The 230,686-nt window shown below is 66.9% G+C and carries 171 protein-coding genes and 2 tRNA genes (2 of these 173 cut by a window edge); 101 read left to right on the plus strand and 72 right to left on the minus strand.

Features of this window, described 5'->3' with window-relative positions; all coding sequences use genetic code 11:
* Window positions 1-376: the 3' portion of an ester cyclase gene (locus AC3QL3_RS06290; protein WP_492897523.1), read on the plus strand. 116 nt of this gene lie to the left of the window's left edge; only the last 376 of its 492 coding nucleotides appear in the window; its start codon lies off the left edge, out of view; the stop codon is at window positions 374-376.
* A gap of 22 nt (window positions 377-398) precedes the next feature.
* Here AC3QL3_RS06290 and greB read toward each other — a convergent pair whose 3' ends face one another.
* Complete coding sequence (greB, locus tag AC3QL3_RS06295) at window positions 399-902, minus strand: transcription elongation factor GreB (protein ID WP_492897524.1); 504 nt, start codon at window positions 900-902, stop codon at window positions 399-401.
* Between the two features lie 101 nt (window positions 903-1,003).
* Between greB and AC3QL3_RS06300 the strand changes: the two genes are divergently transcribed.
* Window positions 1,004-2,488, plus strand: coding sequence for a rhomboid family intramembrane serine protease (locus AC3QL3_RS06300; RefSeq protein WP_492897525.1), 1,485 nt, complete (start codon window positions 1,004-1,006; stop codon window positions 2,486-2,488).
* On the opposite strand, the gene AC3QL3_RS06305 is transcribed toward AC3QL3_RS06300, so the two are convergent.
* Together AC3QL3_RS06305 and AC3QL3_RS06310 are read right to left on the minus strand one after the other, a co-directional pair.
* Entirely contained in the window at window positions 2,485-3,756 is a 1,272-nt protein-coding gene (locus AC3QL3_RS06305) for a tetratricopeptide repeat protein (protein ID WP_492897526.1), read from the minus strand. The genes AC3QL3_RS06300 and AC3QL3_RS06305 overlap by 4 nt on opposite strands.
* A gap of 67 nt (window positions 3,757-3,823) precedes the next feature.
* On the minus strand, window positions 3,824-5,308 hold the full coding sequence (locus AC3QL3_RS06310; RefSeq protein WP_492897527.1) for a helicase HerA-like domain-containing protein: 1,485 nt from the start codon (window positions 5,306-5,308) through the stop codon (window positions 3,824-3,826).
* A 219-nt stretch (window positions 5,309-5,527) separates the two neighbouring features.
* On the opposite strand from AC3QL3_RS06310, the gene AC3QL3_RS06315 reads away from it, so the two are divergent.
* Window positions 5,528-8,620 carry a S8 family serine peptidase gene (locus AC3QL3_RS06315; RefSeq protein ID WP_492897528.1) on the plus strand — a complete coding sequence of 1,031 codons (3,093 nt, stop codon included), beginning with the start codon at window positions 5,528-5,530 and terminating at the stop codon, window positions 8,618-8,620.
* A 97-nt stretch (window positions 8,621-8,717) separates the two neighbouring features.
* Window positions 8,718-10,238, plus strand: a complete 1,521-nt coding sequence (locus AC3QL3_RS06320) for a transglycosylase SLT domain-containing protein (protein ID WP_492897529.1) — start codon at window positions 8,718-8,720, stop codon at window positions 10,236-10,238.
* A 35-nt stretch (window positions 10,239-10,273) separates the two neighbouring features.
* Here AC3QL3_RS06320 and AC3QL3_RS06325 read toward each other — a convergent pair whose 3' ends face one another.
* The 5 genes from AC3QL3_RS06325 to AC3QL3_RS06345 all read right to left on the minus strand — a co-directional run bounded on the left by AC3QL3_RS06325 (window position 10,274) and on the right by AC3QL3_RS06345 (window position 14,835).
* Window positions 10,274-10,711 carry a hypothetical protein gene (locus AC3QL3_RS06325; RefSeq protein ID WP_492897530.1) on the minus strand — a complete coding sequence of 146 codons (438 nt, stop codon included), beginning with the start codon at window positions 10,709-10,711 and terminating at the stop codon, window positions 10,274-10,276.
* Window positions 10,712-10,844: 133 nt separating this feature from the next.
* Complete coding sequence (gene asd, locus AC3QL3_RS06330; protein ID WP_492897531.1) at window positions 10,845-11,690, minus strand: archaetidylserine decarboxylase; 846 nt, start codon at window positions 11,688-11,690, stop codon at window positions 10,845-10,847.
* Between the two features lie 7 nt (window positions 11,691-11,697).
* On the minus strand, window positions 11,698-12,345 hold the full coding sequence (locus AC3QL3_RS06335) for an SCO family protein (protein ID WP_492897532.1): 648 nt from the start codon (window positions 12,343-12,345) through the stop codon (window positions 11,698-11,700).
* Between the two features lie 234 nt (window positions 12,346-12,579).
* Window positions 12,580-12,656, minus strand: a tRNA-Arg gene (locus AC3QL3_RS06340).
* A 160-nt stretch (window positions 12,657-12,816) separates the two neighbouring features.
* On the minus strand, window positions 12,817-14,835 hold the full coding sequence (locus tag AC3QL3_RS06345; RefSeq protein WP_492897533.1) for an FAD-dependent oxidoreductase: 2,019 nt from the start codon (window positions 14,833-14,835) through the stop codon (window positions 12,817-12,819).
* 187 nt (window positions 14,836-15,022) lie between these two features.
* Here AC3QL3_RS06345 and AC3QL3_RS06350 point away from each other — a divergent pair, with 187 nt between their 5' ends.
* From AC3QL3_RS06350 to prpF, 5 genes are all read left to right on the plus strand, one after another.
* Window positions 15,023-16,558: a right-handed parallel beta-helix repeat-containing protein gene (locus tag AC3QL3_RS06350; RefSeq protein ID WP_492897534.1), complete on the plus strand. Its 1,536-nt coding sequence runs from the start codon at window positions 15,023-15,025 to the stop codon at window positions 16,556-16,558.
* Between the two features lie 123 nt (window positions 16,559-16,681).
* Entirely contained in the window at window positions 16,682-17,383 is a 702-nt protein-coding gene (locus tag AC3QL3_RS06355) for a CCDC50 family protein (protein WP_492897535.1), read from the plus strand.
* 122 nt (window positions 17,384-17,505) lie between these two features.
* On the plus strand, window positions 17,506-20,115 hold the full coding sequence (gene acnD / locus AC3QL3_RS06360; RefSeq protein ID WP_492897536.1) for a Fe/S-dependent 2-methylisocitrate dehydratase AcnD: 2,610 nt from the start codon (window positions 17,506-17,508) through the stop codon (window positions 20,113-20,115).
* Between the two features lie 13 nt (window positions 20,116-20,128).
* On the plus strand, window positions 20,129-20,716 hold the full coding sequence (locus AC3QL3_RS06365) for a 2'-5' RNA ligase family protein (RefSeq protein ID WP_492897537.1): 588 nt from the start codon (window positions 20,129-20,131) through the stop codon (window positions 20,714-20,716).
* 84 nt (window positions 20,717-20,800) lie between these two features.
* Entirely contained in the window at window positions 20,801-21,997 is a 1,197-nt protein-coding gene (prpF, locus tag AC3QL3_RS06370) for a 2-methylaconitate cis-trans isomerase PrpF (RefSeq protein WP_492897538.1), read from the plus strand.
* A gap of 9 nt (window positions 21,998-22,006) precedes the next feature.
* On the opposite strand, the gene AC3QL3_RS06375 is transcribed toward prpF, so the two are convergent.
* The 3 genes from AC3QL3_RS06375 to AC3QL3_RS06385 are packed head-to-tail and all read right to left on the minus strand — an operon-like array spanning window position 22,007 to window position 25,312.
* On the minus strand, window positions 22,007-23,023 hold the full coding sequence (locus tag AC3QL3_RS06375) for a zinc-binding alcohol dehydrogenase family protein (RefSeq protein ID WP_492897539.1): 1,017 nt from the start codon (window positions 23,021-23,023) through the stop codon (window positions 22,007-22,009).
* Between the two features lie 16 nt (window positions 23,024-23,039).
* Window positions 23,040-24,074 carry an aldo/keto reductase gene (locus tag AC3QL3_RS06380; RefSeq protein ID WP_492897540.1) on the minus strand — a complete coding sequence of 345 codons (1,035 nt, stop codon included), beginning with the start codon at window positions 24,072-24,074 and terminating at the stop codon, window positions 23,040-23,042.
* Window positions 24,075-24,094: 20 nt separating this feature from the next.
* A complete protein-coding gene (locus AC3QL3_RS06385; protein ID WP_492897541.1) occupies window positions 24,095-25,312 on the minus strand; it encodes an MFS transporter in 1,218 nt (405 codons plus the stop codon).
* A gap of 102 nt (window positions 25,313-25,414) precedes the next feature.
* Between AC3QL3_RS06385 and AC3QL3_RS06390 the strand changes: the two genes are divergently transcribed.
* The 4 genes from AC3QL3_RS06390 to AC3QL3_RS06405 all read left to right on the plus strand — a co-directional run bounded on the left by AC3QL3_RS06390 (window position 25,415) and on the right by AC3QL3_RS06405 (window position 31,157).
* On the plus strand, window positions 25,415-26,401 hold the full coding sequence (locus AC3QL3_RS06390) for a LysR family transcriptional regulator (RefSeq protein WP_492897542.1): 987 nt from the start codon (window positions 25,415-25,417) through the stop codon (window positions 26,399-26,401).
* A complete protein-coding gene (locus AC3QL3_RS06395; RefSeq protein ID WP_492897543.1) occupies window positions 26,398-27,846 on the plus strand; it encodes a bifunctional 2-methylcitrate dehydratase/aconitate hydratase in 1,449 nt (482 codons plus the stop codon). The genes AC3QL3_RS06390 and AC3QL3_RS06395 overlap by 4 nt, the downstream gene beginning before the upstream one ends.
* Before the next feature lie 140 nt (window positions 27,847-27,986).
* Window positions 27,987-29,240, plus strand: coding sequence for an OmpA family protein (locus tag AC3QL3_RS06400; protein ID WP_492897544.1), 1,254 nt, complete (start codon window positions 27,987-27,989; stop codon window positions 29,238-29,240).
* Between the two features lie 228 nt (window positions 29,241-29,468).
* Window positions 29,469-31,157: a sulfatase family protein gene (locus AC3QL3_RS06405; RefSeq protein ID WP_492897545.1), complete on the plus strand. Its 1,689-nt coding sequence runs from the start codon at window positions 29,469-29,471 to the stop codon at window positions 31,155-31,157.
* On the opposite strand, the gene AC3QL3_RS06410 is transcribed toward AC3QL3_RS06405, so the two are convergent.
* On the minus strand, window positions 31,056-31,859 hold the full coding sequence (locus AC3QL3_RS06410; RefSeq protein ID WP_492897546.1) for an inositol monophosphatase family protein: 804 nt from the start codon (window positions 31,857-31,859) through the stop codon (window positions 31,056-31,058). The two genes, AC3QL3_RS06405 and AC3QL3_RS06410, sit on opposite strands and share 102 nt — an antisense overlap.
* Before the next feature lie 135 nt (window positions 31,860-31,994).
* Between AC3QL3_RS06410 and AC3QL3_RS06415 the strand changes: the two genes are divergently transcribed.
* Window positions 31,995-32,783, plus strand: a complete 789-nt coding sequence (locus AC3QL3_RS06415) for an RNA methyltransferase (RefSeq protein WP_492897547.1) — start codon at window positions 31,995-31,997, stop codon at window positions 32,781-32,783.
* A gap of 24 nt (window positions 32,784-32,807) precedes the next feature.
* On the opposite strand, the gene AC3QL3_RS06420 is transcribed toward AC3QL3_RS06415, so the two are convergent.
* Window positions 32,808-34,103 carry a hemolysin family protein gene (locus tag AC3QL3_RS06420; protein WP_492897548.1) on the minus strand — a complete coding sequence of 432 codons (1,296 nt, stop codon included), beginning with the start codon at window positions 34,101-34,103 and terminating at the stop codon, window positions 32,808-32,810.
* Window positions 34,104-34,298: 195 nt separating this feature from the next.
* On the opposite strand from AC3QL3_RS06420, the gene AC3QL3_RS06425 reads away from it, so the two are divergent.
* The 3 genes from AC3QL3_RS06425 (at window position 34,299) to AC3QL3_RS06435 (ending at window position 37,709) form a co-directional block, all read left to right on the plus strand.
* Window positions 34,299-34,928, plus strand: coding sequence for a DUF47 domain-containing protein (locus AC3QL3_RS06425; RefSeq protein ID WP_492897549.1), 630 nt, complete (start codon window positions 34,299-34,301; stop codon window positions 34,926-34,928).
* 22 nt (window positions 34,929-34,950) lie between these two features.
* Window positions 34,951-36,084 carry an inorganic phosphate transporter gene (locus AC3QL3_RS06430; RefSeq protein WP_492897550.1) on the plus strand — a complete coding sequence of 378 codons (1,134 nt, stop codon included), beginning with the start codon at window positions 34,951-34,953 and terminating at the stop codon, window positions 36,082-36,084.
* A gap of 386 nt (window positions 36,085-36,470) precedes the next feature.
* Window positions 36,471-37,709 (plus strand): hypothetical protein, encoded by a 1,239-nt coding sequence (locus tag AC3QL3_RS06435; RefSeq protein ID WP_492897551.1) that lies wholly within the window; start codon window positions 36,471-36,473, stop codon window positions 37,707-37,709.
* Between the two features lie 75 nt (window positions 37,710-37,784).
* On the opposite strand, the gene AC3QL3_RS06440 is transcribed toward AC3QL3_RS06435, so the two are convergent.
* A complete protein-coding gene (locus AC3QL3_RS06440; protein ID WP_492897552.1) occupies window positions 37,785-38,189 on the minus strand; it encodes a hypothetical protein in 405 nt (134 codons plus the stop codon).
* A gap of 170 nt (window positions 38,190-38,359) precedes the next feature.
* Between AC3QL3_RS06440 and AC3QL3_RS06445 the strand changes: the two genes are divergently transcribed.
* From AC3QL3_RS06445 to AC3QL3_RS06465, 5 genes are all read left to right on the plus strand, one after another.
* Window positions 38,360-38,749: an MGMT family protein gene (locus AC3QL3_RS06445; RefSeq protein ID WP_492897553.1), complete on the plus strand. Its 390-nt coding sequence runs from the start codon at window positions 38,360-38,362 to the stop codon at window positions 38,747-38,749.
* Window positions 38,750-38,846: 97 nt separating this feature from the next.
* Window positions 38,847-40,664, plus strand: a complete 1,818-nt coding sequence (locus AC3QL3_RS06450) for a DUF1800 domain-containing protein (RefSeq protein WP_492897554.1) — start codon at window positions 38,847-38,849, stop codon at window positions 40,662-40,664.
* 8 nt (window positions 40,665-40,672) lie between these two features.
* Window positions 40,673-42,127: a DUF1501 domain-containing protein gene (locus tag AC3QL3_RS06455; protein WP_492897555.1), complete on the plus strand. Its 1,455-nt coding sequence runs from the start codon at window positions 40,673-40,675 to the stop codon at window positions 42,125-42,127.
* The gene (locus AC3QL3_RS06460) at window positions 42,127-42,516 is read left to right on the plus strand and encodes a cupredoxin domain-containing protein (RefSeq protein ID WP_492897556.1); all 390 of its coding nucleotides are present in this window, start codon (window positions 42,127-42,129) and stop codon (window positions 42,514-42,516) included. Before AC3QL3_RS06455 ends, AC3QL3_RS06460 begins: the two co-directional genes overlap by 1 nt.
* Before the next feature lie 152 nt (window positions 42,517-42,668).
* Window positions 42,669-43,301: a rhomboid family intramembrane serine protease gene (locus tag AC3QL3_RS06465; protein ID WP_492897557.1), complete on the plus strand. Its 633-nt coding sequence runs from the start codon at window positions 42,669-42,671 to the stop codon at window positions 43,299-43,301.
* A gap of 35 nt (window positions 43,302-43,336) precedes the next feature.
* Here the strand turns inward: AC3QL3_RS06465 and AC3QL3_RS06470 are convergent, their stop codons facing one another.
* Window positions 43,337-44,323: an AraC family transcriptional regulator gene (locus tag AC3QL3_RS06470; protein WP_492897558.1), complete on the minus strand. Its 987-nt coding sequence runs from the start codon at window positions 44,321-44,323 to the stop codon at window positions 43,337-43,339.
* Between the two features lie 139 nt (window positions 44,324-44,462).
* Here AC3QL3_RS06470 and AC3QL3_RS06475 point away from each other — a divergent pair, with 139 nt between their 5' ends.
* From AC3QL3_RS06475 to AC3QL3_RS06560, 18 genes are all read left to right on the plus strand, one after another.
* Window positions 44,463-45,290, plus strand: a complete 828-nt coding sequence (locus AC3QL3_RS06475) for a Rossmann-fold NAD(P)-binding domain-containing protein (RefSeq protein ID WP_492897559.1) — start codon at window positions 44,463-44,465, stop codon at window positions 45,288-45,290.
* Complete coding sequence (locus tag AC3QL3_RS06480; protein WP_492897560.1) at window positions 45,287-45,772, plus strand: anthrone oxygenase family protein; 486 nt, start codon at window positions 45,287-45,289, stop codon at window positions 45,770-45,772. Before AC3QL3_RS06475 ends, AC3QL3_RS06480 begins: the two co-directional genes overlap by 4 nt.
* 47 nt (window positions 45,773-45,819) lie before the next feature.
* Entirely contained in the window at window positions 45,820-46,293 is a 474-nt protein-coding gene (locus AC3QL3_RS06485) for a nuclear transport factor 2 family protein (protein WP_492897561.1), read from the plus strand.
* A 145-nt stretch (window positions 46,294-46,438) separates the two neighbouring features.
* On the plus strand, window positions 46,439-46,918 hold the full coding sequence (locus tag AC3QL3_RS06490; RefSeq protein ID WP_492898878.1) for a CinA family protein: 480 nt from the start codon (window positions 46,439-46,441) through the stop codon (window positions 46,916-46,918).
* Window positions 46,919-47,039: 121 nt separating this feature from the next.
* Window positions 47,040-48,071, plus strand: a complete 1,032-nt coding sequence (recA, locus tag AC3QL3_RS06495) for a recombinase RecA (protein WP_492898880.1) — start codon at window positions 47,040-47,042, stop codon at window positions 48,069-48,071.
* Between the two features lie 23 nt (window positions 48,072-48,094).
* Window positions 48,095-48,640, plus strand: coding sequence for a protein tyrosine phosphatase family protein (locus AC3QL3_RS06500; protein ID WP_492897562.1), 546 nt, complete (start codon window positions 48,095-48,097; stop codon window positions 48,638-48,640).
* 27 nt (window positions 48,641-48,667) lie between these two features.
* Window positions 48,668-49,159, plus strand: coding sequence for a regulatory protein RecX (locus AC3QL3_RS06505; protein WP_492897563.1), 492 nt, complete (start codon window positions 48,668-48,670; stop codon window positions 49,157-49,159).
* Between the two features lie 76 nt (window positions 49,160-49,235).
* Window positions 49,236-51,875: an alanine--tRNA ligase gene (gene alaS, locus AC3QL3_RS06510; protein ID WP_492897564.1), complete on the plus strand. Its 2,640-nt coding sequence runs from the start codon at window positions 49,236-49,238 to the stop codon at window positions 51,873-51,875.
* A gap of 255 nt (window positions 51,876-52,130) precedes the next feature.
* Complete coding sequence (csrA, locus tag AC3QL3_RS06515) at window positions 52,131-52,340, plus strand: carbon storage regulator CsrA (protein WP_492897565.1); 210 nt, start codon at window positions 52,131-52,133, stop codon at window positions 52,338-52,340.
* Window positions 52,341-52,524: 184 nt separating this feature from the next.
* A tRNA-Ser gene (locus AC3QL3_RS06520) sits at window positions 52,525-52,617 on the plus strand.
* 118 nt (window positions 52,618-52,735) lie between these two features.
* Window positions 52,736-53,656: a 50S ribosomal protein L3 N(5)-glutamine methyltransferase gene (gene prmB, locus AC3QL3_RS06525; RefSeq protein WP_492897566.1), complete on the plus strand. Its 921-nt coding sequence runs from the start codon at window positions 52,736-52,738 to the stop codon at window positions 53,654-53,656.
* A gap of 120 nt (window positions 53,657-53,776) precedes the next feature.
* Window positions 53,777-54,883 carry a chorismate synthase gene (gene aroC, locus AC3QL3_RS06530; protein WP_492897567.1) on the plus strand — a complete coding sequence of 369 codons (1,107 nt, stop codon included), beginning with the start codon at window positions 53,777-53,779 and terminating at the stop codon, window positions 54,881-54,883.
* A gap of 49 nt (window positions 54,884-54,932) precedes the next feature.
* Window positions 54,933-55,946 carry a 2-hydroxyacid dehydrogenase gene (locus tag AC3QL3_RS06535; RefSeq protein ID WP_492897568.1) on the plus strand — a complete coding sequence of 338 codons (1,014 nt, stop codon included), beginning with the start codon at window positions 54,933-54,935 and terminating at the stop codon, window positions 55,944-55,946.
* A gap of 61 nt (window positions 55,947-56,007) precedes the next feature.
* Window positions 56,008-57,036 carry an aspartate-semialdehyde dehydrogenase gene (locus AC3QL3_RS06540; RefSeq protein ID WP_492897569.1) on the plus strand — a complete coding sequence of 343 codons (1,029 nt, stop codon included), beginning with the start codon at window positions 56,008-56,010 and terminating at the stop codon, window positions 57,034-57,036.
* A 302-nt stretch (window positions 57,037-57,338) separates the two neighbouring features.
* Window positions 57,339-59,945, plus strand: a complete 2,607-nt coding sequence (locus AC3QL3_RS06545) for a motility hub landmark protein FimV (RefSeq protein WP_492897570.1) — start codon at window positions 57,339-57,341, stop codon at window positions 59,943-59,945.
* Window positions 59,946-60,115: 170 nt separating this feature from the next.
* A complete protein-coding gene (gene truA / locus AC3QL3_RS06550) occupies window positions 60,116-60,883 on the plus strand; it encodes a tRNA pseudouridine(38-40) synthase TruA (RefSeq protein ID WP_492897571.1) in 768 nt (255 codons plus the stop codon).
* Window positions 60,884-60,947: 64 nt separating this feature from the next.
* A complete protein-coding gene (locus AC3QL3_RS06555; protein ID WP_492897572.1) occupies window positions 60,948-61,574 on the plus strand; it encodes a phosphoribosylanthranilate isomerase in 627 nt (208 codons plus the stop codon).
* Between the two features lie 191 nt (window positions 61,575-61,765).
* Complete coding sequence (locus AC3QL3_RS06560; protein ID WP_492897573.1) at window positions 61,766-62,362, plus strand: hypothetical protein; 597 nt, start codon at window positions 61,766-61,768, stop codon at window positions 62,360-62,362.
* Here AC3QL3_RS06560 and AC3QL3_RS06565 read toward each other — a convergent pair.
* Window positions 62,305-63,975, minus strand: a complete 1,671-nt coding sequence (locus AC3QL3_RS06565) for an MASE1 domain-containing protein (RefSeq protein WP_492897574.1) — start codon at window positions 63,973-63,975, stop codon at window positions 62,305-62,307. The two genes, AC3QL3_RS06560 and AC3QL3_RS06565, sit on opposite strands and share 58 nt — an antisense overlap.
* 435 nt (window positions 63,976-64,410) lie before the next feature.
* Between AC3QL3_RS06565 and trpB the strand changes: the two genes are divergently transcribed.
* From trpB to AC3QL3_RS06590, 5 genes are all read left to right on the plus strand, one after another.
* Entirely contained in the window at window positions 64,411-65,649 is a 1,239-nt protein-coding gene (trpB, locus tag AC3QL3_RS06570) for a tryptophan synthase subunit beta (RefSeq protein ID WP_492897575.1), read from the plus strand.
* A 145-nt stretch (window positions 65,650-65,794) separates the two neighbouring features.
* A complete protein-coding gene (trpA, locus tag AC3QL3_RS06575; protein WP_492897576.1) occupies window positions 65,795-66,604 on the plus strand; it encodes a tryptophan synthase subunit alpha in 810 nt (269 codons plus the stop codon).
* Between the two features lie 176 nt (window positions 66,605-66,780).
* A complete protein-coding gene (gene accD / locus AC3QL3_RS06580; protein ID WP_492897577.1) occupies window positions 66,781-67,644 on the plus strand; it encodes an acetyl-CoA carboxylase, carboxyltransferase subunit beta in 864 nt (287 codons plus the stop codon).
* A 745-nt stretch (window positions 67,645-68,389) separates the two neighbouring features.
* Window positions 68,390-77,728 carry a DUF7507 domain-containing protein gene (locus AC3QL3_RS06585; RefSeq protein ID WP_492897578.1) on the plus strand — a complete coding sequence of 3,113 codons (9,339 nt, stop codon included), beginning with the start codon at window positions 68,390-68,392 and terminating at the stop codon, window positions 77,726-77,728.
* 555 nt (window positions 77,729-78,283) lie between these two features.
* A complete protein-coding gene (locus tag AC3QL3_RS06590; protein ID WP_492897579.1) occupies window positions 78,284-91,771 on the plus strand; it encodes a beta strand repeat-containing protein in 13,488 nt (4,495 codons plus the stop codon).
* 308 nt (window positions 91,772-92,079) lie between these two features.
* On the opposite strand, the gene AC3QL3_RS06595 is transcribed toward AC3QL3_RS06590, so the two are convergent.
* The 4 genes from AC3QL3_RS06595 to AC3QL3_RS06610 all read right to left on the minus strand — a co-directional run bounded on the left by AC3QL3_RS06595 (window position 92,080) and on the right by AC3QL3_RS06610 (window position 101,050).
* Window positions 92,080-95,070 (minus strand): S8 family serine peptidase, encoded by a 2,991-nt coding sequence (locus AC3QL3_RS06595; RefSeq protein ID WP_492897580.1) that lies wholly within the window; start codon window positions 95,068-95,070, stop codon window positions 92,080-92,082.
* Between the two features lie 73 nt (window positions 95,071-95,143).
* Entirely contained in the window at window positions 95,144-97,456 is a 2,313-nt protein-coding gene (locus AC3QL3_RS06600; RefSeq protein ID WP_492897581.1) for a hypothetical protein, read from the minus strand.
* Between the two features lie 213 nt (window positions 97,457-97,669).
* The gene (locus tag AC3QL3_RS06605) at window positions 97,670-99,991 is read right to left on the minus strand and encodes a winged helix-turn-helix domain-containing protein (RefSeq protein ID WP_492897582.1); all 2,322 of its coding nucleotides are present in this window, start codon (window positions 99,989-99,991) and stop codon (window positions 97,670-97,672) included.
* Between the two features lie 81 nt (window positions 99,992-100,072).
* Window positions 100,073-101,050: an alpha/beta fold hydrolase gene (locus AC3QL3_RS06610; protein ID WP_492897583.1), complete on the minus strand. Its 978-nt coding sequence runs from the start codon at window positions 101,048-101,050 to the stop codon at window positions 100,073-100,075.
* A gap of 138 nt (window positions 101,051-101,188) precedes the next feature.
* Here AC3QL3_RS06610 and AC3QL3_RS06615 point away from each other — a divergent pair, with 138 nt between their 5' ends.
* A complete protein-coding gene (locus AC3QL3_RS06615; RefSeq protein ID WP_492897584.1) occupies window positions 101,189-102,073 on the plus strand; it encodes a helix-turn-helix domain-containing protein in 885 nt (294 codons plus the stop codon).
* Between the two features lie 24 nt (window positions 102,074-102,097).
* Here the strand turns inward: AC3QL3_RS06615 and rapA are convergent, their stop codons facing one another.
* On the minus strand, window positions 102,098-104,944 hold the full coding sequence (gene rapA, locus AC3QL3_RS06620; protein WP_492897585.1) for an RNA polymerase-associated protein RapA: 2,847 nt from the start codon (window positions 104,942-104,944) through the stop codon (window positions 102,098-102,100).
* A gap of 194 nt (window positions 104,945-105,138) precedes the next feature.
* Between rapA and AC3QL3_RS06625 the strand changes: the two genes are divergently transcribed.
* Window positions 105,139-106,527, plus strand: coding sequence for a hypothetical protein (locus AC3QL3_RS06625; protein WP_492897586.1), 1,389 nt, complete (start codon window positions 105,139-105,141; stop codon window positions 106,525-106,527).
* A 39-nt stretch (window positions 106,528-106,566) separates the two neighbouring features.
* On the opposite strand, the gene AC3QL3_RS06630 is transcribed toward AC3QL3_RS06625, so the two are convergent.
* From AC3QL3_RS06630 to AC3QL3_RS06640, 3 genes are all read right to left on the minus strand, one after another.
* A complete protein-coding gene (locus AC3QL3_RS06630; protein WP_492897587.1) occupies window positions 106,567-107,280 on the minus strand; it encodes a 2OG-Fe(II) oxygenase in 714 nt (237 codons plus the stop codon).
* Window positions 107,281-107,294: 14 nt separating this feature from the next.
* On the minus strand, window positions 107,295-107,903 hold the full coding sequence (locus AC3QL3_RS06635; protein ID WP_492897588.1) for a methylated-DNA--[protein]-cysteine S-methyltransferase: 609 nt from the start codon (window positions 107,901-107,903) through the stop codon (window positions 107,295-107,297).
* A gap of 100 nt (window positions 107,904-108,003) precedes the next feature.
* Window positions 108,004-108,954 carry a LysR family transcriptional regulator gene (locus AC3QL3_RS06640; protein WP_492897589.1) on the minus strand — a complete coding sequence of 317 codons (951 nt, stop codon included), beginning with the start codon at window positions 108,952-108,954 and terminating at the stop codon, window positions 108,004-108,006.
* Window positions 108,955-109,074: 120 nt separating this feature from the next.
* Between AC3QL3_RS06640 and AC3QL3_RS06645 the strand changes: the two genes are divergently transcribed.
* Window positions 109,075-109,776: a pirin family protein gene (locus AC3QL3_RS06645; protein ID WP_492897590.1), complete on the plus strand. Its 702-nt coding sequence runs from the start codon at window positions 109,075-109,077 to the stop codon at window positions 109,774-109,776.
* Window positions 109,777-109,886: 110 nt separating this feature from the next.
* On the plus strand, window positions 109,887-110,711 hold the full coding sequence (locus tag AC3QL3_RS06650; RefSeq protein ID WP_492897591.1) for an alpha/beta fold hydrolase: 825 nt from the start codon (window positions 109,887-109,889) through the stop codon (window positions 110,709-110,711).
* Between the two features lie 249 nt (window positions 110,712-110,960).
* Here the strand turns inward: AC3QL3_RS06650 and AC3QL3_RS06655 are convergent, their stop codons facing one another.
* From AC3QL3_RS06655 to AC3QL3_RS06700, 10 genes are all read right to left on the minus strand, one after another.
* Window positions 110,961-112,238: a DUF7453 family protein gene (locus AC3QL3_RS06655; RefSeq protein WP_492897592.1), complete on the minus strand. Its 1,278-nt coding sequence runs from the start codon at window positions 112,236-112,238 to the stop codon at window positions 110,961-110,963.
* 120 nt (window positions 112,239-112,358) lie between these two features.
* The gene (locus AC3QL3_RS06660) at window positions 112,359-114,389 is read right to left on the minus strand and encodes a M13 family metallopeptidase (protein WP_492897593.1); all 2,031 of its coding nucleotides are present in this window, start codon (window positions 114,387-114,389) and stop codon (window positions 112,359-112,361) included.
* 101 nt (window positions 114,390-114,490) lie between these two features.
* Window positions 114,491-116,524: a M13 family metallopeptidase gene (locus tag AC3QL3_RS06665; protein WP_492897594.1), complete on the minus strand. Its 2,034-nt coding sequence runs from the start codon at window positions 116,522-116,524 to the stop codon at window positions 114,491-114,493.
* 260 nt (window positions 116,525-116,784) lie between these two features.
* A complete protein-coding gene (locus AC3QL3_RS06670; protein ID WP_492897595.1) occupies window positions 116,785-117,159 on the minus strand; it encodes a hypothetical protein in 375 nt (124 codons plus the stop codon).
* Window positions 117,160-117,355: 196 nt separating this feature from the next.
* Window positions 117,356-120,274, minus strand: coding sequence for a LysM peptidoglycan-binding domain-containing protein (locus AC3QL3_RS06675; RefSeq protein WP_492897596.1), 2,919 nt, complete (start codon window positions 120,272-120,274; stop codon window positions 117,356-117,358).
* A gap of 126 nt (window positions 120,275-120,400) precedes the next feature.
* Window positions 120,401-122,206 (minus strand): M14 family metallopeptidase, encoded by a 1,806-nt coding sequence (locus tag AC3QL3_RS06680; protein WP_492897597.1) that lies wholly within the window; start codon window positions 122,204-122,206, stop codon window positions 120,401-120,403.
* 132 nt (window positions 122,207-122,338) lie between these two features.
* Window positions 122,339-123,025 (minus strand): DUF502 domain-containing protein, encoded by a 687-nt coding sequence (locus AC3QL3_RS06685; RefSeq protein WP_492897598.1) that lies wholly within the window; start codon window positions 123,023-123,025, stop codon window positions 122,339-122,341.
* A 53-nt stretch (window positions 123,026-123,078) separates the two neighbouring features.
* Window positions 123,079-125,373, minus strand: coding sequence for a protein kinase domain-containing protein (locus tag AC3QL3_RS06690; protein WP_492897599.1), 2,295 nt, complete (start codon window positions 125,371-125,373; stop codon window positions 123,079-123,081).
* Between the two features lie 125 nt (window positions 125,374-125,498).
* Complete coding sequence (locus AC3QL3_RS06695) at window positions 125,499-126,362, minus strand: alpha/beta fold hydrolase (protein WP_492897600.1); 864 nt, start codon at window positions 126,360-126,362, stop codon at window positions 125,499-125,501.
* 85 nt (window positions 126,363-126,447) lie between these two features.
* On the minus strand, window positions 126,448-127,368 hold the full coding sequence (locus tag AC3QL3_RS06700; protein WP_492897601.1) for an alpha/beta fold hydrolase: 921 nt from the start codon (window positions 127,366-127,368) through the stop codon (window positions 126,448-126,450).
* 139 nt (window positions 127,369-127,507) lie between these two features.
* On the opposite strand from AC3QL3_RS06700, the gene AC3QL3_RS06705 reads away from it, so the two are divergent.
* A complete protein-coding gene (locus AC3QL3_RS06705; protein WP_492897602.1) occupies window positions 127,508-127,993 on the plus strand; it encodes a winged helix-turn-helix transcriptional regulator in 486 nt (161 codons plus the stop codon).
* Here AC3QL3_RS06705 and AC3QL3_RS06710 read toward each other — a convergent pair.
* From AC3QL3_RS06710 to AC3QL3_RS06720, 3 genes are all read right to left on the minus strand, one after another.
* Window positions 127,990-128,496 (minus strand): hypothetical protein, encoded by a 507-nt coding sequence (locus AC3QL3_RS06710; RefSeq protein WP_492897603.1) that lies wholly within the window; start codon window positions 128,494-128,496, stop codon window positions 127,990-127,992. The two genes, AC3QL3_RS06705 and AC3QL3_RS06710, sit on opposite strands and share 4 nt — an antisense overlap.
* Window positions 128,493-129,671 (minus strand): TIGR03032 family protein, encoded by a 1,179-nt coding sequence (locus AC3QL3_RS06715; RefSeq protein ID WP_492897604.1) that lies wholly within the window; start codon window positions 129,669-129,671, stop codon window positions 128,493-128,495. Before AC3QL3_RS06715 ends, AC3QL3_RS06710 begins: the two co-directional genes overlap by 4 nt.
* A 139-nt stretch (window positions 129,672-129,810) precedes the next feature.
* A complete protein-coding gene (locus AC3QL3_RS06720) occupies window positions 129,811-130,305 on the minus strand; it encodes a DUF4442 domain-containing protein (protein WP_492897605.1) in 495 nt (164 codons plus the stop codon).
* Between the two features lie 281 nt (window positions 130,306-130,586).
* Here AC3QL3_RS06720 and AC3QL3_RS06725 point away from each other — a divergent pair, with 281 nt between their 5' ends.
* A complete protein-coding gene (locus tag AC3QL3_RS06725; RefSeq protein ID WP_492897606.1) occupies window positions 130,587-131,867 on the plus strand; it encodes an MFS transporter in 1,281 nt (426 codons plus the stop codon).
* Between the two features lie 39 nt (window positions 131,868-131,906).
* On the opposite strand, the gene AC3QL3_RS06730 is transcribed toward AC3QL3_RS06725, so the two are convergent.
* Both AC3QL3_RS06730 and trxA read right to left on the minus strand, forming a co-directional pair.
* A complete protein-coding gene (locus AC3QL3_RS06730; protein WP_492897607.1) occupies window positions 131,907-132,455 on the minus strand; it encodes a GrpB family protein in 549 nt (182 codons plus the stop codon).
* An 8-nt stretch (window positions 132,456-132,463) separates the two neighbouring features.
* Window positions 132,464-133,336, minus strand: a complete 873-nt coding sequence (gene trxA, locus AC3QL3_RS06735; RefSeq protein WP_492897608.1) for a thioredoxin — start codon at window positions 133,334-133,336, stop codon at window positions 132,464-132,466.
* 267 nt (window positions 133,337-133,603) lie between these two features.
* Here trxA and AC3QL3_RS06740 point away from each other — a divergent pair, with 267 nt between their 5' ends.
* Together AC3QL3_RS06740 and AC3QL3_RS06745 are read left to right on the plus strand one after the other, a co-directional pair.
* Window positions 133,604-134,230, plus strand: a complete 627-nt coding sequence (locus tag AC3QL3_RS06740) for a hypothetical protein (RefSeq protein WP_492897609.1) — start codon at window positions 133,604-133,606, stop codon at window positions 134,228-134,230.
* A gap of 36 nt (window positions 134,231-134,266) precedes the next feature.
* Window positions 134,267-134,485 (plus strand): helix-turn-helix transcriptional regulator, encoded by a 219-nt coding sequence (locus AC3QL3_RS06745; protein ID WP_492897610.1) that lies wholly within the window; start codon window positions 134,267-134,269, stop codon window positions 134,483-134,485.
* A 37-nt stretch (window positions 134,486-134,522) separates the two neighbouring features.
* Here AC3QL3_RS06745 and AC3QL3_RS06750 read toward each other — a convergent pair whose 3' ends face one another.
* On the minus strand, window positions 134,523-135,197 hold the full coding sequence (locus AC3QL3_RS06750; RefSeq protein ID WP_492897611.1) for a helix-turn-helix transcriptional regulator: 675 nt from the start codon (window positions 135,195-135,197) through the stop codon (window positions 134,523-134,525).
* Between the two features lie 100 nt (window positions 135,198-135,297).
* Here AC3QL3_RS06750 and AC3QL3_RS06755 point away from each other — a divergent pair, with 100 nt between their 5' ends.
* The 3 genes from AC3QL3_RS06755 (at window position 135,298) to AC3QL3_RS06765 (ending at window position 137,720) form a co-directional block, all read left to right on the plus strand.
* Entirely contained in the window at window positions 135,298-136,713 is a 1,416-nt protein-coding gene (locus AC3QL3_RS06755) for an MFS transporter (protein ID WP_492897612.1), read from the plus strand.
* 29 nt (window positions 136,714-136,742) lie between these two features.
* Window positions 136,743-137,321 carry a superoxide dismutase [Fe] gene (gene sodB / locus AC3QL3_RS06760; RefSeq protein WP_492897613.1) on the plus strand — a complete coding sequence of 193 codons (579 nt, stop codon included), beginning with the start codon at window positions 136,743-136,745 and terminating at the stop codon, window positions 137,319-137,321.
* Window positions 137,322-137,423: 102 nt separating this feature from the next.
* Entirely contained in the window at window positions 137,424-137,720 is a 297-nt protein-coding gene (locus AC3QL3_RS06765) for a hypothetical protein (RefSeq protein ID WP_492897614.1), read from the plus strand.
* A gap of 14 nt (window positions 137,721-137,734) precedes the next feature.
* On the opposite strand, the gene AC3QL3_RS06770 is transcribed toward AC3QL3_RS06765, so the two are convergent.
* Window positions 137,735-139,048 (minus strand): metal-dependent hydrolase family protein, encoded by a 1,314-nt coding sequence (locus tag AC3QL3_RS06770; RefSeq protein WP_492897615.1) that lies wholly within the window; start codon window positions 139,046-139,048, stop codon window positions 137,735-137,737.
* A gap of 135 nt (window positions 139,049-139,183) precedes the next feature.
* Between AC3QL3_RS06770 and AC3QL3_RS06775 the strand changes: the two genes are divergently transcribed.
* The 8 genes from AC3QL3_RS06775 (at window position 139,184) to nadD (ending at window position 151,148) form a co-directional block, all read left to right on the plus strand.
* On the plus strand, window positions 139,184-139,744 hold the full coding sequence (locus tag AC3QL3_RS06775; protein WP_492897616.1) for an ECF-type sigma factor: 561 nt from the start codon (window positions 139,184-139,186) through the stop codon (window positions 139,742-139,744).
* Between the two features lie 2 nt (window positions 139,745-139,746).
* Window positions 139,747-142,548: a serine/threonine-protein kinase gene (locus AC3QL3_RS06780; RefSeq protein WP_492897617.1), complete on the plus strand. Its 2,802-nt coding sequence runs from the start codon at window positions 139,747-139,749 to the stop codon at window positions 142,546-142,548.
* A 178-nt stretch (window positions 142,549-142,726) separates the two neighbouring features.
* Window positions 142,727-145,165 carry an NHL repeat-containing protein gene (locus AC3QL3_RS06785; protein WP_492897618.1) on the plus strand — a complete coding sequence of 813 codons (2,439 nt, stop codon included), beginning with the start codon at window positions 142,727-142,729 and terminating at the stop codon, window positions 145,163-145,165.
* Between the two features lie 172 nt (window positions 145,166-145,337).
* Complete coding sequence (gene leuS, locus AC3QL3_RS06790; protein WP_492897619.1) at window positions 145,338-148,085, plus strand: leucine--tRNA ligase; 2,748 nt, start codon at window positions 145,338-145,340, stop codon at window positions 148,083-148,085.
* A 141-nt stretch (window positions 148,086-148,226) separates the two neighbouring features.
* Complete coding sequence (locus AC3QL3_RS06795; RefSeq protein ID WP_492897620.1) at window positions 148,227-148,874, plus strand: glutathione S-transferase family protein; 648 nt, start codon at window positions 148,227-148,229, stop codon at window positions 148,872-148,874.
* A complete protein-coding gene (locus tag AC3QL3_RS06800) occupies window positions 148,871-149,380 on the plus strand; it encodes an LPS-assembly lipoprotein LptE (RefSeq protein ID WP_492897621.1) in 510 nt (169 codons plus the stop codon). Before AC3QL3_RS06795 ends, AC3QL3_RS06800 begins: the two co-directional genes overlap by 4 nt.
* Before the next feature lie 24 nt (window positions 149,381-149,404).
* Entirely contained in the window at window positions 149,405-150,427 is a 1,023-nt protein-coding gene (gene holA, locus AC3QL3_RS06805) for a DNA polymerase III subunit delta (protein WP_492897622.1), read from the plus strand.
* 82 nt (window positions 150,428-150,509) lie between these two features.
* On the plus strand, window positions 150,510-151,148 hold the full coding sequence (nadD, locus tag AC3QL3_RS06810; RefSeq protein WP_492897623.1) for a nicotinate-nucleotide adenylyltransferase: 639 nt from the start codon (window positions 150,510-150,512) through the stop codon (window positions 151,146-151,148).
* Window positions 151,149-151,171: 23 nt separating this feature from the next.
* Here nadD and AC3QL3_RS06815 read toward each other — a convergent pair whose 3' ends face one another.
* Window positions 151,172-151,708, minus strand: a complete 537-nt coding sequence (locus tag AC3QL3_RS06815) for an ArsR/SmtB family transcription factor (RefSeq protein ID WP_492897624.1) — start codon at window positions 151,706-151,708, stop codon at window positions 151,172-151,174.
* Between the two features lie 89 nt (window positions 151,709-151,797).
* Between AC3QL3_RS06815 and AC3QL3_RS06820 the strand changes: the two genes are divergently transcribed.
* The 4 genes from AC3QL3_RS06820 to AC3QL3_RS06835 all read left to right on the plus strand — a co-directional run bounded on the left by AC3QL3_RS06820 (window position 151,798) and on the right by AC3QL3_RS06835 (window position 154,559).
* Window positions 151,798-153,243, plus strand: a complete 1,446-nt coding sequence (locus tag AC3QL3_RS06820) for a serine hydrolase domain-containing protein (RefSeq protein WP_492897625.1) — start codon at window positions 151,798-151,800, stop codon at window positions 153,241-153,243.
* A gap of 121 nt (window positions 153,244-153,364) precedes the next feature.
* The gene (locus tag AC3QL3_RS06825; RefSeq protein WP_492897626.1) at window positions 153,365-153,682 is read left to right on the plus strand and encodes an ArsR/SmtB family transcription factor; all 318 of its coding nucleotides are present in this window, start codon (window positions 153,365-153,367) and stop codon (window positions 153,680-153,682) included.
* On the plus strand, window positions 153,682-154,134 hold the full coding sequence (locus tag AC3QL3_RS06830; protein ID WP_492897627.1) for an SRPBCC family protein: 453 nt from the start codon (window positions 153,682-153,684) through the stop codon (window positions 154,132-154,134). Before AC3QL3_RS06825 ends, AC3QL3_RS06830 begins: the two co-directional genes overlap by 1 nt.
* Window positions 154,135-154,142: 8 nt before the next feature.
* The gene (locus tag AC3QL3_RS06835; RefSeq protein WP_492897628.1) at window positions 154,143-154,559 is read left to right on the plus strand and encodes a GFA family protein; all 417 of its coding nucleotides are present in this window, start codon (window positions 154,143-154,145) and stop codon (window positions 154,557-154,559) included.
* A gap of 25 nt (window positions 154,560-154,584) precedes the next feature.
* On the opposite strand, the gene AC3QL3_RS06840 is transcribed toward AC3QL3_RS06835, so the two are convergent.
* From AC3QL3_RS06840 to AC3QL3_RS06850, 3 genes are all read right to left on the minus strand, one after another.
* Window positions 154,585-155,712 carry a hypothetical protein gene (locus tag AC3QL3_RS06840; protein ID WP_492897629.1) on the minus strand — a complete coding sequence of 376 codons (1,128 nt, stop codon included), beginning with the start codon at window positions 155,710-155,712 and terminating at the stop codon, window positions 154,585-154,587.
* Between the two features lie 114 nt (window positions 155,713-155,826).
* Window positions 155,827-157,839, minus strand: a complete 2,013-nt coding sequence (locus AC3QL3_RS06845; protein WP_492898882.1) for a DEAD/DEAH box helicase — start codon at window positions 157,837-157,839, stop codon at window positions 155,827-155,829.
* Between the two features lie 147 nt (window positions 157,840-157,986).
* Entirely contained in the window at window positions 157,987-159,645 is a 1,659-nt protein-coding gene (locus AC3QL3_RS06850; RefSeq protein WP_492897630.1) for an FG-GAP repeat domain-containing protein, read from the minus strand.
* A gap of 382 nt (window positions 159,646-160,027) precedes the next feature.
* Here AC3QL3_RS06850 and rsfS point away from each other — a divergent pair, with 382 nt between their 5' ends.
* The 3 genes from rsfS to AC3QL3_RS06865 all read left to right on the plus strand — a co-directional run bounded on the left by rsfS (window position 160,028) and on the right by AC3QL3_RS06865 (window position 161,597).
* Window positions 160,028-160,381 (plus strand): ribosome silencing factor, encoded by a 354-nt coding sequence (gene rsfS, locus AC3QL3_RS06855; protein WP_492898884.1) that lies wholly within the window; start codon window positions 160,028-160,030, stop codon window positions 160,379-160,381.
* 79 nt (window positions 160,382-160,460) lie between these two features.
* Window positions 160,461-160,931: a 23S rRNA (pseudouridine(1915)-N(3))-methyltransferase RlmH gene (gene rlmH / locus AC3QL3_RS06860; protein WP_492897631.1), complete on the plus strand. Its 471-nt coding sequence runs from the start codon at window positions 160,461-160,463 to the stop codon at window positions 160,929-160,931.
* 138 nt (window positions 160,932-161,069) lie between these two features.
* Window positions 161,070-161,597 carry a Maf family protein gene (locus AC3QL3_RS06865; protein WP_492897632.1) on the plus strand — a complete coding sequence of 176 codons (528 nt, stop codon included), beginning with the start codon at window positions 161,070-161,072 and terminating at the stop codon, window positions 161,595-161,597.
* Between the two features lie 6 nt (window positions 161,598-161,603).
* Here AC3QL3_RS06865 and AC3QL3_RS06870 read toward each other — a convergent pair whose 3' ends face one another.
* The gene (locus AC3QL3_RS06870; protein ID WP_492897633.1) at window positions 161,604-162,086 is read right to left on the minus strand and encodes a hypothetical protein; all 483 of its coding nucleotides are present in this window, start codon (window positions 162,084-162,086) and stop codon (window positions 161,604-161,606) included.
* A 117-nt stretch (window positions 162,087-162,203) separates the two neighbouring features.
* Window positions 162,204-164,573, minus strand: coding sequence for a winged helix-turn-helix domain-containing protein (locus AC3QL3_RS06875; protein ID WP_492897634.1), 2,370 nt, complete (start codon window positions 164,571-164,573; stop codon window positions 162,204-162,206).
* 118 nt (window positions 164,574-164,691) lie between these two features.
* Between AC3QL3_RS06875 and rng the strand changes: the two genes are divergently transcribed.
* The 3 genes from rng to tldD all read left to right on the plus strand — a co-directional run bounded on the left by rng (window position 164,692) and on the right by tldD (window position 171,592).
* On the plus strand, window positions 164,692-166,170 hold the full coding sequence (gene rng / locus AC3QL3_RS06880) for a ribonuclease G (RefSeq protein WP_492897635.1): 1,479 nt from the start codon (window positions 164,692-164,694) through the stop codon (window positions 166,168-166,170).
* Window positions 166,171-166,179: 9 nt separating this feature from the next.
* Window positions 166,180-170,037 (plus strand): YhdP family protein, encoded by a 3,858-nt coding sequence (locus AC3QL3_RS06885; protein WP_492897636.1) that lies wholly within the window; start codon window positions 166,180-166,182, stop codon window positions 170,035-170,037.
* Window positions 170,038-170,155: 118 nt separating this feature from the next.
* A complete protein-coding gene (gene tldD, locus AC3QL3_RS06890) occupies window positions 170,156-171,592 on the plus strand; it encodes a metalloprotease TldD (protein WP_492897637.1) in 1,437 nt (478 codons plus the stop codon).
* Window positions 171,593-171,647: 55 nt separating this feature from the next.
* Here the strand turns inward: tldD and yjgA are convergent, their stop codons facing one another.
* The gene (gene yjgA / locus AC3QL3_RS06895) at window positions 171,648-172,190 is read right to left on the minus strand and encodes a ribosome biogenesis factor YjgA (protein ID WP_492897638.1); all 543 of its coding nucleotides are present in this window, start codon (window positions 172,188-172,190) and stop codon (window positions 171,648-171,650) included.
* Window positions 172,191-172,360: 170 nt separating this feature from the next.
* Here yjgA and pmbA point away from each other — a divergent pair, with 170 nt between their 5' ends.
* Both pmbA and AC3QL3_RS06905 read left to right on the plus strand, forming a co-directional pair.
* Window positions 172,361-173,716, plus strand: coding sequence for a metalloprotease PmbA (gene pmbA / locus AC3QL3_RS06900; protein ID WP_492897639.1), 1,356 nt, complete (start codon window positions 172,361-172,363; stop codon window positions 173,714-173,716).
* A gap of 73 nt (window positions 173,717-173,789) precedes the next feature.
* Window positions 173,790-174,197, plus strand: coding sequence for a DUF4870 domain-containing protein (locus AC3QL3_RS06905; protein WP_492897640.1), 408 nt, complete (start codon window positions 173,790-173,792; stop codon window positions 174,195-174,197).
* 45 nt (window positions 174,198-174,242) lie between these two features.
* On the opposite strand, the gene AC3QL3_RS06910 is transcribed toward AC3QL3_RS06905, so the two are convergent.
* From AC3QL3_RS06910 to tdh, 7 genes are all read right to left on the minus strand, one after another.
* Window positions 174,243-175,826, minus strand: a complete 1,584-nt coding sequence (locus tag AC3QL3_RS06910; RefSeq protein WP_492897641.1) for a POT-type proton-dependent oligopeptide transporter — start codon at window positions 175,824-175,826, stop codon at window positions 174,243-174,245.
* A 34-nt stretch (window positions 175,827-175,860) separates the two neighbouring features.
* Complete coding sequence (locus AC3QL3_RS06915) at window positions 175,861-177,057, minus strand: dipeptidase (protein ID WP_492897642.1); 1,197 nt, start codon at window positions 177,055-177,057, stop codon at window positions 175,861-175,863.
* Window positions 177,058-177,072: 15 nt separating this feature from the next.
* Entirely contained in the window at window positions 177,073-177,957 is an 885-nt protein-coding gene (gene ispA / locus AC3QL3_RS06920) for a (2E,6E)-farnesyl diphosphate synthase (RefSeq protein WP_492898886.1), read from the minus strand.
* Window positions 177,958-178,086: 129 nt separating this feature from the next.
* Window positions 178,087-178,347 carry an exodeoxyribonuclease VII small subunit gene (locus AC3QL3_RS06925; protein ID WP_492897643.1) on the minus strand — a complete coding sequence of 87 codons (261 nt, stop codon included), beginning with the start codon at window positions 178,345-178,347 and terminating at the stop codon, window positions 178,087-178,089.
* A 20-nt stretch (window positions 178,348-178,367) separates the two neighbouring features.
* Window positions 178,368-179,696, minus strand: a complete 1,329-nt coding sequence (gene tilS, locus AC3QL3_RS06930; RefSeq protein ID WP_492897644.1) for a tRNA lysidine(34) synthetase TilS — start codon at window positions 179,694-179,696, stop codon at window positions 178,368-178,370.
* 31 nt (window positions 179,697-179,727) lie between these two features.
* Window positions 179,728-180,036 carry a hypothetical protein gene (locus AC3QL3_RS06935; RefSeq protein ID WP_492897645.1) on the minus strand — a complete coding sequence of 103 codons (309 nt, stop codon included), beginning with the start codon at window positions 180,034-180,036 and terminating at the stop codon, window positions 179,728-179,730.
* A 7-nt stretch (window positions 180,037-180,043) separates the two neighbouring features.
* A complete protein-coding gene (gene tdh / locus AC3QL3_RS06940; protein ID WP_492897646.1) occupies window positions 180,044-181,081 on the minus strand; it encodes an L-threonine 3-dehydrogenase in 1,038 nt (345 codons plus the stop codon).
* A gap of 98 nt (window positions 181,082-181,179) precedes the next feature.
* Between tdh and miaA the strand changes: the two genes are divergently transcribed.
* From miaA to AC3QL3_RS06985, 9 genes are all read left to right on the plus strand, one after another.
* Window positions 181,180-182,133 (plus strand): tRNA (adenosine(37)-N6)-dimethylallyltransferase MiaA, encoded by a 954-nt coding sequence (gene miaA / locus AC3QL3_RS06945; RefSeq protein WP_492897647.1) that lies wholly within the window; start codon window positions 181,180-181,182, stop codon window positions 182,131-182,133.
* A 150-nt stretch (window positions 182,134-182,283) separates the two neighbouring features.
* Entirely contained in the window at window positions 182,284-182,565 is a 282-nt protein-coding gene (hfq, locus tag AC3QL3_RS06950) for an RNA chaperone Hfq (protein ID WP_492897648.1), read from the plus strand.
* Window positions 182,566-182,655: 90 nt separating this feature from the next.
* Window positions 182,656-184,035 carry a ribosome rescue GTPase HflX gene (gene hflX, locus AC3QL3_RS06955; protein ID WP_492898888.1) on the plus strand — a complete coding sequence of 460 codons (1,380 nt, stop codon included), beginning with the start codon at window positions 182,656-182,658 and terminating at the stop codon, window positions 184,033-184,035.
* A gap of 178 nt (window positions 184,036-184,213) precedes the next feature.
* Window positions 184,214-185,263: an FtsH protease activity modulator HflK gene (gene hflK / locus AC3QL3_RS06960; RefSeq protein WP_492897649.1), complete on the plus strand. Its 1,050-nt coding sequence runs from the start codon at window positions 184,214-184,216 to the stop codon at window positions 185,261-185,263.
* Window positions 185,263-186,123, plus strand: a complete 861-nt coding sequence (hflC, locus tag AC3QL3_RS06965) for a protease modulator HflC (RefSeq protein WP_492897650.1) — start codon at window positions 185,263-185,265, stop codon at window positions 186,121-186,123. The genes hflK and hflC overlap by 1 nt, the downstream gene beginning before the upstream one ends.
* The gene (locus tag AC3QL3_RS06970; protein ID WP_492897651.1) at window positions 186,120-186,302 is read left to right on the plus strand and encodes a DUF2065 domain-containing protein; all 183 of its coding nucleotides are present in this window, start codon (window positions 186,120-186,122) and stop codon (window positions 186,300-186,302) included. The genes hflC and AC3QL3_RS06970 overlap by 4 nt, the downstream gene beginning before the upstream one ends.
* Before the next feature lie 158 nt (window positions 186,303-186,460).
* Window positions 186,461-187,753: an adenylosuccinate synthase gene (locus AC3QL3_RS06975; RefSeq protein WP_492897652.1), complete on the plus strand. Its 1,293-nt coding sequence runs from the start codon at window positions 186,461-186,463 to the stop codon at window positions 187,751-187,753.
* An 83-nt stretch (window positions 187,754-187,836) separates the two neighbouring features.
* Window positions 187,837-188,100 (plus strand): helix-turn-helix domain-containing protein, encoded by a 264-nt coding sequence (locus AC3QL3_RS06980; RefSeq protein WP_492897653.1) that lies wholly within the window; start codon window positions 187,837-187,839, stop codon window positions 188,098-188,100.
* The gene (locus AC3QL3_RS06985; RefSeq protein WP_492897654.1) at window positions 188,084-189,304 is read left to right on the plus strand and encodes a type II toxin-antitoxin system HipA family toxin; all 1,221 of its coding nucleotides are present in this window, start codon (window positions 188,084-188,086) and stop codon (window positions 189,302-189,304) included. Before AC3QL3_RS06980 ends, AC3QL3_RS06985 begins: the two co-directional genes overlap by 17 nt.
* Before the next feature lie 4 nt (window positions 189,305-189,308).
* Here AC3QL3_RS06985 and AC3QL3_RS06990 read toward each other — a convergent pair whose 3' ends face one another.
* A complete protein-coding gene (locus AC3QL3_RS06990) occupies window positions 189,309-190,739 on the minus strand; it encodes an aldehyde dehydrogenase family protein (protein WP_492897655.1) in 1,431 nt (476 codons plus the stop codon).
* A 126-nt stretch (window positions 190,740-190,865) separates the two neighbouring features.
* Between AC3QL3_RS06990 and AC3QL3_RS06995 the strand changes: the two genes are divergently transcribed.
* The gene (locus tag AC3QL3_RS06995) at window positions 190,866-193,739 is read left to right on the plus strand and encodes a penicillin acylase family protein (RefSeq protein ID WP_492897656.1); all 2,874 of its coding nucleotides are present in this window, start codon (window positions 190,866-190,868) and stop codon (window positions 193,737-193,739) included.
* A 332-nt stretch (window positions 193,740-194,071) separates the two neighbouring features.
* Here the strand turns inward: AC3QL3_RS06995 and AC3QL3_RS07000 are convergent, their stop codons facing one another.
* Window positions 194,072-194,311: a hypothetical protein gene (locus tag AC3QL3_RS07000; protein ID WP_492897657.1), complete on the minus strand. Its 240-nt coding sequence runs from the start codon at window positions 194,309-194,311 to the stop codon at window positions 194,072-194,074.
* Between the two features lie 133 nt (window positions 194,312-194,444).
* On the opposite strand from AC3QL3_RS07000, the gene AC3QL3_RS07005 reads away from it, so the two are divergent.
* Window positions 194,445-195,701: a choice-of-anchor Q domain-containing protein gene (locus tag AC3QL3_RS07005; protein WP_492897658.1), complete on the plus strand. Its 1,257-nt coding sequence runs from the start codon at window positions 194,445-194,447 to the stop codon at window positions 195,699-195,701.
* A 264-nt stretch (window positions 195,702-195,965) separates the two neighbouring features.
* Window positions 195,966-197,690 (plus strand): choice-of-anchor Q domain-containing protein, encoded by a 1,725-nt coding sequence (locus AC3QL3_RS07010; protein ID WP_492897659.1) that lies wholly within the window; start codon window positions 195,966-195,968, stop codon window positions 197,688-197,690.
* A gap of 18 nt (window positions 197,691-197,708) precedes the next feature.
* Here the strand turns inward: AC3QL3_RS07010 and AC3QL3_RS07015 are convergent, their stop codons facing one another.
* The 4 genes from AC3QL3_RS07015 to AC3QL3_RS07030 form a co-directional block, all read right to left on the minus strand.
* Window positions 197,709-198,299, minus strand: a complete 591-nt coding sequence (locus tag AC3QL3_RS07015) for a M15 family metallopeptidase (protein WP_492897660.1) — start codon at window positions 198,297-198,299, stop codon at window positions 197,709-197,711.
* 37 nt (window positions 198,300-198,336) lie between these two features.
* Window positions 198,337-199,041, minus strand: a complete 705-nt coding sequence (locus AC3QL3_RS07020) for a DUF3887 domain-containing protein (RefSeq protein ID WP_492897661.1) — start codon at window positions 199,039-199,041, stop codon at window positions 198,337-198,339.
* 229 nt (window positions 199,042-199,270) lie between these two features.
* Entirely contained in the window at window positions 199,271-199,459 is a 189-nt protein-coding gene (locus AC3QL3_RS07025; RefSeq protein WP_492897662.1) for a type II toxin-antitoxin system antitoxin, read from the minus strand.
* 66 nt (window positions 199,460-199,525) lie between these two features.
* Window positions 199,526-200,398, minus strand: coding sequence for an SPFH domain-containing protein (locus tag AC3QL3_RS07030; protein ID WP_492897663.1), 873 nt, complete (start codon window positions 200,396-200,398; stop codon window positions 199,526-199,528).
* Window positions 200,399-200,522: 124 nt separating this feature from the next.
* Between AC3QL3_RS07030 and AC3QL3_RS07035 the strand changes: the two genes are divergently transcribed.
* Window positions 200,523-202,202, plus strand: coding sequence for a M64 family metallopeptidase (locus AC3QL3_RS07035; protein WP_492897664.1), 1,680 nt, complete (start codon window positions 200,523-200,525; stop codon window positions 202,200-202,202).
* A gap of 10 nt (window positions 202,203-202,212) precedes the next feature.
* Here AC3QL3_RS07035 and AC3QL3_RS07040 read toward each other — a convergent pair whose 3' ends face one another.
* Window positions 202,213-203,640: a transglutaminase-like domain-containing protein gene (locus tag AC3QL3_RS07040; RefSeq protein ID WP_492897665.1), complete on the minus strand. Its 1,428-nt coding sequence runs from the start codon at window positions 203,638-203,640 to the stop codon at window positions 202,213-202,215.
* A gap of 125 nt (window positions 203,641-203,765) precedes the next feature.
* On the opposite strand from AC3QL3_RS07040, the gene purT reads away from it, so the two are divergent.
* On the plus strand, window positions 203,766-204,947 hold the full coding sequence (gene purT, locus AC3QL3_RS07045) for a formate-dependent phosphoribosylglycinamide formyltransferase (RefSeq protein ID WP_492897666.1): 1,182 nt from the start codon (window positions 203,766-203,768) through the stop codon (window positions 204,945-204,947).
* 33 nt (window positions 204,948-204,980) lie between these two features.
* The gene (locus AC3QL3_RS07050; protein ID WP_492897667.1) at window positions 204,981-205,247 is read left to right on the plus strand and encodes a hypothetical protein; all 267 of its coding nucleotides are present in this window, start codon (window positions 204,981-204,983) and stop codon (window positions 205,245-205,247) included.
* A gap of 64 nt (window positions 205,248-205,311) precedes the next feature.
* Here the strand turns inward: AC3QL3_RS07050 and AC3QL3_RS07055 are convergent, their stop codons facing one another.
* The 6 genes from AC3QL3_RS07055 to AC3QL3_RS07080 all read right to left on the minus strand — a co-directional run bounded on the left by AC3QL3_RS07055 (window position 205,312) and on the right by AC3QL3_RS07080 (window position 215,082).
* On the minus strand, window positions 205,312-209,589 hold the full coding sequence (locus AC3QL3_RS07055) for an InlB B-repeat-containing protein (RefSeq protein ID WP_492897668.1): 4,278 nt from the start codon (window positions 209,587-209,589) through the stop codon (window positions 205,312-205,314).
* A gap of 229 nt (window positions 209,590-209,818) precedes the next feature.
* Window positions 209,819-212,227, minus strand: a complete 2,409-nt coding sequence (locus AC3QL3_RS07060; protein ID WP_492897669.1) for a winged helix-turn-helix domain-containing protein — start codon at window positions 212,225-212,227, stop codon at window positions 209,819-209,821.
* 44 nt (window positions 212,228-212,271) lie between these two features.
* Window positions 212,272-212,988 (minus strand): arginyltransferase, encoded by a 717-nt coding sequence (locus AC3QL3_RS07065; RefSeq protein WP_492897670.1) that lies wholly within the window; start codon window positions 212,986-212,988, stop codon window positions 212,272-212,274.
* A gap of 56 nt (window positions 212,989-213,044) precedes the next feature.
* Window positions 213,045-213,431: a hypothetical protein gene (locus AC3QL3_RS07070; RefSeq protein ID WP_492897671.1), complete on the minus strand. Its 387-nt coding sequence runs from the start codon at window positions 213,429-213,431 to the stop codon at window positions 213,045-213,047.
* A gap of 102 nt (window positions 213,432-213,533) precedes the next feature.
* The gene (gene tesB / locus AC3QL3_RS07075; RefSeq protein ID WP_492897672.1) at window positions 213,534-214,397 is read right to left on the minus strand and encodes an acyl-CoA thioesterase II; all 864 of its coding nucleotides are present in this window, start codon (window positions 214,395-214,397) and stop codon (window positions 213,534-213,536) included.
* Between the two features lie 82 nt (window positions 214,398-214,479).
* Entirely contained in the window at window positions 214,480-215,082 is a 603-nt protein-coding gene (locus AC3QL3_RS07080) for an N-acetylmuramoyl-L-alanine amidase (RefSeq protein WP_492897673.1), read from the minus strand.
* 133 nt (window positions 215,083-215,215) lie between these two features.
* Between AC3QL3_RS07080 and AC3QL3_RS07085 the strand changes: the two genes are divergently transcribed.
* From AC3QL3_RS07085 to AC3QL3_RS07115, 7 genes are all read left to right on the plus strand, one after another.
* On the plus strand, window positions 215,216-215,728 hold the full coding sequence (locus AC3QL3_RS07085; RefSeq protein WP_492897674.1) for an alpha/beta hydrolase: 513 nt from the start codon (window positions 215,216-215,218) through the stop codon (window positions 215,726-215,728).
* An 8-nt stretch (window positions 215,729-215,736) separates the two neighbouring features.
* Window positions 215,737-217,923, plus strand: a complete 2,187-nt coding sequence (gene rlmKL, locus AC3QL3_RS07090) for a bifunctional 23S rRNA (guanine(2069)-N(7))-methyltransferase RlmK/23S rRNA (guanine(2445)-N(2))-methyltransferase RlmL (RefSeq protein WP_492897675.1) — start codon at window positions 215,737-215,739, stop codon at window positions 217,921-217,923.
* Between the two features lie 77 nt (window positions 217,924-218,000).
* On the plus strand, window positions 218,001-218,462 hold the full coding sequence (locus AC3QL3_RS07095; protein WP_492897676.1) for a hypothetical protein: 462 nt from the start codon (window positions 218,001-218,003) through the stop codon (window positions 218,460-218,462).
* A gap of 416 nt (window positions 218,463-218,878) precedes the next feature.
* A complete protein-coding gene (locus AC3QL3_RS07100) occupies window positions 218,879-219,532 on the plus strand; it encodes a class I SAM-dependent methyltransferase (RefSeq protein ID WP_492897677.1) in 654 nt (217 codons plus the stop codon).
* An 89-nt stretch (window positions 219,533-219,621) separates the two neighbouring features.
* Window positions 219,622-220,893: a class III poly(R)-hydroxyalkanoic acid synthase subunit PhaE gene (gene phaE / locus AC3QL3_RS07105; RefSeq protein WP_492897678.1), complete on the plus strand. Its 1,272-nt coding sequence runs from the start codon at window positions 219,622-219,624 to the stop codon at window positions 220,891-220,893.
* 21 nt (window positions 220,894-220,914) lie between these two features.
* On the plus strand, window positions 220,915-221,997 hold the full coding sequence (locus AC3QL3_RS07110) for a class III poly(R)-hydroxyalkanoic acid synthase subunit PhaC (protein WP_492897679.1): 1,083 nt from the start codon (window positions 220,915-220,917) through the stop codon (window positions 221,995-221,997).
* Window positions 221,998-222,107: 110 nt separating this feature from the next.
* On the plus strand, window positions 222,108-222,434 hold the full coding sequence (locus AC3QL3_RS07115; RefSeq protein WP_492897680.1) for a lipid-A-disaccharide synthase N-terminal domain-containing protein: 327 nt from the start codon (window positions 222,108-222,110) through the stop codon (window positions 222,432-222,434).
* 8 nt (window positions 222,435-222,442) lie between these two features.
* Here the strand turns inward: AC3QL3_RS07115 and metH are convergent, their stop codons facing one another.
* The 4 genes from metH to AC3QL3_RS07135 all read right to left on the minus strand — a co-directional run bounded on the left by metH (window position 222,443) and on the right by AC3QL3_RS07135 (window position 227,928).
* Window positions 222,443-225,148: a methionine synthase gene (gene metH / locus AC3QL3_RS07120; protein ID WP_492897681.1), complete on the minus strand. Its 2,706-nt coding sequence runs from the start codon at window positions 225,146-225,148 to the stop codon at window positions 222,443-222,445.
* Window positions 225,149-225,259: 111 nt separating this feature from the next.
* Window positions 225,260-226,354: a homocysteine S-methyltransferase family protein gene (locus AC3QL3_RS07125; protein ID WP_492897682.1), complete on the minus strand. Its 1,095-nt coding sequence runs from the start codon at window positions 226,352-226,354 to the stop codon at window positions 225,260-225,262.
* Window positions 226,355-226,456: 102 nt separating this feature from the next.
* Complete coding sequence (locus tag AC3QL3_RS07130; RefSeq protein ID WP_492897683.1) at window positions 226,457-226,984, minus strand: GNAT family N-acetyltransferase; 528 nt, start codon at window positions 226,982-226,984, stop codon at window positions 226,457-226,459.
* Entirely contained in the window at window positions 226,981-227,928 is a 948-nt protein-coding gene (locus AC3QL3_RS07135; protein ID WP_492897684.1) for an ArsR/SmtB family transcription factor, read from the minus strand. Before AC3QL3_RS07135 ends, AC3QL3_RS07130 begins: the two co-directional genes overlap by 4 nt.
* Window positions 227,929-228,030: 102 nt before the next feature.
* Between AC3QL3_RS07135 and AC3QL3_RS07140 the strand changes: the two genes are divergently transcribed.
* The 3 genes in view from AC3QL3_RS07140 to AC3QL3_RS07150 are tightly spaced (at most 33 nt apart) and all read left to right on the plus strand, a layout consistent with a single transcriptional unit that may run on beyond the window.
* A complete protein-coding gene (locus tag AC3QL3_RS07140) occupies window positions 228,031-228,825 on the plus strand; it encodes a carboxylesterase family protein (protein WP_492897685.1) in 795 nt (264 codons plus the stop codon).
* Window positions 228,826-228,848: 23 nt separating this feature from the next.
* Complete coding sequence (locus AC3QL3_RS07145; protein ID WP_492897686.1) at window positions 228,849-229,646, plus strand: alpha/beta fold hydrolase; 798 nt, start codon at window positions 228,849-228,851, stop codon at window positions 229,644-229,646.
* Between the two features lie 33 nt (window positions 229,647-229,679).
* On the plus strand, window positions 229,680-230,686 hold the 5' portion of the coding sequence (locus tag AC3QL3_RS07150) for an acyl-CoA dehydrogenase family protein (protein WP_492897687.1). Its footprint extends 154 nt past the window's final position; only the first 1,007 of its 1,161 coding nucleotides appear in the window; it begins with the start codon at window positions 229,680-229,682; its stop codon lies beyond the right edge, outside the window.

The raw sequence follows: 230,686 nt of genomic DNA on the forward strand, positions 1-230,686 counted from the left end.
CCGCGTCTGGAGCGGCGGCGATCTCGCCGCGCTGGATCGGCTGCTCGCCCCCAACTACGTCAACCACACGCCGAGCGCGGGGCGGCCCGAGCCGGGGCCGGGCGGGCTCAAGCCGATCGTCAAGGCGATTCGCGCGGCGTTTCCCGATCTGCACTACGTGATCGAAGAAGTCATCGCCACGCCGACGCACGCCGTCGCGCGTGTACGCATGCAGGGCACGCAGACCGGTCCCTTGTTCGGCGCGGCCCCAACCGGACGCCGCATCGACGTGCTGCAGATCAACATCGAACGCATCGAGAACGGGCGCATCGTCGAGCACTGGCGCGTCACCGATGAGTTGGAGATGCAGCGCCAGCTCGGCACGATCGCGCGTTGAGGCGTAGCGACCGCACTGCGGCTCAGCGGCCGGCGTAGCGCACTTCGACGACGACGTAGCGCGCCAATCCGCCGGGCAGCGCGGCTTCGAACTCGTCGTCGGCGCGGCGCTTGAGTGCGGCGCGCGCAAGCGGCGAGTCGATGCTGATCCAACCGAGCGCGGCGTCGGTCTCGTCGGGGCCGACGATGCGGTATTCGTGTTCGGCGCCGTCCTCGTCCTCGACGCGGAACCAGGCACCGAAGTAGATCGCGCCGGGATCGCTCGGCACGCTGTCGATCACGCGCAGGCGTTCCAAGCGCTTGCCGAGATAGCGCACGCGGCGATCGATCTCGCCGAGTTGCTTCTTGCGGTAGGTGTACTCGGCGTTCTCCGAGCGATCGCCTTCGGCCGCCGCCGCGGCCAGCGCGCGCACCACCTCGGGTCGGCGCACGCGCCACAACTCGTCGAGTTCCGCCTTCAGGCGCTGATGGCCTTCGGGCGTGATCACGGCGGTGGAGGCGGCAGAAGGAGGACGCCAGCGGCTCATCGGACGATGCTGCGGGAAAGGCGCAACGCTATCGGTGCTCGTACGAGGCGTCAACGCTGCGGCGCGGCTAGAATCCCGCGAGGGAAGGGGGGAACGCCGGCTTGCTCATCGTACCGCTGCATCGCGCGCCGACCTGGGCGAATTTTCCGTGGGTCACGTTCGGCTTGATTCTCGCCAACGTCTTCGTGTTCGCGTTTTTGCAGTCCAGCGATGCGCGCGTGCGCGAGAGCGCGCTCGACTACTACGCGCAGCAGGATCTGGCGCGCTGGGAATTCCCGGCCTATCGCGAGTGGCTCGATGCGCACGCGAGCGAAGAGCGCCGACGCACCGTGTTCGAAGGCGTGGCCGACGTCGATGCGCGGCTGGCGGCGCAGGTGTTGCAGTCGGACGCCGCTTTTCTGGCCGAACTGCGAGCGGGAAAACTGCTCGAAGCCGATGCGCGAAATCTGGACGATTGGCGCGAGCGCCGCACCGAGTTCGATCGCCGCTGGGACAAGGCGTTCACCGAGCGCTGGATGATCCGCTTCTCGCAATTCGAACCGCGGCGCTGGTTCGGTGCGATGTTCCTGCACGGCAACGTCGGTCATCTGATCGGCAACATGCTGTTCCTCGCCGTGCTCGGCCTGTTGGTCGAAGGCGCGCTCGGCCGCGGCCTGTTCCTCGCGCTGTATCTGCTCGGCGGCCTCGGCAGTGCGCTGCTGAGCGTTGCCTGGCGTTGGGGCGAAGTGGGTGCGGCGCTCGGCGCATCGGGTGCGATCGCCGCGTTGATGGGCGCCTATTGCGTGCTGTGGGGCAGGCGCAAAGTGCGCTTCTTCTGGTGGTTCTTCGTCGTGTTCGATTACGTCAAGGCACCGGCGCTGGTGCTGTTGCCGTTCTGGCTCGGCTGGGAGCTGTTCAATCTGTTTTGGAACAAGGGCGCCCACGTCGGCTTCGATGCGCACGCCGGCGGCATCCTTACCGGCGCGTTGCTCGCGCTCGGCGTGCGCGCGCTGGGATGGGAGCGGCGCGAGTTCCTCGACGAGGACGCCGTCGCGGACGCGCGGGCGGATCGCGAGGTCGCGCTCGCGGCGGCGCGCGAGCATCTGGGGCATTTGCGCATTCCGGCCGCACGCGCCTTGCTCGAACCGCTGCTCGCTGCGCAGCCCGACGACTTCGACGTGCGCGCCGCGCTGTATCGCTGCGCGCGAATGGAGCCGGGCATGCCGCGGCTGGCCGAAGCCGCGCGTGCGGTATTGTTGACGCCGCCGCGCAACGCGGTCGAGGCGCGCGAGCAGAAGGCGATCTACGAAGATAGCCTGGCGGCCGCGGCGAAGCCGTCGCCGCTGAGTCCGATGCAGGCGATCGGTTTGTTGCGGCGCTGGCCGGCGATCGGCGCCGGCGCCGATGCGGCGCGGCATCTGGCCGAGTGGATCGGCCGAGCCCCAGCTACGCCAGGTCTGCGCGGCGCCTGTCTTGGCGTCGCGCGCGACTTGCGCGAGCGCGGCGAGTCCGCTGCGGCCAAGCCGTTGTTGGAACGGCTGGTCGCGGCATGGCCGGCGAGCGAGGAGGCCGGCAAGGCGCGTTTGCTGCTCGCCGATCTCGCCTAACGTGCCGGCGTCGTCGCCGGTGCGAGCTTGTCGAGGAAGTCGCGGTAAGTGGCAATGTCCTTGGCCAGCGGATGGGTTGGATACGCTTTGGCGAGTTGCTCGAGCAGGCCGCGCGCTTCGGCGTCCTTGCCCATGCGTTCGGCCAAGAGCTTGGCCGCCAGCAGATAGTTCTGCGGAATGTCGCGGTGCTTGGGGTAGCGTTTGTTGAAGCCCGACAAGAGCTTCAGTGCGAGTTGCGTGTTGCCCGAATCGGCGGCTTTTTGCGCGACGCGCGTGACCTCGTCGGGCGCGGAAAGCTGGAATGCGGGATCGAGATCGACGCATTCGCGCGCCACATCGACCGCGCGCCGGTCCTTGTCCTGCGCCAGCAGCAGGGTGATCCATTCGCGTCCGTGCCGAAGTTGTTCTTCGCGTTGATTGCCGAGCGCGAGCAGCTTGCGGTACTGCGTGTGCAAGGCTTCGGTGCCACCGTGCGCGCGCAGTTGCTCGGCGATGCGTTCGCGCGCGGCGTCGGGCTTGTCGTCGCGCACCAGCTGCGCGCTTTCATCCAGGGTCGTCTGGTCGGGATCGGTGACGCCGCGGCGCAGCGGCGCGGGCGCCTGCACCGGCTCGTAGCCGACTTCGTCGTGGTACTGGTAGATCAGATAACCCATCAGATGGAACGTCGCCACGATCACGTAGTGTGCGATCAGGCTGACCAGGATCACGGCGAGGAAACCGGGCAGGAGCTGGCGCGCGAACGCCTGCGCGTAGAGCTGGCTGGCGAAGAACACGAAATACAGCAGAACCACCGCGACATAAGCCCAGCCCAGGCGCGCCAGAATGGCCAGCCAAGTGGCGGGATTGAGCGCGTGCGGCAGGCTCTCGTCCATTGCCAGCGACATCACCGCGGCTGGCCAGCACAGCCCGAGCACGAGCAGCACGAGCAGGCCGCCGCCGGGGCCGAGCAGCACGAAGCCGGCGATCGCCATCGCGAAGAAGACGATCTGCAGCCAGATCTGGCCCCAGCCGGTGCTGTCCTCGACGCTGATGCTGCCTTCCGGCGGCGTCAGCCGCCCGTTCGCCGAGGCGCGCAGGCATTCGAACGCGTACTTGTACACCGCGACCCAGACCACGAGGTCGAGCACGAAGCCGATCAGGCCGGGCAGGAAGCCGACCAGATGGCAGAGCGCGAGCACGCTGATCGTCAGCATCGCATCGGCGTGCAGCGGGTACAGCGAGATTTCGCGCAGGCGGTTCCAGAACGGAACGATCGGCGTCTGACTCATCGGAGCGTCCTTGCGGATGTCGGTTCGGGGAATGGCGTTCGGAGACGCGTTCGCGGCAGACGATTTCTCAGCGCTTGGTCAACGACCCGAGCACGCCGCGCAGGAGCGCGCGGCCAAGCTGGCCGCCGGCATTGCGCACCACCGATTTCGCCATCGCCTCGACCATGCCCTGCCGGCGCTTGGTGCCGAACAGCATGTCCTTGGCGCTGCCCATCCAGCCGCCGTCGGCCTCGGCGGCCGCGCCTTTCGCCGGTGCGGTGCCGGCGTCGTCGGCCGGAGCCGATTGCGCACGCGCGTTGAGTTTTTCGAATGCCGATTCGCGATCGACCGCGGTGTCGTATTTCCCGCCGATCGGCGAGCGCGAGCGCACCGTGGCGCGCTCGGCGTCGGTCACCGTGCCGATGCGGCAGCCGGGCGAGGCGATCAGCACGCGTTCGACCGGCAGCGGCACACCGCCTTCTTGCAGCGTCGAGACCAAGGCTTCGCCGACGCCGAGCTGGCTGATGACCTCGGCGACCTTGAGCTTCGGATTGGGCGCGAAGGTTTCCGCCGCCGCCTTGACCGCTTTCTGGTCGCGCGGCGTGAACGCGCGCAGGGCGTGCTGAATGCGGTTGCCCATCTGGCCGAGGATCACGTCGGGCAGGTCGTCGGGATTCTGCGAGCAGAAATAGACGCCGACGCCTTTCGAGCGGATCAGGCGCACCACCTGCTCGACGCGCTGGCGCAGCGCGGCCGGCGCGTCGTCGAACAACAGATGCGCCTCGTCGAAGAAGAACACCAGCTTGGGCTGGTCGAGATCGCCGACCTCGGGCAGGGTCTCGAACAGCTCCGACAGCATCCACAACAGGAAGGTCGTGTAGAGCTTGGGTTTGAGGATCAGCTGATCGGCGGCGAGGATGTTGACCACGCCGTGACCGGACATGTCCTGGCGCATGAAGTCGGGCAATTGCAGCGCCGGCTCGCCGAAGAACGCATCGCCGCCGGCTTGTTCGAGCGAGAGCAGGGCGCGTTGGATCGCTGCGATCGAAGCCGACGAGATCAGGCCGTACTGCTTGGAGATTTCCTTCGCGTTCTCGCTCGCGTAAGTGAGCAGCGCGCGCAGGTCTTTCAGGTCGAGCAGCAGCAGGCCTTGGTCGTCGGCGGCCTTGAACACGATCTCGAGCACGCCTTCTTGGGTGTCGTTGAGTTCGAGCAGCCGCCCGAGCAGGGTCGGTCCCATCTCCGATATCGTCGTGCGCACCGGATGACCCGACTTGCCGTAGATGTCCCAGAACACGACCGGATTGGCACCGGCTTTCCAGTCCAGTCCGAGCTTGTCGATGCGCGCCTTCAGCTTGTCGCTCATCACACCGGCTTGCGACAGTCCGGCCAGATCGCCTTTGACGTCGGCCAGGAACACCGGCACGCCGAGTTTGGAGAAGCCTTCCGCGAGCAACATCAGCGACACGGATTTGCCGGTGCCGGTGGCACCGGCGACCATGCCGTGGCGGTTGGCGTACTTGGGCAGCAGGAAGACTTCGCTCTCGCCCTTGCCGATCAGGATGTCGCTCATCGATGTGCTCCCAGAAATGGTGCGCCGATTTTATGGCGCGGATCTTATTCTGCCGTTCTTATTGATGCAGACCTTGTTGATGCAGATCCATTGCATCGCTCGGTTGCGATTCTAGACTGGACGTTCACCCCCACTGCGTCCAGTTTCTATTGTGCGCGATTAGGTGCGGACATACCCTGATCTCGCCGTGCACACGGCTACTTGGGTAGGGGGTGTTTCATGTCTTTCATGCACGCGCGCCGCAGCGCGCTGGCCGCGGCGTTTGCGCTTTTTGCCGCTGCTGCGCAGGCGGCCAATACAGTTCCGTCCAATCTCGGCTACGGTCTCGAAAAACTGGTCGAGTATCAATTGGCGCAACACGGCCAGATCGCCGCTACTTCCAACGCGCTGGCCGAGCAGGCCGCTAGTTACGCCGCGCAGGCGATCACCGATGCCGCGAGCGGACGCATCCTGGTCGACATCACGCTCAACGGCTACGTCGACGTCGATGCGCTCGTGCATGCACTCGGCGCGCGCGCAAGCTCGTTCACGATGACCGCGGTCGATCGCAAGTATCGCGGTGTCGGTGTGATCGAAGGCTACGTGGCGATCGAGGACGTTCCTCTATTGGCCAAGACCGCCGGCGTACGCGCGGTATTCCTCGGCTTGATGCCGCAGCTCGAATCGGTCGTGCCGCAAGAAGAAGCGGGCGCTCCGGCGAATGCGGCGGGCGGGCAAAGCGTCGCCGGCGCCACCTTGAACAAGATCGGCACGGCGTTCGATCAGGGCGTCACCCAGCATCGCATCGATCGCATCAATCAGCTCTACGATCCGAGCGCGCCGGTCAACATCGACGGCAGCGGCATGACGATCGCGGCGATTTCCGACAGCTATGCGCGCGTGACGACGTCGCCGACCGCGGCCGAAGACGTCACCAACGGCGACCTGCCCGGCGTCGGCAATGCGATCAATTCGCAGCCGGTCGAGGTGCTGGTCGAGCGCCCCTCCGGCGGCACCGACGAAGGCCGCGCGATGGTGCAGATCCTGCACAAGATGGCGCCGCGTGCGCGCCTCGGTTTCGCCAGCGGTTCGCTCGGCGAAGTCGATTTCGCCGAAAGCATTCGCAAGCTGGCCAATCTGCCCGGTCACACGGGGATTGCCGGATTCAACGCCGACGTCATCGTCGACGACGTCAGCTACGGCGGCGAGCCGTACTTCGGCGAGACGATCATCGGCGGCGCGATCGATGAAGTCGCCGCGGCCGGCGTCGCGTATTTCTCTTCGGCCGGCAACAACATCGGCATCAACGCCTACGAGTCGGAGCTGCGCTGGGTCGCCAACGGCAGCGGCAACACCGGCGCGACCAACGCGGCGCTGGCCGGCACCAATATCGACCTGACCGGCGTGCCGCCGCAGTTCTACGCCGGCGGTTTCCACAACTTCAATCCGGCCGCCGGCCAGCTCGACGTCGCGCAGCTGGTCAACTATCCGGCCAACGTACAGTCGTCGCAGGGCTTCGAGATCCAGTGGGACGACCCCTACGACCAGCGCGAGGCGGAGGTGGTCGAGCCGCCGATCTACACCGCTAGCGGCACGATCAGCAGCACCGTCACGTCGGTGACGTTCGACCAAACCAGCACGCCGCCGCTGCCGATACTCGTGCAAGGCACCTTCTACGTGATCAAGGAAACGGCGACCGGCGGCGGCCTCGACGGCATCGTTTCGGTGATGGACGCGGACGGCAACGTGCTCGCCAACCAGGATTCGGGCACCGACGAAGTGGTGCTGTTCCGCGCACCGGCGACGGGCGCGTATTCGATCAAGGTCGCGCCTTACGACACCACCATCGGCAGCTTTTCGCTGACGATCAATACCGGGCAAGGCGTCGCCGGCGTCACCACCGACGTCAATCTGTTGGCGTTCCGCGCCGACACCGGCGCCTACATTCCGGCCGCTTCGCTGACCACCAACAACATCGCCAACAACCGGCCGGTCGAGCTCGGTGTGATCAAGTCGCCGAGCGGGCAGACGCAGATGCAATTCCTGATCGCGCGTTCCAACACGCCCATCGATGCGCAGTTGCCCACGCGCGTGCGTTGGATCGCGCGCGGCAACGGCGGTTCCGGCTTCGGCCCGGCCGAGTACTTCAGCTACAACACGACCACGACCAAGGGGCACGCCACCGCCAAGGGCAACAACGGCACCGCCGCCTACAGCGTGTTCCGTCCGAATGCGCCCGATTACTACACCTCGCCCGGACCGGCCACGATTCTGTTCGATCGCCAATCCAACCGTCTGCCGCAGCCGGAAATCCGCCAGGTGCCGCGCGTCGCCGCGGCCAGCCAGGCGAACACCTCGTTCTTCAGCGGCGAAACCGGCGCCGATCCGGACACCAATCCGAACTTCGGCGGCACCAGCGCGGCCGCGCCGCATGCGGCGGCGATCGCGGCGCTGGTGTTGCAGTCGCGCGGCGGGCCGCGCTCGGTCGCTCCCGAAGAATTGCGCACGATCCTGCAGCAGAGCGCGTTCCCGCACGATCTCGATCCAATGCTCGCCAGCGGTACCGCAACCGCCAGCGACGGCGGCTCGGTGACGTTGACGATCCGCTCCGACGAGGAATCCAACCAGCAGACCGGCGGCAACGATCCCGATTCGTTCGAGTTGAGCTACAGCGGCAGCGGATCGATTGCGAGCATCAGCTTCAATCCGGCCGGCACCGCGGCGACCGGCGGCAACGTGAGCGGCGGCAACAACGGCGTGATCGATGCGGGGGCAGGTCTGGTGACGTATTTCGAGAACGACTTCCCCGGTCTGGTGTTCGAGCCGGCGACGATTTCGTTCAAGCTCGGAGCCCTGGTCGGACTGGTGCCGGGCGACATCCAAATGCCGCAGAGCGTTACGCCGTTCGCCGGCTTCAGCAATCTGGCCGGCGCGCCGTCGAACGGCAGCACGCATTTCTGGACGATGACGATCGGCTTCACGCCGGGACAATTCGGCGACGGCAAGTCGATGCGCTTCACCGTCGGTCGCGGTGCGCAGCACTCGGCGACGACCGGCAACGGCAGCACCATCGGTCCGGGCACGACCACCGCCAACTATCGCGCCGATCTGTTCGGCGGCGGCGTATTGCTGCCGCGCGGAACGGTGGTGCAGGACGGCATGGCGTTCAGCGGCACGACGACGTCCGGCGGGACGTTCTCGGGCGTGATCCGCAACCAGATCGGCCAGGGTTGGACGCGTCTCGACGGTTTCGGTTTCATCGATGCCGAGAAAGCGGTGATGTCGAGCGACGTGATCTTCCGCGACGGCTTCGACGGCGCCGCCAAGCGCTGACGGCGCGGCGAAAACGAGGGAGCGCAGGCAGCGCTCCCTCTTCGCCGAAGTTGCCGCCGCGTAGTTCAGCGGGTAACGTGCCGAGCAGGGTTCGCCGATGGGTTTGCCGATGCTTGGTTTGTTGCGCGTACTCGCGATCGCGAGCTTGTTGTGTTTGACCGCCTGCAGCGGTGCGCCGCAGGCGCGTAAACCCGCCGCGGCCAAGGTCGACGATACGGCGGCCGCTGCGCTGTATGTGCGGCTGGATCGCGACAGTCGTCGCTACGCCGACGGTCTCGCGCTGGCGCGCGGCGGCGACACCGCCAAGGCGCAGGCCGAGATGAAGGCCGCGCTCGACGACCTGCGCGCGGCTGCAACCACTTGCGCGACCTTGCCCGCTTGCGATCAGCAGCGCTTCGTCGCCGGCTTCGACGCCTTGCTGCGCCAGGGCATCGACGGCGGTGCCGAACAAGCCGCCGAAGCCGACGTCGCGGCGCCGACACCGGAAGAAACGGTCGAGCCCGGCGAAGGCTCGCCCGCGGTGGCGCAGCTGCCGCAGCTCGGCCGCTCGGTCACCTTGCTGAAAGGGCGCGAGCTGAGCGAGATCATCGCGATGAATGCGCCGGTCAAGGTCGCGCTGGAGACCTGGCTGACGCAATACCGGCCGAACCTGATGGCCGCCTACGAGAACTACCAGTACATGCGTTCGCAGATGTGGCCCGAATACGAGAAGGCCGGTCTGCCCGAAGCGCTGCTGTTCGGCATGATGGCGAAGGAATCGGGCGGCAAAGTGCATGCGGTGTCGCGCTCGGGTGCGTCCGGCCCGCTGCAGTTCATGTATGCGACCGGTTTGCGCTTCGGCCTCAGCACGGTCGACGGGTTCGACCAGCGCTTCGATCCGAAGCTGTCGGCGCGCGCGAATGCGGCCTACGTCAACGAACAGCTCGCGATCTTCAACAACAACCTCGAACTGGTGATCGGCGCCTACAACGGCGGCGAGGGCGCGATGCAGCGCCGCGCCGGCCGCGGTGCCGGCGCGCTGAGTTTCTGGGATCCGCAGATTTACTACGGCGTCTCCCAGGAAACGCGCGAATACGTGCCGATGGTGCTCGCGGCGGCGTGGCTGTTCATGCATCCGGAGCGCTACAACCTCGATTTCCCGAAGATCGCCGCGCATCCGGGCAGCGTCACGCTCAAGCGTCCGGCGTCGCTGGCGGAGCTGACCGTGTGTCTGGGCCAGGACGGTAATGCGCCGGACGGTTGGTTCCGCACCCTACGCAATCTCAATCCGCAGCTCGACCCGCAACGGCCGGAGCCGGCCGGGGCGAAGCTGGCGGTGCCGCTGCAGCTGGAGAAGGTGTACGAGCGCGATTGCGCGCAAGGCCGCTGGCCGACCCTGGCGGCCGACCTGCACTCGGCCGTGGTACCGGCGCCGCCGCCGGTCGCGCTGGCGCGCGCCGCCGATCCGCCGCGGCCGAAGGCGTCCAAGAACGTGACCGTGCGCAAGGGCGATACGCTGGCGTCGATCGCCGGCCGCACCGGTTGCAGCAGCAAGCAGCTGGCCGCCGCGAACGGCCTACGCGCACCGCACTACCTGATCAAACCGGGACAGGTACTCAAGCTCTGCTCGGCGCGCTAGGCGCCGCGAGCCTCAGAGCGGGGATGAAGCGCGGCTCAGGCCGCTTCCGCCTCGTCGATCATCCAGCGGTTGAGTTCGGCCGCGGGGATGGTTTCCTTCAGCGAGCGCAGTGAGCGCATCAGCTGGCGGTGCAGTTCCTGCTGCTCGCCGAACGGCGAGTCCTTGGTTTCGTGGTAGGCGACCGCCAGCCACAGCGCGATGCCGCGCAGACGCACCTGCAGGTTGTCCGAGCGCAGGCGTTCGAGGCCGATGTCGGTGCCGCTGCCCCAGGCGCGGTACTTGTCCTCGGGCGGTGTCGCGTACAGGTGCGGGAACTCGCTCTTGGACGCATTGGCGAACTCGCGCAGGACGATCGCGGCGAGCTGACGGCGTACGTTGGGCGGAAACTGTTCCAGTGCCTTGTTGATTTCACGGTACTGCCGGCGCAGCTGGATGGCCCGGGTCAGTGCGATCAAACGGGTGAAAATGGTCATCGACCCTCCTGCGGCCCATCCCTGGATCGAGCTCCGGAAGCAGTCCGGTTTACGCGATTCTAACGACGTGGCAGGAGGCGCACCATCCGGCGCGTCACAATTTGCCGGATGGAGTCACATTTTGACGATTGCTTTACGGTCGCAGCTGCCCGACCGCCGCACCCACCCGCACCGGTTGTTCCGGTCGTAGGTCCGCGGCGAACGCGCCGAGCGTGGCCGGCAGCAGCACGATGGCGGTGGAGCCCATGTTGAAACGCCCCAGTTCCGCGCCGCGCGCGAGGCGGATGCCGCGGCCGCGATAGTCGCGCCGCGTGACGGCTGCTGCATACGGCGGCACTTCGATGCCGCGCCAGACCGTTTCGATGCCCGACACCAGCATTGCCCCGACCAGCACGACCGTGAACGGGCCGTGCTCGTGGCGAAAGTGGCAGACCAGCCGCTCATTGCGCGCGAACAGGCGGTCGACACCCTCCACCGCGACCGCGGCCACGCTGAAGAGGCGGCCGGGGACGTGGACGGTCTCGACCAATTCACCGTCCAGCGGCATGTGCAGCCGGTGGTAGTCGCGCGGCGACAGGTAGACGGTGAGGAAGCTGCCGTTCGCGTACGGCGCGGCCGAGGCGGCATCGCCGAGCAGTTCGGCCGGACTGTAGTCGCGCCCCTTCGCCTGCAGGATGCGGCCGTCGACGATCGCGCCGGACTGGCTGATGCGGCCGTCGGCAGGACACAGGATCGCCGAGGCGTCGTCGGGCAAGGGGCGCGCGCCGGGCTTCAGCGCGCGCGTGAAGAAGGCATTGAAATGCGGGTAGGCAGCCGGATCGGGATTTTCCGCTTCGCTCAAATCCACGCGATAGCTGCGCACGATGCGCGCGATCAGGAAGTTCTTCCACGGCGTGAAGGTCCAGCGCGTCGCGCTGCGCACGATGCGGGACAGGAGTTTGTGCGGCGCCAGGTATTGCAGCAGGAGGGCGAGGCTCATCGAGACATCAACCGCCGGTCGTCTGCGCGAGCTTCTGCAGGTCGGCGGCCATCTTGTCGGCCTCGAACGGCGGCCGGAACAAACCGACCTGGCGCCCGGCCGGGTCGATCAGCACGGCCGAAGCGCTGTGGTCGACCGAGTAGGTGCCGTCCTTCGGTTCGCCGCGCGCGTAGACCATGCCGAGCGCCTTGGTCAGCGGCAGCAGCGCCTCGTCCGGGCCGGTCGCGCCGACGAAATCCTTGCTGAAGTAGCCGACGTAGCGCGCGAGTTGCTCGGGCGTGTCGCGCGCCGGATCGACCGAGATGAAGTCGAAGCGCACGCGCGCGGCGAGGCCGGCGTCGCCGAGGCGCTTGTGCACCTGCTTGAAGGTGGTCAGCGTGGTCGGGCAGACGTCCGGGCAATTGGTGAAGCCGAAGAACACCACCGTCCAATGCCCTTTCCAATCGGCCAGGGTCAGCGGCGTGCCGTCGCTGCGCGTGAGCTGAAATTCCGGCAGCGCGCGCGGCGCCGGATAGAGCACGGCGGTTTCCAGCGGGGGCAGCGCGGAAGAATGGAACTGGCGCACGCCGAACCACAGTCCCAGCGCCGCCGCGAGCGCGGCGATCAGGATCAACCAGGTCGTAGAGACGCGGCCGTGCATGCGAAAAGTATTCATCGACCTAGTATAGGCGTTGCGCCCATCGGAGCCGCAGCGACACAGAGTCGCTGGCGCGTAGCGTGAAAAGTGCGGCCATGGATGGCCGCGTTGGACTCCGAGAACGTAGGAAGTCCACGAGTATCCATTCGCAGACCGAAGCAGCGATCACGGACGATCGCACAAGTACACACACCCAGCCATCCAGAAAGCACAAAGGCCGACGATTTCTCGTCGGCCTTTGTGCTTTCTGGATGGCGCGCCCGGAGAGATTCGAACTCCCGACCACCAAGTTCGTAGCCTGGTGCTCTATCCAGCTGAGCTACGGGCGCATGTTTCGTTGCTGCGCTGCTTGCGCGGCCGGCCAGTATAGCACCGAACGCCGCCTGCGCCTCGACGAAGGCGCGGGATTATTCTGATCGGCGCGCGTCACGTCAACCTTTTTCGTCGATTCGCCGCAAAGACGAACGCCGCTGCGGACCGCGGCGGCGTTCAAAGCCGCGCGGCCAGACGCGTTCCCTGTGCGATCGCGCGCTTCGCGTCGAGCTCGGCGGCGACGTCGGCGCCACCAATCAGATGCGCGCTTGCGCCGCCGGCGGCGAACTCGGCGTGCAGCGCGCGATTGGGTTCTTGTCCGGCGCAGATCACCACGGTGTCGACCGGCAGCACCTGCTTCTCCTCGCCGACGCGGATGTGCAGGCCGTCGTCGTCGACGCGCTCGTAGGCGACGCCGCCGAGCATCGTCACGCGCTTGGCCGCGAGCGTGGCGCGATGCACCCAGCCGGTGGTCTTGTTGAGCCGCTTGCCCGGCTTGCCCGGCGTGCGCTGCAACAGCCAGAGCTGGCGCGCGGGCGCCTCCGGCGCGGCCTTGGCCAGGCCGCCGCGTGCGGCGAGCGTGGTGTCCACGCCCCATTCGCGCGACCAGCGCGCGATGTCGGTGGCCGGCGAGGGCGCGTGCTCGGTCAGGAATTCGGCGACGTCGAAGCCGATGCCGCCGGCGCCGACGATCGCCACGCGCGCACCCACCGCGGCGTTTCCGCGCAGCACGTCGAGATAGCTGACGACGTTGGCGCGATCGCCGCCCGCAATGCCGGCGGCGCGCGGCGTGACGCCGGTCGCGAACACGACCTCGTCGAAGCCGCCTTCGCGCAGCAGCGCCGGCGTCGCCGCGGTCGACAGGCGCAGCGTGACGCCGGTCTGCTCGATGCGCCGGCCGAAGTAGCGCAGCGTTTCGTGGAATTCTTCCTTGCCCGGGATGCGCTTGGCCAGATTGAACTGGCCGCCGATCTCGGGCGCCTGTTCGAACAAGGTGACGGCGTGGCCGCGCTCGGCCAGCGTGGTCGCGCAGGCGAGACCGGCCGGGCCGGCGCCGACCACGGCGATGCGTTTCTTCGTCGTCGCCGGCGTGATCGCGAACTCGAGTTCGTGGCAGGCGCGTGGATTGACCATGCAGCTCGCGCGACGGTTCTCGAACACGTGATCGAGGCAGGCTTGGTTGCAGGCGATGCAGGTATTGATGTCGGCGGCGCGGTCGTCGCGCGCTTTGCGCACCCAATCGGCGTCGGCGAGCAGCGGGCGCGCCATCGAGATCATGTCGGCGTCGCCGTCGGCGAGGATCTTGTCGGCCACCTCGGGCGCGTTGATGCGATTGGTGGTCACCAGTGGTATGCGCACTTCCGCTTTCATGCGCCGCGTGACCCAGGCGAATGCGGCACGCGGCACGCTGGTGACGATGGTCGGAATGCGCGCCTCGTGCCAGCCGATACCGGTGTTGATGATCGAGGCGCCGGCGGCTTCGATCTTCTTGGCCAACTGCACGATCTCCTCCCAGCTCTGGCCGCGCTCGACCAGATCGAGCATCGACAGGCGGTAGATGATGATGAATTCGCGTCCGACCGCCGCGCGCATGCGGCGCACGATCTCGACCGGAAAACGCTGGCGCTTTTCGAGCGTGCCGCCCCAATCGTCCTCGCGCGTGTTGGTACGCTCGGCCAGGAACTGGTTGATCAAATAGCCTTCCGAACCCATCACCTCGACGCCGTCGTAGCCGGCGTCCTGCGCTTTGCGCGCGCAATTGACGAAGTCGTCGATGGTGCGCTCGACCCCGCGCGCGGAAAGCGCGCGCGGCGCGAACGGGGTGATCGGCGATTTCAGTTTCGACGGCGCCACTGCCAGCGGGTGATAGGCGTAGCGGCCGGTGTGCAGGATCTGCATGCATATGCGGCCGCCTTCGGCGTGCACCGCGCGCGTGACCTTGCGATGGCGCGCGACCTGATAGAACCAGGCGAGGGTGCCGGCGAACGGTTTGGTCCAGCCTTCGATGTTCGGCGCGATGCCGCCGGTCACGATCAGCCCGACGCCGCCGCGCGCGCGTTCGGCGAAGTAGGCGGCGAGGGCGTCGTAGTCGCGTGCGCGATCTTCCAAGCCGGTATGCATCGAGCCCATCAACACGCGGTTGGGCAGGGTGAGATGGCCGAGATCGAGCGGCGCGAACAGGTGCGGGTAGCGCATGCGGGCTGCCTGGCGGTTCAAACGATCGTATGAAGATGCCTGGAATGCGCGCCGCGGACAAGCGCCGGCAGGCGCGCGCAGCGACGTTCGCATCTGGAGGCCCGGACAGGCGCTGTCTGTGGGCGGCGTTCTCGCCTCCGCGCTCCAGCGCTATAGTGCTTCGACAAAAATGGAACGACGCAAGGACATGCGCAGACTCTTGGGATTGGTGCTGATCTGTTCGATGCCGGCAACCGCACTGGCGTGCGAACGTCCCGGCGACACCGTGTTCGCGTCGGGGTTCGAATCGCCGCCGCGGCACTCCTACTATGTGGCGAACGGCGGCGACAACGGCCACGACGGCAGCGCCGCGTCGCCTTGGGCGACCATCCAGCACGCGGCCGACCGCGTCGAAGCGGGCGACGAGATTTGCGTATTCGCCGGCGTCTACAACGAACTGGTGACGCTCACGCGTTCGGGTTCGGCGGGCGCGCCGATCGTGCTGCAAGCGGTGCCGGGCGATGTCGCCGTGATCGACGGCGCCGGCTTGCCGGTTCCGAACGGACAGCGCGGCCTGCTCACCCTGATCGACGTCAGCGACGTGACCGTGCGCCGGCTGGAGTTGCGCAACTACACCACGAGCTTGACCTCGGAAGTGCCGATCGGTCTGTACCTGACCGGCGCCGGCAGCCGCGTTCGTCTGCTCGACAACCACATCCACGACATCCGCACCAGCGCCAACGGCTGCGCGGCGAATGCGTTCGGCTTGAAGGTCGACGGCACGCGCGCACCGGCCTCGATCAACCAGCTGCTGATCGCCGGCAACGAGATCGACAACCTCGTGCTCGGCTGCAGCGAATCGTTCTCACTCGACGGCAACGTCGAGCAGTGGACGATCAGCCGCAATCGGGTGCACGACAACAACAACATCGCGATCGGCGCCATCGGTTTCGAGCGCATTTCGCCGGACACCGCCTACGACCAGGCGCGCGACGGCGTCATCAGCGACAACATCGTCTACAACATCAGCTCGTACGGTAATCCTGCGTACGGCAACGAGTATTCGGCGGGCGGCATCTACGTCGACGGCGGCACGCGCATCACGATCGAGCGCAACCTCATCCACCACGTCGATCTCGGTATCGAACTGGCCAGCGAGCACGTCGGTCAGACGACCAGCTACGTGGTCGCGCGCTCGAACCTCATCCATTCGGGCAATTCGAGCGGCATCTCGCTCGGCGGCTTCGCCGCCGACGCGGGCGGCACGAATCACTGCAGTGTGGTCGGCAACACGCTGTTTCGCAACGACCAGCAAGGCACGGGTTCGGGCGAGCTGCAGATCCAGTTCAACGCCAGCGACAACCTCGTCGTCGACAACGTGTTCTACGCCGGCGCGGGCGGCGTGCTCGTCTACGCCGCTACCGGCGACACGCCGGCGCCGGCAGTGCTCGACTACAACCTGTATTGGTCCGATGCCGGCGCGAACGGATCGAGCTGGACCTGGCGCGGCATCGACTACGCTGCGTTCGCCGACTATCGCAGCGGATCGGGACAGGACGCGCACGCCGTATTCGCCGATCCGCGCTTCGTCGACCTCCTCGCGCCTGACTTGCGCGTCGCCACCGGCTCACCCGCGATCGACGCCGGCAGCGACCCCGGCGACGATCTGGCCGGCGCCTACGACTACGCCGGTCATCCGCGCATCGTCGGCAGAGCGATCGACATCGGCGCCTACGAACGCTGAGGTCGAGGGGTGCTGCCGGCGGTAGTGATACCGATGGTTACGAAGAGCGGCGGATAACAGCAAGATCGCTTGGCCAGCGCGCCCAAACGCTGTGTTAGTTTCGAGCTCCGGAGGAGGGCGAGCATGCGTCGATTGGTTCTGCTGTTGCTGCTGTGGCCCGCGCTCGTTTTCGCCGCGCCCGATCGCGCCGGTCTGATTGCGGCCTGGGAGGCGGCGATGCGCAGCGACGGCACGCTCGAAGTGTCGCCCGACGGCGGCTATCGCTACCGCAACGAATCGATCGGTTACGACGGCGCCGTCAAGATCGTCAACGCGATCGTGCGCACTCCGCGCATCGACGGCGCTGGAAAGCCCGAGTCGGAGACGATGGGCACGGTCGATTTCGATCTCGCCGATCTGCCCGGTGCGCACGGAGACAATCCGTCGATGGGATTGTCGATGTGGATGGCGGAACGGCAAAGCTTCATCTACGACGCCGGCGCGCAGACCTGGCAGACCTCGATGGACTGGGCCAGAAGTCGTTACCGCGGTGGCGATCACAGCGACAGGACGGGGAGCTGGCTGATGCAATACGCCGTACCGATCGGGTTGCTGCTGCTCGTCGCGACCGTGTTCTGGTGGCTGCTGCGCGTACAGAAGCAGGCGAAAAAGCAGCTGGCCGGCTCCGCCCAGATCAATCAGCTGGCTCGCGAGAACATCGAACGCGCTACGCAGCTGCAGGACGAGCAGCGCGCGCGGATGGACGAAACGCTGGCACTCGCCCGTCGCAACACGGCGACGCTGGAAGCGATCCTGGAGGAGCTGCGGCGGCGACCGCTCGCCTGACACGCGGCGCCGGCTCGGAGTTTCGCCCCGCGGCTCTGGCACAATAAGCGGTTTCCGGACGGTCTCCGCGGCGCCCGAAGGGGCGGAGGTGGAGACGTCGCCCGTCTGCACGGAATCCCGCCATGAATGCGAATCACCGCAAGCCGCTCCCGGGTACCCAGCTCGACTACTTCGACGCGCGCGCCGCCGTCGATGCGATCCACCCCGGCGCTTGGGACACCTTGCCCTACACCGCGCGCGTGCACGCCGAGAACATCGTGCGCCGCGCCGATCCGGCGCAGATCGCGGCCTATCTCGGCCAGCTGATCGAGCGCAAGCGCGAGCTCGACTTCCCCTGGTTTCCGGCGCGCGTGGTCTGCCACGACATCCTTGGTCAGACCGCATTGGTCGACTTGGCCGGACTGCGCGATGCGATCGCGGACAAGGGCGGTGATCCGGCGCGCATCAATCCGGTGGTACCGACGCAGCTGATCGTCGATCACTCGCTCGCGGTCGAGTGCGGTGGCTACGATCCGGACGCGTTCGCCAAGAATCGCGCGATCGAAGATCGCCGCAACGAAGATCGCTTCCACTTCATCGACTGGACCAAGAAGGCGTTCCGCAACGTCGACGTGATTCCGCCCGGCAACGGCATCATGCATCAGATCAATCTGGAGAAGATGTCGCCGGTGATCTACGTGCAGGACGGCGTCGCGTTCCCCGACACCTGCGTCGGCACCGACAGCCACACGCCGCACGTCGATGCGCTCGGCGTGATCGCGGTCGGCGTCGGCGGCCTGGAAGCTGAGAGCGTGATGCTCGGGCGCGCCTCGTGGATGCGCCTGCCGGACATCATCGGCGTGGAACTCGCCGGCAAGCCGGCGCCCGGCATCACCGCGACCGACATCGTGCTCGCGCTGACCGAGTTCCTGCGCCAGTCGAAGGTGGTCGGCGCCTATCTCGAATTCCGCGGCGAGGGCGCGGCGGCGCTGACCGTCGGCGATCGCGCGACGATCTCGAACATGGCGCCCGAATACGGCGCCACCGCGGCGATGTTCTTCATCGACGACAAGACGCTCGACTATCTCAGGCTCACCGGGCGCAGCGACGAGCAGGTCGCGCTGGTGGAGACTTATGCGAAGACCGCCGGCCTGTGGGCCGATGCACTCGAGACGGCGCGCTACGAGCGTTCGTTGTCGTTCGATCTTTCGAGCGTCGTGCGCAACATGGCCGGCCCGTCCAATCCGCACAAGCGCCTGCCGACCTCGGCCTTGGCCGAGCGCGGCATCGCGGTCGGGCTGGAGCAGGCGCGCGCGCAGGAAGCGCAAGGTTTGTTGCCGGACGGCGCCGTCGTCATCGCTGCGATCACCAGCTGCACCAACACTTCCAATCCGCGCAACGTGATCGCGGCCGCCTTGCTCGCGCGCAACGCGAACGCGAAAGGACTCGTGCGCAAACCCTGGGTCAAGACCTCGCTGGCGCCGGGCTCCAAAGCGGTGCAGTTGTATCTCGAGGAAGCCGGTCTGTTGCAAGACCTCGAACAGCTCGGCTTCGGCATCGTCGCGTTCGCCTGCACCACCTGCAACGGCATGAGCGGCGCGCTCGATCCGAGCATCCAGCAGGAAATCGTCGAGCGCGATCTGTACGCGACTGCGGTGCTGTCGGGCAATCGCAATTTCGACGGCCGCATCCATCCGTACGCGAAGCAGGCATTTCTCGCCTCGCCGCCGCTGGTGATCGCCTATGCGATCGCCGGTACCGTGCGTTTCGACATCGAGAAGGACGTGCTCGGCGTCGATGCGCAGGGCAACGAGGTGCGGCTGAAGGACATCTGGCCGAGCGACGCGGAGATCGATGCGATCGTGCGGCAGGCAGTCAAGCCGGAGCAGTTCCGCCGCGTGTACGAGCCGATGTTCCGCCTCGCGGTCGACAGCGGCGAGCGCGTCGGTCCGTTGTACGACTGGCGTCCGCAAAGTACTTACATTCGCCGCCCGCCGTACTGGGAAGGCGCGCTGGCCGGCGAGCGCAGCTTGCGCGGCATGCGTCCGTTGGCGGTGCTCGGCGACAACATCACCACCGACCATCTGTCGCCGTCGAACGCGATCCTGCTCGACAGCGCTGCCGGCGAATACCTCGCCAAGATGGGCTTGCCCGAAGAGGACTTCAATTCGTATGCGACGCACCGCGGCGATCACCTGACCGCGCAGCGCGCGACCTTCGCCAATCCGAAACTGCTCAACGAAATGGCCGTCGTCGACGGTCAGGTCAAGCAAGGTTCGCTCGCGCGCGTGGAACCGGACGGCAAGGTCCTGCGCATGTGGGAAGCGATCGAGACCTACATGGAGCGCAAGCAGCCCTTGATCATCGTCGCCGGCGCCGACTACGGCCAGGGCAGTTCGCGCGACTGGGCGGCGAAGGGTGTGCGTCTGGCCGGCGTCGAGGCGATCGTCGCCGAAGGCTTCGAGCGCATCCACCGCACCAACTTGATCGGTATGGGCGTGCTGCCGCTCGAGTTCCAACCCGGTACCGACCGCAAGACGCTGGCGATCGACGGCACCGAAACCTTCGACGTGATCGGCACGCGCACACCGCGTGCGACCTTGACCTTGCTGATCCATCGCCGCAACGGTGAACGCATCGAAGTGCCGGTGACCTGTCGCCTCGACACGGGCGAGGAAGTTTCGATCTACGAGGCCGGCGGTGTGTTGCAGCGGTTTGCGCAGGATTTCTTGGAATCGTCGAAGGCGGCTTGAGAGCGGAGCGACCATGGGCGATCGCTTGATCTTTATGGCAAAGCCGGGGCCGGACGTCTTGACGTCCATGCAGGCGGCTGTTGAGACGAGCGGCGTGCGCGCGAGGCTTAGAGGTCAAATGTTTTCCCCGCAGAACTGGCATCAGTCGCTGTCGAGCCGATACTCCTTCAGTTCGGAGCTTCGTACGAAGCTTCTACGTGCAGGGGAACGCGTGCGCGCTCTTGCCTTCGAGCTGACCTTCGATCAAATCGCCAACGGAACTGGTTCCGATGTAATCCACTACGCGTTCCTGCGCGGAAAAAAGCGGGACGAACCTAAGAAACCCGCGGAGATGAAGGTGTTGCAGGATTCGATACGGAAGGAACTCGACGCCGAAGACGTCCCTGACGAAACCGGCAACAGCATGCATGTAACGATCTCCTATCATGCCGCTGAACGTCTGCCCAAACCGATTCCGATCAAGCCGATCGTCTGGACGGTAGACACTTTTCTGTTGGTCGAAGGTGGTGGCAATCCGTATCACTACGAAACGATCGGAGCTTGGCCCCTCTTGCCGAATCCGGATCTGAGAAAAGGGACGATGGAGCTCTTCCCGCACTAGTCCGAAACGTAACGACAACGGCCATCGATTGATAAGCCAGTGCAGTAACTGAACGTAAAACGTCCCGTATTGTTGGATATCGAAATGACGCAAAGCCCCCAAATCCGCATCCCCGCCACCTACCTGCGCGGCGGCACCAGCAAAGGCGTGTTCTTCCGCCTGCAGGACCTGCCCGAAGCGGCGCAGACGCCAGGCGCCGTGCGCGATGCCTTGCTGCTGCGCGTGATCGGCAGCCCCGATCCGTACGCCAAGCAGATCGACGGCATGGGCGGCGCGACGTCGAGCACGAGCAAGACGGTGATCGTGTCCAAGAGCGTCAGGCCCGACCACGACGTCGACTACCTGTTCGGCCAAGTCTCGATCGACAAACCCTTCGTCGATTGGTCCGGCAACTGCGGCAATCTTTCCGCGGCGGTCGGGCCGTTCGCGATCGCGAACGGAATCGTCGACGCGGCGCGCATTCCGCACGACGGTGTCTGCGTCGTACGCATCTGGCAGGCGAACATCGGCAAGACCATCGTCGCGCACGTGCCGATCAGCAACGGCGAGGTGCAGGAAACCGGCGATTTCGAGCTCGACGGCGTGACCTTCCCGGCAGCCGAGATCCAGCTCGAATTCCTCGATCCGGCCGACGAAGGAGAAGACGGCGGCGCGATGTTTCCGACCGGAAATCTGGTCGACGATCTCGAGGTGCCCGGCATCGGCACGTTCAAGGCCACGCTGATCAACGCCGGCATCCCGACGATCTTCTTGAACGCCGCCGACATCGGCTACGGCGGGACCGAGCTGCAGGAAGCGATCAACGGCGATGCGCAGGCGCTGGCGAAGTTCGAGACGATCCGTGCGCACGGCGCGTTGAAAATGGGGCTGATCAAAGATATCGCCGAAGCCGCCTCGCGCCAGCACACGCCGAAGGTCGCCTATGTGGCGCCGCCGCGCGACTACGTTTCTTCCAGCGGCAAGGCGATCGGCGCGAGCGAGATCGATCTCGCCGTGCGCGCGCTGTCGATGGGCAAGCTGCACCACGCGATGATGGGCACCGCCGCGGTCGCGATCGGCACCGCGGCGGCGATTCCGGGAACGCTGGTCAACCTCGCCGCCGGTGGCGGCGAGCGCGCAGCGGTGCGTTTCGGACATCCGTCCGGCACCTTGCGCGTCGGCGCGCAGGCGCAGCGCGTCGACGGCACGTGGAGCGTGACCAAGGCGATCATGAGCCGCAGCGCGCGCGTGTTGATGGAGGGCGCGGTGCGGATTCCTGGTGACGTACTCGCCGCGCGCTGAGGCCGGGCTCTACCAGCCGCTCAGCGCGAGCTTGCCGATCGTCTTGCCCGATTCGAGCCGAGCGTGCGCCGCGCGCAGGTTGGCGGCATCGATCGGCGACAGCGTTTCGGTCACGGTGGTGCGCAGCTCGCCGGCGTCGACGAGGCCGGCGACGCGATCGAGAATTTCTCCCTGACGCTGCATGTCCGGCGTTTGGAAGCGCGCACGCGCGAACATCATTTCCCAATGGATGCCGATGCATTTGGCTTTGTACGGATCGCCGATCTTCAGCGCGCCGCGCGGTTCGACGATCAGGCCGACGCGGCCTTGCGGCGCGAGCAGCTCGCCGATTTCGTCCCAATAGCGATCGGTATCGGCCAGATTGATGACGACGTCGACCGCCGCGAAGCCGAGCGCTTCGAGCTGCGGCTTGAGCGGCTGACGATGGTCGACGACGTGCTGCGCGCCCATCGTGCGGCACCACTCGATCGTTTCCGTGCGCGATGCGGTCGCAATCGCGATCAGGCCGGCGCGATGCGCGAGCTGCAGCGCGATCGAACCGACTCCGCCGGCGCCGGCGATGACGAGCAGGGATTTGCCGCGATCGGCGCCGTCGGCGTCGAGACCGATGCGTTCGAACAGAAGCTCCCATGCGGTCAACGTGGTCAGCGGCAGTGCTGCGGCTTGGGCGTAGTCCAGGCTGGCCGGCTTGCGGCCGACGATGCGCTCGTCGACCAGCTGGAACCGCGCATTGCTGCCGGGGCGCGTGATGTCGCCCGAGTACCACACCGCATCACCGGGCTTGAAGCGCGTGACTTCGCGGCCGACCGCCTCGACGACGCCGGCGGCGTCGTAGCCGAGTACTTTCGGCTGCGATTCGGTTTGCGCTTTGGGCGCACGCACCTTGGTGTCGACTGGATTCACCGAGACCGCTTCTACGCGCACGAGCAGATCGCGCGGGCCGGGTGTGGGCGTGGGCAGCTCGAGGTCGAGCAGGGACTGGGAATCGGAAATCGGCAGGTAGCGGGTCAATCCAACAGCTTTCATGGGCATCTCCAGAAGTTCAAACCAGCGGCGGATTGAGGCGCGCGAAGCCGGCTTGGCGGCGGTACGGAAAGTACGGATACGGGGCGGCGACGGCGCTGGCCGCGTCGAGCTGCGCGATCTGCGCGGCGTTCAAGCTCCAACCGACGGCGCCGAGATTGTCGCGCAGCTGTTCTTCGTTGCGCGCGCCGAGGATCACGCTGCTGACGGTGGGGCGCTGCAGCAGCCAGTTGATCGCGATCTGCGCGATCGACTTGCCGGTTTCCTGCGCCACCGCATCGAGCGCGTCGACGACGCGATACAAAGACTGCTCGTCGACCGGCGGACCGAAATCGGCGGTGGCGTGCAAGCGGCTGGTCGCCGGCAGCGGCTTGTCGCGCCGGATCTTGCCGGTCAGACGGCCCCAGCCGAGCGGGCTCCAGACCAGAGCGCCGACGCCTTCGTGATGCGCCAGCGGCATCAGCTCCCACTCGTAGTCGCGGCCTATCAGCGAGTAGTAGACCTGATGCGCGACGTAGCGCGGATAGCCGTGTTTCTCGGCGACAGCGAGCGAGCGCATCAGCTCCCAACCGGCGAAGTTGGAACAGCCGACGTAGCGCAGCTTGCCGGCGCGCACGAGGTCGGCGAGCGTGGACAGCGTTTCCTCGATCGGCGTGTGCGCGTCGAACGCGTGCAGCTGCAACAGGTCGATGTAGTCGGTCTTGAGTCGGCGCAAGGCGGCGTCGACTACGCGCAGCAGGCGTGTGCGCGAAGCGCCGGCTTCGTGCGGACCGTCGCCCATCGGCAAGGCGGTCTTGGTCGAGATCAGCACTCGGTCGCGACGACCGCGCAGCGCCTCGCCGAGCACCTCTTCCGAGGCGCCGTTGGAGTACACGTCGGCGGTGTCGAACAGGTTGACGCCGGCATCCAGGCACAGATCGATCAGCCGCCGCGCTTCGGCGACGTCGGTATTGCCCCAAGCGCCGAACAGCGGGCCGGAGCCGCCGAATGTGCCGGTGCCGAAACTCAGCGCCGGCACCGTGAGGCCCGACGCACCCAATTGGCGATAGTCCATTGCGTTCTCCAGCGATCGAGTCAGTGGCACACGGCGGCGACGGCGGCCGGTGCGATCGTCGCGGCCTGCTTGTCCAAGCGCAACGCGATCAAGGCGATGGCGAGGCCGGATAGGGTCACCAGTGCGGCGATCCGCGGCAGCGCAGTCAGCCCGGGGCCGTGTTCGATCGCGACGCCGCCCAGCCAGGCGCCGAACGCGTTGCCGAGATTGAAGAAGGCGATGTTGAAGCTGGAAGCCAGGTTCTGACCGGCGCCTTCGGCTTTGCGCAATACGCGCAGCTGCAGCGGCGAGACGGTGGCGAAGGCGGCGACGCCGAGCAGGCCGACGAAGATCGGCATCGCGATCACGCTGTGCAGCGCGAAGCGCATCGCGGCGAGCACCACCACCAAGGCGAGCAGTGTGCCGAGCAGCGACTGTGTCGGCCAGCGGTCGGCCAGGCGCCCGCCGAGCAGGTTGCCGACGATCATGCCGCCGCCGAACAAGAGCAGGATCGGCGACACCGCGCTCTCCGAGAAGCCGGCCAGATTGACCAACAGCGGTTGTACGTAGGCGATGACCAGGAACACACCGGCGAAGCCGAGCATGGTCATCGCAAGGCCGAGCCAGACCTGCGGCCGCGCGACGCCGCGCAGCTCTTCACGCAGCGGCGCCGGCGCGTGCGCCTCGCGGCTGCGCGGCACCAGCAGCGCGATCACCGCCATCGAAATCAAGCCGATCGCAACCATCGCCCAGAACGTCGAGCGCCAGCCGAAATGCAGGCCGAGCCAGGCGCCGGCGGGCATGCCGAGCAGGGTCGCCAGGGTCAGTCCCGAGAACATCACCGAGATCGCCGAGGCCTTGCGGTCTTCGGCGACGAGGCCGGTCGCCACCACCGCGCCGACACCGAAGAACGTGCCGTGCGTGAACGAAGCGATGACGCGCGCGAGCATCAGGATTTCGTAGTTCGGTGCCAGCGCACAGAGCAGATTGCCGATCGTGTAGATCGCCATCAGCGCGATCAGCACGGCTTTGCGCGGCATCTGCCGCGTCGCGATGGTCAAAAGCGGGGCGCCGACGAAGACGCCGAAGGCATAGATCGAAACCAGCATGCCGGCGGCGGCGATCGATACGTGCAGATCGCCGGCGACCTGCAGCAGCAGGCCCATGATGACGAACTCGGCACAGCCGATACCGAACGAGCCGGCGGTGAGCGCGTACAGCGCGAGCGGTGTCTTGGAGCGGGAAGCGACAGGATTCATGATCTGCGCCAGTGGAGATAGGGAAGCGCGTAGCCTGATCGCTTGCGGATTGACGAAAAACCGGCAGGATAGGCAATCAGTTTCAACGATTCATTGAGAATCATGGACCGGATCGGCGACATCAGCCTGTTTCTGCGTGTGCTCGATCTCGGTTCGATCAGCGCGGCAGCGCGCAGCCTCGACCTGTCCGTCGCGGTCGCCAGCCAGCGCCTGCGCAGGCTCGAGCAACAGCTCGGTGTGCGCCTGCTGCACCGGACCACGCGCCGCCTGCACGCGACGCCCGAAGGCGCGGTCCTCGCCGAACAGGGGCGGGCGCTGGTCGAAGACCTGGAGGCGTTGGCGACCGATCTGCGCCAGAGCGGCGTCGAGGCATCCGGCACCTTGCGTCTGACCACGTCGGCCTCGTTCGGTCGCCAATACCTGTCGCCGCTCTTGCCGGAATTTCTGCGCCGCCATCCGCGCGTGCGCGTCAGCGTCGATCTCGACGATCGCGTGCAGGACCTGGTCAGTGCCGGCTACGACCTCGCCATCCGCATCGGCGCACTGGCCGATTCGCGCCTGGTCGCGCGCCGGATCGCCGCCAACCGGCGCGTGCTCTGCGCCGCGCCCGCCTATCTCGATCACCGCGGCCGGCCGACGGCTCCGCTCGACCTGGCCGAGCACGACTGCCTGATTCTCACCGGCGCGCAGGGGCGGCAGGACGTCTGGCGCATCGTCGATCGCGAGGGACAGGAGACGTCGGTGCGGGTCAACGGACGTTTCGAATCGAACTACGGCGAAGTGCTGCGCGACGCGGCGCTAGCCGGTCTCGGCATCGCTTTGCATTCCACTTGGCACGTGTACGAAGACCTGCGCAGCGGGCGCTTGCAGCAGGTGCTGGAGGATTGCCGCATCGCCGAAACCGGCATCTACGCGGTGATGCCGCAGCGCCGCCTGGTGCCGCTACGCGTGCGTGCCTTCATCGATTTTCTGGAAGAGCGATTCGGTGGTGTGCCGCCGTGGGAGCGCGATCTAAATTCGCTTGCGCCGCGCCGCCGCGCAGGTGGTACGGCGCGCGCATCGCTCAAGTCTCACAAGGAGCTTCAATGACCGAGCACGACAGCCGCTCCGCGGCACGGCCGCGGCCCGATACGCCGATGGTCGACATCGCCGACTACGTCGTCGACTACGAAATCGTTTCCGAGGAAGCCTTCGAAACCGCCCGCCACATGCTGCTCGACTCGTTGGCTTGCGCCATGCTGGCGATGAAATTTCCCGGCTGTGTCGAACATCTGGGTCCGCTGGTCGCCGGCGCGGTGCTGCCCGGCGGTGCGCGCGTTCCGGGTACCGCCTGGGAACTCGATCCGGCGCAGGCGGCCTACAACATCGGCGTGCAAGTGCGCTGGCTCGACTTCAACGACACCTGGCTCGCGGCCGAATGGGGACATCCGTCGGACAATTTGGGCAGCATCCTCGCCGTCGCCGACTATCTGTCGCGCAAGACGGCCGCTGAGGGCGGACGCGCATTCAGCGTGCGCGACGTGCTTGGCTTGGCGATCAAGGCGCACGAGATCCAGGGCTGCTATGCGCTGAAGAATTCGTTCAATCGGGTCGGCCTCGATCACGTCATCCTGGTGCGGTTGGCTTCGACGGCGGTCGCTACGCGGATGCTCGGCGGCGGCAAAGACGAGATCGTCGCCGCGATCTCGCACTCGTGGATCGACAACGGCGCCCTGCGCACCTATCGGCACGCGCCCAATACCGGGCCGCGCAAGAGCTGGGCCGCCGGCGACGCCTGCCGCCGCGCGGTGATCCACGCGCTGAACGCGGTCAAGGGCGAGATCGGTTATCCGTCCGCCTTGAGCGCCAAAACCTGGGGTTTCTACGACGTGGCGTTCGGTGGCAAACCGTTCGAATTCGAACGCTCGTTCGGCAGTTATGTCATGGAAAACGTATTGTTCAAGATCAGTTATCCGGCCGAATTCCACGGCCAGACGGCGGTCGAATGCGCCATGCGGCTGCATGCGCAGGTCGCCGGGCGTATCGACCGGATCGCGAAAATCGTGATCGAAACGCAACAGGCCGGCCGCCGCATCATCGACAAGACCGGTCCGCTGGCGAATTACGCCGATCGCGACCACTGCATCCAGTACATGGTCGCCGTGCCGCTGATCTTCGGCCGTCTGAACGCCGACGACTACGGCGATGCGGTAGCCGCCGATCCGCGCATCGATGCTCTGCGCGAGCGCACCGAAGTGCATGAAAATCCACATTTCACAGAAGAGTACTTCGACCCGGCCAAGCGCTACATCGGCAATTCGGTGCAGGTCTTCTTCGAAGACGGCAGCGCGACCGAAAAAGTGGTGATCGACTACCCCTTAGGCCACCGACGGCGCCGCGCCGAGGGGATTCCGATGTTGCAGCGCAAGTTCGAATCGGCGCTGGCGGGTCATTTGCCGGCCGAGCGTGTAAGGCGGCTGGTCGACCTCAGCGCCGACCCAAAACGGCTGGACGCGATGCCAATTCACGAGTTTGTGAATGCGTTCGCGCTTTGACTGACTCCTTCCTTAACACCTTCTTCACAAAAGGGTGGCTTAACCTTAGCAATGCGGCTAGAATCCGCCCCGGCCCTGAACCCGTGATAAAGTGTTAAGCGCACGTTTCTTCTTCGTCATTTCGGCGTAGACTAGAAAGGGTGCAGCGTCCTGCGAAGGGTTGGGCGGACGCATCGATAGAAAAAAACGTAGAGAGGAGACTCTGGATGAAACGTAAAGCCCTAAGTGCGCTCATCGCCCTGGCGCTCGTCGGTGGTACTAGCGCCACCGTTCAAGCGCAAGATTCTGGCAACTGGTACATCGCTCCCCGCATTGGCGCGAACTTCTCCGACAGCGACCGTCAGACCGATACGTCGGTTTGGGGCGGCATCGGCGTCGGCGTATGGGTCAACCCCAATCTCGCCGTCGACTTCGAATACACCATCAACAACGCCAGCTTCGAGGACGATTCCTGGCGCATCCGTCAGATCCCGGCCGGTTGGGATCGTGGCGACAAGCAGTGGGAAAGCGTCGGTCTCGGCGTTTCGGCCCGCTGGTTCTTCGGTGATCCGGGTTCGGCATGGCGTCCGTACGTGATGGCCGGCCTCGGTGCACTGCGTCACTCGGCCTACTCCGGCGTGCTGACCAGCGCAACGGGTTACGAGAGCGATGGTTGGGATCCGTTCGCCACCGTCGGCGGCGGTATCCAGTACAACATGTCCGAGCGCGTCGCGATCCGCGGTGAAATTGCCGCCCGCTACGACCACGACAACAACACGATGAACAACCTGGCCGAATCGCTCGGCTACCGCGTCAAGCGCAAGAGCGGCTTCACCGACGGTATCGCCAGCATCGGTCTGGTGTACAGCTTCGGTGGCTCGGTCGCCCCGGCCGTCGCTCCGCCTCCGGCCAACCCGCCGCCGGCTGCTGACTGCCACTCGCTGGACGACGACAAGGACGGCGTGAACAACTGCGATGACCGCTGCCCGGATACGGCTGCCGGCACCATCGTCGGTCCGGACGGTTGCCCGCAGAAGGTCGTCATCGACCTGCGCGGCGTCAACTTCAAGTTCGACCGTCCGAAGAAGGGTGAGCACAAGATCGAGCCGACGCTGCAGGTTCCGACGTCCGACTCGGTTGCGATCCTCGATCAGGCGATCGACGCGCTGAAGCGTTATCCGGAGATCAAGGTCGAGCTGGACGGCCACACCGACTCCGTCGGTACCGACCAGTACAACCAGGGTCTGTCCGAGCGTCGTGCGCAGATCGTGTCCGACTACCTGACCTCGCACGGTATCGATTCCAGCCGCATCGTTGCGGTGAAGGGCTTCGGCGAAAGCCAGCCGATCGACACCAACGCGACCAAGGAAGGCCGTGCGCGTAACCGTCGTACCGAAATCAAGGTCGACCAGTAAGCGCGGTCTGCTGTAACAAGTGAATGAAAAAGCCCGGCGCAAGCCGGGCTTTTTTTTGCCCGAGGCGACCGGCCCTCGAAGCGGACGGGATATGCTGAACGGCAGTCCGCATCAAGGGCAGGGGAAATGCTCGGACGGTTTCTTCCACGTCGGCACATCGCCGCGGCGGCGCCGCGGGAGCGGCGCGAGCGCTTCGGATCGATGCTCGCGGCACTGCTAGTCTTAGTCGTGCCACTTGCGGCGCTCGCGCAAGGCGAGTCGCGGCCGAACCTCGTCGTGATCCTGCTCGACGATCTCGACGAGGCCACGCTCAGCCGTGCGCGCGAACTCGGTCTGATGCCGAACTTCGAGGCCGACTTCGGTCGCGGCGGTCTGGTGTTCGAACAATCCTTCGTCACCGATTCGCTTTGCTGTCCTTCGCGCGCGACCTTCCTGACCGGGCAGTACCCGCACAATCACGGCGTGCTCAACATCACCGCGCCCGAGGGTTCGTTCGCGGCCTTCGACGATCGCGAGGCGGTCAACGTCTGGCTGCAGCGGGCCGGTTATCGCACCGGCTTGATCGGGAAGTATCTCAACGGCTACGGCTACGTCTCGCCGCGCAATTGCCCGACTTGCGAGTCCACGCACTACGTGCCGACCGGGTGGGACGACTGGCAAGGGACGCTCGATCGCGGCGAGCTGGACCAGACGCCCGGCATCGGCTACGCCGGCACGTACTGCATGTACAACTACACCATCAACGACAACGGCAGCTGGGTCACCCATCGCGGCGCCAACAGCGACTACCAGACCGACGTCTTCGCGCAGCGCGCTGCGACCTTCGTCGACGAGGCGGCTCAGATCGCCAAGCCGTTTTTCCTCGTCGTTGCGCCGTTGGCGCCGCATTACGAGCTCTGCCTGCCGGCGGCCGACAATTTTTCCTGGGACGTGCGCGCGCCGGCGCGTTACGCCGATTCTTTGCCCACGACGGTGCGCCTCGATCCGCTGAAACCATCGCTCGGCGAACTCGACGTCGGTGACAAGCCCGCCTGGTTCGAGTCGCGCTATCCGCCGCTCACCGACGCCAATGTGGATTCGATGAGCCGTTTCCTGCGTCATCGCATCGAAGCACTGCGCGCGGTTGACGATTTGCTCGGCCTGCTTCGGCAGCGCTTGATCGCGACCGGTGCGTGGGACGACACCGTGCTGATCTTCACCTCGGACAACGGCTGGCTGTACGGCGAGCACCGCACCTGGGGCAAGGTGTTCGCCTACGAGGAGTCGATTCGCGTGCCACTGTGGATGCGCGGTCCGGGTATCCCGCCGGGCCAGATGCGCTCGGCGACCGCGCTGAACAACGATCTGGCGGCGACCTTGCTCGCATTCGGGCGCGCCACGCCGGGCCTTCCGCTCGACGGCCGCAGTCTGCTGCTGCCGATCGCAGCGGACCATCCAGTCGATTGGCGCCGGCGCTTCCTGATCGAGCACTACCGCGATTTCGCCGGCGCACCGGTCGACTACGCGGACTTCTTCGCGCTGCGCACGGCGGCGAATGAAATCAGCGGCGGGGCAGGGCGTACTTGGATCGACTGGCGGCAGGCGGGAATCAGTTACGGCGTCGAACACTACGATCTGGCGGCCGATCCGTATCAGATCGCAAGTCGCCCGTCAGGCGCTAACGAAGCAGCGGAAGAGGCGGCGTTGCGCGCATCGCTGGCCGCATTGCGTGATTGCGGGCGGCCAGGCTACGCGTCGTGTGCTACGACCGAGCGCGAGGTCGAGCATCTGTTTTTCAGCGGCTTCGAGGACGGCGCCTCGGCACAGTGGACGCACTCACCGCAAAGTGAGCGGCGGCGTCAGTTCCGGCGCGATCGTTTTGACCATCGCGCCGGCCACCGCGACGTTGCCGACGATCAGATGCCCGCTCTCCGGTAGACCGTCGCGACCGACGAAATCGCAATAGCGACCGCCGGCCTCGCGCACCAGCACGCAGCCGGCGGCCATGTCCCACGAGTTCAGGCCGATTTCGAAAAAGCCGTCGAAGCGGCCTGCCGCGACGTAGGCGATATCGAGCGCGGCCGAGCCGGTGCGACGCAGATCTTCCGCCTCGGCGAGCAGCGCGCGCGTCATGCCGAGTTGCGCTTCCAGATGCCGGCGCTGGCGATACGGAAAGCCGGTGGCGAGCAGGGCACCGGCGATGCCGTCGCGCTTGCCGACGCGGATACGCCGATCGTTCAAATAGGCGCCATTGCCGCGGTCCGCGGTGAACAGCTCGTCGCGCAGCGGATCGTAGACCACGCCGAGCGTCGGCTCACCGTTCTCGAGCAGACCGATCGACACCGAAAAATGCGGAAAGCCGCGCAGATAGTTGCGCGTGCCATCGAGCGGATCGATGACCCAGACATTGCGTGAATTGCCGCTCTTGCCCGATTCTTCGGCTAGGAACGCATCGCGCGGGAAGGCGCGCTTGAGTTCGCGCAGGATTTCCGCTTCCGCCAGCCGATCGACTTCCGATACGTAGTCGTGGCGCTGCTTCTCGATCACGTCGAGACTGTCCAGGCGATTCATGTAGCGCAGGATGATCTGGCCGGCGGCGCGCGCGGCGCGCACCGCCACGTTGACGGCGGGTCTGGGCATGCTGGTTCCGCTGAAAAAGAACAAAGCGCGGCGCTGATGCCCGCGCGGGCGCGCAGGGTAGCAGATCGGCTTCCCCCCACCAAACCGGCGACTGCGCTATCGTCGCGGCCGATCGAGAAGGAGGCCCTCGCCCGCATGACCCCATCCATTTCCGCCGACGCGCTGGCACGACTGCGTTTCGTGCTCGTGCGCACTTCGCATCCGGGCAACATCGGCGCCGCCGCGCGTGCGATCCGCACGATGGGCCTCAAGCGTCTGGCTCTGGTCGCGCCGCAGACCTTCCCGCATGCGGAAGCCAATGCCTTCGCTGCCGGCGCCGAGGATGTGCTCGAGGCCGCCGTGGTCAGCACCGACCTGCCGGCGGCGATCGGCGACTGCCGGCTGGTACTGGGCGCCACCGCACGCCGGCGCGGCGTGCTGCTGGAGGAATTGAGCCCGCCCGAGGCCGCGCGCCGCATGCTCGCCGCCGTTGCGCTGGGTCAGGAAGTCGCTGTGCTGTTCGGCAACGAGCGCAGCGGGCTCGACAACGACGAGATCAAGCTCTGCCACGCGGCGATCGCGATACCGAGCGATCCCACCTATTCCTCGCTCAATCTCGCGCAGGCCGTTCAAGTCGTCGCGTACGAGTTGCGCATGGCATGGCTGCAAGGCGCGACCGCGCACGATCCGGCGCGCACCGATCCGCCCGCCAGCAGCGCCGATATGGAGCATTTCTTCGACCACCTGGCGCGCACATTGGAAGAAATCCAGTTCCACAAGGGGCGCTCGCCGCGCACGATTCTGCAGCGTCTGCGCCGCTTGTTCCTGCGCGCGCAGCCGGATCTGCGCGAGCTGCGCGTATTGCACGGCATCCTGGCCGACACCGAGCGTATGGCGAAACTGGCGCACGGCGAGCCGCGCGCTTCCTCGGACACGGCGTCGTAGCTGCACCGACGCTGTCCGCCGAGTTCAGGACAAGCGCGCGATCAGCAGTTTGTCGATGCGCTTGCCGTCGAGATCGACCACCTCGAAGCGGAAGCCGTTCGCGTTGAAGTGCTCGCCCGGCTGCGGAATGCGCCCGAACTGAGCCATGACCAGGCCGGCGGCGGTGCGGAAATCGTGCTCCTGCTCGTGCGGCAGTTCGCTCAAGCCCAACAGCTCGCGCAGATCGTCGGTGCCGACGCTGCCGTCGACCAGCCAGCTGCCGTCCTCGCGCTGCACGATCGGATGCGCGTGCGTTTCGGTGAACGGCGTCGCGGTGCGGCCGACCACGGCGGCGAGCAGATCGTTTAGCGTGACCAGCCCTTCGATTTCGCCGTACTCGTCGACCACCAGCGCGAGCGGCGTCTCGGCGTCGCGGAATTCTTCGAGGAGGTCGAGCGCACGCGCGGTCTCGGGTACGTACAAGGGCTCGCTCAGCGTGCCGAACAGATCGTCCGGCACCGCGCCGGCGACGCGGCCGATCGCGCGCTTGACCTCGAGCACGCCGAGAATTTCCTGTTCGCCGCCGCGGTGCACCGGGTAGCGCGAATAGGGTGTCTCGCGCATCACGGCGAGGTTTTCCTCGATGGGCGCGGCGGCGTCGAGCCAGGCGATGCGGGTGCGCGGCGTCATCACGCTGTCGACCGTGCGATCGCCCAGCCGCAGCACGCGATTGACCATATTGCGCTCGTCGGAATCGATCACGCCCTGGTCGGCGCCTTCGGCGACCAGCAGGCGGATTTCCTCTTCGCTGACCTGATCGCGACTAGCCTGGTTGAACCTGAGCAGGCGCAGCAACAGGCGCGTCGCCCAGATCAGCACGAACGCGAACGGTTTGGCCAGCCAGGCCATCACGCGCATCGGCGCGGCTACGGCGATGGCGAACCGTTCCGGATCGACCAGCGCGATGCGTTTGGGCACCAGCTCGCCCAGCAGCATGTTCAGGAAGGTGATGCCGGTGACGCTGACGGCGACACCGATGGCTGTGCTGTAGTGGTCGAGCCAGGGCACATCCAGCGCATCGAAGCTGACCGCGATGCGCTCGCCGATGTCGGCGCCGAGCGCGGCGCCGGCGCTGATCTGCAGGAACGTAATGAAGACCTGCACGGTGGCGAGGAAGCGCTCCGGCTCCTGCACCAGTTCGAGCGCCAGGCGGGCGCGCCGGCTGTTCTGGGCGAGCTGCTTGAGGCGGCTCAGGCGCGCGGTCATCAACGCCATTTCGCCGAGCGCGAAGAAGCCGTTGAACAGGGCGAGTACGACGACGAGTACGAGTTCGATCAGCATTCCATTCCGACGTTCCCCGCGCCGTGCAGGGTATTCGCCGCTTCCGGCCTCCTCGCCGCGCTATCGGCCGCAGTGTAGCAACTCGTCGCGGCACGCTTCCCCGCGTGGCCGGTTCGGTAACATAATTGCAACAATCCGCTGCCGTCGCGCAGCTCCGGCAGCAGGCTCGCTGCGAAGTCGACGACAGGCGCATCCATGTTCTCGTTGCAGACGATTTTCGGCAAGGGCGACAAGTTCTACGGACTCCTGGAAGCGAGCGCGGATGCGGCGCGCGAATCGGCCGCGGCGCTGGTGCGCATGCTGCAGGCGCGCCCGGCGGTACCGTCGCTGGACGAATTCATGCTGGCACGGCGGCGCGAGAAGGACCTCTCCGCGCAGATCAGCCAGGAGCTGGTCAACACCTTCGTCACCGCGCTCGAACGCGAAGACATCGAGGCGCTGTCGGCCGCGCTGAACAAGATCACCAAGGCGATCGCGAAATTCGCCGAGCGCTACGCGCTCGCGGCCGGCCGCCTCGGCGACGTCGACTTCGGCGCGCGCGGCATCCTGCTCGAGAGAGCGGGCGAGGTGATCGCGCAGATGGTCGCGCAGCTGCGCAAGGGCATGAACCTCGAAACGATGAAGGCGCTCAACGATCGCTTGCAGGCGATCGAGAACGAGGCGGATCGGTTGCTGCTGGAGCTGTACCGCGATCTCTACGACGGGCGCCACGATCCGATTCGCATCCTGCTGCTGAAGGACTTGTTCGAATTGCTCGAAAAAGCGATCGACCGTTGCCGCGACGCCGGCAATGTCGTGTACCAGATCGTGCTGAAGAACTCCTGACGGCTGCGGACGAGGATCGGGTATGGAGCTGACGCTCGTCCTTGCGGTCGTCGTGATCGCGTTGGTGTTCGAATACATCAACGGCTTCCACGACACCGCCAATTCGATCGCGACCGTGGTCGCGACCAAGGTGTTGAGCCCCGGCCAAGCGGTGCTGCTGGCCGCGTTCATGAACCTGCTCGGCGCGCTCGCCGGCACGGCGGTGGCGAAGACGATCGCTTCGGGCCTGATCGACACCAATCTGGTGGCGGTCACCCCCGTCGTCCTGATCTGCGCGCTGCTCGGCGGTGTGATCTGGAACCTGATCACTTGGTGGTGGGGGTTGCCGTCGAGCTCGTCGCACGCTCTGGTCGGCGGCCTCTGCGGCGCTGCGCTGGCTGCCTCGCACGGCAACTGGGACGCGATCATCTGGGCCCAGGGCGGCACTCATTGGTGGGGCGAGAAAGGCATCGTGCCGAAGGTGATCGTGCCGATGGTGACCTCGCCGGTGGCCGGCTTCGTGTTGGGCCTATTGCTGATGGGGCTATTGTTTTCGCTGATGGATTTCCTCGGCAGCCGCAGCGGTCCGCTGCAGCGGTTCGGCCGCACTCGCTTCGCCAACCAGTTCTTCGGCAAGGCGCAGCTGGTGTCGGCCAGCGCGATGGGCTTGTCGCACGGGCTCAACGATGCGCAGAAGACGATGGGCATCATCGCTTTGGCGTTGGCCGGCGCGACGGCGGCCGGCAGCTTCGACGGATTGCCGTCATGGCTGGCGTTCCTCCGCGTCGAGGACAGCGCTTCCAAGCCGTTCGAGATCGCGCTGTGGATCAAGCTGCTGTGCGCGATCGTGATGGCGGCCGGCACCGCCGCCGGTGGCTGGCGCATCATCAAGACGCTCGGCCACAAGATGGTCAAGCTGCATCCGATCAACGGCTTCGCGGCGGAAACCGCATCGGCCAGCGTAATCCTCACGGCTTCGCATTTCGGCATCCCAGTGTCGACCACGCACAACATCTCGGCCGCGATTCTCGGCGTCGGCGTGGCCAAGCGCGCCAATGCGATCCGCTGGACCGTGGTCGAGCGCATGATCTGGGCCTGGATCTTGACCCTGCCGGTCACGGGCACCTTGGCTTGGCTGCTCGTGCGCGGCGCGCGCTCGCTCGGCTGGGCGGATTGATCCGGCCGAACGCGCCGACCGTCTGACCTGCATCGCAATCGTCGCGGCAGGTTTGAGACGGAAATCTTGCGGGACTATAGTCGCGGCTCGCTTCAGGGGGAGCCGCCATGACGTATCCAGTTAGCGCGGGATTTGCTCGCGCGATCCTCATCGCCGCGGTCGTTTTCAGCCGCTCGGTCTTGGCCCAATGGTCGGCCGATCCAACCGCGAATCTGGTCGTCTCCGATGTCGGAGTCTTGATCGTGGAGCCGTCGTTGGCGCCGACGTCCGATGGCGGCTTCTATGTGAGCTGGTACGTCCGACCGCCGAACATCGACGTTGGTTTGCAGCGGCTCGATGCGGGCGGCCACGCGCTGTGGGCGCCTGGCGGCATTCGCATCGGCGACTTGACGCCGGCCGAGACGGAGCCGCGTCACTTCATCGCGGTCGACGCCGTCGACAACGTCTATCTCGCCTTCGTTTGTGACGCGGACCCGCCAGCCCGATTGCGTGTCGCCCTGCACAAGATCCGCCCCGACGGAACCGCGGCCTGGGGCGCGGACGGCCTCACCGTCGCGATCTTGGCGAAAATCCACAGCGAAGATCGGCCCCGCGTCGCGGTCGCCAGCGACGGCGGCATCGTCGTCGCCTGGACCGAAGGCAGCGATGCGCGCGTGCAGAAATTCAACGCGGACGGCGTCGCGCAATGGGCGCCCAGTGGCGTGCTGATCGGTTCGAACGGTTATATCGAGGGCTTGCAGCCGGCGGACAACGGCAGCGTGATCGCGTTGTGGCGAATGCCGGCCGACCCGCCTTCGCCTTCCAAGAACATGCCGGTCGCGCAGAAGCTGGCCGGCAAGAACGGCGCGGGCCTGTGGAACGGCGGCGTTCCGGTTCGCGTCTTCGGACAGGGGCGCGTAGCCAACGGATCTTCGCTCGTCGCGGACGGCCGCGGCGGCGCGGTGTTTTGGGCGGATATGGTCGGTATGGGCGGACCGGGCAACGGTCCCTACTTCGTTCGCGTGCAGCATCTGGACGGCGATGGCCGCCCATTGCTGGGAACCGACGGTGCGGCCGCGTCCGCGGCGCAGGCAGACGGAATGAGTCGAGGCAATTCCGCCGCGGCCTTCGATGTTGGCGACGGGAGCATTTATGCGGTTTGGCCGCAGAGCGTCGCTTCGCAGGAGGGGGGCAACGGCGTGAACGGCGTCTTCGCACAACGCATCGACGCGTCGGGGAATCGTGTCTGGGGCGAGGCCGGCAAAACGCTGATAGCCCCCATCCCCGGCCTTGATTTCGATCGCGAGGTTCCGGAAGTCGGCGCCTTGGTACTGCCGGGCAACGGCATGCTGGCGAGCTGGCTGACTGGAGACCCTGCTGTCTTCGATCACCGGGTCACGGTGGCTCGCCTCGATGCGGGCGGCGACTATGTCTGGCCGAGCCAAGCGGTCGACATTAGGAAAGACGGTTTCGCCACGTTCCTGGTCGGCGCCCGCAGCCGCAGCGGATTCGCAGCTTATGCGTGGGCGAACTCCGACCTCAAAGGCGAGCCGTCCTGGATCAATGTGCAAGACATCGGCTTCGACGGCGCGCTCGGCCTTTCGCCGCCGGATTCTGTCTTCTCCAATGGCTTCGAGGTTCGCTGAGGAGCGGCAGGCCGCAGAGGGAGCCTGCCGGCTTGCGCCGGACCCGAGTCGATCGCGGCGATCGAGGCCGTCGGCTCAGAACGAATCGCCGCCGCTGGAAATCGCCTGCTCGAGGCGGTCGCCGAGTCCACCCAGTTCAGCCACCACGCGATCGAGTTCGGCTTCGGTCAGCAAGGCGTACGGGCGGTTCTCGCACAGTTGCAGGTAGGGCGAACCTTCCAGATCGCTGACCGCGAGGTAGCCGGTGCGCTGCTCCCAGTTGAAACGCAGGCAGCGCAGGCCGTCCATGCCGGTAAACGGGCCGATCGGTGTCGAAATGCGCAGGTACTTCTCACCGTCCTCGTCGTCCATCTCGGCCAGATAGACGCCTTGGTGGCGATCGTGGTCGAGGGTCAGATCGAAGCTGATCAGATACGGGTCGTTCGTGCGCAGCGTGTGGCGGGCGCCGACATGGGAGCGGATCTGTTCGAAACTCTGCATGGCGGTGGCTTCCTTTGAAGACTGCAAAGCCGGACATCTTGCCACGGATCGCCGGTCGTATCGCCTGCCGCGCATCCGGATGCCGGCTGCGCCGATCGCTCCCGGAGCGGCCGGACGGGGCACTTCCCGCGGCCGAATCCGGCCGCCGTTTATGCTAGCGTGCCGCGCCGATGAAGTCAGACGAACCCGCTTCCGAACACAAGGCCATCCTGCGCGCGATCGCGGCGATTCCTGCGGGGCGCGTCGCCAGCTACGGCGAGATCGCCGCGCGCGCCGGTCTACCGCGACGCGCGCGCCTGGTCGGGCGTGTGCTCGGCGAAACGCCAGCGGGTGTGGTGCCGTGGTATCGCGTACTGCGTTCGGACGGCCGCATCGCGTTTCCGCCCGGCAGCCGTGCCTTCCGCGAGCAGGTGCGGCGTCTCGCCGCGGAAGGCGTGCTGGTCAAGAACGGGCGTGTGGATCTCGTCGCGCACGGCTGGGAGCGCAACCTCGACAGCCTGCTGTGGGGACCGCCGCCGCCACCGCCGGCAAAGAAACGCGCCGCGCCGCGCAAACGCTGATCCGCTTCCGAGTGCGCGTTGCGTCATATTCGCGGCGCACGAATCGCGCTAGATTCCGCGCGCAATGGGGCATTGTCTATTTGTGGAGACGAACGTGATGCCGTCTTGGTTTAGGCGCCTGCCTTTGATGGCGGCGCTGGTGAGTGCTGTGGCCTTGCCGGCCGCGGCGCAAACCTTGAGTCACCGGCCCGACGCCGGCTTCCGCGGCGGTTTCGAAAGCACGGCCAGCGGCCCGGACAACGACGCGGACGCCGCGCGCTTCCTCGCTCAGGCCAGTTTCGGCGCGAGTCCGGACGACATCGCGCATCTGCGCTTGGTCGGCTACGAGGGCTGGCTGGCCGAGCAGTTCGCGGCTCCGACGGCGACCCAGGCGCAATATCTCGATTGGGTCGCCAGGACCTTTCCGGACGAATACCTCTACGACAACACGCGCGTGGAGATTTGGGCGATCAATTCCGCCGGCACGCCCGATCCGAGCCGCAGCGGCGCGATCCCGACCGATCAGCTACGCCAGCGCGTCGCTTTCGCACTGAGCGAGATCTTCGTCGTCTCCAACAGCAACGGTACGCTCAATTCGGCGCCTTGGACGCTGGCGAGCTACTACGACATGCTCGCGACCGATGCATTCGCGAACTACCGCGTTCTACTCGAGGACGTGACCAAGCATCCGGGAATGGGCATTTTCCTCAGTTCGATCCAGAACCGGAAAGCGGATGAGGAACTGAACATCCACCCGGACGAGAACTACGCGCGCGAAATCCTGCAGCTGTTCTCAGTCGGTCTGGTGCAGCTCAATCCCGACGGCACGCCGAAGTTGTCGGGCGGACAGCCGATTCCGACCTACGACCAGACCACCGTGCGCGGCTTCGCCGCGGTCTTCACCGGCTGGAACTGGAACAACACCGGCTGCAACGAAACCGACAGCTGCTGCGATGCGGACAGCTATCTCTATTGCGGCGCCGGCAATACCGATGCACCGAACTGGCGCCTGCCGATGCAGCCGGTCGAGGCTTATCACGACGGCAGTTCGACCAAGCAGCTCCTGGTCTACCCCGGCGTCGCGCTCGGCGGCGGCGTATTGCACGGCATTCCGGACGCGCAGCTGGAGCTCGACGCGGCGCTCGACAACATCTTCCATCATCCCAACGTCGGCCCGTTCGTCGCGACACGCTTGATCCAGCGCCTGGTCACCAGCAATCCGACGCCGGCCTACGTGCAGCGTGTCGCGCAAGTATTCGCCGACGACGGCAGCGCGCAGCACGTGCGCGGCAATCTCGGCGCGGTGGTGCGCGCGATCCTGCTCGATCCCGAAGCACGCTACGGCCAGTGGCAGCGGCCCGACACCTTCGGCAAGCTGCGCGAGCCGTTGTTGAAAGCGACGCATCTGTGGCGTGCGTTCAACGCGCGCTCGCACAGCGGGCGACTCGGCAATCTGAACACCTGGCCGTGGATCGAGGACTGGTACGGACAAGCGCCGCTGCGTTCGCCCAGCGTCTTCAATTTCTTCCGCCCCGACTACAAGCCGCCGGGCGAGCCGTTGACGCGCGATCTGTACGCGCCGGAATTCCAGATCCTCAGCGACACCATGGTGGTGGCGACGCCGAACAATCTGTACCACCAGATCTTCTGCTTCTTCACCAACAACGATCGCTGCTGGGGCGCTGCGGACCCGGCCACCTTGCAGATGAATCTCGATCAAGACGCAGCGCTCGCCGCGAGCGATCCGGCGCAACTGGTCGATCAGTACAACACCCTGCTGATGGCCGGGCAGATGTCGCCGTTCATGCGCGACGTGCTGATCCGGCGCTTGAACGCGATCGAAGAAAACAGCGCCGATCATCCGCTCGGCCGCACGCGCGTGCAGCACGCGTTGTATCTGATCTTCAATTCGCCCGAATACTCGATCCAGAAGTGAGCCGAGCCATGCACGTGAATCGTCGCGAATTCCTGCGCAAGAGCGTGTGTGCCGCGCTCGGCGGAGCGAGCCTGTACTCGGCACTCGGCAATCTGAAGTTGGTCGCCGCCGCCGCCAATGCGCGCAGCTTCCGTTTCAACGACTACAGGGCGCTGGTCTGCGTCTTCCTCTACGGCGGCAACGACAGCTTCAATACGATCGTGCCGATCAGCGGACAGGCGCGCAACGACTATCAAACCTCGCGCGGAGAGCTCGCTCTGCCGGTCTCGGATCTGGTGCCGCTGACGCCGCTATCCGGCGGTGGTCCGGCCAACTACGGCCTGCATCCGGCGATGAAGGATTTGAGCGGAACGCAAATCGGCGGGGCCGCCGCCAACGCGGGGCTGGGCAGTCTGTTCAACGGCGGGCGCGCGGCGATCGTCGCCAACGTCGGCGGCCTGTTGTATCCGGTCACCCAAGCGCAGTATCAGAACGGCAGCATGCCGTTGCCGCCGCAGCTGTTCTCGCACGAGGATCAGGCCAACCAATGGCAAACCTCGCGCCCGGACGACAGCAATGCGAACGGCTGGGGCGGGCGCATCGCCGATCTGCTGCGCTCGGCGAATACCGGCGCCGTGCCGATGAGCATCACCTTGAGCGGCGGCAACCGTTTCCAGCGCGGGGGCATCGTCAATCCGTATTCGATGGATCCGTCCGGTGTGTCGCGCATGAGTTATCACGACAACGGCGATGAATGCTGGATCGCCGGCTGCGACGACAGCGGCAACGCCGACGCCTACAACGCGCTGATCGCACCGGGTACGCAAGCGCACGTGCTCGAGCGCGCGTTCGCCGGCACCGCGACCGGTTCAATCGCGAACTACCGCATCATCGCCGAAGCGCTCGGCGATGCGCCGACCTGGACCACACCGTTCCACGACACCGATTTGGGTAACCAGCTGCAGATGGTCGCGCGTCTGATCGGCGCGCGTTCGGCGCTCGGTATGAGCCGGCAGGTGTTCTTCGTCTCGGCCGGCAATTACGACACGCACAGCGATCAACAGTCCAATCAGCAATACAACCTGGTCGAACTCTCGCAGGCACTGAAGGCGTTCTACGATGCGACCGTGCAGCTCGGCGTCGCTGACTCGATCACCACCTTCACCGCGTCGGACTTCGGCCGTTCGCTGGCGGTCAACAGCAGCGGCACCGATCACGGCTGGGGCGGTCATCACTTCGTGATCGGCGGTGCCGTGCGCGGTCAGCGCTACTACGGCACGATGCCGTCCTTGGCGCGCTACGACGACGATCATCCGTCCAGCAATCCGGACGATACCGGCTACGGCCAGATCATTCCGACGCTGGCGGTGGACCAATACGCGGCGACCCTGGCGCGCTGGTTCGGCGTCGACGCCGGTGGCATTACCGACGTGTTCCCCAATCTCGGCCGCTTCGCCAGCGCCGATCTCGGCTTCATGAGCTGATGCGGGCGAGCGCACGCGTCGCCTGCGCCTGCGCGGGATGGCTGATTACTCTCGCGCTCGACGCCGGCGCGACGATCCACGTCGTGCGGGCGAACCCCGACATGACCTTCAGCCCGGCTGAAATCACGATCTACCAGGGCGACACCATCGCCTTCGAGAACGCCGGCGGCGTGCACAACGTGCACGCGGACAACGGACGTTTCGTCTGCGCCGTCAACTGCTCGAACAACAATGCGCCGAGCGACGTGCTCTGGCGCGCGACGGTGCGGTTCCCCCAGCTCGGCCGTTACGGCTATTACTGCGACGCGCACGGCGATTTGACCTCCGGCATGCGCGGCGTGGTCGAGGTGATCGACCGCGTATTCGTCGATGGTTTCGAGACGCCCTAGACCGGTCGGGCCGGTTTTGCGGCACAGCTGTCGCTTTCGGTCGCGTTCTTGCGTTACTCGTATTGAATCGGACCGGCGCAGGCTGCATGCTCGGCATTTCGTGCCTGCGCCGCAGCGGGTTTGCAGCTGTGGCGAAGCACCGGCAGGACATCATGGCGATCGATCTTCCACCCGTCACGCGCGTATTGCTGTTCGCGAACATCGCCGTGTTTCTGCTGCAGCAGGTCACCGGCAATCTGCTGATCATGCACTTCGCGCTGTGGCCGCTCGGTCCTTCGCCTTATACCGACGTCGTCGGCTTCAAGGCCTGGCAGCTGGTCAGCTACGGTTTCCTGCACGGCAACGTCGCCCACATCGTGTTCAACATGCTGGCGCTGTGGATGTTCGGCGGTGCGATCGAGCGCTTGTTCGGCTCGCGTCCGTTCGCGTTCTACTACTTCGTCTGCGTGATCGGCGCGGCGCTGGCGCAGCTGGCGACGGTGCGCTACTTCACCGGCGGCTTCTACCCGACGCTGGGCGCGTCGGGCGGCGTGATGGGCCTCTTGCTCGCGTTCGGCATGATGTACCCGCATGCACGAGTGATCGCGCTGTTGTTTCCGATTCCGATGCCGGCCTGGCTGTTCGTCATCCTCTACGGCACCTTGGAACTCTTTTTCGGGGTCACCGGCACGGAATCGGGCGTGGCGCATTTCGCGCACTTGGGCGGGATGGCGTTCGGTTTCCTGCTGATCCAGTACTGGCGCGGCAAGTTTCCGTTGAAGCCGCGCCGCATCCTGATGCGCTGAGGAGCAGTCGCTCGTGCCGAGGCGCCGTTCCGGTATCAGAGTCGGTCCGTTGCGGCAGTCGCGTCGAGGTTGAAATTGGCGCGCCGCGCGGTGCCGGGAGCGGCGCCGATGACGCGCTTGAACGCCCGGCTGAAGGCGGCCTCCGAGTCGTAGCCGAGCCGGTTCGCGATCTCGCCGACGGTGGCATCGCTCTGCCTCAGCCAGACCAGCGCGGTTTGCATCGACCAGCGCAGCACGTAACGCATGGCCGGTTCGCCGACGAGTTGAGTGAAACGCTTGGCGAATACCGAGCGCGACATGCCCACGTGGGCGGCCAGGGATTGCAGTGTCCACGGCGTGGTCGGATTGCGATGCACGGCGGCGATCGCACGCCCGATCTGCTTGTCGCGCAGCGCGCCGAGCCAGCCGCTGCGTGCGGCCGGGTCGCGTGCGATCCAGGCGCGCAGAACCTGGATGACGAGGATGTCGGCCAGGCGCGTGATCACCGTTTCGCCGCCGGCGCGCCGTTCGCGCGCCTCGTCGGCCAAAAAGCGCAACGTGCTCTGGATCCATTCGGTTTCCGGCGCGCTGCCCCACGCGCTCACGCCGATGGTCGGCGGCAACAACCGGACCAGCTGGCGCGCGGCCGGATGGTCGAACTCGACTACGCCGCAGATCGCCGTCGCCGCTGCGCCGCCGCCGCCGTGGTGGAGGATTTCGTAGCGCTCGCCGACCAACTCGCGTTTGAGATCGAACAAGGGCGCACCGGCGAGCCCGGGCGCGCTCGACAACGTATGGCCGGTGCCATGCGGGATCAGCACGAGTTCGCCCGGGCGCAGCGCCTGCGGCGGCATGCCGGCGACTTCGACCCAGCCCGCGCCATCGGTGAAGAGGTGGAACATCATGCAGTTGGGCAGTGGCGGCAGGGCCAGCGACCACGGCTCGGTGAATTCCGAGCGGCAGTAGAGCACACCGCTCATACGCAGGAAGTGCAGCGCGTCGCCGAGCGAATCGGCTGCCGTGGATGAGGGCAGGGTAGGCATGGATGCAGTCTATCGGCTATTGCAGAAACGTCCATCTAAGAAGACGAAAAAGCAAAAATACGATACTGGATGCCATTGTTGATACTTATCCTTCTCGTCAAAGTATCTCCCACCAAACATCCACACGACGGGAGCCACCATGCAAGCGACGACCCTGGTAATCGGCGGCAACGGCAAGACCGGCCGGCGCGTGATCGAACGTCTGGAACAGGCCGGCCGGCCGGTGCGCATCGGTTCGCGCCGCGCCGCGATTCCGTTCGATTGGGACGATCGCGCCACCTGGAGCGCCGCACTGCGCGGCGTGCAAGCGGCCTACATCACCTATCAACCCGACCTGGCCGTGCCGCAGGCGCTGGCCACGGTGAGCGCCTTCTTCGAGCAGGCCATCGCGGCCGGCGTCGGCAAGCTGGTGCTGCTGTCGGGGCGCGGCGAGCCCGAAGCGCAGGACGCCGAGCGCGCGCTGCAGGCGACCAATGTCGACTGGACGATCCTGCGCGCCAGTTGGTTCCAGCAGAATTTCTCCGAGAGTTTCTTCCTCGATGCCATCCTCGCCGGCGAGACGGTGCTGCCGGACTCGCTCGCACCCGAGCCCTTCGTCGACGTCGAGGACGTCGCCGACATCGCGCTCGCTGCGCTCACCTCCGACGTGCATTCGCGGCGGCTGTACGAACTCACCGGTCCGGAGGCGATCACTTTTCGCGACGCCATCGCGCAGATCGCGCTCGCGTCGGGACGCACGGTCGACTTCGTTCCGGTTTCGATGGAGGAATACCGCGCCAAGCTGGTGCGCCAGCAGATTCCACCCGAGTTCGTCGAACTGGTGACGTATCTGTTCACGACCGTGCTCGATGGACGTAACACGCGCACGGCAGATGGCGTGCGCGAAGCGCTCGGCCGCGCGCCGCGCCGTTTCTCGGGCTATGTGCAGCGCACCGCCGCCAGCGGCGTCTGGGGAGCACACTCATGAGCTTGCGCTTCGTGCCGATCCTGATCTTCGTCGCCGCCATCGCCAGCGGACTGGTCGCCGGCGTGTTCTACGCCTTCTCCTCGTTCGTGATGCCGGCGCTCGCGCGCATTCGTCCCGATCAAGGCATCACCGCGATGCAGTCGATCAACGTGACCGTGATCAATCCGAATTTCATGTTGGCCTTGTTCGGTACCGCTTTGCTCGGTGTGCTGCTCGCGATCGTCGCGGTGATGCGCTGGGATCAGCCGGGGCAGATCTATGTGCTCGCGGCCGGTCTCGCGTACGTGCTCGGCACGGCCGGCGTCACGATGGTCTGCAACGTGCCGCTCAACGACGCCTTGGCCGCGGTGCAGGCTGACACGCCCGATGCCGCGCTGGTGTGGGCGCGCTTCCTCACCGAGTGGACTTTCTGGAACCACGTACGCACGTTGGCGGCCGTGGTTGCGAGCGCCTTGTATCTTCTGGGCTGGGGCGCGAAATAGCCGGCGTGATGCCGAAGCCTTTTCTTTCTGACGTAGGAGAGCTTTTCATGTATCGCCTTCCAATTGCATTGGCCCTCGCCGTACTCGCAAGCGTGCCGATCCTGGCTCACGCACAGGCCACGACGTCTGCCGCGCCCGCCGATTGCAGCGCCGTCTCGATCCCCGACCAGAAGAAGGACGAAGACACCATTCGCCGCATCGAACAGGGCTGGCTGACGGCGGAATACCGCGGCAATCGAGCCTATCTCGAATGCCTGCTCGAGCCGGACTACCGCACATCGGGACGCAACGGCGCGCTGCGTTCGCGCAAAGACGTGATCGACCGCGTCTCGCAGACCACCGACCCGGCACGTGAGGTGCCTACACTCGAGGTCATCGCCATCGTGCACGGCGATGCCGCCTCGGCGCATTCGATCATGCGCACGAAGGACAAGGCGGGCAATCCGCGCGAGGTCCACTTCGTCGACTCCTACACCTTCCACGACGGACGCTGGCACGCCTTCAGCGGCGCCGATCTCTGAGCGCGAGCGTCGCTCGGCGCGTCGTCGTCGCGCCGAAGCGGCGCATGGCGAGCGGGTGCGCTATGCTCGCGCACTCGCCCGACTTCGCGCGCGGGCCGATCGTTGCAGAGGTCTGTTGCCCGTGCCGTCGATCGCCACCGATGAAATGCTCAATGCGCAGGCGCAAGCCGTCGCCGAATGCCTGCGCGCTCGCGGGCAGACCCTGGTCGCCGCCGAATCCTGCACCGGCGGTTGGATCGCCAAGGTGTTGACCGACATCGCCGGCAGTTCGCAGTGGTTCGAATGCGGTGTGGTCGCCTACAGCTACGAAGCGAAAGAAGCCTTGCTCGGCGTTCGTCCGCAGACGCTGGAGCGCACCGGCGCGGTCAGTCAGGAAACCGTAATCGAAATGGTATCCGGCGCGCTCGCGCGCTACGGCGCCAGCGTCGCGATCGCGGTCACCGGTGTCGCCGGGCCGTCCGGCGGCACGCCGGACAAGCCGGTCGGCACCGTCTGGATCGGCTGGAAGAGACGCGGCGGCTACGCGCGCTCGGAGCTGTATCACTTCGACGGCGACCGCGAAGCGGTGCGACGCCAGACCGTCGCTGCCGCGCTCGAAGGCGTGCGCCGGATTCTTACGAGCTGACGCGCGATTCGCGCCTCGACGCCGACGGACGCTGTGGGATAATCGCGGCGAATCGGAAGTCTTAGTTGCTGAGACTTCCCCGCGGCACAGTCGCCGCATGAACATCCACGAGGACTTCGCAATGGACGACAACAAGCGCAAGGCGCTCGCCTCCGCACTGAGCCAGATCGAGAAGCAGTTCGGCAAGGGCGCCGTAATGCGCATGGGCGACAAGGCCGACGAGGCGATCGACGTCGTCTCCACCGGCTCGCTCGGCCTCGACATCGCGCTCGGCATCGGCGGTCTGCCGCGCGGGCGCGTGGTCGAGATCTACGGACCGGAGTCTTCGGGCAAGACCACCCTGACCTTGCAGGTCATCGCGAACTGCCAGCGCAACGGCGGCACCGCCGCCTTCGTCGACGCCGAGCACGCGCTCGACCCGAGCTACGCGGAAAAGCTCGGCGTCAACGTCGACGACCTGCTCGTTTCGCAGCCCGACACCGGCGAACAGGCGCTCGAGATCGCCGACATGCTGGTGCGCTCGAACGCGGTCGACGTGGTCGTGATCGACTCGGTCGCCGCCTTGACCCCGAAAGCCGAAATCGAAGGCGAAATGGGCGATTCGCACGTCGGCCTGCAAGCGCGCCTGATGAGCCAGGCACTGCGCAAGCTGACCGCGAACATCAAGAAGTCGGGCACCCTGGTCATCTTCATCAACCAGATCCGCATGAAGATCGGCGTGATGTTCGGCAACCCGGAAACGACCACCGGCGGCAACGCGCTGAAGTTCTATGCGTCGGTGCGTCTGGACATCCGTCGCATCGGCTCGGTCAAGCGCGGCGAGGAAGTCATCGGTTCGGAGACGCGCGTGAAGGTGGTCAAGAACAAGGTCGCGCCGCCGTTCCGCCAGGCCGAGTTCGAAATCCTCTACGGCGAAGGCTCTTCGCGCGAGGGCGAGCTGATCGAACTCGGCGTCAACCACAATATGGTCGACAAGTCCGGCGCTTGGTACAGCTACAACGGCGATCGCATCGGCCAGGGCAAGGACAACACGCGCCTTTACTTGAAAGAGCATCCGGAGATCGCCGCGGCGATCGATGCGCAGCTGCGCGCCAAGCTGCTGGTCAAGAGCGGGCAGTCGCCGCTGCCGGCGGTCGAGGTCGAAGAAGCGTGACGAACACAGCAGGAGCACGTGCGATGTCGAGATCGACGCCGCTGATCGCGCGCGCCGTGTTTCTGCTTGCAGCGAGCTTTGCCGCTGCAGCGGGTGCGGCGGACGCGCCGGAGCAGGGCGGTGCGCTGCGGCCGCTGGTCGGTGGCATCTGGATCGCCGGGCAAATCTCGCCGCAGCAGGTCGAAGAACTGAAGGCGCAAGGCATCAAGGCGATCGTCGATCTGCGCCCGGACGGTGAAGCGCCCGAACAGCCGTCGTCGAGCGCGATCGACGCTGCCGCACGCAGCGCCGGTTTGAGCTTCACGTACGCACCGGTGACTGGAAGCGACATTCCGGCCAGTGCGGTCGACGCGGTTTCGCGCGCAATCCTGCGACCGAACAGTACGGTGCTGCTCTATTGCAAGAGTGGCCGTCGCGCCGCCCGCACCTGGGCGCTGGCCGAGGCCTCGCGTGCGGGCGGCCTGGAAGCCGACGCGATCGAAGCGGTGGTGACTTCGGCCGGACAATCGGTCGACGATCTCAAGGAACAGATCGCCGCGCGCATTGCGACACGACCGAAGCTGCCCTAGGCGAGCGCTCGCTCGAAACGGCGCGCCATGCCGCGACGCTCCCCCGACAAGCCCGCCAAGCGCAGCGCTTACGAACAGGCGCTCGGCCTGCTCACGCGGCGCGAACATTCGGCGCGCGAGCTGAACGTCAAATTGCGCGCAGGCGGGCAGGACGGCGAGGCGGCCGAGGAAGCGATCGATCGCCTGCGCACGCAGCACTATCAGGACGACGAACGCTTCGCCGCCAGCCTTGCGCGCCGCCGCGCCGCGCAAGGCTACGGACCGCTGCGCATTCGCGCCGAGCTGAAATCGCACGGGCTCTCTGAGCCGGCCATTCGCACCGCGATCGCCGCGGTTGACGTCGATTGGCTGGCCGCTGCGGTGGCGCAGCTGCGCCGGCACGGCGGCGCCAAGCCCCGTGCGGGCGCCGCAGAACGGGCCAGGAACGCGGCGTTTCTCTTGCGCCGCGGCTTCGATACGGCGACAGTACGCGCCGCCACACACGCCGAAACAGGCGATCCGAACGGGGAGATCGGTTGATCGCCCGCCGTCTGGGCCGCATCTTCGGCGTGTCCGTTTTTCCGACGCCCGATTCCACCATTCCGATTCCCGCCGCATGAAAACTTCCGAAATCCGCACCGCTTTCCTGGAGTTCTTCCGCTCCAAGGGGCACACCATCGTGCCGTCGAGTTCGCTCGTTCCGTCGAACGATCCGACCTTGCTGTTCACCAACTCCGGCATGGTGCAATTCAAGAACGTATTCCTCGGCAGCGAGAAACTGAAGTTCGTGCGCGCGGCCGACGTGCAGCGCTGTCTGCGTGCCGGCGGCAAGCACAACGATCTCGATTCGGTTGGCTACACGGCGCGCCATCACACCTTCTTCGAGATGCTCGGCAACTGGTCGTTCGGCGACTACTTCAAGCGCGAGGCGATCGCTTGGGCGTGGGAATTCCTCACCGGCGTGTTGAAGCTGGAAAAGGATCGCCTTTGGGTCACGGTCTATCACACCGATGATGAGGCCTACGCGATCTGGAACGAGGAGATCGGCATCCCGGCCGAGCGCATCGTGCGCATCGGCGACAACAAGGGTGCGCCGTTCGCCTCGGACAACTTCTGGCAGATGGCCGACACCGGTCCGTGTGGTCCGTGCACCGAAATCTTCTACGACCACGGTGCCGACATCGCCGGCGGTCCGCCCGGCTCGCCCGACGAAGACGGCGATCGCTACATCGAGATCTGGAATCTCGTGTTCATGCAGTTCGACCGCGCCGCCGACGGCACGCTGAGCAAGCTGCCGGCGCCGTGCGTGGATACCGGCATGGGGCTGGAGCGTCTCGCCGCGGTGCTGCAACACGTGCATTCGAACTACGAGATCGATCTGTTCCAGCTTCTGATCCGTACCGCCGCGAAACTGACCGCCACCGATGATCTGGAGAACAAGTCGCTGCGCGTGATCGCCGATCACATCCGCGCCTGCTCGTTCCTGATCGTCGACGGCGTACTGCCGTCGAACGAAGGGCGCGGTTACGTGTTGCGCCGGATCATCCGTCGCGCATTGCGTCACGGCTACATGCTGGGTCAGAAGCAGCCGTTCTTCCACGCGATGGTGCCGGCGCTGATCGAGGCGATGGGCGAGGCGTATCCGGAACTGCCGGCCAAGCGCGAGCTGGTCGAGCAGGCGCTGAAGTCGGAAGAAGAGCGCTTCGGCGAGACGCTGGAGCAGGGCATGAAGGTGTTCGAAGAGGTCGCCGCCAAAGCGGCCGGTACGATTCCGGGCGAAGCGGCATTCCGTCTGTACGACACCTATGGCTTCCCGGTCGATCTCACCGCCGACATCGCGCGCGAGCGCGGCCTCACGGTCGACATGGCCGGCTTCGAGGCGTCGATGGAGCAGCAGCGCGAAACCGCGCGCGCGGCCGGCAAGTTCTCCGGCGGCCTGACCCTGCCGGCACAGCTCGCCGCGCAGTTGGCGCCGACCGTCTTCCTCGGCTACGAGCGCACCGAAACCGAGAGCGGTGAAGCGCGCGTGGTAGCGATTCTCAAAGACGGCCGCGCGGTCGAATCGGTGAGTGCGGGCGAGGAGGCGGTGGTGCTGCTCGACCGCACGCCGTTCTACGCGGAATCGGGCGGACAAGTCGGCGACACCGGCCTTCTCGACGCCAAGGACGTCAGCTTCGACGTCGCCGATACGCGCAAGCTCGCCGGCCAATATCACGCGCACGTCGGTCGCGTGCGCGTCGGTCGTCTCGGCGTCGGTGATGCGGTGCACACCGCTGTCGACGCCGCGCGTCGCGCCGCGATCGTGCTCAATCATTCGGCTACGCATCTACTGCACGCGGCTTTGCGCACGGTGCTCGGCACGCACGTGCAGCAGAAAGGCTCGCTGGTCGCGCCCGATCGCCTGCGCTTCGACTTCTCGCACTTCGCGCCGCTGACGCCGGAGCAATACGGCCGCGTCGAAACCCTCGTCAACGACGAGGTTCGCCGCAACGTCGCCGCGGACGTGCGCCACATGGCCTACGACGAGGCGATCGAGTTCGGTGCGCTCGCGCTGTTCGGCGAGAAGTACGGCGACGAAGTGCGCGTGCTCAAGATGGGCGATTTTTCCACCGAGCTTTGCGGTGGCACACACGTCTCGCGCACCGGCGACATCGGCCTGTTCAAGATCGTCTCCGAAAGCGGCGTCGCTTCCGGCGTGCGCCGCATCGAAGCGATGACCGGCGCCGCCGCGTTGCACAACGTCAACGACGACATCGAACGACTCGACGAGGTCGGCGCGCTGCTGTCCGCGCACGGCGACGAAGTTCTCGACAAGCTGCATCAGCTGCTCGATCGGCAGAAGAAGCTCGAGCGCGAGCTGGAATCTTTGAAGGCGAAGGCGGCCAGCTCCGCCACGCAGGATCTCGCCGCGTCGGCGCACGAAGTCGCCGGCTTCAAGGTCGTCGCCGCGCGCGTCGATGGGCTGGATGCGAAGGCGCTGCGCGAAGGCGTCGATACGCTCAAGCAGAAGCTGGCCGATTGCGTCGTGCTGCTCGCTGCCGCGGCCGACGGCAAGGTCGCGCTGGCCGGTGGTGTACACGGCGCCGCGCTCGGCAAAATCAAAGCCGGTGAAGTCGTCGCGCACGTCGCCGCACTGATCGGCGGCAAGGGCGGCGGACGGCCGGATATGGCGCAAGGTGGAGGCGTCGATTCGCCTGCGCTCGATGCTGCGCTCGCCGCATTGCCGTTGTGGATTTCGCAGCGTTTCCAGCAGTAAGCAAATGTAAAGAAGACGGGCGTTTGATGCGCTGCGTTTCGTTGCGCCTATGGCAGGCGTTCGTTAGTATCGAACGGTCGAGGTATCGCCGCACCGCCCTTGGGCGTCTAGAACGGCGAACCGGTTTACGACAGGGGGGAGCGGCAGCAGCGAGGGAGGCTGCTTGGTTCCCGGAGTCCTCGGGCGCGCTCGGGTGAGCGGTTGCATGCGCCAAGAGAACTCATCGGACCGACAATCGTGTAAGGAGAGCACCACATGCTTATTTTGACTCGCCGCGTCGGCGAGACGCTGATGATCGGCGACGAGGTGACCGTCACCGTTCTAGGCGTCAAAGGGAACCAGGTCCGCATAGGGATCAATGCGCCGAAGGACGTGGCGGTGCATCGCGAGGAGATTTATCAGCGCATCAAGCGCGAGTTGGCTCCGGGCGAAGAACCGCCGGAAGGCGGCGGTCCGGCAACTTGAGCTTTACCGGCGCCGATGAGGCCGGTATCCTTCGCGACCCTCGCTTTCGAGCGCTCCGCACTTTCGACATACCGGTGAAAGTTTCGGTGAGCGGAGGCGGCGAGATCGGCCTCAAGGCCGCTTTCGGGGAGACAGGAAGTCGACCGCAAAACGCGCCATGGATGGACGGTTCGCTAGAAAATACGGAGAGATGCCCGAGAGGCCGAAGGGGCTCCCCTGCTAAGGGAGTATAGGGTCAAAAGCTCTATCGAGGGTTCGAATCCCTCTCTCTCCGCCAGACTCAAACCCCCGCGTTCGCGGGGGTTTTTGTTTGTGCGCCGTGCGGTCGGGCGGGCCGGACCGGCAGCGCCGGTTGCCCCTATACTGTGCGGCCTACCGCAGCGCACAAATTTGCCGTGACCCAAGAACTCGCGACGATCGTCGACTTCATCCGCTACGGCGCCAGCCGCTTCGGTGCGGCGGGACTCACTTTCGGCCACAGCTACGACAACGCCCTCGACGAGGCGACGCATCTGGTCCTGCACGCCCTGCATCTGCCGCACGATCTGGCGCCCGCATACGGCGCCGCGCGGCTGATCACGGAGGAGAAGCGCGCCGTGCTCGAACTGATCGAGCGCCGCATCGCCGAGCACAAGCCGGTCGCCTATCTGACCGGCGAAGCCTGGTTCGCCGGGCTCAAGTTCAAATCCGACGGCCGCGCGCTGGTGCCGCGCTCGCCGATCGCCGAGTTGATCCAGTCCGGCTTCTCGCCGTGGCTGGACGAACGCCCGGTCGAACGCGCGCTGGATCTGTGCACCGGCTCGGGCTGCATCGGCATCGCGATGGCGGCGCACAACCCGGACTGGCAGGTCGACCTCGCCGACATCAGCGACGACGCGCTCGCGCTGGCGCGCGAGAACGTGGCGTTCCAGGATGTCGGCGATCGCGTACGCGTGATCCGCTCGGATCTCTTCGCTGACCTCGGCGGCGAGCGCTACGACCTGATCGTCAGCAATCCGCCCTACGTGACCGAACAGGAATACGCCGCACTGCCGCCCGAATACGGCCACGAGCCGGCGTTAGGCTTGCGTGCCGGCGACGACGGCCTGGATTTCGCCTTGCGCATCCTCGCTGCCGCACCGGATCACCTCAACGACGATGGCGTGCTGATCGTCGAGGTCGGCGAGAGCGAACGCGCGCTGGTCGAACTGCTGCCGCAGCTGCCGTTCAACTGGATCGAGTTCAACGTCGGTCAGATGGGTGTGTTCCTGCTCGACCGCCGCGATCTGCTCGAGCATGCGGCGGCGATCCGTGCCGCGGCAAAGGCGCGGCGCTGACGGCGAGGTCTCGCCGAATCGGAGCGATCCTGCGTCGCGCCTCGAACCGAAGCTCGAATCCGGCGCGCGCCGGGATGATGAAAATGTAAATTTTTCCAAAGTCCACGATTTCCGCCGCCCATGTCCAGCAACTCGTTCGGTCAGCTCCTCAGCGTCACCACCTTCGGCGAAAGCCACGGACCGGCGATCGGCTGCGTGATCGACGGCTGCCCGCCGGGACTCGCGCTGGCGAGCGAGGACTTCCGCACCGATCTCGATCGCCGCGCCACCGGTCGCAGTCGCTACACCTCGCAGCGGCACGAGACGGACGAGGTGGAAATCTTGTCCGGCCTCTATCAAGGACGCACCACCGGCACGCCGATCGCGCTCTTGATCCGCAACGTCGACGCGCGTTCGAAAGACTACGGCGATCTGGTCGAAACCTTTCGCCCCGGCCATGCCGACTACACCTATTGGCAGAAGTACGGCATCCGCGACCCGCGCGGCGGCGGACGCTCGTCCGCGCGCGAGACGACCATGCGCGTCGCCGCCGCGGTGATCGCCAAGAAATGGCTGGCCGAGCGTTACGGCGTGCGCGTGCGCGGCCACCTCGCGCAGATCGGTGAATTGACGCCGCAGGCGTTCGACTGGGACGCGGTCGAGCGCAATCCGTTCTTCTGGCCCGACGCGGCGATGGTCGACGAACTCGAGGCTTACGTGAATCGGCTGCGCAAATCCGGCGATTCGGTCGGCGCGCGCGTCACCGTCGTCGCCGACGGCGTGCCGCCGGGTTGGGGCGAGCCGATCTACGGCAAACTCGACGGTGAACTCGCCGCCGCCCTGATGTCGATCAACGCGGTCAAGGGCGTCGAGATCGGCGCCGGCTTCGCTTGCGTCACGCAAAGAGGCAGCGAGCATCGCGACGAGATCACGCCGCAAGGTTTCCTCTCCAACCACGCCGGCGGCATCCTCGGCGGCATTTCGAGCGGGCAGAGCGTGGTCGCCTCGATCGCGTTGAAGCCGACCTCGAGCATTCTGATCCCCGGACGTAGCGTGAATCTCGCCGGCGAGCCGACCGAAGTCGTCACCAAGGGCCGCCACGATCCCTGCGTCGGCATCCGCGCGACGCCGATCGCTGAGGCGATGGTCGCGCTGGTGCTGATGGATCAAGCGTTGCGCCATCGCGCGCAATGCGGTGATGTCGGTGCGGTGGTCCCGCGCATTCCCGCCTCGGCCGAGCGCGCATGAGCGACCGACCGACATCACTACTTCGAGAGACGTCGATCAATTCTTCGCGATGAACCGCTCCACTTCCCGCCCACGCGTCTGGGTCTCGCGCCCGCTGTTCGACGACATCCTCGATCGCTTGCGCGAGCACTTCGAGGTCGAGGTCGAAAGCGAGGACCGCGATTGGACGCGCGAGCAGATGGCGCAGAAGCTGCACGACAAGAGCGGCGCGATCCTCGGCGTCGCCGATCCGGTCGATGCGAGCGTGATCGCGCGGACGCCGCAATTGCGTGCGATCGCCAATCGCGGCGTCGGCCACAACAATCTCGATCTCGCCGCATTGAGCGCGGCCGGCATCTTTGCTACGAACACGCCGGGCGTGCTCGATGAAACTACCGCGGATTTCGCCTGGGCGTTGATGCTCGCGACGGCGCGACGCGTGACCGAAGCCGAGCGCTACCTGCGCGCGGGAAATTGGCACGGCATGTCCTTCCACATCATGCTCGGCGGCGACGTGCACGGCCGCACGCTAGGCATCCTCGGCATGGGCCGCATCGGCCGTGCGATCGCGCGGCGCGCGGCGGGATTTCGCATGCCGGTGCTCTATCACAATCGCTCGCGCCTGGACGCGGCGGTCGAAGCGGAATGCGCGGCGCGCTACGTCGAGCGCGACGCCTTGCTGCGCGAAGCGGACTTTCTCGTGCTCGCCGTGCCGATGACCGCACAGACGCGCCATGCGATCGGCGCGGCCGAGCTCGCGCAGATGAAGCGCGACGCGTTCCTGATCAACATCGCACGCGGCGGCGTGGTCGACGATGTGGCGCTGGTCGCCGCGCTCGCGCAAAAGCGCATCGCCGGTGCCGGCCTCGACGTGTTCGAGCGCGAGCCGGCGGTGCCGGCGGAGATGCTCGCGCTCGACAACGTCGTGCTGACGCCGCACATCGCCAGCGCCAGCCTGGCGACGCGGCGCGCGATGGCCGCGATGGCGGTCGACAACCTGATCGCCGCACTCGGCTACGGCCCCGATGCAGGGCGGCCGCCGAACCTCGTCAATGCCCAATCGTCATTAGCGCGCGGCGCTTGATCCGATCCATCCTGCAACGTTCCATTTCGCCGATTCCCCACTCCGATTTCTGGCAGAACCGATGAACGACAAGACGAAGTACAACGTAGCGATGGTCGGCGCGACCGGTGCGGTCGGCGAAGCCCTGCTCGCGATCTTGAAACAGCGCGACTTCCCGATCGCCGAACTGGTGCCGCTGGCGAGCGAGCGTTCCGCCGGCGACAAGGTTGCGTTCGGCAACCGCGAAGTGGTGGTCAGGAATTTGGCCGAGTACGACTTCAACGGCATCGACATCGCGTTCTTCTCCGCCGGCGGCAGCGTGTCGAAAGAGCACGCGCCGCGCGCCGCCGCGGCCGGCGCGGTGGTGATCGACAACACCTCCGAGTTTCGCTATCAGCCCGACATCCCGCTGGTTATCAGCGAGGTCAATCCGCACGCGATCGCGCAGTACACCGCGCGCGGCATCATCGCCAACCCGAACTGTTCGACGATGCAGATGCTGGTCGCGCTGGCGCCGATCCATCGCGCCGTCGGCATCGAGCGCATCAACGTTGCGACCTATCAGTCGGTGTCCGGCGCGGGCCGTTCCGGTGCCGAGGAGCTCGGCCGCCAGACCGCGGCGCTGCTGAATTTCCAGGACGTCGCGCCGGCCAAGTTCCAGGCGCAGATCGCGTTCAACCTGATTCCACAGATCGACGACTTCCAGCCCAACGGCTACACCAAGGAAGAAATGAAGATGCTGTGGGAGACGCGCAAGATCCTCGAAGATCCCTACATCATGGTGAATCCGACCGCCGTGCGCGTGCCGGTGTTCTATGGTCATTCCGAGGCGGTACACATCGAGACGCGCGAGAAGCTCACGGCGGAGGCGGCGCGGCAGTTGCTCGAGAACGCACCCGGCGTCGTCGTCGTCGACGAACGCAAGCCGGGCGGATATCCGACACCGGTATCGCATGCCGCCGGCAAGGACGACGTCTTCGTCGGGCGCATTCGCGAAGACATCTCCCACCCGCGCGGACTGAACTTGTGGATCGTGTCCGACAACATCCGCAAGGGTGCCGCGCTGAACGCGGTGCAGGTCGCCGAGCTCCTGATCCAGTCCTATCTCTGAGCGCTCCGCGGGTCCGGAGAGGGGCGCTTCGCGTTCATGTAGGGCGTGGAATGTTGACCCGTTCGCGGATCGTCGCGGAGACAGGTTTCCCAATCGCCTGTAGAGGTTACGATTGTGTTATAAGCCCGTTTCGAGATAGCCCGATACGGGCCGGTCATGGAAGGGCGGTTGAAAAATCGCTGCTGCACAGGGTTTGGTGCCGTCCCATCGAGGGCTCGAACGCTCGATGCGACGAACGTGGCGCGGCCCTACCGCGACCGCATTGCTTTACAGACTATTGAAGATTTTGGGGGGACGCCTGGATGAAACGATCGTTGCAGCTTCCGCTTGCGATCGCGCTCGCGCTGAGCGCGGCGAATGCGTCGGCGCTGGGGCTCGGCCCGGTGCACGTCAATTCGAGACTGAACCAGCCGTTGGACGCCGAAATCCCAGTCCTTCAAGGCACCGTCGGCGAGGCAGAGGGCCTGTTGGTCAATTTGGCCGGTGCCGAGGATTTCGAGCGCGTCGGCCTGAACCGCTCGCGCCTGACCGTACCGCTCGATTTCGCCGTGACGAAGAACAATCGCGGCGAGGTCTTCATCAAGATCACCAGCAAGGAGCCGGTGCGCGACACCTTCCTCGACGTGCTGGTCGAGGCGAATTGGCCGAAGGGCCGTTTGCTGCGCGAATACGCGATCCTGCTCGATCCGCCCGTGAGCGCTCCGGCGACGGCACGCAGCGCTCCAGCCGCGAGCAACCCCAATGCACCGGGCTCGGTCACCCTGATCCGGCGTGAGCCGCGTGCCGAACGCAGCACCGCCGCCGCACCAGCGCCAACACCCGCGCCGCGCCAGAAGCCGGTGCCTGCCGCCGCGGAGCCTGCGCGCAAAGCGAGCGGCGGCGAGTACGGACCGGTCGAAGCGGGCGAGACGTTGTCGGCGATCGCGCGTGCGGAAGCCGGTAGCGGCGTTTCGCACAACCAGATGATGCTGGCCCTGCTCAAGCACAATCCGAACGCGTTCTATCGCAACAACATCAACGCGCTCAAGCGCGGTGCGATCTTGCGCATCCCCTCGGCCGCCGAAGCGAAAGCGATCGGTTCGGCCAGCGAAGCGGCGACGCAGGCACAAGCGCAGATCGAGGATTGGCGCGGTGGACGCGCCAGCCCGACCCTGGTCGCCGATGCCGGCACCCCGGCCGCCGCGCCCGCGGCCGCCGACAAGAGCAAGAGCGCCGCGCCGAAGACGGCCGCCGCCGGCAAGAGCCCCAGCGAGCGGCTCGAGCTGGTACCGCCCAAGGCCGGTAAGGACAGCCTCGCGATGGCCGACCGCCCCGGTAGCGGCGGCGGCAGTCCGGCGCTGACCGAGATCAAGGCCGAACTTGCGCGCACCAAGGAAGCCCTGACCGCACGCAGCCAGGAAACGGGCGAGCTGAAGTCGCGCGTGCAAGAACTCGAGGACATGAAAGGCAAGAACGATCGCCTGATCAGCCTCAAGGATTCGGAGATCGCCGAGCTGCAGCGCAAGTTGAAGGAGATGCAGGACCCTGCCTCCAAGAACGCTGCGGCCAAGCCCGCCACGCCGGCACCCGCTGCGAACGCGCCGGTGGCTGCGGCCAAGCCGACGGATAGCAGCAAAGCGCCGCCGAGCAAGGACGAGATCTGGGGCAATGCGGATGCGACCGCAGGCGCCAAACCCGCCACCGATCCGGCCAAGCCCGCTGCCGATGCGGCCAAGCCGGCCGCCGCTGCCGCAGCGACATCGACGACTACCGTGCCGCTGGCGGAAACCCCGGCGACCACTAACGCGACACCGGCTGCGTCCACGCCCGCGCCTGCTCCGGCAGCGACGACCGGTACTCCCGCGCCGACCGCATCGACGCCGACATCGAGCACAGCCGCACCGGCGCCTACCGACGCTGCGCCGACCTCGCCACCGGCCGCAGCGGCGCCCAAGCCGGCCGCTGCTGCGGCTACGCCAAAGACCGACACCAAGCCGAAAATCAAACCTGTCGCCGCCGCGCCTTGGTACGAGGAACCTTGGGTTCTTCCGGCCGCACTCGGCGGCGGACTGGTGTTGCTGCTCGCTGCCTTGTTCGGCCTGCGCAAGCGCAAACCAGCGGCGACGCCCGAACGCGGCTCGATCGCGAGCGCATTCGGCGATTCGCCGCTATCTTCCGCGGGCGCGGCGTCGGCCGATTCGGTCTACGACACCGAAGAGAACAGCCTGCGCGAGCAGATCGCGCGCGATCCGCACAACCTCGGCTTGCGTCTTGAGCTGTTGAGCATTCACTACGCCGAACGTGCGACGGACAAGTTCGAAGCGGCCGCCGCGGAAATGCACGGCTACGTCACCGATCCGACTCAGCCGGAGTGGCAGGAAGCCTTGGCGATGGGGCAGGAGATCGCGCCGCGCAATCCGCTGTTCGCCACGGCGCAGCATGGCGTGATCGACGACGAAATCGAGCTGCCGTCGGAGCCGGTCTCCGCGCCGGTTCCGCCTGCGCACGGCTATACCTCGCCGTCGCGCTACGAGGACGATTTCGCCGCCGACTTCGAGCCGACGGTCGAGCCGCCGAAGCCGGTCGCGCCGGCCGATGCGCGCCTCGGTTTCGGCCTCGACGACGACACGTTCGAAACGCATCCGTCGACGCAGCCGGCCAAAGCGGACAAGCTCGACAGCGGATTCGAGTTCGATCTGCCGCCGCTGGATTTCGATCCGCCCGCCAAGCCCGTCGCGGCAGCGGCCGAGCCGATCGAGGACGACTACTTCGGTGGCGAAGATGCGGTCGGCACCAAGCTCGATCTGGCCAAGGCCTACATGGACATGGGCGATCCGGAAGGCGCGCGCTCGATGCTCGATGAAGTCATCGCCGAGGGCAATGCGGCGCAGAAGGCCGAGGCGCAGCGGTTGTTGGCGGAAGTGCGCTGAGACGCCGGGATTGGAGATTGGGGATTGGGGATTGGTGAAAGCATGGGCGACTCGCGCTGGTAGCGGCGCAGATTCGCTCTGACCCATCCCGCTGCGCTTCGGTTTGCACCGAAGCGCGGCCCTTGTACGCTCTCCGAATCCCCACTCCCGAATCTCCAATCCCCGCTTCAATGCGCCTCGCCCTAGGCATCGAATACGACGGCACCGATTTCTCCGGCTGGCAGCGTCTCTCGCACGGACGCAGCGTGCAGGGCGAGGTCGAGGCCGCTTTGTCGTTCGTCGCCGATCACAGCGTCGAAGTCACCTGCGCGGGGCGCACGGACGCCGGCGTACACGCGCGCTGTCAGGTCGTGCATTTCGACACGCAGTCCGCACGCAGCGAGCGCGCTTGGGCGCTCGGTGCGAATTCGCGCCTGGCACGCGATGTCGCCGTGTTGTGGGCGCAACCGGTCGCCGACGATTTCCATGCGCGTTTCGGCGCGCGCGCGCGACGCTACCGCTACACCATCCTCAATCGGCCGATCCGCGCCGCACTCGCCGCACGCTTCGTCACCTGGGAACGCGTGCCGCTCGCAGTCGAGACGATGCATCGCGCCGCGCAAGCCTTGATCGGCGAACACGATTTCAGCGCGTTCCGCACCTCACAGTGCCAGGCGAATTCGCCGATGCGCGAAGTGCGCGAGATCGCGGTCGTCCGCCACGGCGAGGAAGTCGCGATCGAGATCGAAGCCAACGCGTTCCTGCATCACATGGTGCGCAACATCGTCGGCTCGCTGCTGCCGATCGGACGCGGCGAACAGCCGCCGGAGTGGCTCGGCGAGTTGTTGCGCGGCCGCGATCGCGGCGTCGCCGGACCGACTGCGCCGGCATCCGGGCTGGCCTTTCTCGCGCCGCGCTATCCGGCGCAGTGGAAACTGCCGGCCGAGGTGACGTTGTGAACCGCCTCGCGTCGAGGTTTCGACGCACCGAAGTCGCATCACTCGCGATCGGATGTCGTGCACGATGAACACGCGCACGCGCATCAAGTTCTGCGGTCTGACGCGCGAGGAAGACGTACGCGCAGCCGTCGCGCTCGGCGTCGACGCGATCGGCTTCGTGCTCACGCGCAAGAGCCGGCGCTTCGTCGAGCCGGCGCGAGCACGCGCGTTGCGCGAAGACTTGCCGCCGTTCGTCGCTGCGGTCGCGCTGTTCATGGATGACGAGGCGGACTGGATTGAACGAACTGCAGAAATCGTTCAGCCCGACATGCTGCAGTTTCATGGTGAAGAGCCGCCGTCGTTCGTCGCGCGCTTCGCGCGCCCCTATCTGAAGGCGGTACCGATGGGCTCAACCGCCGATGCGGCGGCCTATGCCGAGCGCTATTCGGAGGCGCGCGGCTTCCTTCTCGACAGCCACGCCAGCGGCGGCGCTGGCGGCACCGGCGCTCGCTTCGATTGGTCCAAAACGGTATCGCTGCAGCGTCCCATCGTGCTCGCCGGAGGACTCGACGCGAGCAACGTGGCGCAGGCGATTGCGCAAATGCAGCCGTTCGCGGTGGACGTTTCGAGCGGTATCGAGTCCTCGCCTGGCATCAAGGATGCCGCGAAGATGCGCGCATTCGTCGCCGCGGTGCGCGCGGCGAACCGATAATCGCGCGCGATCCGCATCGTTCGCGTTTGCATTCGTCGCCAAAGTCCGCGTGAAAAAGTTGTGCTAGCGTCGATCGGCCAGGCGCCACGAGGCGCAAATTCTGGCGAGCGCTATCTTCCAAACCTCTAACAGGCGGGTGAGTTATGACGATACTGCATCGTGTTTCGTTGTGGGCGATGGGCACCGTGGCAATGTTCTCGATGGCCGGTCTTGCTCTCGCGGGTGGGCCGAGCGACCCGCATGGTGGAAAGACTCTCGCGGGTGGACCGAGCGATCCGCATGGCGGACCGACGACCACGAGCGGGCCGAGCGATCCGCATGGCGGACCGACGACCACGGGCGGACCGAGTGATCCGCACGGCGGACCGACCACCACGAGCGGACCGAGCGATCCGCATGGCGGACCGATGCTCACGAGTGGACCGAGCGATCCGCACGGCACAGCGAAGGCAACGACTGGTCTCGGCCAGGCAAATCCGCCGTCTTTCAACGTCAGCGAGAGTGCGGCATGGAGGGTCTACGAGCTCGAGCGCGACGGAATCCAGTACCTGCAGGTCAACGACCGCCGCGGCAACGTTCGCGCCATCATCGGCGGCGTCGGCGAAACATTCTGGACGCTACCGGCCGGCAGCGCTGCGGACCGCGTCTCGCTGCCGCAACAGAGCGTGTCGATTCCGGCAGGCGCGTTGCGGACCGAGATCTACCGCACGACGGATGTCGTGCTGGCCGCCTACGAGGTGGACGGCGGCATCATCTGGTCGATCGAGGCGCCCGACGCCACGCGTTGAACAGTCGGCGCTTGGTTCTTCGGTTCGACCAATGACAGCCGGATGTGATTGCGGCGGCACGAAACCGTGCCGCCGTAGGCCAAGGCTCGCACCGTCAGCGAATCGACGGCGCGTGCCGCGGTCTGCGGTGACAGCGTACGTGCGCGGTCGAGTAGGAAGACGTTGATGACGATGCCTCGATGCGGGCCTTTGCGCCCGCATCGAGCGCGGATTTTGACGATGCCCGATTCGTCCTGCAGCAGAATGGCGACCGCATCGCAGACGCTGCGGTAGGCAGCCAGCTGCATTCCCAGGCTCAGCTGGCACGGATTTCCCGTGAGATGCGGCGAGGTAAGGCGATCGGATTGTTCCCATACCTCGGCGATGCCGCTCGATTGCAAGACCAGATACAGACCGTAGTGCTCGATGCCCGACGGGTAGATGAGGCTCAATTGTTCGCGGAATAGGTGCCCCTGCTTCACGCTCGAGCGCAGCATGTCCGTCGCGGCCGCATTGTGGCCGCGCTCGCGCAACCACTGCGCCGTCTTGCGGAACGCATCGTCCATTTCGTCACTGAGGACAGTGATGCGCGCTGCGCTTTCGCGCAATTTGCGCTCGCTGGCGAGCAGATTGACCTGCGCCAGCGACAGCGCGCTCCTTTCGATGCGATCGCGATGCATGAACTTGTAGTAGAAGTGGGAAATCGTCGATCCGAGCAGCAGCAGCGCGGTACTCGCCATCGCCAGGGTCTCCTGTGCGACGAGAGCGTTCAGATCACGTGATCCCAGCGGATCTGCGCGTTCTATCGTGAATCCCACGATCAAGTTCAGAGCGGCGACGCCGACGGCACCGCCTTGCCAGCCGTGCAGGCAAGTCAGCACGATGACCGGCAGCAGCATCAGGATGCGCAAGCTGTTCTTCGCCGCGATTTCCTCTACCGGAAGTTGCATCGCATAGACGCCGAGCGTGGCGATGAGGAGCAGCGCGATCGCCACGTCCAACCGCCAGTGCCTGGAAAACTGAATCGACAGGTGGCGGTGTTTCCACAGCATCACCAGGGGCACGCAGATCAGGATGCCGAGATAATCTCCGATCGCAAAGGTGATGGCGCCGTCCCACGAGACCGCGGTATGGCGAGTGGGCATCAGCAGCCAGGCCATGCTCAAGTTGAGCGCGGTGATGCAGATCGCGCACAGCGCAGCCATCGAGACCAGCCCGTAAGGATTGCCCGAGCCGATCAGGCGACGGTGGCGGTGGACGATCAGCGCGGCCATCGGCATCAACACGGCGGAGGAGAATACGACCCAAGGCAAGCCGAATTTGTCGATCAGCGGATAGCGCATATAAGCGAAGGCCGCATACTCGCCGGCTATCAGATACGGCCAGTAGCGCGGCGCCAACAAGAGCAGGGCGCCCACGCGCAAGCCGGCTGAAAGCATCCATTGGTCGACCGAGACTTTTTGGCGCACCAGGCAGAACACGATCGCGTACGCCGCCATCAGCAGCAAGCCGCTCAGGCGAATACGCAGCTGAAATTCCTGTTCCAGCCAATTCAGTCGCACTGATACGGCCTCTTGGTCATTTGCGCATGAAAACCGGATGAAGATTTTCGTCAATGAGACGATGCGAAGCATAAGCATCCTTGCCCGAGCTCATTAGCGTCAAGTCGAGAAACCGGGCACTACCCAATACATTGAATCCGGTCACAAAGTCGGAAGCCCTGAAGGCGTTAGCACGGTGCCCGCGAGCGTGCCTTGCAGACCCGCCTCCTCCTGCATCGCCTGCGTTCCGCCGCGACGATTCGACCGCATAGCCCGGGAAACGATCCCCGACGGCGAAATCGCGCCAGATTAGGTACGCTATGCGCACTCCGATGGACCGATCGACTCGCCCACTTCCTTCTCCGCCGTTCGGCCGCTCTTTGCGTCGATGGCGCCGCGTGCCCGCCGCTGCGGTGCGATAGCGCTCGCCGTCGACGCATCGTCCCTGCGGCTCGCCGCCAGTCCGGCCAGCTGTTCCATCTTAGCGCTCGTGCAGCGCTGGGCAAGCCTTCCGTTCCGGAGAGTTCCATGCCGACCCAACCTTCCCCCGACGTCGCCGCCGCGGCGATCGATTACGCGCACTATCCCGATGCGCGCGGCCGCTTCGGCGACTACGGCGGCTCCTACGTCGCCGAAACCCTGATCGCACCCTTGGCTGAACTGACCGCCGCCTACGAGGCTTTGCGCGTAGCCCCGGCCTTCGTCGCCGAGTTCGAACGCGATCTCAAGTACTACGTCGGCCGCCCTTCGCCGATCTACCACGCCGAGCGCCTGTCGCGGCAGATCGGCGGCGCGCAGATCCTGCTCAAGCGCGAGGATTTGAATCACACCGGCGCGCACAAGATCAACAACACGATCGGACAGGCGCTGGTGGCACGCCACATGGGCAAGCGCCGCGTCATCGCCGAAACCGGCGCCGGCCAGCACGGCGTCGCCACCGCGACGGTGTGCGCGCGTTTCGGCCTCGATTGCGTCGTCTACATGGGCGCGACCGACATCGAGCGGCAGAAGATCAACGTCTATCGCATGAAGCTGCTCGGCGCCGAAGTGGTGCCGGTCACCTCGGGCTCGAAAACGCTCAAGGATGCGCTCAACGAGGCGATGCGCGACTGGGTCACCAACGTCGCCGATACCTTCTACATCATCGGCACGGTCGCAGGTCCGCATCCGTACCCGCAGATGGTGCGCGACTTCAATAGCGTGGTCGGACGCGAAGCACGCGCGCAGATGCTCGAGCAATACGGGCGCTTGCCGGACGTGATCACGGCCTGCGTCGGCGGCGGCTCGAATGCGATCGGCTTGTTCCACGCGTTCTTGAACGATCGCGAGGTGCGCATCGTCGGTGCCGAAGCGGCCGGAGAGGGCATCGCGAGCGGCCGTCATGCGGCCTCGCTCGCCGCCGGCCGCCCGGGCGTGCTGCACGGCAATCGCACCTACGTGCTGTGCGACGACGACGGTCAGATCACCGAGACGCATTCGGTCTCGGCCGGGCTCGATTATCCCGGCGTCGGTCCCGAACACGCCTTCCTCAAAGACAGCGGCCGCGCGAACTACGTCGGCGTCACCGATGCTGAGGCACTTGCCGCATTCCATCAGCTCGCGCGCAGTGAGGGTATTTTGGCGGCGCTCGAATCAAGTCACGCGGTAGCGCAGGCGATGAAACTCGCGCGCGACTTGCCGAAAGAAGCGCTGGTGCTGTGCAACCTGTCGGGGCGCGGCGACAAGGACGTGCATACGATCGCGGCGCGAGAGGGAATCGAGCTGTGAGGATCGATATCGCAAGCCCTCATTCGCCGCGCCGGCATTTGCGCACAAGCGGGAATCCATTACCGCTTTTCCTTCGCACCGGCGATTTCATTCATTTCTCGGTGGACGCCCGTCTGTGCGGGCTAGACGACGACGCGGGGCGCACATGAACCGGATCGACCAACGCTTCGCCCAACTGAAAACCCAGCGCCGTACCGGCCTGATTCCCTTCGTCACTGCCGGCGATCCGCTGCCGCAGGCGAGCGTCGCGCTGATGCACGCGCTGGTCGAGGCCGGCGCCGATCTGATCGAGCTCGGCGTGCCGTTCTCCGACCCGATGGCCGACGGCCCGGTGATCCAGCACGCCAGCGAACGCGCGCTCGCCAAGGGCATTGGCCTGCGCCAGATCTTCGGCTGGGTACGCGACTTCCGCGCGCGCGATTCGTCCACGCCGATCGTGCTGATGGGCTATCTCAATCCGGTCGAGATCTTCGGCGCGACACGCTTCGCGCAGGCGGCGGTCGAGGCCGGCGTCGACGGCGTCCTGCTGGTCGACTGCCCGATCGAGGAGTTCGAAACCGCAGCGCCCTTGCGCGAAGCGGGGTTGCGCCAGATCTTCCTAGCCGCACCGACCACCACCGCCGATCGCCTCGAGCGAGTCTGCGAGGCGGCGCAGGGATTCCTGTACTATGTTTCGTTCGCCGGCATCACCGGCGCGGATCGGCTCAGTCAGGACGACGTGCGTACACGCGTCGGCGCGATCAAGCAACGCGCGCGGACGCCGGTCGCGGTCGGTTTCGGCGTACGCGATGCGGCTGCCGCCGCGGCGATCGGCGAGTTCGCCGATGCCGTCGTGATCGGCAGCGCCCTGGTCGAGCGGCTCGCCGGTGCGGCCGACGCGGACGAAGTCACGGCGCGAGCGCGCGAGTTCCTCGCTCCGATCCGAGCCGCGCTGGATGCGCGCGAAAACACCTGAAGGCGAAGAGCCTGAGTCACGAACGACACGAAGAACGCGGAGGCAAGGTTATCGGAGGCGGAACAGCGGTACGTTCCCGGATTCTTCGCTCTTTGATTCTTCGCGTCGTTCGCGTTCGGCGTGCTTCACTCTTTTGATACCGGCCCGACAACGGTCGGAGAAATACGGAAAAACACATGAACTGGTTGCAGAAACTCGTCGGCCCGCGGACTCGGGCCGCCGGAGCGGGAAAGGGTAAGGTGCCCGAAGGCCTGTGGGAAAAATGCGAGGGCTGCGGCGCGGTGCTGTACAAGCCCGAGCTCGAAGCCGCGTTGATGGTGTGCCCCAAATGCGGCCACCATCATGCGATCCGCGCGCGTGCGCGCCTCGCGGCGTTCCTCGATGCGGGCAGTACGCAGGAATTGTTCGAGAGTCTCGAGCCGACCGATCCGCTCAAGTTCCGCGACACCAAGAAGTACAAGGATCGCCTGCTCGCCGCGCAGAAGCAGACCGGCGAAAAAGACGCGCTAGTCGCCATGCGCGGTACGCTGCTGGGTCAGCCGACCGTCGCCACGGCATTCGAGTTCGCCTTCATCGGCGGTTCGATGGGCTCGGTCGGCGGCGAGAAGTTCACGCGTGCGGCGGAGCTCTCCTTGGCCGAACGCATGCCGCTGGTCTGCTTTTCCGCCAGCGGCGGTATGCGCATGCAGGAAGGCTTGTTCTCGCTGATGCAGATGGCCAAAACCTCGGCCGCGCTCGCACGCCTGCGCGACGCCGGCGTGCCCTTCGTCAGCGTGCTGACGCATCCGACCACCGGCGGCGTCTCCGCCAGCCTCGGCATGCTCGGCGATCTCAACATCGCCGAACCGAAGGCGCTGATCGGTTTCGCCGGACCGCGCGTGATCGAGCAGACCGTGCGTGAAACTCTGCCCGAAGGTTTCCAGCGCTCCGAATTTCTGCTCGAGCACGGCGCGATCGATCTGATCGTCGATCGGCGCGAACTGCGCGCAAAAATCGCCGCCATGCTCGACTTGCTGACCAAGCGTCCGCACGCCGCGTAATCGCCTCATCCGAACGGCCGCTCGGCACAGTTGTGCCGAGCGACGCTCGTGCCGGACACGCACGGCAATTCGCAGCTTCCTCTGAAAGGCTTTCCTATCCGCTCCCTCCGCGCGTCTTCACGCGCACGGGCGGCAGTGCGCATTGTGCGGCCGGTCACATTTTCGGCATTCCACACCGAAATCCCAAGCACGACAAATGTCGTTAGCGTGTGAAAAATGCGGCGATTGATTTTATTTTTTCAACGCCACAAGAATTTACATGCAATTCGTGAGTGACTTCGCAAAATAGGGGAAAGCTGGGTGTAACCACCGATCGATCGTTTAGAGCGTGCGACGTCCGCACGGGGGAATAGCGCTAACGACGGTCCGCACCTCGGGATGCAAAAGCGCGCGGCGCTAGGGGAAAAACATGGATTTGGACACCGGATCGCAAGACGAGCCTGCCCGTCCCCTCGTTGGCGCATTCACGCGCAGCGTCCGCACTGAATCGCCGCCAGCCGCTGCGCAAAGCCGGCTCGTCTTACCGCTCTTATCGATGCGCCCCGCTTCCGTTCGCTCGTTGCTGACGAACGCGATTCGCGATCTGCACGCGCGCCTCACCTCCATCCAGCCACGCCGCCGCAGCGGAACGAGCGGGCGTCCGCTCGTTGCATCGACTTTCGACCAAGGAAACGCCATGCGTGTTGCCCACACCGATCGCCCGACACCTTCCTCGCCGCGCCGGCTGATCGACGCAAACGGTCGAATGAGATCCGCGATCCGCCTCACCGCAGCGGCGTTGGTGCTGTCGGTCGGGGTGATGACGGCGCCGACGGCCTACGGCGCCGGCGCGACCTCGCAGCGCGACGTGAATCCGACCGGCGGCGTGCTCGCCAACGGCTCCGACGGCCTGCGCATGCGCTGGGGCAGCAACAGCCAGTTCCAGGTCAATCTCGCCGGCAGCGGGCAGGTCTATGAGCCCGGTAGCACACCGCAGACCGGCACCGCGATCTTCAACAGCGTGTATCTGCGCGTCGACCGCGGCACGAATGCGACGACACGCGTCTACACCAATGCCGACAACGCCACCGGCGCCCCGTTCTCCACCTTTACCCAAGTTTCGCAAAGCGCGATCAGCGGCGCCGGCACGGCCGCATCGCCGTGGGTGGTGACGACCGTCCTGCGGCCGTCGGTCGCCGCGGACAACGGCATCACGGTCACGCTGACCGACAGCTATGTGCGGCCGCAGGGCTGGTTCACGCGTCGCGTCGCGCTCACCGGCATGCCGACCACCGGCGCTGCGCTCAAGTTCTATCAGAACATCGACACCTTCCTGCAAGGCGGCGACGAAGGCCCCGGTTTCTCGCGCGTCAGCCCCGGCAATACCAGCGGCATCCCGGACGTGGTCGGCGTCATCAAGAACAGTCAATTCGAAGCGCTCTGGTACGAACCCTCGTCGGGCACGCCGATCTGGGATCGCTACTACACCGGTTACTACGACGACGTCAGAACGCTGACCTGCAACGGCACCGTCACCGCGACCAATCCCTGCGTCACCGGCACCGGCAACCTCAACAACACCGTCGACACCAACCCGACCACCGACAACGGCATGGCGGCGCAGTGGAACGTGCCGGCCGGCTCGGCTTCCTTCACGCTCGAATATCGCGTCACTTTCGCGATGGGCGCGGTCGACCTGACCAAGGCCTTCAATCCGACCACGATCGCGCTCAACGGCGTTTCCACGCTGACCTTCGACTTGAGCAACAAGACGGTCAACGCGGTCGCCAGCATGAACTTCCTCGACACATTGCCGAGCGGCGTGGTGGTCGCGCCGACACCGAACATCCGCACCAGCTGCCCCGCCGGCGGTGCGCTCGGTACGACCTTCCCGGCCGGCATGACGGTTACCGCGGCGGCCGCCAGCGGCACCATCCAGCTCACCGGCGGACGCGTCAACGGCGCCGCCAGTGCGGGCGGGCAGATGGCCTGCCAGATCGCGGTCGACGTGACCTCCGCGACGGCCGGCGTGTACCACAACACCAACGCCAGCATCAGCGGCGTCGCCAATCTCAGCAACCTGGTCGGCGATGAAGTGCTGGCCGTGGCGATCCCGCAACTGGCCGCTGCCAAGTCCGTCGTCGGCACGCTGGCGAGCGGGCAGACCGGCGCAGCCGGCGACGGCTACTACCAGATCACCGTACAGAACAACGGCACCGGCCCGACCTCCGCCGCGATCAACCTGGTCGACACCTTGCCGGCCGGCTTCACCGCCACCGCCGTTTCGAGCGCCAACGGCACGGTCAACTGCGGCGCCTTACCGGCCGGCGGAACCTTGACCTGCACGTTCACGCCGACCGCGCCGATTGCGGTCGGCGGCTCGGCCAGCGTGCGCATCAACGTGGCGATTCCGGCCGCAACCACAGGCTCGGTGACGAACACCGTCGCGGTCGGCGGCGGCGGCGATCCCGATCCGCTGCCGACCTGTCCGAACGCCGGCAATGCGCAATGTGCGCAGACGACGAACCCGGTTTCACCCGGACTCGATCTCTCGATCACCAAGACCGACGGCCGCACGACGTACACGCCCGGCGCGGCCTTGACCTACACCATCATCGTCAGCAATGCCGGCCCCGCCACTGCGACCGGCGCCAACGTCACCGATACCTTCCCGGCGGTCTTCACCGGCACCTGGACCTGCGTGGGCGCCGGCGGCGGCACCTGTATCGCAGCGGGCAGCGGCAACATCAATACGAACGTCACGCTTCCGTCCGGCGGCAGCGCGACGTTTACGGTGTCCGGCACCGTCAGCGCGGCCGCCAGCGGCAATCTCGCCAATACCGCCACGGTGACGGCGCCGGCCGGCAGCGTCGATCTCAATCCGGCCAACAACCAGGCGACCGATACCGATACCGCTGCGCCGAGCGCGAACCTGTCCGCGGTCAAGACCGGCACGGCCAGCGCCGGCTTCGGCGGCGCGCTGAGCTACAACGTGGTGGTGACGAATGCCGGCCCGAGCAACGCGAACGGCTCCACCTTCAGCGACAACGTACCGGCCGGCATCAGCAACGTCGCCGCGAGTTGCGGCACTCCGGTCGGCGGCGCGGTCTGCGGCGCGGTCAACGTCACCGGCAATGCGGTGACGAGCACGATCACCACCTTGCCGCCCAGCGGCAGCGTGACCTTCACCATCACCGGCAACGCGCCCATCAGCGGTGCCTCGGTGATCAATAGCGCCAGCGCGCAACCGCCCGCAGGCACCACCGATCCGGACCCGAGCAACAACTCCGGCTCGGCCACGACAACCCTGCTGCAGCCGCAGCTCAGCGTGAGCAAGAGCGCGACGCCCAATCCGTTCACGGTCGGCCAGCCGGCCAGCTACACCATCATCGTCACCAACGGCGGCGCCGGCCCGACGGCGGGCAACATCACCTTGTCCGATACGCTGCCGACCGGCATCACCCTGGTCAGCGCGAGCGGTGCGAATTGGAGCTGCAGTGGAAGCCCGGCGCTTTCGTGCGTGTTCTCCGGCACCTTGGCGGCCACGGCGAGTACGACGCTGATCTTGAACGTCGCCGTTGCCGCGAACGCGACCAACGCCAACAACACCGCGACCGCCAGCGGCGGCGGCGATGCCGGCTGCCCGGCGGCTGCACGTTGCAGCGGGACCATCACGGTGCCGGTGAACGGCGCCGCCGACATCGCGATGACCAAGACGGTCGACAACGCGGCACCGAACGTCGGCGAGAACGTCGTCTTCACCGTGACCGCGCGCAACAACGGCCCGAACGCCGCGACCGGCGTGGCGATCACCGACGCGCTGCCGGCCGGGCTCACCTTCGTCTCGGCAGCGCCGAGTCAAGGCACCTACAACAACACGAGCGGCCTGTGGACGGTCGGCTCCATCCCCAACGCGGCACAAGCGACGCTGGCGATCACCGCGACCGTGATCCAAACCGGCTCGATCACCAACACGGCGACGAAATCCGCCGGCGACCAGTTCGATCCCGACACCAGCAACAACGCCGCCTCGGCGATGTTGAACGCACAGCCGTCGGCCGATCTGCAGGTGAACAAGAGCGCGAGCACGACCACGCCCAATCTCGGTGCGCAAGTCAGTTTCACCATCACCGTGCGCAACGCCGGCCCGAACGCCGCCACCGGCGTGGTCGTCGACGACTTGCTGCCGACCGGCTTGAACTTCGTTTCGGCGACCGCTTCGGTCGGCAGCTACGACGCCGTCACCGGCGTGTGGACGCTCGGCGCGCTGGCCAACGCCGCGAACGCGACCTTGACGATCGTGGCCACGGTCGGCGTGCCCGGCAATCTGACCAATACCGCCTCGATCGCTGCTTCCGATCAGCACGATCCGAACACCGCCAACGACAGCAGCGGCGTCACCATCAACGGTCAGGCTGCCGACTTGCAGATGCTGAAGACGGTCGATCAGGCCAACCCGACGCGTGGCCAGAACGTGAGCTTCACGATCACCGTGACCAACCAAGGTCCGAGCGCGGCGACCGGCGTGCGCATCGCCGATGCATTGCCGGCCGGGCTGAGTTTCGTCAGCGCGACGCCGAGCTTGGGCAGCTACAACAGCGGCACCGGCCTATGGACCGTCGGCGGCCTCGCCGCGACGGGCGCGGGTGCCACCGCGACCTTGACCCTCGTCGCGACCGTCAACACCGACGCCAGCGTGACCAACACGGCGAGCCTCGACGCGCTCGATCAGACCGACCCCAATCCAGCCAACAACCAAGGCACCGCGACGGTGACGCCGATCGCTAGCGCGAACCTGTCGGTGGCCAAGAGCGGACCTGCGAACGCGACACCCGGCACCAACGTGAGCTACCAGATCGTCGTCAGCAACGCAGGGCCGAGCACGGCGACCGCGGTCAGCCTCGACGATCCGACCCCGGCCGGCCTCAGCTTCGTCTCCGCCGATGCGCCCTGCGCGGGCGGTTTCCCGTGCAACCTCGGCAACATCGCCGCCGGCGCCAACGCGACGGTGAACGTGACTTATGCAGTGCCGTCGGGTTACGCCGGGCCGGGTCCGATCGTCAACACCGCGACCGCGACCAGCCCGACCTCCGACCCGAATTCGACCGACAACTCCGGCACCGCAACGACGCCGATCGTGCGCAGTGCCAATCTCTCGATCACGAAGAGCGGTCCGGCGACGGTCACCGCTGGCGGCACGGTCGCGTACACGATCGTGGTCAACAACGCCGGCCCGAGCGACGCGAACGGCACGACCGTCAGCGATCCCTTGCCGGCCGGCTTGACCAATGCAACGGCGAGTTGCACGGCCAGCGGCGGCGCGGTCTGCGGCGCGTTCGACAACACGGTGGCCGGCACGATCACGACCTTGCCGAGCGGCGGCAGCGCGACGATCACGATCACCGCGACCGCGCCCAACGAACCGACGACCTTGAGCAACACCGCGAGCGTGACGCCACCAGCGGGCACGACCGATCCGACGCCGGGTGACAACACGACTCCGCCGGTGCAAACGCAAGTCGTCGGCTCGGCCAATCTGACGATGACGAAGACCGGTCCCGCCACGGCGACGCCGGGCACGACGGTGAGCTATCAGCTGGTGGTCAGCAACGCCGGTCCGAGCACAGCGACCTTGGTCAGCTTGAGCGATCCGACGCCGGCAGGTTTGACCCTCGTCTCAGCTGATGCACCGTGTGCGGGTGGCTTCCCATGCAACCTCGGCGACATCGCCGCCGGTGGCAGCGCGACCGTCAACGTGACCTACGCGATTCCGTCCGGCCAGAGCGGCACGATCGCGAACACCGCGACCGTATCGAGCCCGATCACGGACCCCGATCCTAGCGACAACAGCAGCACGGTCACGACCGGACTGAGCGGCAGTGTCGACGTGTCGGTGACGAAGACCGGTCCGGCCACAGTGAACGCGGCCGGCACGATCACTTACACGATCGTCGTCAGCAACGCAGGCCCGAGCGACGCGAACGGCACCACGGTCAGCGATCCGCTGCCGTCCGGCCTGAGCAATGCAACGGCAAGCTGCGCCGGCAGCGGCGGCGCCGTGTGCGGTAGCTTCGACAACACGGTCGCCGGCATCATCACGACCCTGCCGAACGGCGGCAGCGCCACGATCACGATCACGGCCACCGCGCCGAACGATGCGACGACGCTGAGCAATACCGCGACAGCGAACCCGCCGGCAGGAACCACCGATCCGACCCCGGGCAACAACACGACGCCGCCGGTGCAGACGCAAGTGACGCCGGTGGCGAATGTCTCGTTGGTCAAGAACGGTCCTGCGACGATTACCTCGGGCAGTCCGATCAGCTACACCTTGCTGATCGCGAACGCAGGTCCGAGCGTCGCGAACGGCGCGAGCTACAGCGACGCGGTTCCGGCCGGCATCACCAACGTAAGCGCGAGCTGCGGCACGCCGACCGGCGGCGCGGTTTGCGCCAATCCGAACGTGACCGGCAACACGGTCAGCGGCACGGTGCCGACCTTGCCGGCGAACGGCTCGGTGACGATCACGATCACCGGCACCGCGCCGATCGGCGCACAGACGCTGACCAACAGCGCCAGCGTGACGCCGCCCGCAGGAACGACCGATCCCGATCCGGCCGACAACACCGACAGCGCCAGCACCGACGTCAGCTCGGCCGCCGACCTGTCGATGCAGAAGACGGTCGACAACGCGGCACCGAACGTCGGTGAGAACGTGACGTTCACGGTGACCGCAACCAACGACGGCCCGAACGACGCGACCAATGTCGCGATCACCGACGGCCTGCCGGTCGGACTCGCCTTCGTCAGCGCCACGCCGAGTCAGGGCACGTACGACAACACGAGCGGCCTGTGGACGGTCGGCACGCTGGTGAACGGCGCCAATGCGACGGTGACGATCACCGCTCGCGTGACGCAGGCCGGTGCGATCGTAAACACGGCGACGGTCAGCGCGAGCGACCAGTTCGATCCGGATACCAGCAACAACGCCGACAGCGAAGCGCTCAACGGCGGTCTGCTCGCGGACATCCAGGTCAACAAGACGGCCGATACATTGACGCCGAACCTGGGCTCGAACGTGAGCTTCACGATCACCGTGCGCAACGCCGGCCCGAGCCCGGCCACCGGCGTCAACGTGACCGATCTGCTGCCCGCCGGCCTCGCGTTCGTGAGTGCGACGCCGAGTCTCGGCACGTACGACGACACCAGCGGCCTGTGGACGGTTGGCGACGTCGCGGCGAATGCGCAGGAGACGCTGACGATCGTGGCGACGGTGACCCAAGCCGGCGCGATCACCAACACCGCGACCGGGGCTTCGAACGAACCCGATCCCAACAGCGCCAACAACCAATCGGGCGTGACACCGAACGGTCAGGCCGCGGATCTGCAAGTCTTGAAGACGGTCGACAACGCCAATCCGCTGCTGGGTCAGAACGTGACCTTCACGGTGACGCTGACCAACCTCGGTCCGAACGCGGCGACCCATGTCACTGCCAATGACGCGTTGCCCGCGGGCCTGACCTTCGTCAGCGCCAATCCGAGCCAAGGCAGCTACGACAACGCGACCGGTGCGTGGACGGTCGGCGATCTCGCCGCCACCGGCGCCGGCGCGGTGGCGACGTTGCAGATCACCGCGACGGTGGCGCAGACGGGCGCGATCACCAACGTCGCGACGAGCGCAGGCGGCGATCAGACCGACCCGACGCCGAGCAACGACGAAGGCCGCGCGACGGTGACGGTACCGGCCAGCGTGGACGTGTCGATCAGCAAGAGCGGCCCGGCCACGATCGAAGCGGCCGGCACGATCACCTACGTGCTGGTCGTGAGCAATGCGGGTCCGGACGCGGCGAACGGAGCGACCTACAGCGACGCGGTACCGGCGGCGATTACGAACGTGCAGGCAAGTTGCGGCACACCGACCGGCGGAGCGGTGTGCGCGAATCCGACCATCACGGGCAACACGGTCAGCGGCACGGTGCCGACCTTGCCGGCGAACGGATCGGTGACGATCACGATCACCGGTACGGCGCCGAGCGAGGTGATCCCACTCAGCAACACGGCGACGGTCACGCCGCCAGCGGGTGGCGACGATCCGGACTCAAACAACAACACGAGTCCGCCGGTCGAGACCGAAGTGACGCCGATCGCCAATCTCTCGATCACGAAGACGGGCCCCGCGACGGTGAGCGCGGCCGGCACGGTCACCTACACGATCGTGGTCAGCAACGCCGGTCCGAGCAAGGCGGACGGTGCGACGGTGAGCGATCCGCTGCCGGCCGGTCTAACGAACGCGACGGCGACCTGCGGTAGCGAAACGGGCGGTGCGGTTTGCGGTGCGTTCGACAACGCCGTCGCCGGCACGATCACGACCTTGCCGAGCGGCGGCAGCGCGACGATCACGATCACCGCGACGGCGCCGACCCAGCCGGCCACGCTGACCAACACCGCGACGGTGACGCCGCCGACCGGTGTGACCGACCCGACGCCGAGCGACAACACCAGCCCACCGGTGCAAACGGAGGTGCAGCCGGCCGCGGACCTGTCGATCAGCAAGACCGGCCCCGCCGCAGTCGCTGCAGGCGGCGCAGTCAGCTACACGCTCGTGGTCAACAACGCGGGCCCGAGCGATGCGAACGGCGCGACGGTCAGCGATCCACTGCCGGCCGGTCTGACCAACGCGACGGCGACCTGCGGCGGAGAGACCGGCGGCGCGGTTTGCGGCGCGTTCGACAACACCGTCGCCGGCACGATCACGACCTTGCCGAGCGGCGGCAGCGCAACGATCACGATCAACGCCACCGCACCGACCCAGCCGGCCACGCTGACCAATACCGCGACGGTGACGCCGCCGACCGGCACGACCGATCCGACGCCGAGCGACAACACCAGTCCGCCGGTGGTGACCGAAGTCGGTGCACCGACCGCGGATCTGTCGATCACCAAGAGCGGCCCGAGCGTGATCGCACCGGGCAACACCCTGGTCTACACGATCGTGGTGACCAATGCCGGCCCGAACACGGCCGCCTCGGTCCAAGTCGCCGATACGACACCGCCCGGCCTGACCTTTGTCGGCAACGCGGGCGCGTGTACCAGCGCGTATCCGTGCGCACTCGGCGATCTGGCCAGCGGCGCCTCGGCGACGATCACCAGCACGTATGAAGTTCCGCTCGACTACGCCGGTGCGAACCCGATCGTGAACACCGCGACGGCAAGCAGCCCGACGAGCGATCCGAACGCAAACAACGACAGCGCGACCGCGCAGACGCCGGTGGACGCGAGCGGGCAGGTGGCCGACATGATGGCGACCGGCGCCGCGACACAGACGGTATCGGTGAACACGCCGGTCGAAGTGGTGACGAGCTGCACCAACAACGGCCCGCTGCCGGCGATCGGAGCGACCTGCACGGTGACCGAACCGAACGGACCGGACTCGACCGGCCCCGGCCCGCTCGCGACCACGTGCACGCCGGCACCACCGGTGGCGAGCCTGGCGGTCGGTGCGACCATCACCTGCACGACGCAGTTCACGCCGACGCAGGCGGGAACGTGGACGCTGCAGACGACGGCGGCGAGCCAGACCCCGGATGCGATCCCGGCCAACAACGTCGCGCCGAGCGTGGTGATCGCGCAGGCGCCCGACACGGCCGATCTGCGCATCAGCAAGCAGGGCCCGGCGACGGCCGCCGCCGGCGGCACCATCGTCTACACGCTGAGCGTGACCAACCAGGGTCCGGCTGCGGCGAGCGCGGTCACGGTGGCCGATCCGACCCCGGCCGGCTTGAGCTTCGTGCGCGCCGATGCGCCGTGCGCGAGCGGGTTCCCGTGCACGCTCGGCACACTGGCGAGCGGTCAGACGGCGACGTTCACGGCGACCTACGCGATCGACGCCGGCCGCCAAGGCACGATCGTAAACACGGCAACGGCGAGCTCGAGCACACCCGATCCGGACCCGGCCAACGACAGCAGCTCGTCGACGACGACGGTGTCGGGCAATCCGCCGATCGAGCAGGTGCCGGTGCCGGTGGATGCGCGTTGGATGCTGGCCTTGATGAGCTTGTTGCTGATGCTGGTGGCTGGCACCAGGCTGTCGCGTCGGCGCGGTTGAAGACCCGCCACTCTCCCTCTCCCGCGGTCGGGAGAGGGTTGGGGTGGGGGCACGTGAGCTAGGTGGCTCGAACCGAGCAGCCACCCCTGGCGCGCGCTCCCCATCGGCTCCCCTCACATGGTCGGAGGACCACGTTCGACAGCCTCGGCCGCTCGTGGCGGCCTCCACCCTCACCCGCGCTTTCAGCGCGACCTCTCCCGCGAGCGGGAGAGGTGAAAGCAAGCTGACGTTGCCTGGATCAGAACGCCGCCAACCCGCATGCGGCGACTATGTACCGACTCGCCATCGCCGCCGACACAGCCCGAACTCGACCGCGCTTTCAAACGCTTTCGCCTCACGGCGCGCAAGGCATCGTGAAATAGCGTGAAAACCTGACACCGTTTTGCCGCACGGCACAACTGTTTGCTTTTGGTGTGTGAACTACTTCGCACAATAGCTTCCAGGGTGCGGCCACAGATCGGACACGGGAAGCGTGCGACCCAGCACGAAGTGATTTTCCCGCCAATGACGCTCCGCGCCCTCAGTGCTTCGAATGCGCATGTCGTCAGGGGAATCATGAAATCGAGAGTCAGTGCCAACGCGAGCGGCAAGCTCGCCGGCTTGTTTGCCATCGCCGTGAGCGCAACGAGCTTCACGCATCTCGCGCACGCGCAGGTGCAGCGCAGCTTCCTCAACCTCGGTTTCGAGCAACCGACCCTGACCGCAGCGGCTCCGGCGGTGGGCTGCTACGTGCAGATTCCCGAGGCGAGTGTCCTCGGCTGGACCTCCAATCATCCTTCGGCCACCGGCACTGGCTCCTGCACGGCTCCGCTGCCGGCGACCGGCGCGCTGATCGAATTGTGGCGCACCAATTTCGGCGGCGTGCCGGCGCGCGAAGGCGTCAACTTCGCCGAGCTGAACGCGCAACAGGCGTCGCGCCTGTTCCAGAACATCTGCGTGACCAACGGCGAACAAGTGCGCTGGCAGCTCAGCCATCGCGGCCGCAGCGGTCCGGGCGCGGACGTGATGTCGTTCAACATCGACTCCTCGTCGAACCAGATCATGCGCGGCTCGACCAATCCCTCCGGCACCGGCTCGGTTCCGGCGGGTTCCTGCGGTACCGGCAGCATCGGCGGCGCGACCTGCGATGCGCCGACCACGACCAGCACCTGGGCCGACTACACCGGCACCTTCACCTGGAACGGCACCACCGGCGTACACAACTTCGGCTTCGAGGCGATCAGTGCGCAAGGCGGCATCAGCAGCGGCAATTTCCTCGATCGCATCCAGGTCTTTCTGACGCCGTACGTCGAACTGCTGCCGAGCATCAATTCCGGTCGCGAATCGAGCGGCGCAGTCAACACGCCGGCGCTGGCAGTGACCGGTAACGTCGCCACCGCTTTTACCGTCAGTCTGCAGATCGACCCGAGCAGCACCGCGGTGCTCGGCACCGACTTCACCACGCCCGGCGGCGGCAGCACCTTCAGCGTGACGATTCCGGCCGGCAACTACGACGGCGGCGCCAGCAGCCGCTTCAACGTCGGCATCAATCTGATCGACAACGCGGTGATCGAGAACAACCGCACGATCGTTTTGGCCGTACAGCCGCAGCCGGCGAACTACACGGTCGCCAACAGCCAGACCTGCGGCGGCACCGCGACGCAGACACTGACCTACACCATCCTCGACGACGACGTCGACCTACGCACGACCAAGTCCGCCAGCACGGCCGCGCCGCTGCCCGGCGTGCCGTTCACCTACAGCGTGGTCTACGCCAACAACACCGCGCGCACCACGGTCGGCGCGACCACCGCGCACGACGTGACGGCAGCCATCAGCGACGCGGTGCCCACCGGCATCACCTTCACCAGCTGGACCTGCACGGCAAGCGGCGGCGCGAGCTGTCCCGGCGGCGCCGTCAACGGCAGCACCAGCGGCAGCGGTGCGCTCAGCGGCAATGCCTTCCTGCCGGCCGGCAATGCCGCCGCCGGCGGTTCGATCAGCTACACGATCAACGCGGTCGCCGGCGGCGCGCCGAACTGCGCCGCGATCCGCAATACCTCCACCATCACCACGCCGAGCCCGTTCGCCGAAGGCAGCTCGGTGCGCAGCGGCTTCGTCTCGCCGGCGCCGGGCGGTGCGGCGAACAACAGCGCCGTGTTCGACGTCGACCCGGTCTGCGGCAGCACGCTCACCCTGAGCAAGGTCACGCTCGGCGCGGCCGCGGGCCCGTTCGGATTCGCGCTCAGCAACACCACGCAGACGAGCGGCAGCGCGACGACCGCAGCGGCCGGCACGCCGGTGCAGGTCGACGGCGATCCCGCCGCCGGAGTGCAGTCCTTCACGATTCCGGCCAGCGGCATCGGCGCGCCGGTGACGATCCAAGAATCCTCGGGTCCGGCCGGCTGGGGCCTGCAAGCGGCGGCGTGCACGCTCGGCGGCGCGCCGGTCGGCAGCTTGGCCGGCAGCACGCTGACGATTCCCGGCGCCAGCGTGGCCGAGAACTCGAACTACGTCTGCACCTTCACCAACGCGCGTCCGCGCATCCGCCTGCAGAAGGCGCTGCCCGACGGCCGCGTGCTGAGCGGCGACCAGTTCCAGCTGACGATCGCGGGGCCGCGCGGCGGCGCTGCGGCCAGCGCCACGGTGACGACCACCGGCAGCGGCAATACCGCCACCGGCGTAGCCGACTTCAATCCCGCCGACAGCGGTGGCGCCTACACTTTGTCCGAGGCGGCCGCGGGCAGCACCATCCTCGGCCTCTACAACCCGAGCATCAGCTGCTCCAATGCGACGGCGGGTTCGACCACGCCGCTGCCGAGCGGGCAGGGCAGCAGTTTCGCGCTGACGCCGGCGGCCGGCGACGACATCACCTGCACGATCAGCAATCCCAAACGTGCGTCGACCACGGTGCAGATCACCAAGGTCAGCAACGGCGGCGTCGGCAGCTTCGCCTTCAGCGGCAACAACGGCTTCGCCAACCAGAACATCACCACCGTCACGCCGGGCACCGGCGTCGCCGCGGCGGTGCAGACGCTGACCGCCGGATTGACCGCGACCACGATCAGCGAAGCCGCGCCGCCGGCCGGCTTCGCGCTGAGTTCGATCGCCTGTACCGGTCTCGGTACCGGCGGCAGCGCGACGCCGACGATCACCGGCAACGGCAGCAGCGGCGGCAGCGTCCTGCTCGACGCGGCCGCGACCGCACCGGGCAGCAACATCCGCTGCACCTTCACCAACACGCGCCGCACGCTGACGTTGGCCAAGACCTGGGTCAACGCCAAGCTCAACGACGCGGTGACCGTATCGACCACGGGTCTCGCCAACAACGCGAGCTTGGCGGCGGTCGCCAACACCGCCAACGAAACCGATAGCGGCAGCGCGGTCGCTGTATTCGCCGGCGAGACCGCGACCATCGCCGAAGTCTTCAGCACCGGCACCGCGACCGACTACACCGCAACGCTGAGCTGCACCGGCGCCGCCGATACGAATCCGAACGACGGACTCAGCATCGCCGCGTCCGACACGGCGATCGTCTGCACGCAGACCAACACGCGCAAGACGCAATCGTTCGCGCTGGCGAAGACTTGGGTCAACGGCAGCAACGGCCATACCGCGACCGCGACCAGCAGCGGCGGTTCGGCCAGCGCAAGCTTCACCGCCACCGCACCAGCGAATGCGACCGGTACGGCGGTGACTCTGCGCGCCGGCGATCAAATCACCCTGCCGGTCGAGACCTTCGGCGGCGGCGCCAGCGCCGCGATGTACACGACGACGGTGGCTTGCAGCGGCGGCACCACACTGGCCGCCGCCGCGCCGCCGCAGACGATCACGATCTCTTCGAACACGGCCGCGACGACCTGCACTTACACCAACACCCGCCGCCGTGCGGACCTCTCGATCAGCAAGACCGACGGCGCGACGACCTACACGCCGGGCGCGCCGATCAGCTACACGATCGTGGTGCGCAACGCCGGCCCGGAAGCGGCGAACGGCGCGACCGTTACCGACCTGTTGCCGGCGTCGATCACCAATGCGAACTGGAGCGTCGTCTATGCCGGCGGCGCCAGCGGCCCGGCCAGCGGCAGCGGCAACATCGCGGCGAGCCTGAACCTGCCGGCCAACGCCAGCGCGACGTTCACGCTCACCGGCACAGTCGCCGCGAACACGAGCGGCGACCTCGTCAACACGGCGACGATCGCCGCGCCGAGCGATCTGCAAGATCCCGACGCCAGCAACAATTCGGCCACCGACACGGACACGCGATCGGGACAGGCCGATATCCAAGTCGTCAAAACCGGAACTACGAGCGCCGGTTACGGTGCGGCGATCAGCTACAGCGTGGTGATCCGCAACGCAGGTCCGAGCGATGCGAACGGTACGACGTACAGCGACACGGTTCCGGCCGGCATCAGCAACGTCGCGGCGATTTGCGGCCCGGTCACCGGCGGTGCGGTGTGTTCGGCGCCGACGGTCGCCGGCAATGCGGTCAGCGGCACGATCGCAACGCTTCCGAGCGGCGGCAGCGTGACGATCACGATCACCGGCAACGCGCCGACCAGCGGCACCTCGGTGACCAACAACGCCACGGCACAACCGCCGAGCGGAACCATCGATCCGACGCCGAACAACAACACCGGCACCGCGACGACCAACCTGCTGCAACCGCAACTGACGGTGACGAAGACGGCGACGCCCAATCCGTTCACGGTCGGCCAGCCGGCCAGCTACACCATCACTGTCACCAACAACGGTGCCGGCCCGACGGCGGGCAACATCACGCTGTCCGACACGCTGCCGACCGGCATCACGCTGGTCAGCGCGAGCGGTGCGAATTGGAGTTGCAGCGGAAGCCCAGCGCTTTCCTGCGTGTTCTCCGGCACCTTGGCAGCCACGGCGAGTACGACGCTGACCTTGAACGTCGCCGTCGCCGCGAACGCGAGCAACGGCAACAACACCGCGACTGCGAGCGGCGGCGGTGACGCCGGCTGTCCGGCCGCAACACGTTGCAGCGGCGCGGTCAGCGTGCCGGTGAATGCATCGGCGGACATCGCGGTGAGCAAGACTGTCGACAACGCAACGCCGAACGTCGGCGAGACGGTGACGTTCACCGTCACGGCGACCAATCAAGGTCCCAGCAATGCGACCGGCGTGGCGATCACCGACGCGCTGCCGGGCGGCCTCGTCTTCGTTTCCGCGACGCCGAGTCAGGGCAGCTACGACAACACGACCGGACTGTGGACGATCGGCGCGCTCGCCAACGGCGTCGATGCGACGCTGACGATCACGGCGACCGTGATCCAGACCGGTGCGATCACCAACACCGCGACGAAGTCCGCCGGCGATCAGTTCGATCCCAATAGCGGCAACAACGCCGGTTCAGCGCTGTTGAACGCGCAGCCGTCGGCCGATCTGCAGGTGAACAAGACGGCGAACACGTCGACACCCAATCTCGGCGCGCAAGTGAGCTTCACCATCACCGTGCACAACGCCGGCCCGAACGCTGCGAGCGGCGTGGTCGTCGACGATTTGCTGCCGACCGGCTTGAGTTTTGTCTCCTCGACCGCTTCGGTCGGCAGCTACGACGGCGTCACCGGCGTGTGGACGCTCGGCGCGCTGGCCAACGGCGCGGACGCGACCTTGACAGTGGTGGCGACGGTCGCCGCAGCAGGTGATCTGACCAACACCGCTTCGATCGCCGCTTCCGACCAGCACGATCCGAACACCGCCAACGACAGCAGCGGCGTGACCATCAACGGTCAGTCGGCCGACATCCAAGTGTTGAAGACGGTCGACCAGGCCAACCCGACACGCGGCCAGACCGTGAGCTTCACGATCACGGCAACGAACCAAGGTCCGAGCGCGGCGACCGGCGTACGCATCGTCGACACGTTGCCGACCGGACTGAGCTTCGTCAGTGCGACGCCGAGCCAGGGCAGCTACGACGAAGCGACCGGCGTGTGGACGCTCGGCAATCTCGCCGCCAGCGGCGGCGGCGCCGTCGCAACGCTGACCATCGTCGCAACCGTCGACACCGATACCAGCGTGACCAACACGGCGAGTCTCGACGCGCTCGACCAGACCGATCCGAATCCGGCCAACAATCAAGGCACGGCGACGGTCACACCGGTCGCCAGCGCGGACATCAGCGTGACGAAGACCGGCCCGGCCAGCGCGGGCTACGGTGCCGCGATCAGCTACAGCATCGTGATCCGCAACGCCGGTCCGAGCGATGCGAACGGCACGACGTACAACGACACGGTTCCGACCGGCATCAGCAACGTCACAGCCGCTTGCGGCCCGGTCACCGGCGGCGCGCTGTGTTCGGCGCCGACGGTCGCCGGCAATGCGGTCAGCGGCACGATCGCAACGCTTCCGAGCGGCGGCAGCGTGACGATCACGATCAGCGGCAACGCGCCGACCAGCGGCACCTCGGTGACCAACAACGCCACGGCACAACCGCCGAGCGGAACCACCGATCCGACGCCGAACAACAATACCGGCGCCGCGACGACGACCTTGCTGCAACCGCAACTGACGGTAACGAAGACGGCGACGCCCAATCCGTTCACGGTCGGCCAGCCGGCCAGCTACACGATCACTGTCACCAACAACGGCGCCGGCCCGACGGCGGGCAACATCACGCTGTCCGACACGCTGCCCACCGGCATCACGCTGGTCAGCGCGAGCGGTGCGAATTGGAATTGCAGCGGAAGCCCGGCGCTTTCGTGCGTGTTCTCCGGCACCTTGGCGGCCACGGCGAGTACGACGCTGACTTTGAACGTCGCCGTCGCCGCGAATGCGACCAACGGCAACAACACCGCGACTGCGAGCGGCGGCGGTGACGCCGGCTGTCCGGCCGCAACACGTTGCAGCGGTACGGTCAGCGTGCCGGTGAACGCATCGGCCGACGTGAGCGTTGTGAAGACCGGACCTGCGACGGCGACACCGGGCGCGACGGTGAGCTATCAGCTGGTGGTCAGCAATGCCGGTCCGAGCACGGCGACGTCGGTCAGCGTGAGCGATCCGACGCCCGCGGGTTTGACCCTCGTCTCGGCCGACGCGCCGTGCGCGAGCGGCTTCCCATGCACGCTCGGCAGTCTCGCCGCCGGCGCGAGCGCGACGATCAACGTTACCTACACGATTCCGTCCGGCCAGCGCGGCACCATCGCGAATACCGCGACGGTATCGAGCCCGACTGCTGATCCCGATCCCAGCGACAACACGAGCACAGTTACGACGACGCTGGCGGCGACAGCGGACTTGTCGATCGTGAAGACGGCGACGCCCTCGCCGGTGACCGCCGGTCAGACCTTGACCTACACGCTGGTGGTGACCAACGCGGGTCCGAGCGATGCGAACGGCGCCACGGTCAGCGATCCTTTGCCGGCCGGCTTGAGCAACGCAACAGCAAGCTGCGCGGCGAGCGGCGGCGCGGTCTGCGGCAGCTTCGACAACACGGTGGCCGGCACGATCACGAGCTTGCCGCGCGGCGGCAGCGCGACGATCACGATCACAGCGAAGGCGCCGAACGATGCGACGTCGCTGACGAACACGGCGCGCGTGACGCCGCCGGCCGGTGTGACCGATCCGAGTGCCGGCAACAATCAGAGCAGCGTAAACACGACGGTATCGCCGAGCGCGAATGTGTCTCTGGTCAAGAGCGGTCCCGCGACGATCACTTCGGGCAGCCCGATCAGCTACACCTTGCTGATCGCCAACGCAGGCCCGAGCGTGGCGAACGGCGCGAGCTACAGCGACACTGTCCCCGCCGGCATCACCAACGTGAGCGCGAGCTGCGGCACGCCCACGGGTGGCGCGGTCTGCGCCAATCCGAACGTGACCGGCAACACGGTCAGCGGCACGGTGCCGACCTTGCCGGCGAACGGCTCGGTGACGATCACGATCACCGGCACCGCGCCGATCGGCGCACAGACGCTGACCAACAGCGCCAGCGTGACGCCGCCCGCAGGAACGACCGATCCCGATCCGGCCGACAACACCGACAGCGCCAGCACCGACGTCAGCTCGGCCGCCGACCTGTCGATGCAGAAGACGGTCGACAACGCGGCACCGAACGTCGGTGAGAACGTGACGTTCACGGTGACCGCAACCAACGACGGCCCGAACGACGCGACCAATGTCGCGATCACCGACGGCCTGCCGGTCGGACTCGCCTTCGTCAGCGCCACGCCGAGTCAGGGCACGTACGACAACACGAGCGGCCTGTGGACGGTCGGCACGCTGGTGAACGGCGCCAATGCGACGGTGACGATCACCGCTCGCGTGACGCAGGCCGGTGCGATCGTAAACACGGCGACGGTCAGCGCGAGCGACCAGTTCGATCCGGATACCAGCAACAACGCCGACAGCGAAGCGCTCAACGGCGGTCTGCTCGCGGACATCCAGGTCAACAAGACGGCCGATACATTGACGCCGAACCTGGGCTCGAACGTGAGCTTCACGATCACCGTGCGCAACGCCGGCCCGAGCCCGGCCACCGGCGTCAACGTGACCGATCTGCTGCCCGCCGGCCTCGCGTTCGTGAGTGCGACGCCGAGTCTCGGCACGTACGACGACACCAGCGGCCTGTGGACGGTTGGCGACGTCGCGGCGAATGCGCAGGAGACGCTGACGATCGTGGCGACGGTGACCCAAGCCGGCGCGATCACCAACACCGCGACCGGGGCTTCGAACGAACCCGATCCCAACAGCGCCAACAACCAATCGGGCGTGACACCGAACGGTCAGGCCGCGGATCTGCAAGTCTTGAAGACGGTCGACAACGCCAATCCGCTGCTGGGTCAGAACGTGACCTTCACGGTGACGCTGACCAACCTCGGTCCGAACGCGGCGACCCATGTCACTGCCAATGACGCGTTGCCCGCGGGCCTGACCTTCGTCAGCGCCAATCCGAGCCAAGGCAGCTACGACAACGCGACCGGTGCGTGGACGGTCGGCGATCTCGCCGCCACCGGCGCCGGCGCGGTGGCGACGTTGCAGATCACCGCGACGGTGGCGCAGACGGGCGCGATCACCAACGTCGCGACGAGCGCAGGCGGCGATCAGACCGACCCGACGCCGAGCAACGACGAAGGCCGCGCGACGGTGACGGTACCGGCCAGCGTGGACGTGTCGATCAGCAAGAGCGGCCCGGCCACGATCGAAGCGGCCGGCACGATCACCTACGTGCTGGTCGTGAGCAATGCGGGTCCGGACGCGGCGAACGGAGCGACCTACAGCGACGCGGTACCGGCGGCGATTACGAACGTGCAGGCAAGTTGCGGCACACCGACCGGCGGAGCGGTGTGCGCGAATCCGACCATCACGGGCAACACGGTCAGCGGCACGGTGCCGACCTTGCCGGCGAACGGATCGGTGACGATTACGATCACCGGTACGGCGCCGAACAACGCGACGACGCTGACGAATACGGCGAGCGTGACGCCGCCGGTAGGCAGCGACGATCCCGATCCGAGCGGTAACACGAGCCCGCCGGTCGAGACCGAAGTGACGCCGCTGGCGAATCTCTCGATCACGAAGAGCGGTCCGGCGACGGTCACCGCGGGCGGCACGGTCGCGTACACGATCGTGGTCAACAACGCAGGCCCGAGCGACGCGAACGGCACGACGGTCAGCGATCCTTTGCCGGCCGGCCTGACCAATGCAACGGCGAGCTGCATCGCAAGCGGCGGGGCCGTCTGCGGCGCGTTCGACAACACGGTGGCCGGCACGATCACGACCTTGCCGAGCGGCGGCAGCGCGACCATCACGATCACCGCCACCGCCCCCAACGAACCGGCGACCCTGAGCAACGTCGCGAGCGTGACGCCGCCGGCAGGCACGACCGATCCGACGCCGGGCGACAACACGACTCCGCCGGTGCAAACGCAAGTCGTCGGCTCGGCCAATTTGACGATGACGAAGACCGGACCTGCGAGCGCAACGCCGGGCACGACGGTGAGCTATCAGCTGGTGGTCAGCAACGCCGGTCCGAGCACGGCGACCTTGGTCAGCTTGAGCGATCCGACACCGGCTGGCTTGACCCTCGTCTCGGCCGACGCGCCGTGTGCGAGCGGCTTCCCCTGCAACCTCGGCGACATCGCCGCCGGCGCCAGCGCGACGATCAACGTCACCTACACGATTCCGTCCGGCCAGAGCGGCACGATCGCGAACACGGCGACGGTATCGAGCCCGATCACGGACCCCGATCCCAGCGACAACAGCAGCACGGTCACGACCGCACTGAGCGGCAGCGCCGACGTGTCGGTGACGAAGACGGGTCCGGCGACAGTGAACGCGGCCGGCACGATCACTTACACGATCGTGGTCAGCAACGCCGGCCCGAGCGACGCGAACGGCACCACCGTCAGCGATCCGCTGCCGTCCGGCCTGAGCAATGCAACGGCAAGCTGCGCCGGCAGCGGCGGCGCCGTGTGCGGTAGCTTCGACAACACGGTCGCCGGCATCATCACGACCCTGCCGAATGGCGGCAGCGCGACGATCACGATCACGGCCACCGCGCCGAACGATGCGACGACGCTGAGCAATACCGCAACGGCGAACCCGCCAGCAGGAACGACCGATCCGACGCCCGGCAACAACACGACGCCGCCGGTGCAGACGCAAGTGACGCCGGTGGCGAACGTCTCGTTGGTCAAGAACGGCCCCGCGACGATCACTTCGGGCAGTCCGATCAGCTACACCTTGCTGATCGCCAATGCCGGTCCGAGCGTCGCGAGCGGCGCGAGCTACAGCGACGCGGTTCCGGCCGGCATCACCAACGTCAGCGCGAGCTGCGGCACGCCGATCGGCGGCGCGGTCTGCGCCGACCCGAACGTGGCCGGCAACACGGTCAGCGGCACGGTGCCGACCTTGCCGGCGAACGGCTCGGTGACGATCACGATCAACGGCACCGCACCGATCGGCGCACAGACGCTGACCAATACGGCCAGCGTGACGCCGCCCGCGGGCACCACCGATCCCACGCCGAACGACAACACCGGCACGGCGACGACGAACGTCGGCTCGGCCGCGGACATCGCGGTGACCAAGACGGTCGACAACGCGGCACCGAACGTCGGCGAGACCGTGACGTTCACCGTCAGCGTGACGAACGATGGCCCGAACGATGCGACCGGCGTGGAAATCACCGACGGCTTGCCCTTGGGTCTGACTTTCGTCAGCGCCACGCCGAGTCAGGGAACGTATGACAACACCAGCGGCCTGTGGACGGTCGGCGCGCTCGCGAACGCGGCCGACGCCAACTTGACGATCGTGGCGACGGTGACGCAGGCCGGCGCGATCACCAACACGGCGACCCGTACCGGCGGCGACCAGCCCGATCCGGATGCGAGCAACAACGCCGGCAGTGCGAGCCTGAACTCGGGCACGCTGGCCGACATCCAGGTCGCCAAGAGCGTGGACGACACCACGCCGAACGTCGGCGCCGACGTAACCTTCACCATCACCGTGACCAACCGCGGACCGAGTCCGGCCACCAATGTGGAGGTGGACGATGCTCTGCCGCCGGGCCTCAGCTATGTCTCCTCGATCGCTTCCCACGGCTCCTACGACGACAGCAGTGGTCGTTGGACCGAGGGCAATCTCGATGCGGGCGCCAGCGAAACCTTGCAGATCGTCGCGACCGTGATGCAGCCCGGCGAGATCACCAATATCGCCACCGGCACGGCGACGGAGACGGACCCGAATCTCAACAACAACCAGGCGGGCGTGACCATCAACGGCCAGTCGGCGGACATCCAAGTCGTGAAGACGGTCGACGTCGCCGCGCCGCCGGTGAACGGTCAGGTGACTTACACGGTGACGGTGACCAACAACGGTCCGAGCGCCGCGACCAACGTGACGGCGATCGATGCATTGCCGGCCGGCCTGAGCTACGTGTCGTCGACCGCTACGCAGGGCAGCTACGCCGACGCCGGCGGCTTGTGGACGATCGGCGATCTGGCCGCGAGCGGCGCCGGTGCGACCGCGACGCTCACGATCGTGGCGACGGTGAATGCGGACCAGGCCGGTACGACGATCACCAACGTGGCGAGCAGCGCCGGCGGCGACCAGACCGATCCGACGCCGGGCAACAACCAGAGCCAGGTGCCGATCGTGCCGCTCGGCCAGGCGGATGTGAGCGTGGTCAAGACCGGCCCCGCCAGCGTGACGCCCGGCACCCAAGTGACCTACACGCTGCAGGTGAGCAACGCCGGTCCGAGCACGGCCGGTCAGGTCAGCCTGGCCGATCCGACGCCGGCCGGCCTCAGCTTCGTCTCGGCGGATGCGCCGTGCGCGGCCGGCTTCCCGTGCAACCTCGGCGATCTTGCCGCCGGCGCCAGCATCACGGTGACGGCGACCTACAGCGTGCCGTCGGACTACGCCGGCGCGGACCCGCTCGTGAACAGCGCGAGCGTGTCGAGCCCGACCGCCGATCCGGATACCAGCGACAACAGCAGCACGGTGACGGCGCCGCTGAGCCGCAGCGCGAATTTGTCGATCAGCAAGACTGGCCCGGCCGCAGTCGCTGCGGGCGGCGCAGTCAGCTACACGCTCGTGGTCCGCAACGCGGGCCCGAGCGACGCGAACGGCGCGACGGTCAGCGATTCGCTGCCAGCGGGTCTGACGAATGCGACAGCGACCTGCGCCAACGAGACGGGCGGCGCGGTTTGCGGCGCGTTCGACAACACCGTCGCCGGCACCATCACGACCTTGCCGAGCGGCGGCAGCGCCACGATCACGATCACTGCGACCGCGCCGACCCAGCCGGCCACGCTGACCAATACCGCGACGGTGACGCCGCCGACCGGCACGACCGATCCGACGCCGAGCGACAACACCAGTCCGCCGGTGGTGACCGAAGTCGGTGCACCGACCGCGGATCTGTCGATCACCAAGAGCGGCCCGAGCGTGATCGCACCGGGCAACACCCTGGTCTACACGATCGTGGTGACCAATGCCGGCCCGAACACGGCCGCCTCGGTCCAAGTCGCCGATACGACACCGCCCGGCCTGACCTTTGTCGGCAACGCGGGCGCGTGTACCAGCGCGTATCCGTGCGCACTCGGCGATCTGGCCAGCGGCGCCTCGGCGACGATCACCAGCACGTATGAAGTTCCGCTCGACTACGCCGGTGCGAACCCGATCGTGAACACCGCGACGGCAAGCAGCCCGACGAGCGATCCGAACGCAAACAACGACAGCGCGACCGCGCAGACGCCGGTGGACGCGAGCGGGCAGGTGGCCGACATGATGGCGACCGGCGCCGCGACACAGACGGTATCGGTGAACACGCCGGTCGAAGTGGTGACGAGCTGCACCAACAACGGCCCGCTGCCGGCGATCGGAGCGACCTGCACGGTGACCGAACCGAACGGACCGGACTCGACCGGCCCCGGCCCGCTCGCGACCACGTGCACGCCTGCACCGCCGGTGGCGAGTCTTGCGGTCGGTGCGACGATCACCTGCACGACGCAGTTCACGCCCAATCAACCCGGCACCTGGACGCTGCAGACAACCGCCGCGAGCCAGACCCCGGATGCGGTCCCGGCCAACAACGTCGCGCCGAGCGTGGTGATTGCGCAGGCGCCCGACACGGCCGATCTGCGCATCAGCAAGCAAGGCCCGGCGACGGCCGCCGCCGGCGGCACCATCGTCTACACGCTGAGCGTGACCAACCAGGGTCCGGCTGCGGCGAGCGCGGTCACGGTGACCGATCCGACCCCGGCCGGGCTGAGCTTCGTGCGCGCCGATGCGCCGTGCGCGAGCGGGTTCCCGTGCACACTCGGCACGCTGGCGAGCGGCCAGACGACGACGTTCACGGCGACCTATGCGATCGACGCCGGCCGCCAAGGCACGATCGTAAACACGGCGACGGCGAGCTCGAGCACACCCGATCCGGACCCGGCCAACGACAGCAGCTCGTCGACGACGACGGTGTCGGGCAATCCGCCGATCGAGCAGGTGCCGGTGCCGGTGGATGCGCGTTGGATGCTGGCTTTGATGAGCTTGTTGCTGATGCTGGTGGCTGGCGCACAACTGAGACGTCGGCGCGATTGAGGGCTCGCCATTCCCCCTCTCCCGCGCTCGGGAGAGGGTTGGGGTGAGGGCAATCGGAGCGCAATACTCCGATTCCCCTCACCCGCGCCTACGGCGCGACTGCGCTATCCCTGCTCCGTATCCGTTCGCGCATCCTGCGCTCACCCTCAGCCGCTCGTAGCGGCTTCGACCTCTCCCGCCAGCGGGAGAGGTGACGACAAGTAGACGTTGCCTGGCTCAGAAGGCCGCCAGCCTACATGCGACGACTGCGCGCCGATTCGCAATTCACCTCTCCTGCGAGCAGGAGAGGTGACAGCGAAGCTCGGCGCTCAACGCTCGCCGAGCGCCATCCGCTTGCCGTTCGCCTTGGTACCGCTGCCGCGCAACAGAAAATTGAACTCGAAGCCGGTCGCTTGCGCCACCGGTATCAAACCTTCCTGCGCCAGATCGGGTGCCTGCGTCGCTGCGCCGTCGAAACCATCGGCGAACACGCGGTCGACGCCTTCGGTATGCACGGCGCCGATCCAGGAGCGCTGCCGCGCCGCGCCGGTGACCGGAAAGCTGGCAGGGGAGGTGCCGACGCGGCCGCGCCAATGCATCACGATCAAGACGTCACCGGGCCCGTCGATGCGGACGCCTCCGTTCGGCAGCGCGATCGATTGCAACTCACCGAGCGGCGCGCTGACCGCGACGTCGGGTATCGCGGCGAGCAGGGTCGCGCCGTTGCTCGGATCGTCGTCGTCGTCGCGATAGATGTAGACGTCGAAGCGATCGCCGACCGCCGCGCAAATGCGCCCGCTGGAGGAGGCGCCGCGGAACAAGGTCTGCACCGTGTCGAGCGTGAACGGAAGATCGCTCGCGCTCGGCGTGTAGCGGTTGAGCCAGACGTACGACGTGCCGCGCGTATCGCCGCCGACCGAACGCACGTAGCCGCGACCGCCGTAGCCGTCGATGCGCAGCGTGCATTCTTCGCCGTCGCACAGCTCGCTCGCCGGCGGCGCTTCCGCCGGTTTCACCGCCACGCTGAAATGCTGCTCGGGCGCAGCGCCGTTCGCCTCGCTCAAGACCAGCGCACCGAAGGCGAGATTGGTGGTGTCGAGCGCCGACGGCGTCGCCGTGATGGTCAAGGTCTGCGACGCGCCCGGTGCGAGCTGGAACGAGGCCGGTGACACGCTCACGCTGGCCTCGCCGTAACGTCCGCGATAGGCCGCGCTCCAGCTGCCGCTGACGCCGAGCCGATTGGTCACTGTGCGCGTCCAGCTGCAGCCGCTCGGCGCACAAGCCGTGTCGCGCAGAGATGGCAGGTTGAGTGTTTTGAGATCGAGCATCGGATCGGCCGGATCGGCTTGGACGAAGCGATCGATGCTTTCGTCCAGGGTGAGGCCGGCCAAGGCCGCTTTAGTGAGATCGACGCGGCCGCTGCCGGCATCGTCGGCGTCCCACGGCGTCGGCGTGGCAACGACGAAATCCATGCGCGTGCCGGCGTCATTGGCGGTCGTCATCAAGGCCGACTTCAGTTCCATCGGCGTCCACTCCGGATGCACCGCGTGCAGCAGCGCGGCGGCGCCGGCGACGTGCGGCGTCGCCATCGAGGTGCCGTCGAGCAGACCGTAGTTGCCGCTGTAGGCGTCGAGCGCCGCGTACACCAGCACGCCGGGCGCGCTGAGGTCGGGTTTGGTCAGGTCTTGCAGCGGCGCCGGCGTCGGGCCGGTCAGGCTGAAGCTCGCGTGCAGGTCCGGCGTGATCGCCGAGGCCGGCGGCGCGATCGACGCGCTCGCGTCGTCCGGATGCGCGGCGATGAAGTCGAGCAACGCGTCGCCGCTGGTGCGCGCAAGCGAATAGATCGGCACGTTCGGGCCGCCGCTGGTGTCGAGCAGCTCCGGAAACGTTTTGACCGCGATCACGACGCCGACCGCGCCGGCGGCCGTTGCCGCGTTCGCGATGTCGGCATACAGGCAGTTGGCATCGGCCGGCACGCCGGGATCGATCAGCAGCACGGCGATCGCGCCGTCGAACTGGCCGGCCGGAATCGCGGCGCCGTCCAGACAGCCGGACGGATTGCGCGGATAGGACTTCAAGGGCACCTGAGCGAGATTGCTCGGCAACGTCTTGGTGGTCGTGGCCGGCATCAGCGCGAGCGGTCCGAACGGCGCCGGCGTGCCGCCGGCCGTCACCGTCAACGACGGCACCAGCACTCGGTCTTGCGACGACGCGGCCACCGTCGTCAGCCACGGGCCGCGATGTCCGAGCGCCATGCCGTCGTTGCCGGCGGCCGCGGCGACGAAGATGCCGGCCGCGGTCGCATCGAGGAAGCCGCGGTCCAGATCGTTCCACGGATCGGTACCGCCGCTGACGGAAAAATTGATCACGTCGACTTGATCGGCGATCGCGTTCTCGATGCCGGCGAGGACCCACGGCTCCGCGCACCATTGCGAAGAACAGACCTTGTACTGGCGGATCGCCGCGCACGGCGCCACGCCCGACATGCGCACGCCGTCGGCCAAGGCGGGCGCCGGCACGGCGGTGTTGTCGATCGAATTGCCGGCGGCGGTGCTGGCGGTGTGCACGCCGTGGCCGAAGCCCGGAATCGCTTCGGGATCGGGGCCGCTGCAGATTCCGGGCGTGTCGCTGCGCGTGCAATCGACCGCGCGCAGTTTCGGATGCGTCGCGTCGAAGCCGCAGGCGGCATCGTCGGCGAAGGAGGGATGGCCGCTGTGGGTGCCGGTGTCGAGCACGCCGATGACGACGCCTTCGCCGCGCGTGGCGACGCCGCTCGGTGTCGCCGTGCCGTTCCAGATCGCGTCGGCGCCGATGAAGGCCGGACCGCGCATCGTCGCCGGCTGCTCGTAGCCGGCCAGGCGCAGCGCTTGCACGTCGGGCAGTGCAGCGACGCGCGCGGCTTCCGCGTCGGTCAGTTCGGCGGCGACGCCGTTGTGCGTGATCGCATACTCGTGCGTGATCTCCGGCGCGTGTCCGAGCGCGTTGCGCATCGCGTCGATGTGCGCGCGGCGCGCGGCGCCGAGATGTTCGGCATAGGCGCGCGCGGCCGGCGTATGCACGTCGAACTTGCGTGCCGATGCACCGGCGGTCGCGGCGAATCCGCCGATGCCGCCGCGGTAGTGCAGAAGGCCCTCTTCGGCGAAGCGGATCAGATAACTGCGGCGTCCGTCCGCGCGCGGCGGCGGTGCCGGCGCTGCGCGCGACGGTGCCGTCGGCGGGTCGATCGTGAGCGTCGCCGCTGCCGGTGTGCTGGCCTGTGCGGCGGACACCGCGAAGCCGAGGGCTGCGCTCAGCGTCTTCAAGTAAAGCGGATGCGACATTGCGAAAATCTCCGGAGCAAAGGGGAGGCGGTCGCGGCGGATCGAGACGAACGCCGCGCGCACGCGAGCGGGATCACGGCGCGGGCGCGCCGTCGAAACCGTCGTGGAAGATCGAATCGAGGCCGACTTCGAGCCGCACGCGCAGCGGCAGCAGGTGTCGGTACGGATCGTTGCTGCGCAGACACAGCGTCGTCTCGTAGCGGCCGGCGGTGAGCGCGCTCGCGTCCAGCGCGAGCGCGATCTCGCCGCTGCCGCCGGCCGCGACGTCGCCGGCCGATGCGGCCGGCGTGAGCCACGGCACCTGTTCGGGCTGCACGCAGGGTCCGCGCGCGCCGGCGATCGCGAACGCGTTGATCGCGATCGGATCGGCGATCGACGCGATGCCGGTGCTGACGCCGGTCGTCGTGTCGATGCGATACAGCCAAGTAGTACCGTCGTCGAGGTTGATGCCGTTCATGTACAGGCGGTCGTCGCGCGGATCGAACGCGATGACTCCGCGGCCCAGAATGAAGGGCGCATCGGGGCCGAGCGCGCCGATCGCGTGCGCGCTGAAGGTATCGGCGTCGATGCGCAGCAGAAACCCCAGATTGGTGCCGTCGTCGTCGAGCTTGTTGGCAAGGCCGAACATGTGGCCTTGGCTGTCGATGGCGATGCCGATCACGTAGTCGACGCCGAATTCGAGCGCAGCCTGATCGAGCGTCAGCCGTCCGAGCCAGGTCGCCGCGCCGGTGTAGCGGTCCAGCGACACCAAGTAGCTGCCGGTGTCGCTGAGCCGCCCGGTGTCGCGCTGGACCAGCGCGTACAGCGTGTTCGAGGTCGCGTCCCAGGCCAGCGAGTACACCTGCACGATCTCGCCCGGCACCTCACCGATGCCGGTCGCGCCGACCGTCGCGACCGCACCGGTAGCGGTGTCGATGGTTTGCAGGAATTCGCGCGTTTGCACCGGCATGTCGTCGGCCGCGGTGTCGTAGCCGCGCGTGACGTACTCCTCGGAAAAATCGCCGTCGACGAAGGTGCCGCCGCCGTAGCCGCCGCTGATGGTCGAGAGGATGGTGGCCGGCGTCGCGGCGGCGATGTCGGCGCGCACGAAGTTGTTCTCGGTCAGATCGAACAAACCGGTGCGTACGCCGAATGCCGCCACCGGCGTCGCGCTGCCGCTGTCGGGCTGTCCCAGCGTCCAGGCGAGCTCGTGGTCGCCCGGATTGGCAAGGCTCAGCCGCACCGTGCTCTGCGCGCCGGGCGCAAGCGCGAACGCCGCCGTCGGCGCGGCGCCGAGCACCGGCTTGCCGAGGGTGAGATTCACCGCGGCGCTGGCGCGGTAGGCGGCGTTCGACGTCCAGTCGATGCCGCTGCGGGCGGCGAGCACGGTCTGCTGGTAGGAAAACACGCTGGCGTTGTGCGCATCGGCTTGCACGCCGATGGTGGCGCAGGCGCCGCGGTCGCAGATCGGCGGATCGCCGTTGATGTTGGCGGTGGCGGTGTAGGCGAGATCGCCGTATTCGAAGGCGAAGCCGCCGCTGGCTTCGTCGAACACGATTTCGAAACTGGCGCCGTCCGCGTTCATCGTGATCGGCGTGTGGATGCGCTTGTGCCATTGCAGGACGAACTTGCGGTTCGGCGCGCTGCCGAGGGTGTCGGCATACAGCGCGCCGTAGATGAAGCGGCAGAGATCGCGGCAGGGCTGACCGTCGGGCCAGGCCTCGAAGCTGTCCCACAGCGGCATCAGCGCCATGCCGATGCGCTCGGCCGGCGGCGCGCCGACGGCGTTGTTGTCGCCGGGAAAGCGGCAGTCCTCTTGCGCCACGCCGACGATGCCGTTGGGCGTGATGCAGAGGCGGTCGGTGCGGATGCCGTAAAAATCGAACGCGAACGGCATCCGGAAATCGAGGCCGCCGTAGTAGATGCCGACCACCATCTGCGCATCGAGCGCGATCGCGCTCGGGCTGGCGCTGATGTCGACGAAGGCACCGGCGCGTGCCTGCGCGGTGTAAGAGGGCTGCGCCGCCTGCGCGGTCCAGGTGGTGGTGTGCGAGCCGGCTGCCGTCGCGCGCGCGATGCGGTTGTACTGCCAGGTTTCGCCCGGCGCGATCGAATGCGGTGTGCCGGGGGCGAGCAGGTCGCCGTCGGCGCTGTCGCTGGCGGCGTGGTAGTCGAGCGCCGCCGCGGTGTGATTGGTCACGCGATAACAGAAATTCAGCTCGTCGCCGAACACCGCTTCGAGCGAGCTGGTGCCGGCGCAGGCGTTCGGTGCGAGATCGGTGCCGACGGTGACCTCGAGGTCGATGCCGCTGCCGGCACGTGCATCGGCGGCGGCGAGCACACCGCCCAACAGGACATAGGCGAGGCGGCGCGCGAAGACGGTTCGCGCGGGTTTGATCGCTTGCATGAGGAAGGACTCTCCGGGCGGCCAGCGCCGCTTGGGTGGCGAGCCGTCATCTTGATGGCAAGCGCACGGCGGCTGCGTGCGCGCCGCCTCTCGCCGGCATCTCGGCGCGATCTCAGCGCATCGCGTGCGGCTCGCGTGGCGGTTTTCCGCGGCGTCGATGCGGCGGCGTATTGCACGGCGGAGCGACGATGCGGCGCCGTATCGTGATTCGTATCAGGGCGAGATCGCGACGCGCTCGCCGGCCAGCGTGCGCGCTTTCGAATCGGCCGCCGCGGCCGGTTCCGGCTGGTCGAGCAGGGCGTGCAGCCCGGCCGCCGCGCGCGCGGCGCGATAGTCGCGATCGACGTAAGGGTCGAGCCGCGCGAGCACGGCCGCCGCCCGCGCGCGATCGCTATGCGCGACCAGGAACGCGGCATAGGTCGCCGCGGCGGTGACGATGCCGGCCGGCTCGCCGGCGCTGTCGGCCTGCGCCAGCGCGGCGGCGAAATGGCGATCGGCATCGGCTTCGCCGCGCGAGGCCTTCAACTCGCTGCGCGCCAGTTCGCTGGCGAACAGCCAACCTGGGTCCTGCGCTTGGGCGAATTCGCCCAGCCGCGCCAGCAACGGTTCGGCGGCGTCGGCGCGGCGGCTTTGCAAGGCCGCTTCAGTCAAGATCAGCGCGGCTTGCGGGATCGAGTCGCTGCAGCTGCCGAGCGGCGCGTGCTCGATGCGGCCGAGGATCTCATCGGCCAGCCGCAACGCCAGCGCGGCCTTGCCCTGGTCGAGCAGGAGACCGGCGCGCAGCACCGTGAAGCTCGGGTCCTGCGAGGCCTGATCGCCGTCGCGCTCGAAGCGATCGAGCGCCTGGCCGGCCTCGACCAGACGTCCGCTCGAACGCAGCGCATTGATGTGATTCTGCGCGACGTATTCGATCAGGTATCGATCCTGCAGTCGCGGCAGCAACGCCCATGCCTGCGCCGTGCTGGTCGCGGCGGCGTTGTTTTCGAGCAAGGACAGTTGCAGGTTCGCCTTGTTCGACAGCGCGGTGGCGAGGCCGTCGGCGATGCCGAAGCGCTCGAACACGGCGCTGGCGCGATCGAAGGTCGCAAGTGCTTCGTCGTAGCGCTCGCGCTGGCCGGAAATCAGCGCCGCGTTGATGTCGGCGTAAGCGATGCCGAGCGGATCGCCGCCGCGTTCGAGTTCGCTGCGCGCGCGGCCGATGTCGGCGATCGCCAGATCGAGCCGGCCGAGGCCGCCGCGCACCACCGCGCGTTCGGTATAGGCGCGGCCGAGCAGGCCGGGATCGCCGTCGGCGCCGAGCGTGGCCAGCGCGCGCGTGTACTGCGGTTCGGCCTGGTCGTACTGGCGCCGACGCACGGCGACGCCGCCGAGGCCGAGCTGCGCCTGCGCGCGAATCGTGGCCGCGATCGCGTCGTCGCCGTCGGCCAGCGGCTTGAAGGCCGCTTCGGCGTCTTCGAGGCGGCCGCCGCGGAACGCGATTCGGCCGCTGCGCACGCGCAGGCGCGGATCGTCGCGCTGCGCCTCCGGCGCACTCTCGCTCCAGCGCCGCGCCTCGGCGAGGTCGCCGCCGAGCATGGCGGCGTCGATGCGTTGGATACGCTCTTCGATGGCGCCGGGCGCGGCCGTACTCGTCGCCACGCTGCGGCCGAGGCTGGCGAGGAAGGCCGCCGCGGCCACATCGGCCGCCTGCAACGGCGTCGCCGCCTCGGCTTGGAAGGTTTGTGCGCGGCGATCGCGATAGGCATCGATGGCGAAATGCCAGCGGCCGTCGGACATGCCGGCGCGCAGCGTCAGCAAGTAGGTCGCGCCGGTCATCTGCGCCAGCCGCTCGCGCTCGCGCGGTTCGGCGCTGACGGCGGCGGTCGGCGCCAGCGCGACCACGCGCTCGCTCGGCAGAACGCTCAAGCGCGCTTCGCGCAGGCGCGAGGCGACGTAATCCATCGCGCCGAGGCGGACCCAGGCGTTCTCGGTCGCGTTGTCGGCGAGGGCGACCGGCAGCACCACGATCTCGGCGCTGGCGCTCGGTGCGGCCGCGCGCATCGACGGCCGCGCGAACCATCCGATCACGGCCAGTACCAACACGGCGGCGAGCGCGGCGTAGGCACCCAAACGCCAACGGCGCGGAGGTTGCGTCGTTGGCAGTGGCGTTGCGATGACGGTCTCTTCGAGCGGACTCGCCGTAGGCGGTTCGGTCGCGATCTCCGCCGTGTCGCCGGCCGCTTCGAGGCGTACCGGCGCGACCCAGCGATAGCCGAAGCGGGGTACCGTGCGCAGGCTGCCGCCGCCGTCGGCGTCGCCGACCGCGCGGCGCGCGCGCCAGATCGTCTGCGTCAGCGGCGAGTCGCCGGTGTCGATGCGGCCCCAGACCGCGGCGATCAGTTCGTCGCGACCGACCGCGCGATCGCGATGTTCGATCAGGTAGGCGAGGCATTCGAGCGCTTTCGGCGCGATCGCCACCGGTTCGGTGCCGTGCCACAACTCTCTTGCCGCGGCGTCGAGGCGATACTCGCCGAAGCGATAACGGACCGGCTTCATCCGGCAAGAATAACGCGGATGTGCCGTTCAGGCAGGAGCGGCGCGGATCGGCCGCTCCTGCGTGCTAGCGCGATCGCGGGCTCAGGCGACGTGCCACAAGCGCTTCGCTTCTTCGGCGATGAGGTCGGGAAATTCTTCCGGGAAGAACAACTTTCCTTCCGGCAGCCGGCGCACGCCTTGCGAATGCGGGAACAGCTGGTCGAGGTAGTCGGCGTCGCTGCTGCGGAAGATGGTGTCGGACATGCCCCAGATGACGCGCACCGGCATCGTCGTCTTCTTCAAGGCCGCTTCGATGCCGGCGAGCGGGTTGGGCGTCAGCGCCAGATGGTAGGCGTTGTAGCGCTCGCGCTTGAGCGGCGAGGCGATCACCGGCGAAACGTAGGTGCGGATGATCTCGTCGGAGAGCTTGTCGGGGAAGACGAAGGTGTCCTTGCCCAAGGTCGCGCGCGCCTTGGCCGGATCGGCGACCCAGCTCGCCATCACGTCGGTCAGGGTGCCGGCGCGCGCCATCGCGATCGCTTCTTCGACCTTTGCCGGCGGGCTGTCGGGTTCGACGTCGCAGTTGGTCAGGAGCAGGCTGCGCACGCGCTGCGGATGGTGCGCGACGAACACCTGAGCGACGCCGCCGCCGCTGTCGCTGGCGACGATGTCGACCTTCTTGACGCCGAGCTTGTCGAGCAGCGCCGCCAGCATCGCGGCCTGGTCGACCGCCGCCAGCGGCTGCTGCGCGGGAATCTCCGAATACCCCAGCCCCATGAAATCCGGCGCGATGCAGCGCCGATACGGCGACAGCCGCTCGAGCGCGCCGCGCCATTGAAAGCTGTTCAGCGGCGCGCCGTGCAGGAACAGCGCGGCCTCGCCGCGGCCGCGTTCGACGTAGGCGATGCGGCCGAAGCGCAGCTCGGCGAAGCGGCGCATCGCATGGAAGGCGGCGGCGTCGATCGGGCTCGTCGCCGCCGCGGCACCGGCGCGCGCCGTGCCGGCACGAACGGCGAAGGCGGCACCGGCGCCGGCGACCAGGGCGGCGCCGCTCAATTGCAGGAAATGTCTTCTTTGCATCCAAATTCTCCACGGGGTCGGAACGGCGTGGATACTGCGCCGGGCGGCCGCAGGGCTGCGCGCACAGACGGCTGATTCCGAGCAGGAACAGCCGATTCGTCGCTTGCCAACACGGCACAGGCAGGGGACATTTGCGCCATGAGCGAACGTCCCGCTTGTTATCCCGCGCCGCCGGACGCGCTGTCGGCCGGTCCGGCACCGGCGCGTCTGCCGTCGCTCGACGTGCTGACTTCGCCGGTTCCGCTCGGCCGCTTCGATTCACCGCTCGACCATCGCCACGTGCTCTGCCTGCATCTGGGCGAACCGGTGCCGGTGTCCTATCGCGCCGGCCGCCACGAGCGCAGCGGCGTGCGCCTGCACGGCCAGTTCTGCGTGGTGCCGGCGGGCTCGTCGACGCGCTGGACCTTGTCGCGCCCGGCCACCTCGCTGCTGCTGCGGCTGGCGCCGTCGTCGCTGCGCGAGAGCGCCGAGGCGATCGGCGTGCGCGCGAGCGAACTCGATCTGGCGCCGGCGATCCACATCCGCGATGCGCAGATCGAGCGCATCGGCTGGATGATGCAGGCGGAAGACCACGACGCCTATCCCGGCGGGCGCCTGTTCGCCGACAGCCTCGGCGTCGCGCTGGCGGCACGCCTGCTCGCCTTGCAATGCCGTCCGGCGATGACGCCGGAGCGGGCCTTGCCGGCCTGGCGCCTGCGCCGCGTGATCGAATACGTCGAAGCGCATCTCGCCGCCGACCTGAGCCTGACCGAACTGGCGCAGGTCGCCGGCTTCAGTCCTTCGCACTTCAAGACGCTGTTCAAGCAAGCCACCGGCACGCCGGTGCATCGCTTCGTGCTGCAGCGGCGCGTCGAGCGCGCGCGCACGCGCCTGCTCGAAGGCGATGCCAGCGTGACCGAGGTGGCGCTGGAAACCGGCTTCGCGCACGCCAGCCATCTGGCGCGCTGCATGCGCGGGATGCTCGGCGCCAGTCCGGCGCAGGTCGCCGCGGCGGCGCCGACGCGGGCACGCCGGCGGCGCTGACGGCGCGTTACTTCGAGCCGGCGCTCAGCGCGCGGCGATGTCCTGGCTGCAGACGAAGCGGATCGCGTCGAGCCGCGGCGCCGCGGTGGCGAGCGCCGCACGCAGCGCGTCGAGTTCTTCGGCAAGCGCGTCGATTTCCTGCGGCCGCACCGACGGATTGACCTGCGCCAGTGCGCTCAAGCGCGCTTGCGCGGCGCCGAGTTCGCGCTCGGCCGCGGCCAGCGCGGCGCCGAGTTCGGTCGCGGCCAGGCCGCGTGCCTGCGTTTCGCAAGCGCCCAGCATCGGCGGCACCAATTTGGCCAAGAGCGGCCGATAGCGCGCGGCATCCAGCGGCTGTTCCTTCGCGCGCGCGAGGCTGGCCGGATCGGGCGCGTAGTCGTTGCGCGCGGTCAGGCGCGTGTCGACCACGGTGCGCAGCGGCAGCGGCGGCAGGAAGCGGCCGATGTCGAGGCGGCGGTCGGCGACGCAGTCGAGCACGAACACGCATTCGAGCAGGGCGGTGCGCGGCGGCAGCGCCGCGTCGATCAGGAGGCCGGCATTGCCTTGCTCGCTTTCGAGCAGGAGATCGAGCGCGCCGAGCACGAGCGGATGATCCAGCCGCAACAGCGGCAGTTCTTCGCGCGCGAGCGCGGTGGCACGCTCGAAGGTGACCTGCTGCGGGCCGTCCTTGAGTCCGGGCAGGCCGTCGGTGCTGAGGTATTCCGGATCGAGCACGCAGCTGCGCGGCGCGGTTTCTTCGTTGTCGACGCCGAACTGCTCGAACAGCGCGAGCATGAATTCGTCGCAACCGAGATCGGTGTCCTGCGCGCGCAGCGCCTGCGCCAGATGCTGCTCGCGCGCCTGGCGTTCGCCGGCGAGTTCGAGCAGGCGGTCGCGGCCGGCGTTGACCAGCTCGGACAATTCGCGGTGCGCGGCGGCCGTTTCGGCGATCAGCGAATCGAGTTCGGCATCCGCCTGCTCGCCGCCGAGCGCGTGGCGCTCGGCTTCGGCGGCGAGGCGCGCACCGTAGCGGCGCAGGATTTCGCGGCCGTCGGACGGGCTCGAACGCAGCGCGTCGAGGCCTTCGTGATACCAGCGCAACAGCGCGTGCTGCGCGCTGCCGGAGAAGGCGGCGGCGTGAATGCGGATGTCGTGGCGCTGACCGATGCGGTCGAGACGGCCGATGCGCTGTTCGAGCAGGTCCGGATCGAGCGGCAGATCCCACAAGATCAAATGGTGCGCAAATTGGAAATTGCGGCCTTCCGAGCCGATTTCCGAGCAGAGCAGCACGCGCGCGCCGTCGGCTTCGGCGAACCAGGCCGCGTTGCGGTCGCGCTGCAGGATGGTCATGCCTTCGTGGAAGCGCGCGACCTTGACCCCGCTGCGCGTGCGCAGCGCGTCTTCCAGCGCGAGCACCTTGGCCTGGCTGCGGCAGATCAGCAGCAGCTTGTCGCCGGCGAGGCGCTCGATCAGATCGAGCAGCCACGGCAGGCGCGGATCGGCGGCGTAGCCGAGTTCGCCGGCCGGCGCCTGCGTTTGCGCGTCGGCGTGGAATTCGGCCAGCAGCGCGTGGCGCTGCGCATCGTCGAGTTCGTCGCCGTCGAGCAAGTCGATCTCGGCCAGGCGCTGCGGAAAGCCGCCGATCTGCGCGCGGCGGTTGCGGAACATCACTCGTCCGGTGCCGTGGCGATCGATCAGCGCATCGAGCAGGGCCGGTGCGTTGGCGGCGCGGTCTTCGTCGTAGCGAGCGAGCAGGGCGATCAGCTCGGCGTCGCTGCCGAAGCGCGCTTCCAGTTCGCTGCGTTCGTTCGGCGACAGCGCCTGCGCATCGAGCAACTGCGCCGCTACCGCCGACAGCCGCACGTAGCCGTCGGCTTCGGCGGCGAACGCGTCGAGATCGACATAACGCGCCGGATCGAGCAGGCGCAGGCGCGCGAAGTGGCCGCTGCGGCCGAGTTGTTGCGGCGTCGCGGTCAGAAGGATCAGGCCGGGCGAGGCGGCCGCCAAGCGTTCGACCAGCGCGTACGACGCGCTCGATGCCAGTGGCGACCATTCCAGATGATGCGCCTCGTCGACGACGACGAGGTCCCATTCCGCATCGCCCAGCTGCGCCGCGCGCTTGGGCGCGCCGGCGAGCCAGCCGATGTCGGCGATCACGCATTGTTCGTCTTCGAACGGATTGCGCGTGGCATCGGCGACTTCGATCGCTTCGCAGCGCTCTTCGTCGAACAAGGCGAAGGGCAGGTTGAAGCGGCGCAGCAGCTCGACCAGCCATTGGCTGGTCAGGCTGCCCGGCGCCAGCACCAGCACGCGCGCGACGCGGCCGGTGGCGAGCAGGCGCGCCAGGATCATGCCCGCTTCGATGGTCTTGCCGAGGCCGACTTCGTCGGCGAGCAGGGCGCGCGGCGGTTGCCGCTGCGCGACGATCTCGGCCACGCGCAGCTGATGCGGGATCAGATCGATGCGCGCGCTGGCCAGGCCGAATGCGGGCGAGCGCTTCGCTTCCGCGCGTCGGGTCAGTGCCTGGCGGCGGAAATCGAAGCGATCCGGCGCGTCCAGGCGCGCCGACAGCAGGCGCTCGTCGGCGCGCGAAATCGGTTGCGCATCGTCGAGTTCGGACTCCGACAGCACACCGCCGCCGGCGTGGTAGCTGAGCAGGCCGCCGCTTTCGCTGACGCGCTCGATCACGAAGTTGCGTTTCTGTCCGCTGATCTTCTGGCCGACGCGGAATTCGGCGCGCGCCAAGGGCGCCGCGTGCATCGCGTAGTGGCGCAGCACGCCGGCGGTGGCGAACAACACTTGCACGTTGCGGCCGTCGAGGCGCACGACGGTGCCGAGGCCGAGCTCGGGTTCGGCGTTGGAGATCCAGCGTTGTCCGGGTACGAAAGCCATCGATCACGAAAGCAGGGAGCGGGGGCGGATTATCCGGCCCGGCAGCGCGCATGCATAGCCGCTTGATAGGCGATGTCGATCACAGCGATCGAATCAAGTCATTGGCCCGCTTGGAAAACCGGTGCTAGCGTCCTGGTGTCGCCGCGGTCGCGGCGATGTTCAGCGCCTCTTCACTCATACCGGTTGGAGGTCGTATGAAATCCCTGCAGTACCCCAGCACCCTGCTCGCGATCGCCTTGAGCCTGAGCTTCGCAGGCATCGCGCAGGCCGCCGAGAAGAAACCGTCCAGCTATTCGCCGGTCGTCGAAGAAGATCTCGCCACGGTGATGCAACGCATGAAGGCGGCCAAACCCGGCATCGAACGTCGCCAGGCCGACCTGCTCAAGCAACGCTACGATTTGTCGAACAAGCCCGCCAGCGGCGTGACCATGTCGCGCGGCAAGCCGGTGCAGGAGGGCGTGCGCGTCAAGCTCAAGTCGGGCCAGAGCTGGGATCAGCTGGCCGGCCTCAGTCCGCAGGAGATCCGTGATCGCGGACTGTTCCCCGACGGCTTCCTGCCGCTGCCCCATCCCAACCACGCCGAAGGCGGCATGCTGTTTCCGCAGTTCCACATCGACGAGATCAAGCGCCAGGAGCAGCGCGATCTGACTCGCTTCGATCTCGACTTCGACTTGCCCGATCACTTCCTGCCCGAGTTTCCGGCGCCGATGTATCTGACCACGCGCCCCGATCTGGGCGACGTCTCGCAAGGCAAGCTGGTCACGATCGAGAATTACTACACGCTGTTCAACGGCATCTTGAATCCGAAGCAGATCGAAGGCCTGCGCCTTCTGGTCACGCCGTTTCCGCAGCAGCAGTTCAACCAGACCGAGGATCGGCGTTCGGAGCGTCCGAGCCGCGGCGTGGTCTGTTTCGACTGCCATGCGAACGGTCACACCAACGCCTCCACGCACCTGGTCGGCGACATCCGGCCGCAGGAGTTCCGCCATCGCATCGACACGCCGTCCTTGCGCGGCGTGAACATCCAGCGCCTGTTCGGCTCGCAGCGCGCGCTGAAGACGGTCGAGGACTTCACCGAATTCGAACAGCGCGCGGCGTACTTCGACGGCGATCCGGTGCTGGCGACCAAGAAAGGCGTCAACGTGCTCGAACGCGGCAGCCAGGTGCATTTCATGGCCGAATTCGAGGCCCTGCTCGATTTTCCGCCGGCACCCAAGCTCGGCATCGACGGCAAGCTCGATCCGCGCTTGGCGAGCGAGGCCGAATTGCGCGGTCAGGCGGTGTTCTTCGGCAAGGGCACCTGCGCCAGCTGCCACGCGCCGCCGTACTACACCGACAACACCATGCACAACCTGCGCACCGAGCGTTTCTTCAAGCCGCAGATGATCAACGGCCGCATGGCCAACATGGACGGACCGATCAAGACCTTCCCGCTGCGCGGCATCAAGGACTCGCCGCCGTACCTGCACGACGATCGCCTGCTGACGCTGGACGACACGGTCGAGTTCTTCAATCTCGTGCTGGAGACGAAGCTGTCGGGCGACGAGAAAAAAGACCTGGTCGCGTTCCTGCGCACCTTGTAGGACTTGCGCGCACGCGGGCCCTGAACGGCCCGCGTGCGATCAAAGCGCGTCGTGAAAGATCAGGCCGGCGGTCAGGCGCCGGCCGCTGCGCACGCGGCTGACGCCGTGGCGCAGGTTGACGCGATAGACGCCGTGCGCGCCGCGCACCGGACGGTGCTGCACCGCGAACGCGACCGCATCACCTTTACGCAGCGGCACGACGTCGGCGCGCGACTGCATGCGCGGACGCTGCTCGGTCAGCACGAATTCGCCGCCGCTGAAATCGCTGCCGGGTTCTGACAACAGAATCGCGACTTGCAGCGGGAACACGTGTTCGCCGTACAGATCCTGGTGCAGGCAGTTGTAGTCGCCCTCGCGGTAGCGCAGCAGCAAGGGCGTCGGCCGCTCCTGGCCGGCAGCGTGGCAGCGGCGGATGAAATCCTCGTGCTGCGCCGGATAGACGACCTCGATGCCCATCGCCTCGTTCCAGCGATTGGCCAGCGGCGCGAGGCGCGCGTACAACTCGCCGCGCAGCTGTTGCAGGAGATCGGGCAAGGGATAGCGGAAGTACTGGTACTCGCCGCGCCCGAAGCCGTGCCGCGCCATCACGACGCGGCTGCGGAACAGATCGCGCTCGTAGCAGGCGGCGAGCGCGTCGCATTCCTGCGTATCGAGCAGTGCCGGCAGCAGTGCGTTGCCGTGCGCGTCGAGTTCGGTTTCGATCGCGCTCCAATCGCGCGCGGCCAGGCGCGAACCTTGCGCGGCGGAGGGCATGGCTGGGTTCGCGCTCACGTCGCCGCCGCCTCGCGTTCGAGCAGGGCGCGTTTGCGTTCGACGCCCCAGCGATAGCCGGATAGACGGCCGTCGCGCTTGACCACGCGATGGCAGGGCACCGCCAGCGCGAGCGGATTGGCGGCACAGGCGGCCGCTACCGCACGGAACGCGCGCGGCGCGCCGATGCGGCGGGCGACCTCGACGTAACTCGCCGTGGTGCCGGACGGAATCTCGCGCAGCGCCTGCCAGACGCGGCGCTGGAACGGGGTGCCGTGCGGATCGAGCGGCAGCTCGAGCGCGCCGTGCGGCCGCTCGACATAAGCCGCGATGCGTGCGATCGGCGCCGCCAGCGCGGCATCGTCGCGCCGCAGGCGTGCGTCTGGAAAGCGCTCGCCGAGCTCGCGCTGCACGCTTTGCGCATCGTCGCCGAACAGGATCGCGCAGAGGCCGGCGGCGCCGCCGGCGACCAGCACCAGGCCGAGCGACGTCGTGCCGAGGCCGAATGCGATTTCCTGCTGCGCCGGGCCGCGGCGTTCATCGTCGCGCAGGTTCGCGCTGTCGATGCGGTCGCGACGGATCGGGGTGTTCGCGGACTTGAGAGGGTTCGCAATCGTGATGTTCATGTCGACCTCCATCGATGAGGATTCATCGAGGCTCACGATAGCGAGGCGGTCGCGCTCGAACACTCCGATTCTTGCGCTGTGCATTCGCGCGCACGGTGAGTTATTGATCACTTCGCTGGTCCGGCCGCTCCCACGGCGGATCGGCGAACGCCGCGACCAAGGCATCGATCGCCGCGCGCACCGCGCGGCTGACGTAACGCGTTTGCGGATAGACGGCGTAGATCGCATCGGCGGTCGGCGGCGAGGCGGGCAGGAGTTCGAGTAGGCGTCCTTCGCGCAGCGCCGCGGCGGCGATGAACAGCGGCAGCGCGGCGATGCCGAGTCCCGCGATGGCGGCATCGCGCATGCTCTCGCCGTTGTTGAGATGGAGGCGTCCGCGCACGACGACCTGGCGCGGTGGCTCGCCTTCGACGCTCGGCGCGAACTGCCAGTACGGCGCGACCGAGGCGTTGCCGTAGCAGATGCAGTCGTGGCGCTGCAGGTCTTCGATGGCTTCCGGTACGCCGTTTCGTTGTGCGTAGTCGGGGCTGCACACCAGCACGCGCCGGCTCGGCGCGAGGCGGCGCGCCATCAGCGAGGAATCGTACAGACGGCCGATGCGCACGCCGAGGTCGTAGCCGCCGGCGAGCAGGTCGACGTAACGGTCGTCGAGCTCGAGCATCAGCTCCAGCGCCGGATGCTCGCGCAGGAAGTCGTACAGAACGGGACCGAGATAGGCGGTGCCGAAGGTCATCGGTGCGGCGACGCGCAGGCTGCCGACGATCTGCTCGGAATCCTCGCCCGAGACCTCGTCGACCGCTTGCTGCATGCGCGCGAGCACCTCGCACATGTGCACGTAGAAGCGCTGACCGGCGTCGGTGGTGGTGATGCCGCGCGGCGAACGATGCAGGAGCTTGCTGTGCAGCTCGCTTTCGAGGCGCGCCACGCGCGCGCTCAGCTGCGACTTGGACACGTTCAGGCGCGTCGCCGCGGCGTTGACGCCGCCGCTCTCGACCACTTGGATGAAGGCGCGGATGTCGCCGAAGTCGTAGTCCATGCCATATTGAAGCATGAAAGCGCGCGGCTCCCGGCCGGCGTTCGGCAATCGCGAACACCTCGTTCGGGATTGCCCGGCTAGGCGCCCGCGCGGACGGCGCCTAGATTGTCGGCCATCCGATCACGGGAGCCTCTCATGCAATTCACTCGACTTTCGCAAGACCGCGGCCTGGCCGACTTCGGCTGGCTCAAGAGCCGTCATACCTTCTCCTTCGGCGACTACTACGACGCCGAGCACATGGGCTTCGGCCCCTTGCGCGTGATCAACGAAGATCGCGTCGCGCCGGGCAAGGGCTTCGGCGCGCATCCGCATCGCGACATGGAAATCTTGTCGTGGGTGCTCGACGGCGCGCTCGAGCACAAAGACAGCATGGGCACCGGCGCGCGCATCCAGCCCGGCGAGCTGCAGCGCATGAGCGCGGGCACCGGGGTGGTGCATTCGGAGTTCAATGCCTCCAGCACCGATCCGGTGCATTTCCTGCAGATCTGGATCCTGCCCGAGCGCAACGGTCTCGCGCCCGGCTACGAGCAGCATCGCTTCGCGCCGGAAGAACTCGCCGACCGCTGGCGTTTGATCGCCTCGCGCACGCCGCGCGACGGCGCCTTGAAAATCCACCAGGACGTCGACCTCTACGCGACGCGGCTCGGCGTCGGGCACGAGCTCAATCACGCTCCGGCGGCGGGTCGCAAGCTGTGGCTGCAGGTCGCGCGCGGCGCGGTCGAGGTCGAAGGTCGCACGCTGCAGGCCGGCGACGCCGCGGCCTGGAGCGGTATCGACACGCTCAGCGTGCGCGCGATCGAGAATGCTGAACTCTTGCTGTTCGACATGACGCCCTGAGCGCCGGCACGAAATCGAAGACTGTCACCGAATCGTCAGCCGGCATGCGTCAGGCTGCACCGGCTGGCTCGCGACGACCCTTTTCTCCACCCCACATCGAGGACACGACCATGAGCACGATCACCACCAAAGACGGCACCGAAATTTTCTACAAGGACTGGGGCAAGGGTCAGCCCGTGGTCTTCTCGCACGGCTGGCCGCTGTCGGGCGACGCCTGGGACGTGCAGATGCTGTTCTTGTCCAGCCACGGCTATCGCACCATCGCGCACGATCGCCGCGGCCACGGCCGCTCGGCGCAGCCGTGGGACGGCAACGACATGGACACCTACGCCGACGATCTGGCCGAGCTGATCGAGAAACTCGACCTTAAAGATGTCGTGTTGATCGGCCACTCGACCGGCGGCGGCGAAGTCGCGCACTACATCGGCCGCCACGGCACTTCGCGCGTGGCCAAGGCGGTGCTGATCGGCGCAGTGCCGCCGCAGATGCTGAAGACCGCGAGCAATCCGGGCGGTCTGCCGCTCGAGGTGTTCGACGGCATCCGCGCCGGCGTGCTCGCCGACCGCTCGCAGTTCTATCTCGATCTCGCCGGTGGTGCGTTCTACGGCTTCAACCGCGACGGCGCCAAGAAATCGCAGGGCTTGATCGATTCGTTCTGGCTGCAAGGCATGGCCGGCGGTCTCAAGGGCCAGTACGACTGCATCAAGCAGTTCTCCGAGGTCGACTACACCGACGATCTGAAGAAGTTCGACGTACCGACCTTGATCGTGCACGGTGACGACGATCAGGTCGTGCCGATCGACAACGCGGGCCGGCTGTCGGCGAAGATCGTCAAGGACGCGACGCTGAAGGTCTACGCCGGCGCGCCGCACGGCTTGGCCAGCACGCATGCGGATCAGCTCAATGCGGATTTGTTGGCCTTCATCAAAGGCTGAGGGTTGGTGAGTCGAAGTCTCACACGCTGACTGCTTTCACCTCTCCCGCTTGCGGGAGAGGTCGCGCGGGAGGCGCGGGTGAGGGTCGAGGCCGTCACAAGCGGCCGAGGCTGTCGAACGTGGTCCTCCGACCGCGTGAGGGGAGCCGATGGGAGCGCGCGCCAGGGACGGCTGCTTGGTTCGACTCACCTAGCTCCGATCGCCTTCACCCCAACCCTCTCCCGCCAGTGGGAGAGGGGAATAGCACGCTCAGCCGTCGAAGCCATCCGCGAACACGCTGTCGTTGCTCGGCGCATAGGCGACGAACACGCCGGTGCCCCATTCGACCTGGTTGTCGCCGTTGGGGTGAACGCCGGCGATGAAGGCGACGTCGCCGAGCTGATTGATCGCCGGCTTGCCACTGAACACCGGCGAGTCGTCGTGCTGGCCGATCTGCGCGCTGCCGAGGTCGGTGGCGACGACGTCGCCGGCGCCGATCACGCGCACCAGATTGTTGCCGTCGCCGACGTAGATCGCTTGGCCGTTGGCGTCCTTGGCGCGGAATGCGACCAAGCCGGCGTCGTTGATCGCCGGTGCGAAGCTTTCGATGTCGCGGATCGTGCCGGCCGGATCGACGCGCGCGATTTCGGTCGCCACCACGCCGCTCTCGCTCTGGGCGAAACGATAGATCGCGCGCACGTTGCCGTCGGCGAGCTTGACCGCGACGGCGACCGCGTCCACCTCGTTGAGAGCGAGTCCGTTGTCGAAGCCGGCGAACGGCGAGGCCGGGTCGGTCGCCTTGTCGGCGACGACGAGGCGGCTGCTGCCCGCTTCGAACAGGCGAATCTCGTTGTGGTCGTAGTCGCTGGTGCTGACCTTGCTCGCGATGCGATGCGCGTTGTTGGTCGCCGGCGAGTACACGTAGGCGTACGGACTGCCTTCTTCGACGTCGACGTCGACGGCGTAGATCGTCGGCGTACCGACACCGGCGGCGGCGAGGCCGTAGCCGAGACCCAGGCGCGCCTTGAAGCCGATCAGACCGTCGTCGGCGAGGTCGGGACTCGAGATCGAGGAAGGCGTCAGCGGCAGCAGGCTGACCGGATTCGACTGCTGAGTCGCCGGGTCGTACTTGCGCAGGGTGTAGGTGCCGCCGTCGATGCTGGTGTAGTAGGCGATCATGCCGCTGGCGTTGAGGCCGGGCGTGTCGGCGACGATCATGAACGAGGGATCGTCCGGATCGCCGGCCGGCACTTCGTGCACGGCGACGACCGCGCCCTTGCCGTGCGCGCCGAGCCAGACGCCGCCGCCGCTGCGCGTGAGATCGCCGTCGATCGGGATCACGCCGGCGGTGAAGGCGACCTGCTGCGCGTCGTTGATCGCCGGCGAGATGCTGTTGAACGACGTGCCCGGCGGCAGGTTGAAGCCTTCGTCGTTGACGATCAGATTGCTGCGCGCCTGCAGCTCGAATTGCGTGTAGGTGGGGACTTCGGCAGCGGCGCTGGCTGCGCCGAGCAGGGCCGAAAGGGAAAGGACGAGGTGTTTCTTCATGAGCGAGCGAGCTCCGCGGACTGCAGGGGAGTCTGCGAACCTAGCGCGACGCTCGCGCAAAGAAAACCCCTGTGCGTACGAGCGCGAGACGGCGCGGTGGCGCCGCCTCGCGCGCATCGATCACCAGATCTTCACCTGCTTGTCGCCGTCGCGCACCATCGCATCGCCTGCCTTGCACTGGAACGCCTGCGCGAACGCCGGCATGTTCGACGGCGCGCCGATCGCGCGGAATTTCGCCGGCGCATGCGGATCGGTGTTGAGCATCACCAGCTGCGCTTTATCGCGGATGTTGCCGCGCCACACGCGCGCCCAGTTGAGGAAGAAGCGCTGCTCGCGCGTGAAGCCGTCGATCTTCGGATCGGCCTTGCCGGCGCTGGCCTTCTGCAAGGCGTCGTAGGCGAACGCGATGCCGCCGAGGTCACCGATGTTCTCGCCCAAGGTCAGCTTGCCGTTGACGTGCTGGTCGGGATGATCGGCCAGCGGCACGTAGGCGTCGAACTGTGCCACCAGCTTGGCCGTGCGTTCCTCGAAGCGGTCGCGGTCTTCCTTGGTCCACCAGTTCTCGTTGTTGCCGGCGCCGTCGAACTGGCTGCCCTTGTCGTCGAAGCCGTGGCCGGACTCGTGCCCGATCACCGCGCCGATGCCGCCGTAATTGATCGCGTCGTCGCCGTCGGCGTAGAAGAACGGCGGCTGCAGGATCGCGGCGGGGAAGTTGATCGTGTTGGTGCCCGAGCTGTAGTAGGCGTTGACGGTCTGCGGCGTCATGCCCCATTCGTAGCGATCGGTCGGCTTGCCGATCTTGTCGAGCTGGTAGCGGTAGTTGAACGCATCTGCGGCGCGCAGGTTGGCGAAGTAGTCGCCCGGCACGATCTTGAGGCCGCCCCATTCGCGCCATTTGTCCGGATAGCCGATCTTGGGCAGGAAGGTCGACCACTTCTCCAGCGCCTTCTTGCGCGTGGTTTCGCTCATCCAATCGAGCTTTTCCAGCCGCGCCTTCATCGCGCCGTTGACGTTGTTGACCAGCTCCAGCGCACGCGCCTTCGCCGCCGGCGGGAAGTTTTCCTTCACGTACATCTGGCCGAGCGCCATGCCCATCGCGTCGTTGACCGCTTCGAGCACGCGCTTCCAGCGCACGCGCTGCTCGGGCTGGCCGTTGAGCGTCTTGTCGTGGAAATCGAAGTCGGCGTCCTGGAACGGCTTGGACAAAGACGGCGCGACGTCGTCGAGCAGATGCGCGGCAAAATAGTCGCGCCATTGCGCAGCGGGTACGTCGGCCAGCATCGCGTCGAACTCGGCGAAGAACTTCGGCTGCGACAGCGAGAAGCCGTCGCCCGGCGCGACGCCGATGCGCTTGAAGAACGCATTCCAATCCAGATGCGGCGTCGCCTTGTTCGCCGCAGCGAAGTCGACGAAGGCGTATTGGTTCTTCGGATCGCGCAGCTCGACGCGCGAGAGCGAAGCCTTGGCCAGACGCGTTTCGAACGCGAGCACGCCCTCGGCTTTCTTCTTCGCATCCTCCGACTTGCTGCCGGTCAGCTCGAACAGCTTGGCCAGATGCGCGACGTAAGCCTCGCGAATCGGCTTGTGCTCGTCTTTGCTGTAGTAGTCCGGCGTCGGCAGACCGAGGCCGCCTTGATTGGCGAACGCGATCTGGCGGCTGGCGTTCTTGAAGTCCGCACCGGGGCCGAAGCGGAAGCCGACGCCGCGGCCTTCGGCGAATGCGGTACCGAGCCAGGCGACGATGTCGGCGGTGTTCTTCAGCTTGGCGATCGCGGCGAGATCGGGCTTGATCGGATCGAAGCCGGCCTTGTCGATCGCCGCTTCGTTCATGCCCGAGCGATACAGCCAGCCGATCTTCTGCTCAATCGAGCCGGCCTGCGCTTGCTCGGCTTGTTTGTCGGCCGCTTCGGTCAGCTTGTGCTGCGCGGCGAGACTTTGCTCGCGCAGCGCATCGAACGCGCCCCAGCGGGTCTTGTCGGCCGGGATCGGATTGGCGGCGACCCATTTGCCGTTCGCGTAGCTATTGAAATCGGCGCAGGCGGACACGTTCGGGTCGAGTTCGGTGACGTCGAACACCGGCGCGGCCTGCGCTTGCGCGGTGAGCGCGAACGCGATGGCAGCGGTGAGCAGGCGGGGGATGGAACGCAGCATCGGGAACCTCTCTAAGTCGCACAAAGGAGGCGCCGCGCTGATCCACCCGGCGCTGGCCCGCGCGAACGCGGGCCGTGGAAGTGGCCGTCGCTACGCGCAGGTCACCAGATCTTCACTTGCTTGTCGGCGTCGCGCACCATCGCATCGCCGGCCTTGCACTGGAACGCTTCGGCGAACGCGGCCAGGTTCGACGGCGCGCCGATCGCGCGGTACTGCGCCGGCGAGTGCGGATCGGAATTGAGCAGCACTTCCTGCCGCTGCGGACGGATGCTGCCGCGCCAGATGCGCGCGAAGTTGAGGAAGAAGCGCTGGTCCGGCGTGTAGCCGTCGATCTTCTTCTCGTTCTGGCCGGGGTTTTTCGACAGCGCGATCTGCAACGCGTCGAAGCCGACGTTGATGCCACCCAGATCGGCGATGTTCTCGCCGAGCGTGAGTTCGCCGTTGACGTGCTTGCCCGGCAGCGGCTCGTACTCGTTGAACTGCGCGACCAGCTTGGCGGTGCGCGATTCGAATTTCTCGCGGTCTTCCTTGGTCCACCAGTTGGCGTTGTTGCCTTGCGCGTCGAACTGGCTGCCTTCGTCGTCGAAGCCGTGCGTGGCCTCGTGCCCGATCACGGCGCCGATGCCGCCGTAGTTGAGCGCATCGTCGGCTTGCGCGTCGAAGAACGGCGATTGGAGGATCGCGGCGGGGAAGTTGATCGTGTTGTCGGTCGGGTTGTAGTACGCGTTGACCGTCTGCGGCGTCATGCCCCATTCGAGGCGATCGGTCGGCTTGCCGATCTTGGCGATGTCGTAGTCGTAGTTGTACTTGGTCGCCGCCTCGACGTTGCCGAAGTAGTCGCTCGGCGAGACCTTCAGGCCCGACCAGTCGCGCCATTTGTCCGGGTAGCCGATCTTGGGCAGGAAGGTCGACCACTTCTCCAGCGCCTTCTTCTTGGTCTCGGCGCTCATCCAGTCCAGATGCTCGATGCGCGTCTTCAGCGCGGCATTGACGTTGGTGACCAGCTGCATCGCGCGCTGCTTGGATTCGGGCGGGAACGCCTCGGCGACGTACAACTCGCCCAGCGCCATGCCCATGCTCTCGTTGACCGCGCCGAGCGCACGCTTCCAGCGCGGCTCGATCTCTTTTTGCCCGTTCAGCGTCTGCCCGTAGAAGGCGAAGTTCTCTTCGGCGAACGGCTTGGACAGATACGGCGAGGCCGAATCGATCGCGTGGAAGCGCAAGTACGCCTGCCACTGCTCGGCCGGCACCGTGGTCAGCATCTTGTCGACCTCGGCGAAGAACTTCGGCTGCGACAGCGAGAAACCGCCCTGGATGTCGGCCTTCTGCGCGGCGAAGAACTTCGTCCACGAGAAATTCGGCGTCGCCTTGTCGGCATCGGCGAGGTTGATGAAGTGGTACTGATTTTCCGGCTTGCGCAGCTCGACCGGCGCCAGCGAAGCGGCGGCCAGGCGCGTCTCGAACGCGAGCACCTGCTCGGCCTGCTTCTTCGCCTCGGCCGACTTCACGCCGGTCAGTTCGAGCACCTTGGCGATGTGCGCCTTGTAGTCCTCGCGCGTCTTGGCATAGTCGGGTTTGCTGTAGTACTCGATGGTCGGCAGGCCGAGTCCGCCTTGATAGGCGTAGGCGATCTGGATCTTCGAGTTCTTGTAGTCGGCGCTGGCGCCCATCGAGAACAGCGAGCCGCGGCCTTGCGCGAAGCTGTCGGTGATGTAGGCATAAATCTCGGCCGGCGACTTCAGCGCGTCGATTTTCTTCAGTTCGTCCTTGATCGGCGTGAAGCCGGCCTTCTCGATCGCGCCTTCCGCCATGCCGGAGCGATAGAACCAGCCGATCTTCTGCTCGATCGAATCGGCCTTGGCCTTGTTCGCTTCGCGCGCGGCTTTCTCGACGATGCCGCGCTGAGTCTGCAGGCTCTTCTCGCGCAGCTGATCGAACGCGCCCCAGCGCGTGCGGTCGGCCGGAATCGGATTGGCGGCGACCCATTTCGCGTTGACGAAGCCGTTGAAGTCGGTGCAAGGACTGATCTTGGCGTCGAGATCCTTGATGTCGAACGACGGCGGCTGGCTGGCTGCGATCGCGCCGGTGGAAAGGGCGGCGCAGATCGCGAGCGCCAGATTCAATGGTTTCCGCATGATGGTGACTCCGTCATTCGTGGCTGTGGAAGCGAACCGCATAGTCTAGACGCTGCCGAACGCCGAGATCGGACTCGGTGGGGGTTGCAGCGGTCACGCGCATGGACGGCCCCGCGACCGTCGAGCGCGCTGCGGTAGCTGAAAAGCGGGGTGCGAGCCTAGGCGCGTCGGCGCAGGCGTCCTAGTGTCGAAGGTCACTGCGGCGCTGCGCCGCGTGCCGATCGATGGGCGTGATCGGTCGGCGCGACCGATCGGCGCGATCAATGCACCGTGTCGGCCGGCTCGCCGGCGGCGATGCGCGCGCGTCCGGCGGCGATGAGATCGGGATTGCTGAGCTCGTCGATGCGCAGCGGCACCCAGATCGCGTACAGCACGCAAAAGGCCAGCAGCGCGAGTGCGAACAGCGCCAGCCACAGGTGCAGATCGGCGGCCGCGATGAACTCGGAGAAGCCGGCCAGCATCACCATCGCGAGGATCGAGGAGAGCCCACCGAGCATGACCGGCCAGGCTTTGGAAACGACGATTGCGACTTTGAACCCGCAAATACGGCAACGCGTGCTGCCGGCCGGGCCGAGGCAGAGCTTGCGCCACACGGGCAGGCACGGGCTGAGATGGCAATGCGGGCAGCGGTTCATGCGATCGGTTTGGGGCTTGTCGGTTTTCCGTCACCTCTCTCGCTCGGGGGAGGAGAAAAGCGGTCTCGCATTCGTTCGCCCTCGCCTCTCTCGCAAGCGGGAGAGGCGACGGCGGCTCGCATGACAAATGTCGGTTTTCCGCCATCTCCGCGCAAGCGGGAGTGGAAAACGATGGCCTACGCGACGAAACGCTTTTTCAAAGATGCGGCACGTGATCGCCGTCGAGATATTTCTCGAACACGCCCACCGTATTGGCCAAGGTTACCTGAGCCGGGAACGGACTGCCGGTGGCGATGATCTTGGTCTGCGCCGGGCCGTCGGTGAAGTGGCTCGGATCGCCTTCGCTGTCGCCGGCGGTCTGCAGCACGCGCTTGGACAACTGCTCGACCTGGTCGGGCGAGAGACTGTTGATCCATTGCTGCAGGCGATCGGGCGAGACGTGCTTGAGCTCGGCGTACTTCTGCAGGAACGGCAGCTGGCCGCTGCCGGATGCGCCGCTGAGCACGCCGCCTTGCTTGCTCAGCGCCGTCGCGGCGGCTTCGTTGTAGTTGGCCGCGAGCAAGAACTTCTTCGACGCACCCTCGTACTGGTGCGCATCCTTGATCGCGTCGTAGGCGAGCTTGCCGAGCACGCCGACCGCGGTCACGCCGAGGCCCACCGGTCCCAGCCACGCCGCCGCGCCGAACGCCGGCGCCACCGTCAGCGCGCCGCCGACCGCGGTGGTGGCCGAGAACACCGCGTTGCCGGTGTCCTGCGCGGTGCCGATGCCGAAGCCCGAACGCACCGCGCTGACCGCGTCGAACACGGCCGACACGCCGGCGATCAGATCGCCCGCAGTGGCGCGCGCGGCGAGCTTCCACTCGCCGCCGAACTGGCCGAGCTTGGAGGCTTTGTCGACCGCGCCGAGACCGACCAAGAGCTCGACGTTCTTCTGCGCAAAGCCGGCCGCATCGAGCACGAGCTTGAGATCGTTCTGCACGTCGGCCGGATTGGCCGCCGCCTTGTTGTAGGAGTTGAGCAGGCTGGCGCCGGCGAAGGCGACGCCGATGCCGCGCAGCAGCTGGCCCGGCACGGTTCCCTTGTTGAAGGTCTTCGACAGCGCGGCGTCGGTGTCGAGCTTCTTGTTGAGATCCTGCAGCGCCTTGTTCGCTTCCGCCTGCGTGGTGCCGGACTTGTCGGCGAACTCCTGCACCATGCCGACCGCTTTGTCGAGATCGCCCTTGGTGACGCCGAGCAGCTTGGCGAAGTTCTCGTTCTTGAGGTCGCTGATCGCCTGCTTGGCGGCGGCGACGCTCTTGGGATCCTGCAGGTTCACGCCCTGCGTCTTGTCGAGCACGTGCGTGCGCAGATACGCCGAGGCCGCTTCGTTGCCGAACTTGCGGCCGACGTCGCCGAGCTTGGAGAACGCGAACAGGTTGGCCATGCCGGCGACGTGCGTGCTGTCGGCCAGCTTGGGATCGGTCTGCAGCGCGCTCGAGATCGCCAAGCCCGCGGACGGATCGTTGGCGATCTTCTTCAGCGTCTCGTCGATCGCCGGAGCGGCGCCGGACGGCGCCTTCTCGTTCAGCGCGATCATCTGCTCGACCAGCTTGGTGCCGTCGGCGGCGACCTGCTGACGCAGTTTGTTTTCTTCGTTCTGCCAGTCGGCGCCCTTGTTCGCGCGGTAGTCGGCGACCGCCTTGTTGAGCGCTTGCGGGCTCAGACCGGCACCGTCGTTCTGCACCAGCCACGACAGCTCGGCATCGTGCTGGGCCAGCTTCTTGACGTCGTCGGCAACCTTCTCCTTGAACTTCTGCGCACCGTCGGTGGCGACCTTGACCACGCCGCTCGAATCCAAGCCGGCGGTTTCCATGTGCTTGGCCACATCCAGCGTCGCCGCCGGGCTTTCGCCGTCGGCGATCTTCTGCTGGTCGCGCTGCGCAACGCCTTCGTTGATCGTCTGCACCACGTACTTCGGATCGCTGCCGGCCGCCTTCATCTGCTTGCCGAACTCGATCGCATAGGCCGGGTTGGCGCCGCCGCTGATGGCGTTGCGCACGGCGTCGGTGTGCCAGGCGCCGCTGGCGGCGTAGCGCGTGATCGCGGCGTCGCCTTGCGCTGTACCGGCGATGCGGCCGGACACGTTCATCAGGCTGCCCATGCCCTGCATGCCGAGCGGCGAGCCGCCGCCGAAGCTGTCGATGTTGGCTTTTGCGAACGCCTCGTAGCCGGGCAGGGTCTGTTCGACCAGCGCCGCCGCGGTCTGCTTGTCCATGCCTTGCGTGATCTGATCGAGACGCAGCATCGAGGCCGCGGTCTGGCCTTGCGGCAAGGTCGCGTTGCCGGGCTTGTCGGTCAGCGGCTGGTTCACCCACGCGGCGGCGTCGGTGAGGATCTTCTTCGCGCCGGCATCGGCCAGCACCGCGTCCTTCAGCGGCTGCGGCAGATTCGCGCTGCCGGCGCTGAGCGCCTTCGCCGCTTCCAGCGGGCTGCCTTTGGCTTGCGCCGCGGCGACGATACCTTGCACCTGGCGATCGGTGCGCACGCTGGCGACGGCGTCGGCGACCGCTTTCTGCTGCGCCGGATCGCCGTAGCGCGCGGCGATGTCCTGGCCGGCCTTGGCGATCGTCGCGTCGTCCGCCTTCGGCCCGACGCTGGCGTCGATCTGCGCGGCGACCGCCGATTTGAGTTCGCTCTGCGCGCTGGCGACTTGGCGATCGAGATCGCGCACGTCGGCCTTCATCGCCTCGTTGCCGCGCGCGACTTCCTGCTTGCGATAGGCGAGCTCGCCCTGCGTGCGTGCGACTTCCTTCACCGCAGTGTCGACGCGCGCCGCCTGCGGCGTCGCCGGCGGCGACAACGGCGGTGCCGGTTGCACCGGCGGCTGCGCCGCCACGTCGGCCGGATCGTTCGCGGCCGCCTTCGGCAGCTTGACGCGATCGCCTTGATGGATGACGTCGGGATTGCGGATCTGCGGGTTCAGTTTCTGCAGCGTCGGCACATCGGTGTTGTGCTGCGTGGCGATGCTGCTCAGCGTTTCGCCGCGGTCGACGACGTGTTCGTCGCCCTGATCCTGCGGCGTTTGCGTTTGCGCAGGTGTCTGCGTGCGCGAGGTATTGTCGATAGGGGGAGACATGGCGGCGGACTCGCGCAAGGGGGATTGCGCGATTGCACAACAGCCGCTCCGTCACCGCGATTGGGGAAAGCGATAGGTCGCCTTGTCACGCGCACGTCATCGAGACGTGCGTTCGCGACGACTGCGTCACGGTTGCGCGCGCGCCTGCGCCAGCGCGGCCGCGTCGAGCCGCACGATCGGATACGCACCGATGTTCTGCCGCGCGTACCAGGGCGAGCGTTCGTAGAAAAACGCCAGGCGCAGCGCCGGCGATTGCGCGAACGCCGTGTCGGCGGCGAGCTTGCTCTCGAACTCGGCCTTCAGCGCCGGATCTTTCGCCAGCATCTCGCGCGCGAGGCGTTCGTTGACGCGCGCATCGGCGCTTTCCTTCTGCTCGAAGATCGCATCGAACAAACCCCAATGCAGCAGCGAGTCGGCCGCACGCGGCTCGAGCAGATTGATCGCGACGTTCGCGCCCGGCTGATCGAGCGGCAGCAGGAACGCGCCGGCGGCGAAATCCGCTGCGGCGGTTTCGCGCTCTTGCGTGAAGTCGCGCAGCCAGTGACGGCCTTCGAACGGCTTCTCGTCCCAGCGCGGCGCACCGAGCCGATCGCGCTCGACGCGCAGATGCAGCGGCCGTTCGATACGTTCGATGCGGAGGCCGTGCTGGCGCAGCTTGTCGGCGATCTGCGGCCAGCCCGCCGGTATCAGATACGCCGCGGGCGGCGTTGCCGTCTCGGTCGCGACGAGGTCGCGGAAGAACGGCACCGTGTAGGTCTTGGGCGTACGCGGATCGTAAGTGACCCACGTGTCTCCCGAGATCGCGCTCGCTTCGTGCGTGAACGCGTAACCCTTCAAGCTGAACGGCTCGGATTGGTCGCTGGTGCGGAATGCGATCGGCAAGCGCGCACGCGCGTCGCGTGCGCGAGCGGTGGTGTCGGCATCGGCTTGCGTCACGGCTTTGCGCAGCTCGCCCGGATGTTTGCCGATGTGCGCCAGCGTGGCGACGATCAGATCGTAGGTCGCGCGCACGCGTGTCGCGTACGGTTTCAGCATGTGCGTCTCGACCAGCAGCGCCGCGCGATTGCGCAGCGCCACGTAGCCGGTGGAAAAGCGCGCGCCGGAACCGAAGTTCGCGATGCCCTTGCCGATGTCGCGATGATCGACCAGTTCCAGATACGGCGCAGCGAGATGACCGCGCTTCTCGAAGTCGGGCAGGATCGATTGCTTGAACGCCTGGCTCTGCCATTGTTTGACCGCCGCGTGCAGCGGGCCCCATTCCTCCATGTACCAGGTCAGGTCGTATTGATAGTCGGCGCCGTCGGTGGTGTGGATGTCGAGGAACAGATCCGGCTGCCAGGCATCGAACATCGCCAGCCAGTCGCGCATCTCGGGCGCGTCGGCCTTCATGTAGTCGCGATTGAGGTTCAGGTTCTGCGCGGTCGCGCGAAAGCCCATCTCGTTCGGGCCGGCCTGGTTGATGCGGTTGTAGGGATGCGAGTTCTCGTGACCGTCGACGTTGAAGATCGGCAGCCAGACCAGGATGGCGTGGTCGAGCAGATCGGCATGCGCGGCGCCGGCGCGCAGATCGCGCAACAGCATCAGCGCTGCGTCCTTGCCTTCGATCTCGCCGGCGTGGATGCCCGACTGCACCAGCACGATTTCCTTGCCGGACGCGCGCGCCGCCGCCGGCGTGAACTCGCCGCCCTTCGCCGCGACCACCAGCATCAGATCGCGCCCTTCCGGCGAGACGCCGAAGCGCGTCAGCCGGATGCGTTCGGGCGCGGAAGCGGCCAGGCGTTCGAGCCAGGCGCGCGTCTGCGCATAGTTCGGCGTGGTGGCGAACTTCGCCTGCTCGGCCGGCGTGCTCCAGTCGTTCGACAGCGCAGGACTGCAAGCGGCGAGCAGGAAGAGGCCGAGCAGCAGGCGCTGCGCCGATCGCGGGGTTTTCATGCGGGAGGTTTCACGCTGGCCGGGTAGCGCGCGATGGTACGCCGGCGGCGTGGGTGCGCACGAGTGTGCAAACTCGATGCGGAGCGAATCTCGATACAGATCGGATCTCGATGCAGGTCGATCGCCGCGCGACTAAGGCGCGACCGCTGCGGCCGCTTTTGCAACGTGGTGCGCGTCGCCTGAGACCGTGAACGGCAACGTATCCGGTCCCGCCGCGCCGGCCGAGAGGATGAATGCCATCGCCTGATCCACGCTCCAGTCGGTCGCGATCAGGCGTTCGATCGGCACGATTTCGAGATAGCCGCCGGTCGGATTCGGCGTGGTCGGCACGTACACCGCGGCGAGTTCGGTGCCGGCGCTGTCGCGGAACACGCGCGTGACGAAGCCGATCGACTTCAGCTCGGGCGAGGGGAAGTCGATCAGCACCACGCGCTGGGTGCCGCTCGGTTTGTTCTGCAGCATGCTCATCAGCTTCTTGGCGCCGCCGTAGATGCTGTGCGCGACCGGAATGCGGTCGATCAAACGCTCGAACGCGCCGAGCAGGCGGCGGCCGAACACGCGATTGGCGGCGAAGCCCATCATGTACAGCGCGACCACGGTGACGATGAAGGCGAGCAGCGAGACCAGCCAATCCTGATTCAAATGGCCGAGGGTGTCGGGAAACACGCTGGCGAGCGCGCTGAACAGCGCCGCCACCCACGGCAGGTTGACCTGCGAGAGCAGCGAGAAGATCGACTTGAACACGACCCAGGTCAGCCAGATCGGGATGAAGGTGAGCAGGCCGGTGAGCAGGTAGCGCTGGATGTAGAGGGGGCGCATGGCCGCGCGAGTTTAGCCGAGCGTGCGCGCGGCGGGGCGCATCCGTGTCGCGATCAGTCGTGTCGCTCGCCCTCGAGCGAGGGCAGTTCTCGCACGAGGCGGAAGCCGACGCCGGCATAGCCGACGTCGCCGGCGCTGCGGCCGGCGCGCGCGAGGTTGGATTCGCCGCCGTCGTCGCGCCAGGACAGGCCGCGGAAGCTGCGCTCGCCGCAGTCCTTGCCGTCGAGCTTGGCGCAGCCGTCGATCCAGACGGCGACGTTGCCGGCGATGTCGTACAGGCCCGGCGGCGTCGAGGCGAAGCGGCCGACCGGAGCGGTCTGCGCATAGCCGTCGTCGCAGCCGGCGCGCTTGCCCAGATTGGCCGCGCCGCAGGACGTGCCGGTCTCGGCCGGCTGCGCCAACAGCAGCCATTCGCGCTGCGTCGGCAGACGATAGTGCGCGCCGGTCTTGCGGCTGAGCCAGCTCGCATACGCGTTGGCGTCGTCCCAGCTGACGCAGACGACCGGGTGATCGTCGCCTTGGGTGAAGCCGGGCGCGCGCCAGCTGAGTCCGTCCGAGCGCGCGAACAAGCGCTGCGATTCGCGGCAGTTCGACGGCGCGCGCGAGCTGCTCTCGACGAAGCGCTCGTAGGCGCCGCGCGTGACGTCGCCGGTCATGATCGCGAATGCGTGCTCGACGTGACCGCTGGCGGCGAGCAGGGCCGGCACGATGACCAGCGGCGGCCCGTCGGCGTCGCGGAACGCGCCGCCTTCGGCGAGCAGGCGTTGCGGCCGCTGCAAGTCGTCTTGCAGCGCCAGCGCCAGCGTCGGGTCGAGCCGGCTCAGCACGCTCTGCAAGGGTTGCAGCGCACGTGCGGGGGCGAGGTCGAACGGATCGCTGCGGTGCGCGCGGCGCGCCTCCACCGCACGCCGGATCGGCGTCGCGAACGCGTCGAAGGCCGGGCCGTCGCCGAGCTGCGCGCGCTCGGCCAGCGAGATGCCGGCGGCGATCGGCTCGATCGCGCTGTGCACTTCGCTGCCGCCGATCGCCTTGGCCGCGCGTGTCGCCAGCAGATTGAGGACGCGCGCGATGCCTTTGAGCGCATCGCGCTGACGCGGTTCGTCGGCGAGGATCTCAAGATACTGCTCGGCCGCGTTGTCGCCGGGCGGCGCGACCCAGCGTCCGCGCGCGAGCGCAGCGGAGGCCTGCTGCAGCCGCTGCGCGCGCAGGGCTTCGGCGGTGGCTTCGTCGGTACGCGGCGCGGCGGTCTCTTCGCGGTTCGCGTCCGCCGTTGCGGCCGCTGTTTCGACACGCTCGACCGGCGGCGGCTTGGCGACGTCGACGGCCGCAGGCGCGGCGGCGCTGCTCGTCGTCGTCGCGGCTACCGGCGGCGGTGCGGCGCGTTCGGGTTTGTGCGGCAGCAGCGCGAGCAGGCCGGCCAGCGCCAGCAGCATGCCGAAGCCGAGTGCGATCGCGCGGCGCCGGCGCGGAATCGCGACCGTGCGCTCGACGATCGCCAGCCACCATTTCGATACGCCCAGACGCGGCGGCGCCTGCAGCCGCTTCTCGATCACGGCGAGCGCGGCGAGCATTTCTTCGGCGCTCTGGAAGCGCGCATCGGCCTGCTTGGCCAAGGCCTTGTCGATCAGCGGCTGCCACAAGCGGCGCGTCAGCGGCAGCCGCGGCACCGGCTTTTCGATGTGCGCGAGCGCGACCGAGAGCGAATCGGCGCCTTGGTAGGGCAGTTCGCCGGTCAACAGTTCGTAGCAGACCACGCCGAGGCTGTAGAGGTCGGAGCGGCCGTCGAGCGGCTGGCCGCGCGCCTGCTCCGGGCTCATGTAGCCGGACGAGCCGATGGTGGCGCCTTCGCGCGTGACGCGCGGCATGCGCGAGGCGCTCAGCGCGATGCCGAAGTCGGCCAGGAGCGGCCGGTCGAGCTTGTCGAACAGCACGTTCTCCGGTTTGACGTCGCGATGCACGATGCCTTGGTCGTGCGCGAAGCCGAGCGCCTCGGCCAGCGCGCGCACGATTTCGAGCACGCGCTGCGGATCGTCGCGCAGGCTGCGCGAGAGCAGATCGCCGTTGGGCAGATACGGCATCGTGTAGTAGATGCTGCCGTCCGAGGTGCGGCCGACCTCGAAGATGCTGACGATGTGCGGATGGTCGAGCCGCGCGATCGTGCGCGCCTCGTGCTGGAAGCGGCGCGCGATCTCGTCGTCGGGCGTGCGCTCGCTCGCCAGCACCTTGATCGCGACCTGGCGGCCGAGCGATTCCTGCACGGCCAGATACACGGTCGCCATGCCGCCCAGGCCGAGCCGGCGCACGATCCGATAGCCGGGAATCTCGAACGGGAGGTTCAGGCGGGTCATGGCGTTCGCGCAGAAGCGGAACGCGATTCTATCGGAGCGGCCGCCGCGGCGCGGGGCGGCCGCATGAAACGCCGGCGCGGCGTGACGGGCGTCACGCCGCGCCGATGGCGGAACCAATCGACGCGTCAGGCGCTCAGCCGCGCGTGAAAGCGCTCGATGCACTCGGCGATGTCCGCGCCCAGTTCTTCCAGCGCGAAGTGGCCGGTGTCGAGCAGGTGGAAGTCGACCTGCTTCAAGTCGCGCCGATACGGATGCGCACCGGCGGCCGGAAAGATCACGTCGTTGGCGCCCCACACGATCAAGGTCGGCGGTTGCTGCGCACGGAAATACGCCTGCCACGCCGGGTAGTGCTTGAGGTTGTTGCCGTAGTCTTCGAGCAAGGCGACCATCGCTTCGCGGTTGCCGGGGCGCGCGAGCAGCGCACGCTGCAACAACCAGCTGTCCGGATCGATGCGCGTGGGGTCTTTGACGCCATGCGTGTAGTTCCATTCCAACGCCTCATCGGACATGGCGGCGTCGCGAATCACAGCGCGATTGGCCGGCGAGGGGTCTTGCCAGAGGCGGCGCGGCAGCGCCCAGAAATCGTCCGGCAAGCCTTCTTCGTAGGCGTTCGCGTTCTGCACGACCAGGAACGCGACGCGCTCGGGGCGGCGGCTCGCTACGCGAAAGCCGACCGGGCCGCCGAAGTCCTGCATGTACAGGCCGTAGCGTTCGAGGCCGAGCTGGTCGACGAATTTCTCGACGATGTCGGCGAGGTGGTCGAAGCTGTAGACGAAGGCGTCGGTGCTTGGCGCGTCGCTGTGGCCGAAGCCGGGATAGTCGGGCGCGATCAGGTGAAAGCGATGCGCCAACCGCTGCAGCAGTTCGCGGTACATGAAGGATGACGCCGGAAAACCGTGCAACAGCAGCAGTTTCGGCAAGGACGGATCGCCGGCTTCGCGATAGAACAGCTGCTGGCCTTCGATGGTGGTGGTGCGGTAGCGGATCACGTGAGTCTTCCTCGGAGGGTGGATGGATGACGCCGTTCGGCGTCGGAACGGTGGTTGCATCTAGAAGCTCTTTGAACGATCCCGGCTAGCTGTCGCGCAGGAACGAGGCGACCAGCGCAGCCACGGTTTCGGGCGCGTCTTCGAGGCTGTAGTGGCCGGCGCGTGGCAGGCGATGCACGGCAGCAGTGGGGAAAAGCTGCTGGAACAAGGGCAGGAAATGCTCGGCCTGCAAGGTGCGATCGGCCTCGCCCCAGATCGCCAGCGCAGGCTTGCCGGCGATTTCCTGCCGCGCGGCGGCGTCGGGCGCCTCGAAACGATGCGCGCCGGTGGCGAAGCCCTTGGCCCAGCCGAGTGCGCCGGCGCAATCGGCCGGTTCATCGAAGCGTGAGCCGTAGGCCGACAGCCAGGTGTCCGAGATCAGCGCGTTGTTTTCGAAACCGTTGAGCTTGAGCGTGCTCAGGATGTTGAAGCCGAGTTCGCCCAGCACCGCGTCGAGGCGGCCGGCGGCGTGTGCTCGCGCGATCCAGCCGAACCAAGGCGAGGATTGCGCGTTCGCCTCGAGGCGTTGCGCCAGATCGGCTTGTCCGAACGGCAACGGTGAGTTGATCGAGATCAGGCGGCGGACGCGTTCGGGATGCCGTGCCGCCAGGCCCATGCCGACCGGGCCGCCGAAATCGTGCATCACCAAGGTGATCGCGCGCAGATCGAGATCAAGCACGAACCGCTCGAGATTGTCGATGTGATCCTGCAGCCAGTAGCTGCGCTGCTCTGGCGTTTCGCTCTTGCCGAAGCCCATGTGATCGAGCGCGATCACGCGATGCGTCGGGCGCAGTCGCGCGATCAGATGGCGAAACAGATACGCCCAGGTCGGCTCGCCGTGCAGGCACAAGACGAGCGGCGCATCGCGCGCGCCTTCGTCGACGTAGTGCATGCGGAAACCGGCGGCGGTGGAGAAATGCGGAGCGAAGGGGAAGCTGTCGCGGAAGGTTTCGGCGGCGTCGATCACGGGTCGTCCCGATAAGGTTTTATATTGAAACCGTAGCGAGAATAGCCATATAGGTTTCATTATGCAACCTTTACTGCGAATGCTGCGCCGATGCAGCGATGTTCGCTGCTAGGACCGAACCGTTTAAGATCGAGCCGCCATGGTCAAACGCACCAGCCACCGCGACACCGCCTGCGCCATCGCCCGTCCGCTCGACGCGGTCGGTGACGGCTGGTCACTCCTGATCGTGCGCGACGCGTTCGACGGTCTGCGCCGTTTCGGCGAGTTCCAGAAAAGCCTCGGCCTGGCCAAGAACATATTGGCCGCGCGCTTGCGCCATCTGATCGAGCACGACGTGCTCGAAACCGTCGCCGCGGCCGACGGCAGCGCGCATCGCGAGTACGTGCTGACGCGCAAGGGGCGCGATCTGTACTTGGTGTTGGCCGCATTGCGGCAGTGGGGCGCGGATCACTACTTCACGCCCGACGAAGCGCAGGTGCTGCTGGTCGACCGCAAGCACGGCCTGCCCACGCGTCGATTGGAGCTGCGCGCGCAGGACGGGCGCATGCTCGGCGGCGAGGACACCGCCGTGCGCTGGATTCCGGCCGAGCGGCCGGCGCGCGCGCGCCGGTCGACGCGCGCTTAGGCCGGCGCTTTCAGGCGCGCGCCCTTGAAGTAGTGCACGCGCAGGTCCAGCCCGCGTGCGCTGCGGCCGATGTAGGTGAAGCGCGGATTCCACCAGCTCGCCATGCGACCCTTGTCGCGAAAGCGCGCGTTCTCGAGCTCGAGCAGGATGCCGATGCACGGATAGTCGTGCGCGACGGCATAGTCTTCGAGCAAGGTGCAGGAGCGCTTCAGCAGCGACATCACCAGCGGCGTCGAACGCCAGCGCGTGCCGACGAAGCAGCGCCAGAAGTAGATCGGCTGGCCCAGCTGCGGCGCGACCGCCGGCAGCGCGGTGCAGACGCCGGCGACGCTGCCGTCCGCGGTGCAGGCGTGCAGTACGACCTGGCGCAGGCGGCCGCTCATCTGTGCTTCGTCGTTGAGCGCGCCTTCGCTTCGCCAGAACGCGCGGATCGCATCGGCGTCGGCGGCTTGGATCGCCGGCCAGTCGTCGACGTAGCGGAACATCGGGGTGGCGTCGTTCATGCGTCCGTCCGCGCGTCGCTCGCGCCGTAGGGGGCCGCGGCGGCTTCGGCCGCCTGCGGCGTGAAGCCGACTTCGCGCAGTGCTTCGTCCGGCAGCGCGTAGGACGAGGTGAGGAAATCGCCTTCGTGGATGATCTCGGGGAACAGCACGCCGGGCAGCGCCTGCACCGCGAAAATCTCCTGCACGCCGCCGGTGAACTTGAGCAGGCCGATGGTCTTGCCGGTGCCGATGTGCACGGCCCAGACGCCGCTTTGGCGATCCGCGTTCGCCTCGGTGATCTCGATGTCGGTGAACGCGTTGGTTTCGCGCAGCTGCGACAAGCCGATGAAGGCGACCGGACCGATGAAGTCGAGCCCGCGCGCGAAGCCGGGCACGCGCGCGACGTCGATCTTCTCGCCGCTCTTCGGATCGATCGTGACCAAGGCGCCGCGGCCCGATTCCAGCACCCACAAGCGCTCGTCGTACCAGCGCGGCGAGTGTGGCATCGACAGCCCGCGCGCGAGCACCTTGTCGTTGGCCATGTCGATCAGGATGCCGCCGTCGCGCTTGTTCTTGCGCCAGCCCTGCGGCTCGTTGCTCTCGCCGAGCGCGGTCAGATAGCGCGGGCGGCCTTCGCGCATGCCGAGGCCGTTCAGATGGCAGCGGTCTTCCGGCGCGTAGTGCGAGACGAAGCGCGGCCGCCAGCGCGGCACGAAGCTCGATTTCGTATCGAGCGTGCAGAGGCAGGAGAACAAGGTGTTCACGAACCACAGATCGCCGTGCTTGTCCCAGGCCATCTCGTGCACGTCGATCGCGCCGGTGATGTGGCCGCGTCGCGCCAGGTAGACCGCGTCGTGGCGTGGCGGGTCCTGCAGGCGCTTGGCCACCGCCGGCATATTGCGGAACTCGGCGATCTCGATCGCAGCGCCGAGCGCAAGCCGCTCGCCGTCGGCGGCCATGCCCATCGGCCGATTGAAGGTGCGGAAATGCGTGTTGATCGAGGCGCCGTCGGGCCGCAGGATCACCAGCTTGCCGGCCTGGTAGGTGCTGACGACGAGACAACCGCCGAGCTGACGCAACAGATCGGGGAAGTTGGTCGTGTGCACGCTGCCGAGCACTTCGGCGACATTGGCGGCGGCATTCGCTTCCGCTTCCGCGGCGGGCGCCGAGGCGGTGGGTTCGGTGGGCGTGGTCACGTGCGCTCCTGCGGGATCGACGCATTCTGCCGAGGCGTCGCGCGGATCGCTACCGGAGGCGAGTGGAATCGGACGTGCCGATCGGCTGAACGCACTGCGCGCGTCATGCGCGATCTGTCAGTCGGTCGCTCGCGCCGGGCTAGAGTCCAGCAGCACGGCGCTCGGGTTCGCCTCGATCGGGTGAAGAGAGTTCTCGCTTGCGTCGCACGTACAGCTGCTTGCGCACGCGCGCGACGACCTCGCCGTCGGCGGCGACCACCGTGGTCTCGCACCAGCGCAGGTACTTTTCGCCGTTCGCGGTGGCGGCGCGGATTTCCTCGAGCAGGGCGTCGTCGACGGTGAAGTCGGCGAACACGTCGCTGCGGCCGGGAGCGACGAATTCGATCGCGCCGGCCTTGTCCCAGACGATGTAGTCGCGGCCCAGGCAGCGCATGGTCAGGATCATCCAGAACGGATCGGTCATCGCGAACAGACTGCCGCCGAAATGCGTGCCGACGTAGTTGCGGTTGTACCAGCGCCGCCGCAGCACGACGCGCGCATGGCGCCAGTCGTCGGAGATTTCGAGCACGCGGATGCCGGCGAACAGGAACGGCGGCCACAGGTTCATGAAACGGCGCAGGCGGGCAGGCGTCATGGCGATCGATACGGGAGCGGGCGCCGACAGCGTACAAGAACACGGCGCCGCGTCATCGGACGCGGTCATTGATCGCACGGGCGCCGGCTGCACGTTCGCCGCGGCGCCTTGCCGCGTTCGCCGCTGCGCACTTATCATGGCGCCGCGTCATGGGCTCCGTGGCGCCGTAAGCGTTCACGTCAACCAACGCGCCAACCGTTTCCGGTATCGCCGGACTCATCGTGCATTCGCGCAGGCGAGGCACGAGGCGCTTTCGTTTGACCGGACCGAAAGGAATCTGCATGAACGCTTCCACTTCCAACCCCACGCCTCCCGGCACGCCGCCGGTGGCTTTCGCGGCATTGCGCCATCCCGGCTTCCGCGCCTACTTCTTGTTGTCCGCCCTCGCCATGATGGCCGACAACATCGAACACGTGATCAGCTACTGGGTCATCCACGAACATTTCGATTCGCCCGCGCTCGGCGGTTTCGCCGTGATCTCGCATTGGCTGCCGTTTCTCTTGTTCTCGGTCTATTCGGGCGCGCTCGCCGACCGCTTTGACCCGCGTCGCATGATTCAGCTCGGCATGGTGCTGTTCATGAGCGTGTCGACGATGTGGGGCCTGCTGTTCATCACCGGCGCTCTGCAGATCTGGCATGCGGCGGTGCTGCTGATCGTGCACGGCATGGCCGGCGTCTTGTGGGGGCCGCCGTCGCAGCTGCTCTTGCACGACATCGTCGGGCGCGAGCATCTGCAGAGCGCGGTGCGTCTGAACGCGACGGCGCGTCAGCTCGGCCTTCTGCTCGGCCCCGGCATCGGCGGCGTGCTGTTGCTCTGGCTCGGTCCCAATCTCGGCATCCTCGTCAATGCCGCGCTGTATCTGCCCTTCATCCTGTGGCTCGCGGTGGCGCCGTACGGGCCGAAGTTCCGTGCCGCAGGCGCGGTGGTCGCCACACGTGCGGTGCGCAGCCTCGGCGACATTGGGCGCGCGCTGCGCGAAATCGCGCAGCACCGCGTGATCCTGGCGATGACCTTGTTGGCCGGCTGCGCCTCGCTCTTCATCGGCAACGCCTACCAGGCGCAGATGCCGGGCTTCGCGCACGATCTCGGCCAGGGCCGGGCGGACTTCTTCTACAGCATGCTGCTCGGTGCCGACGCGGCCGGTGCGCTCACCGCCGGTTTCGTGCTCGAAAGCCGCAACCTGCTGCAGCCGCGCGCACGCACGGCTTGCATCTTGGCGATGATCTGGTGCGTGGCGCTGGCCAGCTTCGCGCTGACCTCGAGCTATCCGTTCGCGCTCCTCGTGCTGTTCGTTGCCGGCTTCGTCGAACTGTCGTTCAACGCGATGGCGCAGACCTTGGTGCAGCTGGAAGCGCCGGCCGAAATGCGCGGCCGCGCGATCGGCGTCTACAACATGTTCGCGATGGGCATGCGCACGTTCAGCGGCATCACCGTCGGTCTGGTCGGTGCGAGCATCGGCATCCACTGGTCGCTCGCGCTGAGCGCAGCGGTGTTGTTCGTCGTGATCGGGCTGTTGATACGGTTCGCGTTGCAACGGCCGGCTGCCGCGCCGAGCGCCTGAAAATCGGGCGTCCTCGCCGGCTTCGGCGAGGACGCCATCTCACGAAGCGGGTGTCGGATCGCCGCGTTGGAAGGCGAGGGCGTCCGCTTCGACGGCGCGGACCCAGTCGCCCTTGCACTCGCTGTAGGCATGCGAATCGTTGGCATGCAGCGCCTGGCAGCGCGCCTTTTCGCGATCGTAGGCGGCGGCGATCTGCGGATGCCGGCGCAGATAGTCGCGAAAGGCGAGGTGGCGGGTGATTTCCGGCGAACCCTGCGCGTAGCTGTGCAGATGAATCAGTCGGCGTCCGCTCGTGCGATCGGTCTTGGTGCAATAACGCCGTCCCGGCAAGCCGTACTCGCCCCGCCAGACATAGCCGAGCGCCTCGAGCGCGTTCCTGCGCAGATCGAGCTCGGCCAGACTGACCACCACCGGCAGCAGATCGAGCACCGGTTTCGCGCGAATGCCGGGAATCGCGGTCGAACCGATGTGATGGACTTCGAGCAGGGCCGTTCCGAGCGCGGCGGCAAGCGCCGCGCTTTCGGCGCGCGCGTGCTCGATCCAAGCCGGATCGTGCGCGCGCAATTCGACTGCGATCGGCGACGGCATCGCGCGGATCAGAACAGCAGCGAGGACATCTTGCGCCGGTAGCTGCCGACCAGCTCGGCGTCGTCGATCACGTTGAAGGCGGCGATCAGGCGCTTTTTCGCCTGGCCCTCGTTCCAAGCGCGGTCGGCTTTGAGCACGGCGAGGAACTGCTCCAGCGCTAGCGCGCTGTCGCCCTGGATCAAGAGGCGCACGCCGAGCAGATCGCGCGCGGCGTGATCGTTCGGGTCGCGCTCGATGCGGGCGAGAAGTTCCGCCGCCGGCGGCGCGCCCTTGAGCGCCTGCGCGAAATCGAGCTGGCCGCGCAAGCGGATGGCGCGATCGTCGTTGGCGAGATTGGCCGGCAGCGTGTCGAGTTCGGCTTCCGCGGCGGCGGCGTTGCCGACTTGCATCTGCGCCACCGCGAGATCGAGTTTGAGCTCGGCCTTGTCCGGCTGCACCGCGATCTCTTGTTGCACGCGTGCGATCGTCTGCTCCGGTGTTTCCTGCGGCGCAGGCGCCGCTTCCACCGCTTCGTCGTCTTCCGCCGGATTCGGTTGCACATGGCGCGAGAGGAACTCGCGGATCGCGCTCTCGGGCAAGGCGCCGGTGAAGCCGTCGACGAGCTGACCCTCGCGCAGCAGCACCACGGTCGGAATGCTGCGTACGCCGAACGAGGCCGCCAGCATCTGCTCTTTGTCGCAATCGATCTTGGCCAGGCGCACGGCGCCGTTGTATTCGTCGACGATCTTTTCCAGCAGCGGCCCCAGCGTCTTGCACGGCGCGCACCAGGTCGCCCACAAATCGACCAGCACCGGCTGCTGGAACGAAGCTTGGATGACATCGGCTTCGAAGTTGGCCTCGGTGGCGTCGAAGACGTACGGGGATGGGACGGCAGCGGACATCGGCAAGCTCCAATTTGCGGGTTTCTGTTTGAGAGTGCGGTCGGGAACGCTCGTTTTTCGATCCCCGCGCACGGCGATGATCGCAAGGACGGGGTGACGAACGCTCGCTTTCGATGCGCACTCTACGAGCGCGCAGTCGGCGAGGACCGAAAGCTGAATTCAGATTGTGCCAGTCCCGCTGCCGCGCAAGGTGATGTAAAAAATACTTGACATTGGTCGAGTCGAATGTAATCTAAAGCGGACATTATGTCTTCTGGGGATTACATCATGCGGTCACGTGCGGTATTCGTCGTCTTGCTGCTGATCGGCGCCTCGGCGACCTGGCTGTTGTTGGCGGGGCCGGATCGGGTGCTCGGCATCGACGCCGGCAATCTCGGCGTCTTCGCGCTGATCACGGCGTCGTGGAGTTCGCTGATCGCGGTCGCGCAAATGCCGCGGCAGGGCATCGAGACCGCGATCGCGCCGGGCGAATGGCGCGCTTGGATCGCGCTCGCGTTCACCGCCGTGATCGCCGCCTACGCCGTGGTCCACGCCGGTGCGTTTCAGGGGCCGCCGCTGTGGCAGAACCCCGATGCGCAGAGAGTCGGCCGCACGATTGCCTTGATGATCATCGCCTGGATCATCTTGTTCGCCGTGCTGCGCCAGCGTTGGCAAGGGCAGGTGCAGGAGGACGAACGCGACCGCGAGATCGAGGTGCAGGCGCAAGATTGGGGGCGTGGCGCGCTGGTCTTCGGCATCGTCGGCATCGCGGTGACGCTCGGCTTCTCGCCACCGGAAAAACTGCAGTGGGCGAGCCATCCGATGATCGCGCACCTGTTGATTCTCGCGCTGATCTTCGGCTCGCTGGTCGATTGCTTGGTCAGCGTCGTCCTCTACTGGCGCGACCGGCATTGACCGCCGTCGCGCGCGCCTCCGCAAGGAGATAGGCCGATGAGCGGAACGCCGATCGCCAACGAGATCCGCCGCCTGCGCTTCGAGCACGGCGAGATGACCCAGCAAGCGCTGGCCGATGCCTGCGGGGTGACGCGACAGACGGTGATCGCGCTCGAAGCGGGCAAGTACGCGCCGTCGCTCGAACTCGCTTTCCGCATCGCGCGCACGTTCGGTTTGCGCGTCGACGACGTGTTCCGCTGGGACGCGCAAGACTGATCGCGCCGAGTGCAGCCGAATCGGGCGCCGCGACGCCTCAGCCGCTCACGCGCACCGGCGTCGTCAGCGCGCGGCTAGGGCCGATGCGGTAGACGCAACGGCGCGCGCCGGCGAGCAGATGCTGCTCGCGCGCGACCTGCGCATCGCGGCCGAGCACGTCGCGAAACAGTTCCAGTTCGGCGCGGCAGAAGCCCTGGCAGATCTGCGCCGCGGCGCAGATCGGGCAATGGTCTTCGATCAACAGCCAGTCGCGACCATCACGTTCGGCGCGCGCCATGTAACCCTCGCGCTCGCGCACCGCGGCGAGCCGGCGCACGCGTTCGCCGAGCGTGCGCGCACCGGCCAAGGCTTGCACGTAGGCGGCGCGGCTGTCGTCGCGGCGCGCGTCGATCAGCCGCTCGACACCGGCTTCGCCGAACAGGCGCCGGGTCGACTGGATCAGTTCGACCGCGAGTTGCGCGTGCGTATCGGGGAAGCGCGCATGGCCGGCGCCGGTCAGCTTCCACAGCTGACGCGGACGTCCGGCGCCGCCGTCGCGTTCGGACTCGCCTTCGATCAAGCCGGCATCGAGCAGCTTGACGATCTGCTGGCGCACCGCCTCGCCGCTGAGGCCGAGCAGATCGGCCAGCGCGAACGTGCCGGAAGGGCCGCGCGTCTTCAACTGGAACAGGATGCGCTCGGCGGCTTGCTCGAACTTGGCGTCCGATTTCATTGATTATCCAAAGTCATGCTTGTGTAATTTACGAGGCCGATCTAATATCCAAGCATATTCTTGCATATAGGCGCGCACCGCGCACGCCAAAGGAATGGCCATGTCCGCGACTTCCGCCACTGCTTCCTGGTCCGATCTGCTCTCCGGCCGCAACGGCATGCGCTCGCTCGCACTCGCCGGCGGCACTGCCTTGCACGCGATCAACGTCTACGTGGTGACCACGATCATGCCGTCGATCGTGGCCGACATCGGCGGGCTCGGCTGGTATGCCTGGAACACGACCTTGTTCGTCATCGCCTCGATCGTCGGTGCCGCGCTGGCCGCACCGCTGGCCGTGCGTGCCGGCGGCAAAGCGGCTTATCTGATCGCGCTGGCGGTGTTCACGCTCGGCACCGTGGTGTGCGCGTCGGCACCGACGATGAGCTGGATGCTGGCCGGCCGCAGCTTGCAGGGACTGGGCGGCGGCGTGCTGGTCTCGCTCGCCTACGTGTTGATCCGCCAAGTATTCGAGCCGGCGCTGTGGCCGCGCGCGATGGGCTTGGTGTCGGCGATGTGGGGCATCGCGACCTTGTCGGGACCGGCGCTCGGCGGCGTCTTCGCGCAATGGGGCAACTGGCGTGCCGCGTTCTGGAGTTTGTTGCCGGTGGTCGGCGTGCTCGCCGCGATCGTGCTTATGCGCCTGCCGGCGACGCACCGCGCGCCCACTGCTGCGCGCGCACGCGTTGCCGGCGGCCGCTTGTTGCTTTTGGCCTTATCGGTACTGGCGATTTCGCTGGCGAGCTTGACCGCTTCGCGTGCTTGGCAAGCGCTCGGCGTCGGCATCGGCTTGCTGTTGGCCGCGTTGATCGTGCGTCTCGATCGCGAGGCTTCCGTGCGGCTGCTGCCGCACGGCGCCTATTCGGCGACGCGTTTGCGCGCGGTCTACCTGTGCATGAGCCTGCTCGTGATCGGCAGCACCACCGAAATCTTCGTGCCGTATTTTTTGCAGACGATCCATGGCCACAGCCCGTTGATGGCGGGCTATCTGACGGCGGTGATGGCGGCCGGCTGGAGTTTCGGTTCGACCCTGAGCGCAGGCCGCGACGGCGCCGCGGCGGCGCGCATCATCCGCATCAGCCCGCTCTTGATGGCGGTGTCGCTGGGCGCGCTCGGCGGCATGCTGCAAAGCGCGCACGGCTTCGAGCACGGGCCCGGTTTCGTCCTGCTCTGCGTCGCGCTGGCCGGCGCGGGTCTCGGCATCGGTATGGCCTGGCCGCATCTTTTGACCGCGGTGCTGGCCTCGGCGCCGAGCGCGGAAGGCGATCTCGCCTCGGCTTCGATCTCGACCGTGCAGCTTTATGCGATGTCGGTCGGCGCCGCGCTGGCCGGCCTGATCGCCAATTCGGCCGGCTTGACCGAACCGGGCGGCGTCGCCGGCGCCAGCGGCGCGGCGATGTGGGTGTTCGGCGTGTTCGCCGTGTTGGTCGCGCTCGGCGCATCGAGCGCACGCCGCGCCACCCAGACCGTGTACGACTGAATCTTCCACCCGACCACGAGGAACTCACGATGGCAATCGAACTTCCCGCGCTTCCCTGGGCGCGCGACGCGCTGGCTCCGCACATCTCGGCGGAAACCATCGACTACCACTACGGCAAGCATCACCAGACCTACGTCACCAACCTCAACAACCAGATCAAGGGCACCGAGTTCGAGAATCTCGCGCTCGAAGACATCATCAAGAAGTCCTCCGGCGGCATGTTCAACAACGCCGCGCAGATCTGGAATCACACCTTCTACTGGAACTGCCTCACGCCCAACGGCGGCGGCGAGCCGAGCGGCCGCTTGGCCGACGCGATCAACAAGGCCTTCGGCGGCTTCGCCCAGTTCAAGGACGAATTCACCAAGACCAGCGTCGGCACCTTCGGCTCGGGCTGGGGTTGGCTGGTACAGCGTCCCGACGGCAGCCTCGCGCTGGCCAGCACCTCCAACGCCGGCACGCCGATCACCGGCACCGATCGTCCGCTGCTGACGTGCGACGTGTGGGAACACGCCTACTACATCGACTACCGCAACGCGCGGCCGAAGTACGTCGAAGCGTTCTGGAACCTGGTCAATTGGGAGTTCGTGGCGGCCCATCTCGACTGAGGCCGAATGCACGATCGAACGCGTGCGCCGGAACTTGCTCGCTCGGGTCCGGTCGATCCAAAGACTCTCCGGCGGCGGAGAGTCGGATCGAACGGAGCGCGCATGTACGCCAACGTGTTGTCGGCTGTGTTGTTGTCGCTCGGTGCGCTTTTCGCGACCTTCAACGCACTCGGCATCCTGCAGGTTGCGCAGCGGCGGCGCCGTGGCGAGCGCCGCAACTTCTCGCTGATGCCGTTCGGATTCGTGTTCGTCCTCGGTGCCGCAGCGATCGCCGCGTGGGACGGTTTCTCATGGCTCCCCGCATGGGCGTTCGGGCTGGTCGCGCTGGCGGACATCGCGACTTGGGCGTTCGCTTTTCTTCCCATCCACCTGCTGCGCGAGCGTTTGCGCAGCAGGTAGCGAGACCCGATCGCTCAACGCTTCGATTCGTTCTTGTACACCACGCCGTCTTTCATCACGAAGCCGACCTTGCGCATGCGCGTGATGTCTTCGAGCGGATTGCCCTCGACCGCGATCACGTCGGCGAACTTGCCCGCTTCGAGCGAGCCGAGGTCCTTCGACTTCTTCAGCAGTTCCGCCGCGTGCGTGGTCGCCGCCTGCAGCACGAACAAGGGCGGCATGCCGGCTTCGACCATGTACTCGAACTCCTTCGCGTTCTGGCCGTGCGGGTACACCGCGGCGTCGGTGCCGAACGCGATCTTCACTCCGGCCTTGTAGGCGCGCCCGGCGGTCTGCTGGATGATCGGGCCGACCTGCTTGGCCTTGGCCGCGATCTGCGGCGGGTAGTAGCCGGGCTTCTCAGCCATTTCCTGCACGTGCTTGCCGGCGATGATGGTCGGCACGAACCAGGTGCCGTGCTGCTTCATCAGTTTCATGTCCTCGTCGGACATGAAGGTGCCGTGCTCGATCGAATCGACGCCGCCGATCACCGCGCGACGGATCGCTTCGGCGCCGTGCGCATGCGCAGCGACGGTGAAGCCGTAGTCGTGCGCGGCCGCGACCACCGCCTTGATCTCCTCGATCGTCATCTGCGCGTTGTCGACGCTGCTGCTCTCATCCAGCACACCGCCCGAGGGCATGATCTTGAGCAGGTCGGCGCCATCTTTGTAGTGCTGGCGCACGGCTTTCCAGGCATCGTCGACACCGTTGATGATGCCGTCCTTCGCAGTCGGATCGCCTTGCAGGTCGGCGCGGTAGCCGTCGCTGTCATCGGCGTGGCCGCCGGTGGTGCCGATCGCGCCGCCGGCGGTGAAGATGCGCGGTCCCGGTACCAGCCCGGCATTGATCGCGTTGCGCAGCGCGATCGAGGTATTGGCGCCGTCGCCGAGGTTGCGCACGCTGGTGAAGCCGGCCTCGAGCGTGCGCTGCGCGTAGACGGTCGAGCGGATCGCGTAGTCAGCGATGTTGAGGCGGAACTGCTCGCTGTAGGTGGCCGGCCCGAGTTCCATCGTCAGGTGCGTATGGCTGTCGATCAGGCCGGGCAGGCAGGTCGCGCCGGCCAGTTCGAGCGTCTGCGCGCCGGGCACGTCGACGCGTCCGGGCCTGAGTTCGCGGATGCGCTTGCCGTCGATCACCACGGTGGTCTCGCCGAGCAGCTTGCCGGCGGTAGTGTCGAGCAGGTTCGCGCAATGCAGCGCGATCGGCGCTACGGCCTCGCTCGGTGCGGCGGCGGGTGGTGTGGCGGCGGTCGCCGATACGGCGACGGCGGTGGCGATCAGCAGATTCATGGCGTTCCCCTCGACGACCCAAAGGCCGCATCTTAGCGAAGCCGTTCAGAGACGAAGGTGCCATTCGGCATGGTCGCAGCGAGCGTCGCCGCAGCGACCCATGTTCTAGAATCGACGCCGTTTCGGAGCCGGCCGATGGACGACAGCGCCAACGTGAGCCTTCAGTTGCAGCGCTGGCGCGAGGGCGATGCGTATGCGCTCGACGCGCTCCTGCCTGCGGTCTACGGCGACTTGCGCCTGCTCGCGGCGAAGCGGCTGGCCGATCATCCCGAGCAGCGCACCTTGCAGCCGACGGCGCTGTTGAACGAGATGTTCCTGCGCCTGCTCGGCGCCGAGCGCATCGACATCGCCGATCGCGAACATCTGTTCCGCCTCGCCGCGCGCACGATGCGGCAGATCCTGGTCGATCGCGCGCGGCGTGCGTCCGCCGACAAGCACGGCGGCGACTGGCAGCGCGAGGACTTGACCCAGGCGCTCGGACTGCCGCTGCCCGAGCACACCGATCTCAACGAGCTGGACAAGGCGATCGCGCAACTCGAACGCCTCGACGAGCGCCTCGCGCGCGTGGTCGAGCTGCGCTATTTCGTCGGCCTCAGTGTGCCCGAAGTCGCCGGCGTGATCGGCGTCGACGAACGCACCGTCTATCGCGACTGGGCGCTCGCGCGCAGCTGGCTGCGCACGCATCTGGAGCATTGACGGTGGAGTTGTCGAGCGAGCGCTTCGCGCGCGTGCGCAGCCTGTTTCATGCCTTGCTCGACGCGGCGCCGGAAACGCGCCGCGCCGAACTCGCGCGCGTCGCCACGGACGACGCCGAACTTGCGCAGCTGGTGCGCCGCCTGCTCGACGACGCCGATACGCAGATCGACGTCGACGATATCGGTACGGTCACCAGCGGACTCGCCGCCGGCGCCGTCGTCGCCGGCCGCTACCGTATCCTGCGCCTGCTCGGCGAAGGCGGCATGGGCGAGGTGCATCTGGCCGAGCGCGTCGACGACATCGCGCAGAAGGTCGCGTTGAAGCTGATGCGCGGCGGCAGCGCGAGCTTGCACCGGCGCTTCCTGCGCGAACGCCAGATCCTGGCGCGGCTCAGCCATCCGCACATCGCGCACTTGGTCGACGGCGGCCTCAGCGAAGCCGGCGTGCCGTGGTTCGCGATGGAGTACGTCGACGGCGCCGCGATCACCGATGCCTGCGATCGCGGTCGCTTCGACCTGCGCGCGCGCGTGCGCCTGGTTGCGCAGGTCTGCCGCGCGGTGCAGTTCGCGCACAAGAATCTCGTGCTGCACCGCGACCTGAAGCCGTCGAACATCCTGCTCGACACAGAAGGCGTGCCCAAGCTGCTCGACTTCGGCATCGCCAAGCTGCTCGACGACACCGGCGCGGACAAGCCGCAGACGGTCACGATGACGCCGGCCTATGCCGCGCCCGAACAGTTGCGCGGCGAGGCGGTGACCACCGCCAGCGACGTCTACCAGCTCGGCCTGGTGCTGTACGAGCTGCTCTGCGGTGTCTCCGCGCACGAACTGCGCCGGCGTCGCGTACTCGCCGCGGCGACGACTCAGGCGCTGCCGCGGCCCGAGCAGGCGTATGCGCAATGCGCGCCCGATCTGGCCGCGCGCATCGCCGAGCAGCGCGCTCTGGCGCCGGCGCGGCTGACGCGCGTCTTGCGCGGCGATCTCGGCCGCATCGTCGCCAAGGCCACCGCCGACGATCCGCGCGAGCGCTACGACACCGCGCAGGCGCTGGCCGAGGATCTGGAACGTTGGCAGGGCGGGCTGCCGGTGCTGGCGCAGCGCGGCTCGCTCGGCTATCGGCTCGGCAAGCTGTTGCGCCGGCACGCGTACGCGGCTGCGGCGATCGCCTTGCTCGGCCTCGGCCTGCTCGCCAGCAGCGTGATCGCGCTCAACCGCGCGCAGCACGAGCGCGAGCAGCGCCGTCGTGCGCAGACCGTGGTGGCGTTCCTGCGCGACGTGTTCCGCCAGGGCGATCCGCAGAACGCCGGCGCCGATGCCAAGCCGGCCGACCTGCTCGAACGCGCCGCGGCCAAATTGGAAGCGCGCAAGGACGTCGACGCGGTCACCCGCGCCGTGTTGCTCGGCGAGATCGCCGGCGTGTTCGGCGCGCTCGGCCGCGACGACGCCGCGCTGCCGAACGCGGCGCGCGCGGTCGAGATGCTCGAACCCGTGCGCGAGGCATACGCCGAGGAATATCTGAGCGCCGCTGGCAACCTGATCGAGGCGCAGCGCGCGCTCGGCACTTCGTCGCGCGAGGTCGAGCTGATCGAGCACGCCTTGCCGCTGGCGCAGCGCACGCGCGGCGGCGAGCGTTTGTGGTACGGGGTGTTTCTCTCCTATCGCGGCTACGCGCAGTTCCAGCGCGAGGACAACGCCGGCGCCGCGGCGAGCCTGGATACGGCGATCGGCGAGTTCGAGCGCGACTCGGCGCGCTCGCTCGACGACCTCGGCGGCGCGCTTTATCAGCGCGCCTTCGTCGCGGTCGATCGCGGCGACATCCGCAGCGGCATCGCTTTGTATCAGCGCGCGTTGCAGGCGCACGAGCGCTCCGCCAACGGCAACAAGTTCGCACACCTCGCTACCGAAGAAGTCCTCGCGCGCGCCTACTGCCTGCTCGGCGACACCGCCACCGGCATCGCGCAACAGCGCAGCGCGGTCGAACGTCTCGGCGGCATGCTCGGCCCGGCGCACGGGCGCGTCTTGATGGCACGCGTGAACCTGGTGCAGTGCCTGCTGAATCGTGCCGACTACGCCGCGGCGGCGACCGAACTCGACGCGGTGCAGCGCGCGCGCCGCGCCGGCAGCGTGCTGACGCCGGTGCAAGGCGCCTTCGTCGACCAGGTGTCGACGCGGCTCGATCTGTATCGCCTGCATGCCGCCGCCGCGCTGGCCGGCGCGCAACAGGCGGCGCAGTCGATCCGCGCGCTGCAACCGCCGCGGCGCTATCTGATGCGTGCCGACCTCCTGCTCGGCGAAAGCCTGTTGCAGTCGCGGCGTTGCGAGGAGGCCGAAGCGGTGTTGCAAGAGGCCTTGCGCTACGCGCAGCAACTGGCCGCGGCGACGCCGAACGCGTACATCGGCGAGATCGAGGACAGCCTCGGCCGTTGCGCGCTGTTGGGCGGACGCCACGACGAGGCGCAACGCCGCTTCGCGCAGGCGATCGAGCAGTTCTCGGCGGCGCAGATCGAGACCGCGCCGGCGCGCGTGCGCAGCGAAATCCATCGCTTGTGGTCGCAAATCTTGGCGACGCGCGATTCGGCGCGGCTCGACCAACTCGCCGCGCGCCGCGCCGATCTGGTCGCCGCGCTCGGCGGCGAAGACACCGTGCCCGTGTGGCAACTCGATCTCTTGCTCGCTGACCTCCGCCGCGAACTCGGCCTGCCGCGCGGCGACGCCGCGCGCGAGCAGCGCGCCGCGCACGGCCTGATGGCGCTGTCGGGCGCGGCCGAGCCGCCGCCGTTCGTCGGCCTGAACGGCTTGTGGTGAGCGGCGCCGGCGTCCGCCGCCACCGCGGCGCGACTTTCGTGTCAGGGTTTTTCGCCGGCCTGCGTTAGGGAAGATGCGCCCCTTCTTCGCGCCGCTGCGGCGGCCGCGAGGCGGTGCGAGTCCGCGAAGTCCACGGCCACGGATCGGGTCGACAGCATCGAAGAGGTGTGGGGTGGCAATGAACAAACGAATTTCCGTACTGGCTTTGGCCGGTATCGGCTGGTTGCACGGGGTGCTGGCGACGGCTGCCGATCCGCACGCGACGGTGGTGCTGGCGCCGGTGCAGGGGCGGCAGGCCTCAGCCGGGCCGAACAACGACTGCGCCGCCGACGGCGTCTGTCTCGAGGTGAGGGTCAGCCGCAATCTCGATCCGACGTCCTGCGACGGCGGTCCCTCGCTCGATGCGAACGTCGGCGAGCAAGTCAACTTCTGCTACACCGTCACCAATCACTCCGATCTCACCTACACCTACCACTCGCTCAGCGAGAGCAGCGGCACGCCGGAGCAGCAGTTCTTCTTCGCCATTCCCGCGCCGCTCGCGCCCGGCGCGAGCTATCAGTACAACCGCATCCTCACGGTCGGCGCGAACCTGCGCAGCACCGCAACCTGGACCGCGATCTCCGCGCTGCCCAACTATCTCTACGACGACAGCGCGCCGGCCGAATTCGTCGACGTCACCGCCGACGGCACCGCCTTGGACATCGGCAGCAACGGCCAAGCCGCGGTCGCGCTGCCGTTCGCGGTCAACTTCTACGGCACGCCTTCGCGCCACCTCGTGGTCGGCACGCACGGCGCGCTCGGTTTCGGCAACGACGTCAGCGGCCTGATCGGCGGCAATTGGGATCTGTCGCTGCCGCGCGGGAACGCGTCCTACAGCGGCATCTATCCGCTGCTGGCGCCGTTGTGGATGCAGTTCGCGCCGTCCAACGGCGCGATCTACACGCATACCCTCGGCAGCGCGCCGAATCGCCGTTTCGTGGTCGAGTGGTACGACCGCGCGGCGGCGATGTTCGAGCTGCCGGCGGACCCGCTCGGAGCGACGTTCGAGGTGATCTTCGAGGAAGGCAGCGACGAGTTCGTGTTCCAGTATCTGGCGACCCGTTTCGACGACGCCAGCGCCGATCACGGCGCCAAGGCCAGCGTCGGCGTGAGCTACGGCATCTTGCCCGACGGAGTGTTCGGCGTCGCCACTCAGTATTCGTTGGACGAGCCGCGCATCCAGGACGGCCTCGCGATCCGCTGGACGCCGAGCGCGATCACGCGCAGCAGCGCGTCGGCTTGGTACGGCGTCACCGTCGGCGCGCCGACGATCCGGCTCGATCACGACGCTTACAACGTCGCGCTCGCCCCGGGCGAGTTCAGTACGCAGACGCTGACGATCGGCAACTTCGGCAACCGGCCGCTGCGCTACGAAATCGGCACGCAATCGACCTCGGCGCACGTGCCGGCCGGTCCGCGCTACGCGCCGGCGGCGCAGCCGCTCGGCGACATCCGTCTGACGCCGTCGGCGCAGCTGACGCCGCAGCGCATCGCCGAGCTGCAACGCCGGCAGGCGAGAGGCACGCCGGGACCGTCGCCGCTGCTGGACAGCGCGCAGGTGCCGGCCTACACCAACATCAACACGATCGACGCGGCCACCTTCCTCGGCTACATGAACGTGAGCGGGCTCGATCTGTTCGCGCCGAACGATCTGGCGCTGGCGCCGTTCCCTCTGCCCGACGAGATGAACTGGTCGGCCGGCGACTTCGTCGGCGACGATCTGAAGACCTTGTACGCGATCACCAGCACCGGCGGCATCCTGTTCAAGATCGACGTCGACAGCGGCACCGTCACCACCATCGGCCGCACCGGCATCGGCGCCAACGGCGGCGGCGTGACCGGCGCGGCCTACGATGCCGGCAGCGGCTTGTTCTACGTCGTCACGGTCAGCGAGGACTTGGTCGGGCGCAGCAAGCTCTACACGGTCGATCTGTCGACCGCCGCGGCGACCTTGGTCGGCGGCATTTCGATTCCCGGCGCGCAGGCGATCACCATCAGCGACATCGCCGTCGATGCCGGCGGGGCGATGTACGGCTTCGAAGTGCAAACCCGCACTCTGGTCGCGATCGATCGCGCCACGGGTGATGCGAACGTGATCGGCGACAGCGGCATCTTCACCCAATACGTCGCCTCGCTCGATTTCGACGATCGCGACGGCCGCCTGTATCTGATCGCGCTCGACAACGCCGATCCGAGCGGGCTGGCCTACAAGTCCTATTCGGTCGACCCGAGTACCGGCGCGGCGACCGTGCTCGGCTTGCTCGGTACCGGCGGCGACCCGAGCGCGTTCAAGCTGTGGAGCGGCGGACTCGCCGTGGCGACCTCGGCCGCGCCGTGCGCGAACCTGGCCGAAGTGCCGTGGCTGGTGGCCGATCCGGCCAGCGGCACGATCGACGATTACGGCGTCTCCAAGCTCGCCAACCTGACTTTCGATGCGACCAGCCTTGCGGCGGGCACCTACACGACGACGCTGTGCGTGAACAGCAACGACCCGCGCAAGCGTCACCTCGCCGTACCGGTGACCTTGACCGTCGGCGACGGCGGCGGGCGCATCTTCGCGAACGGCTTCGACGGCTGATTCGCCTTCGCTGCGGGCGGCCGCCTCTCCCTCCTCGCCGCCGCTAGCACGGCGGCGCCTTTTTTTCGCGCGCAGCCGCGCGCGACTCAATTTGTCGCGCAACCCCGCGCTGCGCTAGTCTGCACGATCCTCCGTCAACGAGCTGCGCGGCCACGTGCCGTGCCCGATTCCCATGCAGGAAACCTACGAGCCGCAGGCGGTCGAAGCCGCCGCGCAGAAATTCTGGAACGACACGCGCGCCTTCGAAGTGAAGGAAGACCCGGCACGGCCGAAGTTCTTCTGCCTTTCGATGCTGCCTTATCCGTCCGGCGCGCTGCACATGGGGCACGTGCGCAACTACACGATCGGCGATGTGATCAGCCGCTACCAGCGCATGCAGGGCAAGAACGTGCTGCAGCCGATGGGCTGGGACGCGTTCGGCCTGCCGGCCGAGAACGCCGCGATCAAGAACAAGACCGCACCGGCGAAGTGGACCTACGCCAACATCGATCACATGCGCGCGCAGCTGAAGACGATGGGCTACGCGATCGACTGGTCGCGCGAGTTCGCCACCTGCCGGCCGGAGTACTACGTGCACGAGCAGCGCATGTTCGTGCGCCTGTTCAAGAAAGGCCTGGCTTACCGCAAGAATTCGGTGGTGAACTGGGATCCGGTCGATCAGACCGTGCTCGCCAACGAGCAGGTCATCGACGGCCGCGGCTGGCGCACGGGCGCGGTGGTCGAGAAGCGCGAGATCCCGCAGTGGTTTCTCAAGATCACCGCGTACGCGCAAGAGCTGCTCGACGGCCTCGATCGGCTGCCCGGCTGGCCCGATTCGGTCAAGACCATGCAGCGCAACTGGATCGGGCGCTCGGAAGGGCTCGAGGTGCCGTTCGCGGTGGAAGGCGAGAGCGAACCGCTGACGGTGTTCACCACCCGTCCCGATACGCTGATGGGCGTGACCTATCTGGCCATCGCGGCCGAACATCCGCTGGCCTTGAAGGCTGCTGCGGAGAAGCCCTTGGTCGCCGCATTCGTCGAGGAGTGCCGCCACGGCGGCACCGCCGAGGCCGAGATCGAGACCGCCGAGAAGAAGGGCATCGACACCGGCCTGACCGCGATCCATCCGATCAGCGGCGAGAAGCTGCCGATCTGGATCGCCAATTTCGTGCTGATGGGTTACGGCACGGGTGCGGTGATGGCGGTGCCGGCGCACGACCAGCGCGACTGGGAATTCGCGACCAAGTACGACCTCTTGATCAAGATGGTCGTCATCAGCGACGCCGTGCGCGACGCGATCCGCGAACTCGGCCGCGACGCCGCGCGCAATCCCGATCCGATGAGCGCCGCGCTCGGCGAGAGCCGCGCGATCGATCCGTACGAGCCGGCTGCGGCCGAAAGCATCGTGGCGGAATTCGAGCGCGCGATCATCGAGGACGGCGCCTACACCGAGTACGGCACGCTGGTGAATTCCGGCGACTACGACGGCCTCGACTACCGCGGCGCGTTCGACGCGCTGGCCACGCACTTCGAGCGCGCCGGCCGCAGTGCGCGCCGGGTGAACTGGCGCCTGCGCGACTGGGGCGTGTCGCGCCAGCGCTATTGGGGCTGCCCGATCCCGATCGTCTACTGCCCCAAATGCGACGCGGTGCCGGTGCCGGAGGAGCAGTTGCCGGTGCTCTTGCCCGAGAACGTCGAGTTCATGGGCGTGCAGTCGCCGATCAAGGCGGACCCGGAGTGGCGCAAGACCACTTGTCCGCAGTGCGGCGGCGCGGCCGAGCGCGAGACCGACACCTTCGACACCTTCATGGAGTCGAGTTGGTACTACGCGCGCTACACCTCGCCGGGTGCGTCGGCCCAGATCGACGAGCGTGCGAACTACTGGTTGCCGGTCGATCAATACATCGGCGGCATCGAGCACGCGATCCTGCATCTTCTGTACTTCCGCTTCTATCACAAGCTGCTGCGCGACGAAGGCCTGGTGAGTTCGGACGAGCCGGCGACCAATCTGCTGTGCCAAGGCATGGTCATCGCGGAGACGTTCTACCGCGAGAACGCCGACGGCTCGAAGGAATGGATCAATCCGGCCGAGGTCGAAATCCAGCGTGACGACAAAGCGCGCGTGGTCGGCGCGGTGCTGAAGGCCGACGGCCAGCCGGTGCGCATCGGCGGCATCGAGAAGATGTCGAAGTCGAAGAACAACGGCGTCGATCCGCAGACGATGGTCGGCCGCTTCGGCGCCGACACCGTGCGCTTGTTCTCGATGTTCGCCGCGCCGCCGGAGCAGTCGCTGGAATGGAACGAAGCCGGCGTCGAAGGCATGTCGCGCTTCCTGCGCCGGTTCTGGCGCGAAGTGGCGCTGCACGCGGGGAATGGGGAATCGGCGCTCGGGAAGCGGACGGTCGCTCTCGATCCGGCGGCGCTCAGTCCGCAGCAGAAAGCTTTGCGCCGTCAGGTGCACGAGACGATCCAGAAGGTGTCCGACGACATCGGTCGCCGTTACGCGTTCAACACCGCGATCGCGGCGCTGATGGAGTTGTTGAACGCGCTCGGCAAGTTCGACGCCAGCGCCGATCAAGGCGGCAGCGAGCAGGGCCGCGCCGTGCGCCACGAGGCGCTGACTTCGATGGTGCTGCTGTTGAACCCGGTCACGCCGCACGTGTGCCACGCCCTGTGGCAGGCGCTCGGTCATGGCGAAAGCCTGCTCGAAGACCAGCCTTGGCCGCAGGTGGACGCGGCCGCCCTGGTCAAGGATGCGGTGACTTTGGCGGTGCAGGTCAACGGCAAGCTGCGCGGCACCATCGAGATGCCGGTCGCCGCCGGCAAGGACGAGATCGAACGCGCCGCGCTGGCCGAGCCGCGGGTGGCCGAGTTCATCGCCGGCGGCACGCCGAAGAAGATCATCGTGGTGCCGGGCAAGATCGTGAACATCGTCGTTTGAGGCGAGGCGAGCGGTTTCGGCGCCGGCGTGCCCGCGCAAGCGGGCATCGATCGCGCGAGGGTGAAGCTCAATCGGCCAGCCGCCATCGCAAAGCGCTGCGCGCGAATGACTGAAGAGAACAGCTGACTGAAGAGAGCAGCGATGTCGTCGACGATCCTGTACTGCAACCGCGAATCGGGCCACAGCTACAAGGTCGCACTCGCGCTCGCGCTGATGGGCGTGCCGTTCGAGCAGCGTGCGATCGATCTGAACCAGCCGCGCGCGCAGCGGCCTGCGGATTTCCGCGCCGCTGCGCTGTTCGGCGAAGTGCCGGTGCTGGTCGACGAGGAGGGTTTGGCGGTTTGCCAGTCGAACGCGATCCTCGATCATCTGGCGCGCCAGCACGGAAAACTCGACGGCGCCACGCCGGCGGCGCGCACGCGCGTGCGCGAATGGCTGGCGTGGGAGGCGAATCGTCTCGCCATGAGCTTTCCGCATCTGCGCTACTCGCGCTGCTTCACCTCCGCCGGCGAGGTGTTGGAGGCGTACTGGAGCGCGCGCATGCAGGCGGATTTCGATTGTCTCGACGCGCACTTGCGCGAGCGCGCCTTCGTCACCGGTGCGGAGCCGACGATCGCCGACGTGTCCTGCTGCGGTTATCTGTATTGGACCGACCAGGCCGGCGTCGATCTGGCGCCGTGGCCGGCGATTGCTGAATGGTTGCAACGCATCCGCTCGCTGCCGGGCTGGCAAGCACCGTATGATCTACTGATTCCCAGCCCTCCGATCGCCGCCGGAACCCGCACATGATCCATCGTCGTCTCGCTTTCGCCTTCCTCGCTGTGCTCGCTCTCGCCTTGGCCGGCTGCGGCTTTCATCTGCGCAAAGAGGCGCAGCTGCCGCCCAGCATGCAGCGCATCGCTCTCGCCGGCGTCGATCTCAACAGCACGCTCGGCAAGGACTTGGTCAGGGCGCTGCCGCGTTCCGGTGCGACCGTGGCGGACAAGGTCGAGGAGGGCGTCGCGGTGATGAAGTTCGTCGCCAATTCGCTGACCACGGATGTGCTCTCGGTCAGCGGCAACGCGCGCGCGAACGAATATGCGCTGCGCTACCACGTCGAGTTCCTGGTCGAGGACACCGCCGGCACTGCGCTGCTGCCCAAACAGACGATCGAACTCACGCGCGAATTCACCTTCGATGCGAGCCAGGCGCTCGGCGTCGCCGCCGAAACCGATCTTTTGACCAAGGAACTGCAGCGCGAAATGGTGCAGACCATCCTGCGCCGGCTGGAAGCCGTCGCGCACGCGAAGCAGTAAGCCGCGGCCGCGCCGCTCCTCGCGATGGCGACCAGCCTTCCCGTGTTCCGCAAACAGCTCGCATCGAGCGAGCTGAAGCCGGTGTACTTACTCGCCGGCGCCGAGCACTTGCTGGTGCTGGAAGCGGCCGACGGCCTGCGCGCACGCGCGAAGGAACTGGGCTATCTCGAGCGCGACGTGCTCGACGTCGAGGCCGGTTTCGACTGGAACCGTCTCGGCGACGCCAGCCGCTCTCTGTCCTTGTTCGCCAGCCGCAAGCTGATCGATCTGCGCCTGCCGAGCGGCCGGCCGGGCAAGGACGGCAGTGCCGCGATCGTCGAATATTGCGAGGCGCCGCCGCCCGATACCGTGCTTCTGATCAGCGCAAACGACTGGAGCAGCAAGCACGACGGCGCCTGGTCGAAGGCGATCGAGCGGGTCGGCACGGCGGTGGCGGTGTGGCCGCTGAAACCGGCCGAGCTGCCGGACTGGATCGGCGCGCGCATGGCACTGCGAGGATTGAAGGCAACGCCCGACGCGATCGCGCTCTTGGCCGAGCGCGTCGAAGGTAACTTGCTCGCGGCGAGCCAGGAGATCGACAAGCTGGCGCTGTTGCACGCCGGCAGTACGGTCGATCTCGCCACGCTCGAAGCCAGCGTCGCCGACGATGCGCGCTACGACGTGTTCCGGCTCGCCGATGCCGCCATCGGCGGCGAGGCCGGTCGCGCGTTGCACATCGTCGCCGGCCTGCGCGCCGAGGGCGAGGAATTGATTCCGCTGCTCGGCTGGCTGCTGATGCAGCTGCGTCTGCTGCTGCGCCTGGCCTCGGCCGGCGGCAACGTGGATTCGGCGCTGCGCAGCGAGCGCATCTGGCCGGCATCGCGCGAATCCTTGTTCCGGCGTGCGCTCAAGAGCGCCGATCGCGCGCATTGGGAGCGCTGCCTCGATCAAGCCGGCCGCATCGACCGCATCGCCAAGGGTCGCGGCGACGGCGACGCCTGGCGCGAACTTGAACGCTTGATCGCCGCGATCGCGCAGCCGCGCCGCGCACAAGGTTTGCTCGCGTGAGGCGTGCGAAGAAATCTCTTGCGTTCATTCGCCGGCGCCGCGATGGCGCGGTCGCTGGAAGTTTCACAGCGCGAGGCGTGCGATGACGCGCCCTCTGGCCCTGCTCGGCGGCACCTTCGACCCGATCCACAACGCGCACTTGCGCGTGGCCTGGGAAGCTGCCGAATTCCTCGACGCCGACGTGCGCCTGCTACCGGCGAACGTACCGCCGCATCGCGCGCAGCCGGTCGCCAGCGCGGAGCGGCGCACCGCGCTGGTGCGCGCGGCGCTGGCCGGCCAGAATCGGCTCGCGCTGGATGCGCGCGAGCTGCGCCGCGAAGGGCCTTCCTACACGGTCGACACGCTGCTCGAACTGCGCGCCGAACTCGGCGAGCAATGCTCGCTGGTGCTGCTGGTCGGCGCCGACGCGTTCGCCGGGCTGCCCGAGTGGCACCGCTGGAAGGAGCTGTTCGAGCTCGCGCACATCGGCGTCTTGACGCGGCCGGGCCACAACGGCGTGCTGCCGACCGAGCTGCGCACGAAGGTTGCCTCGCGCCGCTGCAGCGAACCGCGTTTCGTGCGCGAAGCGCCAGCCGGAAGAGTGATCGCGATTCCGGTCACGCCGCTGGACATCTCGGCCACGCAGGTGCGCAACCTGCTTGCCGAGGGGCGCGAGCCGCGCTATCTGATGCCGGATGCGTTGTTCGCCGACGCCGAGCTGCTGGCGCCGTATCGCACCTGACGATCCCAGCGCCGCGGCCGTGCTCAGGCTTTTCGAGCCGCACCCGACAGCACCACGGTCAACAGCATGTCCTCGCCGTCCTCGCGCGTCTGCAGACTTGCTTGTTCGAGTTCGTCGATCAGCGCATTGATGCGCGCCAGCTGCGCGTCGTCGGCGCGAAACGCCAAATGCCTTACCGCGCAGTTGCGCTGCTTTCCTTCGAAACGCGCGGCTGTCTGCGTCGCCGCGGCGGCGAATGCGCGCAAGCTCGCGCCGACCACGCGTGCCGCCAATTTGATCAGGTTGCGGCGCCCCAGCGGCGTGCGCACCGCGCCGGCCGATGACAACCGCGGCGACGCCATCGCGTAAACCGCCTCCGGCCGGCGGCCGGTGGCGCGCCGCTCGACTACGCGCACCAGTCCCGCTCGTTCTAGCCGCTCGAGATGATGGTAGAGCGCGGTGACCGGGCGGCCGAGGCGCGCGGCGAGTTCGCGCGCGGTCGCGCTGCCGTCGATGTCCAGCCGCTGCACGATCGCCAGGCGCGCCGACGAGGCCATCGCGCCGAGTTGCGTCGGCGTCACCTTCAAAGTCGCCGGTTCGGGAGGGATTGCCGCCTTTCTGCTCATAATTCATAATATATACGAAATTTGAAAAATAGGAGTGTTCGAACATGCGTAGACGAGACCTGTGGTCCCTCGGTGCTCGCCTTGGTCTGGCTGCAGCCCTGTTGTGCGCCGCCGCCGTGGCGACGGCGGCCGGTGCCGATCGCCTCGACGCGGCCACGGCGAAGCGCATCGATGCCGGCGTGCGCGGCGTGATGCGGCGTTTCGAGGTTCCCGGCGTCGCGATCGCGGTGGTTCGAGGCGGCAAGACCGTCTATTCGAATGCCTATGGCTTGCGCGACAAAGAGCACGGCTTGCCGGTGCGTACCGACACGCCGTTCGAAATCGGCTCGATCACCAAGCAGTTCACCGCGGCGGCGATCCTGCAACTGCAGCAGGCGGGCAAGCTCGATCTCGACCACAAGCTGGCCGACTACCTGCCGCAGGCGCCGCATGCGAGCGAGGTGAGCTTGCGTCATCTTTTGACCCACACCAGCGGCCTGCACGAATACTTCGACGGACCGGAGCAGGAGGTGGACGAGCTGGCGACCAAGCCGATCGAGTTCGACCGCTTGATCGCGCGCATCGCCGACAAGCCGCTCGATTTTCCACCCGGCACGCGCTGGTCCTACTCCAATACCGGCTACGCACTGCTCGGCAGGGTTGTCGAGACGGTTTCCGGACTCCGCTATCGCGACTACGTGCAGCAGCGTCTGCTCGATCCGCTCGGCATGAAGCAGACCTTCACGCTGGCCGACACCGATCGGCTCGCGAGCATGGCGCTCGGCTATCGGCACGAGCAGGGCACGTTGCGCCGCGCACCGTTCTTCCATCCCGATTGGAGCGGCGCGGCCGGTTTCCTGGTCAGCACGCTGGACGATCTGGCGCGCTGGGATGCGGCGCTGAGCCAGGGCAAGGTGGTTTCGAAGACGAACTACACCGCGATGACGACGCCGTTCGTCGCCGTAGGGGGCAGCAGCGTCGGCTACGGCTTGGGCCTGTTCGTCGACACCGTCTACGGTCAGCCACGCATCGGACACACCGGCGGCACGCAAGGATTCACCACGGCCGACGAATACTTCCCTGGCTTCGACACGCGCGTGATCGCGTTCAGCAATTTAGGCGACAAGAAGCCGGAAATCGGCATCACGCTGACCAATGTCGCGTTCGCGGCCTTGCATCCCGAGGTTGTCGCCGAATGGAAGCGGCCGGTGCCGGACGAGGACGCAACCGTCAGCGCCAGCGCGAGCGCTTCGTTCCGGCAACTGCAAGCCGGCTCCGGCTACGCCGCCTTCAGCGCGAGCCTGCAGGGCAAGTTGTCGGGCGGACTCGGCGCCGGTTTCGCCGCCACGCTGCGCCCGTACGGAAAGCCGAGCGCAATGGTGTTCAAGAGCCGGCGCAAGGGCGAAAAGGGAACCTGGTACGACTACGTCGCCGAGTTCAGTCCCGGTGTGTTCATGCCGTACGCGATCCGGCTCGAAGACGGCAAGGTCGCCGGGTTCGCGCTGGACTGAGGGTCCACATCCGCATCGATGCCGGCCTTGGAGCCGGCGTCGATGTGAAGAGGCTGAGAGGTCGTACCGTTTGACATGCAGGTATTTACCTGCATATTATGCTGCCGAGCGAAAGAGAACGATGCACGCCGACGACGTCTTCAAAGCACTGGGTGACCCGACGCGCAGGAAACTGCTGGATCTGTTGTGCGAGCGGAACGGACAGACGCTGGGCCAGCTGTGCGAGCACCTGGACATGGCGCGGCAGTCGGTCACCCAGCATCTGGGAATTCTGGAAGAGGCCAACCTGGTCAGCACGATTCGGCGCGGCCGCGAGAAGCTGCATTTCATCAATCCCGTACCGCTGCACGAGGTGTACGAGCGGTGGGTGCGGAAATTCGAACAGCAGCGGCTCAGCCTGCTGCACGATCTAAAAAAAGAACTCGAAGGAGAGCGCTAGTGAGCAAGCACACGACCAGCTTCGTCTACGTGACCTACATCTTCTCCACGCCGGAAAAGGTGTTCGAAGCGATCACCCGACCCGAAGTCGCGCGGCGCTTCTGGGCGCACGAGAACGTCTCCGACTGGAAGCCGGGCTCGAAGTGGGAACACGTGCGCACCAACGAGGAACGCAGCGTCGACCTGGTCGGCGAAGTGGTCGAGGTGTCGCCGCCCCATCGCCTCGTCCTCACCTGGGCGAACGCCTCGCAGGCGTCCGATCCGACCGCCTACAGCCGCGTCACCTTCGAGATCGAGGCGTATCAGGACATGGTGCGGCTGACCGTTTCGCACGACGAGCTGGAAGCCGGCAGCGGCATGGACAAGGGCATCCGGCAGGGTTGGCCGATCGTGTTGTCGAGCCTGAAGTCGCTGCTCGAAACCGGTCGCGGCATCGATCTCTACGCCAAGTGAGCAGCGCCATGAGCCATGCCTATTCCGGCGGTTGCGCCTGCGGCGCGATCCGCTACACGACCAACAGCGAACCGATGTTCGAGAACCACTGCCACTGCCGCGATTGCCAACTGCGCAGCGGTACCGGACACGGTTCTTATCTGACCTTTCCGCAACGTTCGGAAGTGACGATCACCGGCGTCGCCAAGACCTGGCGCGTCGTCGCCGACAACGGCAACGAGAAGATCCAAGCGTTCTGCCCGACCTGCGGAACGCCGGTCTATCTGACCTTCACCGCCTCGCCCGATCCGATCGCGATACACGCCGGCAGCCTCGACGATCCGGGCCGGTTCCGTCCGCAGGCGATCACCTACGGCATTCGCGCACTGGCCTGGGATGCGATGGATCCTTCGCTGCGAACCTTCGAGCGCATGCCGACCGCGTGAGCGCTCTGCGCAGCGGCACGATGCGCTAGTTCCCCGGGTGCGGCGTGTCGATTGCGTGTGCGGCGGTCGCGCGCATCAGCGAATCGACCGCTGCCTTGCCTTCGCGCGTGAGGAAGGGCAACAGCTGCGCATAGGTCAGCTCGAGGTCTTCGTTGCAGGCGCGCGCCGCGTAGGCGAAGTCGGTGCCGAACACCAAGCCCTTCACGGACGGGCGCAACTCCACGAAGCCGAGGTCGGTGCCGGCGCAGGCGTCGTCCTCGCTGCGTTCGGAGCTTTGCAACAGAAGCGCGTGCAGTTCTTGCGGCAGCGTGCCCATCGAGCATTCGGCCGGTTTCGTACACAAGGGCTTGGCGCCGCGTATCCAGCGCCAGGGGTCGACGCGCTCGCCGGTCTCGAGATTCCAGGTCTGGTAACCGGCGACTCCGCCGTAGGAATGCGGTCCGCCGCAGTCGGACGAGTAGGTCTGCTGCAGCACCAGCCACGGCCCGGCCCGCCATTCGACTTGAAGGGCTTGCGAGTAGCCGCCCTCGGGCGCGGCGAGGCGGCAGTGAAAGTAGGCGATGATCCCATCGCGCATCCACTCGCGCATCGCGCGATTGAAGCGACGCGCCGCCGGCTGCTCGTCGCTCAGTTCGAACATCGACACCTCGCCGTTCAGCGTGGAGACCTGTCGCAAGCCCTCGCTCGCCGGCGCGGTGGTGACTTTCTGCGCGGCGACGCGCGGCGCGTTGAACGCGATCTTCGCCGCGCTGCTGTCGGCCGGATCGCAGGTTTCGCCGTCGGCAGCGGGCGCGCTCACGCGGCTCAGGCGGATCGGCAGGACGCGCTGGCCGTCAGCGTCGTGCCAGCGGCCTTCGAGGCGATCGCCGACGACTGCATCGAGCTCCCAGTACGCGCCGGGCTGGTCGGCGCCGCCCTCGTTCCAGCGCGCGCCGTCGGGCGCGACCGCGCTCAAGGGGATGCCGAGGCCGTGGCGCAGGTAGTAGTAGTTCGCGTCGAACCGGTCCGGACGATCGAGGCAGGCCATGATCGCCTGGCTGCCGATGGTGCCGCGCCAGACGCCGGCGCGCGCTTCCTGTTCGTCCGCGGCCGCGTGCGCGGTCGAGTTCAGCCACAGCGCGAGCGCCGTCGCGACGAAGATCCGGCGATGCATCGGCGATACCCCTGATCGAAGGCCGCAGTATCGGCGATCGGAATGGCACATCGCGGGCGAAATGCGGCCCACCGCGTGATCGAGTGCGAGGCGCGGCGCGAACGCCGCGCCGGACTAGCGCGGCGGTTTCTTGTGCGTGGGACGCTTCGGACGCTCGAACCCGTCCGCCGACCGCGGCGCGAACGAAGGCGGTTTCTTCGGCTTGTGCGGCTTGCCGAACTCCGGCGCCTCGCCGCCGCGCGTGATGCGCAGCTGCTGACCGGAAACCCAGACCTTTTTGAGGTGTTTGAAGATCTCGGCCGGCATGCCGGAGGGCAGGTCGACCAGGCTGTGGTCGTCACGAATGTCGACGCGGCCGATGTACTTCGAATCGAGTCCGGCTTCGTTGGCGATCGCGCCGACGATGTTGCCGGGCTTGACGCCGTGCGTGTGGCCGACTTCGATGCGGAAGGTCTCGAAACCTTCGTCCGGCGTGTGCTCGCGCTCGTCGCGGCGCGCGCGCGCATGCGTGGGCTCGTGCGGCGTGTGCTCGCGCGGCGGCCGGCTGGCGGGCGAGGCGGCTGCCGTCTTGTCGGCATCGTGCGCGCGAGGGCGGCTATCCGATTTGTGCTCGCGCGCCGGTTTGTGTTCGCGCGGCTCGGCGGCGATCGATTCCCGCGTGCGTGGGAATGAGGATGGCGCGTCGCTGCGCGTACGCGGAGCGCTGTCGCGCCGCTCGCGTTCAGGGCGTTCGCCACGTTCAGCGCGGGCGCCGCGCTCGAACGGCTGGCTGCGCTCGTTTCGCGACGGCGGTTCGAGCAACAGCGGCTGCGTGCCCTGCGCCAGCTTGGCCAGGGCCGAGGCGATCTCGACCGCGGGCACGTTGCGTTCCTGCTCGAACTGTTCGATCAGCTGGCGGAACACACCCAGATCGGTCGAGGCGAGGGTGTCGGCGATGCGCTGCTTGAACTTGGTGATGCGCTGGTCGTTGACCGCTTCGACGCTGGGCAGCTGCATCTCGGCGATCGGCTGGCGCGTGGCGCGCTCGATCGCCATCAGCATGCGCTTCTCGCGCGGCGCCACGAACAAGATCGCCTCGCCGCTGCGGCCGGCGCGGCCGGTGCGGCCGATGCGATGCACGTAGGCTTCGGTGTCGGTCGGGATGTCGTAGTTCAGCACGTGGCTGATGCGCTCGACGTCGAGCCCGCGCGCGGCGACGTCGGTGGCGACCAGGATGTCGAGCTTGCCGTCCTTGAGCTGGCCGATCGTGCGTTCGCGCTGCGCCTGCACCAGATCACCGTTGATCGCCGCGGCGGCGAAGCCGCGCGCCTGCAGCTTCTGCGCGAGTTCTTCGGTGCCGGATTTGGTGCGCGCGAAGACGATCATCGCGTCGAACGGTTCGGCTTCGAGGATGCGCGTGAGCGCATCGAGTTTCTGCAGGCCGCTGACGTACCAGTAACGCTGGCGAATATTCGCCGCGGTGGTGGTCTTCGCCTTGATCGTGATTTCGGCCGGCTCGCGCAGATAGGTCTGCGCGATGCGCCGGATCGGCGCCGGCATGGTCGCCGAGAACAGCGCGACCTGACGTTCGGGCGGCGTCTTCTTCAGCACCGTCTCGACGTCTTCGATGAAGCCCATACGCAGCATCTCGTCGGCTTCGTCGAGCACCAAGGTGGTCAGCCCGGAGAGATCGAGCGAGCCGCGTTCGAGGTGGTCGATCACGCGTCCCGGTGTGCCGACCACCACGTGGGCGCCGCGGCGCAGGCCGCCGAGCTGCGGGCCGTAGCTCTGGCCGCCGTAGATCGGCAGCACGTGAAAGCCGGGCAGATGCACGGCGTAGCGCTGGAACGCTTCGGCGACCTGGATCGCCAGTTCGCGCGTCGGCGCCAGCACCAGCGCCTGCGGCTTGGTCTTGCTCAGGTCCAGCCGCGACAGGATCGGCAGCGCGAACGCGGCGGTCTTGCCGGTGCCGGTCTGCGCCTGGCCGAGCATGTCGCGGCCGGCCAGGAGCGGCGGAATCGTCGCGGCTTGGATCGGTGAAGGGGTTTCGTAGCCGACCGTCGCCAGCGCCTGCAACAGGGGCGCGGCGAGGCCGAGTTCGGCGAAAGAGGGCAGGTCGGGCGCAGCGTCGCGCGCATCGTTGGACATGATTTCGAGGCGGGCGCCGCGCAAGGGTAGGCCACGCATTGTAGCGCCCCATGCGTGCGCAGCGGCGTGATCGCGACCTATCGCGCCGTGTAAGCGGCGATTTCGGGCCTTGTTCGATGCACAGCGGACTCGTCGGCGGGGCGAACTTTACCCATCAAAACCGTCGCCGAAGATCGCATCGGGCGCCAGCGGCAAGACGAATTCACCGCTTGCCGCCGCGCCGCCCGCGTAGGCGCTGTCGACCGCGGCGACGCGCCAGAGGTAGCGGCCGGGCGGAAGTCCGTCGAGCTCGCGACGCTGCATGCTGCCGATCGAGCCCGGCTGCGGCAGGCGCGAGGGCAGCGCGACCGGCGCTGCGTCGCGCCAGAGTTCGAGGTCGTACGTCAGTTGCGCGGACGGCGTGTGGTCGTCGAGTGCGACATTCCAGCGCAGGCTCACGCCGGTTTCGCCGGAGGCTTCGACCGCAAGCCCGGTCGGTGCCGCCGGAGCGGCGTTGGCGGCCGCCGCGTCGTTGCGGAACAGATGAATCTGCGCTTCGACCAAGCCGTTGCCACCGGGCGTGAAGAAGCCGCCGGCGACCAGGTAGTCGAGGTCGCCGTCGCCGTCGAGATCGAACCAGGTGAACGCGCCGCCGCGGCCGATCGAGCCGATCGGTGCCGGCAATTGCACGCCGAGCGGAACGAAGCTGCCGGCTTGGTTGGCGTAGATCTCCGACTTGCCCTCGATTTCGCTGTCGCCGATGTAGCTGCCGGTGACGAGCAGGTCGACGTCGCCGTCGGAGTCGTAGTCGGCCCAGGTCGCCGCGTTGAAGTCGAGCCAGCTGCCGGACGGCGCTTCGATCAAGGTTTCGCGCACGTATCCGATGGCGTCCTTGCGGTAGATGCGCAGCTCGGTGACGAAGGTGTCGTCGGCCTCCTGCAGATTGCCGGCGACCAGCAGATCCTGGTCGCCGTCGGCGTCCACGTCCGCCATGTCGGCGAGGCCGTGCGCGATGCGCAGGCCGAGCGGATCGGTGGCGTGGAAACCGTCGGCGTCGTTGCGGAACAAGCGCACGAAGCCGCCGTCGGAAACCGGATCGACATTCGCCAGCAACAGATCGAGATCGCCGTCGCCGTCGTCGTCGGCCCAGGCGCTCTGCGCGTTGACGCTGGCATCGATCGACGCGGCGCTGTCGGTGAAGGTCCAGCCGCCGGCGCCGTCGTCGCCGTCGTTGCGCAAGAGGCGCGTGCTGAATTGGAAGTTCGCCTCGTCGTAGACCGACGGCACCAAAAGATCCGCATCGCCGTCGTTGTCGACGTCGGCGAAGCTGAGCGAGCGCAGGTCGTAAGTGTCTTCGTACTCGGAATCTTCGTAGTAGGCCGGCAGTTCGATGTCGGTGGCGACGAGACTGCCGGCGTCGTTGCGGTAGATCCGCATGGCGCCGCCGGAGGCGGCCACGAGGTCGTGATCGCCATCGCCGTCGTAGTCGCCCCAGGCCAGGTCCGAGGCACCGGCGACGAGATTGCCCAAGGGCAGTTCGATCGGCGTGAATGTCCACAAGCCGTCCGCGCCTTCGCCGTCGTTACGCAGGAGCAGCAGCTTGTCCTCGGCGCTGACGTCGTAGACGACGTAGAAGCCGATCACGGCGAGGTCGATGCGGCCGTCGCCGTCGTAGTCGGCCGGCGCGATCGAGTTGATCCAGAAATCTTCCTCCGCAGGCGTCGCGAAGTACGGCGCGGCGGTGGGAGTGACCTCGGTGAAGCTCACCTGCGCCGCAGCGAGCGGCGTCAGGGCCAGCAGAGCCAGCAGCGGAAACGAGCGCGCCATCGGTAGTCCTCCCCAGGGTCGATCGCGATCCGGCTCCTAGTTTGCCTGCAGCGGCCGCCGCGTGCGACTGCGCGCCCGCGACCGCCGTCAGGTTGCCGTCAAGCAAATGCGCATATACTCCGCTCGCGCCGATCCCGGCGCCTGGCACGCACGAGGTCGCCTCCACTTGGCTACGTCGGAACAACGCGCCCGGCCGCGCAAGGCCGGAACTCCCAAGGCCACCAAGGCCGCTCCCAGCAAGACTTCCGCCAGCGCGAAGAAGACCGCCGCGAAAACCGCCGCGAGCAAGACCAGCGCTGCGAAGAAGAAAACCGCCGCGCCGCGTGCGCGCAAGCCGGTCGCCGTGAAGGCGGTCGCCAAACCTCGAACCAAGCCCAAGCCGGTGGTCGACCCGACCGATCGTCTGCGCGACCTGGTGCTCGGCGCGCTCGACGGCCTGAAGGCGAAAGACGTGCAGGAGATCGACGTGCGCGGCAAGAGCTCGGTCGCCGACGTCATGGTCGTCGCCAGCGGCACCTCGACGCGCCACGTGAAGTCGCTCGCCGACGAGGTGGTCAAGAAGGCCAAGCAAGCCGGTGTGCCGCCGATCGGCGTCGAAGGACAGCGCGAAGCGGAATGGGTGCTGGTGGACCTGGGCGACGTGATCGTGCACGTGATGCTGCCGCGCACGCGCGAGTTCTATTCTCTGGAGCGTCTGTGGACGGTCGGCGACCGCGAGTTCGCCGCCGCCGTGTGACGCTTTCGATGAACGCTGCGGCCACGGAGGGCCGCTTCCGGATTCCCGCGATCGGCGACGATCGCAGCGGCAACTCTCGATGAAAGCGCGCTTGATCGCCGTCGGCGAGCGCATGCCGGCCTGGGTCGCCGACGGGTTCGCCGAATACCGCAAACGTCTGTCGCGCGAACTGCCGCTCGAACTGGTCGAACTCCCGCTCGGCAATCGCGGCAAAGGGCGCGATCCGGCCCGCGCGATCGCCGAAGAAGGTGCCGCGGTGCTGGCGGCGTTACCCAAAGATACGCAGGTGGTCGCGCTCGACGGCCGCGGCAAGCCGTGGTCGAGCGAACAGCTCGCCGCCGAACTTTCGCGTTGGCGCATGTCCGGCCGCGATCTCGCCTTTCTGATCGGCGGACCCGACGGCCACGCGTCCGAGGTGCTTGCGCGGGCGGATCAGCAATGGGCGCTCGGACCTTTGACCTTGCCGCACATGCTGGTGCGGCTGATCGTTGCCGAGCAGCTTTATCGTGCGATGTCGATCAACGCCGGACATCCCTATCATCGGGTCTGAGCCGGCGCGGTCGCTGCGGTTTTGCGATCGATGCGGGTCGCGGAAATCAACAGCAGCCGTTCACGGCTGCGTTCTGCCAAAGGAGCCGGTGTCATCGCGCATATTTTTCTCGCTTCGCAATCGCCGCGCCGGCGCGAGTTGCTCGCTCAGATCGGCGTCGATTTCGAGATCATCGACGTCGAGGTGCCGGAACGGCGCGAGCCGGGCGAGTCGCCGGCCGACTACGTCAGCCGCGTCGCGCGCGAGAAGGCCGGCGCCGGTCTGCTCAAACTCGGCGCGGTCAGCGATGTGCTGGTGCTCGGCGCGGATACCGAAGTCGTGCTCGGAGAAGAGGTGTTCGGCAAGCCGGCCGACGCCGCCGATGCCGCCGCGATGCTGCGTCGCTTGTCCGGCCGCGCGCATCGCGTGATCTCGACGGTGTGGCTGGTCAGCGGCGGCCGCGAGGAACAGGCGAGCAGCCTGTCGACGGTTGAATTCATGCCGCTCGATGACGCGACGATCGCCGCTTACGTCGCCAGCGGCGAGCCGTTCGGCCGCGCCGGCGCGTACGCGATCCAGGGCCGCGCTGGCCGCTTCGTGCGTCACCTGGAAGGCAGCTACAGCGGCGTCATGGGTTTGCCGCTGTATGAAACCGGCGAACTGCTGCGCCGCTTCGGCGTCGGCTGACGCGCGCTATTCCTGCGCTTCGAAGCTGTCGTTGAAGATCGGATCGCGCAGGTCGGCGTCGATCGTGAACTCGATATAAGAATCGATGAAGCGGCCGCCGCCGGCCATCTCGGTGCCGAAGCGGCCCTCGCGGATGGTGCCGTTGTAGAGCGTGCTGTTCTCCAGCACGTAGTCGAACGTGCCCTGGCCCGACCAACCCAAGCCGCTTCCGGTCAAGCCGATCCAGGCCTGCTCGGCGTCGGACGTCGGCACGTCGAAGGTGTAGTAGAAATCGGCCGCATCGAGCGCGCCTTCGGTGCTGTAGTGAATGACCAGGCTGGTGCCGATGATGCGGCCGGTGATCGGCCCGTTTTCGTCGCCGAACGAGCCGAAGGTGAAGGAGTAGCTGGAGGTGGCCGGGAAATCGATGCGGCGAACCAGGATCTCGGCGCTGGCTGGAGCTGCGATGAGGGCGAGGGCGAGGCAGGCGGCGAGCGGGGCGCGAAGCATGGAAGTCTCCTGGCGGTTGGGGCAGCTCGATTGCAGCCCGCGACCCCGCCGCAGGTCTTGACGGATTCGTGACGGCGCTGCGACGAAGCGTGATTCGGCGTCGAGTTAAGGGAAACGTCAGAACGCGGCCAGCCAGCTGGAGTCGAGCGTGAGTTCGGGCGCTTGCGCGAGCTGATCGAGGCGGGCGCGTTCGGCCGCCGCTTCGTCCTTGCGACCGCTCGCCTGCAGTGCGGCGATGCGCAGCGCGATCGCGTCGGGATGTTGCGCCAGCAGCGGTTTCCACTGCGCTTGCGCCAGCAACGCGGCCGGTCGATCGAGCGCGAGCTGCCAGCGGCCGAGCTGGAACAGAGCGGTCTGTGCGACCGCGCCGTTGCGGCCGTTGTCGGTGTCGAGCAGGTGCGCGAGATCGTCGGCCGCAGCGGCGAGGTCGCCGCCGGCACCGCGTTCGAGCGCGGCGATCAGCGGTTGCCAGGCGCGCCAATGGTCCGCTTCGGCGCCGTTCGCGGTCAGGCGGCGGAACTCGTTCGCGGCGGTCTGCGCGCGCGTCGCATCGCCCGCGCGTGCGGCGATCGCGACGGTCTCGACCAGCAGCTGGGTCGCGTTGCGCTCCATGCTCGCCTCGGCATAAAGCCGGCGCGCCGCCTCCAGTTGCTCGAAGGCGCGGGCCCAGTCGTTCTGGCGTGCGGCCAGTCCGGCCAGCGCCCAGCGGACCTCGGCCTGCCAATACGGATTCTTCTCGCGCTCGGCCGCGGCCAGCATCTGCGTGGCCAGCACGCGCGCCTCTTCGCGGCGTTCGAACGGTGCCAAGGTCCACACCAGCTGGACGCCGGTCAGCATTTGCAGATTCAGATCGCCGCGCGTGCGCGCCAGCGCGATCGCCTGCTTGAACAAGGCGGTGGCGTCGAGCAGACGGCCCTGGTTGGCTTCGGTCGCGCCGAGATTGCCGAGCGCGGCGCCTTCGAGGTAGCTGTCGCCGGCGGCACGCGCGGCATCGAGACCGGCGCGCAGCGCGGCGGCTGCGGCTGCCGCGTCGCCGGCGCCGTTGTCGAGGCTGGCCAGATTCACCAGCACCGAGGCTTCGGCGCGGCGGCTGCCGGCGCTGCGCGCGAGTTCGAGCGCGCGCTCGAACTTCTGGCGCGACTGCGCGAAGCGGCCGCGCTCGTCTTCGATCGAACCGTAGGCGACCAGGAGGTCGGTCAGCGCCAGCGCGCGGCCTTCCTTGGGCAGCTGCGCCAACGCTTCGTCGAGCAGGTCGGCGGCCGCATCGAGATCGCCGCGAGCGAAGGCGAGCGAGGCGAGTTGCCTGAGCGCGGGCACCAGCAGCTCGGTGTCGCCGCGCTCGCGCGCCGCGGCGGCGACCCGGCTCGCGTTGTCGAGGCTGGCGGCGGCTTCACCGCTGCGTGCTTGCGCCGCCGCCAGGCCGAGCCGCGGCCACGCCAGGCCGGGGTCGTGGTCGAGGCAGATCGAAAAATATTGCTTCGCGCTGATCATGTCGCCGCGCAATTGCGCGTCGAGGCCGCGCGCATAGGCTTCGGCCAGGAACGCGTTGGCGGCGCCAGCGGCGCCGATGTCGGCCGGCGGCGGCGGATCGAGATCGAGCCAACGGCGCACGCGCACGACCGCGTCGGCGGCCAGTGCGGCCGGTTCGCTGCCGTGCAGGGTTTCGCGGCGTTCGGCGCCGCCGTCGGCGATCAGGCGCACGTCGAGCTCGTAGACCGGTCCGAGCCGGCGCAGCTCGCTGGCGAGGAAATGGGTCGCGCCGAGCGCGCGGCGCAGCGTCTGCAAGGTGGCGGCATCGGTCTCGGCGCGGTCGCCGATCACCGCCTGCACGTTCGCCGCCGCGATCACTTCGGCCTTGCCGGAGGGGCCGAACAGGCTGGTCATCAGGCCCATCAAGCCGCGTCGCGTCCATGCCAGCGCGGCCTCGCCGCTGTGGTCGGCGACCGGCAGCACCGCGATGCGCTGCAGGACCACCCCGGCCGGGTGGGAAATCTGGCGCTGCGCCAGCAGCACGGCGGCGCCGAGCAGGGCCAGGACCAGCGCCGCTGCGGCGTAATGGCGCAGGGGGCGGCGCCGCGGCTCGGGCAGCGGTCTCGGCGCGGCGGTCGCTGCGGCGTCCACGGCGGCAGCAGGCGGCTCCGCCGTGGCTTCGATCTCGACCGGCGCGACCCAGCGCAGTCCGCGGCCGTGCACGGTGCGGATCACACGCTGGGCGTCGCCGTCGTCGCCGAGCGCGCGTCGCGCCTTGCGCAGCTGCTGCGACAGCGCCGCGTCGGTGACCGGCCGATCGCCCCACAGCTGGGCGTTCAATTCGCGCTTGGACAAGGCGCGCTCGCGCTCGCGCAGCAGGATTTCGATCAGGTCGAACACTTTCGCTTCGAGCTCGACGAGCTGGCCGCCGCGGCGGACTTCGCGCGCATCGAGGTCGATCAGGTACTCGCCGGTACGGAAGCGCGAGGGGGTGGACAAACTCGTTCCGAGGGTCACGCAGGGCTCCGGATTCTAAGCGATCGGGCGCGACCGCTTGGAAAGCGCGTACCCGCATTCGACAAGGACGCGCCGGGAAAGCTATAAGTCTCATCAGCTTCCCACGCCAAGTGCCTTCATGTCCGAAGAAATCCTGATCAATGTGACCCCGCGCGAGACGCGTGTGGCGCTGGTCGAAAACGGCATGCTGCAGGAGGTGCAGGTCGAGCGCGCGAGTCGGCGCGGCTACGTCGGCAACATCTACAAGGGCAAGGTCAGCCGGGTCATGCCGGGCATGCAGGCGGCCTTCGTCGAGATTGGCCTTGAGCGCGCCGCGTTCCTGCACGCCTCCGACATCGTGCGCCTGTCCTCACCCTTGATCGGCGACAACGGCGAGGTCGCCCCGGCGCCGCCGCCGCCGATCGGCGAGCTGGTGCGCGACGGCCAGGAAATCGTCGTGCAAGTGGTGAAGGATCCGATCGGCAGCAAGGGCGCGCGTCTGACCACGCACTTGTCGATCCCGTCGCGCCATCTGGTGCTGCTCCCCTACAGCAAGGTGCTCGGCGTGTCGGTGCGCATCGAGGACGAGGCCGAGCGCGCGCGGCTGAAGGAAACTCTGGCCGATCTGCTCGGCGAAACGCGGTTCGGCTACATCGTGCGCACCAACGCCGAGGGCGAGTCGCGCGAGGCGCTGGCGGAAGATGTCGACTACCTCGGCCGCCTGTGGACGGCGGTGCAGGATGAGATCGAGCGCGCCAAGGTCGGCCGCTGCATCTACGAAGATTTGAACCTGCCGCTGCGCGCACTGCGCGACCTGATGCGGCCGTCGGTGGAAAAAGTGCGGGTGGACTCGCGCGAGACCTACGAGCGCGCCTCGCGCTTCGCCGAGCAGTTCATGCCGGAGTTGGCCGACCGGGTGGAACATTACCCGGGCGAGCGCCCGATCTTCGACCTCAACGGGGTCGAGGACGAGATTCAGAAAGCGTTGCGCAAGGAGGTTCCGCTGAAATCGGGCGGCTACCTGATCGTCGACCAGACCGAGGCGATGACCACCATCGATGTGAACACAGGGGCCTTCCTCGGCTCCCGCAATCTCGAAGAAACCGTGTTCCGCACGAATCTGGAGGCCGCGCAGGCGGCTGCGCGCCAGCTGCGTCTGCGCAACCTCGGCGGCATCATCATCATCGATTTCATCGACATGACCGACGCCGAACACCAGCGTCAGGTGCTGCGCCAGCTGCAGAAATCGATGGCGCGCGATCACGCCAAGGCGACGGTGTACGAGATGTCGCCGCTCGGCCTGGTCGAGATGACGCGCAAGCGCACCACCGAGAGCCTGGAACGCCAGCTGTGCGAGCCGTGTCCGGCCTGCAGCGGCCGCGGCACGTTGAAGACGGCCGAAACGCTGACCTACGAGATCTTCCGCGAGATCACCCGCGCGGTGCGCCAGTTCGAAGCCAAGCAGCTGCTCGTGCTGGCCGCGCCGAAAGTGGTCAACCGCATCCTGGAGGAAGAGTCGGCGGCGGTGGCGGAGCTGGAGGAATTCATCAGCAAGACCATCCGTTTCCAACCGGAAGAGCACTACTCACAGGAACAGTACGATGTGGTCGTGCTGTAGCGCGCGCCGATGCCCTTGACGCCGCCCTGGCGGGCGCGTCTGCGTCGCCTGCGTTTCGCCGTGCTCGCCACGGCGAGCGCGCTGGTGATCGCGTTCGGTGTGCTGGCCGGGCTGACCCAGCTGGTGCTGCCGTGGGTCGAGCGCCATCCGCAGCAGGTCGAGCAGTGGCTGTCGCAGCGGCTCGGCCGCGCCGTCACCATCGGCCACGTCGACGGCGTCTGGGTCGGCGGTGGACCGGTGCTCGCGCTCGCGGACGTGCGCATCGCAGCGGCCGATCCGCAGCAGGCGCCGTTCGCGATACCGAACGCGGAACTCGCCTTCAATCCGTGGGCGGTGTTTCGGCGCAACCACGCGGTCAGCGAATTCCGCATCGGCGGACTCGATCTGAAACTGGCGCGCGTGGACGGCGCCTGGCAGCTGCACGGGCTCGATCTGGCGCCGAGCGGCGGCGACGACAGCTTCTCGATGGGCGCGCTCGGCGCGATCGAGATACGCGAGTCGAAATTCTCGATCGAAGACGCCGAGCACGAACTCGATCTCGAACTCGGCGTGCCGGTGCTGCGCCTGCTCAACCGCGGCGCGATCACCCACGTGGTCGGACGCGTGCGCCTGCTCGGCAGCGATTCGCCGCCGCTGGAGCTGGTCGCCGACCTCGACGTCAACCGCCGCTCGGGCGAGATCTACGTCGGCGGGCGCGATCTCGACCTCGCCCGCGCGGCCGCGAAGCAGACGCCGGGCGGCGTGCTGGTCGCCGGCGGCCGCGGCGAGGTGCAGATCTGGGCGCGCGTCGGCGATGCTCGGCTTGACGACGTGCGCGCGCGCGTCGATCTGCGCGAGGCGCAGTTCGGCGGCGTCGCGCCGATCCAGTTGGAAGGAAAGACACCGCTCGACGAAGTGTCCACGATCGCGCCGCGCACGGCATTCGAGCGGCTCGCCTTCGTCGCTCGCTGGCAACGCGAAGAAGGCGGCTGGAGTTTCGATCTGGCCGATTTCCGCAGCGACGCGAGCACGAATGCGCCGGCGCGACTCAGCCTGGAACGGCGCGGCGATGCGGACCAGCCGAGCTACCGCGCCGGTGCGATGGCGATGCCGCTGGAACCGCTCGGCAATCTCGCGATGCTGTTTGCCGCGGCGCCGGACGGCCTGCGCCGCTGGCTCTATCTGGCCCATCCGCGCGGCATGCTCGAGAACGCGCAAGCGAGCTGGGCCGGCGCCAACGACTACACCGTCGAAGCGAAGCTGCGCGGCATCGATCTCGGCGACGCCGGCCGCGTGCCCGGGGTCGAGCGGCTCGATCTGAACGTGCGCGGCGATGCCGAGTCGATCCTGCTCGAACTGCCGCAGCAGCCGCTGCGCATCGATTATCCGCGCGTGTTCCGCAAGCCGTTCCTGTTCTCGCAGTTCGGCGGCGACGTGGTGGTGCGTCCGGACGAGGACGGTTGGCGCATCGAGACCGATCGGCTCGCCTTCGAAGGCGAAGGCTACGGCTTGGAGCTGCGCGGCGGTGTCGGGCTGCGTACGGGGCGACGTCCGTTTCTCGATCTGTACGCGCTGGTCACCCACGGCGACGTCGTCGCGGCGAAGCTGTTCTGGCCGACCACCAACATGTCGCCGAAGGCGATCGCCTGGCTCGATCGCGGCCTGGTCGACGGCCGCATCGTCGGCGCGCGCGCGGCGCTGCGCGGCGATCTCACCGACTGGCCGTTCCGCGACGACAGCGGCCGCATGATCGCGCGCGCCGAAGTGGAGGGACTCGATCTCATCTACGACGGTAACTGGCCGCACGCCGACAACGTGCATGCGTTCGCGACCTTCCTCAACACCAGCATGCAGGTCGACGTCACTTCGGCGCAGTCGATGGGCAACACGATCGGCGAGGCGAGCGCGACCTTCGCCGACTTCGATCAGCTGGTGCTCGAGCTGGCGCTGAAAGGCGAGGGCAGCGGCGCGACCCTGCTCGATTTCATGCGCGCGACGCCGATCGGCAAGCGCAACGAAGACGCGCTGAAGGATCTGGAAATCAGCGGCAAGGGCGCGCTCGCGCTGAAGCTGAATCTGCCGATCAAGCAGCTCGACACTTTGAGCTTGGACGGCAGTGTCGATCTCAGCGGCGCGAAGATCGATCAGCGCAGCTACGACCTGCATTTCACCGACGCCTCGGGCGCCCTGCGCTTCACCCACAAGGGCATGAAAGTCGAAGGGCTCGACGCGAAGTTTCGCGGCCGCCCGGTCAAGCTCGGGCTGGCGTTGGCCGGTCTGGTCGCCGACCCGCGCCATGCGTTAGAGGGAACGGTAACCGGACGCTTCCCGGCAACCACCGTGTTCTCCGACGTGCCGACGATCCTGCCGGCGCTGGTCAAATTCCCGGGCGAATCGACCTGGACCGCCGGCGTCGACCTCGACACCGCCGCCAGCGGTGGCCGCAAGCGCTTGCGCTTGCAGAGCGATCTGCGCGGCACTTCGATCGATCTGCCGGCGCCGCTGGCGAAGATGGCCGATGCGCCCTTGCCGTTCAAACTCGAAATGGAGTTGCCGTTCGCCGGCAAAGGCTTCGACGCCACGCTCGGCAACCTGCTCGCCGCGAAGGGTCGCATGGCGGACGGCAAACAGCCGTTCGCCGCGCGCGTGCAGTTCGGTACGGGTACGGTCGGCGCGCCGCCGGCGCAAGGCGTCGCGATCGGCGGCCGCGCGCCGAGTCTGGACGCCGGCGGCTGGATCGATCTGGCCCAGCTCGACGGCGGCAGCGGCGTTCGCGCCGGCGGCGGCTTGCAGGGCATCGACCTGCGCATCGACGACTTCCTCATCGGCGGCCGCGGTTTCGGTGCGATGCGGGTGGTGATCGACAGCAACGCGGCGGCGTCGACGATCCGCCTCGACGGCGCCGCGGCCGCCGGCACGCTGACGATTCCGAACGTCGAACTCGCGCGCCAGGGCGTCACCGCGACGTTCGATCACGTGTACTGGCCGGAAGCGCCGGAAGCGACCGAAACCGATGCCGACGACGGCAATGCGCTGGTCGACGCCGCGCCGGCGGCGCTGCCGCCGCTGCATCTGACGGTCGCCGATTTCCGCCTCGGCAAGGCCAGTTTCGGTGCCGCCGAATTCGAGAGCCGGCCGATCGCGAACGGCATGCAGATCGACAAACTGCAAGCGCGCTCGCCCAACATCAACATGAAGGCCAGCGGCGAGTGGACCGGCAGCGCGAAGAACACGCGCTCGCGTCTGTCGATCGAGCTGACCGCGCAGAATCTCGGCCAGATGATGTCGGCGCTCGGCTTTTCGGGCCTGGTCGACGGCGGCGCCACGCGCGCCGCGATCGATGCGTCCTGGCCCGGCGCGCCGTCTGCGTTCGCGTTGTCGCGGCTCGACGGCACGCTCGACATCGACGTTTCGGAAGGCCGTTTCCCCGATGTGGAACCGGGTGCGGGACGTCTGTTCGGCTTGCTCTCGCTGACCGAAATCCCACGCCGGCTGACCCTGGATTTCAGCGATTTCTTCAAGTCCGGCCTCAGCTTCAATTCGATCAAGGGCAAGTTCCGCCTGGCCGACGGCAACGCTTTCACCGACGGCCTGCGCATCGACAGCCCGGCTGCCGACATCGTCGTGACCGGACGCACCGGCCTGCGTGCGAAGGACTACGACCAGCAAATGACGGTCAGCCCGCACGCCGGCGTGACCCTGCCGATCGTCGGCGCGATCGCCGGTGGCCCGATCGGCGCCGCGGCCGGCCTGGTCGTGCAGGGCATCCTGCACCGGCCGCTCGGCAAGGTCATCGCGATCCGCTATCACGTGCTCGGCACCTGGGAAAAGCCGCGCATCGTCGCGGTGGCGCGTGAAAGCCGCGAGGCGAAGAAGAAAAAACCCTAAGTATGCAGGGACTTGCGCCGCGCTCGATTGCGCTTCAGCATGCGCGCCCCCAATAAGCGGGAGCGGCGTTTTCCACTTTTCGCCGCCCCAATCCCCAATCCCCAATCGCGGCTCCCCCATGGATCTGATCACCCAAGCCGAACAACGCCTGCTGCGCCCCGGCGGCCTCGCCGCCGGCGACCTCGACGGCATCTTCGCGCGGCTGATGGGCCCGTCCATCGACGCGGCCGATCTGTACTTCCAGCATTCGCGCAGCGAGTCGTGGCTGCTCGAAGACGGCATCGTCAAAGACGGCAACCATTCGATCGAACAAGGCGTCGGCGTGCGCGCCTTGTCGGGCGAGAAAGCCGGCTTCGCTTATTCCGACGAGATCGTGTTGCCGGCCCTGCTCGAAGCGGCCGGCTCGGCGCGTGCGATCGCGCGCGCCGGCAGCAACGGTGTCGGCCAGCCGCTGGCGATCGCCAGTGGCCGCGGGCTGTATCCGGCGCTCGATCCGATCGACAGCTTGTCCAACGAAGCGAAGATCGCGGTGCTGCGCGAAGTCGACGCCTATTGCCGCGCACAGGACCCGCGCGTCAAGCAGGTCATCGTCAGCCTCGCGGCCGGTCTGGATACGGTCTTGATCGCGCAGTCCGACGGCACCCTCGCCGCCGACGTGCGTCCGCTGGTGCGCCTGAACGTACAGGTCGTCGCCGAACAGAACGGCCGGCGCGAAACGGGCAGCCACGGCGGCGGCGGCCGCTACGGCTTCGACGAACTGCTCAGCGAAGGTCGCGCGCATGCGTTCGCGCGCGAGGCGGTGCGCGTGGCCTTGGTCAATCTGGAAGCGGTACCGGCACCGGCCGGCACCATGACTGTCGTGCTCGGCCCGGGCTGGCCGGGCGTACTGCTGCACGAAGCGATCGGGCACGGTTTTGAGGGTGATTTCCATCGCAAGGAAACCTCCGCCTTCGCCGGCATGCTCGGCGAGAAGGTCGCCGCCGACGGCGTCACCGTGGTCGACGACGGCACGCTGGCCGGCCGCCGCGGCTCACTCAGTATCGACGACGAAGGCACGCCGACGAACTGCACCGTGCTGGTCGAAAACGGCGTGATGAAGGGCTACATGCAGGACAAGCTCAACGCGCGCCTGATGGGCATGCGTTCGACCGGCAACGGCCGGCGTGAATCGTTCGCGCATCTGCCGATGCCGCGCATGACCAACACTTACATGCTGCCGGGCTCGCGCGATCCGGGTGAAATCATCGCCTCGGTCTCGCGCGGCCTGTATGCGGTCAACTTCGGCGGCGGCCAGGTCGACATTACGAACGGCAAGTTCACCTTCTCGGCAAACGAGGCGTATCTGATCGAGGACGGCAAGATCACGCGGCCGGTCAAGGGCGCGACTCTGGTCGGTTCCGGCGCCGAAGTGCTCAAGCGCGTCTCGATGATCGGCAACGACTTGAAGCTCGACGAAGGCGTCGGCGTCTGCGGCAAGGACGGCCAGAGCGTGCCGGTCGGCGTCGGCCAGCCGACCTTGCGCATCGATGCGATGACGGTTGGCGGGACGGCTTGAGGGCCGGGATTGGGGATTTGGAATTGGGGATTAGAAAAAGCGGGTGTGTGTGCCTTTACTCCAATCCCGAATCCCCAATCTCCAATCCCGGCTGTTCGCGCAACACGCGAAACAGCTCTCGATATGCGTGCGGCGGTTTGTTCGCTTTGCGCTCGGCCAACGCGTTGCGCACGAGTTGGCGCAATTGCTGGCGGTCGGCGGCAGGATGCGCGGCGATGAATTCGGCCAGCGCTTCGTCGCCTTCCTCGAGCAGGCGCTCGCGCCAGCGTTCGAGTTGGTGCAGCTCGGCCGCTTCGCGATGCGCAAGGGCGCGGTCTTGCGCCAGCACCTTGCGCATCGGTTCGAGCGCTTCCTCGTCGAGCTTGCGCAGCTGCTTGGCGAGAAATTGCGTCTGCCGCTTGCGCGCGATGTGCGAGGTGATGGCACGCGTGCGCAGCACTTCGGCGCGCAGGTCCTCCTCGAGCGGCACGCGCGCGAGCTGGGCGTTGCTGAGCGCGGCCAAGGTTTCGGCGAGCTTGAAGATGTCGAGCGCGTCGCGGCGCTGCTGGCTGCGGCTCGGGCCGGTAAATTCGTCGTCGAAGTCGTCGGTGTCGTGCATCTGAATAGTGAGCGCTCGATTGGCGTCATGCCTGCACGGAAGGGAATCCATGTTGCACGTGCGGCAGACTGCTCGTACGGCAAATCGCGATGGATGCCCGTGCGGGCGTGACGGAACGAAAAGCATGCCGCACGGCGGCGAAACCCGCTACGGCGAACCAAGGAAAATCCGTGAACTCAGTATTGAACCACGATAACGGCTCCGCCGAACTCGAGCGCCTGGCGACGATCGCCGAAGAGGTGATCCGGCGCTGCCGCGCCAAGGGCGCCAGCGAAGCGGACGTCGCCGCCAGCGTCGACGCCGGCCTCAGTGTGGGCGTGCGCCTGGGCGAAGTCGAGACGGTCGAGCGCACGCGCGACCGCGGCGTTTCGCTGACGGTGTATTTCGGCCGGCGCAAGGGCTCGGCCAGCACGGCCGATCTCGATCCGGCCTCGATCGAGCAAACCGTCGAGCACGCCTGCGCGATCGCGCGCTACACCGAGGAAGACGCGGCCAACGGCCTCGCCGACGCCGATTTGCTGGCCAAAGACATTCCCGATCTCGACCTGTGGCATCCGTGGGACGTCACCGCCGAAGAAGCGATCCGGCTCGGCATCGAGATCGAGGACGCCGGCCGCGCGTTCGATCCGCGCATCGGCAATTCCGACGGCGCCTCGGTGCAGGTCGGCGCTTCGATGACCGCCTACGCGAATTCGCTCGGCTTCGTCGGCACCGAGCGCGGCACCCATCATTCGCTGTCGGTCGCACTGATCGCCGAAGACGACAACGGCATGCAGCGCGACTACTGGTACGACAGCGTGCGCGCGGCCGGCGACTTCGCCACGGCGCAGTCGATCGGTCGCCGCGCGGCCGAGCGCACGGTCGCGCGGCTCGGCGCGCAGCGTCTGTCCACGCGCGAATGCCCGGTGCTGTTCGTGCCGGAAGTCGCGCGCGGCTTGATCGGGCATTTCCTGTCGGCGGTCAGCGGCGGCTCGATCTATCGCAAGACCAGTTTTCTGGTCGATCACGTCGGCAAGAAAATCTTTCCGGACTGGATGGAGATCGTCGAACGTCCGCACATCCCGCGCGGCCACGGTTCCACCGCGTTCGACGGCGAAGGCGTCGCCACGCGCGACTCCGATCTGATCAAGGACGGCGTGCTCGCGCGCTACATCCTCGGCAGCTACTCGGCACGCAAGCTCGGGCTGCGTTCGACCGGCAACGCCGGCGGCATCCACAACGTCGTGGTGCGGCCCGGGGCCGACGACTTCGCCGCGCTGCTCAAGCGCATGGGCACGGGACTGATGGTGACCGAGCTGATGGGGCAGGGCGTTTCGCTGATCACCGGCGACTATTCGCGCGGCGCCACCGGTTTCTGGATCGAGAACGGCGAGATCGCTTTTCCGGTCGAGGAAATCACCATCGCGGCCAATCTGCGCGACATGTACGCCAACATCGTCGCGATCGGTCGCGACGTCGATCCGCGCTCGCACATCCTGACCGGCTCGATCCTGCTCGAGAAGATGACTGTCGCCGGCGACGCCTGAAGCATGACTTCCCGCGGTTGACCGCCCCCACGCATCGCGCGAGAGTGGGGGCGACACTCAAAGGAGAGCCGTCATGACCGAGACCGAAACCCCGCGTTCACCGATCGAGCAGCCGCCGGCCGTGCAGTCGAGCGACGAGCGGACCTGGGCGTTGATCGGCCACCTGTCCGCGTTCAGCGCGTTCATCACCTTGATCGGCGGTGTGGTCGGGCCCTTGATCGTATGGCTGGTCAAGCGCGATACGCTGCCGTTCGCCGCGGAGCAGGCTAAGGAAGCACTGAATTTCAACATCACGGTCGCGATCGCGTTCGTCGTGTTGACGGTGTTCACGATCATGACCTTAGGCATCGGCATCGTGCTGGCGTGGCCGGTCGGCGTGGCCTTGTTCATCGCTTGGATCGTGTTCACGATCATCGCCGCGATCAAGGCGAACGAAGGCGTCGCCTACCGCTATCCGTTCACGCTGCGGCTGGTTTCCTGATCCACTCCGACGTCTCTCTCCCGTTTGCGGGAGAGAGACATCTCGTCACGCTCGATAGTGGTCCTGCATCGGATATCGACGCGCATACAGCGCGAAGACGAGCGCGGCGAGGAAGGCGAAGCCGGCGAAGAAGAACATCAGGAACGCGGTCTGTCCGAAGCCGGTGCTGGCGATCTGCGCGGTGACCGCGTCGTTGCGCACGGCGGCATTGGTCACCAAGACCCATAGGTTGCCGTAAGACACCGACAGCAGCCAAAAGCTCATGATCGCGCCCTTCATCGAACGCGGCGCCTGGCTGTAGGCGAATTCGAGCCCGGTCGCCGACACCAGCACTTCGCCGAAGGTCAGCAGCGCGTACGGCGCGATCTGCCAGGCGATCGAGACGGCGTCGCCGCCGTCGATGGCGAGCTGGATCAGGCCGGCGACGACCCAGGCCAATCCCGAGAACGCCAGGCCCACGCCCATGCGCCGGAGTGCCGTGACCTCGAGGCCGAGGCGGCGCAGGAACGGATACAGCACCAGATTGTTGAACGGGATGATCAGCATCACCATGATCGGGTTCAGCGCCTGCATCTGCGCCGGCGATTTCACCAGCCAGCCCGGCCACCACCACTGCTCTTCCGGCATGCGCATCGCATTGCCCTGAATCACCCAAGTGGAAGCCTTCTGATCGAACAGCGACCAGAACGGCGTGACCAGGGCGAACACGATCAGGATGCGCAGCACCGCGCTGACGCCGTCGACCGCTTCGTCGGGATGCGTGCCGCGCGCGCGTTCGAGTTGCATCGACGCACCGATGCCGCCGAACGCGATGAGCAGGCCGAGCGCGAGCAGCACCGCGATGACGAAATCGGAGCGAATCAGCCATGCGATCGCCGCCAGCGCCAGCGCGGCGCCGATGCCGGCGACGATCAGGCCGGGCCGGCCGCGGCCGGGCGCTTGGGCGAGCAGCGCGGTGCGCATCACGCGCAGAAACGAATGCGGATTGGGCGGCGTCGGCGGCACCATCACGTATTTCTTGCGGCCGAGCCAGAGAATCAGGGTGGCGACGAACATCAGCACGCCCGGAATGCCGAACGCTACCGCCGCGCCGTAGTTGCGCAGGAAGATCGGCATCAAGAGCGATGCGAAGAACGAGCCGAAGTTGATCGTCCAATAGAACGCGTCGTAGACGATTTTCGCGAGATGCTTGTTGCTCTGGTCGAATTGGTCGCCGACGAAGGCGGACACCAGCGGTTTGATGCCGCCCGAGCCGAGCGCGATCAGCAAAAGGCCAGCGTAAAAGCCGAGCCGGTGTTCGGTCGACAGCGCCAGGCAGACGAAGCCGAGGCAGTACACCAACGACAGCCACAGCGTCGTCTGGTACTTGCCGAACCAGCGATCCGACAGCCAGCCGCCGAGCAGCGGGAAGAAGTACACGCCGATGACGAAGGTGTGGAACACGTCCTTGGCGATGCCGGCGCGTTCGGCTTCCGGCGCGTACAGCAGCAGCGAGCCGATCAGGAACGGCGTCAGGATGTTGCGCATGCCGTAGAAGCCGAAACGCTCGCCGGCTTCGTTGCCGATGATGTAGGGGATCTGGCGCGGGATGCGCGCTTGGGCAGTCGCGGAGGGAGCGGCGGTCGTCATCGGATCCCTTCGGTCGGGGTGCGGAGCGGCAAGCCTAGCCGAAGCTGCCGGCGCGCGGTTCGCTGGCGATAGCGGCATTTGCCGGCGGCGCCGGCCACACCTCGCGCAGCAAGCGATTGAAATTGCCGCCGAGGATCTTCGCGATGCGGCCGTCGGAATGGCCGTGCTGCGCGAGCAGGCCGGCCAGGCGCGCGAAGCGGTCCGGCGTGTTGAGGTCGGGCAGATAGGTGTAGACGTCCGGCTCTTCGCCGGGGGCGGAAATGCCGAGCGCGCGGCGCTTTTCGACTTCCTCCGCGTGTTCCTTGCGGGTTTTGGCGTCCAGCTCGAGCGGCGAGAGAGTGGTGTCGCTGCCGAGGCCGACGTGGTCTTCGCCGCACACTTCGATCGCGTGCTCGATGTGCGCGATCAAGTCGACCGCATGCGGCTGGCCGCGCTCGCGCAGGAACGGCATGAAGTAGATCCCGACCACGCCGCCGCGATCGGCCAGCGCCTTCAGCTCGCGATCGGTCTTGTTGCGCGGATTGCGGTTGAGTGCGGCGCAGCCGCTGTGCGAGATCGCGATCGGCGTTTTCGATGCCGCGATCGCGTCGAGTGTGGTGCGCTCGCCGGCGTGCGAAAGATCGATCAAGAGCTTGCGCTCGTTCAAGCGCGCGACCAGATCGCGGCCGAATCCGCTCAAGCCGGCATTGCTGCTTTCCAGGCAACCATCGCCGACGAGATTGCGCCGGTTGTAGGTGAGTTGAAAGATGCGCACGCCGAGCTGCTCGAACAGGGCGACGCGATCGAGATTTTCGCCGAGCGGCGTTGCGTCCTGAAAACCGTAGACGAGGCCGAGTCTGCCGCTGCGCTTGGCGAGGTCGATGTCGGCGCTGCTGCGCACGACCAAGAGGCGATCGGGATGCGCCTCGACTTGCGCATTCCACCAGGCGATGGCGCGGATCGTCGCGTCGTAGTCGCGCGCATAGCTGCCGACTTCGCTGACCGTCAGATTCGCCACCGTAACGCCGGATGCGCGCGCGTGGTCGAGCGCTTTTTGCGACAGCACGCCGGCCGGGTCGTCGGGCGAGCCGTCGGGACCGCCGAGCGCATCGATCACGAGCGCGTCGCGATAGCCTTGCCAGCCGGGGCGCGCGGTCGCTTCAGCCGCCAGCAAGCGGCGCGGCAACAGCAGCGGTGCGCCGAGTGCGCAGAGCGCGCGCAGCGCATCGCGACGAGTGGTGGTGAGAGGCATCGTGCGTTGCTTCCGTCAGGATCGGCGTTCGGCGACGAAACGGGCGAGATCGCGCAGCGGTTCGGCGCGCGCGTCGAGCGCGGCGATCGCGGTGAGTGCGCGTGAAGTCAGCGCCGAGAGTTCTTTGCGCGAGGCGTCGAGGCCGAGGATCGCCGGATAGGTCGGCTTGTTCGCGGCGGCGTCCTTGCCCGCGGTCTTGCCGAGTTCGGCGGTGTCGGCTTCGATGTCGAGCAGGTCGTCGCGAATCTGGAAGGCGAGGCCGATGCAATGGCCGTAGTCTTCCAGCGCATCGAGCGTGCCACGCTCGGTGCACTGAGCGGCGAGCGCGCCGAGCCGCACCGAGGCGCGGATCAGGGCGCCGGTCTTGTGCACGTGCATGCGCTCAAGTTCGGCCGCCGACAGCGGCTGCCCCACCGCGGCGAGATCGAACGCCTGGCCGCCGGCCATGCCGTGCGAGCCGCAGGCTCGCGCCAGCGTGCGCAGCATGTCCAGGCGCGTCGTCGAATCGACCTGCAAGGCGGCTTCGTCGGTCAGCACTTCGAACGCGAGCGCCTGCAGCGCGTCGCCGGCGAGGATCGCCATCGCCTCGCCGAAGGCAACGTGGCAGGTCGGGCGGCCGCGGCGCAGCGAGTCGTCGTCCATCGCCGGCAGGTCGTCGTGCACCAGCGAATAGGCGTGGATGATTTCGACCGCCGCGGCTGCCGCGTCGAGCGCGGCGGGCGCGGCGCCGAAGGCGGTCCCGGTCGCGTAGACGAGCAGCGGACGCAAGCGCTTGCCGCCGCCGAGAACGGCGTAGCGCATCGCACGATGCAGTTCGATCGGAGGCTGCTCGTCGGGGGGCAGGAAGCGCGCTAGCGCGTCATCGGCGCGCGCGGACAGCGCCAGAAGTTCGGGAGTCAGTTCGGTCACGAGAGTCGCTCAATCTGAAAAGTGCGGCGATGGAAAACCGCGCTGGACTTACGGGTCGCCGCGAGGCTGCATCGCTTCAAAGGCGAACCGGAGCGGCGATCATGGATGATCGCAAGCTCGTCAAGGCGGATCGTCGGAATCGCCGTCGAACGCTCGCGCGGTTTCCGGCAGATTCGGATCGAGCAGCTGGCTCACGCGCAGTTCGGCTTGTTCGAGCGCGTTCTGGCAACTGCGATACAGCGCGATGCCGCGTTCGAATGACTGCAGCGAATCGTCGAGGCTGAGTTCGCCTTGTTCCATCCGCACGACCAGTTGTTCGAGCTCGTCGAGGGACTGTTCGAACTGAGCGATTTGCGAGGTTTCGGAGGCGGTTTGCGGCATCGCATGAAGCTAGCATGGGTTCATGCGATCGTCCATTCGAGCCGCGCGCCGGCTTGCGCGAAGCGCTCGGCGCCGCGCTCGCTGAGCCACAGATCGGACACCGCGAGCAGCACTTCGCCGCCATCGCCGGTTTCGAGCAAGAGCGGCAGCTGACCGCGTTGCCACGGCGGAATGCCTGCTTCTTGGAACAGGTCGCGCAATTCGCGCGTCGGGCCACCGCCGGCCAGGCGCAGGGTTTCGCCGCCGCGGCGAAAACGTACCAACACCGGCGTGGTCAAGGTGCGCAATTCGCCGTCCGCGCCGGTCAGGCGCAGACGGCCGAGACGATTGGGCAGGCGCAATTCGCGGCCGTCGAAGGCGGCGCTCCAATCGGAGTCTGGAAACTGCTGCGGTTGCAGCGCGTACAGAAGTTCGCGATAGCGGCGCACCTCGACCCCGGGCCAGCGCAGGCACGGCTGGCGGTCCTCGCCCGCTTCGCCGAGCTGGCGCACCAATTCGGCCGCTTGATACTGCGTGGGCTCGGGCAAGTCGAGCGAGCGCAGCCAGCGCCGCAGCACCGGATCGCGCAACGCGCGCGGCAGCGCCAGCCATTGGCGATAGTGCAGGGTGGTCGGGTCCAGCCCCTGCGCACGCGCCAGCGCGCGCTCGGCTTCGTTGTCGATGAAGTCGGCGGCGTCGCGTGCCCAGGCCGCGCTTTGCGCCATGCTCGCTTCCGCCTCCGGCCAGCGGCGCAGAATGTGCGGCACGATCTGCAGGCGCAGGTAGTTGCGATCGATGGTCGGATCGGCGTTGCTCGGATCTTGAATCCAGCTCAGATGGTGGCGATCGGCGTACTCGCGCAGCGCCGCGCGCGGGATCGACAGCAGCGGCCGCCAGGCGTAACCGTCGCCGAAACGGCGCAGCGTGCGCATCGCGCCGATGCCTTCGGGGCCGGCACCGCGCAACAGCTTCAACAACACGGTCTCGGCTTGGTCGCTGCGATGATGCGCGAGCGCAAGGATTTCGCCCGGCGCGAGCAGCGCTTCGATCGCGCCGTAGCGTGCGCGGCGTGCGCTCGCTTCCAGCCCCAAGCCGGGCACGCGCGCGACGTCGATGGTGCGCACGGTCAGTTCGACGTCGAGTCCGTGTGCGAACTCGCGGCAGTGGCGCGACCAGCTCGCGCTGTCGGCGTGCAGGCTGTGATCGATGTGCACGGCGCGCAGTCCGCGCGCGCGCGCCGCGGTCGAATGCGCTAGCGCATGCAGCAACACGCTGGAATCGAGTCCTCCGCTCAACGCCGCCGAGAGCGGGCCGGGCGGCAGCTCGGCGAGGCGGGATTCGATCAGTTCGCGCAGGCGGCGGATAGGCATGCGAATGCGCTCGATGAAGGACTCGGGAAAACTACGGCTTTTGCGGCTCAGCCGGGTCGGCGTACGGCCGGTCGCTGCGCGGTGCTTGCGGCAACTGCGCGTCCAGCGATTCGCGATAGCGGATGCAGCCGCGCAGGAACTGCGGCCAGGCTGGAACCGTCGGCAGCGGATCGGTGCGTTCCGGCAGCAGCGACCACAGCGCCGGATGGTGCCAGCACAACTCGTGGCCACTGCTGTCGCGATGCTGGCGGATGCCGTGCCGCAGCCGCCGCACTTCTTCGACGAGCCGTTCGCGCGTCATCTGCGCGAGATCCGCGTCGACCGGCTCGCCCGTGTTCATGGCGGACTCAATTCCACGAGCACACCACCTTGCCGCAATTGCCCGAATCCATCAGGTCGAAACCCTTCTGGAAATCGTCGATGTGGATCTGATGCGTCAGCACTTTCTGCAGCGGAAAGCCGGTCAGCACCATCTGCGTCATCTTGTACCAGGTCTCGTACATGCGACGGCCGTAGATGCCGTGCAGCACCAATCCCTTGAAGATGACCTTGTCCCAGTCGATGCCGGCGCCGTTGGGCAGGATGCCGAGCAGGGCGACTTTGCCGCCGTGGTACATGCAGTCGAGCATGTCGTTGAACGCGCGCGGATTGCCGCTCATTTCCAGCGCCACGTCGAAGCCTTCCATGTGCAGGTCCTTCATGACCTCCTTGACCGACTGCTTGGACACGTTGACCACGCGCGTCGCGCCCATGTCGGCGGCGAGCTTCAGGCGGTAGTCGTTGACGTCGGTGACGACCACGTTGCGCGCGCCGATGTGCTTGCAGATGCCGGCGGCGATGATGCCGATCGGGCCGGCGCCGGTGATCAGCACGTCTTCGCCGATCAGGTCGAACTCGAGCGCGCAGTGCGCGGCATTGCCGTAGGGATCGAAGAAGGCGGCCAGTTCGGACGGAATCTGGTCGGGGATCGGCCACAGGTTCGATGCCGGCACCGCGACATACTCGGCGAAGGCGCCGTTGCGGTTGACGCCGATGCCGACCGTGTTCGGGCACAGGTGCTGCTTGCCGGCGCGGCAGTTGCGGCAGACGCCGCAGACGATGTGGCCTTCGGCGGAGACGCGTTGGCCGAGCTGGTAGCCGCGCACGCCGGCGCCCATGTCGACCACGCGGCCGACGAATTCGTGGCCGATCACCAGGCCCGGCTTGATCACGCGCTGCGACCATTCGTCCCATTTGTAGATGTGCAGGTCGGTGCCGCAGATCGCGGTCTTCTCCAGCTTGACCAGCACGTCGTTCGGGCCGATCTCCGGCACCGGCACTTCCTCCATCCAGATGCCGCGCGCGGCTTCGCGCTTGACCAGGGCCTTCATCATCGCTTGCGACATCGTTCGTTCCTGTGGGCGGATAGGCGAGGCCGGCGATTATAGTTCCGTGCGCCGTGTGAGCAGCGCGTCACGACCTCCGCGTTTCAGGGAATCTTGCGATGTCTTCGATCGACCGCCGTCCGCCCGCGATCTTCCTGATGGGACCGACCGCATCGGGCAAGACCGCGCTCGCCTGCGCGCTGGCCGACCGCTTTCCGCTGCAGCTGATCAGCGTCGACTCGGCCCTGGTCTATCGCGGACTGGAGATCGGCGCGGCGAAGCCGGACGCGGCCACCTTGGCGCGTTACCCGCACCGCCTGATCGACATACGCGAGCCGACCGAGCCGTATTCCGCGGCCGACTTCCGTACCGACGCGCTGACCGCGATGGGCGAGGTCACGCGCGCGGGCGCGGTGCCGCTCCTGGTCGGCGGCACCGGCTTGTACTTCCGTGCGCTCGAACGCGGTCTATCGGAGTTGCCGGAGGCCCATCCCACCGTACGCGTGCGTCTGGCCGAGGAAGGCGCGCGCTTGGGCTGGGCGGTTCTGCACGCGCGCCTGGCGGCGCTCGATCCGGTGGCGGCCGAGCGCATTCGTCCGGGCGATGCGCAGCGCATCCAGCGCGCGCTCGAAGTGATCGAGCTCAGCGGCCGTCCGCTCAGCGAACAACAGGGCGCGCCGCCGCGGCGCCCGCCGTGGCGGATCCTGAAGCTGGCGCTGCTGCCGGGCGCGCGCGCTCCGCTGCACGCGGCCATCGCGGCGCGCTTCGAAGGGATGCTGGCGGCCGGCTTTCTGGACGAGGCGAGGCAGCTTTTGGCCGCCGTCGGACCGCAGTTCGAGCTGCCGGCGATGCGCGCGGTCGGCTATCGTCAGGCGTGGCCGCACCTGGCCGGAGAGATCGATCGGGCGACCTTCGCGGAGCGCGCGATTTTTGCGACGCGGCAACTCGCGAAGCGTCAGATCACCTGGCTGCGAAGCGAGCTGGATGCGCGCATTTTCACGTCCGATAGAACCGATTTGACCGAACATGCGCTGCAGGCGGTGAAGGCATTTCTGCCCCGGATCACGACCTAGGGTAGGGCGCCGTTTTAATTGTCGGAACAAATCGTTAAGATGCGTTCTTGTATGAACGCGGGTTGAATCGGGCGTTGCGCGGGAGTCTCTCCCTGATGCGCCGCGTGACTTTTTGCCGGTTCGCGAATTTCGTCGTCGGAGAAGAAGACCATGTCCAAGGGGCAGTCGTTGCAGGATCCGTTTTTGAACGCGTTGCGCCGTGAGCGCGTGCCGGTGTCGATCTATCTGGTCAACGGCATCAAGCTGCAGGGCACCGTCGAGTCGTTCGATCAGTTCGTCGTGTTGCTGCGCAATACGGTCAGTCAGATGGTCTACAAGCACGCGATTTCGACCGTCGTGCCGTCGCGCAACGTACGCGTGGGCGGCCCGCAGGACGGCACCACCGGCGGTCACGCCGTCGCCGTGGACGCGGCGGACGAAGGCACCGCCTGAGTCGGCAGGGGACGGCAGCGGAGCGCGATGCGCTTGAATTCGTCCGTGCAGGACGCATCCATTGCCGTTCCCAACCGAAGGTAATTCCCCCTGTTCGAACGATCCAGAAAAGGCGAGCGCGCGCTGCTGTTGCAGCCGCAGGCGCCCGGTCAGCGCGATCCGCTCGCGCTGCAAGAATTTGGTGAACTCGCGCGCTCGGCCGGCGCTACCGTGGTCGGCTCGCTCAGCGCTCGCGTCGAGCGGCCCAACCCGCGCTATTTCGTCGGCGAAGGCAAGGCCGAGGAACTGAAGGCGCACAAGCAGTCGCTCGATGCCGACCTGATCCTGGTCAACCATGCGCTCAGCCCGGTGCAGGAGCGCAATCTCGAAAAGCTGACCGAGTGCCGCGTGGTCGACCGCACCGGCTTGATCCTGGACATCTTCGCGCAGCGCGCTCGCTCGCACGAAGGCAAGCTGCAGGTCGAGCTGGCCCAGCTCAAGCACATGGCTACGCGCTTGGTGCGCGGCTGGACCCATCTCGAGCGCCAGCGCGGCGGTGCCATCGGCCTGCGCGGTCCCGGCGAAACCCAGCTCGAACTCGATCGCCGCCTGCTCGGCGAGCGCGTCAAGCAGTTGCAGAAGCGCATGGAAAAGGTCGAGACGCAGCGCGCCACCGCGCGCCGCTCGCGCCAGCGCAATGCGCTGCCGGTGGTGGCCTTGGTCGGCTACACCAACGCCGGCAAGTCGACCCTGTTCAACACCCTCACCGGCTCGGGCGTATACGCCGCCGACCAGCTCTTCGCGACGCTCGATCCGACCCTGCGCCGGCTCGAAGGACTCGCCTGCGGTCCGGTTCTATTGGCCGACACGGTCGGCTTCATTCGCGATCTGCCGCACGATCTGGTCGCCGCGTTCCGCTCGACCCTGGCCGAAGCGCGCGATGCGGATCTTTTGCTGCACGTCATCGACGCATCCGATGCGGAACGCGACCAGCGCATCGACGACGTGCAGACGGTGCTGGCCGAAATCGGCGCCGACGATCTGCCGCAGGTGCTGGTCTTCAACAAGATCGATTTGCTGCGCGCCGACGCTGCCGCCGATGACGCTGAAGAACCGGCGGCCGCTCCGGCGGAGACCGCGTACCGATTGGATTACATCGACGGCGGCGAACTGCCGCGCGCCTGGGTATCGGCGGTCAGCGGTGCCGGGCTCGAAGGCCTGCGCCTCGCGATCGAGCAGCGTTTGGGCAGCGAGCGCGTCAATGCGGAGCTGAACCTGCCGCCTTCCGCCGGACGTCTGCGCGCGCGCCTGCACGAGCAAGGCTTGGTCGCCGACGAACGCGCCGACGAGGCCGGCTGGCGCATCCGCATCGATGCGCCGCGCGCGCTGCTCGAACCCCTGTTCGGCTTGCCGCACGGCGACGGCGAGTGGCTGCGCGAGCATTTGCTTGCCGCGGTAGAAGCCCCTACCTACAATCGGGTCACAGTTTGACCGTGGCAATCGACGGTATTTGCGATCGCTCTTGATCGCTTTTTGATGTGGCCGCCGAGTCTGCGGTGGCCGGTATCGACGACGCCGGAAGCGGCGATCTCAGGCCGCACTTTTCAGTGAAGCCAAATCGGTGAAGCTCAGAATGTCGGCAAATTCGCCGGCCGCGAGGTAGCGAGTAATGGCGTGGAATGAACCCGGTGGCGGTAAGCAGCGCGATCCCTGGCGCGACAACGGCGGCAACGGTTCCGGCGGTCCGGATCTGGATGCATTGACGCGGCGTCTGCGCGAGCTGTTCAACCGCCTGTTCGGCGGCCGCGGCGGCGGTCCCGGCGTCGCCATCATCGCGATGCTGCTGGTCTGGCTCGCGTTCGACAGCGTGGCCCTGATCAAGGCCGGCGAGTCGGGCGTGGTGCTGCGCTTCGGCGAGGTCACGCGCCTGATGACCCCGGGCATCAACTTCAAGCTGCCGCGCCCGATCGAGACTTTGTACAAGGTCAACGTCGGCGCGGTGCGCAATACCAATGCGCAAGTGCGCATGCTGACGCGCGACGAGAACATCGTGCTGATCGACTTCAACGTGCAATACCTGGTCACCGATCCGCAGCGAGCGCTGTTCAGCGTGCGCGATCCGGACGGCACGCTCGGCCAGGCCGCCGAAAGCGCAGTGCGTTCGGTGATCGGCGCCGGCACGATGGATACGATCCTGTCCGGCCAGCGCGCCGAACTGATCACGCGTGCCAAGCAGCAGCTGCAGGCGACGCTGGACCAGTACAAGACCGGTCTCACGGTGAACGCGCTCAACTTCCAGAACGTGCGTCCGCCGCAGGAAGTCAAAGACGCGTTCGACGACGCCAGCCGCGCTTTGCAAGACAAGCAGCGTCTCGAAGAAGAAGCCAAGGCCTACGCCAGCAAGGTGGTGCCGGAGGCGCGCGGCGACGCCGCCACCACACGCGCCGAAAGCGAGGGCTACAAGAGCGAGCGCATCGCGAATGCCGAAGGCGATGCGCAGCGCTTCAATCTGATCCAGTCGCAGTACAAAGCCGCGCCGGAAGTCACGCGCAAGCGCATGTATCTGGAGACGATGCAGAAGGTGCTGGAGAACACGCCGAAGATCATCGATTTCTCCGGCGGTAAGAACATTCTGTCCTTGCCGGCCTCGCCGGAAATCCGTGCCGCGGCGCCGGGTGCGACGGTCGTCGCGCCCGAGTCGAGCAAGGGAGGTCGCTGATGCGTTTCGCTTCCATTGTCGCCGTCGTACTTGCGCTGATCATCGCGGCCAGCTCGGCCTTCGTCGTCAACGAAGGGCAGACCGCGATCCTGTTGCAGTTCGGTCGCATCGTGCGCACCGGTTACGCCCCCGGCCTGCACTTCAAGATTCCGCTGGTGCAGCAGGTGCAGCGTTTCGACAAGCGCATCCTCACGCTGGAATCGGCGCCCGAGCGTTATCTGACCTCGGAGAAGAAGGACGTCAACATCGACTTCTTCGTCAAATGGCGCATTACCGATGCGGGCAAGTACTACGTCTCGGTCGCCGGTGACGAAGCGCTGGCGCAAAAGCGCATCGTGCCGTCGGTGATGGACGGGCTGCGTACCGCGGTCAACTCCAAGACTCTGCAGGAGCTGGTTTCCGGCGGACGCGCCGATCTGACCCAGACGCTGATCGCCGAAGCGAACCGCGCCACCGAAGGCTTCGGCATCGAAGTCGTCGACTTGCGCATCAAGCGCATCGACCTGCCCGAAGACGGCAGCGTGATCGGCTCGGTCTATGAGCGCATGCGCTCGGAACGCAAGAAAGTCGCCAACCAGCTGCGCGCCGAGGGTGAAGAGGTGTCGCGCACGATCCAGGCCGACGCCGATCGCCAAGTGCAGGTGATCAAGGCCGAGGCATATCGCGACGCGGAGAAGATTCGCGGCGAGGGCGACGCCACCGCCTCGCAGACCTACGCCGCCGCCTACGGGCGCGACGCCGAGTTCTATGCCTTCTATCGCAGCCTGGAGGCTTATCGCGAGTCGTTCGCGAAGCCGAACGGCATGCTGGTGCTCGATCCGAAGAACGAATTCCTGCATTACCTGCAAGAAAGCAAGTGAGCGAATTCGCGGCGGCGCTGTGTCTGGTGCTGGTGTTCGAGGGCTTGTTTCTGTTCGCCGCGCCGCGCGCGTGGAAGCGCATGGCCGAACAGATGCAACAAATCGATCCACGTTCGATGCGTATGATCGGCGGCGCGATGGTCGTGGTCGGGTTGATCGCGTTGAAGATCGTGCATTGAGGGGCTGGGATTAGGGATTCGGGATTGGGGATTCGTAGAAATCCTCGACACCGAATGGCGTGCCCCGAGCCGTCTCGTCCGTGGTCCGTGCGGTTTATTCCGATCTAGCGATTTGCTTCGTTTCTTTTTCCGGTTTTCAATTTTCTGGCGAGAACATCATGGGTAAGTCGGTAGTCATTCTTGGAGCCCAGTGGGGCGACGAAGGCAAGGGCAAGATCGTCGACCTGTTGACGCAGGACATCGGCGCGGTGGTGCGCTTCCAGGGCGGGCACAACGCCGGCCATACCCTGGTCATCAAGGGCAAGAAGACCGTGCTGCACCTGATTCCGTCCGGCATCCTGCGCGACGACGCGCTGTGCCTGATCGGCAACGGTGTCGTGCTCTCGCCGGCAGCGCTGCGCAAGGAAATCGAAGAACTCGAAGCGAACGGCGTCGAAGTGCGTTCGCGCCTGAAGATCAGTCCGGCCACGCCGCTGATCATGCCGTACCACATCGCGCTCGATCAGGCGCGCGAGAAGGCCGCCGGCGGCAAGGCGATCGGCACCACCGGCCGCGGCATCGGCCCCGCTTACGAAGACAAGGTCGCGCGCCGCGGCATCCGCGTCGCCGATCTGCACTATCCAGAGCAGCTTGCCGAGCTGCTGCGCACCGCGCTCCACTACCACAACTTCGTCCTGACCCAATATCTCGGCGCCGAAGCGGTCGATTTCCAGAAGACCTACGACGAAGCGCTCGCCTTCGGCGAATACGTGCAGCCGATGAAGTCCGACGTCGCCGGTCTGTTGCACGAACTGCGCAAGCAGGGCAAGCGCGTGCTGTTCGAGGGCGCGCAGGGCGCACTGCTCGACATCGATCACGGCACCTATCCCTACGTCACCTCGTCCAACACCACCGTCGGCGGCGCGCTCGCCGGCTCCGGCGTCGGCGCCGACGCGATCGACTACGTGCTCGGCATCGCCAAGGCCTACGCCACGCGCGTCGGCGGTGGTCCGTTCCCGACCGAACTCAACGACGAGATCGGCCAGGGCATTCGCGACCGCGGCCAGGAATACGGCGCTTCGACCGGACGTCCGCGCCGCTGCGGCTGGATGGACATCGTCGCGCTCAAGCGCGCCGTCGCGATCAACGGCATCACCGGCTTGTGCATCACCAAGCTCGACATCCTCGACGGCATGGAGAAGCTCAAGATCTGCATCGCCTACGAGTACCGCGGCAAGCGCACCGAATACGCGCCGCTCGATGCGGCCGGTTGGGACGAATGCACGCCGGTGTACCTCGAATTCCCGGGCTGGCAGGAATCGACCCACGGCATCACCGAATGGGACAAGCTGCCGCCGGCCGCGCGCGCCTATCTGCGTGCGCTCGAAGAGCTCGCCGGCTGCCAGCTGGCAATCGTCAGCACCGGGCCGGACCGCGACGCCAACATCGTGTTGCGCGATCCGTTCTCCTGAAATCGTTTTGTTGGGCGACTTCGAATCGGAGAGTAATGTATTGAATTCTTGACATTTCAATTGAAATGTCTACTATTCGATACATGGACGCGAGAACCCTACTGACTCGCCTCGGCGCTGCCTTCCGTACGGTACGCCGGAATCGCGGCTCCACTCAGGCCGCTGTCGCCGAGTTGGCGGGCTTGCCGCGTTTGAAGATCATCCAAATCGAACGCGGCGACGACTCGGTATCGATCGGCGCCTATGCCGCCGTCGCCGCCGCGCTAGGGTTCGAATTCTCCCTGTCGCCGGCACGCCGGCCGACTTTGGAGGAAGTGCGAGGCCTGCTCGATGACGACCGGCTCTAGCTCAGCCAGGATCGATCGACTCGCGGTCGCGACTCCGCAAGGCGCAAGCGGCACCTTGGCGCGGGAGGACGGTCGTTTCTTTTTCGGCTACGGGCGCGAGGCTTCGCGCGCCGCCGAGATCAGCTTGCTGATGCCGCAGCGCATCGCGCAGTACGAAAGCGGCGAGCTGCATCCGATCTTCCAGATGAACTTGCCGGAAGGCTACGTCCTGGAGCGTCTGCGCAATCGCCTGGCCAAGTTCACACCGGTGGATCCGATGCTGCTGCTCGCCTTGACCGGCCGCAACGGCTCGATCGGCCGCGTACGCGTCGAGCCGCCGCAAGTTTTGGCGAATGCGCTCGGCCTGCCGTCGAGCGAAGGGCGCGGAGAACGGCTCGAGGAAATTCTCGCTTGGAACGGGGCAGGGAATCTGTTTGAAGAGCTGGCGCAGCGTTATCTGTTTCGCACCGGTGTTTCCGGTGTGCAGCCGAAGCTGCTGGTGCCGGAAGACCTGCCGCCCGGGAAAGTGTCGCTGACCACCTCCGACCTGATCGTGAAGAGCGGTGGCGGCGACTATCCGGGCCTCGCGGTCAACGAGTTCGTCTGCATGTCAGCGCTCCGCCGTGCCGGTGTGCCGGTGCCGGAGTTCTTCCTGTCCGCCAATCGCGAGCTGTTCGTGATGCGCCGCTTCGATCGCAGCGCCGACGGCGCGGTGCTCGGCTTCGAAGAAATGGCGGTGCTGATGGGCAAGGGCGCCGCGCAGAAATACGAGGGAAGCTACGAGCGCGTCGCGCGTTTCGTGGAATTGTTCTGCGCGCCGGAGCGGCGTCTCGCTGCGTTAGCGCAGCTGTTCGATCAGCTCGCGTTGTCGTGCATCCTCGGCAACGGCGATGCGCATTTGAAGAATTTCGGATTGCTCTATGCAGACCCGACCTCGGCGGACGTTTGGTCGGCGCCGGCCTATGACGTCGTCAACACGACCGCCTACATTCCGGACGACAGTTTGGCCTTGACGATGGGCGGTTCGAAGAGTTTTTTTGCCGCCCGCTTGCACCTGTTGGATTTCGGTGAACGTTGCCACGTGGCCGAGCCTCGCCGCCGCATCGAGTTTCTGATCGCTGCGGTCGAAGAAGAAATAGCCGTCCAGAAAGAATTGCTCGCGAACGAGCCCGCGGTCGAGAGCGGGATTCGCAGCGCGTTCGAGAGCTTCTCGCAGGGATTTTGAAGACTCACGCGCCGCGCAGCACCAGCAGCCGCCGTTCGGTCATGTCTTCGATCGCGTAGCGCACGCCCTCGCGGCCGAGGCCGGACAGTTTGACGCCGCCGTAGGGCATGTTGTCGACGCGGAAACTCGGCACGTCGTTGACCACGACGCCGCCGGTTTCGAGCTCGTCCCAGGCGCGCATCGCATGCGCGAGATCGTTGGTGAACACGCCGGCCTGCAAGCCGTAATCGGAGGCGTTGACCTGCGCGAGCGCGTCGTCGAAATCCGTGAAGGGGGCGAGCACGACGACCGGGCCGAACGCTTCCAGCGCATTGAGTTTGGCGTCCTGCGGCACGTTCTCGAGCACGCTGGCTTCGAGCCGATTGCGCTCGCGCGCACCGCCGCAAAGCAGCTTCGCACCGCCTTTGCGCGCTTCGTCGATCCACAGTTCGAGGCGTTCGGCAGCCGCTTCGTCGATCAGCGGGCCCAGGAAAGTGCGGCGCTGCTTCGGATCGCCGGCCACCAGTTTTTTCGTCGCAGCGACGAAACGTTTGCGCAGGTCCGCGTACAAGGATTCGTGCGCGTAGATGCGCTGCACCTTGATGCAGCTCTGGCCCGATTGATAGAACGCGCCGAAGATCAGCCGTTCGATCACCCGATCGAGCGAGGCGTGCTGATCGGCATCGACGATCGCCGCCGCGTTGCCGCCGAGTTCGAGCACGACTTTCTTGCGCCCGGCCTTGGCCTTCAGTTGCCAGCCGATCTGTCCGCCGGTGAAGGACAGCAGCTTCAGACGTTCGTCGCTGACGAACGGATCGGCGTCTTCGATACGGCAGGGCAGCACTGAAAACGCGCCCTTGGGCAGATCGGTTTCGGCCAAGATCTCGCCGATGATCAGCGCGCCGATCGGCGTGCGCTCGGACGGCTTCAGCACGAACGGACAGCCGGCCGCGATCGCCGGCGCAACTTTGTGCGCGACCAGATTCAACGGAAAGTTGAACGGCGTGATGAACGAGCACGGTCCGATCGGCACACGCTGCACGAAACCGCGATAGCCGTCGGCGCGCTTGGAGATTTCGAGGTTCAGCATTTCGCCGTCGACGCGCACGGCTTCTTCGGCGGCGACCTTGAACGTGTCGATCAGGCGCGTGACTTCGCCTTCGGCGTCGCGGATCGGCTTGCCCGCTTCGATGCACAGCGCCAGCGCGAGTTCGTCGAAGCGCTCGTGAAAACGCGCGACGCAATGTTCGAGCACGGCTTGGCGCGCATACGGTGGGAATTGGCGCATCGGCGCGCTGGCGTCGACGGCGGCGGCGATGGCGCGTTCGATCGCTTTCGCATCGGCGAGCGCGACGTGAGTCGCGATGCGGCCGGAATACTTGTCGCGCACTTCGAGCGCGGCATTGGGCGACTTGGCGCGGTTGGCGAGGTAGTACGGATAGGTCTTGGCGAGCATGGCGGTCGAGCGAAGTACGTACGGGATGGAATGGTGTCGCGCGATGCGACGCACAACGGGATTTTGCGCACTTGGGAGCATACTCGTTCGAACGATCGTTCGATCGGATTCGTACAAGGGGTTGTCATGCTCAAGTCCATCATCCGGCGCGTCCTGCCGGTTGCTGTCGCCTTTGCGTTGTCGCCGCTCGCAGCGCAAACGATCTCGGCTCCGCAGCTGAGTGCAGCGGGAAAAATTTCCTACGACGAACGCGGCATGCCGACGATCCAGGCGCAGACCGACGACGACGTCGCCTTCCTGCAAGGCTATGCGCATGCGCAGGCGCGTTTCTTCCAAATGGATCTGACGCGGCGTCAGGTCAGCGGCACGCTGGCCGCGCTGGTCGGTGCTTCGCAACTCGCCAACGACGTGCAATCGCGCACGCTCGGTCTGCGCCGCGCTGCCGAACGCAGTTGGGCGGCGATGTCGGACGACACCCGTGGTTGGATCGCCGCATACGCTGCCGGCGTCAACCAATGGCTCGCCAGCAACCCGCTGCCGGCGGAATATGGGGCGCTCGGTCTGACTCACGCCGATGCGTGGACGCCGGTCGATACGCTCTGCGTCGGCAAGGGACTCGCCTACCAGCTCTCGTTCGATCTCGACATCGATGCGACCCTGCAGCTCGGCGCGTATCAGCAAGCCGGCGAGGCCGGTGGTTTCGACGGCACCGCTCTGTTCTTCGGCGATTTGCATCGCTCGGCGCCGGCCGACGATCGCGTCACGGTGCCCGGTTTCCAGCCAGGCGCCGCTGCTGCTGCGCAAGCGACACCGAAGGCATCCGCCAAGGATCAGAGCATCGGCCGCATCGATGCGGTCACGCTCGGACTCGCACGCGACTATCGCGCGCGCATCGTCGGCAATCCGCTGTTCGAGAAAGCACTCGCCGGCCGCGATACGCCGATCGGCAGCAACGAATGGGTCGTCTCCGGTGCGCTCACGGCATCGGGCAAGCCGATTCTGTCCAACGATCCGCATTTGAGTCTGGGACTCGCGCCGATCTTCATGGAGCAGCATCTGTCTTCGGCCGAAATGCGCGACGGCAGAGTGATGGACGTGACTGGCGTGACCGTGCCCGGCGCGCCCGGCGTGATTCAGGGCTGCAATCAAACCGTGTGCTGGGGCACCACCACCAATTCGCTCGACGTCACCGACGTGTTCCAGGAAACGCTGCGCCTGAACACCTACGGCTTGCCGGTCGCGATCGTGCACGACGGCGTCGACGAGCCGCTGGAATGGATCTTCCAGAGCTACTACGTCAATCAGATGGACGGCACGCCCGATCACGTCGTGCGCGACAACTCGATCGGCTATTCCAACGGCGCGGTGACCCTGGTCGTGCCCAGACGCAACAACGGCCCGATCGTGCAAATCGATGCGGCCAATGCGCAGGGCTTGTCGATTGCCTACACCGGCTTCGGCGCGACGCAAGAAATCGAATCCTTCCGCCGCATCAACCGCGCCGCGAACTTGGACCAGTTCCGCGATGCGCTGACCTATTTCGATTTCGGCTCGCAGAACTTCGCCTACGCCGACACCGCCGGCAACATCGCCTACTTCACCAGCGCCGAAGCGCCGGTGCGCACCGATCTGCAGACCGAGGGCGCACCCGGCGGCGGTCGCCCGCCGTGGCTGATTCGCGATGGTTCCGGCGCGCTCAAGCACGATTGGATGCCGGTTGCGCATCGACAGCCCCACCAGGCGACGCCGTTCGAGATTCTGCCGCCCGACGAAATGCCGTTCGTGATCAATCCGGCCAGCGGCTATTTCGCCAACGCGAACAACGATCCGATCGGCTTCTCGCTCGACAACAATCCGCTCAATCAGCAGCGGCCGGGCGGCGGCATCTACTATCTCGATTGGGGTGGCGCTTCGTCGCTGCGCATGGGCCGCATCGATCGCGAGATCCAGGCGTTCAAGGCCGCCGGCCACAAGATCACGCCGGCCGACATGCAGGCTTTGCAGGCGAACACGAAGGCGCTCGATGCGGAGCTGCTGCTGCCGTATCTGTTCGCTGCCTACGATCGCGCTGTCGCCGCGGACGCACCGCAAGCGCTGAACGACTTTGCCACGGCGCCGAACGTCGCTGAGGCTATCGCGCGCCTCCGAGCGTGGGACTACTCGACACCAACGGGTATCAGGCAGGGCTACGACCGAGGCGACGATCCGGCCGCATTGCCGGAGCCGAGCCAGGCTGAGCAAGACGCCAGCGTCGCGGCTACATTGTGGGCGGCTTGGCGCAGCGAGGTCTTGCGCAGCGTCATCGACAACACGCTTTCCGGCGTTGGCTTACAGGATCATCTGCCAGGCGCGAGCAACGCGTTTACGGGCCTGAAGTTCATGCTGGACAATTTCGATGCGCTGCAGGGGCGCAGCGCCTCCGGGTTGGCTTTCTTTGCGAACCAGTTGGGACCGGGGGCTCCCGACGATCCGACGCTCCAGCGTGACGCCGCCTTGGTTGCTTCGCTCGCCATTGCAGTGGGCAACAATCTTGCGGGTGGCGGCTACGCGCTCGCCTTCAACGGCTCGACCAATCTCGCCGACTACCGCTGGGGACGCCTGCACCGCATCGTATTCGAGCATCCGCTCGGCGGGCCCTTCAGCATCCCGGGTCAGAACGGAATTCCCAGCCCCTACGGCTACACCGATCTCGCCGAAGGCCTGCCCGGTATCGCGCGCGACGGCGGCTGGGAAACCGTCAATGTCGGCAACTACGACCTGCGCGCGAATGGGGCGAATGCGTTCCTGTTCGGCTCCGGTTCGGCGCGCCGCTTCGTCGGCGAGATGAGTTCGACGATCAGCGCCGCGGAAGTCATTCCGGGCGGCAACTCCGGCGTGCTCGGCAGCCCGAACTACGCCGACCAGCTGCCGCTGTGGCTGACCGGCCACTATCACGAGCTGCCGATTCCCGCCGCCGCGGCGATCGCCAACGCAACCGTGACGCAGAACTTCCAGCCCTGAGTCCGTCTCCGGCGCCGCTCGCTCGAGCGGCGCCGGTCTTGCGTGCCGGCGGCGCCCAATCCCGCCCGCAATACCTCGCGAGAGCCACGAAAACCTCGACCCGACGCACACTTATCGAAGCCGGCGCGCAGCGTTACCGCGCCGATACCAAGTCGATACCGAATCGTGCCGACACGCGCGGCGCGTCGACCTAGATTCGCCCCCGTTCGGACCGCTTCCCGCTTGCCGGGGCGGACCGCGTTCTGGGGCTGAGTCGAGGTCGAAAGGCATATGAAGAGCATTCTCCGGGTCGTCGGTGCACTGGCGTCCGTTTTTTGCGCGAGCGGTTTCAGTTACGCCGCCGCTCCGCCGAACGACAACTGGTCCAACCGGACGATCATCGCCGAGCTGCCGTTTTCCAATACCGTGGCGGACATCGAAGACGCGACGACCGAAAGCACCGATCCGGACATCTTCTGCTGGTGGCAATCGCCGTTTCCCGCGAACCCGGGCGAGTTCAGCGTTTGGTACGGTTTCACCACGGGCGACGCCGACGAATACGTCGATCTCGACACGACAGGCTTCGATACCATCGTGGCCGTCTACAAAGGCAAGCCGAACAGCTTCGTCGGCGTACGCGGCGGCTGCAACGACGATGGCGAGGAGATCGGGTCGGGTTCGGTTCTGCGCGGAGTGAGGCTGCAGGCGAACACGAGTTATTCGATCGTGGTCGCGCACTACACCTTCAGTGGTAGCAGTGGCGCTCTGGCGCTCGATTTCTCGATGTCGCGTAGCGCCGTCTATCGAGTGACCAAGACCACGGACGGCAACGACGGTGTCTGCGACGAAGACTGTTCGCTGCGCGAAGCCGTTCGGCAATCGATCGCGCAGCCGGGCGCCGTGCTGGTGCCGGCAGGCCACTATGTGGTTCCCGGTGGATTGAATTTCGGCGACCAGAATCCGGGCGGCGGAAATCTCTACGGCGCCGGCATGAATGAAACCGTCATCGACGCGATCGAAGAGGGGCGCGTGTTCACGTACCCGTCGCAAGACGACAGCGGCAAGATCCTCACCTTCGGGCTGCACGATCTGACCGTCACCAACGGCGCCTCCGACAGCAAAGGTGGAGGCATCTACATAGTTCACGGCTATCTCGTTCTCGATCGCGTCGCCGTGACGAATTCGGTCGCGCAAGCGGGGAACGGCGGCGGTGTGGCGATCGAATTCGGTGCGGCTTCTTTTTACGAAAGCCTGGTATCGGGCAACCGTGCAGGGGGAAGCGGGGGCGGCGTCTACATGTTTCGCTACAACCTCGAAGCTCGTGATTCGACCTTCAGCGCAAATCAGGCGCTCGCATCCTCGAGCACGGGTGGCGGCGGTGGCCTGTTCGCGGACGGCATGGACGATCTCAAGCTCACCAATACGACGATCAGCGGAAACCGTGCTGTCGCCAACGGCGGCGGCGTGTATCTGCGCGACGTGGAGGAGGGGGAGTTGAACAACACCAGCATCGCCGGCAATACGTTCCGTGAAACCACCGCCCAATCCCGCGCCGGTGGTCTGATGCTCGACGGCGTCGTCAACACCGTCGTTCGCAATAGCGTGTTGGCGGGAAATTACGTATTCGGGCAACCGGAGAATCAGTCGGATTGCGAGCGGATCTCGCAAGCTTCGATGACCGCGAGCTTCAACCTGATACAGACGCCGGGCTCGTGTTCGTTCCCCGTGTCGAACAATCTGATCGGCCTGGATCCGCTGCTGTCGCCGCTCGGGCTGTACGACTCGCGGCTTCCGGTCCACGTTCCGACCGAGGGCAGCCCGCTGATCGACGCCGGCGATCCGAACAAGGGCTGCGCACCTTCGGACGAGCGCGGTGTGCAACGGCCGCAGGACGGCGACGGCGACGGCGCGGCACGCTGCGATATCGGTGCCGTCGAGATACGCAGGGTCGTCGATGCCATCTTCGCCGATGGCTTCGATTGAGGGGCGCACCGCCTCCTGAAGGCGCGGCGTACGAACGGCGGGTTCGGCTCGCTGCAGCGATCGAAAGCGCGATCGCGTCGACGGTTTCACCTCGCGAGTCCGATACCGATATCGGTTCTAAGAATCGCCGTTACCGAGCCGTTACCGCATCGATACCGAATCGTGCCGACAGGCGTCGCGCGTCGACCTACCTTCGTCGCCCTTCGGGCCGCCTCGCACGTTGAGAGCGCGGCGGCTTGGTCTGAATCAGATGGGAGAAGATACGTGAGAAACATTTTCAGATTCGCCGCTGCGCTGGCGTTCGTTCTTTGCGCGTCCGGTGTCAGCTACGCCGCCGCCCCATCGAACGACAACTGGTCCGATAGGACGATCATCGGCGAGCTGCCGTTTTCCGACAGCGTGGCGAACGTTCGCGATGCGACCACCGAAAGTACCGATCCGGACGTTTTCTGCTGGTGGCAATCCTCTATTCCCGCAGGCCCCGGCAACTACAGCGTTTGGTACGGCTTCACCACCGGCGATACGGATGAATACGTCGATCTGGACACGAGCGGCTACGACACCGTCATGGCCGTCTACGAAGGCCAGCCGAATGGCTTCGTCGGGGTACGCGGCGGCTGCAACGACGACGGTCAACGGGGGGGATCGGGCTCGATCTTGCGCGGTCTCAGGCTGCGGGCGAACACGAGCTATTCGATCGTGGTCGTGCGCCAATTGTCGGGCGGCTCCGCCTTGACGCTCAACTTTTCGATGTCGCGTAGTGCCGTTTATCGAGTGAGCAAGACCGCCGACGGCAATGACGGTGTCTGCGATGAGGATTGCTCGCTGCGCGAAGCCGTCGCACAGTCGATCGCGCAACCGGGCGCCGTGCTGGTGCCGTCGGGCCACTACGTGATTCCCGGCGGTTTGAACTTCGGCGATCAGAATCCGGGCGGCGGAAACCTGTACGGCGCGGGGATCGACGAAACCATCATCGACGCCGCCGAAGAAGGGCGCGTAGTGACCTATCCGACACAAGAGGGCAGCGGCAAGATTCTCACCTTCGGGCTGCACGATCTGACCGTCACCAAGGGCGTTTCCGGCACTAAAGGCGGAGGCATCTACTTGGCTGACGGCTATCTCGTCCTCGATCGCGTCGCCGTAACCCATTCCGTCGCGCAAGCAGGGAACGGCGGCGGTGTGGCGATCGAGTTCGGCGCCGCCTCCATTTACGAAAGTCTGGTATCGGACAATCGTGCGGTGGGAAGCGGCGGCGGCGTCTACATGTTTCGCTATAACCTGGAGATTCGCGATTCGACCTTCAGCGCAAACCAGGCGCTCGCGCCCTCGAGTACGGGTAGGGGCGGCGGGTTGTTCGTGGAGAACATGTACGATCTGAATATCGTCAACACGACGATCAGCGGGAACCGCGCGTTCGCCAGCGGCGGCGGCGCATACCTCAAAGACGTGTGGGGAGGCGAGGTGAACAACGCCACCATCGTCGACAACACTTTCTATGAAACTGCCACGGTTTCGCGTGCCGGCGGCCTCTTGCTCGATGCCGTCTCCGGCACTGTCGTCCGCAACAGCGCGCTGGCCGGCAATCACGTTTTCGGCCAGCCGGACAACCTGTCCGACTGCGAGCGGATTTCGCAATCGGTGATGACCGGAACGTACAGCCTGGTGCAAGTGCCCGGTTCGTGCACGTTCCCCGTGCCGGGCAATCTGATCGGCGTGGATCCGCAGCTGTCGCCGCTCGGCTTGTACGGCTCGCTCGTTCCGGTCCACGTTCCGATCCAGGGCAGCCCGCTCATCGACGCCGGCGATCCGGGCGAAGGCAGCTGCGCGTCCTTGGACGCGCGCGGAGTGAAACGCCCGCTGGATGGCGACGGCGACGGCAGCGCGCGCTGCGACATCGGCGCCACCGAGTTCGAGCGGATCGACGACAGCGTGTTCGCCGACGGTTTCGATTCATCGGCGCACCGCGCTGGCGACAGCAACGCGAGATGACGACATCGAAGGGAAGCGCTAGGCAGACACCGCGCGAGCACGCCGCCTAGCGTGCCAACACCAATGCCACGGCTCGTACGCGATGCCGTGGCGATTGCCGCGCGGGTAGGACAGGACGAAGCCGAACTCGCGCGCCCGCCGCTGCAGCCAAGCGAAGGCCGGCGAATGCTCGAATTCTTCCTCGAGGGCGGCGAAGCCGGGCGTGGTCAGGTCGACCACGCGGCCGGAATGGTGTTCGCTGTAACCGGGCGCCGCGCTGACGCGCAGGATCTCCTCGATGCTCTGGCCACGTTCGAGCTTGCGCCGAACGATACCGAGCTGGTACTCGGCCGAGCGGAATGCGGAAACGAGCTGCAGTTCGATCGCCTCGCGCGCGGCCGCCTCGCGCATGCGCAGGAACGCGCGCGCCGCCGCTGGCGCCAGCCACTGCGTGCGCGCGTGCACGTCGCTGCCCACGCAAACCAGTTCGCGCGGCTCACGCACGATACGCAGATCGCGCGCGCGACCGTAGTCGCGCGGTACGCCCAGGCGCTCGGCCTCACGCAGAACTGCGCGCCGCCGCTGCGTATCGCAGCGCGCAGGCGCCGTCGCGGAGGTGTCTCCAGTCACGTCATCGCTTCGGCGCGTGCGACGGTCTGGCATTGACTCACGGCTTCAGCGCCGCCAGCGGTTTGACGTAGAAACCGGCGATGCGGCCGTCGCTGCCGCAGGCGACCTGCGCGACCAGGTTGGACTTGTCGAAGATCAGCGGCGTCATCACGATGAAGTAGCCTTCGCCCTTGGACGGATGCGCCTGCCCGCGCGCGCGCAATGCGCCGAAGCGTGCGAGCGAACTCCAGGTTTCGCTGAACTTCTCCGCCGGCAGCGCCTTGCGCATCTTGGCGTCGAAATCCTTCGTCGCCGTGTCGAAATCGCCTTTCTGCGCGGCATCGAGCAGGCCGGTCGAGCGCGCCTGGCAGGCGGCGGCGAGGCGCTTTTCCTGCGCATCGATCGGCGGCGTCAGGGCGAGGGCATCCTGCGCGACATTCGCCGCCGGTGCGCTCGTCGCCGGTGCCTTCGCCGCCGCTGCGGGCTCGGCAGGTTGCGCGGCTTCTGGCGCCGTCGCGGCGGCCGGTGCGGCCGCAGCGCTCGGCTCCGCGGCCGGCGCAGGTTCTTCAGGGGCCGCCGGCGTGGCTGCCGCCTGCGGTGCCTCGGCCGGTGCTCGTGCGTCGACATCCTTCGCACGCGCCATCGCGTCGACGTCGATGTCTTGCGGCGGCTTTTCCGGCGGCGGCTTTTTCTCGGCCGCAACCGCAGCCTGCGCGCCGGCGAGGGCGAGCAGCACAGAGCAAGTGAGAGCGCGTATCGACATGATGACCTCCGATAGGATCAAGGGCGCGATGCATCGCGGCCGAAGCGGGCGCCAACGCTATCACGCCGGCATGTATCGACGCTGAGGCGGTAGCTCCGCTGTCGCGCTGCATCGACGTGGCTTTGCACAACAACCATTCCGCAACGGCGTCGTCGCCGATCGCGTCCCGCAGGAATGTTTGAACACGCCCGCACCGAGCGGCGCACCGATGAAGATTTTTGCAGCTCGCTCACGCCGGATCGTCCTCGATCGCTTTCGGCCGCTGCGCCGGCTTCAACCGCCCGGCCTTGCGCAGCGAGTCGCGCAGGAGATACTCGATCTGCGCATTGAGCGAGCGCAAATCGTCGTCGGCCCAGCGCTGCACCGCGTCGAGTACGGGCGCGCTGATGCGCAGCGGATAGGCCTTCTTGTCGGTCATCGTCGCTGTGGTCGGTGAAGAGCGCGGCCGTCGACGGCTGCTCGACACTCTTCGTGATCAAGACGATCACACATACAGACTGCCGGTATTGACCACCGGTTGGGTCGAACGGTCGCCGCACAGCACGACCAAGAGGTTGCTGACCATGGCGGCGCGACGCTCGTTGTCGAGGTCGACCACGCCGCGCTTGGCGAGTTCGGCCAGCGCCATTTCGACCATGCTGACCGCACCCTCGACGATGCGCGTGCGCGCCGCGATGATCGCGCCGGCCTGTTGACGCTGCAGCATCGCCTGCGCGATCTCCTGCGCATAGGCGAGATGGCTGATGCGCGCCTCGATCACCTCGACGCCGGCCTTGCCCAGGCGCGTCTGGATTTCGTCGCGCAGATGCGCGTTGACTTCTTCGCCGTGGCTGCGCAGCGAGGGCTTGTTGCTGTCGTGCGCGTCGTAGGGATAGCTCTGCGCCATCTGCCGCAGCGCCGACTCGGACTGGATGCGCACGAAGTTCTCGTAGTCGTCGACTTGGAACACCGCCTCGGCGGTGTCGACCACCTGCCAGACCACGACCGCGGCGATCTCGATCGGATTGCCGTCGTTGTCGTTGACCTTGAGCTTGCCCGATTCGAAGTTGCGCACGCGCAGCGAAATCGCGCGGCGCGAGTAGAACGGGTTGGTCCAGCGCAAGCCCGCTTCGCGCACGCTGCCGGCGTAGCGGCCGAACAGCTGCATGACCTGACCCTGGTTGGGCTGCACCTGAAACAGCCCTTTCAGCAGGAAGGAAATCAATACGAACCCGGCGACGGTCGTGCCGACTTCGTGGCCGCGCGGCGGACCGTGTTGCAGCTGGCCGCCGAGCCACAGGAACAGCGCGATCGCGGCGGCGACGAGGGCCAACAGGACCGGCAGGCCGGCCACCGAAAAAGCATTGCGTTCGTTCATGGGGTGCTCCTGAATGCGCGTCATGAAGATATCAAAAATATATCAGTAAAGAAAGAGACGCCCGGATGATCCATCGCAGTGCTAATTTGCGCCTTCGTGTGGGGAGTGCTCGAGGGAGTCGGCGATGAAGCGGAAGTTGGCGTGGATGGGTCTGGCCGCGATGGCGGCGTCGAATGCGGTCTGGGCGACGCCGGCGCATTACATCGTGTTTGAAAGAGACGCTGCGGCGAACGTACGGCCGCTCTACTACACCCAGGTCGAGATCGCGGACGCGGCGGTCGCACGCGCGCGGCACGCGCAACCGGCGCGCGAAGATCGAATCACCTACAGCATCGTGCGCGGCGGCGTCGATCTCGGCGAACGCAGCGTCGACGTGCCGGCGCTGCGCGCCGAGTTCGCGCGCGATCCGGATCGCGGCGACAACAGCATCGTGTCGACGCACGTCGAGCCCGGCACGCGACGATTCGTCGTGCGCGTGCCTCTCGCCGACGCCGACACGATCGAATTCCGCGGCAGCGGCGACGTGCAGCGTTTCGATCTGCAAGAGATCTCCCGGCGCGCGCCGGCGATGAGCTACGCCAAGCGCGCGCCGCTGCAGATCGAACGCGCACCGAACGCCGGCAGTCCGGCCAATCGCGTCGACATGCTGGTGATCGGCGACGGCTACACCGCCGCGCAGCAAGCGCTGTTCAACAGCGACGCACTGATCTTGCACGACTCTTTCTTCGGCATCACGCCGTACAAGCAGTATCAAAGCTTCGTCAACTGGACCACCGGCTTCATCGCCTCGAACCAAGCCGGCGCCGACCATCCGCCGTACCAGGCCGGTTGCACGCAGGCCAGCTGCTGCTCGGATACCGATGCGCAAAACGATCCGCGCGCCGGCCAGTTCGTCGACACCGCGTTCGATGCGACCTTCTGCGCATTTCAGGTGCATCGTCTTCTGGTCGTCGACGACGGCGCCGTGCTTGCGGCGGCGGCGGCTTATCCGGACTGGGACAAGATCGTCGTGGTCGTCAACGATCCGGTCTACGGCGGCTCCGGCGGAGACATCTCGACCACCTCGACGCATGCGCAGGCGCCGCAAGTCGTGCTGCACGAGTACGGCCACAGCTTCAGCCATCTCGCCGACGAATACAGCTCGCCCTACCCAGGCTTTCCGCCGTGCAGCGATCTCGGCGGCAACGCGCCGTGCGAGGCGAACGTGACCAACCAGACCAGCGCGCCGCTGGTGAAGTGGAACAGCTGGTTCACAGCCGGCAATCCGATTCCGACACCGGTCGGCAGGTCCGGCGTCGGCTTGTTCGAAGGCGCGCGCTATTTGACCGATGACATGTACCGGCCGGTCGACACGCAATGCCTGATGCAATTTCTCGGCGTGCCGTTCTGCCCGGTGTGTGCGCAGGAATACGTGCGCACGCTGTATCGCGGCGGCTTCGGCGTTCCAGCGGACGGCATCGACCTGATCGAGCCGGGCAGCGAATCGCCGCCGGCCTCGGCGCCGGTCGCCTACAGCCCGGGCGCGCCGATCAGCTTCCAGGTTTCCGTCTTGCAACCGACGATCGGCTCGCTCGGTATCCAGTGGTATCTCGACGGCAGTCCGATCGGCGGCGCGAACGCGGCGAGTTACGATTTCTCGCAGGCCGGATCGACGCCGGCGACGCGTACGCTCGAAGTCCGCGTGACCGACCTGACCACCTTGGTTTCGCCGCAGATGACCGAAGGCCTGCTCGAGCATCGCCGCAGCTGGACGATCGAGGTCGGCGGCGACACGATTTTCAGAAGCGGCTTCGAATCGCCGTAGCCGGTTGCGGCTACGGCGTCACCGCTTTCGCCGCGCGCATGTCGATGCGGCCGAGCATGTCGAGGCCGGCGTAGAAGCGCCACGGATCGCCGTCGCCGAAGGACAGCGCGATATGGCCGGCGTCGAAGCCGGCCAAGGCGGCGTCGAAACTCTGCCAGCGGCCGTCGATCCAGGCCTGCGCCCAGGCATGCGGCACGAACACGCGTTCCTTGCCGGCGAAGCCTGGGGCGTAGGCGAGGCCGTCGACCACGCGCGTGGCCAGTCCAAGCGTGCGGCCGAGCGCGGCCACCAGCACGGCGTGCTCGGTGCAGTCGCCTTCGGGCTTGCGCGCGACTTCGAGCGCGGAGGCGTAGCCGACGCCGAGGCTCTTGTCGCGGATGAAGCCGCGCACGAAGGTCTCCACGCGTTGCATTTGGGTGTGCGCGTCGCCACCGGTGCCGGCTGCGCGGCGCGCCAACTCGATCAGCTCGGGCGCCTTGCTCTGCAGCCAGTCGTTGGGCAGGTAGTCGTCCTTGTCCGGTTTGGATTCGCTGCGTGCGCGTGCCGTGCGTCGCACCGTGACCACCAGCTCGCCGTCGCGCCGTTCGACGCTCTGTTCGTCGGTGTCGGGCAAGTTGAGCGGTTGTCCCGCTTGGCGCGGCGCCAGCACGTAGCGCACCGCGCCGCCGAGTTCTTGCGGCGTCAGTGCGTTCGGAGAAGTGACCAAGGTGCGTTCGAATACGTCGTTGCCTTGGTTGGGCGCCGTCGCGCAGGCGCGATCGCAGGCGAGCAGGACCAGCTCCACACCCATCACCGGCATCGTCAGCTTGTACACGGTCTGCTCGGCGTCGATCCAGGCGCGGCTCTTCATCGGCGCGCCCGGGAACGCCAGCGTCTGCTCGATGCGATTGAGGTTCTTGCGTCCACCGGGCAGATCGACGTCTTCCTTCGCGCCGACCACGGTGGTCAGGTCGGCCGCATCCAGGCTGGACGGCTGGAACGCGAGTTCTTTGTACTGCGCGCCCGGCGCGAGGCCGGCGCGCACGCCGGCGAGGCGCATGCCCTCGGGTAACAGCGCGCCTTTCGGCCACGGAATGCTGCGTTTTTTTACGTCGCCACCGGTGCGTGTGGCGATTTCCAATGTGCCGCCGCGCAAAGTCCCCTCGGCCACGCTTTCGCTGCCCGACAGCTGTGAAACGCTGCGGAACGCGAGCGGTTGACCGCTGCGTGTCTCGGTGCTGGTTTCGGTGCTGGACAGCGCCACGCGGGTGCCGGCGCGGTCGAGCACCAGGTCGAGCTTCTGTGTGGTCACCACCTTGCCGTCGTGCAGGGTGCGACCGGATTGGAAGGAGCCGATCTTGCGGCCGTCGAGCAGCACGGTGAACCACTGCTCCGTCGGCGGTGCGGCAGCGGCGAGCGAGGAAAGAACGAGCAGGACGACAGGCAGCAGGCGGCGCATGCGGATTCCCTTGGCGAGGGCCTATTGTGCCAAGGTGCCGCGGCGCGCGCGCAGCCGGGGTGAAAGGCGTCGCCACCTCGTTTGCCGTCTCACTACAATTGCGCTTCCTTCCCACGAGTCCACGCATGAAAGCTTTCGGCACGCCGCATACCGACACCGCGATCCGAGTGCTGCTGTTGGGCTCGGGCGAATTGGGCAAGGAAGTCGCGATCGAGTTGCAGCGGCTGGCGGTCGAGGTGATCGCGGTGGATCGTTACGCCAACGCGCCGGCGATGCAGGTGGCGCATCGATCGCACGTGATCGACATGCTCGACGGCGCCGAGCTGCGTCGCGTCATCGAGTTGGAACGTCCCGACCTGGTCGTGCCCGAGATCGAGGCGATCCATACGCCGACCCTGGTCGAGCTGGAACGGCAAGGCCTGCAGGTGGTACCGACCGCGCGCGCGGCGTGGCTGACGATGAACCGCGAGGGCATACGCCGCCTCGCCGCGGAGGAACTCGGCCTATCGACCTCTCCGTATCGTTTCGTCGACACGCCGGCGGAATACCGCGCCGCGGCGGACGCGCTCGGTCTGCCGTTCGTGATCAAGCCGGTGATGTCGAGTTCCGGCAAGGGCCAGAGCGTGGTGCGCAGCGCGAGCGAACTCGACACCGCGTGGGAATACGCGCAGTCGGGCGGCCGCGCCGGTCAAGGCCGCTGCATCGTCGAAGGCTTCGTCGACTTCGACTACGAGATCACCTTACTGACTGTGCGCCATGCCGGGGGCACCGCGTTCTGCGCGCCGATCGGACATCGCCAGGAGCACGGCGACTATCGCGAATCGTGGCAGCCGCAACCGATGAGCGGTGCCGCCCAAGCCGAAGCCGAACGCCAGGCAGCGGCGATCACTGCGGCGCTGGGCGGGCGCGGCGTGTTCGGCGTCGAGTTCTTTGTCAAGGGCGATGCGGTGATCTTCTCGGAAGTCAGTCCGCGTCCGCACGACACCGGCTTGGTCACGCTGATTTCGCAGGAGCTGTCCGAGTTCGCGCTGCATGCGCGCGCGATCCTCGGTCTGCCGGTCCCTGCGATCCGCCAGCTCGGACCGTCGGCTTCGTGCGCCGTGCTGGCGACGGGTGAGGGCGCGCGGCCGAGCTATCACGGCGTCGCCGCGGCGCTGGTCGAGCCCGATACGATGCTGCGTCTGTTCGGCAAACCCGAAGTGCGCGGTCAGCGCCGCATGGCGGTCACGCTGGCGCGCGATGTGGACATCGACGCGGCCGTGGCCAAGGCCGTGCGCGCGGCGTCGCAGCTGTCGGTCACGCTTTGAATTCACACTCTCTTTTTTCGCCAAGGACCTTGCATGACGGACGCCCCCAACTACGCCGTGTTCCTGTTTCCGCAAGCGCTCGAAGCGCTCGGCGAACCGATCAAGCCGTATCTGCGAGAGGGGCCGGGCGGCCCGCACATCGTCAGCGTCGAGGTCGACGCCTCCGGCCCGCTGTTCGGCATGACCTTGGTCGGTAAAGGACCCAACGGCGAGCGGCTCGAACTGGAACTGATGTTGCCGGTGTCGATGATCAAGCTGGTCATGTCGATGCACGGCGAGCACGAGATCGGGTTCGTCTGATCGCATGCCGGCAAGAACAAACGCCGCCGATCACGGCGGCGTTTGCTCGTTGCCTCGATGGACCTCAGTGCGCGGCGCTTTCGAAGCCGTTCTTGAAGATCGCGTCCCCGCCCGGACCCGCCGTCACCGTCAGCGTGAGCGGTACCGACAGCAGCGAACGGCTGCGGTCGTTGCTGCTGATGCAGACGTTCGCCCGGTACTCACCGGCGTCGAGCGCGCCGGCATCCAGAGTCAGCCTGACCTGAGATCTTTGACCTGCGGACGTGTTGCCCGCGGCGACGTCGAAGCGCAGCCAGGGAATCTCACCCGGATACGCGCAGATTCCACCGCTGCGTGCGATCGAAAGCGCATCGATCTGCATGTAGCCGGTCTGATTGGGTTGCTGCGGATACCATGCGATCCGTTGCGCCAGACCGGTGACCAGATCGATCGTGTAGACGCCGCCGACGCCGGGTTCGAGGCCAGGATAGTAGCCGGCGGTGAGATACAGCACGCCGCTGGCGTCGTCGAAATCGATGCTGTTCACTTCCTGCATGTCGAATCCGAGCGAACCGATCAGCGCGGCGCGGCCGTTGCTCTTGTCGATCGCAACCAGCGCATCGTTGAGCAGGTCGATGCCGTACATCTGACCGCCCGGCGAGACCGCCATGTCGGTCACGCAGAGCGGGTTGCCGTCGTCGAAGCGAATCGCGCCGACCGTGTGCTGCTCGCCGCTGTCCGGATCGATCGTGTACAGGGTCGAGTTGCCGAACGCCGACTGCTCGTCGCACGGCTGCCCCTGACCGCCGACCATGGCGGAAGAGGCGAACAGCGTATCGGTGCTGCGATCCCAAGCCAGCCCGCGCAGCCGCTGCCCGTCCAGCGGTGTGGTCGTCAGCGGACCGCCGACGATATGGGCGTCGAAGGTCACGTAGTCGAGGACAGCTAAGTACATGGTGTCGCCCTCGCTGTCGGAGTAGAGGATGTATTGCTTGCTGAAATCGTCGCGGATGAAGTCTCCACCGTACGTACCCACGGCATTGAAGAACACCGGCGCGAGCTCGGTCGGTTGGTTCGCATTGAAGGCCACGTAATTGCTGCCGCCGACGTTGTTCGTGGTGGAGGCGAGCATCGCGCCGTAGGCGGGGACATCGAACGACGCTGATGGGCGATCGAACCGCGTCTTGCTCGCCAGCGTCTCGCCACGTGTGGGTGTCGAGGGCCGGTAGTTCAGGCCGGATCGTTCCGGCGGCATCACCCACCGTTGTACTTGCGGGAAATGCGCAGCCGCCGCTGCGCGGTCGAGCGACCATTCGAGCGTCAGGTTGCCGGTGTTGGCGATGTCGAATGTCTGCGTCACCGACTGCTGCCGCGCGACGGTTGCCGCGATGTTCGCCGGCGCCTCAATGTGCGGCGTTCCCACCGTCAATCGAGTCGTCGCGGTGGCGAGATGCGGCCGCGACACCGGCGCGAACGCGATGCTCTGCCCGTCGCGCAGAGGCGGCGCGACGGTGACGGTGGCGTCGATATCCGGGTTGGTGCCGAACAAACCGATCCGGGCCGAGCCGCCGTAGTTCAACGACGGCGCGGTGGAATCGTCGAAATCGAGATCGCGGTAGACGTAGCGGATCGTCCCGTCGGCCTCGTCGATGATCGCTTCGAACGTGATGCCGCCGGCCGAATTCGGTGTACTCGCGTGGTTCTTCTCATTCCACTGCACGATCAGTCGGCGATTGGGCGCCGCGCCGATGGTCTGTACGTAGACATTGCCGTCGTCGCCGAGCAAATCCCAATACGGCAGGATTCCGTCGGTGTCAGCGCTGTCAACCTCGACGTTGTCGCCGACGAAGGGCGGCGTCAGGACGTGGTTGTCCATCGACGGACATTCCGTATAGAAGCCGGGTACCAGGCGCAGCGTGCCGCTGTTGTTGACGCACAAGTGATCGCCTGACTCGGGCCGGAACAAGGTGCCGTAAAGAGTCAACGGGAACGGCATCGGCAGATCGGCGACACCGAGCGTGGCGGAGACGACGGCTTCGCCGGTGCCGGAAATGTCGATGAAGGCTTCCGTCGCGTTGGCGTCGACGTGATAGCTCGGCGCCTCGGCGAACGCAGTCCAAGAGAATTGCTCGTCCAGGCTGCCGGCCGCGGCCGCCGCGGTGATGTTGTAGCGGACGGTCGATTGCGCGGGTATCGAAAGAGGCTTCAAGTAGATCGCCTGATCGCTGTCGAGCGTCCAGAAATACGACCAGGGCGAATGCTGCAGGCTGTGGTAGTTCAGCGTCGTCGAGGTGCGGTTGGTCACGCTGAAGCAATAGTTGACCGGCGTGCCGGGCGTGACCTCGAGGCGGTTCGATGAGCCGCAGGCCGGCGGCGGATCGGTGCTCAACGTCACTTGCAGATCGATGCCCGGACTGCCCAGGGCTTCGTTGTTGAGGGTGAAGAAGAACGGTCTGCTCTCGAGGCCAGCCACCACCGCTTTGACGGCATAGCCGCCGCCGATGCCGTTGGCGCTGGCCGTGACGATGGCCTCGCCGTTGGCATCGGTGATCGCCGTCGTCGCGGAGAGGATCGCGCTGGCGCCGCTGGCCGGCACTTCGAATCGGACCGGCACGCCGCGCACCGGCACCGGCGGATAGACGCTGAGCACGCGTACCTTCAGCGGCGCGGCGAACGGCAGGCCGGTAGCGGCGCTCTGCGGCGTGCCGGCGAGAGCGGCGGTGCCGGGCGCGACGAATTGCGCGGTGATCGTGCAGTCGGCCGCGATCGGTTCGGTCGTGAACGCATCGCCGTCCAGTACGCCGCCGCAGCCTTGCGCGCCGCTTACGTAGTAGCCCGGGCTCGGCACCAGCGTGAAGTCGACGGTCTGTCCGAAGCGCGTGATCTGCGGTCCGGGCGGCGACAGCGAGCCGCTCATCGGCGTGCCGGTGCTCACCGTGGTCGCGACGACGAAGGTCGGCGCGTTCGGATCGGCGATGAAGTTCGCGACGACGGCGCAATCGGCCGTGATCGGTCCGGTGACGTAGTACGCGCCTTGGATGGAGCCGCCGCAACCGCTGATGCCGTCGAGGCGATAGCCGGCATCGGGCTGGATCGTGAAGCGCGCGGTCTCACCTTCGCGCACGCTCTGCGGCGCCGCCGGCGACAGGCTGCCGTTCGCGCCGGCCGATGGGGTGACGGTGTACTGCGGGATCTCGATCGTACCGTCGGCTTCCAGCCGCGCCAGATTGCTGCGCGGATAGTCGCCCACTTGATTGAAGAAGCCGCCGGCCAGCACCTTGCCGTCGGCTTGCAGCGCGGTCACGAAGACGATGGCGTAGACGATTCGAGGGTCCGCGAAGCTCGCGTCCAGCGTTCCGTTCGCGTTGACGCGCAGCAGCGCCGGCTTCGGATAGCCGGTCGGCACGTACGGCGTGGTGCCGGCGATCAGCAGCTTGCCGTCGCCTTGCTGCACCACACGGTTGATCTCGCTGAAGCTCACGCGCGTCGCTGCGTCGAAGCTGCTGTCCAGGCTGCCGTCGGTGTGCAGGCGCGCGATGCCGTTGAACGGCGTCGTGAAGCGTCCGCTGATGACGACGGCGCCGTCGCTTTGCACCAGCACGTCGGCGACGGCGTTGTTGATGGCGACGCTCTCGAAGCTGGGATCGAGCGAGCCGTTCGCGTTCAGCCGAAGCACGCCGTGCTGCAGAGTGCCGCCTAGGTTTCGATAGCCGCCTAGGAGGATTTTGCCGTCGGCCTGCAAAGCGGCGGAGTACACCGATTCCGGACCGCCTTCGGCGGAGTCGGGCAGCGCGAAACTGGGATCGGGCGAGCCGTCGCTGTTGAGCCGCGCGACGCCGGCGGCGAAAGCCTGGCCGTTGATCGAGTTGAAGCCGTAGCCGACGATCCTTTTGAAGATCAGGATCTTTCCGTCCGCCTGCAGCAAGATTCCGCCGACGTCGGGGACGCTGCTGTCGGAACCGAAATCGAGCGCGGCGAAGGACGTGTCGAGGCTGCCGTCGGCATTCAGACGGGCGATCGCTTCGCGTGCGACGCCGTCGACGTGATCGAAGCTGCCGCCGATCAGGATCTTGCCGTCGGGCTGCCGCGCGATCGCCATGACGCCGTAGTACGAGCCGCCGCTGGCGCTGGCGGCGAAGTTCGTGTCGACGGTTCCGTCGGCGTGAAGTCGGGCGAGGTAGTTGTGCGGCGCGTCGCCGACGCGGCTGAAGCTGCCGCCGACCAGAATGTCGCCGTCGGGCAAGGGCAGGACGGCGCGGACGTTGTCGTTCGGATTCGGCGCGAATACCGCCGCGCCGGCGGATCCGCCGAATGCGGCGGCCGCCGCCGCGAAGGCGAATCGAAGAAAGGTATTGAGTTTCATGTAGAAGGAATCTCCCGCGAGTGGTCGCCGCTGGCGAGCCGGACCTCAGAAACGGCTCCCCGCCGGTCCGACACGGCAGTATGTCGAGCGACCTAGCCGCGCCGCGTTACGCGGCGTCGGGATCCTCTTTGAATCGTCTTTGATTCGTCTTCGAATCGGCGCGGGATCGTCTTGCTCGGCGCTTTCACGCTCGTCTGCAGGCGTTCGAGCGAGCCGATTCGCGATGCGACTACTTGGCGGCGGCGACCTGCAATTCGCTCGGCACTTCGCGCTCGCCTGCCACGGCGCGGGCTTGCTGCAGTGCATGGGCGGCGGCGACGCGGTCGCCGCGTGCATTGAGCACGGCCGCCTGGAATACGGCGACGTCGAAATCGCGATCGGCCCACGGTGCGAGGCGTCCGGCCAAGCCGGCTGCTTCGTCGATGCGATGCTGCGTCAGCAGCCAGCGGCCGTAAGCCTGGCCTACGGCGACGAGGCCGATCGGCACGCCGCGCGCTTCCGCCTGCTGCAGCGCCAGGCGAAAGTTGGCTTCCGCGTCGTTCGGACGACCTTGCCAGGCCGCTCGCTCGGCACGCGCGAGCAAGAGAAAGGGAGAGGGGTTGGCGGTCGCGGGAACGTGTTCGCGGGCGACCGAGTCGGCCCTCGCCTTGCCCGTTGCGATCAGCGCACGTTGGCGCAGCAGGACCAGTTGTGCGCCGTCGCGCTCTTCGTCCGGATCTTCCGCGCCCCACAGGGCGAGGCCGCGATCGGCGGCCGCCGCGGCTTCCTCGTAGTTGCCCCGACTCCAGGCGATTTTCGCGAGCAGACCCTGCAAATAGCGGCGCGCCTGATGGCGGGTATCGGCGTGTTCGCGCTCGGCCTGTGCGGCCAGTTCCTGCGCCTCGCGCAAGCGGCCGAGCATGAGCAGCGCTTCGCCGCGGTTCACCGTCATCTTCAGGAGCAGGCCTGGATCGCCGCTGTGGCTGCGGTACTTCCATTGGCGATCGGTGATCGCCAATGCTTCGGACCAGCGCCACAGCGCCGCTTCGGCGTCGAAGGCGACGGTCAGCACGCCCATCACGCGCTCCACCGCGCCGAAGGCTTCGAATTCGTCGGCCGCGCGCAGCAGATACTGCAACGCCTGTTCGAAACGGTCCCGGCGATATTCGAGCAAACCGAAGTTGGTATCGGACTGGATCACGCCGAGCCGGTCGCCGCTGCGTTGCAGTTCGATGCGTGCGCGGCCGAGGTCGGCCGCCGCCTCGTCGAAACGGCTGTTCGCGATGCGCACGCCGCCGCGGCCGTTCAGCGCGCGCGCCAGATCGATGGACGAGCGGCTGTCCTGCAGCGCGGTGACTGCCGCGTCGTAGTCGCTCTCGGCCGCGACGTAGTTTTCGAGGCGGGCGCGCACCCAGCCGCGATACGACAGCGCGCGTCCATACAGCAGCGGGTCGGCGCGCACGGCGGGATCGGCGATCAGCCGCCCGTAGGCGGCGTCGGCCTGATCGAGACGGCCCGAGCGCGCCTCGATCAGGGTCTGCATCAGCCGCACGCGCGGCGCATCCGGCTCCGGCAGCGCGGCGAGTATCTTGCTGGCGGTGTCGAGTTCGCCGGCCAGCATCGCCGCTTGTGCTTGTTGCAGGCGTTCGTCGAGATCGCTGTTCTCAGCGTGCTCCGACGACGGCGTACGGCCCATCGCCGCCAGCAGCAGATCGGCGGCCTGGCGCGCGGCATGGATCACGTCGGCGTGTTTGGCGCTGGCGGTGTAGCGCTGTGTTTCGCCGCGCGCGGCGGCGAGTTCGATCGTCCAGCCTTCGGTCGACTGGATCGCCTTGCCTTCGACCAAGATACCGACGCCGAGGTTGCCGCCGAGATGACGCGCTCCGTCGCTGCCGGCGGCGCTGCGCAGGGCGATCAAGACGTTCTCGCTCGGCGGCACCGCCAGGCCCGATCCGCGCAGACGCTCGGCGATCAAATCCATTGCGCCGAGCCGGACCCAGCCGCTGTCGCTGGGGCCAGTCACTTCGAGCGGCAGTACGGCCAAGGCGGCCGAGGCCGCATCTGCCTCGGCCGCGGCGTCGCTCGAGGGCAGATGCCGGCCCAGCAGAACCGCCGCGGCCGCGACAATCAGGGCGGCTAGCGCGCTCGCCGCGAACAGCCAGCGCCGGCGCGCGCGCCGAGCCGTCGAGGATGTCCTCGATACGTGATGCGGCGGCGATGCCGGGCGCCGGTGCTGTGCTTCTTCGAGGTTTGCGGAACCGAACTCGCCGTCTTCGGACGGACCGGACGCCATGGGCGAGATGGCTTCGGCCGTGATCGAAGCGGCATCGTCGGGTTCGGCCCGTTCCTCCGTCTCGGCGATCCAGTGGTAGCCGAAGCCGGGTAGGGTGCGAATCGCGGTTTGCGCCTGGCCGCTGTCGTCGACCGCGCGGCGCGCGTGCAGCATGATCTGGCTGAGCTGGGCATCGGTGACGTCGACGCGGCCCCAGACCGCCGCCGTCAGCTCGTCGCGACCGACCGCGCGCTCGCGCTGCTCGATCAGATAGAGAAGGCAGTCGTAGGCGCGGCGCGGCAGCGGCACGCGTTCGCCCTCGCGCCGCAGCTCGCGCGCACCCGTCGTCAGTTGGAATTTTCCGAAGCGGTACAGCAAGTTGCGCATGATGGAAGCGACGCGTTCGGGGAGCCGCGCTGCCTTCCGCGAACTCAGCGGGGCGTGGCGTCCAGGTCGATCCAGGCATTGTCGCGCAGGACTTCCAGCGGCCGATAGCGCGACTTGTAGTGCATCTTCGGGTGGCCGTCGATCCAGAAGCCGAGATAGAGATGGGGCAAGCCGCGCTCGCGCGCGATGCGCACCTGGCTGAGGATCGAGTAGGTGCCGAGCCCGCGCGACTCCAGTTCCGGATCGAAAAACGTATAGACGGCCGACAAGCCGGCGGCGCAGAAGTCGGTCACCGCGAGGGCGACCAGCTGGGTGCCATGGCGGAACTCGACGAAGCGGGTCGGGCTCCAGGCGGTGTAGAGAAAGCGCGCGAAATCTTCCGGACGCGCGTCGTCCATGCCGCCGTCGGGGTGGCGCGCACGCAGGTAGCGGCGGTACAGCGCGAAGTATTCGTCGGTGTAGGCGGCCGGCACGACCTGCACGGTGAGGTCGTCGTTGCGCGCGAGGCAGCGGCGCTGGCTGCGGTCAGGCCGGAAGCGCGCGACCGGCAGGCGGCAGGCGACGCAAGCCCGGCAGGCATGGCATTGCGGGTGGTAGACGTGGCCGCCGGCGCGCCGATAGCCGCGCTGCACGGCGAGGTCGTAAATCTGCGGCAGCTGCGGCGCGCTCGGATCGATGACGATGTTCTGCGCGATGCGCTCGTCGAAATAGCCGCAGGGATGCGGCAGGGTCTGAAACAGGCGGACGACATCCGAACGCATGGGCGCATTCTAGCCGGCGTCGCGGCGGCGGTTGTGGATGGCGCGTGAGTGCTGCGTCAATGCGACAGCATGGTGATCGCGATCAGCGCGGCGACGCCGGAGATCAAGGCGAGCAGGATCAACTTGATGCGCAAGGAGGTGCGCCGGTGCCCGCTGACGTCGCCGGCCCCGCGTGCGGCGGCGAGCTCGTCGGCGAAGCGGGTCGCGGGCTCGAGCCCAGCGTCGCGCAGTACGCGCCGCGCAGCGGTCTGGTCCTCCGAGCGCACCACCCAGACCTGCGGCCAGGAATCGCGCTCGCCCTTGGCGGTGTAGCTGAAGCGCTTCCAGTCCGAGCCCTGGTAGGTACGTCGGTTCGCGATCGAGGTCTCGATGCCCTTCTCGGCCATCAGGGCGATCACGCGCTGGATGTTCTCCATGCGGGGTGAGGTATAGATCTGGCGCATGCGGCTATGAAACCACGACCCGGCGCGTTGCGCGACTTTTCCTTCTCACGCCCGCGCGAAAGAAGGCGGCGAGTGCCATCGCAGTGCGCTGCTCGAAGGTTCTCATTCGCTGCGCAGGCGGATCAACCCTTCCTGCGCGGTCGAGGCGACCAGATGGCCGGCCTCGTCGTAGAGCATGCCGCGGGCGAGGCCGCGGCCGCCTTGTGCGGTCGGGCTGTCGCAGGAATACAGCAGCCATTCGTCGACGCGGAACGGCCGGTGGAACCACAGCGCGTGGTCGAGGCTGGCCACCTGCACGTGGCGCTGCAGGAAGGAGATGCCGTGCGGCAGCATCGCGGTGCCGATCAGATGGAAATCCGAGGCATAGGCGAGCAGGGCGCGGTGCAACACGGCGTCGTCGGCGATGCGGCTGGTCAAGCGGAACCAGACCTGCTGCTGCGGCGGACGTTTGGGCGGCTTCAGCTCGTCGCGCGGATACACGTGGCGGAACTCGAACGGACCGGCGCGGCCGAACCAGCGCTGCAGTTTCGGCGGCAGCTTGGCCAGCTCTTCCGGCGGCAGCGGCTTGGGCGGGTCGAGATCGTCGGCCTTGGGCACTTCCGGCATCGACATCTGATGCTCGACGCCGGCCTCGGCTACTTGGAAGGAGGCGGAGAAATTGAAGATCGGCTGACCGTGCTGGATCGCGGTGACGCGCCGTACCGAGAAGCTGCCGCCGTCGCGCGTGCGCTCGACGTTGTAGACGATCGGCTTGTCCATGTCGCCGGCGCGCAGGAAGTAGGCGTGCAGCGAATGCGCGGCGCGATCGGCCTCGACCGTCTGCTGCGCGGCCGACAAGGCCTGACCGAGCACCTGACCGCCGAACACGAAGCGTGTGCCGATGTCGCGGCTCTCGCCGCGGAACAGGTTGTCCTCGATGCGTTCGAGCTGGAGCAGGGTCAGCAGTTCTTCGACGCTGGCGGACATCGGGTCGATCGATAGAAAAAGGCCGCCAAGTATAGCCGCGGCGGACGAACGTTTCGGCGATGGATGGCGATCGCGATCGGGGCTATGGCGACGCGGGTCCGTTTCGCTCGCTGGCCGAATCGGGCGGATTGAGGCGCTCCAATCCGCTGCCGGGCACGACCTCGTCCCACGGAAACAGCGGACCGGGATCCTGCCGGCGCCGCAACAGGATCGAGGGGTCGTCCTTGGCCGGTTCGAGGCGGCGATCCAGGTCCTCGTGCCCGGCGATCCAGCGCAGGTTCGCGTGATCGTGACGCAGTTGCGCGAGCAGGGAGCGCAAAGACTGAATCTGCTCGTTCGTGTACGGCACGCTGAAGGTCTGGTAGCGGCTGTCACCCCAATGCGGATAGCGCCCGATGTTGACCAGCTCGATCCCGATCGAGCGCGGGTTGTAGCTGTACGTGTGGTTGGCCACGCGGCGGTCGGCGACGAAACGAAAGACCTTGCCTTCGGTGTCGATGTAGTAGTGACCGCTGTTGCCGGTGCGCGAGCCTTCGTAATGGATGCGTTCGCCGAATTCACGCGCGAGCGTCATATCCGGCAATTCGGTGCAGTGGATCACGACGAGGTCGATTGCGGCAGATGGTCGCGCAGCGAGGCGCTCCTCGTAAGGCAGCGGCCAGTCGTCGATTGCGAGTGCGGGCATTGGAGGAGCCGGGATTGGAGATTGGGGATTGGAGATTGGTGAGAGCGAAAGGCTACCGCTTTCGACCGCATCGGCGAAGTCCGGCTATGCTTCTCCGAATCCCTAATCTCCAATCCCCAATCCCGGCTCCCCAGTGAAAGGCACGGTCATCCTCTCGCACGGTCTGCAAAGCGGACCGCAGGCGGTCAAGGTCAGCGCGTTGGCCACCGCCGCGGTTGCGCTCGGCTGGGCCGAAGTGCGGCCTGACTATCGTGACATCGACGCGAGCCGCGATCCGCTCGCGATCGACGCGCGCATCGCGCGCACGCTCGAACACACGCCGCGCGAAGGGCGTGTCGTGTTCGCCGGTTCCAGCATGGGCGCGTTCGTGTCGGGGCTGGCGTCGATCGAGCGCGACTGCGCTGGCCTGTTCCTGCTGGCGTTGCCGACCGGTATTCCCGGTTACCCGCGCGCGTTCGGTGCGGCGGCAGTGCCGATCACGCTGGTGCACGGCTGGCACGACGAGGTCTGCCCGGTGGACGCCGCGATCGACTTCGCTCGCGAGCGCGCAGCGACGCTGCATCTGGTCGACGACGATCATCGGCTCGGTGCACACGTCGACTACTGCGCCGACCTGTTCGGCCGCTTCCTGGCCGCTCTCGGTTGAGTCACGACGTGCGGAAACTATTCGCCACCTGCCCGAAGGGCCTCGAATATCTCTTGCGCGACGAGTTGCGCGTGCTCGGCGCCGAGGATGCGCGCGAGGCGCTCGCCGGCGTGCATTTCAGCGGCTCGTTGACGCTCGCCTATCGCGCCTGTTTGTGGTCGCGTCTCGCCAGCCGCGTGCTGCTGCCGCTGGCCGAGTTCGACGCCGCCGACGCGGACGCGTTGTACGCCGGCGTGCAGGGCGTCGACTGGTCGGCGCATCTGGGCGCCGACGGTAGCTTCGCGATCGACGCGCTCGGCCAGAGCGGCGCGTTGAACCACACGCAATTCGTCGCTTTGCGCAGCAAGGATGCGATCGTCGATCAGTTCCGCGCGCGCGACGGCACGCGCCCGAATGTCGAGGTGGAGCGGCCGTCCATCCGTTTGAACGTCCGTCTGCACCGAGGGCGCGCCACCGTGTCGCTGGATCTTTCCGGCACGCCGCTGCACCGGCGCGGCTGGCGGCAAGGGCAGGGCGAGGCGCCGCTGAAAGAGAATCTGGCCTGCGCGATGTTGCTGCGCGCGGGCTGGCCGGCGATTGCCGCGGCCGGCGGCGCGCTCGTCGATCCGATGTGCGGCTCGGGCACGCTGTTGATCGAGGGCGCGCTGATGGCGGCCGACGTCGCGCCCGGCCTGCGCCGTGACTACTTCGGCTTTCTCGGCTGGCGCGGTCATGATGTGGAAGCTTGGGAATCGCTCTTGACCGAGGCGCGTGAACGGGCGGAGAAGGGCTTGCGCGCACTGGCGCCGGTGTTTTTCGGCTACGACCAAGATGCGCGCGTGCTGAACGAAGCCAAGCGCAACGCGCAAGCGGCCGGTGTCGCCGGTTTCGTGCACTTGGGACGGCAGTCCGCCGAACATCTGCAACGTCCCGCTGAGGAAGCGGCGCCCGGTTTGGTCATCTGCAATCCGCCGTACGGCGAGCGGCTCGGCGAACGCACGCAGCTGGCGGCGGTGTATGGCGCTTTCGGCGCGCGCTTGCGCACGCAATTCGTCGGCTGGCACGCCGGCGTCATCGTCGCCGACGATGAGCTCGGTCATGCACTCGGTCTGCGGGCGGACAAGCGCTATACGCTCTACAACGGCGCGCTCGAATGCCGCCTGCTGACGTTCGACCTCGCCGAAGCCGCGCCGCGCGAGTACGTCGAGAAGCCATTGTCGGAAGGCGCGCAGGCGGTCGCCAACCGCATCGTCAAGACCCAGCGCCATTTACGCAAACGCTTCGAGCGCGAGGGCATTTCCTGCTATCGCGTCTACGATGCCGACCTGCCCGAGTACGCCGCTGCGATCGACGTCTATACGGCCATCGCGCGCGATGACGAGGCTGCGGCAGTCGGGGCGTTTCCGCAAACCTGGCTGCACGTACAAGAGTACGCACCGCCGCGCGAGATTCCCGAGCACGTCGCGCGAGATCGTCTGCGCGATTTGGTGCGCGCGGCCGCTGTTGCGCTCGAGGTGCCGCGCGAACGTATCGCGACCAAGACGCGCTATCGCGCCAAGGGCGGTTCGAAATACGGCCGCTTCGAGCAGCGCAACGAATTTCTGGTGGTCGAAGAGGGCGGGCTGAAGTTGCGCGTCAACCTGTTCGACTATCTCGACAGCGGCTTGTTTCTCGATCATCGCCCGGCGCGCGCGCGTGTTCGCGCGGTGGCGCGCGGGGCGCGTTTCTTGAATCTGTTCTGCTACACGGCCAGCGCCAGCGTCTACGCAGCCGCTGGCGGCGCCGCGACGACCACCAGCGTCGATCTGTCGGCAACCTATCTCGAATGGGCCGCGAGAAACTTCACCCTGAACGGATTGGGCGGCGCACGCCATCAGCTGGTGCAGGCCGATGCGATGGAATGGCTGCGTCATGATCGCGGCGAGTACGACTTGATCTTCGTCGACCCGCCGACGTTCTCCAACTCCAAACGCGCCGAAGATTTCGATGTGCAGCGCGATCACCCGGAGTTGCTCGCGTTGTGCGCCGAACGGCTCGCGCCGAGCGGTTTGATCGTGTTCTCCAACAATCTGCGCCGCTTTACGCTCGATCCGGCGTTGTCGAGTGCCTTCGACGTGAAGGACATCACGATTTCCACGATTCCGCCGGATTTCGTGCGCAATACGCGCATTCATCGCTGCTACGAATTGCGTCGCGTCGAGAGAGCGATTTCTTAACCCGTGAGGTTGGAATTTCAGTCACGATTCAGGCGTTCGCACGCAGCATGCGAGTCGTAATTCGGAGGGCGTGCCCCATGAACGTTTCGCGCAAATCGCTTCGTCTCGCCGTACTCGGCCTGCTGGTCATCGCAGGGTTCGTGTTCGCGCCGGCGTCGTTCGCGCGCGGCCACCATCACGGCCACGGAAACTGGAATGTTTCGCTGAACTTCGGCTACCCGGGCGTCGGTATCGGTTACTCGAACTACGGCTGGGGCAACCGCTACTACGGCGGCGGTTATTACTCTTCGTACTATGCGCCGGCCTACTACGGCGGATACAGCTCGGGCTACTACAGCTCGCCGGTTTATTACAGCTCGTACTACTACGATCGCCCGTATTACCGCACGCGCTACTACGATCGCGGCTACTACTCCTACGATCGTGGCTACCGCGGCTACGATCGCGGTTACCGCAGTTACGACCGCGGCTATCGTCGCGGCTATGACCGCGGTTACCAGCGAGCCAACTACTACGATCGCGGCTACCGACACCGGTAGCACCGATCACCCTCTGCGCTGGCGGCGCACCCCTCCCCCTTCCCCGCCGCCAGCGTATCCGCCCCGCGACGATTTCCCCTGGTCGTCGCGGGGTTTCTTTTTTGGTGCGATCGTCCTTGATCGCTGCTTCGGTAGGCGTCGAGCCGCCGTGGGCTGCTGCTGTGGTCTTGGAGTCCAGCCGCGGCCATCCATGGCCGCACTTTTAAAAGGAAGCTCTCTTCGCTGGAGCCGCTTGTTGGGACAAAGCCAAGGCTGAGTTCGGCTGGGTGGTGCGCCTTGCGTTGGTCCTGTTGCCTTGAAGTCGAGGGCGGGCGCCTCGATCGTCCTTTGGGCAGGAGCAAGATAGGTGGCGGTTCGTGCGGCGGAGCGAGGGGCGGGCACGCTATGATGATGTGTTGATTTCAGTGGAACGGTGCATGAGCCGAAACCCCAGGCGACCCTCGAGCGGCGCGGCAGTGGAAACGCCGGCGGCGTGGACCTTCTTCCGCCAATGGCTGAAGAATCCGCGTGCGATGGCGTCGCTGGCTCCGTCGAGCCGGCAACTCGCGCAACGCATGGTGGCGCAGCTGCCGACCGGCGCACGTCGTGTGATCGAACTCGGCGCCGGGACCGGTGTGTTCACGCGGGCTTTGCTCGATCACGGCGTGGCGCCGGACGATTTGCTCGTGCTCGAGCTGAACACCGAGCTGGCCGAGCTGTTGCGCCAGCGCTTTCCGGAGGTACGCGTCGTCAACGGCGATGCCTGCCAGCTGACCGATCTGGCCGCCGAGGCGGGCTTCGAGATCGGGGATGGCGTCGATGCGGTCGTCAGCGGCTTGGGTTTTCTGGCGATGCCGCGTTCGCTGCAGCAAGCGATTCTGCGTGCGGTGTTCGCCGCGCTCGGTCCCGAGCGGCCGTTGATTCAGTTCACCTACGGGCCGTCGAGCCCGCTGCCGCGCGACCTCTTGGCCGAGATGGACTTGGGTGTGCGACGCGCGAGCATGACCTGGCTCAATGTGCCGCCGGCCACTGTCTACGTCTATACGCGCAACCGCTCCAAGCCGGTGCGAGCCGTACGCGCCAAGGCTTGAGCTGCCTTTGAAGCGCTTCTTTCGATAGCGCGCCGGTCACGCGCCTGCACTATGATGCGGATTCCGCTCGTATTGTTCTCGAGGAGCCCATGGGTCATTCGCCGAATCCAGACTGGTTGAACCAGTGGCAGGGATTGTCGCGCAATCTGGTGAACGCCTGGCAGGAGATGGCGCGCCAAGCCGGCACTGCACCGGCCGCGCCGGCGTCACCCTGGCACGAGGGGTTCGAACAGTGGGCACGTTTGTTCGCGTCCGGCGGCGGCGCGCAGAGCGAAACGATCGAACGCATCATCGACAGCGCCAAGGGCTACGCTGCCTTCATGCAATCCGCGCTGGCTGCGGCGACTAACGCCGGAACCACCAACCCCGCCTGGGGCGAGGCGTTTCGTGGCGGCTTCGGCATTCCCGGCGCCGCAACGATGCCATTCGATCAGAACCTGCTGCGCGCTCTGCAGGAAATGCCGGGGCAGGGCGGTTACGCCGCGATCATGAACGCGCTCGGGTCGATGCGTTTGCCGGCCGGCGCCGATGCGAGCGAATTGAAAAGCTGGTTGAGTCTGCCCGCGTTCGGCCTGTTGCGCGAACACCAGGAGCACTACCAGAAGATGGCTGTCGCCTGGGTCGAATACCAGGAGCAGATGGGGCGATACAACGCCTTGATGCTGAAGGCAGGACAGCGCGGTTTCGAACTGTTCGAAGGCAGGCTGAGCGAGCGCGAACAGCCGGGTCGGCAGATCGATTCGCTGCGCGCGTTGTACGACTTGTGGGTCGACGCTGCCGAGGAGGGCTATGCGGAGATCGCCTTGTCGACCGAATTCCGTGAAGTCTACGGTGCTCTGGTCAATGCGCAGATGCGCGTACGCTCGCAAGTACAGCAGGAAGTCGAGCGCGTCGCGGTCGATCTCGGCATGCCCACCCGCACCGAATTGAACAACATCGGCGAGCGCTTGCAAGCGCTGCGGCGCGAGTTGCGCGCGCGCGGCGACGCCGATCTCGCACGCGAAGTCGCACGGCTGCGCAACGAGGTGGCCGCATTGAAGGGCGCCGCGGGCAAACGCAGCGACGCGCCTAAGCCCGCCGCGGTCGAAGCCCCCGCAAAAGCGGTGACGCCTCGGGGAGCCGCGGGCAAGCGCAGCGATGCGCCGAAACCCGCCGCCGTCGAAGCGCCCGCAAAAGCGGTGGCGCATCCTCGCGCGAAGACTCGCCCGGCGCGTAAGCCGGCAGCGAAGCCCGCCGCCAAGCGCGCGGTCGCGGCGGTCGCGCCCGGCAACTTCTCTTCGCGCATCGCGAAGTTCGCGGACGCCTCGCTCGGCCGCTCGAAGAAGCCCGGCAAGACCGCCAAGTCGAAGAAGAAGCGCTGACCGCCGTACTGAGGACCTGCCATGTTCCCGATCAAGATCGAGCCGGCCAAGGCGATCGATGAAGTTCTGACCACGCAGCGCAAACTCGCCGTCGCGCTGCAGACGCTGCGCGAGGTCGACGAGGTCGATTTCGGCGTGACCGCGAAGGAAGCGGTCTACCGCGAAGACAAGCTCGTCGTCTATCGATTCAAGGGTGAGCGCGCACCGGCCGCCAAGGCCTCCGAAAAGAAAATCCCGATTCTGATCGTCTACGCGCTGGTCAACCGCCCTTACATGGTCGACCTGCAGGACGATCGTTCGTTGGTGAAGAACCTGATCGCGCAAGGCGAAGACGTCTATCTGATCGACTGGGGCTATCCGGACCTGGCCGATCGTTGGCTGACGCTCGACGACTACATCAACGGCTACATCGATCGTTCCGTCGATGCGGTTGCCGCGCATGCCGGGGTCGAGCGCATCAATCTGCTCGGCATCTGCCAGGGCGGCGCGTTCTCGCTGTGCTATGCGTCGACCCACGCCGACAAGATCAAGAACTTGATCACGATGGTCACGCCGGTCGATTTCCACACGCCGGAGAACATGCTGTCGAACTGGACGCGGCAACTGGACGTGGATCTCTTCGTCGACACGCTCGGCAACGTGCCGGCCGATCTGATGAACCTGTGCTACTTGATGCTCAAGCCGGTGCGGTTGAATCAGCAGAAGTACATCGGCCTGGTCGACATCCTCGACGACAAGGTCGAGATGGAAAACTTCCTGCGGATGGAAAAGTGGATCTTCGACTCGCCCGATCAGGCCGGCGAAGCGTTCCGCCAGTTCATCAAGGACTTCTACCAGGGCAACAAACTCGTCAACGGCGGTCTGAAGATCGGTGAACGCGAAGTACACCTCGGCAACGTCACGATGCCGGTGTTGAACGTGTTCGCCGAGCAGGATCATCTGGTGCCGCCGTCCGCCTCACGCGTACTGGCCGATCACGTTGGTACCGACGATTACACGCAGATCGCATTCCGCGGCGGGCACATCGGCATCTACGTCTCCGGCCGCGCGCAGCGCGAAGTGCCGGCCGCGATCCACGACTGGCTGGCCAAGCGCTCGCGCTGAGCCGCTGCGGCGACTTGCCGCGCCGCTGAACCTCGGCGCGGCGAAATGGTCCCGAAAGGGCCGCGCGGCATGCTGCGCGCCCACTTCCCACTCGAACCCAAGCGATTCCGATGAACGAAGTCCTGTTGACCCTGCACGGTGTCACGATCACGCCCTGGAAGCTGGTCGGCTATCTGGGCGTGTTTCTCTTCACGAGCCGCTGGTTCGTACAGATGTATGCGACCAAGAAGCTCAAGCGCGTGCACATGCCGCGCTCGTTCTGGTGGCTGTCGGTATTCGGCAGCGTGATGCTGGTGAGTTACTTCACCTTCGGCAAGAACGATTCGGTCGGCGTGCTCTCGAACCTGTTCCCGGCCTTCGTCTCGGTCTACAACCTCGTGGTCGATTTCCGCCACCGCAAGGACCGCAGTCTCGAGCGTGAGGCGAACGCGAGCTGAGTTGACCCTCAGTCCGGATCGTAATCGAGGTTCGGCGCCAGCCAACGTTCCGCCTCGGCCAGCGACCAGCCCTTGCGCTTGGCGTAGTCCTCGACCTGTTCCTTGGTCAGGCGTCCGACCACGAAGTACTGGCTTTGCGGGTGCGCGAGGTACCAGCCTGACACGGCCGCCGTGGGCAGCATCGCGAAGCTTTCGGTGATCGAGATGCCGGTGTTGTTGGTCGCATCGAGCAGGCGGAACAGCGTCGCTTTTTCGGTGTGGTCGGGGCAGGCCGGATAGCCGGGCGCGGGACGGATGCCGAGATACTTCTCGTCGATCAGCGCTTGGTTTTCCAGCGCTTCGTCGGCCGCATAGCCCCAGAACTCGCGCCGCACGCGCTGGTGCAGATGTTCGGCGAACGCCTCGGCCAGACGGTCGGCGAGCGCCTTCAACAAGATCGCCGAGTAATCGTCGTGGTCACGCTCGAAGCGCGCGACGTGCTCGTCGATACCGATGCCGGCGGTGACCGCGAAGCCACCGATCCAGTCTTCGCGCCCCGATTCTTTCGGCGCGACGAAGTCGGCCAGGCAGAAGTCCGGACGCTCGACCGGCTTGTCGACCTGCTGACGCAGGAAGTGCAGCAGCTGGGATTGGCGGTTGGAATTCGCGCTCTCCGAATCCCGGATTTCCACATCGTCGCCGATGCTGTTCGCGCGCCAGAAGCCGATCACGCCGCTCGCCTTGAGCCATTTCTCCTGGATGATCTTCTGCAGCATCGCACGCGCGTCGCGATACAGCTCGCTGGCCTGCACGCCGACCACGGCGTCTTCGAGGATCGCCGGAAAGCGGCCGGCCAGCTCCCACGCGTTGAAGAACGGCGACCAATCGATGAAGTCGACCAGCTCGGCGAGCGGGTAGTCGTCGAAGACCGTGATGCCCGGCTTACGTGGTGCCGGCGGTACGTAGTCGGCCCAGCCGCCGTCGAAGCGCTGCGCGCGCGCCTTGTCCAGTGGAACGAGGCGCTTGGCGCCGCTGCGGTCCTTGTGGCGCTCGCGAATTTCCGCGTATTCGGCGCGGATCTTCGCCATGAAGGCGTCGACCAGATCCTTGGAGATCAAAGACTGCGCCACGCCGACCGCGCGCGAGGCGTCCTTCACCCACACCGTCGGCGATTTGTAGTGTGGTTCGATCTTCAACGCCGTGTGCGCGCGCGAGGTAGTCGCGCCGCCGATCAACAGGGGAAGCTCGAATTCCTGCCGCTGCATCTCGCGCGCGACATGAGTCATCTCTTCCAGCGACGGCGTGATCAGGCCGGACAGACCGATCATGTCCGCATTCTCGGCCCGGGCGGTATCGAGGATCTTCTGCGCCGGCACCATCACGCCGAGATCGATCACCTCGAAGTTGTTGCAGCGAAGTACCACGCCGACGATGTTCTTGCCGATGTCGTGCACGTCGCCTTTGACCGTCGCCATCACGATCTTGCCGTTGGATCGACCGACGTCGCCGGTGCGCGCCTTCTCGATCTCGATGAAGGGCAGCAGGTAGGCGACCGCTTTCTTCATCACGCGCGCCGATTTCACCACCTGCGGCAGGAACATCTTGCCGGCGCCGAACAAATCGCCGACCACGTTCATGCCGTCCATCAACGGGCCTTCGATGACGTCGAGCGGACGCGCGCATTGCTGCCGCATCTCTTCGGTATCGACCTCGGCGTAGGCGTCGATGCCGTGCACCAGCGCATGCGTCAGGCGCTCGCGCACCGGCAGCCCGCGCCAAGCGAGGTTTTCGGTCACCACCTCGCCTTTCTTGGCTTTGTAGCGCTCGGCGATCTCGAGCAGACGTTCGGTCGCGTCCTTGCGCCGGTTCAGCACGACGTCTTCGACGCGCTCGCGCAGCTCCGGTTCGAGTTCGTCCACGATCGGCAGCGCGCCGGCGTTGACGATGCCCATGTCCATGCCGGCGCGGATCGCGTGATACAGGAACACCGCGTGGATCGCCTGACGCACGATCTCGTTGCCGCGGAAGGAGAACGACACGTTCGACACGCCGCCGGAGACGTGGCAATGCGGCAGCGTCGCCTTGATGATGCGCGTCGCCTCGATGAAGTCGACGGCGTAGTTGTCGTGTTCTTCGATGCCGGTCGCGATGGCGAAGATGTTCGGGTCGAACACGATGTCCTCGGGCGGAAAATCGAGGCGATCGATCAGGAGGTTGTAGGCGCGCGTGCAGATCTCGACCTTGCGTGCGCAGGTATCGGCCTGGCCCTGCTCGTCGAACGCCATCACGACCGCGGCGGCGCCGTAGCGCAGCACCTTCTTGGCGTGTTCGAGGAAGATCTCTTCGCCTTCCTTGAGCGAAATCGAATTGACCACGCCTTTGCCTTGCAGACAGCGCAGGCCGGCTTCGATCACGCTCCATTTGGACGAGTCGACCATCACCGGCACGCGCGCGATGTCCGGCTCGGACGCAATCAGATTCAGGAAGCGCACCATCGCGGCTTCCGAATCGATCAGGCCCTCGTCCATGTTGACGTCGAGGATCTGCGCGCCGCTTTCGACCTGCTGGCGCGCGACGGCGACCGCTTCGTCGTAGCGTTCTTCCTTGACCAGCTTGCGGAACTGCGCGCTACCGGTCACGTTGGTGCGCTCGCCGACATTGACGAACAACAGTTCGGGCGTGATGACCAGCGGTTCGAGGCCGGACAGGCGGGTGTAGCGGGGAGTCGTATTCATGCGTTCTTCGAAGTCATTCCCGCGCGAGCAGGAATCGATTTCCCAGGCGCCCGGAAAGGCGCCTCGCGTGCGCGCTTGCGTGCGAATGACGGGCGGAAAGGATCAACGGCTTCATGCAGCGTCGGCCAGGGTGTGCGGCAGCGCGCGCGGCGCCACGCCGGCAACCGCGTTGGCGATCGCCTCGATGTGCGCCGGCGTGGTGCCGCAACAGCCGCCGACCAAGTTGAGCAAACCGGCGCGCGCGAATTCGCCGATCAAGGCCGCCATCTGCTCGGGCGTCTCGTCGTATTCGCCGAAGGCGTTCGGCAAACCCGCATTCGGATGCGCGCTGACGTAGCCGGCCGCGACCTGTGACAGCACGTCTACGTACTGGCGCAGCTCCTTCGCGCCCAGTGCGCAATTGAGTCCGACCGAGAGCGGCCGGCTGTGCGCGACCGAGGCGTAGAACGCTTCCGCAGTCTGGCCGGACAAGGTGCGGCCGGAGAGATCGGTGATGGTGCCGGAGATCATCACCGGCAAGCGCGCACCGCGATCTTCGAACAGTTCGTCGATCGCATACAAAGCCGCTTTCGCGTTCAAGGTGTCGAAGATGGTCTCGACCATCAAGGCGTCGGCGCCGCCGTCGATCAGACCGGCGGCGGCCTCGCGATAAGCGATGCGCAGTTCTTCGAAACTGGTGTTGCGGAAGCCCGGGTCGTTGACGTCCGGACTGATCGAGGCGGTGCGGCTGGTCGGTCCGAGCACGCCGATGACGAAACGCGGTTTGGTCGGAGTCGTCGCTTCGACCGCATCGCAGCAGGCGCGCGCTAGGCGAGCACCCTCCCGGTTCAGTTCGTAAACCACGTGCTCGAGATGGTAGTCGGCCTGGCTGATCGAGGTCGCGTTGAACGTATTGGTTTCGAGCAAGTCCGCGCCGGCTTGGAGATAGGCGGTGTGGATCGCGCCGATCACGTCCGGCCGCGTCAAGATCAACAGATCGTTGTTGCCCTTGAGGTCATGCCCCGGCTGCGCCGATTCGTCGCGTGCGGGTTCGTGCTGCCGGTCGAAGCCGGGTGCGAACCGCTCGCCGCGGTAGTCGGCCTCTTCGAGCTTGTAGCTCTGCACCATCGTGCCCATCGCACCGTCGATGATGAGGATGCGTTGCGTCAGCGCGGACAGCAGTTTGTGCGTGCGCTCGGGGTTGAGCCAAGGCAGTTGCGTGGACATTTCGCGTACTCCGATTCAGAGGCGAGCGATCAGAAGAGATGGTGGCGAATGAGGCGTCGCGCAAATCGGCGTTCGGCTCGCTTCGACGTCGAGCGCAATCGCTCATGCATCGAGGGGGCGCTGCCAGATGCGGTCTTCCTCGATGTGCGAGCCGCACTGGAAAGTGCAGGAGCCGACATCGCGGAAGCCGTGACGCGTATAGAAACGTTTGGCGCGTTCGTTGTGGTCGAACACGGTCAGGTAGATTTCCGGCGCGCGTCGTTCGCGTGCGCGCCCCAGAGCCCATTGCATCAGCGTTTCGGCGATACCGGTGCCTTGCCACGGTTCGAGCACGTACAGCTGGCGCAGCTCCAGCGCGCCGGGCAGCGGGTCGGCGGCGGGCGCGGCCAGCAGCGATAACTTGACGTAGGCGACGATCTGGTTCTCGTGCGTGGCGATGCGGAAATCGGTCGCGTCGTCGGCCAGATCGGCCAGAAGTCCACCGCCGCCGTAGGCGCTGTCGAGGAACGGCTGCAAATCCTCGGCGCGATAGCGCGAACCGAAAGTGTCCACGAAGCAGCGCCGCGCCATCGCTGCCAGCGCCAATCCTTCGTCGGCGGCGGGCCGGCGGTATTGGATGTCGGAGCTCATGGCTTGGGCGATCCCGCCAGCGGTTTGTGCGCGAGCAGCCCGACCACCTCGAAATGCGGCGGCCTGCGCTCGCGCGTCAGGCGTTCGCAGGTGATCACTTCGAGGCCGGCTTTGCGCGCGAATCCGCGCAGTTCGTCGGGGCTGAAACCGAGATTGCGATGTTCGAACGGCTCGACCGCGGTGCGGTGCGCGTGCCGGCCCAGCGTCGCCGCGAGCAGGCGTCCGCCGGGGCGCAGCACGCGCGTGGCTTCGGCGATCGCCTGCGCCGGGCGCTCGCTGTAGGTCAGCGCGTGCATCAGCAGCACCAGATCGAAGTGCCCGGCGGGAACCTCGAGCGCATGCATGTCGCCGACGCGCACTTCGACGTTGGTGTAGGTCTTCAGTCGCTGGCGCGCGGCCGCGACGACGCGCTCGCTGGTATCGATGCAGAGGATCGAGCGCGCGCGCGCGGCGAGCAGTTCGGCCAGCACGCCGTCGCCGGAGGCGATGTCGAGCACGTCGCCGGTTTCCACCAGCTGGGTCATGCCGCGCGCCAGCGCTTCCCAGGTGCGGCCCGGCGAGTAGTGGCGCTCCATGTCGCCGGCGACGGTGTCGGCCCAACCCTCGGCGCGTGCGCGTTTGGCCAGCAGCGCCGGCAGGCGGCGTTCGTCGTCGCGCAGGATGGCGTCATCGACGTTGTCCTTGAGCGCGCGCAAGAGGGCGTTCTCGCGCGCGTCCAGCTCGCCGTTGTAGCGGTAGTAGGACGACACGCCGGCGCGGCGGTCGCGCACCAGGTCGGCTTCCTTCAGCTTGGCCAGATGCGTCGACACGCGCGGTTGCGCCAGGCGCAGCACCGCCGATAGTTCGGCGACGGTGAGTTCCTCGCGTTCGAGCAGGGCGAGCAGACGCACGCGCGTCGGATCGGAGAGCAGGCGCAGCAGGGCCGAAGTGGCCGCCAGATCCAAGATGTATCCCTTTATCTTGATAAAAAGATAAATGCTAGCGTAGCGAGGCGGGGGCGCAGCGTCAATGCGCGAATGGGCCCGGTGAGCGGGTATTCTTGCGCCATGCTCAGACCCGTTTTCAGCGCGCCGCTGCGCTGCCTCCTCGTTTTGCTGCTCCTGTGCGGCCACGCCGTCGCAGCGCCGCTGGAAGACGCCGAACTCGGCAAGTACTGGAGCGCCGACGCGCTGCGCGTGCCCTACCGCGCGATCGAGACGCCCGGTCGCCGCGATGGGGAGAAGCTGCCGCTGATCGTGTTCCTGCACGGCGACTGGCAGGACGGCACCGACAACGAATCGCAGTTGGCCGGGCGCGGCAACGGCTCCTACGAACTGGTCGACGCTGCGCGCGAGGATCGCATTCCGCTGATCTACCTGGTGCCGCAGACGACCGACGCGTATTGGCCGCCTGCTCGGGTGATCGCGGTCGTGCGCGATGCCTTGACGCGCTTTCCGGTCGATCCGCGCAGGATCTATCTGACCGGCATTTCCGACGGCGCCACCGGCGTCTGGGACACGTTGAAGGCGTATCCGGCCTGCTTCGCCGCCGGCGTGCCGATGTCGGGCATGACCGAGTTGGCCGGGCTAGGGCCGATCCGCGACGTGCCGCAGTGGGTCTTCCACGGCAGCGCGGACGACGACACCGACGTCGAGACCGGCTACGACGGCGCGATGGTCGGCTCGCGCGCGGTCGTGCGCGCGCTGCGCGCGATGGGCGGCCGCCCGCGCTACACCGAGTACGCCGGCGAGAAGCACGTGATCTGGCCGCGCGCGTATGCCGAGGACGCGCTGCTGCCGTGGCTGCTCGACCGGCGTCTGCGCGGCCGGCCGTGCGATTTCGCATCGATCGCGAACGGCTAGAATCGCGAGCGGAGGCAGCTGCCATGAGCCAGATCGTCGCCGTCGCCGGCGTAGACGTGCACATCGAAGGGGACGGCGCCGAAACCATCGTGATGGTGCACGGCTGGCCGGACACCTATCGTTTGTGGGACGCGCAGGTCGCGCATTTCGCGCCGCGCTATCGCTGCGTGCGCTTCACCTTGCCGGGATTCCGCCCGGAGGACGCACGGCATGCCTACGACCTCGACGAGATCATCGAGATCTTGCGCCAAGTGGTCGAGCGCAGCAGCCCCGACGGCAAGGCGATCCTCTTGCTGCACGATTGGGGCTGCGTGTTCGGCTATGCGTTCGCGATGCGCCATCCGGAGCGGGTTTCGCGTATCGTCGGCGTCGACATCGGCGATCCGGACTCGTTGCAGAAGTCGATGCCGGCGAAAGCGCGGCTGATCGCCTGGACGTATCAGAACTGGCTGGCGCTGTCGTGGATCGTCGGCGGGGCGATCGGCGACTGGATGAATCGCGCGGCGGCCAAGCTGCTCGGCGCGCAGGCGACGCCGCCGCAGCAGATCACCTCGAACATGGGCTATCCGTATTACCTCTTATGGTACGGCGGTGAACGCTCCTATCGGCGTCACTCGCAGAGGTTCGATCCGGCCTGTCCGATGCTATTCGCGTACGGCACGCGCAAGCCGCTCATGTTTCACGCCAAGGTGTGGGCGGAGAAGCTGGCGCAGAAGAAAGGCAACGCAGTCGTCGAATTCGACGCCGGGCACTGGTTGATGACCAAGCGCCCCGAACATTTCAACCAGGTCGTCGGCGATTGGCTGGCGGCTGGGGTCTAGAGTTTTCGCACAGAAACAAACCGAGGACGCAGCATGGATTTCAACCTGACCGAAGATCAACGCTCCATCCAGGCCGTCGCGCGCGATTTCGCCGCACGGCGCATCGCGCCGGTCGCGGCCGAGTTCGACAAGTCCGGCGAATTCCCGCTCGACAACATCCGCGAGATGGGCCAGCTCGGATTGATGGGCATCGAGGTGCCGGTCGAGTACGGCGGCGCCGGCATGGACCCGGTCGCCTACGCGCTGGCGATGATCGAGATCGCTGCGGCCGACTGCGCGCATTCGACCATCATGTCGGTCAACAACTCGCTCTACTGCAACGGCATCCTGACCTACGGCAACGAAGAGCAGAAGCAGAAGTACGTGCGCGCAGTCGCCTCCGGCGAGGCGATCGGCGCGTACGCACTGACCGAGCCGCAGTCCGGTTCCGATGCGTCGGCGATGCACACGCGCGCAGAGAAGAACGCGGCCGGCGACTGGGTCATCAACGGCAAGAAGAGCTGGATCACCTCCGGTCCGGTGGCGAAGTACATCGTGCTGTTCGCGATCACCACCCCCGGCGTCGGGGCCAAGGGCGTGTCGGCGTTCCTGATCGACACCGGTCGCCCCGGCTTTCACGCCGGCAAGACCGAACCCAAGCTCGGCATCCGCGCCTCGGCTACCTGCGAGATCGAGTTCAGCGACTACGTCTGTCCGGCCGCCGATCTGCTCGGGCCGGAAGGCAAGGGCTTCTCGATCGCGATGGGTGTGCTCGACGCCGGCCGCATCGGCATCGCCTCGCAAGCGGTCGGTCTCGCACGCGCGGCGTACGAAGCGAGCCTCTCTTACACACGCGAGCGCAAGGCGTTCGGTTCGCCGATCGGCTCGTTCCAGATGATCCAAGCGAAGATCGCCGACATGAAATGCCGCCTCGACGCGGCAACTTTGCTGGTCTTGCGCGCGGCGTTCGCGAAAGGCGAGACGGCCAAGAAGGGCGGCCGCTTCAGCACCGAAGCGTCGGTCGCAAAGTTGTTCGCTTCGGAAGCGGCAATGTTCATCAC

This window comes from Dokdonella sp. GW821-FHT11D02, assembly GCF_058808595.1.

Coding starts and splice junctions, on each gene's coding strand:
- AC3QL3_RS06785 (WP_492897618.1), top strand. CDS start 142,727: ATGAACAAACGAATTTCCGTACTGGCTTTGGCCGGTATCGGCTGGTTG.
- truA (WP_492897571.1), top strand. CDS start 60,116: ATGCGCCTCGCCCTAGGCATCGAATACGACGGCACCGATTTCTCCGGC.
- AC3QL3_RS06675 (WP_492897596.1), bottom strand. CDS start 120,274: ATGTCTCCCCCTATCGACAATACCTCGCGCACGCAGACACCTGCGCAA.
- AC3QL3_RS06450 (WP_492897554.1), top strand. CDS start 38,847: ATGCCGTCTTGGTTTAGGCGCCTGCCTTTGATGGCGGCGCTGGTGAGT.
- AC3QL3_RS06670 (WP_492897595.1), bottom strand. CDS start 117,159: ATGAACCGCTGCCCGCATTGCCATCTCAGCCCGTGCCTGCCCGTGTGG.
- AC3QL3_RS06635 (WP_492897588.1), bottom strand. CDS start 107,903: ATGAACATCACGATTGCGAACCCTCTCAAGTCCGCGAACACCCCGATC.
- AC3QL3_RS06625 (WP_492897586.1), top strand. CDS start 105,139: ATGAAATCCCTGCAGTACCCCAGCACCCTGCTCGCGATCGCCTTGAGC.
- hflK (WP_492897649.1), top strand. CDS start 184,214: ATGGCGTGGAATGAACCCGGTGGCGGTAAGCAGCGCGATCCCTGGCGC.
- AC3QL3_RS06465 (WP_492897557.1), top strand. CDS start 42,669: ATGGCGATCGATCTTCCACCCGTCACGCGCGTATTGCTGTTCGCGAAC.
- AC3QL3_RS06680 (WP_492897597.1), bottom strand. CDS start 122,206: ATGAAAACCCCGCGATCGGCGCAGCGCCTGCTGCTCGGCCTCTTCCTG.
- AC3QL3_RS06690 (WP_492897599.1), bottom strand. CDS start 125,373: ATGACCCGCCTGAACCTCCCGTTCGAGATTCCCGGCTATCGGATCGTG.
- AC3QL3_RS06885 (WP_492897636.1), top strand. CDS start 166,180: ATGCCCTTGACGCCGCCCTGGCGGGCGCGTCTGCGTCGCCTGCGTTTC.
- AC3QL3_RS07025 (WP_492897662.1), bottom strand. CDS start 199,459: ATGACCGACAAGAAGGCCTATCCGCTGCGCATCAGCGCGCCCGTACTC.
- csrA (WP_492897565.1), top strand. CDS start 52,131: ATGCTTATTTTGACTCGCCGCGTCGGCGAGACGCTGATGATCGGCGAC.
- AC3QL3_RS06645 (WP_492897590.1), top strand. CDS start 109,075: ATGCAATTCACTCGACTTTCGCAAGACCGCGGCCTGGCCGACTTCGGC.
- AC3QL3_RS06655 (WP_492897592.1), bottom strand. CDS start 112,238: ATGAAGAAACACCTCGTCCTTTCCCTTTCGGCCCTGCTCGGCGCAGCC.
- AC3QL3_RS06650 (WP_492897591.1), top strand. CDS start 109,887: ATGAGCACGATCACCACCAAAGACGGCACCGAAATTTTCTACAAGGAC.
- AC3QL3_RS06560 (WP_492897573.1), top strand. CDS start 61,766: ATGTTCTCGATGGCCGGTCTTGCTCTCGCGGGTGGGCCGAGCGACCCG.
- greB (WP_492897524.1), bottom strand. CDS start 902: ATGAGCCGCTGGCGTCCTCCTTCTGCCGCCTCCACCGCCGTGATCACG.
- holA (WP_492897622.1), top strand. CDS start 149,405: ATGGCGACCAGCCTTCCCGTGTTCCGCAAACAGCTCGCATCGAGCGAG.
- AC3QL3_RS06905 (WP_492897640.1), top strand. CDS start 173,790: ATGACCGAGACCGAAACCCCGCGTTCACCGATCGAGCAGCCGCCGGCC.
- AC3QL3_RS06535 (WP_492897568.1), top strand. CDS start 54,933: ATGAACCGCTCCACTTCCCGCCCACGCGTCTGGGTCTCGCGCCCGCTG.
- AC3QL3_RS06730 (WP_492897607.1), bottom strand. CDS start 132,455: ATGCCGTCGCCGATCGCAGTCGAATTGCGCGCGCACGATCCGGCTTGG.
- AC3QL3_RS06325 (WP_492897530.1), bottom strand. CDS start 10,711: ATGACCATTTTCACCCGTTTGATCGCACTGACCCGGGCCATCCAGCTG.
- AC3QL3_RS07080 (WP_492897673.1), bottom strand. CDS start 215,082: ATGCCCGCACTCGCAATCGACGACTGGCCGCTGCCTTACGAGGAGCGC.
- AC3QL3_RS06375 (WP_492897539.1), bottom strand. CDS start 23,023: ATGAAAGCTGTTGGATTGACCCGCTACCTGCCGATTTCCGATTCCCAG.
- AC3QL3_RS06445 (WP_492897553.1), top strand. CDS start 38,360: ATGAAGTCAGACGAACCCGCTTCCGAACACAAGGCCATCCTGCGCGCG.
- AC3QL3_RS06390 (WP_492897542.1), top strand. CDS start 25,415: ATGGACCGGATCGGCGACATCAGCCTGTTTCTGCGTGTGCTCGATCTC.
- AC3QL3_RS06345 (WP_492897533.1), bottom strand. CDS start 14,835: ATGCGCTACCCGCACCTGTTCGCGCCGCTCGATCTCGGCCATCTCACC.
- AC3QL3_RS06415 (WP_492897547.1), top strand. CDS start 31,995: ATGACCCCATCCATTTCCGCCGACGCGCTGGCACGACTGCGTTTCGTG.
- AC3QL3_RS06500 (WP_492897562.1), top strand. CDS start 48,095: ATGTCGAGATCGACGCCGCTGATCGCGCGCGCCGTGTTTCTGCTTGCA.
- nadD (WP_492897623.1), top strand. CDS start 150,510: ATGACGCGCCCTCTGGCCCTGCTCGGCGGCACCTTCGACCCGATCCAC.
- purT (WP_492897666.1), top strand. CDS start 203,766: ATGAAAGCTTTCGGCACGCCGCATACCGACACCGCGATCCGAGTGCTG.
- AC3QL3_RS06600 (WP_492897581.1), bottom strand. CDS start 97,456: ATGCAAGCGATCAAACCCGCGCGAACCGTCTTCGCGCGCCGCCTCGCC.
- AC3QL3_RS06800 (WP_492897621.1), top strand. CDS start 148,871: ATGATCCATCGTCGTCTCGCTTTCGCCTTCCTCGCTGTGCTCGCTCTC.
- AC3QL3_RS06430 (WP_492897550.1), top strand. CDS start 34,951: ATGGAGCTGACGCTCGTCCTTGCGGTCGTCGTGATCGCGTTGGTGTTC.
- AC3QL3_RS07125 (WP_492897682.1), bottom strand. CDS start 226,354: ATGTCCACGCAACTGCCTTGGCTCAACCCCGAGCGCACGCACAAACTG.
- rlmH (WP_492897631.1), top strand. CDS start 160,461: ATGAAAGCGCGCTTGATCGCCGTCGGCGAGCGCATGCCGGCCTGGGTC.
- AC3QL3_RS06565 (WP_492897574.1), bottom strand. CDS start 63,975: ATGCTTCGCATCGTCTCATTGACGAAAATCTTCATCCGGTTTTCATGC.
- AC3QL3_RS06355 (WP_492897535.1), top strand. CDS start 16,682: ATGCGTCGATTGGTTCTGCTGTTGCTGCTGTGGCCCGCGCTCGTTTTC.
- AC3QL3_RS06770 (WP_492897615.1), bottom strand. CDS start 139,048: ATGAATCTGCTGATCGCCACCGCCGTCGCCGTATCGGCGACCGCCGCC.
- AC3QL3_RS06765 (WP_492897614.1), top strand. CDS start 137,424: ATGTACGCCAACGTGTTGTCGGCTGTGTTGTTGTCGCTCGGTGCGCTT.
- accD (WP_492897577.1), top strand. CDS start 66,781: ATGAACTGGTTGCAGAAACTCGTCGGCCCGCGGACTCGGGCCGCCGGA.
- leuS (WP_492897619.1), top strand. CDS start 145,338: ATGCAGGAAACCTACGAGCCGCAGGCGGTCGAAGCCGCCGCGCAGAAA.
- tesB (WP_492897672.1), bottom strand. CDS start 214,397: ATGTCCGCCAGCGTCGAAGAACTGCTGACCCTGCTCCAGCTCGAACGC.
- AC3QL3_RS06365 (WP_492897537.1), top strand. CDS start 20,129: ATGGGCGATCGCTTGATCTTTATGGCAAAGCCGGGGCCGGACGTCTTG.
- trpA (WP_492897576.1), top strand. CDS start 65,795: ATGAACCGGATCGACCAACGCTTCGCCCAACTGAAAACCCAGCGCCGT.
- AC3QL3_RS06585 (WP_492897578.1), top strand. CDS start 68,390: ATGAGATCCGCGATCCGCCTCACCGCAGCGGCGTTGGTGCTGTCGGTC.
- trxA (WP_492897608.1), bottom strand. CDS start 133,336: ATGTCCGCTGCCGTCCCATCCCCGTACGTCTTCGACGCCACCGAGGCC.
- AC3QL3_RS06615 (WP_492897584.1), top strand. CDS start 101,189: ATGAGCGAACGTCCCGCTTGTTATCCCGCGCCGCCGGACGCGCTGTCG.
- AC3QL3_RS06310 (WP_492897527.1), bottom strand. CDS start 5,308: ATGAGCGACATCCTGATCGGCAAGGGCGAGAGCGAAGTCTTCCTGCTG.
- AC3QL3_RS06995 (WP_492897656.1), top strand. CDS start 190,866: ATGCTCAAGTCCATCATCCGGCGCGTCCTGCCGGTTGCTGTCGCCTTT.
- AC3QL3_RS06605 (WP_492897582.1), bottom strand. CDS start 99,991: ATGAAGCCGGTCCGTTATCGCTTCGGCGAGTATCGCCTCGACGCCGCG.
- AC3QL3_RS06750 (WP_492897611.1), bottom strand. CDS start 135,197: ATGAAATCGGACGCCAAGTTCGAGCAAGCCGCCGAGCGCATCCTGTTC.
- hfq (WP_492897648.1), top strand. CDS start 182,284: ATGTCCAAGGGGCAGTCGTTGCAGGATCCGTTTTTGAACGCGTTGCGC.
- tdh (WP_492897646.1), bottom strand. CDS start 181,081: ATGTCGCAAGCGATGATGAAGGCCCTGGTCAAGCGCGAAGCCGCGCGC.
- AC3QL3_RS06980 (WP_492897653.1), top strand. CDS start 187,837: ATGGACGCGAGAACCCTACTGACTCGCCTCGGCGCTGCCTTCCGTACG.
- AC3QL3_RS06820 (WP_492897625.1), top strand. CDS start 151,798: ATGCGTAGACGAGACCTGTGGTCCCTCGGTGCTCGCCTTGGTCTGGCT.
- AC3QL3_RS06660 (WP_492897593.1), bottom strand. CDS start 114,389: ATGCTGCGTTCCATCCCCCGCCTGCTCACCGCTGCCATCGCGTTCGCG.
- AC3QL3_RS06455 (WP_492897555.1), top strand. CDS start 40,673: ATGCACGTGAATCGTCGCGAATTCCTGCGCAAGAGCGTGTGTGCCGCG.
- miaA (WP_492897647.1), top strand. CDS start 181,180: ATGTCTTCGATCGACCGCCGTCCGCCCGCGATCTTCCTGATGGGACCG.
- AC3QL3_RS06845 (WP_492898882.1), bottom strand. CDS start 157,839: ATGTCCAACGATGCGCGCGACGCTGCGCCCGACCTGCCCTCTTTCGCC.
- AC3QL3_RS06440 (WP_492897552.1), bottom strand. CDS start 38,189: ATGCAGAGTTTCGAACAGATCCGCTCCCATGTCGGCGCCCGCCACACG.
- AC3QL3_RS07060 (WP_492897669.1), bottom strand. CDS start 212,227: ATGCGCAACTTGCTGTACCGCTTCGGAAAATTCCAACTGACGACGGGT.
- AC3QL3_RS07100 (WP_492897677.1), top strand. CDS start 218,879: ATGAGCCGAAACCCCAGGCGACCCTCGAGCGGCGCGGCAGTGGAAACG.
- AC3QL3_RS06425 (WP_492897549.1), top strand. CDS start 34,299: ATGTTCTCGTTGCAGACGATTTTCGGCAAGGGCGACAAGTTCTACGGA.
- tldD (WP_492897637.1), top strand. CDS start 170,156: ATGGATCTGATCACCCAAGCCGAACAACGCCTGCTGCGCCCCGGCGGC.
- AC3QL3_RS06470 (WP_492897558.1), bottom strand. CDS start 44,323: ATGCCTACCCTGCCCTCATCCACGGCAGCCGATTCGCTCGGCGACGCG.
- AC3QL3_RS06410 (WP_492897546.1), bottom strand. CDS start 31,859: ATGCCCAGACCCGCCGTCAACGTGGCGGTGCGCGCCGCGCGCGCCGCC.
- AC3QL3_RS06925 (WP_492897643.1), bottom strand. CDS start 178,347: ATGCCGCAAACCGCCTCCGAAACCTCGCAAATCGCTCAGTTCGAACAG.
- AC3QL3_RS06740 (WP_492897609.1), top strand. CDS start 133,604: ATGCGGTCACGTGCGGTATTCGTCGTCTTGCTGCTGATCGGCGCCTCG.
- AC3QL3_RS06490 (WP_492898878.1), top strand. CDS start 46,439: ATGCTCAATGCGCAGGCGCAAGCCGTCGCCGAATGCCTGCGCGCTCGC.
- AC3QL3_RS07065 (WP_492897670.1), bottom strand. CDS start 212,988: ATGCGTTCGGATGTCGTCCGCCTGTTTCAGACCCTGCCGCATCCCTGC.
- AC3QL3_RS07055 (WP_492897668.1), bottom strand. CDS start 209,589: ATGAAACTCAATACCTTTCTTCGATTCGCCTTCGCGGCGGCGGCCGCC.
- AC3QL3_RS07070 (WP_492897671.1), bottom strand. CDS start 213,431: ATGCGCCAGATCTATACCTCACCCCGCATGGAGAACATCCAGCGCGTG.
- AC3QL3_RS06545 (WP_492897570.1), top strand. CDS start 57,339: ATGAAACGATCGTTGCAGCTTCCGCTTGCGATCGCGCTCGCGCTGAGC.
- AC3QL3_RS07040 (WP_492897665.1), bottom strand. CDS start 203,640: ATGCGCCGCCTGCTGCCTGTCGTCCTGCTCGTTCTTTCCTCGCTCGCC.
- AC3QL3_RS06305 (WP_492897526.1), bottom strand. CDS start 3,756: ATGAGTCAGACGCCGATCGTTCCGTTCTGGAACCGCCTGCGCGAAATC.
- AC3QL3_RS06795 (WP_492897620.1), top strand. CDS start 148,227: ATGTCGTCGACGATCCTGTACTGCAACCGCGAATCGGGCCACAGCTAC.
- AC3QL3_RS07030 (WP_492897663.1), bottom strand. CDS start 200,398: ATGAACGAACGCAATGCTTTTTCGGTGGCCGGCCTGCCGGTCCTGTTG.
- metH (WP_492897681.1), bottom strand. CDS start 225,148: ATGAATACGACTCCCCGCTACACCCGCCTGTCCGGCCTCGAACCGCTG.
- AC3QL3_RS07145 (WP_492897686.1), top strand. CDS start 228,849: ATGAGCCAGATCGTCGCCGTCGCCGGCGTAGACGTGCACATCGAAGGG.
- AC3QL3_RS06910 (WP_492897641.1), bottom strand. CDS start 175,826: ATGACGACCGCCGCTCCCTCCGCGACTGCCCAAGCGCGCATCCCGCGC.
- AC3QL3_RS06335 (WP_492897532.1), bottom strand. CDS start 12,345: ATGAATACTTTTCGCATGCACGGCCGCGTCTCTACGACCTGGTTGATC.
- prpF (WP_492897538.1), top strand. CDS start 20,801: ATGACGCAAAGCCCCCAAATCCGCATCCCCGCCACCTACCTGCGCGGC.
- AC3QL3_RS06685 (WP_492897598.1), bottom strand. CDS start 123,025: ATGCGCCCCCTCTACATCCAGCGCTACCTGCTCACCGGCCTGCTCACC.
- rng (WP_492897635.1), top strand. CDS start 164,692: ATGTCCGAAGAAATCCTGATCAATGTGACCCCGCGCGAGACGCGTGTG.
- AC3QL3_RS06320 (WP_492897529.1), top strand. CDS start 8,718: ATGGGTTTGCCGATGCTTGGTTTGTTGCGCGTACTCGCGATCGCGAGC.
- AC3QL3_RS06745 (WP_492897610.1), top strand. CDS start 134,267: ATGAGCGGAACGCCGATCGCCAACGAGATCCGCCGCCTGCGCTTCGAG.
- AC3QL3_RS06640 (WP_492897589.1), bottom strand. CDS start 108,954: ATGCTTCAATATGGCATGGACTACGACTTCGGCGACATCCGCGCCTTC.
- AC3QL3_RS07000 (WP_492897657.1), bottom strand. CDS start 194,311: ATGGTATCGAAGCCTGTCGTGTCGAGATCGACGTATTCGTCGGCGTCG.
- AC3QL3_RS06870 (WP_492897633.1), bottom strand. CDS start 162,086: ATGCTTCGCGCCCCGCTCGCCGCCTGCCTCGCCCTCGCCCTCATCGCA.
- AC3QL3_RS06595 (WP_492897580.1), bottom strand. CDS start 95,070: ATGTCGCATCCGCTTTACTTGAAGACGCTGAGCGCAGCCCTCGGCTTC.
- tilS (WP_492897644.1), bottom strand. CDS start 179,696: ATGCCTATCCGCCGCCTGCGCGAACTGATCGAATCCCGCCTCGCCGAG.
- AC3QL3_RS06710 (WP_492897603.1), bottom strand. CDS start 128,496: ATGAACGACGCCACCCCGATGTTCCGCTACGTCGACGACTGGCCGGCG.
- AC3QL3_RS06540 (WP_492897569.1), top strand. CDS start 56,008: ATGAACGACAAGACGAAGTACAACGTAGCGATGGTCGGCGCGACCGGT.
- AC3QL3_RS06975 (WP_492897652.1), top strand. CDS start 186,461: ATGGGTAAGTCGGTAGTCATTCTTGGAGCCCAGTGGGGCGACGAAGGC.
- AC3QL3_RS07140 (WP_492897685.1), top strand. CDS start 228,031: ATGCTCAGACCCGTTTTCAGCGCGCCGCTGCGCTGCCTCCTCGTTTTG.
- AC3QL3_RS06915 (WP_492897642.1), bottom strand. CDS start 177,057: ATGCCTCTCACCACCACTCGTCGCGATGCGCTGCGCGCGCTCTGCGCA.
- AC3QL3_RS07020 (WP_492897661.1), bottom strand. CDS start 199,041: ATGTCGATACGCGCTCTCACTTGCTCTGTGCTGCTCGCCCTCGCCGGC.
- AC3QL3_RS06840 (WP_492897629.1), bottom strand. CDS start 155,712: ATGCATCGCCGGATCTTCGTCGCGACGGCGCTCGCGCTGTGGCTGAAC.
- AC3QL3_RS06315 (WP_492897528.1), top strand. CDS start 5,528: ATGTCTTTCATGCACGCGCGCCGCAGCGCGCTGGCCGCGGCGTTTGCG.
- alaS (WP_492897564.1), top strand. CDS start 49,236: ATGAAAACTTCCGAAATCCGCACCGCTTTCCTGGAGTTCTTCCGCTCC.
- AC3QL3_RS06985 (WP_492897654.1), top strand. CDS start 188,084: ATGACGACCGGCTCTAGCTCAGCCAGGATCGATCGACTCGCGGTCGCG.
- rapA (WP_492897585.1), bottom strand. CDS start 104,944: ATGGCTTTCGTACCCGGACAACGCTGGATCTCCAACGCCGAACCCGAG.
- AC3QL3_RS07130 (WP_492897683.1), bottom strand. CDS start 226,984: ATGAGCTCCGACATCCAATACCGCCGGCCCGCCGCCGACGAAGGATTG.
- AC3QL3_RS06630 (WP_492897587.1), bottom strand. CDS start 107,280: ATGCCCTCCGCCGCGCAAGGTTCGCGCCTGGCCGCGCGCGATTGGAGC.
- AC3QL3_RS06380 (WP_492897540.1), bottom strand. CDS start 24,074: ATGGACTATCGCCAATTGGGTGCGTCGGGCCTCACGGTGCCGGCGCTG.
- AC3QL3_RS06775 (WP_492897616.1), top strand. CDS start 139,184: ATGGACGACAGCGCCAACGTGAGCCTTCAGTTGCAGCGCTGGCGCGAG.
- sodB (WP_492897613.1), top strand. CDS start 136,743: ATGGCAATCGAACTTCCCGCGCTTCCCTGGGCGCGCGACGCGCTGGCT.
- AC3QL3_RS06720 (WP_492897605.1), bottom strand. CDS start 130,305: ATGACGCCTGCCCGCCTGCGCCGTTTCATGAACCTGTGGCCGCCGTTC.
- AC3QL3_RS06475 (WP_492897559.1), top strand. CDS start 44,463: ATGCAAGCGACGACCCTGGTAATCGGCGGCAACGGCAAGACCGGCCGG.
- AC3QL3_RS06460 (WP_492897556.1), top strand. CDS start 42,127: ATGCGGGCGAGCGCACGCGTCGCCTGCGCCTGCGCGGGATGGCTGATT.
- asd (WP_492897531.1), bottom strand. CDS start 11,690: ATGAGCCTCGCCCTCCTGCTGCAATACCTGGCGCCGCACAAACTCCTG.
- phaE (WP_492897678.1), top strand. CDS start 219,622: ATGGGTCATTCGCCGAATCCAGACTGGTTGAACCAGTGGCAGGGATTG.
- AC3QL3_RS07050 (WP_492897667.1), top strand. CDS start 204,981: ATGACGGACGCCCCCAACTACGCCGTGTTCCTGTTTCCGCAAGCGCTC.
- AC3QL3_RS07095 (WP_492897676.1), top strand. CDS start 218,001: ATGAACGTTTCGCGCAAATCGCTTCGTCTCGCCGTACTCGGCCTGCTG.
- acnD (WP_492897536.1), top strand. CDS start 17,506: ATGAATGCGAATCACCGCAAGCCGCTCCCGGGTACCCAGCTCGACTAC.
- recA (WP_492898880.1), top strand. CDS start 47,040: ATGGACGACAACAAGCGCAAGGCGCTCGCCTCCGCACTGAGCCAGATC.
- AC3QL3_RS06590 (WP_492897579.1), top strand. CDS start 78,284: ATGAAATCGAGAGTCAGTGCCAACGCGAGCGGCAAGCTCGCCGGCTTG.
- AC3QL3_RS06350 (WP_492897534.1), top strand. CDS start 15,023: ATGCGCAGACTCTTGGGATTGGTGCTGATCTGTTCGATGCCGGCAACC.
- AC3QL3_RS07115 (WP_492897680.1), top strand. CDS start 222,108: ATGAACGAAGTCCTGTTGACCCTGCACGGTGTCACGATCACGCCCTGG.
- AC3QL3_RS06935 (WP_492897645.1), bottom strand. CDS start 180,036: ATGAACACGGGCGAGCCGGTCGACGCGGATCTCGCGCAGATGACGCGC.
- AC3QL3_RS06825 (WP_492897626.1), top strand. CDS start 153,365: ATGCACGCCGACGACGTCTTCAAAGCACTGGGTGACCCGACGCGCAGG.
- AC3QL3_RS06395 (WP_492897543.1), top strand. CDS start 26,398: ATGACCGAGCACGACAGCCGCTCCGCGGCACGGCCGCGGCCCGATACG.
- AC3QL3_RS06610 (WP_492897583.1), bottom strand. CDS start 101,050: ATGCAAAGAAGACATTTCCTGCAATTGAGCGGCGCCGCCCTGGTCGCC.
- AC3QL3_RS06665 (WP_492897594.1), bottom strand. CDS start 116,524: ATGCGGAAACCATTGAATCTGGCGCTCGCGATCTGCGCCGCCCTTTCC.
- AC3QL3_RS06485 (WP_492897561.1), top strand. CDS start 45,820: ATGTATCGCCTTCCAATTGCATTGGCCCTCGCCGTACTCGCAAGCGTG.
- AC3QL3_RS06505 (WP_492897563.1), top strand. CDS start 48,668: ATGCCGCGACGCTCCCCCGACAAGCCCGCCAAGCGCAGCGCTTACGAA.
- AC3QL3_RS06555 (WP_492897572.1), top strand. CDS start 60,948: ATGAACACGCGCACGCGCATCAAGTTCTGCGGTCTGACGCGCGAGGAA.
- AC3QL3_RS07035 (WP_492897664.1), top strand. CDS start 200,523: ATGAAGCGGAAGTTGGCGTGGATGGGTCTGGCCGCGATGGCGGCGTCG.
- aroC (WP_492897567.1), top strand. CDS start 53,777: ATGTCCAGCAACTCGTTCGGTCAGCTCCTCAGCGTCACCACCTTCGGC.
- hflC (WP_492897650.1), top strand. CDS start 185,263: ATGCGTTTCGCTTCCATTGTCGCCGTCGTACTTGCGCTGATCATCGCG.
- AC3QL3_RS07110 (WP_492897679.1), top strand. CDS start 220,915: ATGTTCCCGATCAAGATCGAGCCGGCCAAGGCGATCGATGAAGTTCTG.
- trpB (WP_492897575.1), top strand. CDS start 64,411: ATGCCGACCCAACCTTCCCCCGACGTCGCCGCCGCGGCGATCGATTAC.
- yjgA (WP_492897638.1), bottom strand. CDS start 172,190: ATGCACGACACCGACGACTTCGACGACGAATTTACCGGCCCGAGCCGC.
- AC3QL3_RS06705 (WP_492897602.1), top strand. CDS start 127,508: ATGGTCAAACGCACCAGCCACCGCGACACCGCCTGCGCCATCGCCCGT.
- AC3QL3_RS06420 (WP_492897548.1), bottom strand. CDS start 34,103: ATGCTGATCGAACTCGTACTCGTCGTCGTACTCGCCCTGTTCAACGGC.
- AC3QL3_RS06835 (WP_492897628.1), top strand. CDS start 154,143: ATGAGCCATGCCTATTCCGGCGGTTGCGCCTGCGGCGCGATCCGCTAC.
- AC3QL3_RS06725 (WP_492897606.1), top strand. CDS start 130,587: ATGAACGCTTCCACTTCCAACCCCACGCCTCCCGGCACGCCGCCGGTG.
- AC3QL3_RS06385 (WP_492897541.1), bottom strand. CDS start 25,312: ATGAATCCTGTCGCTTCCCGCTCCAAGACACCGCTCGCGCTGTACGCG.
- AC3QL3_RS06850 (WP_492897630.1), bottom strand. CDS start 159,645: ATGGCGCGCTCGTTTCCGCTGCTGGCTCTGCTGGCCCTGACGCCGCTC.
- AC3QL3_RS06755 (WP_492897612.1), top strand. CDS start 135,298: ATGTCCGCGACTTCCGCCACTGCTTCCTGGTCCGATCTGCTCTCCGGC.
- AC3QL3_RS06480 (WP_492897560.1), top strand. CDS start 45,287: ATGAGCTTGCGCTTCGTGCCGATCCTGATCTTCGTCGCCGCCATCGCC.
- AC3QL3_RS06990 (WP_492897655.1), bottom strand. CDS start 190,739: ATGCTCGCCAAGACCTATCCGTACTACCTCGCCAACCGCGCCAAGTCG.